The sequence below is a fragment of the Motiliproteus sp. MSK22-1 genome (assembly GCF_001968815.1).
GTDB lineage: Bacteria > Pseudomonadota > Gammaproteobacteria > Pseudomonadales > Balneatricaceae > Motiliproteus.
Map to the genome: position 1 here is coordinate 1 of NZ_MIEQ01000027.1, position 230,686 is coordinate 230,686.

General features: G+C 46.8%; 207 protein-coding genes (1 of these 207 cut by a window edge). 116 read left to right on the top strand and 91 right to left on the bottom strand.

The window, feature by feature from the left end; genetic code table 11:
* Nucleotides 1-408: 408 nt before the first annotated feature.
* The 4 genes from BGP75_RS06185 to BGP75_RS06200 all read left to right on the top strand — a co-directional run bounded on the left by BGP75_RS06185 (nt 409) and on the right by BGP75_RS06200 (nt 8,999).
* Nucleotides 409-1,272 carry a gamma-glutamylcyclotransferase family protein gene (locus BGP75_RS06185; protein WP_233152857.1) on the top strand — a complete coding sequence of 288 codons (864 nt, stop codon included), beginning with the start codon at nt 409-411 and terminating at the stop codon, nt 1,270-1,272.
* Nucleotides 1,273-1,283: 11 nt separating this feature from the next.
* Entirely contained in the window at nt 1,284-2,015 is a 732-nt protein-coding gene (locus BGP75_RS06190; protein ID WP_076716649.1) for a hypothetical protein, read from the top strand.
* Between the two features lie 12 nt (nt 2,016-2,027).
* Nucleotides 2,028-7,145 (top strand): diguanylate cyclase, encoded by a 5,118-nt coding sequence (locus BGP75_RS06195; protein ID WP_233152858.1) that lies wholly within the window; start codon nt 2,028-2,030, stop codon nt 7,143-7,145.
* A gap of 96 nt (nt 7,146-7,241) precedes the next feature.
* A complete protein-coding gene (locus BGP75_RS06200) occupies nt 7,242-8,999 on the top strand; it encodes a hypothetical protein (protein WP_076716654.1) in 1,758 nt (585 codons plus the stop codon).
* A 166-nt stretch (nt 9,000-9,165) separates the two neighbouring features.
* Here the strand turns inward: BGP75_RS06200 and BGP75_RS06205 are convergent, their stop codons facing one another.
* The 14 genes from BGP75_RS06205 to BGP75_RS06270 all read right to left on the bottom strand — a co-directional run bounded on the left by BGP75_RS06205 (nt 9,166) and on the right by BGP75_RS06270 (nt 23,093).
* Nucleotides 9,166-10,581 carry an FAD-dependent oxidoreductase gene (locus tag BGP75_RS06205; RefSeq protein WP_076716657.1) on the bottom strand — a complete coding sequence of 472 codons (1,416 nt, stop codon included), beginning with the start codon at nt 10,579-10,581 and terminating at the stop codon, nt 9,166-9,168.
* Nucleotides 10,582-10,677: 96 nt separating this feature from the next.
* A complete protein-coding gene (locus BGP75_RS06210; RefSeq protein ID WP_076716659.1) occupies nt 10,678-11,199 on the bottom strand; it encodes a ferritin family protein in 522 nt (173 codons plus the stop codon).
* 134 nt (nt 11,200-11,333) lie between these two features.
* Nucleotides 11,334-12,173 carry a DmsC/YnfH family molybdoenzyme membrane anchor subunit gene (locus tag BGP75_RS06215; RefSeq protein WP_076716661.1) on the bottom strand — a complete coding sequence of 280 codons (840 nt, stop codon included), beginning with the start codon at nt 12,171-12,173 and terminating at the stop codon, nt 11,334-11,336.
* Nucleotides 12,154-12,819, bottom strand: coding sequence for a 4Fe-4S dicluster domain-containing protein (locus tag BGP75_RS06220; protein WP_076716664.1), 666 nt, complete (start codon nt 12,817-12,819; stop codon nt 12,154-12,156). Before BGP75_RS06220 ends, BGP75_RS06215 begins: the two co-directional genes overlap by 20 nt.
* Nucleotides 12,816-15,563, bottom strand: a complete 2,748-nt coding sequence (locus BGP75_RS06225) for a molybdopterin-dependent oxidoreductase (protein WP_076716666.1) — start codon at nt 15,561-15,563, stop codon at nt 12,816-12,818. Before BGP75_RS06225 ends, BGP75_RS06220 begins: the two co-directional genes overlap by 4 nt.
* 41 nt (nt 15,564-15,604) lie before the next feature.
* Nucleotides 15,605-16,423, bottom strand: coding sequence for a formate dehydrogenase accessory sulfurtransferase FdhD (fdhD, locus tag BGP75_RS06230; protein WP_076716669.1), 819 nt, complete (start codon nt 16,421-16,423; stop codon nt 15,605-15,607).
* A gap of 351 nt (nt 16,424-16,774) precedes the next feature.
* Nucleotides 16,775-17,041 (bottom strand): RnfH family protein, encoded by a 267-nt coding sequence (locus BGP75_RS06235; RefSeq protein WP_233152859.1) that lies wholly within the window; start codon nt 17,039-17,041, stop codon nt 16,775-16,777.
* A gap of 23 nt (nt 17,042-17,064) precedes the next feature.
* Nucleotides 17,065-17,826 carry an electron transport complex subunit E gene (locus BGP75_RS06240; RefSeq protein WP_083704658.1) on the bottom strand — a complete coding sequence of 254 codons (762 nt, stop codon included), beginning with the start codon at nt 17,824-17,826 and terminating at the stop codon, nt 17,065-17,067.
* On the bottom strand, nt 17,823-18,623 hold the full coding sequence (gene rsxG, locus BGP75_RS06245) for an electron transport complex subunit RsxG (RefSeq protein WP_076716674.1): 801 nt from the start codon (nt 18,621-18,623) through the stop codon (nt 17,823-17,825). The genes BGP75_RS06240 and rsxG overlap by 4 nt, the downstream gene beginning before the upstream one ends.
* Before the next feature lie 2 nt (nt 18,624-18,625).
* Nucleotides 18,626-19,738 carry an RnfABCDGE type electron transport complex subunit D gene (locus tag BGP75_RS06250; RefSeq protein WP_076716677.1) on the bottom strand — a complete coding sequence of 371 codons (1,113 nt, stop codon included), beginning with the start codon at nt 19,736-19,738 and terminating at the stop codon, nt 18,626-18,628.
* On the bottom strand, nt 19,735-21,219 hold the full coding sequence (rsxC, locus tag BGP75_RS06255) for an electron transport complex subunit RsxC (RefSeq protein WP_076716679.1): 1,485 nt from the start codon (nt 21,217-21,219) through the stop codon (nt 19,735-19,737). Before rsxC ends, BGP75_RS06250 begins: the two co-directional genes overlap by 4 nt.
* Nucleotides 21,216-21,788 (bottom strand): RnfABCDGE type electron transport complex subunit B, encoded by a 573-nt coding sequence (locus BGP75_RS06260; protein ID WP_076716682.1) that lies wholly within the window; start codon nt 21,786-21,788, stop codon nt 21,216-21,218. The genes rsxC and BGP75_RS06260 overlap by 4 nt, the downstream gene beginning before the upstream one ends.
* 109 nt (nt 21,789-21,897) lie before the next feature.
* Complete coding sequence (rsxA, locus tag BGP75_RS06265; protein ID WP_198939283.1) at nt 21,898-22,488, bottom strand: electron transport complex subunit RsxA; 591 nt, start codon at nt 22,486-22,488, stop codon at nt 21,898-21,900.
* Nucleotides 22,489-22,526: 38 nt separating this feature from the next.
* Entirely contained in the window at nt 22,527-23,093 is a 567-nt protein-coding gene (locus tag BGP75_RS06270; protein ID WP_076716684.1) for a hypothetical protein, read from the bottom strand.
* Nucleotides 23,094-23,312: 219 nt separating this feature from the next.
* On the opposite strand from BGP75_RS06270, the gene BGP75_RS06275 reads away from it, so the two are divergent.
* The 3 genes from BGP75_RS06275 to BGP75_RS06285 all read left to right on the top strand — a co-directional run bounded on the left by BGP75_RS06275 (nt 23,313) and on the right by BGP75_RS06285 (nt 27,955).
* A complete protein-coding gene (locus tag BGP75_RS06275; RefSeq protein WP_076716687.1) occupies nt 23,313-25,052 on the top strand; it encodes a 2-oxoacid:acceptor oxidoreductase subunit alpha in 1,740 nt (579 codons plus the stop codon).
* A gap of 2 nt (nt 25,053-25,054) precedes the next feature.
* The gene (locus tag BGP75_RS06280) at nt 25,055-25,945 is read left to right on the top strand and encodes a 2-oxoacid:ferredoxin oxidoreductase subunit beta (protein WP_198939284.1); all 891 of its coding nucleotides are present in this window, start codon (nt 25,055-25,057) and stop codon (nt 25,943-25,945) included.
* Nucleotides 25,946-26,236: 291 nt separating this feature from the next.
* Nucleotides 26,237-27,955 carry a methyl-accepting chemotaxis protein gene (locus BGP75_RS06285; RefSeq protein WP_076716690.1) on the top strand — a complete coding sequence of 573 codons (1,719 nt, stop codon included), beginning with the start codon at nt 26,237-26,239 and terminating at the stop codon, nt 27,953-27,955.
* A gap of 158 nt (nt 27,956-28,113) precedes the next feature.
* Here the strand turns inward: BGP75_RS06285 and BGP75_RS06290 are convergent, their stop codons facing one another.
* Together BGP75_RS06290 and BGP75_RS06295 are read right to left on the bottom strand one after the other, a co-directional pair.
* Nucleotides 28,114-28,311 (bottom strand): hypothetical protein, encoded by a 198-nt coding sequence (locus BGP75_RS06290; protein ID WP_076716692.1) that lies wholly within the window; start codon nt 28,309-28,311, stop codon nt 28,114-28,116.
* A gap of 192 nt (nt 28,312-28,503) precedes the next feature.
* Nucleotides 28,504-29,457 (bottom strand): LysR family transcriptional regulator, encoded by a 954-nt coding sequence (locus BGP75_RS06295; RefSeq protein WP_076716695.1) that lies wholly within the window; start codon nt 29,455-29,457, stop codon nt 28,504-28,506.
* Between the two features lie 103 nt (nt 29,458-29,560).
* On the opposite strand from BGP75_RS06295, the gene BGP75_RS06300 reads away from it, so the two are divergent.
* Complete coding sequence (locus tag BGP75_RS06300) at nt 29,561-30,532, top strand: DMT family transporter (RefSeq protein WP_083704659.1); 972 nt, start codon at nt 29,561-29,563, stop codon at nt 30,530-30,532.
* 118 nt (nt 30,533-30,650) lie between these two features.
* On the opposite strand, the gene BGP75_RS06305 is transcribed toward BGP75_RS06300, so the two are convergent.
* The 9 genes from BGP75_RS06305 to BGP75_RS06345 all read right to left on the bottom strand — a co-directional run bounded on the left by BGP75_RS06305 (nt 30,651) and on the right by BGP75_RS06345 (nt 39,698).
* Nucleotides 30,651-31,049 carry an SEL1-like repeat protein gene (locus BGP75_RS06305; RefSeq protein WP_076716701.1) on the bottom strand — a complete coding sequence of 133 codons (399 nt, stop codon included), beginning with the start codon at nt 31,047-31,049 and terminating at the stop codon, nt 30,651-30,653.
* 192 nt (nt 31,050-31,241) lie between these two features.
* Nucleotides 31,242-31,949, bottom strand: a complete 708-nt coding sequence (locus tag BGP75_RS06310) for a GntR family transcriptional regulator (RefSeq protein WP_076716703.1) — start codon at nt 31,947-31,949, stop codon at nt 31,242-31,244.
* A gap of 50 nt (nt 31,950-31,999) precedes the next feature.
* Nucleotides 32,000-33,103 carry an ABC transporter ATP-binding protein gene (locus tag BGP75_RS06315; RefSeq protein WP_076716706.1) on the bottom strand — a complete coding sequence of 368 codons (1,104 nt, stop codon included), beginning with the start codon at nt 33,101-33,103 and terminating at the stop codon, nt 32,000-32,002.
* Nucleotides 33,104-33,112: 9 nt separating this feature from the next.
* Nucleotides 33,113-34,531: an aminotransferase gene (locus BGP75_RS06320; RefSeq protein ID WP_198939285.1), complete on the bottom strand. Its 1,419-nt coding sequence runs from the start codon at nt 34,529-34,531 to the stop codon at nt 33,113-33,115.
* Nucleotides 34,532-34,785: 254 nt separating this feature from the next.
* Complete coding sequence (locus tag BGP75_RS06325; RefSeq protein WP_076716709.1) at nt 34,786-35,544, bottom strand: SDR family NAD(P)-dependent oxidoreductase; 759 nt, start codon at nt 35,542-35,544, stop codon at nt 34,786-34,788.
* Nucleotides 35,541-36,452 carry an aminotransferase class IV gene (locus BGP75_RS06330; protein WP_076716711.1) on the bottom strand — a complete coding sequence of 304 codons (912 nt, stop codon included), beginning with the start codon at nt 36,450-36,452 and terminating at the stop codon, nt 35,541-35,543. Before BGP75_RS06330 ends, BGP75_RS06325 begins: the two co-directional genes overlap by 4 nt.
* A 6-nt stretch (nt 36,453-36,458) precedes the next feature.
* Nucleotides 36,459-37,271, bottom strand: a complete 813-nt coding sequence (locus BGP75_RS06335) for an ABC transporter permease (protein ID WP_076716714.1) — start codon at nt 37,269-37,271, stop codon at nt 36,459-36,461.
* Between the two features lie 7 nt (nt 37,272-37,278).
* Nucleotides 37,279-38,556, bottom strand: a complete 1,278-nt coding sequence (locus tag BGP75_RS06340; RefSeq protein ID WP_076716717.1) for an ABC transporter permease — start codon at nt 38,554-38,556, stop codon at nt 37,279-37,281.
* A gap of 68 nt (nt 38,557-38,624) precedes the next feature.
* Nucleotides 38,625-39,698, bottom strand: a complete 1,074-nt coding sequence (locus BGP75_RS06345; RefSeq protein WP_076716719.1) for an ABC transporter substrate-binding protein — start codon at nt 39,696-39,698, stop codon at nt 38,625-38,627.
* A gap of 141 nt (nt 39,699-39,839) precedes the next feature.
* On the opposite strand from BGP75_RS06345, the gene BGP75_RS06350 reads away from it, so the two are divergent.
* From BGP75_RS06350 to BGP75_RS06360, 3 genes are read left to right on the top strand one after another with little or no spacing between them, the layout of a single operon-like run.
* On the top strand, nt 39,840-40,691 hold the full coding sequence (locus tag BGP75_RS06350; protein ID WP_143820996.1) for a transketolase: 852 nt from the start codon (nt 39,840-39,842) through the stop codon (nt 40,689-40,691).
* Nucleotides 40,691-41,689: a transketolase family protein gene (locus tag BGP75_RS06355; RefSeq protein ID WP_076716724.1), complete on the top strand. Its 999-nt coding sequence runs from the start codon at nt 40,691-40,693 to the stop codon at nt 41,687-41,689. The genes BGP75_RS06350 and BGP75_RS06355 overlap by 1 nt, the downstream gene beginning before the upstream one ends.
* Nucleotides 41,676-43,130, top strand: a complete 1,455-nt coding sequence (locus tag BGP75_RS06360) for an NAD-dependent succinate-semialdehyde dehydrogenase (RefSeq protein WP_076716726.1) — start codon at nt 41,676-41,678, stop codon at nt 43,128-43,130. The genes BGP75_RS06355 and BGP75_RS06360 overlap by 14 nt, the downstream gene beginning before the upstream one ends.
* 294 nt (nt 43,131-43,424) lie before the next feature.
* On the opposite strand, the gene BGP75_RS06365 is transcribed toward BGP75_RS06360, so the two are convergent.
* Nucleotides 43,425-44,153 carry an ABC transporter substrate-binding protein gene (locus BGP75_RS06365; protein ID WP_076716728.1) on the bottom strand — a complete coding sequence of 243 codons (729 nt, stop codon included), beginning with the start codon at nt 44,151-44,153 and terminating at the stop codon, nt 43,425-43,427.
* A 258-nt stretch (nt 44,154-44,411) separates the two neighbouring features.
* On the opposite strand from BGP75_RS06365, the gene BGP75_RS06370 reads away from it, so the two are divergent.
* The 8 genes from BGP75_RS06370 (at nt 44,412) to BGP75_RS06405 (ending at nt 51,711) form a co-directional block, all read left to right on the top strand.
* Nucleotides 44,412-44,645, top strand: a complete 234-nt coding sequence (locus BGP75_RS06370) for a VF530 family DNA-binding protein (protein WP_076716730.1) — start codon at nt 44,412-44,414, stop codon at nt 44,643-44,645.
* 145 nt (nt 44,646-44,790) lie between these two features.
* The gene (locus tag BGP75_RS06375; RefSeq protein WP_076716732.1) at nt 44,791-45,090 is read left to right on the top strand and encodes a DUF1330 domain-containing protein; all 300 of its coding nucleotides are present in this window, start codon (nt 44,791-44,793) and stop codon (nt 45,088-45,090) included.
* Between the two features lie 237 nt (nt 45,091-45,327).
* Nucleotides 45,328-46,260: a sugar ABC transporter substrate-binding protein gene (locus tag BGP75_RS06380; RefSeq protein ID WP_076716735.1), complete on the top strand. Its 933-nt coding sequence runs from the start codon at nt 45,328-45,330 to the stop codon at nt 46,258-46,260.
* A 133-nt stretch (nt 46,261-46,393) separates the two neighbouring features.
* Nucleotides 46,394-47,941, top strand: a complete 1,548-nt coding sequence (locus BGP75_RS06385; RefSeq protein ID WP_076716737.1) for a sugar ABC transporter ATP-binding protein — start codon at nt 46,394-46,396, stop codon at nt 47,939-47,941.
* Nucleotides 47,942-48,163: 222 nt separating this feature from the next.
* Nucleotides 48,164-49,165 (top strand): ABC transporter permease, encoded by a 1,002-nt coding sequence (locus BGP75_RS06390; protein WP_076716740.1) that lies wholly within the window; start codon nt 48,164-48,166, stop codon nt 49,163-49,165.
* A gap of 60 nt (nt 49,166-49,225) precedes the next feature.
* Nucleotides 49,226-49,663: an RbsD/FucU family protein gene (locus BGP75_RS06395; RefSeq protein WP_076716743.1), complete on the top strand. Its 438-nt coding sequence runs from the start codon at nt 49,226-49,228 to the stop codon at nt 49,661-49,663.
* 62 nt (nt 49,664-49,725) lie between these two features.
* Nucleotides 49,726-50,667: a ribokinase gene (rbsK, locus tag BGP75_RS06400; RefSeq protein WP_076716746.1), complete on the top strand. Its 942-nt coding sequence runs from the start codon at nt 49,726-49,728 to the stop codon at nt 50,665-50,667.
* An 18-nt stretch (nt 50,668-50,685) separates the two neighbouring features.
* Nucleotides 50,686-51,711, top strand: coding sequence for a substrate-binding domain-containing protein (locus BGP75_RS06405; RefSeq protein ID WP_076716748.1), 1,026 nt, complete (start codon nt 50,686-50,688; stop codon nt 51,709-51,711).
* 285 nt (nt 51,712-51,996) lie between these two features.
* Here the strand turns inward: BGP75_RS06405 and BGP75_RS06410 are convergent, their stop codons facing one another.
* Entirely contained in the window at nt 51,997-53,460 is a 1,464-nt protein-coding gene (locus BGP75_RS06410) for an MFS transporter (RefSeq protein ID WP_076716751.1), read from the bottom strand.
* Between the two features lie 144 nt (nt 53,461-53,604).
* Between BGP75_RS06410 and BGP75_RS06415 the strand changes: the two genes are divergently transcribed.
* The 6 genes from BGP75_RS06415 (at nt 53,605) to BGP75_RS06445 (ending at nt 58,654) form a co-directional block, all read left to right on the top strand.
* Nucleotides 53,605-54,516: a LysR family transcriptional regulator gene (locus BGP75_RS06415; RefSeq protein ID WP_076716753.1), complete on the top strand. Its 912-nt coding sequence runs from the start codon at nt 53,605-53,607 to the stop codon at nt 54,514-54,516.
* Nucleotides 54,517-55,012: 496 nt separating this feature from the next.
* Nucleotides 55,013-55,300 (top strand): hypothetical protein, encoded by a 288-nt coding sequence (locus tag BGP75_RS06420; protein ID WP_076716755.1) that lies wholly within the window; start codon nt 55,013-55,015, stop codon nt 55,298-55,300.
* A gap of 131 nt (nt 55,301-55,431) precedes the next feature.
* Nucleotides 55,432-55,827, top strand: a complete 396-nt coding sequence (locus tag BGP75_RS27365) for a hypothetical protein (RefSeq protein WP_076716758.1) — start codon at nt 55,432-55,434, stop codon at nt 55,825-55,827.
* 245 nt (nt 55,828-56,072) lie between these two features.
* Complete coding sequence (locus BGP75_RS06430) at nt 56,073-56,717, top strand: DUF998 domain-containing protein (RefSeq protein WP_076716760.1); 645 nt, start codon at nt 56,073-56,075, stop codon at nt 56,715-56,717.
* A 55-nt stretch (nt 56,718-56,772) separates the two neighbouring features.
* Nucleotides 56,773-57,354 (top strand): GNAT family N-acetyltransferase, encoded by a 582-nt coding sequence (locus tag BGP75_RS06435; protein WP_233152880.1) that lies wholly within the window; start codon nt 56,773-56,775, stop codon nt 57,352-57,354.
* Between the two features lie 448 nt (nt 57,355-57,802).
* Nucleotides 57,803-58,654, top strand: coding sequence for a GNAT family N-acetyltransferase (locus tag BGP75_RS06445; protein WP_076716766.1), 852 nt, complete (start codon nt 57,803-57,805; stop codon nt 58,652-58,654).
* Nucleotides 58,655-59,213: 559 nt separating this feature from the next.
* Here the strand turns inward: BGP75_RS06445 and BGP75_RS06450 are convergent.
* Both BGP75_RS06450 and BGP75_RS06455 read right to left on the bottom strand, forming a co-directional pair.
* A complete protein-coding gene (locus BGP75_RS06450; protein WP_076716769.1) occupies nt 59,214-59,468 on the bottom strand; it encodes a Txe/YoeB family addiction module toxin in 255 nt (84 codons plus the stop codon).
* Entirely contained in the window at nt 59,465-59,716 is a 252-nt protein-coding gene (locus BGP75_RS06455; protein ID WP_076716772.1) for a type II toxin-antitoxin system Phd/YefM family antitoxin, read from the bottom strand. The genes BGP75_RS06450 and BGP75_RS06455 overlap by 4 nt, the downstream gene beginning before the upstream one ends.
* Before the next feature lie 173 nt (nt 59,717-59,889).
* On the opposite strand from BGP75_RS06455, the gene BGP75_RS06460 reads away from it, so the two are divergent.
* From BGP75_RS06460 to BGP75_RS06490, 7 genes are all read left to right on the top strand, one after another.
* On the top strand, nt 59,890-60,282 hold the full coding sequence (locus BGP75_RS06460; RefSeq protein WP_076716775.1) for a DUF1428 domain-containing protein: 393 nt from the start codon (nt 59,890-59,892) through the stop codon (nt 60,280-60,282).
* Nucleotides 60,283-60,459: 177 nt separating this feature from the next.
* On the top strand, nt 60,460-60,861 hold the full coding sequence (locus BGP75_RS06465; protein WP_076716777.1) for a hypothetical protein: 402 nt from the start codon (nt 60,460-60,462) through the stop codon (nt 60,859-60,861).
* 103 nt (nt 60,862-60,964) lie between these two features.
* On the top strand, nt 60,965-61,549 hold the full coding sequence (locus BGP75_RS06470; RefSeq protein WP_076716780.1) for a class I SAM-dependent methyltransferase: 585 nt from the start codon (nt 60,965-60,967) through the stop codon (nt 61,547-61,549).
* A gap of 723 nt (nt 61,550-62,272) precedes the next feature.
* Complete coding sequence (gene fos / locus BGP75_RS06475) at nt 62,273-62,674, top strand: fosfomycin resistance glutathione transferase (protein WP_076716782.1); 402 nt, start codon at nt 62,273-62,275, stop codon at nt 62,672-62,674.
* Between the two features lie 171 nt (nt 62,675-62,845).
* A complete protein-coding gene (locus BGP75_RS06480) occupies nt 62,846-63,073 on the top strand; it encodes a hypothetical protein (RefSeq protein ID WP_076716785.1) in 228 nt (75 codons plus the stop codon).
* Nucleotides 63,074-63,260: 187 nt separating this feature from the next.
* Nucleotides 63,261-63,797 (top strand): GNAT family N-acetyltransferase, encoded by a 537-nt coding sequence (locus BGP75_RS06485; protein ID WP_076716788.1) that lies wholly within the window; start codon nt 63,261-63,263, stop codon nt 63,795-63,797.
* A gap of 120 nt (nt 63,798-63,917) precedes the next feature.
* Entirely contained in the window at nt 63,918-64,316 is a 399-nt protein-coding gene (locus BGP75_RS06490; protein ID WP_076716791.1) for a VOC family protein, read from the top strand.
* A 188-nt stretch (nt 64,317-64,504) separates the two neighbouring features.
* Here the strand turns inward: BGP75_RS06490 and BGP75_RS06495 are convergent, their stop codons facing one another.
* Both BGP75_RS06495 and BGP75_RS06500 read right to left on the bottom strand, forming a co-directional pair.
* Nucleotides 64,505-65,191 carry an aspartate/glutamate racemase family protein gene (locus BGP75_RS06495; protein WP_076716794.1) on the bottom strand — a complete coding sequence of 229 codons (687 nt, stop codon included), beginning with the start codon at nt 65,189-65,191 and terminating at the stop codon, nt 64,505-64,507.
* Between the two features lie 149 nt (nt 65,192-65,340).
* Nucleotides 65,341-66,348, bottom strand: coding sequence for an NAD(P)-dependent alcohol dehydrogenase (locus BGP75_RS06500; protein WP_076716796.1), 1,008 nt, complete (start codon nt 66,346-66,348; stop codon nt 65,341-65,343).
* Nucleotides 66,349-66,470: 122 nt separating this feature from the next.
* Between BGP75_RS06500 and BGP75_RS06505 the strand changes: the two genes are divergently transcribed.
* Complete coding sequence (locus tag BGP75_RS06505; RefSeq protein ID WP_076716799.1) at nt 66,471-67,367, top strand: LysR family transcriptional regulator; 897 nt, start codon at nt 66,471-66,473, stop codon at nt 67,365-67,367.
* A gap of 102 nt (nt 67,368-67,469) precedes the next feature.
* Complete coding sequence (locus BGP75_RS06510) at nt 67,470-67,994, top strand: methylated-DNA--[protein]-cysteine S-methyltransferase (protein WP_076716801.1); 525 nt, start codon at nt 67,470-67,472, stop codon at nt 67,992-67,994.
* A gap of 42 nt (nt 67,995-68,036) precedes the next feature.
* On the opposite strand, the gene BGP75_RS06515 is transcribed toward BGP75_RS06510, so the two are convergent.
* The 4 genes from BGP75_RS06515 to BGP75_RS06530 form a co-directional block, all read right to left on the bottom strand.
* Nucleotides 68,037-69,440: a DUF3999 domain-containing protein gene (locus BGP75_RS06515; protein ID WP_076716803.1), complete on the bottom strand. Its 1,404-nt coding sequence runs from the start codon at nt 69,438-69,440 to the stop codon at nt 68,037-68,039.
* The gene (locus BGP75_RS06520; protein ID WP_076716806.1) at nt 69,437-72,283 is read right to left on the bottom strand and encodes a DUF2339 domain-containing protein; all 2,847 of its coding nucleotides are present in this window, start codon (nt 72,281-72,283) and stop codon (nt 69,437-69,439) included. Before BGP75_RS06520 ends, BGP75_RS06515 begins: the two co-directional genes overlap by 4 nt.
* Nucleotides 72,284-72,602: 319 nt before the next feature.
* Nucleotides 72,603-73,247, bottom strand: coding sequence for a response regulator transcription factor (locus BGP75_RS06525; protein WP_076716809.1), 645 nt, complete (start codon nt 73,245-73,247; stop codon nt 72,603-72,605).
* Nucleotides 73,248-73,266: 19 nt separating this feature from the next.
* Nucleotides 73,267-74,769: a PAS domain S-box protein gene (locus BGP75_RS06530; protein ID WP_076716811.1), complete on the bottom strand. Its 1,503-nt coding sequence runs from the start codon at nt 74,767-74,769 to the stop codon at nt 73,267-73,269.
* 674 nt (nt 74,770-75,443) lie between these two features.
* Here BGP75_RS06530 and BGP75_RS06535 point away from each other — a divergent pair.
* The gene (locus BGP75_RS06535; RefSeq protein ID WP_076716814.1) at nt 75,444-77,099 is read left to right on the top strand and encodes an acyl-CoA synthetase; all 1,656 of its coding nucleotides are present in this window, start codon (nt 75,444-75,446) and stop codon (nt 77,097-77,099) included.
* A 125-nt stretch (nt 77,100-77,224) separates the two neighbouring features.
* Nucleotides 77,225-79,009 carry an acyl-CoA dehydrogenase family protein gene (locus BGP75_RS06540; RefSeq protein ID WP_076716816.1) on the top strand — a complete coding sequence of 595 codons (1,785 nt, stop codon included), beginning with the start codon at nt 77,225-77,227 and terminating at the stop codon, nt 79,007-79,009.
* 101 nt (nt 79,010-79,110) lie between these two features.
* Here the strand turns inward: BGP75_RS06540 and BGP75_RS06545 are convergent, their stop codons facing one another.
* The 3 genes from BGP75_RS06545 to BGP75_RS06555 all read right to left on the bottom strand — a co-directional run bounded on the left by BGP75_RS06545 (nt 79,111) and on the right by BGP75_RS06555 (nt 82,467).
* The gene (locus BGP75_RS06545) at nt 79,111-80,391 is read right to left on the bottom strand and encodes a glycine betaine/L-proline ABC transporter ATP-binding protein (RefSeq protein WP_083704662.1); all 1,281 of its coding nucleotides are present in this window, start codon (nt 80,389-80,391) and stop codon (nt 79,111-79,113) included.
* On the bottom strand, nt 80,384-81,283 hold the full coding sequence (locus tag BGP75_RS06550; protein ID WP_076716818.1) for a proline/glycine betaine ABC transporter permease: 900 nt from the start codon (nt 81,281-81,283) through the stop codon (nt 80,384-80,386). The genes BGP75_RS06545 and BGP75_RS06550 overlap by 8 nt, the downstream gene beginning before the upstream one ends.
* A gap of 176 nt (nt 81,284-81,459) precedes the next feature.
* Nucleotides 81,460-82,467, bottom strand: coding sequence for an ABC transporter substrate-binding protein (locus BGP75_RS06555; RefSeq protein WP_076716821.1), 1,008 nt, complete (start codon nt 82,465-82,467; stop codon nt 81,460-81,462).
* 330 nt (nt 82,468-82,797) lie between these two features.
* Here BGP75_RS06555 and BGP75_RS06560 point away from each other — a divergent pair, with 330 nt between their 5' ends.
* Nucleotides 82,798-83,655 (top strand): ABC transporter substrate-binding protein, encoded by an 858-nt coding sequence (locus BGP75_RS06560; protein ID WP_076716823.1) that lies wholly within the window; start codon nt 82,798-82,800, stop codon nt 83,653-83,655.
* Nucleotides 83,656-83,859: 204 nt separating this feature from the next.
* Here the strand turns inward: BGP75_RS06560 and BGP75_RS06565 are convergent, their stop codons facing one another.
* From BGP75_RS06565 to doeA, 3 genes are all read right to left on the bottom strand, one after another.
* The gene (locus tag BGP75_RS06565; RefSeq protein WP_083704663.1) at nt 83,860-85,356 is read right to left on the bottom strand and encodes an aspartate aminotransferase family protein; all 1,497 of its coding nucleotides are present in this window, start codon (nt 85,354-85,356) and stop codon (nt 83,860-83,862) included.
* 51 nt (nt 85,357-85,407) lie between these two features.
* The gene (gene doeB, locus BGP75_RS06570) at nt 85,408-86,448 is read right to left on the bottom strand and encodes a N(2)-acetyl-L-2,4-diaminobutanoate deacetylase DoeB (RefSeq protein ID WP_076717606.1); all 1,041 of its coding nucleotides are present in this window, start codon (nt 86,446-86,448) and stop codon (nt 85,408-85,410) included.
* A gap of 66 nt (nt 86,449-86,514) precedes the next feature.
* The gene (doeA, locus tag BGP75_RS06575; protein WP_076716825.1) at nt 86,515-87,702 is read right to left on the bottom strand and encodes an ectoine hydrolase DoeA; all 1,188 of its coding nucleotides are present in this window, start codon (nt 87,700-87,702) and stop codon (nt 86,515-86,517) included.
* A gap of 132 nt (nt 87,703-87,834) precedes the next feature.
* Here doeA and BGP75_RS06580 point away from each other — a divergent pair, with 132 nt between their 5' ends.
* Together BGP75_RS06580 and BGP75_RS06585 are read left to right on the top strand one after the other, a co-directional pair.
* Nucleotides 87,835-89,235: a PLP-dependent aminotransferase family protein gene (locus BGP75_RS06580; RefSeq protein ID WP_198939286.1), complete on the top strand. Its 1,401-nt coding sequence runs from the start codon at nt 87,835-87,837 to the stop codon at nt 89,233-89,235.
* 180 nt (nt 89,236-89,415) lie between these two features.
* Nucleotides 89,416-90,591 (top strand): cupin domain-containing protein, encoded by a 1,176-nt coding sequence (locus tag BGP75_RS06585; protein WP_076716827.1) that lies wholly within the window; start codon nt 89,416-89,418, stop codon nt 90,589-90,591.
* Between the two features lie 277 nt (nt 90,592-90,868).
* On the opposite strand, the gene BGP75_RS06590 is transcribed toward BGP75_RS06585, so the two are convergent.
* Nucleotides 90,869-92,449 (bottom strand): DUF2235 domain-containing protein, encoded by a 1,581-nt coding sequence (locus tag BGP75_RS06590; RefSeq protein WP_076716830.1) that lies wholly within the window; start codon nt 92,447-92,449, stop codon nt 90,869-90,871.
* Nucleotides 92,450-92,970: 521 nt separating this feature from the next.
* Between BGP75_RS06590 and BGP75_RS06595 the strand changes: the two genes are divergently transcribed.
* From BGP75_RS06595 to BGP75_RS06610, 4 genes are all read left to right on the top strand, one after another.
* Nucleotides 92,971-94,398 (top strand): HAMP domain-containing sensor histidine kinase, encoded by a 1,428-nt coding sequence (locus tag BGP75_RS06595; protein WP_076716832.1) that lies wholly within the window; start codon nt 92,971-92,973, stop codon nt 94,396-94,398.
* Nucleotides 94,395-95,024, top strand: a complete 630-nt coding sequence (locus BGP75_RS06600) for a hypothetical protein (protein WP_076716834.1) — start codon at nt 94,395-94,397, stop codon at nt 95,022-95,024. Before BGP75_RS06595 ends, BGP75_RS06600 begins: the two co-directional genes overlap by 4 nt.
* Nucleotides 95,017-96,366, top strand: a complete 1,350-nt coding sequence (locus BGP75_RS06605) for a sigma 54-interacting transcriptional regulator (RefSeq protein WP_076716837.1) — start codon at nt 95,017-95,019, stop codon at nt 96,364-96,366. Before BGP75_RS06600 ends, BGP75_RS06605 begins: the two co-directional genes overlap by 8 nt.
* A 579-nt stretch (nt 96,367-96,945) precedes the next feature.
* Complete coding sequence (locus tag BGP75_RS06610) at nt 96,946-97,581, top strand: hypothetical protein (RefSeq protein WP_076716839.1); 636 nt, start codon at nt 96,946-96,948, stop codon at nt 97,579-97,581.
* Between the two features lie 140 nt (nt 97,582-97,721).
* On the opposite strand, the gene BGP75_RS06615 is transcribed toward BGP75_RS06610, so the two are convergent.
* Nucleotides 97,722-98,147, bottom strand: coding sequence for an SRPBCC domain-containing protein (locus BGP75_RS06615; RefSeq protein WP_076716842.1), 426 nt, complete (start codon nt 98,145-98,147; stop codon nt 97,722-97,724).
* Nucleotides 98,148-98,196: 49 nt separating this feature from the next.
* On the bottom strand, nt 98,197-98,526 hold the full coding sequence (locus BGP75_RS06620) for a helix-turn-helix transcriptional regulator (RefSeq protein ID WP_233152861.1): 330 nt from the start codon (nt 98,524-98,526) through the stop codon (nt 98,197-98,199).
* A gap of 413 nt (nt 98,527-98,939) precedes the next feature.
* Between BGP75_RS06620 and BGP75_RS06625 the strand changes: the two genes are divergently transcribed.
* The 8 genes from BGP75_RS06625 to BGP75_RS06660 all read left to right on the top strand — a co-directional run bounded on the left by BGP75_RS06625 (nt 98,940) and on the right by BGP75_RS06660 (nt 108,488).
* Complete coding sequence (locus BGP75_RS06625; protein WP_076716847.1) at nt 98,940-99,941, top strand: nucleoid-associated protein; 1,002 nt, start codon at nt 98,940-98,942, stop codon at nt 99,939-99,941.
* A gap of 132 nt (nt 99,942-100,073) precedes the next feature.
* On the top strand, nt 100,074-100,961 hold the full coding sequence (locus BGP75_RS06630; protein WP_076716849.1) for a dienelactone hydrolase family protein: 888 nt from the start codon (nt 100,074-100,076) through the stop codon (nt 100,959-100,961).
* 366 nt (nt 100,962-101,327) lie between these two features.
* The gene (gene astA / locus BGP75_RS06635) at nt 101,328-102,374 is read left to right on the top strand and encodes an arginine N-succinyltransferase (RefSeq protein ID WP_076716852.1); all 1,047 of its coding nucleotides are present in this window, start codon (nt 101,328-101,330) and stop codon (nt 102,372-102,374) included.
* A gap of 168 nt (nt 102,375-102,542) precedes the next feature.
* Entirely contained in the window at nt 102,543-103,253 is a 711-nt protein-coding gene (locus BGP75_RS06640; RefSeq protein WP_076716854.1) for an ABC transporter ATP-binding protein, read from the top strand.
* Nucleotides 103,254-103,258: 5 nt separating this feature from the next.
* Nucleotides 103,259-105,850 (top strand): FtsX-like permease family protein, encoded by a 2,592-nt coding sequence (locus tag BGP75_RS06645; protein WP_076716856.1) that lies wholly within the window; start codon nt 103,259-103,261, stop codon nt 105,848-105,850.
* Nucleotides 105,847-107,061, top strand: a complete 1,215-nt coding sequence (locus BGP75_RS06650; RefSeq protein WP_143820998.1) for a lipocalin-like domain-containing protein — start codon at nt 105,847-105,849, stop codon at nt 107,059-107,061. Before BGP75_RS06645 ends, BGP75_RS06650 begins: the two co-directional genes overlap by 4 nt.
* Before the next feature lie 133 nt (nt 107,062-107,194).
* Nucleotides 107,195-107,554, top strand: a complete 360-nt coding sequence (hspQ, locus tag BGP75_RS06655) for a heat shock protein HspQ (protein WP_233152862.1) — start codon at nt 107,195-107,197, stop codon at nt 107,552-107,554.
* Between the two features lie 193 nt (nt 107,555-107,747).
* Nucleotides 107,748-108,488, top strand: coding sequence for a type 1 glutamine amidotransferase (locus BGP75_RS06660; RefSeq protein ID WP_076716860.1), 741 nt, complete (start codon nt 107,748-107,750; stop codon nt 108,486-108,488).
* A gap of 129 nt (nt 108,489-108,617) precedes the next feature.
* Here the strand turns inward: BGP75_RS06660 and BGP75_RS06665 are convergent, their stop codons facing one another.
* From BGP75_RS06665 to BGP75_RS06675, 3 genes are all read right to left on the bottom strand, one after another.
* Nucleotides 108,618-108,824, bottom strand: a complete 207-nt coding sequence (locus BGP75_RS06665; protein ID WP_076716863.1) for a 4-oxalocrotonate tautomerase family protein — start codon at nt 108,822-108,824, stop codon at nt 108,618-108,620.
* A 116-nt stretch (nt 108,825-108,940) separates the two neighbouring features.
* The gene (locus BGP75_RS06670; RefSeq protein ID WP_076716865.1) at nt 108,941-109,357 is read right to left on the bottom strand and encodes a nuclear transport factor 2 family protein; all 417 of its coding nucleotides are present in this window, start codon (nt 109,355-109,357) and stop codon (nt 108,941-108,943) included.
* 51 nt (nt 109,358-109,408) lie between these two features.
* The gene (locus BGP75_RS06675; RefSeq protein WP_076716867.1) at nt 109,409-110,017 is read right to left on the bottom strand and encodes a glutathione S-transferase family protein; all 609 of its coding nucleotides are present in this window, start codon (nt 110,015-110,017) and stop codon (nt 109,409-109,411) included.
* Between the two features lie 186 nt (nt 110,018-110,203).
* Here BGP75_RS06675 and BGP75_RS06680 point away from each other — a divergent pair, with 186 nt between their 5' ends.
* The 6 genes from BGP75_RS06680 to BGP75_RS06705 all read left to right on the top strand — a co-directional run bounded on the left by BGP75_RS06680 (nt 110,204) and on the right by BGP75_RS06705 (nt 114,508).
* Nucleotides 110,204-111,097, top strand: coding sequence for a LysR family transcriptional regulator (locus BGP75_RS06680; protein WP_076716869.1), 894 nt, complete (start codon nt 110,204-110,206; stop codon nt 111,095-111,097).
* 310 nt (nt 111,098-111,407) lie between these two features.
* Entirely contained in the window at nt 111,408-112,037 is a 630-nt protein-coding gene (locus BGP75_RS06685) for a cytochrome c oxidase subunit 3 family protein (protein ID WP_198939287.1), read from the top strand.
* A gap of 5 nt (nt 112,038-112,042) precedes the next feature.
* On the top strand, nt 112,043-112,336 hold the full coding sequence (locus BGP75_RS06690; protein WP_076716871.1) for a cytochrome C oxidase subunit IV family protein: 294 nt from the start codon (nt 112,043-112,045) through the stop codon (nt 112,334-112,336).
* A gap of 115 nt (nt 112,337-112,451) precedes the next feature.
* Nucleotides 112,452-113,027 carry a class I SAM-dependent methyltransferase gene (locus BGP75_RS06695; RefSeq protein WP_083704664.1) on the top strand — a complete coding sequence of 192 codons (576 nt, stop codon included), beginning with the start codon at nt 112,452-112,454 and terminating at the stop codon, nt 113,025-113,027.
* A gap of 387 nt (nt 113,028-113,414) precedes the next feature.
* Nucleotides 113,415-114,017: a pentapeptide repeat-containing protein gene (locus tag BGP75_RS06700; protein WP_076716876.1), complete on the top strand. Its 603-nt coding sequence runs from the start codon at nt 113,415-113,417 to the stop codon at nt 114,015-114,017.
* Between the two features lie 185 nt (nt 114,018-114,202).
* Nucleotides 114,203-114,508 carry a DUF6172 family protein gene (locus BGP75_RS06705; RefSeq protein WP_076716878.1) on the top strand — a complete coding sequence of 102 codons (306 nt, stop codon included), beginning with the start codon at nt 114,203-114,205 and terminating at the stop codon, nt 114,506-114,508.
* Between the two features lie 118 nt (nt 114,509-114,626).
* Here BGP75_RS06705 and BGP75_RS06710 read toward each other — a convergent pair whose 3' ends face one another.
* A complete protein-coding gene (locus BGP75_RS06710; protein ID WP_076716880.1) occupies nt 114,627-115,901 on the bottom strand; it encodes a DEAD/DEAH box helicase in 1,275 nt (424 codons plus the stop codon).
* A 288-nt stretch (nt 115,902-116,189) separates the two neighbouring features.
* The gene (locus tag BGP75_RS06715; RefSeq protein WP_076716883.1) at nt 116,190-117,188 is read right to left on the bottom strand and encodes a DUF1722 domain-containing protein; all 999 of its coding nucleotides are present in this window, start codon (nt 117,186-117,188) and stop codon (nt 116,190-116,192) included.
* Nucleotides 117,189-117,289: 101 nt separating this feature from the next.
* Here BGP75_RS06715 and BGP75_RS06720 point away from each other — a divergent pair, with 101 nt between their 5' ends.
* From BGP75_RS06720 to BGP75_RS06745, 6 genes are all read left to right on the top strand, one after another.
* Nucleotides 117,290-118,204 (top strand): MerR family transcriptional regulator, encoded by a 915-nt coding sequence (locus BGP75_RS06720; protein WP_076716886.1) that lies wholly within the window; start codon nt 117,290-117,292, stop codon nt 118,202-118,204.
* 112 nt (nt 118,205-118,316) lie between these two features.
* A complete protein-coding gene (locus BGP75_RS06725; RefSeq protein ID WP_233152863.1) occupies nt 118,317-118,838 on the top strand; it encodes an NlpC/P60 family protein in 522 nt (173 codons plus the stop codon).
* 255 nt (nt 118,839-119,093) lie between these two features.
* Nucleotides 119,094-120,350, top strand: coding sequence for an adenylate/guanylate cyclase domain-containing protein (locus BGP75_RS06730; protein ID WP_076716889.1), 1,257 nt, complete (start codon nt 119,094-119,096; stop codon nt 120,348-120,350).
* A gap of 15 nt (nt 120,351-120,365) precedes the next feature.
* Nucleotides 120,366-121,574, top strand: a complete 1,209-nt coding sequence (locus BGP75_RS06735; protein WP_143820999.1) for an EI24 domain-containing protein — start codon at nt 120,366-120,368, stop codon at nt 121,572-121,574.
* A 187-nt stretch (nt 121,575-121,761) separates the two neighbouring features.
* Entirely contained in the window at nt 121,762-127,173 is a 5,412-nt protein-coding gene (locus BGP75_RS06740; RefSeq protein ID WP_076716895.1) for a transporter substrate-binding domain-containing protein, read from the top strand.
* Nucleotides 127,173-128,273 carry an HD-GYP domain-containing protein gene (locus BGP75_RS06745; RefSeq protein WP_076716898.1) on the top strand — a complete coding sequence of 367 codons (1,101 nt, stop codon included), beginning with the start codon at nt 127,173-127,175 and terminating at the stop codon, nt 128,271-128,273. Before BGP75_RS06740 ends, BGP75_RS06745 begins: the two co-directional genes overlap by 1 nt.
* Nucleotides 128,274-128,377: 104 nt before the next feature.
* On the opposite strand, the gene BGP75_RS06750 is transcribed toward BGP75_RS06745, so the two are convergent.
* The 3 genes from BGP75_RS06750 to BGP75_RS06760 form a co-directional block, all read right to left on the bottom strand.
* On the bottom strand, nt 128,378-131,839 hold the full coding sequence (locus BGP75_RS06750) for an EAL domain-containing protein (RefSeq protein ID WP_076716901.1): 3,462 nt from the start codon (nt 131,837-131,839) through the stop codon (nt 128,378-128,380).
* Between the two features lie 184 nt (nt 131,840-132,023).
* A complete protein-coding gene (locus BGP75_RS06755; protein WP_233152864.1) occupies nt 132,024-132,209 on the bottom strand; it encodes a DUF2798 domain-containing protein in 186 nt (61 codons plus the stop codon).
* Nucleotides 132,210-132,235: 26 nt separating this feature from the next.
* Entirely contained in the window at nt 132,236-132,547 is a 312-nt protein-coding gene (locus BGP75_RS06760) for a putative quinol monooxygenase (protein WP_076716907.1), read from the bottom strand.
* A 129-nt stretch (nt 132,548-132,676) separates the two neighbouring features.
* On the opposite strand from BGP75_RS06760, the gene BGP75_RS06765 reads away from it, so the two are divergent.
* From BGP75_RS06765 to BGP75_RS06785, 5 genes are all read left to right on the top strand, one after another.
* A complete protein-coding gene (locus BGP75_RS06765) occupies nt 132,677-133,585 on the top strand; it encodes a LysR family transcriptional regulator (protein WP_076716910.1) in 909 nt (302 codons plus the stop codon).
* Nucleotides 133,586-133,767: 182 nt separating this feature from the next.
* Nucleotides 133,768-134,403: a hypothetical protein gene (locus BGP75_RS06770; protein ID WP_076716913.1), complete on the top strand. Its 636-nt coding sequence runs from the start codon at nt 133,768-133,770 to the stop codon at nt 134,401-134,403.
* 248 nt (nt 134,404-134,651) lie between these two features.
* Nucleotides 134,652-135,194 carry a hypothetical protein gene (locus BGP75_RS06775; RefSeq protein ID WP_076716916.1) on the top strand — a complete coding sequence of 181 codons (543 nt, stop codon included), beginning with the start codon at nt 134,652-134,654 and terminating at the stop codon, nt 135,192-135,194.
* 37 nt (nt 135,195-135,231) lie between these two features.
* Nucleotides 135,232-135,567, top strand: coding sequence for a putative quinol monooxygenase (locus BGP75_RS06780; RefSeq protein ID WP_198939289.1), 336 nt, complete (start codon nt 135,232-135,234; stop codon nt 135,565-135,567).
* 95 nt (nt 135,568-135,662) lie between these two features.
* Nucleotides 135,663-136,865, top strand: a complete 1,203-nt coding sequence (locus BGP75_RS06785; RefSeq protein WP_076716919.1) for a serpin family protein — start codon at nt 135,663-135,665, stop codon at nt 136,863-136,865.
* 134 nt (nt 136,866-136,999) lie between these two features.
* Here the strand turns inward: BGP75_RS06785 and BGP75_RS06790 are convergent, their stop codons facing one another.
* From BGP75_RS06790 to BGP75_RS06835, 10 genes are all read right to left on the bottom strand, one after another.
* Nucleotides 137,000-139,423, bottom strand: coding sequence for a DUF4214 domain-containing protein (locus tag BGP75_RS06790; RefSeq protein WP_076716922.1), 2,424 nt, complete (start codon nt 139,421-139,423; stop codon nt 137,000-137,002).
* Nucleotides 139,424-139,640: 217 nt separating this feature from the next.
* Nucleotides 139,641-140,498: an FAD:protein FMN transferase gene (locus tag BGP75_RS06795; RefSeq protein WP_233152865.1), complete on the bottom strand. Its 858-nt coding sequence runs from the start codon at nt 140,496-140,498 to the stop codon at nt 139,641-139,643.
* A 96-nt stretch (nt 140,499-140,594) separates the two neighbouring features.
* Nucleotides 140,595-141,794 carry a DUF3570 domain-containing protein gene (locus BGP75_RS06800; RefSeq protein WP_076716927.1) on the bottom strand — a complete coding sequence of 400 codons (1,200 nt, stop codon included), beginning with the start codon at nt 141,792-141,794 and terminating at the stop codon, nt 140,595-140,597.
* 39 nt (nt 141,795-141,833) lie between these two features.
* A complete protein-coding gene (locus tag BGP75_RS06805; RefSeq protein ID WP_076716930.1) occupies nt 141,834-142,055 on the bottom strand; it encodes a DUF4266 domain-containing protein in 222 nt (73 codons plus the stop codon).
* 119 nt (nt 142,056-142,174) lie between these two features.
* Nucleotides 142,175-142,744, bottom strand: coding sequence for a peroxiredoxin (locus BGP75_RS06810; protein WP_076716933.1), 570 nt, complete (start codon nt 142,742-142,744; stop codon nt 142,175-142,177).
* Nucleotides 142,745-142,770: 26 nt separating this feature from the next.
* Nucleotides 142,771-144,027: a DUF1501 domain-containing protein gene (locus BGP75_RS06815; protein WP_076716936.1), complete on the bottom strand. Its 1,257-nt coding sequence runs from the start codon at nt 144,025-144,027 to the stop codon at nt 142,771-142,773.
* Between the two features lie 180 nt (nt 144,028-144,207).
* On the bottom strand, nt 144,208-147,579 hold the full coding sequence (locus tag BGP75_RS06820; protein WP_076716938.1) for a DUF4214 domain-containing protein: 3,372 nt from the start codon (nt 147,577-147,579) through the stop codon (nt 144,208-144,210).
* 281 nt (nt 147,580-147,860) lie between these two features.
* Entirely contained in the window at nt 147,861-148,310 is a 450-nt protein-coding gene (locus BGP75_RS06825; RefSeq protein WP_076716941.1) for a VOC family protein, read from the bottom strand.
* A 314-nt stretch (nt 148,311-148,624) separates the two neighbouring features.
* On the bottom strand, nt 148,625-149,461 hold the full coding sequence (locus tag BGP75_RS06830; protein ID WP_076716944.1) for a 3-keto-5-aminohexanoate cleavage protein: 837 nt from the start codon (nt 149,459-149,461) through the stop codon (nt 148,625-148,627).
* Nucleotides 149,462-149,522: 61 nt separating this feature from the next.
* A complete protein-coding gene (locus BGP75_RS06835) occupies nt 149,523-150,863 on the bottom strand; it encodes an aspartate aminotransferase family protein (protein ID WP_076716947.1) in 1,341 nt (446 codons plus the stop codon).
* A gap of 178 nt (nt 150,864-151,041) precedes the next feature.
* Between BGP75_RS06835 and BGP75_RS06840 the strand changes: the two genes are divergently transcribed.
* Nucleotides 151,042-151,944 (top strand): LysR substrate-binding domain-containing protein, encoded by a 903-nt coding sequence (locus BGP75_RS06840; RefSeq protein WP_076716949.1) that lies wholly within the window; start codon nt 151,042-151,044, stop codon nt 151,942-151,944.
* Nucleotides 151,945-151,968: 24 nt separating this feature from the next.
* The gene (locus BGP75_RS06845; RefSeq protein WP_076716952.1) at nt 151,969-152,361 is read left to right on the top strand and encodes a hypothetical protein; all 393 of its coding nucleotides are present in this window, start codon (nt 151,969-151,971) and stop codon (nt 152,359-152,361) included.
* Nucleotides 152,362-152,709: 348 nt separating this feature from the next.
* Here BGP75_RS06845 and BGP75_RS06850 read toward each other — a convergent pair whose 3' ends face one another.
* Genes BGP75_RS06850 through BGP75_RS06865 form a run of 4 tightly spaced genes read right to left on the bottom strand, consistent with a single transcriptional unit; the run spans nt 152,710 to nt 155,306 of the window.
* The gene (locus BGP75_RS06850; RefSeq protein WP_076717619.1) at nt 152,710-152,925 is read right to left on the bottom strand and encodes an RNA-binding S4 domain-containing protein; all 216 of its coding nucleotides are present in this window, start codon (nt 152,923-152,925) and stop codon (nt 152,710-152,712) included.
* A 54-nt stretch (nt 152,926-152,979) separates the two neighbouring features.
* Entirely contained in the window at nt 152,980-153,399 is a 420-nt protein-coding gene (locus BGP75_RS06855; protein WP_076716955.1) for a GFA family protein, read from the bottom strand.
* Between the two features lie 24 nt (nt 153,400-153,423).
* Nucleotides 153,424-154,548 (bottom strand): hypothetical protein, encoded by a 1,125-nt coding sequence (locus BGP75_RS06860; protein ID WP_076716958.1) that lies wholly within the window; start codon nt 154,546-154,548, stop codon nt 153,424-153,426.
* Nucleotides 154,548-155,306 carry a methyltransferase domain-containing protein gene (locus BGP75_RS06865; protein ID WP_076716961.1) on the bottom strand — a complete coding sequence of 253 codons (759 nt, stop codon included), beginning with the start codon at nt 155,304-155,306 and terminating at the stop codon, nt 154,548-154,550. Before BGP75_RS06865 ends, BGP75_RS06860 begins: the two co-directional genes overlap by 1 nt.
* Nucleotides 155,307-155,575: 269 nt before the next feature.
* On the opposite strand from BGP75_RS06865, the gene arfB reads away from it, so the two are divergent.
* The 8 genes from arfB (at nt 155,576) to BGP75_RS06905 (ending at nt 164,004) form a co-directional block, all read left to right on the top strand.
* On the top strand, nt 155,576-155,989 hold the full coding sequence (arfB, locus tag BGP75_RS06870) for an alternative ribosome rescue aminoacyl-tRNA hydrolase ArfB (RefSeq protein ID WP_076716964.1): 414 nt from the start codon (nt 155,576-155,578) through the stop codon (nt 155,987-155,989).
* Nucleotides 155,990-156,222: 233 nt separating this feature from the next.
* Nucleotides 156,223-156,447 carry a LacI family DNA-binding transcriptional regulator gene (locus BGP75_RS06875; protein WP_076716966.1) on the top strand — a complete coding sequence of 75 codons (225 nt, stop codon included), beginning with the start codon at nt 156,223-156,225 and terminating at the stop codon, nt 156,445-156,447.
* Between the two features lie 165 nt (nt 156,448-156,612).
* On the top strand, nt 156,613-156,969 hold the full coding sequence (locus BGP75_RS06880; protein WP_076716969.1) for a translation initiation factor Sui1: 357 nt from the start codon (nt 156,613-156,615) through the stop codon (nt 156,967-156,969).
* A 78-nt stretch (nt 156,970-157,047) separates the two neighbouring features.
* Complete coding sequence (locus BGP75_RS06885) at nt 157,048-158,181, top strand: trypsin-like peptidase domain-containing protein (protein ID WP_076716972.1); 1,134 nt, start codon at nt 157,048-157,050, stop codon at nt 158,179-158,181.
* A 33-nt stretch (nt 158,182-158,214) separates the two neighbouring features.
* Entirely contained in the window at nt 158,215-158,637 is a 423-nt protein-coding gene (locus BGP75_RS06890; RefSeq protein WP_076716974.1) for a GFA family protein, read from the top strand.
* Nucleotides 158,638-158,846: 209 nt separating this feature from the next.
* Nucleotides 158,847-160,904 (top strand): PAS domain S-box protein, encoded by a 2,058-nt coding sequence (locus tag BGP75_RS06895; protein ID WP_076716976.1) that lies wholly within the window; start codon nt 158,847-158,849, stop codon nt 160,902-160,904.
* 247 nt (nt 160,905-161,151) lie between these two features.
* The gene (locus tag BGP75_RS06900) at nt 161,152-161,460 is read left to right on the top strand and encodes a hypothetical protein (protein WP_076716979.1); all 309 of its coding nucleotides are present in this window, start codon (nt 161,152-161,154) and stop codon (nt 161,458-161,460) included.
* A gap of 219 nt (nt 161,461-161,679) precedes the next feature.
* Nucleotides 161,680-164,004, top strand: coding sequence for a mechanosensitive ion channel family protein (locus tag BGP75_RS06905; protein ID WP_083704667.1), 2,325 nt, complete (start codon nt 161,680-161,682; stop codon nt 164,002-164,004).
* Nucleotides 164,005-164,182: 178 nt separating this feature from the next.
* Here BGP75_RS06905 and BGP75_RS06910 read toward each other — a convergent pair whose 3' ends face one another.
* Nucleotides 164,183-164,437: a hypothetical protein gene (locus BGP75_RS06910; protein ID WP_083704668.1), complete on the bottom strand. Its 255-nt coding sequence runs from the start codon at nt 164,435-164,437 to the stop codon at nt 164,183-164,185.
* Between the two features lie 571 nt (nt 164,438-165,008).
* Here BGP75_RS06910 and yfbR point away from each other — a divergent pair.
* Nucleotides 165,009-165,644: a 5'-deoxynucleotidase gene (gene yfbR / locus BGP75_RS06915; protein ID WP_076716981.1), complete on the top strand. Its 636-nt coding sequence runs from the start codon at nt 165,009-165,011 to the stop codon at nt 165,642-165,644.
* 211 nt (nt 165,645-165,855) lie between these two features.
* Nucleotides 165,856-166,767, top strand: coding sequence for a methyl-accepting chemotaxis protein (locus BGP75_RS06920; RefSeq protein ID WP_076716983.1), 912 nt, complete (start codon nt 165,856-165,858; stop codon nt 166,765-166,767).
* A gap of 62 nt (nt 166,768-166,829) precedes the next feature.
* Here the strand turns inward: BGP75_RS06920 and BGP75_RS06925 are convergent, their stop codons facing one another.
* On the bottom strand, nt 166,830-167,420 hold the full coding sequence (locus BGP75_RS06925) for a gamma-glutamylcyclotransferase (protein ID WP_083704669.1): 591 nt from the start codon (nt 167,418-167,420) through the stop codon (nt 166,830-166,832).
* Between the two features lie 315 nt (nt 167,421-167,735).
* Between BGP75_RS06925 and BGP75_RS06930 the strand changes: the two genes are divergently transcribed.
* Both BGP75_RS06930 and BGP75_RS06935 read left to right on the top strand, forming a co-directional pair.
* Nucleotides 167,736-168,203 (top strand): NfeD family protein, encoded by a 468-nt coding sequence (locus BGP75_RS06930; RefSeq protein WP_076716985.1) that lies wholly within the window; start codon nt 167,736-167,738, stop codon nt 168,201-168,203.
* A 19-nt stretch (nt 168,204-168,222) separates the two neighbouring features.
* The gene (locus BGP75_RS06935) at nt 168,223-169,158 is read left to right on the top strand and encodes an SPFH domain-containing protein (protein WP_143821000.1); all 936 of its coding nucleotides are present in this window, start codon (nt 168,223-168,225) and stop codon (nt 169,156-169,158) included.
* On the opposite strand, the gene BGP75_RS27570 is transcribed toward BGP75_RS06935, so the two are convergent.
* Complete coding sequence (locus BGP75_RS27570; protein WP_255395927.1) at nt 169,145-169,273, bottom strand: hypothetical protein; 129 nt, start codon at nt 169,271-169,273, stop codon at nt 169,145-169,147. The two genes, BGP75_RS06935 and BGP75_RS27570, sit on opposite strands and share 14 nt — an antisense overlap.
* Nucleotides 169,274-169,321: 48 nt before the next feature.
* On the opposite strand from BGP75_RS27570, the gene BGP75_RS06940 reads away from it, so the two are divergent.
* Both BGP75_RS06940 and BGP75_RS06945 read left to right on the top strand, forming a co-directional pair.
* A complete protein-coding gene (locus tag BGP75_RS06940; RefSeq protein WP_076716988.1) occupies nt 169,322-170,167 on the top strand; it encodes a MoxR family ATPase in 846 nt (281 codons plus the stop codon).
* A gap of 80 nt (nt 170,168-170,247) precedes the next feature.
* Nucleotides 170,248-171,423: a VWA domain-containing protein gene (locus BGP75_RS06945; RefSeq protein WP_076716991.1), complete on the top strand. Its 1,176-nt coding sequence runs from the start codon at nt 170,248-170,250 to the stop codon at nt 171,421-171,423.
* Between the two features lie 5 nt (nt 171,424-171,428).
* On the opposite strand, the gene BGP75_RS06950 is transcribed toward BGP75_RS06945, so the two are convergent.
* Nucleotides 171,429-171,629 carry an acetyltransferase gene (locus tag BGP75_RS06950; RefSeq protein ID WP_076716994.1) on the bottom strand — a complete coding sequence of 67 codons (201 nt, stop codon included), beginning with the start codon at nt 171,627-171,629 and terminating at the stop codon, nt 171,429-171,431.
* 19 nt (nt 171,630-171,648) lie between these two features.
* Nucleotides 171,649-172,056, bottom strand: coding sequence for a DUF1801 domain-containing protein (locus tag BGP75_RS06955; RefSeq protein ID WP_076716996.1), 408 nt, complete (start codon nt 172,054-172,056; stop codon nt 171,649-171,651).
* 128 nt (nt 172,057-172,184) lie between these two features.
* Here BGP75_RS06955 and BGP75_RS06960 point away from each other — a divergent pair, with 128 nt between their 5' ends.
* Nucleotides 172,185-173,405, top strand: a complete 1,221-nt coding sequence (locus BGP75_RS06960; RefSeq protein WP_233152866.1) for a multidrug effflux MFS transporter — start codon at nt 172,185-172,187, stop codon at nt 173,403-173,405.
* 99 nt (nt 173,406-173,504) lie between these two features.
* On the opposite strand, the gene BGP75_RS06965 is transcribed toward BGP75_RS06960, so the two are convergent.
* From BGP75_RS06965 to BGP75_RS06985, 5 genes are all read right to left on the bottom strand, one after another.
* Entirely contained in the window at nt 173,505-174,428 is a 924-nt protein-coding gene (locus tag BGP75_RS06965) for a branched-chain amino acid ABC transporter permease (RefSeq protein ID WP_076717000.1), read from the bottom strand.
* Nucleotides 174,429-174,532: 104 nt separating this feature from the next.
* Nucleotides 174,533-175,420 (bottom strand): branched-chain amino acid ABC transporter permease, encoded by an 888-nt coding sequence (locus BGP75_RS06970; protein ID WP_076717002.1) that lies wholly within the window; start codon nt 175,418-175,420, stop codon nt 174,533-174,535.
* 115 nt (nt 175,421-175,535) lie between these two features.
* Nucleotides 175,536-176,759 (bottom strand): ABC transporter substrate-binding protein, encoded by a 1,224-nt coding sequence (locus BGP75_RS06975; protein ID WP_076717004.1) that lies wholly within the window; start codon nt 176,757-176,759, stop codon nt 175,536-175,538.
* 79 nt (nt 176,760-176,838) lie between these two features.
* On the bottom strand, nt 176,839-177,567 hold the full coding sequence (locus BGP75_RS06980) for an ABC transporter ATP-binding protein (protein WP_233152867.1): 729 nt from the start codon (nt 177,565-177,567) through the stop codon (nt 176,839-176,841).
* Nucleotides 177,564-178,379, bottom strand: coding sequence for an ABC transporter ATP-binding protein (locus BGP75_RS06985; protein WP_076717006.1), 816 nt, complete (start codon nt 178,377-178,379; stop codon nt 177,564-177,566). Before BGP75_RS06985 ends, BGP75_RS06980 begins: the two co-directional genes overlap by 4 nt.
* 369 nt (nt 178,380-178,748) lie before the next feature.
* Here BGP75_RS06985 and BGP75_RS06990 point away from each other — a divergent pair, with 369 nt between their 5' ends.
* Both BGP75_RS06990 and BGP75_RS06995 read left to right on the top strand, forming a co-directional pair.
* On the top strand, nt 178,749-181,532 hold the full coding sequence (locus BGP75_RS06990) for a cache domain-containing protein (protein WP_076717008.1): 2,784 nt from the start codon (nt 178,749-178,751) through the stop codon (nt 181,530-181,532).
* A 156-nt stretch (nt 181,533-181,688) separates the two neighbouring features.
* A complete protein-coding gene (locus BGP75_RS06995; protein ID WP_076717010.1) occupies nt 181,689-182,411 on the top strand; it encodes a response regulator transcription factor in 723 nt (240 codons plus the stop codon).
* Between the two features lie 142 nt (nt 182,412-182,553).
* On the opposite strand, the gene BGP75_RS07000 is transcribed toward BGP75_RS06995, so the two are convergent.
* The 5 genes from BGP75_RS07000 to msrB all read right to left on the bottom strand — a co-directional run bounded on the left by BGP75_RS07000 (nt 182,554) and on the right by msrB (nt 187,500).
* Nucleotides 182,554-182,916, bottom strand: a complete 363-nt coding sequence (locus BGP75_RS07000; protein ID WP_076717012.1) for a DUF2470 domain-containing protein — start codon at nt 182,914-182,916, stop codon at nt 182,554-182,556.
* Nucleotides 182,917-183,024: 108 nt separating this feature from the next.
* Nucleotides 183,025-183,498 carry a GNAT family N-acetyltransferase gene (locus BGP75_RS07005; protein WP_076717014.1) on the bottom strand — a complete coding sequence of 158 codons (474 nt, stop codon included), beginning with the start codon at nt 183,496-183,498 and terminating at the stop codon, nt 183,025-183,027.
* A 97-nt stretch (nt 183,499-183,595) separates the two neighbouring features.
* Nucleotides 183,596-185,266: a bifunctional diguanylate cyclase/phosphodiesterase gene (locus BGP75_RS07010; RefSeq protein WP_076717017.1), complete on the bottom strand. Its 1,671-nt coding sequence runs from the start codon at nt 185,264-185,266 to the stop codon at nt 183,596-183,598.
* A 148-nt stretch (nt 185,267-185,414) separates the two neighbouring features.
* Nucleotides 185,415-186,287, bottom strand: coding sequence for a formylglycine-generating enzyme family protein (locus tag BGP75_RS07015; RefSeq protein WP_076717019.1), 873 nt, complete (start codon nt 186,285-186,287; stop codon nt 185,415-185,417).
* Between the two features lie 166 nt (nt 186,288-186,453).
* On the bottom strand, nt 186,454-187,500 hold the full coding sequence (msrB, locus tag BGP75_RS07020) for a peptide-methionine (R)-S-oxide reductase MsrB (protein WP_369832109.1): 1,047 nt from the start codon (nt 187,498-187,500) through the stop codon (nt 186,454-186,456).
* A gap of 405 nt (nt 187,501-187,905) precedes the next feature.
* Between msrB and BGP75_RS07025 the strand changes: the two genes are divergently transcribed.
* Together BGP75_RS07025 and BGP75_RS07030 are read left to right on the top strand one after the other, a co-directional pair.
* Nucleotides 187,906-188,769 (top strand): LysR family transcriptional regulator, encoded by an 864-nt coding sequence (locus BGP75_RS07025; protein WP_076717023.1) that lies wholly within the window; start codon nt 187,906-187,908, stop codon nt 188,767-188,769.
* Between the two features lie 5 nt (nt 188,770-188,774).
* Nucleotides 188,775-189,410, top strand: a complete 636-nt coding sequence (locus BGP75_RS07030) for a glutathione S-transferase family protein (protein ID WP_076717026.1) — start codon at nt 188,775-188,777, stop codon at nt 189,408-189,410.
* 157 nt (nt 189,411-189,567) lie between these two features.
* Here the strand turns inward: BGP75_RS07030 and BGP75_RS07035 are convergent, their stop codons facing one another.
* A complete protein-coding gene (locus tag BGP75_RS07035; RefSeq protein ID WP_198939290.1) occupies nt 189,568-190,797 on the bottom strand; it encodes an FIST signal transduction protein in 1,230 nt (409 codons plus the stop codon).
* 51 nt (nt 190,798-190,848) lie between these two features.
* Nucleotides 190,849-190,998 (bottom strand): hypothetical protein, encoded by a 150-nt coding sequence (locus tag BGP75_RS27005; protein WP_158070069.1) that lies wholly within the window; start codon nt 190,996-190,998, stop codon nt 190,849-190,851.
* Nucleotides 190,999-191,247: 249 nt separating this feature from the next.
* On the opposite strand from BGP75_RS27005, the gene BGP75_RS07040 reads away from it, so the two are divergent.
* Both BGP75_RS07040 and BGP75_RS07045 read left to right on the top strand, forming a co-directional pair.
* Nucleotides 191,248-192,234: an OmpA family protein gene (locus BGP75_RS07040; RefSeq protein WP_076717028.1), complete on the top strand. Its 987-nt coding sequence runs from the start codon at nt 191,248-191,250 to the stop codon at nt 192,232-192,234.
* A 372-nt stretch (nt 192,235-192,606) separates the two neighbouring features.
* A complete protein-coding gene (locus BGP75_RS07045) occupies nt 192,607-192,957 on the top strand; it encodes a VOC family protein (RefSeq protein ID WP_076717031.1) in 351 nt (116 codons plus the stop codon).
* Nucleotides 192,958-193,083: 126 nt separating this feature from the next.
* Here the strand turns inward: BGP75_RS07045 and BGP75_RS07050 are convergent, their stop codons facing one another.
* A complete protein-coding gene (locus tag BGP75_RS07050; protein ID WP_076717034.1) occupies nt 193,084-193,464 on the bottom strand; it encodes a hypothetical protein in 381 nt (126 codons plus the stop codon).
* The gene (locus BGP75_RS07055; protein WP_076717036.1) at nt 193,437-194,012 is read right to left on the bottom strand and encodes a sel1 repeat family protein; all 576 of its coding nucleotides are present in this window, start codon (nt 194,010-194,012) and stop codon (nt 193,437-193,439) included. Before BGP75_RS07055 ends, BGP75_RS07050 begins: the two co-directional genes overlap by 28 nt.
* 1,026 nt (nt 194,013-195,038) lie before the next feature.
* On the opposite strand from BGP75_RS07055, the gene BGP75_RS07060 reads away from it, so the two are divergent.
* The 12 genes from BGP75_RS07060 to pepQ all read left to right on the top strand — a co-directional run bounded on the left by BGP75_RS07060 (nt 195,039) and on the right by pepQ (nt 210,199).
* A complete protein-coding gene (locus BGP75_RS07060) occupies nt 195,039-196,631 on the top strand; it encodes an ABC transporter substrate-binding protein (RefSeq protein WP_143821001.1) in 1,593 nt (530 codons plus the stop codon).
* 142 nt (nt 196,632-196,773) lie between these two features.
* Entirely contained in the window at nt 196,774-197,784 is a 1,011-nt protein-coding gene (locus tag BGP75_RS07065) for an ABC transporter permease subunit (protein ID WP_076717040.1), read from the top strand.
* Between the two features lie 4 nt (nt 197,785-197,788).
* A complete protein-coding gene (locus BGP75_RS07070) occupies nt 197,789-198,700 on the top strand; it encodes an ABC transporter permease subunit (protein WP_076717042.1) in 912 nt (303 codons plus the stop codon).
* Between the two features lie 14 nt (nt 198,701-198,714).
* Complete coding sequence (locus tag BGP75_RS07075) at nt 198,715-200,355, top strand: ABC transporter ATP-binding protein (RefSeq protein WP_076717045.1); 1,641 nt, start codon at nt 198,715-198,717, stop codon at nt 200,353-200,355.
* A gap of 344 nt (nt 200,356-200,699) precedes the next feature.
* The gene (locus BGP75_RS07080; protein ID WP_076717048.1) at nt 200,700-202,256 is read left to right on the top strand and encodes an ABC transporter substrate-binding protein; all 1,557 of its coding nucleotides are present in this window, start codon (nt 200,700-200,702) and stop codon (nt 202,254-202,256) included.
* Between the two features lie 28 nt (nt 202,257-202,284).
* A complete protein-coding gene (locus tag BGP75_RS07085; protein WP_076717051.1) occupies nt 202,285-203,259 on the top strand; it encodes an ABC transporter permease in 975 nt (324 codons plus the stop codon).
* 49 nt (nt 203,260-203,308) lie between these two features.
* Entirely contained in the window at nt 203,309-204,241 is a 933-nt protein-coding gene (locus tag BGP75_RS07090) for an ABC transporter permease (RefSeq protein WP_076717633.1), read from the top strand.
* A 2-nt stretch (nt 204,242-204,243) separates the two neighbouring features.
* Nucleotides 204,244-205,230 (top strand): ABC transporter ATP-binding protein, encoded by a 987-nt coding sequence (locus BGP75_RS07095; RefSeq protein ID WP_076717053.1) that lies wholly within the window; start codon nt 204,244-204,246, stop codon nt 205,228-205,230.
* A 41-nt stretch (nt 205,231-205,271) separates the two neighbouring features.
* Nucleotides 205,272-206,330, top strand: a complete 1,059-nt coding sequence (locus BGP75_RS07100) for an ABC transporter ATP-binding protein (RefSeq protein ID WP_076717635.1) — start codon at nt 205,272-205,274, stop codon at nt 206,328-206,330.
* 124 nt (nt 206,331-206,454) lie between these two features.
* Nucleotides 206,455-207,597 (top strand): M14-type cytosolic carboxypeptidase, encoded by a 1,143-nt coding sequence (locus BGP75_RS07105; protein ID WP_198939291.1) that lies wholly within the window; start codon nt 206,455-206,457, stop codon nt 207,595-207,597.
* 149 nt (nt 207,598-207,746) lie between these two features.
* Nucleotides 207,747-208,679: a LysR family transcriptional regulator gene (locus BGP75_RS07110; RefSeq protein ID WP_076717056.1), complete on the top strand. Its 933-nt coding sequence runs from the start codon at nt 207,747-207,749 to the stop codon at nt 208,677-208,679.
* Between the two features lie 128 nt (nt 208,680-208,807).
* Nucleotides 208,808-210,199, top strand: a complete 1,392-nt coding sequence (pepQ, locus tag BGP75_RS07115; RefSeq protein ID WP_233152868.1) for a Xaa-Pro dipeptidase — start codon at nt 208,808-208,810, stop codon at nt 210,197-210,199.
* A gap of 10 nt (nt 210,200-210,209) precedes the next feature.
* On the opposite strand, the gene BGP75_RS07120 is transcribed toward pepQ, so the two are convergent.
* Entirely contained in the window at nt 210,210-210,782 is a 573-nt protein-coding gene (locus BGP75_RS07120; RefSeq protein ID WP_076717641.1) for a lysophospholipid acyltransferase family protein, read from the bottom strand.
* A gap of 293 nt (nt 210,783-211,075) precedes the next feature.
* Between BGP75_RS07120 and BGP75_RS07125 the strand changes: the two genes are divergently transcribed.
* Nucleotides 211,076-211,861 (top strand): 3',5'-cyclic-nucleotide phosphodiesterase, encoded by a 786-nt coding sequence (locus tag BGP75_RS07125; protein ID WP_076717059.1) that lies wholly within the window; start codon nt 211,076-211,078, stop codon nt 211,859-211,861.
* Between the two features lie 14 nt (nt 211,862-211,875).
* Here BGP75_RS07125 and epmB read toward each other — a convergent pair whose 3' ends face one another.
* Nucleotides 211,876-212,904, bottom strand: a complete 1,029-nt coding sequence (epmB, locus tag BGP75_RS07130; RefSeq protein WP_369832104.1) for an EF-P beta-lysylation protein EpmB — start codon at nt 212,902-212,904, stop codon at nt 211,876-211,878.
* A gap of 119 nt (nt 212,905-213,023) precedes the next feature.
* Between epmB and efp the strand changes: the two genes are divergently transcribed.
* From efp to BGP75_RS07160, 6 genes are all read left to right on the top strand, one after another.
* Nucleotides 213,024-213,590, top strand: coding sequence for an elongation factor P (efp, locus tag BGP75_RS07135; protein ID WP_076717062.1), 567 nt, complete (start codon nt 213,024-213,026; stop codon nt 213,588-213,590).
* 86 nt (nt 213,591-213,676) lie between these two features.
* On the top strand, nt 213,677-214,639 hold the full coding sequence (epmA, locus tag BGP75_RS07140; protein WP_076717063.1) for an EF-P lysine aminoacylase EpmA: 963 nt from the start codon (nt 213,677-213,679) through the stop codon (nt 214,637-214,639).
* A 408-nt stretch (nt 214,640-215,047) separates the two neighbouring features.
* Nucleotides 215,048-216,586 (top strand): 2-isopropylmalate synthase, encoded by a 1,539-nt coding sequence (locus BGP75_RS07145; protein WP_076717064.1) that lies wholly within the window; start codon nt 215,048-215,050, stop codon nt 216,584-216,586.
* 3 nt (nt 216,587-216,589) lie between these two features.
* The gene (locus BGP75_RS07150; protein ID WP_076717066.1) at nt 216,590-217,513 is read left to right on the top strand and encodes a hypothetical protein; all 924 of its coding nucleotides are present in this window, start codon (nt 216,590-216,592) and stop codon (nt 217,511-217,513) included.
* A gap of 18 nt (nt 217,514-217,531) precedes the next feature.
* Entirely contained in the window at nt 217,532-217,993 is a 462-nt protein-coding gene (gene rimI / locus BGP75_RS07155) for a ribosomal protein S18-alanine N-acetyltransferase (protein ID WP_083704673.1), read from the top strand.
* A gap of 92 nt (nt 217,994-218,085) precedes the next feature.
* Entirely contained in the window at nt 218,086-218,793 is a 708-nt protein-coding gene (locus BGP75_RS07160) for a flagellar brake protein (protein ID WP_076717071.1), read from the top strand.
* Nucleotides 218,794-218,896: 103 nt separating this feature from the next.
* Here the strand turns inward: BGP75_RS07160 and BGP75_RS07165 are convergent, their stop codons facing one another.
* Nucleotides 218,897-220,423 carry a SulP family inorganic anion transporter gene (locus tag BGP75_RS07165; RefSeq protein ID WP_076717073.1) on the bottom strand — a complete coding sequence of 509 codons (1,527 nt, stop codon included), beginning with the start codon at nt 220,421-220,423 and terminating at the stop codon, nt 218,897-218,899.
* A gap of 305 nt (nt 220,424-220,728) precedes the next feature.
* On the opposite strand from BGP75_RS07165, the gene BGP75_RS07170 reads away from it, so the two are divergent.
* From BGP75_RS07170 to BGP75_RS07180, 3 genes are all read left to right on the top strand, one after another.
* The gene (locus BGP75_RS07170; RefSeq protein ID WP_076717076.1) at nt 220,729-222,315 is read left to right on the top strand and encodes a peptide chain release factor 3; all 1,587 of its coding nucleotides are present in this window, start codon (nt 220,729-220,731) and stop codon (nt 222,313-222,315) included.
* Between the two features lie 242 nt (nt 222,316-222,557).
* Nucleotides 222,558-222,947: a hypothetical protein gene (locus BGP75_RS07175; RefSeq protein WP_076717079.1), complete on the top strand. Its 390-nt coding sequence runs from the start codon at nt 222,558-222,560 to the stop codon at nt 222,945-222,947.
* A gap of 453 nt (nt 222,948-223,400) precedes the next feature.
* Nucleotides 223,401-224,204 carry a TatD family hydrolase gene (locus BGP75_RS07180; protein ID WP_076717081.1) on the top strand — a complete coding sequence of 268 codons (804 nt, stop codon included), beginning with the start codon at nt 223,401-223,403 and terminating at the stop codon, nt 224,202-224,204.
* Nucleotides 224,205-224,282: 78 nt separating this feature from the next.
* Here the strand turns inward: BGP75_RS07180 and BGP75_RS07185 are convergent, their stop codons facing one another.
* Together BGP75_RS07185 and BGP75_RS07190 are read right to left on the bottom strand one after the other, a co-directional pair.
* Entirely contained in the window at nt 224,283-224,750 is a 468-nt protein-coding gene (locus BGP75_RS07185; protein ID WP_076717084.1) for a hypothetical protein, read from the bottom strand.
* Complete coding sequence (locus BGP75_RS07190; RefSeq protein ID WP_076717086.1) at nt 224,750-226,657, bottom strand: beta-ketoacyl synthase; 1,908 nt, start codon at nt 226,655-226,657, stop codon at nt 224,750-224,752. The genes BGP75_RS07185 and BGP75_RS07190 overlap by 1 nt, the downstream gene beginning before the upstream one ends.
* 361 nt (nt 226,658-227,018) lie before the next feature.
* Between BGP75_RS07190 and BGP75_RS07195 the strand changes: the two genes are divergently transcribed.
* Both BGP75_RS07195 and BGP75_RS07200 read left to right on the top strand, forming a co-directional pair.
* Nucleotides 227,019-227,624 (top strand): OmpA family protein, encoded by a 606-nt coding sequence (locus BGP75_RS07195; RefSeq protein ID WP_233152869.1) that lies wholly within the window; start codon nt 227,019-227,021, stop codon nt 227,622-227,624.
* Between the two features lie 346 nt (nt 227,625-227,970).
* Nucleotides 227,971-228,222, top strand: coding sequence for a succinate dehydrogenase assembly factor 2 (locus BGP75_RS07200; RefSeq protein WP_076717645.1), 252 nt, complete (start codon nt 227,971-227,973; stop codon nt 228,220-228,222).
* A gap of 450 nt (nt 228,223-228,672) precedes the next feature.
* Here the strand turns inward: BGP75_RS07200 and nadB are convergent, their stop codons facing one another.
* Entirely contained in the window at nt 228,673-230,277 is a 1,605-nt protein-coding gene (gene nadB / locus BGP75_RS07210; protein WP_076717092.1) for an L-aspartate oxidase, read from the bottom strand.
* 344 nt (nt 230,278-230,621) lie between these two features.
* Here nadB and rpoE point away from each other — a divergent pair, with 344 nt between their 5' ends.
* Nucleotides 230,622-230,686 carry the 5' end (the start) of an RNA polymerase sigma factor RpoE gene (gene rpoE, locus BGP75_RS07215; protein ID WP_076717094.1) on the top strand. It continues 526 nt past the right edge of the window, so 65 of the gene's 591 nt are visible here — the first part of the coding sequence; its start codon is at nt 230,622-230,624; the stop codon falls past the right edge of the window.

Below are 230,686 nucleotides of genomic sequence, written 5' to 3' on the forward strand. Positions count from 1 at the left end.
ACAATTTCAGCTATTTGCTTTCGCGTCTGGCCCTGTCCAAAGAGCCGAATAGCCAAGTCTCGATTGTGTTGTTGTATTTCAGAAGATAGCTTGCGGGCATCAGTTTTATTCATACCCGGCAGTGTACCATAATTCGTCTATTTGTACGCCGGGTTAATAATATATGTGCTGACTTTATCAGATCATAAGTGTGTCAGTGATCAATGCTTTGCTGGAAAGTAAGTTTGTTTGCTGTAAATCTTCTATGTGAAAACCTTTGTTGATCCATAGAAACCATCGATGCGGTCATTCTTATAGCAGCTCTGACCGCTGTATGTTGCGCTGGATTAAATGTACGCCAATATATTGATTTCGAGTATTAACCCTGTATTGTTGGCTTAGTCAGCTAGCTGGAGCCTTCCGGGTTTTGTGCTGGTTTGTGCGAGTTCCCGCTATACGGTGGTTGATAACGACATGTTTCGCTATTTTGGTTTTGGCTCTAACATGAACATAACCTCACTGCGGGCCAAGGGTGTTGAACCCATGGCGTCGCGGCGGGCGGTGTTGCACGATTGGCGTTTGCGTTTCAATGTGCAGCATTTCTTCCGTCACGAGGGTGGCGTCGGCAACATTGAACCTTATGCGGGAGCTGGTGAGCGGGTGCTTGGAGTGCTCTACGATTGTCCTGACGAGGCGCTTGCATCGCTGGACGCAGCAGAGGCATTTGGTCATGGCTACGATCGTATTACCGTTGAGGTTGAAGTAGAGTCTGAAGTGGATGGAGTCGCGAACATTGAGCGGGTCCCTGCACTGACCTATGTGGGTATGCCGGAATTTATCGACAATGGTTGTCTGCCGAGTCGCCGCTATCTCAACCTATTGATCAATGGTGCCCGACAGGCTGGGCTTGCATCAGACTATGTGCAGAGACTTATCGCGCAGCCGGTTCACCAGCCTGAAGACTACTCAACGTTCACATCACCACCGGGTGATAGTCCTTTGTTCGATGCTGATTTATTGGCTCAGTACCCGTTGTACACGGCGCTCTATGGTGCAGTTTTTGACATGTCAGAGGCACGACCCCTGCATGAATACCTGAAGAGCTTCTTTGGTGGGCGCGACATGACCCTGTTCCATCTGAAACGACTGGATAGCAGTGACGGCAGGGAATCTATGGACGATATACGACACGGACGCCTCAACGAGGCTCAACAGTGCTACCTCAATAGCTATCTCAATGAGTATGCTAGGGAGTATCGCTACATAGGCCGTATCCACTACAACCAAGAATAATAGAGTGAAGAATGAAGAGTACAGAAATCGATCAGTTTCCCCCAGCACTCGCCCATGGTGTTATCCAGGAAGTATTTCCTGACGTCTTTTTTGTCACTGGTGCAATGGAGACTGTTCTTCAGGGCATGGATTGGGAATTCAGCCGTAATATGACGGTAGTGCGTGACGGTGAACGTTTGATTGTTATCAACAGTGTACGTCTGAACGAACAGGGCCTGGCTGAGCTTGACCGCCTTGGCCGGGTGACTGATGTGATTCGCCTTGGTGCTCTTCATGGGCGTGACGATCCTTTCTACGTCGAACATTACGGAGCCAGGTACTGGACAATGGCTGATGGTGAGCCGGACACTACTCTGAAGGCGACCTGTACGCTTACTCCAAACGGTTCATTACCTATTTCCGATGCTTCCTTATTTGAATTCCGCACCACCGGGATGCCTGAGGGTATCCTGCGGCTTGATCGCGCTGGTGGTATTCTCATTGCCTGTGATGCACTACAAAACTGGATTGCTCCGGACCAATATTTTTCTGATGATTCACGAGAGTTGATGAAAAAGATGGAATTCTTCACTCCGGCAAATGTCGGTCCAGTCTGGCTTCAGGCCGCTGCTCCTGCAGCAGATGACTTTTCCCGCCTTAAAGGACAGTCGTTCAAGCACGCTCTGTGTGGTCACGGTGAACCTTTGCGGGATACGGCGTATCAAGATTATGTTGCTACCTTCAACCGCTTATTCGGTATCTAAAGCGTCAGATCTGTGAGCAGAAACGTGGATGGAACGGGCTTGCTGTTGCCCGGCTATAAGATCGATTCGGTTCTATGGCGGGCCGGTGGACGTATAGTTTATTGTGCCCGCTGTCTGGCCGATGGAGCCGTTGTTGCGATAGAGACTCTGGATGCCGAATACCCGGACCGCCAGCAGGTTGCGGTCATCCGTCGTGAAGGGGTTATTGCCCAGCGATTGGCAGAGGTGGACGGGGTGCGCAAGGTGTACGCTCTGTTGCCTCATGGCAGCGGCAATCTGGCGCTGGTTGGTGAGCTGTACCAAAGTTCCCTTGAAACCTATCTGGCCCAGTCGCCAGGGGAGCGGCTGCCTGTGTCCGAGTTGCTGGATATCGCTCTGCAACTCGCCCATACCCTGGGAGGAATGCATTCCCATGACATCGTACACAAAGCGCTGACACCGGAAAATATACTCTTTGATCCCTCCAGCGGGACGATAGCTTTGTCAGGTTTTGGCATCGCCTCCGAACTGGATCAGGAGCTGCAGGCGGTGCAGATGTCGGGTCATCTGGAGGGACCGTTACCTTACATTTCGCCGGAGCAGACAGGGCGTATGAACCGGGATCTGGACTATCGGTCTGACTATTATTCCCTTGGTGTTTTACTGTTTGAGCTGATGACGGGCAAACTGCCATTCCAGGCTGATAATTTGCTGGAATGGGTTCACAGCCATATCAGTCGTTTGCCGTCCGCACCGCACGAGATTGTGCCAGAGGTGCCTGAGGCCGTATCAGCGATTATTCTCAAACTGTTGGCCAAGAGTCCTGAAGCCCGTTATCAAAGTGCAGAAGGGTTGATGCATGACCTGGTCCGCTGTGCCGATATCCTGGCCGCAGGTCAGGTTCTGGAACCTTTTGATCTCGGTGAGAAAGATGTCGTACAGAAGTTTCTGGTGCCGCAAGCATTATATGGTCGCGAACCTGAGCTTCAGGAGTTATTCGGATTGTTCGAAGCGGCAGTGGCTGGGCGCAACGAGTTCTGCCTGGTTCACGGCTACTCCGGAGTTGGTAAATCGGCTCTGGTCAATGAGATTGATCGCCCTTTGGTTCGAGAGCGGGGTTTTCTGGTCCAGGGTAAGTTCGATCAGTTCCAGAACAGCGAATCATACACCGCTCTCTCTGCTGCTTTTCGTGGGTTGGTCCAGCAGGTCCTGGCTGAACCTGAGGAATGCCTGGCTGAATGGCGTCAGCGATTGCTTGATGCGTTGTCACCCAATGCGCGCCTGGTGATGGATTTGGTACCTGAGCTGGAACTGGTCATTGGTCATCAGCCCGCCGTACCGGAATTGCCGCCAGCAGAGGTGCGTAACCGTTTACATATCGTGCTTACCGCATTTCTTCGGGTCTTTGCAGGGGAAGGGCACCCAGTGGTGTTATTTCTCGACGATCTGCAATGGAGCGATGCACCCACTCTGGAGCTGTTACGTCGTTTAGTGACTTCACGAGAGCTAAGCCATCTGTTACTGATTGGTGCCTATCGAAGTAATGAGGTGGGCGCTGGACATCCTCTACGGCTGTTACTTGATAACCTGCAGTCCCGCAAGAACATTCGCCAGCTTCCTCTGGGTCTGTTAGATCGGAACTCAGTGGCGCATCTGGTGGCCGATGCATTGTGCCGTGAGCCGGATGAGACACGCCTTCTGAGTGATATGCTCTATGAAAAGGCGCAGGGCAATCCCTTCTTTACAAACGAGCTATTGCGACAACTTCACAAGGAAGGAGCCCTCTCCCCTGATCCGGTCAGCGGAAAATGGAACTGGGATCTGGATGCTGTCCGTTGGTCCAGTGTGAGCAATGATGTCGTCAAGTTCATGGTGGATAATCTGCGGTGCCTGCAGCCAGCAACACAGGGCGTCCTGCAATTGGCTGCCTGTATTGGTGGCACTTTTGATTTGCACACACTATCAGTGATTTACGAGCGTCCTGTCGCTAAAACCGCCGCTGCTCTGTTGCCGGCGCTGAAACAACACATTGTGCTTCCCTTGCACAGTGACTATCGTTTGGTAGGTGAAGGACCAGAAGGAGAACATGCTGTCGCAGAGAGTACTGAATCGTTGGAGTTCAACCCGACTTATCGATTCCAGCATGATCGTGTACAACAAGCTGCTTATGCTCTGATTGATGTGCGGCGATTGCGAGAAGTGCATCTTTCCGTGGGTCGTCTTATGCTTCAGCACACCGGCGATCAGGTACCCGAAGAACGTCTCATCGATATTGTTGGTCACCTCAACGAAGGCCGCTGTCTGATCGAGTCTACTGCTGAGCAACTTTATCTTGCTGAACTGAACCTGCGTGCAGGGATTCGAGCCAGGCATTCTTCAGCCTACGACGAGGCACTGAAGTATCTGAAAGTGGCGGCAGAACTATTGCCTGCTGATTCCTGGACGGAGGTGCCCGAGCTGATGCAGGCGCTGGCAGTGGAGACTCAGCAATGTGCTTATCTCACGGGTAACACCGAAGAGGCTGACAGCTGGATTGAAGTAATATTGACGCATGTCCACTCGGACCTGGAACGCAGCGATATTCTTGCTACCCGTACCCGTCAGTACGCAACCCTTGGGCGTATGGAGGAGTCCATTCTCTCTGCTATTCAGGGATTGGCGCTTTTGGGGGTTAAGCTTACCGATCGGCCGGGAGATGCAGAGATTGCCGAGGAACGACGGCTGGTCAAGGAAAATCTCGGTGAGCGCCGTATCTCAGAACTGGTAGCTGCACCCTTGGTGCAAGATCCTGCCACCCTGACAGCCATGCGGCTGCTGATGGAAATCTTTCCTGCTGCCTTTCTGTCCGGCAGCGGGAAACTGTTTCCGTATCTGGTACTAAAGGCGGTTAACCTTTCGCTACGCCATGGTAATTGCCCTGAATCTGCTTTTGCCTACGCGGCTTACGGCATGCTGTTGTGCGGTGAGTTTGATGAGCCAGCAGTTGGTTATCAGTATGGTCAGGTTGGTCTGGAGATTAATGAACGTCTTGACGATCTTACTCTGCGTGCACGTGTGATCTATGTGTATGCCATGTTTGTCCATCACTGGAGTTGCCATTGGTCGAGTTTGACACCCTGGTTCCGCAAAGGCATTGAAGCAGGCTACCAGTCGGGGGATCTGCTTTATCTCGCTTATAGTGCCCAGGACTGCGTGATCTGGGATCCGACGCTGGACCTGGAAACAGCCTATCGACAGCACGCCGAGAACCTGGAAATCGTGCGTGACTGTGCTTATCAGGACTCCCTGGACTCAGGCACGCTGTTTCTGCAATTACAGCGTAATCTGCTTGGCCTTACAGATGCCCCTTGCTCCTTGAGTGATGATGATTTCAATGAAGAGCAGTGTCTTGCAGGCATGCGTCAGCGGCAGTTTATGACCGGGGTTGCCAACTACCATATCTACAGCGCTGAAATCTGCCTACTCTATGGAGACTACAACAAGGCTCTCAGCCATGTGCGAGCTCAGGATGGGCTAATCAAGTCGGCCATGTCATTACCCCAGTTGGTCCGCTTCTATGGTGTCGCCTTTCTTACGCTGGCGACTCATTATCCGGATATGGAGGCTGATGAGCAGGCGCTGACGCTCCTACGGCTACAGGCTGATCTTGAGCGGATGACGCGCTGGGCTGACAATTGTGAAGAGAACTTTCGCCATCTGCAGTACTTGATGGAGGCTGAACTGGAGCGGCTTTATGGCCGTTCAGAGGCTGCACTGAAACGTTATGACGCTGCCATCGACACGGCACGGGAAAGCGGCTTTCTGAGGGACGAGGCGACCGCCTGCGAGCGTGCCGCACGGCACCTGTTAGCGCTTGGTCAGAGAAGATCTGCAGAAGGTTACCTGCGCGGCGCGCACCGCATTTACGACCGTTGGGGGGCTCACCGAAAGGTGACTCTGTTAGAGCAGGAGTTCTCTGTACTGCAGGAACTGGTTGCCGGTGTTAATGTTTGTGACACGCGGGTAGAGCTTGGCGATTTGGATCTGGCCTCAGTCATGAAAGCCTCAAGGGAAATTTCCGGAGAAATTGTCCTGGACCAGTTGCTTAAGACCACCATGGGCATATTGTTGGAAAATGCCGGTGGTCAGTGGGGATGTCTGGTGGTTCGGCGTGACGGGAATCTGGTTGTGGAGGCGGCTAAGCTTCCGGCAGAGGGGTTGTCGACGGAACACTTAGCGGTTCATTCGTTGGTACCGACTGCTGACGGAGAGAAGGTTCCGTTGCCGGTAACACTGATCAGTCAGGTACTTCACAGTGAGGAAGCTGTCGTACTACATGACGCAACAGCTGAGGGGCCGTTTGTACAGGATCCATATATACTCCAATTCTGCCCTGCATCGGTATTCTGTGTGCCAATCTGCAGAGAGCGTTTCGAAGGTGCCCTGTATATAGAGAACAATTTAGCCAGTGGTGTTTTCACCGGTGAAAGGGTGGAGATCATTCGTCTTTTGGCGGCTCAGGCGTCTGTTGCGATAGAAAATGCGCGTCTCTACGAGCAGGTGCAGGATTACTCCCGCACTTTGGAGGATAAGGTAGCCGAACGGACAGACCGTTTGGAACAACTCAACCAGAATCTGCAAAGGCTTGCCGATTGTGATGGCCTGACCGGTGTTGCCAACCGACGTAGGGGGGATATCTATCTGGCGGAGATGTGGGCGCGGTTGCGCAGGAGCAGGGAGTCGCTTTCCGTCATTATGCTTGATGTAGACCACTTTAAGGCTTTCAATGACAACTACGGGCATCAAGCCGGTGATGATTGTTTGGTGGCGGTAGCTGAAACAGTGAGAAACCAGCTATTGCGCCCTGCCGATCTGGTTGCCCGCTACGGTGGGGAGGAATTTATCATAGTGCTGCCCGATACTGATCACAACGGTGCAGCTCTGGTTGCTGAGAAAGTCCGACGGGCGGTGGAAGCTCTGGCAATAGTACATGCAAGCTCCTCGGTGGGTACGGTGGTTACTGTGAGTGGTGGCACCGCCAGCAAAGTGCCGAAGGGCGAAGGGGGCGTGGAGCATCTGCTTCGTGAGGCGGATATTGCCCTTTATCGGGCTAAGCAGATGGGGCGTAACCAGATACATTCGGCCCCGCGATTTCAACATGACCGTAAATAATATCTGGTAACAGAAAACACATGGCAACAGTAAGAAAAGGCTCTCAGTGACTCCGTTGCAAGGAGTGAGAGGGCTTAACCAACTCAGGAGGAGTAGATGACTAGATCAAATTGGAACACTCAACCGGCTACCGGTGAATGGAACACTGCAACCAACTGGACCCCGCCTGAAGTGCCTTCGGGCAAGGCGACTTTTACCCGTTCATCCCAGACTTCGATCAGCTTTTCAGCGACAGCTGAGGCGACGGTGGCCAACATCGAGTTTGCTGAAGATGCATCGGCTTACACCTTTGTATTTGGCCCTTCTAATACACCCTCTTTGACGATCTCCGGTGAGGGAGTTATTAATCATTCTTATAGTCAACAGAGTTTTATCGTGGCTGCTACCAGCAGTGGCTATACAGACCCCCAGCTGAAGTTTACGAACTCAGCGACAGCGGGTGGAGACAATGTGTTTTATTGTGCAGGTCCTACGACGGAACAGGGTTCTGGTGGAGGTGTTATCTGTTTTTGCGATCATTCAACCGCCGGTTCGGCTTCATTCAAAGTGTGGACAGGGGCAGGGGCTCCCCCGGAGCACAGCACTGTTGGTGGCGAGGTAAGCTTCTGTAACGAATCATCGGCAGGAACCGCCAGTTTTACTATTTATGGCACTCTTGGTACCGATGGTGACACCTTCGGTAATGTGGTCTTTCACAATACCGCGACAGCTGATAACGCCGCTTTCACTAATATCGGTGGAACGGTTTCTGGCGGTGATGGGGGTAATACGCAGTTTTACGGTGATTCGACCGCTGCCTATGGTCTGTTTAACAACCGGGGAGGGACCTGTAACAAGGCCAATGGTGGTGATGTGGCATTTGACGCCACTGCTAATGGTGGTCATGGTCATTTCTATAACCACGCTGCCAAGGCAGCGGGTGCATATGGTGGTGTCACCAGCTTCAATAACAATCCCCCGAGTATGACGCTGCAGGGAGCATCCGCAGGACATGGCTCTTACTTCAACTACGGTGCGCGTGAGGGCGAAGAGGGAGGAGGAGGTCATATTGAATTTAGCGCAAAATATGGCTCACCAACCGCAGCCAACGGTTGTTTCGTTAACTATGGCAGTGCTATTGAAAGCAAATCGAGTGCTGGCCATACGATCTTCTCGATAAACCTTCCAACTGATTACTATCCAACCGCTGGTAACGCTGCTTTCTGGAATCATCCGGGGGTAACGGAAGGGGCCGCTGCAGGTTACACCGAATTCTCGGTCTACAGTAATGAAAGCCAAGCAGACAGCAGTGGCGCCAGTGGAAGCACTGGAGGTAGCAATGTACCTACAGCGGGTGAGGGGACATTTTTCAATCTTGGCGGCTACAGTCCGAAAGCAACCGGTGGCTATACCGTATTTTCAGGAACCTCAAGTGCGGGAAGTGCCACCTTGATCGCCTATGGCGGAAGCAATGGCGGCTATGGCGGCAGAATCGTATTTTATGGAGAGTCTTCTGGTGGTGCAGCCAACGTTCAGCTGTTCGGTAACGGTGAGCTGGATATCAGTGATCACACCGGTGGGGTAACCATTGGTGCACTCGAAATGACAGGTGGCGTTATCGTGACTCAGCTTGGTAATAGCGTAACCCGGCTGACGGTATCCGGAGAGCTGACTCTCAAGTCAACGGATGTGAGCTTCTCCTTCTGGACAAGTGATTCAGCAGGGTTTGAGTTCAATAGGGCCTATACGATTCTCTCTACTTCCAACCTTTCCGGGTTATCTGCTGGTCATTTCAGTGGCAATAGTCTTGAGGGTGTAGAGCCGACTTTTTCCATTGTCGGCGATGATCTCCAGGTTACTTTTGTAAAGTCGTGATCTGAGATATAAGTCGCCTTAGACTGGCAGAAGCTGCTCAGTAGTTCAGGGGACGCAGCTTCTTGCCTGGAAGTCGATTCACTCTGCCAGAACTTATCGCTGCCCGAGTCCATCTCTGGCAGTGTGGATAATAAAATTTGTCAAGCTGCTGATATCAACCTCTGTTTCAGCTCCATTGTGCTGGATTGATTGTTGCCAGCATCTGTTCAACAGTGGTGATTTTCTCGCGCGGTTTTCCTTTGCGGTCTCCGTGGCTGAGTTCTTCTTGATCAATTTTTTTCCAGTCTTCAAACTGAACGAAGCGAATGTCTTTGCTGGTCAGCCACTGTTCCGTTGTTTGTTTTGTGGTGGGGCTTTTGTCGGTTATTTTTTTCTGGGAAAGATCTTCAAACAGGCATTCGAGTGTAGCGAGAGAATCTGGTTTATTGGTGCCAATAACACCATTTGCACCGCGTTTGGCCCAACCGACAACATAGCGATTGGGGATGATCTGCCGGGTATCCCGGTCAATAAGGCGGCCATCCCTGTTGGCGATTACGCCTTTTCTTTCGTCTATCTGTATACCTTCCAGGGGTTTAACCTGATAACCAATGGAGTTGAACACCAGATCCGCTTTATGAATTTCACCTGCATCTCCTGGACTGATCTTAAGATCTCCACAGTCATTCTCAAATAGTTCGTTCCTGGCCAGTCTTATACCCTGGACAACACCATTTTTGCCGATGATTTCTGTTGGAGAATGACGGAATATGAAGCGAATAGTTTTCTTGTTCGGGACCGGCTGGTTATCCACAATCCTATTAAGAAACTCCATATTTCGCAGTATACGTTTGTCTTCGGTCTTCTCCAGCAATGTCTGGCTAACGGCTTCCAGCTTAAGTTCTGCGGGATCGACACAGATCGTTGCGTTCTCAAGGGTTGGAAACTTGCGCACACCAACCGGTGTAAAAGCGGCTTGTAAAGGGCCTCTGCGGGCTACTATTTCAATTTCCTCCAGCTGGCTTTGACTGAGCGCCTGTACTGCGTAATCCGCCAGATCTGTTTTGGCCATTTCCGCTGGGCTTAAGGCCAGTATCCGAGCGATATCGGTCGCGACATTTCCCATACCGATAATAACTGCCCGCTTGCCACTGAGATCAATCGGGTAGTCGCGAAAGTCCGGGTGGCCGTTATACCAGCCGACAAATGCAGTGGCAGAATGGCAGCCTTTTAGCTCTTCACCTTTGATGCACATGGCGCGATCACTTTGTGCACCAATGGCAAAAATGATCAGATCAAAGCGGGCCTCAAGCTCATCAACGGAAATGTCTTGACCGATATCTACATTTCCCCAAAAGCAAAAATTAGGCAGATGGGCTATCCGATCATAGATACCAGTAATTGATTTGATTGACTGATGATCAGGCGCCACACCTGCCCTGACCAGGCCATAGGGGGTTGGCAGATACTCGAACATATCGACCTCAGCCCATAAGCCTTCTTTTTTCAGCAGACCTTCGGCGGCATAAAATCCGGAAGGACCTGAACCGATAATAGCCGCTTTTAAAGGCCGATCTTTACTACCCAAAGAATAATCAGTCATGCTTAGTTGGGCTCCGTACCATTTTATCGTCAATCGCTGTCTTGATATCTACTCGCTCTGCAAGCCAGAGGCCGAAGGGACTTATTCAGAGGTTCCTTAGCCTGCCAGTGTGCCTTTTTCATATTGTGCGAAGAATCCCTGAGGGTCTTCCAGCATCAGGATACTGTCTTCAATGGCGCGTAAGTGCAGCTCTTCTTCCAGGGCCAATTGTTGATAAAAAGCCTTTTCAAATGGGTCCTGTGCAGATGTTGCTTGCTCTGAATAAAAATGTTCGCCTTTGCGTTCGAATTCTGCGGCCTGTTTTAAGGCGCTCAAGTCATCAGTATCCAGCTTCTGCTGACGGGTAATTTGATTCAAGGCGTCCGTAAAGATACTTTTTCGCTCTGTTTCCATATCCTCTGTAATAGCTGGTGGAGCAGGCCAGTCATTGGATTGTTCCAGGCTATGGTAAATTTCCGAGATACGTTTGATGTGGCCTTTTTCAGACTTTTTCAGGTAGTCAAACATTCGTCTCCCGATTTCGCTGGTGGACTTATTCATGGATGCGGCATAAAAGGCCATACCATCATGCTCCAGTTGCAGCGCTTTTTTTAGTGCTTGCAGGCGGTGGTTGGACATCGTAAACCTCTTGATTTGATGATGCTGATGTAAATTAAAAAAAGCGACGGCCTGGATGGAAGCTCCGTCGCAAATGCCGAAGGGCAGCAATGTCGGTTAATTCAACTTATGTCAGCTTTCGCTGTTAATTCTGGTCAGGGTTGCCCTCTTACCGGAAGATGCTGAAGATCAAAGCCCTGATTAAAGGCCGCCTTGCAGATCAGGATATATTTCATCCAGGCGCCGGAAACGGTTGCCAGTATCCCCGCTACGATGGCTACCGGTGGTATCAGCAGTGCAACTAACAATAATAATGCGGGTAGCAAATGACCGATCAGAAGAAACTTTTTATGGATGGACTCCAAACATTTCTGACTTCCGAGTGGAGCACAGGCTTGCGTTAATCCGTCACGATATCGTTGCCAGGCCACTAGCCGAAGACCCAGTAGCACAAAGAGTACGACCCAACTCCAGGGCTGAGATTCGTCGACCAGCGGCAGCAGCAGAAGTAACAGACCGCAGCCCTCTGTCAGCCCGGTAATTACCACCAACTGTGCGCAACGAGGGTGCCGCCAGGCCGGGATCCCTTTATCTGCCTGCAAAATTCGTGATTGGCTATAAAGGAACAGTAACGCTAACAGGGCTGTGGGCCAAACCAATAAAGGTTCAAAGAACCAGGTGATAGCGCCGACTATAAACAACAAGGGGGCTACCCAGGCCTCCCTGGACATCCAGGAAGTGGAAAAGTGCTTAAATACGTTTAATGCGCGCCAGGGACGGCCAATCTCCAGCCATACACAGAAAAGCCCCGTGCCGACCAGTGCCAATCCAATCAGCATCATCGGTAAGCTGTCATAGCCCAGTGGGCTCATAAGGGCAGACCAGAGGATCAAACCTGAGCCGACTCCACCTCCGATAAAATTACCAGCTGCACGCCAATCCCAGTTACGCTGTACTCGAGAAGAGATACGTGAGTTAAAGGTCATTGTCTTCATCGGCTTTATCCCATATGTAGTAAACACCGGGGCCTGTGCCCAGTTCTTCGTTCTGGCGAAAACTCTTATTTTCTTTTAGTAGCTTGGATATCTCGCTGTCCGGGTCTTCGATATCGCCAAAAACCATCGCCCCGGAAACGCAGGAATTAACACAAGCGGGGGTCACCTGGTGATCGACGCCAGGGGTTAATCCCGTCTCTTCAGCGAGATCAATGCGATCGATACAGAATGTACATTTGGTAGAGACATTAACGCGGGCCGGATCAAAACTTTGCGCCTCGTGAGCCATCGGTTTATCACCGTAGGCAAACTCTGCCTTATGAACAATAGAGCGGGCTTCGTAAGGGCAGGCCATAACGCAGTTGGCACAACCGATGCAAAGATCGTAATCAATGCTTACCAGGCCGTCATCACGCTTTTTTGTAGCCGTGGTTGGGCAGACTTCTTCGCAGGCAGGCTCATCACAGTGCATACAGGCTACCGGCATAAAACTGCGACGAACATCGGGAAATTCACCGGTTTCTATATCCAGGACTCGACGCCACTGTACGCCGGGAGGCGTCCCATTTTTTTGTTTGCAGGCGGCTGTACAGGTCTGGCAACCTACGCAGCGACGTAAATCTACCGCCATGGCATAACGAGTCATAGGGATTCTCCTTTTACCTTACTGATGGCTACCCGTACGATGTCTGCACCCGAACCTGTTGCATCGGTCAACTCTAGAGACATGGGGGCGATAGTGTTTAAGCTGGGCATTTCCAGACCCTTGGCGTAGGGGGTAGCCCAATGATCGAACTGACCGACAATCACCAGGGTATCCGGGCGAACACCCTGGATCAGCTCTGCGCGTCCATAGGTGACACCGATATGGGAACGAATCGCTACCCGGTCACCGTGGCCGATACCCAAACGAGCGGCGCTGGTGGTATTCATGATGACGCCGGTGTGGCCACGGACGTTCTGTGAAACTTCCTGCATCAGCTGAATACCGACGTTTCCTCCGGTGTGATACTGCATACTCTTGGTGGCAAGCAGCCAGAAGGGATAGTCCTCCGGGTCAGCGCCGTCGTTGATCAGAGCCGTTTCCCAGCGGCCGGGAATGTCGTGCCAGACCGGTAATGCGGCATATTCTGAGAGTTGCTCATCCCACCAGGCGATATCTTTTTCATGAAGCCGGTTACCCAACTCCTTTCCTATTCTCAGCAAGCGTTCCTGATAAGGCATTTCAAAGCGTAATCCCTGTTCCGCCATGGTCGGGTAGAGATACCAGAGCTTTTGGGACATCGGTGTCAGATAGAGGCCGTTTTCCTTGAACCAATCAAGGTCTTTAACCTCTTTGTTGTCACTCAGTTTGGCGCTGGCTGATTTACATATGGCGTCCCAGATCTGTTCGGGTGGATGAGGGGTTTTGGTATCCAGGGTAAAGTCGTAGCCTTCTCCCTTCAGGGGCGAAACACCACCAGCTCCGCGATTAATGGCGTTGTTATATTTTTCCAGCAACCCGGTGCGCTTGGCCAGTTCTGTGGAGATCCAGGTAAAGTCCTTTGCCTCCCCCTGAGGTTCAACAACTTTCTGGCGCAGTATCGCGCCCTTATGTTTCCAGAATTGTTCAACAAATTTGGTGCCGCCGACGGGGATCAGTTGGGTGGACTCCAGGTCGGTCGCTTCAGGTAATAGCAAGTCTGCCATCCAGTTGGTTTCGTCAAGGGTATAGGCAAAACTCACGGTATAGGGGAAGTCCGCAATGGACTCGACCAGACTGTGAGTGTCCCAGAATGAAATTGCCGGGTTGGAGCGGAATATCAGCCAGATATCCGGTTTGGTGGGTACTGGCATATTCCAGCCTTCCGGCCGTTCCTTTTGAAACATCCAGGCCAGTTGGGTCGGTCCTAACGCTTGGCTCCAGGCTGAACTGCCGACAATCGGAACCAGCGTCGTATGGGCATTGCGGCCAGAGGGTTCAGCGACCCAGTTCTCTTTATCGGTGGCATTTAATTTTTGCGCCATAAAACCATCAACACCAGGCTTTACGCTGAGATGGCGATCTTCATGAGGACGATTCAGTCGCACGGTTGTACCCAGCGTTCCCCCGGGAACTTCCAATGCGCCTACGAGTACGGCCATAAGGGTACGAGCCCAGCAGCACTCGTAGGCTCCCCAGCCGTTGTTGACTGATTTTCCCAGAGTGACAGCAACCGGGCGAAATGGCATCTCAACGCCATCAATATCGATGGTTTCACCTATGCAGGCGTTATCCAAAAATTCAGAGGCGATACGGCGGATAGTTTCGGCTGGTATATCACAGATATCAGCCGCCCATTCCGGTGTATATTGCGCAACATGCTCGACCAGCTTATTGAATCCGGTTGCTGCCTCAATATCCTGCATTTCGTGGCGTTGCTCGTCGGCATCGACACTGATGGCTCGCTTGACTTTGAAAGCGCCTTCCAGAGCAAGCTCGGCTCCGCTTGTGTCAAAGGGGACAGCTGCCTGACTGCTGAGGTCCCACACTAAGGGTTTCGCTGACTCCGGGTCTCGCAGGTAGAGGCCATCAGGTCCTACCAGATAGGGGGAAGCCGTGCGGTCTCGCAGGAAGGCAAGGTCCAGTTGCTGACGATCATGTTCGTGAAGCATGCAGTGGATCAGGGCAAACATAAAGGCCGCATCTGTTTTTGGTCGGATAGGAACCCATTCTGCAGAACAGGCTCCGGTGACGGACTGATGAGGTTCTACCTGAATGCGCTTGTATCCTCGTACACGGGCATCGGCATGACGAGCGATTGCACTGGGTCCTCCCGTGGCATCCACATTGGTACCGATGGAGAGTACAAACCTTGTGTTCGGGGTGTCTGCTGCAACAGTAAAAGCACGGTGCCAGAATTCACCATAGAGGTGTTCCGAGTGAACGCACTTAACTCCTTGTCCTGAGCCAAAACTGAAATCAATCGGTCCCCAGGATGCTAAAAACGCGGGGAAGGTTCCCATGTAGTTAGCCGGGGTACCTCCATGACCAAACGTTGCGGCCATGCGTGGTAAGCCAGATTCGTCCACCAGTCCTTTGTCTCGAATACCGTTGAGTTTGTCACTCAATAAGGTCAACGCTTCTTCCCAGGATATGGGTTCAAATCCTGGGTCTTCTTTCATCCCTTTTTTCGGGTTGGTGCGCTTCATCGGCTGCAGAATGCGATTTGGATTATAGGTTTTTTGTATCAAACCATAGGCCTTCACACAGGGGCGGCCATTGCCGGGGTGTGCTTCGCAGGCATCAAAGTTAGGAGTGACTTCGGAGGCTACACCGTCGGTAACTTTTACTGCCATGGGGTCGGGACCGGCAACGCAGTTGTAGCAATAGGTGGGTATTGTCTTGGTCTGGTCGCTAGAGCTCTTCATCTGTGCTTCCTTTGTGCAATCGTTAAACTATCCACAGGGGATTAAAAGATACGCTCGGGATGGGCATATACGCAGAGGCTGTCATTACGGGCAAAACCGATCAACGCAACCCCCAGTTCTTCCGCCAGTCGCACGGCCATACCCGTAGGACCCGAGATGGCTGCTATCATGGAGATTCCACAGGCAGCGGCTTTTTGAACTATTTCGTAACTGGCTCGACTGGTCATAATCAACAGACCGTCATTCATCGCATGTCCGCCCTTGGCACAGTGACCTATCAGCTTATCAAGGGCATTGTGGCGTCCAACATCCTCGCGCAGGCAGCGGATTATTCCTTGAGAATCGGACCAGGCAGCGGCGTGGGCTGAGCCGGTTTTATTGAAAAGATGCTGATGAGTCTTTATCCGACTCATGGCGTGCTGAACTGTGGAGCTGGAGATGCGTTGATTATTGTTGACCGGATCAATTGTGCAGGTCAGTTGTGCCAGGCTTTCTTTGCCGCAAAGGCCACAACCAGTGCGTCCTGCCAGGGAACGGCGGTGGGATTTAAGTGCCCAAAAACGGGACTGAGCTATGGTCAGTTCTACCTGGATGCCATCAATCTGCTCGCTTACCTGAACCTCATAGATCTCATCATTACTTTCGACAATACACTCGCTGAGGGAAAAACCTCTGGCAAAGTCTTCCAGGTCCAGCGGGCTGCACATCATGATTGCATGGGACAGACCGTTATACACCAGCGCTACGGGAACCTCTTCGGCGACCCAGTCTTCGGTGCGCTCTGTCTGGCCAGCCAACCAGCGGCTGACGGGGTATTGCCTGATGGCATTATCTGACAGGGTATTCTCTAACCTAAGCACATCCGCCTCCTCTTTATTGTTATGTTGAGGTTGTTGCTATATAGAGGTTATTTTATTGTTCCGGTTTACAGCTTTTAGAGATCGTTATTATTCTAATCTGTTGTCAAAATAATCCGTTTGAGCCGTTTATCAAATCCAGATGAAGAGTAGACTTATAAGCGGTATGGATAATTTAATGATACAGAAAAAATACAAGCCATCAATTATTATGTATCACTTGCGTTCCGCCTGTAGGAATTACAATCAGACCCTCATTGTAAGCCACCAGAGCGTCAGCAAACTTTCCGCCTAGACTCCTTTAATGGAGCGTCAAAGCGATTTGTCAGAAATCACTTGTCGAGCTACTGAAATTCAATTGCTGTCCCGGCGTTTGACTGTTTTCGGATCGACGATAACGGGCGTATAGATTTCAACCCGATCTCCCTGTTTCAGGGGTTGATCCAGTTTGGCCAGCTTGCCAAAGATGCCGGTCTTGTGAGTATTCAGATCGATATTCGGGCAACGCTCCAGTATGCCGGAATTATCAATGGCATCGGCAACGGTGCTGCCCTCGGCCAGCTCCAAATTCAGCCATTGGCGCTGTTGTGGATGTGCATAGACAAGACTGATGTTCATCATATTTCCCCTGCTCGTTACGCTGATTAGTGATTGCGCTGAAGTTGCTGTTCTGAAGAGGTTGCTATAAGCCCGGATGGCTTTTGACGATGACGTTCAATTCGTTGATCAACCAGGCGCTTAGCGACAATAAGAAATCCAAGTACCAGAAACCCGCCCGGGGGCAGCAGCATCAGGACAATTCCCTGATAGTCATTCACCAGAGTTAATTCCAAGGCGGTAAAGCTTGGGCCTAACAGCAAGCTGGCATTTGCGAATAGCGTACCACTGCCGAGAACTTCACGGACAGCGCCCAGCAGCACCAGTGCCAAGGTGAAACCGATCCCCATCATTAATCCATCCAGAGCGGAAGGAATGACCGGCTGCCGTGAAGCGAAGGCTTCAGCACGACCTAAAATAACGCAGTTAGTGACGATAAGAGGAATAAACAACCCCAGCATTTTGTGAAGATCATGGAGCCAGGCATTCATTGCCATATCTACCAGCGTTACCAACGTTGCAATCAGCAGCACGAAAACGGGAATTCTGACCTCCGAACTGATTAACGATCGAGTCATCGATACCAGCACGTTTGATGCGACCAGTACGACCGTTGATGCCAGTCCCATTCCCAATCCGTTAGTGGCCGTGGTGGTTACCGCCAGCAACGGGCAAAGGGCGAGCAACTGTCCAAAGACCACATTGTTGTTCCACAGACCATCCGCGATGATTTGACGATAGTTAATGGAGGAGCTGTTTGCAGGGGTATCTGAAGCGTTGCTAATAGAAGTACCTGAAGAGTTAGTCATCTGGCTTCTCCGTTGGCTACAGGTAACTGGGTGGATGGCTTGTCAGCGGAAGGATTATTTTTCTGGGAGCTGTCATTAACCGAGTTGTCTTTCTCTGCAGAATCAGAGGGAACCAACAGGGCTGTTTGCATGCGGCGGTAAAACTTCAACCCCTGTTTCACGGCTTTTACAACGGCCCGAGGTGTCACTGTGGCGCCGGTGAACTGGTCAAACTGCCCACCGTCTTTTTTCACAGCCCAGCTGCTTTCCGGGAGGTTTTGTAACGAATATCCGTCAAAGCCCAGTATCCAGTTAGATTTTGTCGTTTCAATTTTATCACCGAGCCCCGGTGTTTCTGCGTGAGACAGTACCCGAACACCAAGTACGTGACCATCCGGTGCTATTCCCATAATCATTCTGATGGTTCCCCCGTACCCATCAGCTGCGCTGATAGCGTAAGCTACGCCCGTCACGGCCTGCTGCCTTTCTCCCCGATAAACCGGAATCCTGGTGCCGTCGCTGTCAATCACTTCAACAGGGGATTCCAATAGATCATTGTCATAAAGAGTCGTAGGCATCACTTGCGCCAGGGATGCTTTCAGGTCCTCAGCCTGGCGTTCCTTTATGGATTCTTTCGTGGCCAGGTGGCCTGCTGCCAGGAGTGAGGTCGAAAGTAAAACGGCTGCACCCAATAACAGGCCAGGGTAGCCCAGAGCGGCCACGCTTTTAGCCGCAGATTTTTTATTCTCTGGCTCTTTGGTCTCGAATTCTTGAGTTCCGGGGGCTTGAGCACCAGTTCGTTGTGTTTCTGTATTCATAACTAGCTTCGAGTCCTTGATTTAACGTCGGACAGCGATGGCATAGCCAACGGGCTGCCCTGGCGATTGCGGCCGTACTGGCGAGGTTTGAAGTAATGATCGATTAAGGGGGTTAAGCCATTCATCAGTAACACTGCAAATGCGACGCCCTCTGGATAACCACCCCAGGTGCGAATCACATAGACCAGTAATCCACAGCTGGTACCAAAAATAACCTGTCCTCGAATAGTTGCAGGAGTGGTTACCGGATCAGTCAAAATAAAGAAAGCGCCGAGCATCAGGGCACCGGAAGAAAGGTGATATAAGGGACTGGCGTATTGCTCCGGATTAAATCCATAAAACAGACTGGAGATAACCGTGACACTGATCAGTAAGCTCAGGGGAAGTTGCCAGTTAATAATTCCCCGCCAGATCAAATAAACACCGCCCAACAGAATCAACAAGGAAGAGGTTTCCCCCAGGCTACCCGAGGTGAAACCTATCCCATTCAGTAGTGGGTCGTAATAGTTGACTAACAGGGAGTTGAGTCCTAATCCCTGACCAAGATCTGTTTTTACCTGTCCCAGCAACGTCGCACCGCTCAGGGCATCGGGAATATCCATCCCGCCAAAGGTAGTGAATAATGAATCCATAACGCCGGGAGAATTGGCTGAAAAAAGAGGGGCAGGGTTAACCCAGGCTGTCATCTGTAAGGGGAAGGACAATAACAGGGCAACACGTGCCAGCATGGCCGGGTTGAACGGGTTCTGCCCGAGGCCGCCGTAAACATGCTTACCGACAATGATAGCAAAGCCAGTACCGCCAACTGATATCCACCAGGGGGCCCAGGGAGGAAGGGTCAGAGCTAACAACAGACCGGTCAGCAATGCGGAGCCATCAAAGAGCACGAGGCGAATCCTCTTTTTGACCAGCCAGACACAGAGTGATTCAAACAAAAATGCGCTGAGTAGGCACAGGACGACTGTATTCAGTGCGGGTAAGCCAAAAATATAGATGCCAAATACAGTAGCAGGTAACAGTGCGATCAGCACTGTTGTCATTAATGAGGGGACCTTACCTGGATTACGAACATGGGGGCCTGCCTGTGGGTTTGTCTGCTGATAGCGGCTAGTCATTGGCTTTTCTCCGCAGCTTTTCTTTCTGCTGACCGAGCTTCTTTTTCTGCTTTGGCAGCTGCCCGCTGCGCTTTCAATTCGGCTTTTTCCAGGGCTTCTCGTTCTAAGCGTTCGATACGGGCCTGAGCCCATTCCCGGGTCTGGTCTGTCTTGGATTTTGCTGCTCTTCGACTCTGAAGTTCTCCTTTGGCGTAATTGAAATACTGAACCAATGGGATTTTTGACGGGCAGACATAGGAACAACAGCCGCAGCTGATACAGTCCTGAACTCCCAACGCTTCAGCCCCCGTGACATCATCGGAACGCATCTTCGCCCCCATTTCCAAGGGCATCAGCCCAACCGGGCACGCCATGACACAGCGACCGCAACGTATACAGGGGCGTTCTGGTCCATCGTCAATTTCATGATGACTCAGGGCCAGAATGCCACTGCTTCCCTTTACAATGGGGACCTGTTGATGGGGCATGACCTGGCCCATCATGGGGCCTCCCATCACCAGCCGAGCAGGAGGTTCTGTTAAACCACCACAAAACTCGATCAGATCTGATATCAGAGCACCGATGGGGACTTCGAGGTTTTGAGGCCTTTTAATCGCTCCGCCGGACACGGTGACGATACGAGATAATAGAGGGTGATCAGCACGCAAAGTTCGATGAATCGCGAATGCTGTACCGACATTGTGTACACAGACCCCAACTCCTCCAGGCAACTGTCCATGGGGGATTTCGTGACCCGTTACAATCTGTACCAGTTGTTTCTCCCAGCCCATGGGATAGCGTGAGGGTATCTGGATGACCTGGACGCCGCCGGTTTCCTCAGCCGCATGCATCATCGCGGCGTAGGCTGCTGGCTTGTTGTCTTCGATGGCTAAAATAGCGCAATTTGCTTTCAATGCATGACGGATTAAGCGGATGCCATCGATGACTTCGTTCGGTCGTTCCTGCATCAGACGATCATCACAGGTGAGATAGGGTTCGCACTCACTACCATTGATAATCAGCGTATGAATCGGGCTGTTAGGATTGGGCATTAACTTAACGGCAGAAGGGAAGGTTGCGCCTCCCATGCCAACAATACCTGCCTGACCAACTCTGTTGGCAATTTCTTCAGGAGAAAGATTAAAAGGATCACCGGCGGCCGTTGCGTTCAGAAAGGAGCGATCCTGCCCGTCAGTTTCTATAACAATAGTCTTCACTGGTAAGCCTGTGGGATGAGGGGCCGGACGCTCTTCAATGGCTACGATTGTGCCCGAGGTCGGGGCATGAACCGGCGCTGAAATAAGTCCTTGGCTACGGGCCAGCAGTTGTCCCTTATCGACTCGATCCCCTGCTTCGACCTCCGCTTTTGCTGGAGCGCCGATATGCTGTTGCAAGGGGATATACAACCGCCGAGGCATCGGGAGCTTTCGGATGGGATGGGCTTCTGTATGGTGCTTTAGCGCTTCAGGATGAACGCCGCCACGAAATCCAAATAATTTCATGCGATGCCTTCCCTGCTGATAGCTGGTGTTCTAAAGGGGTTTGGTTTGGCAGGTTTACTCCAGCGCCAGTTACCTAAGGTTAGAGGCATTTCTGCCAAAAGAATGCCCTCTGTAGGACAGACTTCTACACAGGCGCCACAGCCTGTGCAGGCTTCATCCAGAATCATATGGAGCTGTTTTGGGGCCCCGACAATAGCATCTGTCGGGCATTGTTGAATGCACTTGGTACAGCCGATGCATTGTTCTGATATTACATTGGCGAGACTGGGTAAAACGATGTCGTCCGAGGATTGCTGTTCCAAAGGGCGGTCAAGAATTTCCGCCAACTGTCGGGCCATTGATGGGCCGCCCGGCGGGCATAGGGTTAAGGGAGCTTCTCCTTCAATGACGGCTGCTGCAGCCTGACTACAGCCAGCATAACCGCATTGACCACACTGAGTTCCTGGTAAAATCTCTGTTACCTGTTTGATCAGAGGATCTTCTTTATAGGGAAGCAACCGGTTAACGGCACTTAGCATCAAGCCTAGAATGGCGCCGATAATAGTCAGGGTCAGTATTGAGATAATCATTGTTGTGCTCCCTGTTTTTTTTGTTCTCAGGTGCTTGGTTTAATTTATTCAGTAGCGATAAAGCTTGTTCAGTTAAATGCTGTGCTATCTGATTCTGTCTAATTAAAAGCTATTCAATCGGTAAGCCGGAGAATCCCAGAAACGCCATGGATAAAAGGCCAGCAGTAATAAAGGCGATGGGGGGACCAGCAAATAATTTTGAAGTATTGGCTAATGCCAGGCGTTCTCTAAGTCCTGCGAAGATAACCAGCACCAGCATGAAACCCAGAGAGGCGCCTATGCCGTAAAGCAGGCTTTGCAAAAAGCCATTACCTTTTTGGCTGTTTAGCAATGCCACGCCTAATACAGCGCAATTAGTTGTAATCAGCGGTAAGAAAATACCAAGGTTCTGGTAGAGAGTGGGACTAAGGCTGCGGATACAGATTTCGGTAAACTGGACGACACCCGCAATAATCAGAATGAAACTGATAATACGCAGAAATTCAACATCCAAGGGCTGTAGGATGTAATACTCGATCAGCCAACTGGAGGCGGTTGCCAGCGTCAGTACAAAGGTAGTGGCCAGTCCCATGCCAAGTGCTGAGTCAATCTTGCTGGATACGCCCATAAATGGGCAGAGTCCCAAAAACTGTACCAAGACAACGTTGTTTACCAGCGCCGTGCCGAGCAAAAGCATCAGATATTCATTGACTGCCAGCATCTGCGTTACCTCCTATAAGTCAGAACCGTTGGCGAGAATCAGGATTGCACCTGGTAGAGATAAGTTGATTCAAGATCATGGCTAAGCTCGCCTGTACCAACAGTGAATTCACAGGTACCGGCCCAGGATTCACTGGAACTGGCCGGACCCAGCAGATAGTCAGCCATGGTTAAATAATCTTTTTCTGCCACAAATAGATAGTGAATAAGCTGGTTGCTCAGTCTCGGTACCAGTCCTGCGGCCTTATCCCAGGCTTGCTCTCTTTCCCGGGGGGAGGAGCGTATCGTTGCAATTGTTATATACAGGTTGCTGGTCAGTGCCAGAATTTTCTGGCGCCGTTGTTCCAGTGAAACCAACAGCGAGCCTTCGCCGGCAGCTTTAATCATTGGGAATAGCTGAGTTTCTTCAAACGCCATACTGGCTTCCAGGCTTTCCAGCGTCCGTTGTACAGCCGTTAAGGTTGATTCCACTGTTGCTGGAAGGGGGGTGTCTGCGCTGGACGGGAAACAAAAAGTTTGTTGATTATCTTCCAGGCGCTCTAACCAGGTCAGGGACTCCAACTGGTTTTTGTACAGGTGACAGATGGTCTCATTGTTGAACGTCATGCTAATACCTCCACCTTTAATAACAAAGACATAAGTAAATTTGTCTAGTGTTTCCAGGCGTTTTATCAACGTAAATTTACAATCAATCACAAATGTTTACGTTCACGTTAAGTTTGGGTTATACTAGTTCAAACTTACCGTTAACGTCAACATTTCAGGTCGGTAGCGGATTGTTAAAACGGAACGCAATCATTATCTAATCCACGAGGAGCAAACCTTATGACGGTACCCTCTATATCCATCACCATGACCGGTAGCGGTGGCTCTGGTGTTATGACTGCCGGAAACCTGTTATTGGAAGCTGCGGGTCGGGCCGGTTGGTTCGGATTAATGACTCGATCTGCGGGACCGCAGATCAGAGGTGGTGAAGCGGCTGCTATGTTACGGCTGTCTTCTGAACCCGTGTTATCCCACAAAGACCGCTATGAGATCCTCCTGGGAATCGATTGGAAAAATGCTGATCGATTTGCGACGGAAATTCCGCTGGACGGAGACAGCATTGTGCTGGGGGATGGTGAGCCACCGAAAGTGTTCTCCGAGGCTGCCGGACAACAGTTTCAAGTGGATTTACAAAAGATTGCCAAAGGTATTAAGGGTGGGCGGCCCAATATGGTGGCCTTGGGTGTTGCAGCTGCCTTAGTGGGTTTGCCCGAAAGCTCTGTGGCACAGGTGGTTGAAAAAGCGCTTAAGCGAAAAGGTGATGAAGCTGTTAGTGCTGGTAAAGAAGCGTTGCGGGCAGGTATGGAAGCGGCTGCACACTTGCCACGCTTTGATCAGTTGACTGTTGATGCTGAAAACCCGGATCCCCTGGCTGTAGATAACCCATCCAATCCTCGCTGGAATATCTCTGGAAATGAAGCCTGCGGTTTGGGAGCGGTTCGAGGTGGTACGCGATTCGTCGCAGCCTATCCGATTACTCCGGCCACTGAAGTCTTGGAGTGGTTGGCACCCGCTTTACCGAAACTGGGTGGGGCTCTGGTTCAGGCCGAGGATGAACTGGCGTCGGTCAATCAGATTATCGGTGGCTCTTTCGGCGGTACTCCTTCGTTAACCGCGACTTCTGGTCCAGGACTGGCGTTGATGATGGAATCAATTGGTTTGGCCGTTGCGTCTGAAACTCCAATTGTCGTTGTCAATGTTATGCGTGGTGGGCCTTCAACGGGTATACCCACCAAATCTGAACAGTCCGACCTGAATATCGCTTTATACGGGCTGCATGGTGATGCGCCACATTTGGTTCTGGCGCCGTTGTCGATAGCGGACTGTATCTTTACCACTCAATGGACGGTTGCGCTGGCTGAAAAACTTCAAACGGCGGCTATCCTGCTGTCTGATCAGGCACTTGGACAAACGCGCACAATCATTCCTCAGCAGGAAGACGCAGGAATAGTGGCTGAACGTGAGGTACCAACCGTTTTGGAGGACGGTTATGAGCGATACGCCGTTACCGACTCTGGAGTATCGCCGATGGCGGTGCCGGGACAGCCGGGTGGCCAATACACTGCTGATGGGCTGGAACATACCCCGACGGGTATGCCGTCCAGCAAGGCAGATGATCATCATAAGCAAATGGACAAGCGTCTGCGTAAGCTGACTGATTTTGATTTTGGTGATAATTGGGCTGTTGTTGAAGGTGATGAGGATGCCGAAACTGCGGTGCTTACCTGGGGTTCCAGCTATGGAGCTGCCAGTGAAGCCCTGGCGGAGCTTAGAGCCGAGGGACAAAAAGCGCGTTTGATTGCCATGCGTCTGCTCTCTCCTGCACAACCTGAACGACTGGCAGAAGCTTTACAAGGGATCAGTAAGTTACTGGTGGTGGAGCAAAGCCATGGCGGTCAGTTTTATCGCTACCTGCGTGCCTACTACGATCTGGATGCCGATGTTAAGTCCATGGCGGTTCCAGGACCCTTGGCGATTCGTCCTTCTGACGTGCGTAAAACCCTTACTGAGTGGAGTTGATCATGGTGACAACAACGGAACATATAGCATCCACGGGTGGCTTCGAAGACAGTACCGCTGGTTCAGGTAGCTGCCCGGCAATGGCTCCTAAAGACTACAAGTCTGGGGTTAAACCTGTCTGGTGTCCGGGTTGCGGTGATTACGGGGTGCTGTTATCCCTGACTAAGACGCTGGCGGAACTCCAATTGCAGCCTGAAAAGGTATCAGTGATTTCCGGTATTGGCTGCTCCTCAAGAATCCCGGCTTATTTAAAGACCTATGGGTTTCACGGTGTCCATGGTCGATCACTGGCTTTGGCTACAGGGCTTAAGGTTTCCCGCCCGGATCAGACTGTTATTGTTGCCAGTGGTGATGGAGATGGGTTCTCTATCGGTGGAAATCATTTCTTACATGCCTGTCGTCGCAACGTAGATTTAACCTACATTGTTATGGATAACCAACTTTATGGTATGACCAAGGGGCAGGCGTCACCAACCAGCGCGCCGGATTGGGAGAAAGGCAAGCTGACACCGGGTGGTACCGGTATTAATCCATTCCATCCGCTGGTCGTGGGTCTTGCTTCCGGGGCTAACTTTATTGCCCGGGTTTCTGGTACTGATGCCAACGGCGCGGTGCCCATTCTGAAAGAAGCCATCGAGCATCCGGGCTTCTCACTGGTTCACATTCTCAGTCCATGTATTACCTACAATCGTGATCAACTGGCCTGGAAAAAGATGGTTCGACCTGCGCCGGTAGAAGCCACAACAGACCCCGCCAGAGCGGCACGGCGACTGATGACCGATGATAACCTTAATCTGGGAGTGCTTTATAAAGGAGACCGTAAACCCTATCAGCCGACTCTGGAACCCAGTATCAATGAAGTCAGAGAACTTGAAGGACAGTTTGTTGTTTAATCACCTATCTTTATGATAATTCCGGCCCCGGTAACGAAGAGGTTAATTTCATTACCGGGGCGTTTTTTATCCTCTCTGCTCAATATGTTGAATGAGCTTTTAATCCCGACTTGCTTGCAAACTCTAGTAACAACCTACTATATTGCTACGGTAATCTTACCTGTTTTCAATGTGCTGGCGCGCTTTTAATACCCCTGCTGCAAAATGTATTGAAAAATGGCGTTGTTTTTCCCATGTGACGTTGTTTTCCGCAAGTGGCATAAGGCTCCGCTGGCTTAGGAGGTCACTCTGGTGTCTTTTGTTTCTGACTTTTTTAGTCGCTTTTCCATTCGTTCGCTCATTCTTGGAAATTCGTTGTTACTACTGATATTGCTGGGGATTTCATCTGGTTATTCGATATTTTCCATGAATCAAATTGGTCAAGAGCTGGAAGGAATAGCAGAACAGGACATTCCTCTGACTGAGGCGATTACACTCATTACTGAGCACCAGTTGGAGCAGACTATTCATCTGGAAAGAGTATTACGCCATGGCCAGCGCCTCACTTCAGGAGATTCTGGTGCCATTAACGCTGTTAACGATGAAATCGTGGCTTTTGATCGAATCAGTTCGCAGGTGGATCAGGAGATAAAACAATCAGAGGAGTCAGCAAAAGAGGCGATTAGTCATGCCCACAACACTGAGGAATTGGAGCAGTTTACGAATCTCTTAAAAGTACTTGAATCGATAGAGGTACAGCATAAAGCCTTTGAAAAACACGGTCATGAGTTGTTTGAAATGATTAAACAACGCCAAACCAAAGCGTTGGCAACGATGACTGTAGAGATCGAACAGGAGGCGGACAAACTGACCCGGGAGCTAGAGAGCTTACTTCACGAAATCAGTGAGTTTACCGAGCGGGCGGCCCATCAAGCGGAACTTCATGAACAGAGCGCTGTTAGGGTCTTATCGGTAATCCTCTTTGTTTCAACCATTTTGGGGGTACTGGCAACTTATATCATTATTCGTACTGTCTGGACCCAGATTGGTTTAGAGCCGAAGGCGATGAATTCTCTTTCTCAGCGTATTGCTGATGGAGATCTCAGCATGAACATCTCGAGTACTGGAAGAGAGCTGGGAGTTTTTTCCTCAATGATCCAGATGGTGAGTAATCTTAAGCGACTCATTAAAGAAATTCACGGGGGGGCGGAGCATGTGTCAGAATCTTCCCGTAACCTTGTCGTCATTGCCGAGCAAACTAACCATAATCTGAGTTCACAGCATCAGAATACTGAACTGGTGGCAACTGCTATTACACAAATGACAGCGGCAGTGGAGGAGGTGGCGAGAAACACCACTTCCGCCGCTGATGCTGCAGAAAGTGCCAGGTATCAACTGAACGAGGGAGGAGAGCTGGTTGAAAATACTGTTCAGGGGATCAAGGATCTGTCCCGGCAGCTTGACCAAACCATGACGGATATTGGTCAATTGGAGCAGGGCGCGGAAAAAATCACCGGTATTCTTGATGTGATTAAGGGTATTGCTGACCAGACTAATTTATTGGCACTCAATGCGGCCATTGAGGCTGCCCGGGCTGGTGAGCAAGGAAGGGGTTTTGCCGTTGTGGCTGATGAAGTACGTTCTTTGGCAAAAAGTACTCAGGAATCTGCTTCTGAAATTGAGGAGATGATCCTCGGTCTGCAATCCAGCGCCAGCTCTTCGATTAATTCCATGCGGGTTGGATCTGATCAGGCGAATAAACTGCTGACCCAGTCCGGTCAGGTAACCAACGCCTTAGAGCAGATTCAACAAACAGTGGCTGATATTTCTGATATGAATGCGCAGATTGCCTCTGCTGCTGAACAACAAAAAGCAGTGTCAGCGGATATCAGTCAAAATGTCAATCAGATCAGTGTGATGTCAAAAGAGACCAGGGAGGATTCCGAAAAACTATCGGTGACAAGCGAGGAGCTTGCACAGCTTGCTAAAGGGCTGCTGGAGAGTACTGAACGATTCAAAATAGCAGGGTAACTGTTTGAAGCAGCGCTGATCATCAGTTTGATGAGTCAGCGCCATTCAGGAGGCTGGTATATATTCGCAAAAATCTATTATTTAAAACCTCAGGATTTGCTCCGGTTGAATCACAAGCTTTTGAATATATGGGTGATCTTGAAACCTTGATGTTCTGATCAGCTGAATAGTTTCTTAACAGCAGGAACGGCTGTCGGCAATATCATAAATCCCTTGTCTTCATCACAATTGGCGCAACGCAGACCACCGCCTGCTGAACCATATTTTCTGGCGATGGAAACACCTATTTCCAGCTGGTTTTTGCAGCGTTCATTCTGGCACTGGATTGTTACCCGGTTATTGCCTGAGTCAGCCATTTTATTCACCTTGAATAATATTTGTGTCACTGTCGTTAATGTCACGTTATGTACTGACTACAGGTTATTCTTTACAGGGAAATGACAGCTGCTGGTTTTTCTTCAAAAGTACATACTTTTCTTTCCCCAGTGCTCTGATTGAGGTATTCGCTGAGTTCTCAGCGTGTCAGCAAAGGCTTTGTGGGAACCTGATCAGCTGAGTTTGTGGTTCTGACTTTGTTTGTGCTTCTCTATCATCTCTGAAATTATTTGAGCACATAGTTGTCGTAACCAGATCAGAGCAGGGTCCTGATGAACTACGGGTGACCAGACCTGATAATAGGTTGCTGGCTCCATATTAATCGGCAAGGGTTTTACACTCAGGCCAAACTGCTGTTTATAACGCTCGACGACCAATGTTGTGGATGTAATCAGTAGATGACTGCTACCGACAATTTCCAGGGCTGCCATGTAATGGGGTAAGCGCATACCGATACGGCGCTGGTAACCCAGTTTGCTGAGCATGTCATTTACCCGAATATGAGGACTGCCCCCGAGTGTGGTTATGACATGGGGGTAGCTGAGATAATCATCCACACTGAGTTGATCGAGCGAATTCAAAGGATGATCTTGGGCCATTACGCAGCTAAAAAATTCCTCACCGAGCTGCTGGCGACGGTAGTGATCAGGTACATACATGGCGTCACTGCAAAAAGTCAGATCGGCAACGCTGGCTGGTTGATTAAGTAAGCTCTTTTCCTTGAGGTTTATTGTTTCCAGGTCTGCATGAGGAGCTTGCTGGTAGAATTTTTTAGTGATTTCTGCCAGATAGGCCTGTGCCATATAGCCGGTCATCTGCAAGCGAAACTGACGTTTGCTTTTGCCTGGCTCAAATCGCTCTTTCTGCATCAGATTGTCAAGTTGTGCGAGGGTTGCAGAAAGCGGCTCTGCCAGGGTCAGGGCACGGGTCGTTGGCTGCATACCGCTGTTAGAACGAATAAACAGAGGATCGTCGAAAAGCTCCCGTAGTCGGTTCAAGGCCCTGCTCATTGCCGGTTGGCTCATGTGCAACTGATCTGCGGCCTGACTGACATTGCAGGTCAAGAGCAATTGTTGCAGGCAAAGCAATAACTTAAAGTCGAGTTGTGCGAGCTGTCGGTGCTTCATCAATAATATTTAAAAATCGAATAATCATTAGTCGGTTTATTCATTAGATAATATAAGCTATCTGGTCGAAGATCTATTTTTGTAACCCGTATGAGTGTTTACAGTGAATAGACAGCAGTTTCAGATTGGCTTTATCTTGATCAGCATTGCAATTATCTGTTGGGGAATGTTGCCGATCGCGCTGAAGTTATCTTCAACGTTTATTGATCCGGTGACCCTGACCTGGTTTCGTTTTTCGGTGGCCTTGGTCATTGCTTTCTTTACTCAGGTTCTCACTGGTGCCGTCAAGCAATTTGCTAACCTCTCAAAAAAGGAATGGGTTATTCTCAGTGCTTGTGCGCTGTTTTCAATAGCCAACTATATTTCCTTTGTTTATGCTCTGGACTACATCGCACCCGGGCCAGCGCAGCTGAACTTTCAATTGGCACCGTTTTATCTTGCCATTGGGGGTGTGTTGCTGCTTAAAGAACGGATCAGCCGGGTCCAGTGGCTGTGCTTTATTGCTCTTGGTATTGGATTAATGCTGTTCTTCCATCCGTATCTGAACTTTGCCGAGCAGAAGAATGGTTTGATATGGGTGGGTATTGCCTGGGTGCAGTTCTCTGCAATGAGTTGGTCAGGGTTTGCGCTATTACAAAAATCCCTTTTCCATAAGCTATCTCCAGCAAATACTCTGTTGTTTATCTATGTTGTTGGGCTGCTCGTTATAGCCCCTTTTGCCGATTTTTCCGCCTTCGAGCCAATGGCGGAGGGGGACTGGTATATCGCTGTCTTCTGTGCTTTTAATACCGTGATTGCCTATACCTCTTTTTCAATAGCAATGAAATATTGGCCAACCGCGCAGGTTAGTGCCATGGTTGGTATAACCCCTCTTACCTGTTTTGCCTTTTCTGCCATTGCTGTTGAATTAGGCTGGTGGCCTGAGATGATCACAGCCAATAATATTGATGCGATTAGCGCCAGTGGCATGATCGTCGTGGTACTGGCCGTTGCGGGAGTACAGCTTTTACCAAGGTACAGTCGCCAGAAGGCACAGCCTCAGCAGATACTGGTGGATAAGCCGCAATCGACTTGATTGTCCTGATCCCATTATGGCTGATTAAAAGACAAGCAAAAGCGTGTGTTTGCCTTCTGATGCTTTACTGAAGGCTCAGGGGGCTTAAGCACGCCTAAAGGCCTGCACCTGCTTCTGGCTACTTCAGTTGTCCACCGGGTCGAAACGGTGCGATGTAGCGATTGTTGTATTCTTTGATAATCTCATCAGTCTGTAACAATTGCTCTGCACTCAGTTGTTTAGCAAGTTCAAGCATTCTTTTTTGCCCGTATTGGTCGCCCTGAGAGGCTGCTAATGCAAACCAGGCGTAGGCTAGAGAGAGGTCCTTTTCAACCCCTTCTCCCTTGAAATACATGCTTGCAATTTTACTTTGATAACGGGCGTAGCCGACCTCAGCCAAGGTCCGGTATTCTTTGTAAGCCCCGGTGTAATCACCTTGCATATAGAGTGCGTGGGCCACTGCCGAGTCAGAGGAAAAGGTTGGCTGAGCTAATCCCAACCCCACTATCGCCAATATCAAATATATTCTGGGTTTCATCACGGGTCTCCTTCATCGGGTACTACTGGAAGGTTTGAAAACGCTGGGGTTAGTCGACAGGATTCTTAGATTGCTTAGAAACTCCTGTTATTTATCCGTAACCGGTACTGAATATCCCCGAGACCTGTGTTTAATTTTAGCAATGAAGCGGACATCTATGGAGTAATGTTGGTAAAACGATGTTTCCAGGTTTTATTGCGTGAGATTGATTGCTTCTTGTCTTTGCTCTTCCTCATAATCCTGCAAGAATTTTTCAATGCTTGGGCCTGCCATTAACAGATCATTTTTGAGTGCTGTTTTTACCGTAGATCCATCTTTCTTGCTTAAGGCATCTATGATTTTGTTGTGTTGTGCGGCACCTTCAGAGTAGGTTTGAGTGTGTTGCTGGTAAAAGGCACGTAAAATCGGCCCCATCGACGCAGCCATGTTATTTATCATAGCCAGCAGAATAGGCATTCCACATCTTTCATAGATATAAAAATGAAACTCCCGATTGTGTATGAACATTCCATTGGAATCGTTATCTTTTTCCGATTTTGCAAATAACTTGTTAATTTCCCTTAGTTTTTTAATTTCGTCGGGGGAAAAACAGGCCATAGCCGCTTCCGCGGCCATAGCTTCCAAAGAACAACGGACGGTACGGATTTCGATGTATCGAGGCAAACTTAATTCCGGTACAACAATTTTTGTTGCTGCTTGCATATCAAGCGCATGCTCGCTGACCAGACGCAATAAGGCTTCTCTTACAGGAGTATTGCTGGTTCCGAATGCCTTAGCCATCTGACTGATTCTAAGGCGGTCTCCCGGCATATACTCACCTGCAGTTAAGGAATCTCGTATTTTTGCGTAGACTCGCTCGGCTAAGTTGCTTTTTTCTATTGTCTGATCATTTTGTCTCATTGAGCGACCGTCAGTGTCTTTGTCCAAATAATTAACTTAAGCAGGTTAGCTTAGTCATAACCAGGGAACAGCAGGATGTTTTCTTCGCTGCAACCGAATTCAACAGCATTCCCTACTAAGGTTTCGTCTGTCAATAAATCATCGATAATTTTGGCAACTATCGTATTCCCGTTTTTTAAACGCCCTATTAAGCGGGTGTGGTCTCCCAGATAGACCTTATCAGTGATAGTACATGATAATGTGACCTCGTCAGAATGTTTAGATGTCTGTAGGTGTATATGTTCTGGACGAATCATTACAGTGACAGGTTTATCTGCTGCTGGAGAAAGACAACTATCGACATTACGATTCAACGAAATAGAAACACCTTCACCCAAGTCTACCCGATGAGTGGTACCAGAAATCTTCTGCAAGGAGCCCTTTAAAGCATTATTCTCACCAATGAAGCCAGCAATGTAGGGAGAATTCGGTAGATCGTAGATTTTATCAGGCGACGCTATTTGTTCAATTCGACCGTTGTTAAAAACGGCAACTCGATCAGACATGGTCAAAGCTTCACTTTGATCGTGTGTGACATAAACGACGGTGACCCCAAGTTCCTGATGTAGCTGTTTTATTTCGTACTGCATATGTTCACGGAGGTTTTTGTCCAAGGCACCTAAAGGTTCGTCCATCAGAATAAGTTCGGGCTCAAAAACTAAAGCCCTGGCCAGAGCCACTCGCTGTTGTTGTCCTCCGGAAAGCTCTAGCGGTTTACGCTTACCCATATTTTCCAGGTGAACTTTAGCCATGGCCGCTTTCACCTTTTTATCGATATCAGTCCTGTTTAAGCCGCGCATTTTTAGCGGGTATGCCAAGTTCTCTTCGACGGTCATATGTGGAAATAAAGCATAATTTTGAAAGACCATCCCCATGCCCCGTTTATGAGCAGGTACATCTTGAATAGGTTGGGAATTCATTAAAATCTGGCCTTTGGTGGGTATTTCAAATCCCGCTAACATCATTAGCGTTGTTGTTTTACCCGACCCGGAAGCCCCTAGAAATGTGAGAAACTCTCCTTGCCTGATACAAAGATCAAGGTGGGGGATAACCAAATTTTCTCCATCGTAACTTTTTTGAACGCCTATAAATTCGATAAAGTTCTTGTTGTACATATCATCCCCTTATTGATCCAAAGCCGATTCTAGATCCTGGTACACGACGTCTATAGCCGTACTTAGCTTTTGAACTATTAATTTGAGTTCTTGGTGTGAAGTTATGAAAGGAGGGCAGAGAGCAATTACATCGCCCATATTTCGAATGATAAGCCCCTGGTCACGTGCCGCTTGTTCCACTTTCTTGCCTGCTATTCTGCTTGTTGGATAGGGTTCACGAGTGTTCTTATCAGCGACCAATTCGATTCCTGCAATCAAGCCAACACCCTTTCCTCTGATTTCCCCCACCATAGGATGCACTTTGAGTTCTTCCAATAAATCATGGAGGACTGCTCCCAGTTCAAGAGCAACTTTTGGCAGGTTCATTTCCTGGTAAATACGTAATGCTTCAAGGGCAACCGCTGCGGCAGTCGGGTGACCAGAATAAGTAAACCCATGTCCAAAGACTCCGGTTACTTCACTGTATTCTTCAAGGACTGAATAAATATCGCCACTTACAGCTACGCAGGACATGGGTATATAACCACTGGTTAGGCCTTTGGCGCAGCTCATCATGTCTGGTTGGAAGTTGAATGTTTGGCAGCCGAACCAGTTCCCGGTACGGCCAAAACCGCAAACAATTTCATCTGATAACATCAAAATTTTGTATTGACGGAGTATTTTCTGAACTTTTTCGAAGTATCCCACCGGTGGTACCAGGACTCCGCCGGCCCCCATGACAGGCTCTGCGATAAAGGCTGCTATTGTATCGGCTCCTTCTCGCTCAATAGTTGCTTCAAGATCGTCGAGCAGACGATCTAAATATGCAGATTCAGATTCTTCTGGCTCAGCGTTTCGATAATAGTCAGGGCATTCCAATCGAACGGTACAGTTTAAAGGTAAACCAAACGCAGTATGCATATGGGGCAAACCGGACAGACTTGCTCCCATAACGGTAGAGCCATGGAATCCTCGATCTCTGATCAAAACCTTTTTACGTTTATGATTCCCTTGAGCTATATGATAATTCCATGCCATCTTAATCATGCTGTCATTGGCTTCAGAGCCAGATGATGCAAAAAATACCTTCGCTTTATTAAGAGGGACAAGACCAGAAACTTCTGCTGCCAGTTTAGATACAACGTTGTTGGTTCTGTGGTTAAACGTATGATAATAAGGCAAGGTTTCGAGCTGCTTGGTTGCTGCTTTTATGAGTCTCGCGTCAGAAAAACCAAGAGATGTACACCAAAGCCCAGACATTGATTCGAGATAGCTTTGCCCTTTTTCGTCATACACATAGACTCCTTGACCACGTTCTATTACCAGAGGTCCCTTGTTTTGATGCTCACGAAGATTCGTTTGGGAATGGATGTGATAGCTCAAATCCTCTAAAGATCTATGACTCATTTTTTCCGGTGCACTCGGGTTCAATTCAGCTTCTTGTCTCATTGGTTATTCCTATTGTTATATATGATGCATGATATATCTTGAATTTGATTAATAACTTAATACGATAAATTCTTCTCAGTGCTTTAAATCATAATCAGGTAATAGATAAACGGGTCAGTAACATTGACACGTTAATCGAATCAGTAAGTCTTAAAATTCCCGGAAGGCTGGTATTTATTGAGTACATTTTAAGACCTTTCTGTTCAGACCCTTATTATGCTTGTGATGGGATTGCTTACAGACAGTACATAAATTCAAGTTGTTGATCGATAGGGGGTACGATAGCCAGCAGACTCTCCACCATCAACACTAAGAACAGCTCCATTTACAAAGCTGGCATTATCGGAAAGTAACCAGGCTGCCGCCTTAGCTACTTCTTGTGGCTGTCCTAACCGTGCTGCTGGAATTCGTTGAGTCAAGGCGGAAAGATGTGGCTCATTGTTAATAACACCTGACATCATTCTGGTTTCTATTTGCCCTGGACAAATGGCATTGAATCGAACCTGTTCACCGTATTCCAGTGCCAAAGCCTGGGTAAGTCCGATCACCGCTGCTTTAGAGGCGCAATATGTAGCTAATCCTTCTTCGCCGACCTTACCGGCTATTGATGACATGTTCACTACGGCCCCTTCTCCCTTAATAAGATAAGGTAATGCGCAGTTAATCAGTTTAAACACAGCTCGAGTATTGATTCCAAATACACGATCCCATTCTTCAATGGTGGTATCTGCAAATGAGGTTCGAGAAGTTGTACCGGCATTGTTAACCAAACCGCAAATTTTCCCCGCTCCCAGTTCAGCTGCTACCCGCACAACACTTTCGAGTTCTTCAGCATTTGACGCATCTGCCTGTACAAATTTCGAATGAATGATCGCCGCTTGCAGTTTTGCCCCTGCCGATTTATCTCGTCCGGTAAAGACAACCGTTTTGCCGTCTTTGGACAGCCGTTCAACGATTGAAGCGCCGATGCCATGTGTCCCACCGGTTACAATGACTACCTTGTTGTTATTCATACTGACTCCTTCTCATAGTCTACTGGAATGCACTTCGGATCGGACTCCAGGCGTTCCCAATACAGCGTTCTTAATTTCTTTGTTATACCGCCAGTTTCACCATTATTTATGGGCTGGTGGTCTAACTCTGTGATAGGCATAACTCCCCCTGCGGTGCTGGTAATGAATATTTCATCGGAATTTCGCAATTCCTCTGGAGAGAGTGAACGAGTCTCACAGGGTAGACTGATTTTCTCTGCTATTTCGATAATTGTGCGCCTTGTCATGCCTTCAAAAATATTTTTATCGGGAGTGATCAGAGTATTGTTTTTGACACTGAAAATATTAAATCCTGCCCCTTCTGTGATATTCCCCTGACCATCAAGTAACGCCGATACGAGAGCTCCCTGATCGTATGCGTCCAGAATTCCCATGGTCAGATCAAGCCAGTGGAAATTCTTGATACGGGTATCAATCGAATTTGATGAAATTCTTTCGACATTGCTGATTACCATTGAAAAATGACTATCTTGCTGATCTGGTGTTGCTATCCATACAAAGGGCTGAGCAAAGGCATAAAATCGATTCTTGCAAAGTCTGGGATCTCTGTTGCCGAGTGTGGGTACCCCGCGCGTGCATGTCATCTGAACATAAGCGTTTTTTAAACCACTTAAGGCTACACATTTAGTTAAAATATTTTTGATCTCGGCTTTACTGTAGGGTAACGACATTCTCAGCTGATCCATAGACCAATAAAAGCGCTCGATGTGATCATCCAGTCGAAAGAATGATCCGTTCCATACGTGGGCTACATCGTAGGTAGCATCGGATCGAACAAAGCCTCGATCGAGTATTGGTATTTTTGCCTCAGCCAGAGCAATGTAGGCGTCGTCTATATAGGCAACTCCATTTTTATATTTGTCATTCAAGGTTATTTACTCCGTCATATATTTATTTTTACTACGTTGATTTAGCCACGCAGACGTTATCAATGTAAGCAATGCAATCAGCATCAAAAATACTGACATTGCGATAATCGATGGGTCGATACTATCTCTGATTCCATCAAACATTTGCCTGGGTAAGGTTCGCTGGGCTGGTCCACCTAAAAATAAAGTGACAACTATTTCATCAAAAGAGGTTACGAAGGCAAAAAGCGCACCTGACATAATCCCCGGCATAATCAGCGGTAAAACAATGGTAAAAAATGCACGTACTGGTGAGGCTCCCAAGCTACTTGCTGCCCTGAAAAGTTTCATATCAAAATTCTGAAGGTTTGCAGTGACGGTTATAACTACAAATGGTGTAGCCAGTACCGTATGAGCAATCACAAGACCCTTAAAGCTTGCTGTTAATCCCAGTTGGCCAAAAAGAAAGTACATGCCGAGCCCGGTAATAACCGGTGGCACAATCATTGGCGCAATAAGGAAGCCTAAAATGCTACGTTGTGCTGATATATTCCGACGTGCCATGGCAAACGCAGCAAACGTACCAAGTACGGTAGCGAGTACGGTGCTGAACAAACCGACGAAAATACTATTCTGAAGTGAATCAAGCCACGGACCGCTGCTAAATACCTCCTGGTACCACCGAAGTGACAGCCCAGGCAGCGGGTATGATAAAAAGCTACCCGAACTGAATGAAAGCGGGATAATCGCTATTAACGGCGTAATAAGAAATAACACCATCAATATGCCGAAAAAATAGTGAATTAACTGGCCGATAAGTACATGGTTTCTATGCTTCATAGTTGCCTCACTTTATTCCTGCCAGTTGCTTAACACCCAGCGTGACTGATGCAAGGGCATAGAGGCCCATAACACAGAGCAGCAGCACGATACCTAATGCAGAAGCCATTCCCCAATTGACCGTGGTATTGGTATAAAAAGCGATAAAGTAGCCCAGCATTTGCTCGCCGGCACTACCCACCAATGAAGGGGTGATGTAATAGCCAACCGCAACGATAAAGGTTAATAATCCACCGGCAGATATCCCTGGAATGCTCAGCGGAAGATAAATGGAGATAAAGCCCTTTACCGGGTGTGCTCCTAAGGATGAAGAAGCAAGCATTAAATGGTTTGGTATGTTTTGAAGATTGTTATAGATGGGTAAGACAGCGAATGGCAATAATATGTGAACCATCACGATATAGACCCCAGTAGAGTTAAATATCAATTCCAGAGGTTCAGCAATAATCCCTAAGGAGATTAGAAAGTTGTTAAATATTCCATTCGCCTGAAGTGTAACAATCCAGGCAGAAGTTCTGGCGAGAAGAGAAGTCCAGAATGGCAACATGATCGCCAGCATCAAAATAATCGTCACCGGTTTGGGTGCTCTGACCATTAATGCTGCTAGCGGGTAACCGATCAACAGGCAGATCAGAGTAACAACCGTCGCTATTGTTAATGTTCTTATCAGTACTTTTGTATAAACACGCTGTTCTTGGTCAACAAATCCGATTTCACCCTTATCATTTACCTTCAGGTCTAAAGCGGCCAGCAGGTAATAAGGAGTAAACCTTTCAGAGGACCTCTTCAATGCAATCCAATAGCGAGTGTCCTGCCAGCGGTTATCGATATCATATAGTAATTGCTTGGCATCATTCGAACCAAGCTTAAGCGCAGGTAGCTTTCTCGCACTTTTCATTATCAGTGATCGAAACCCGCTAATTTCGTAATTCAACCGTCGCGCCAATTCACCCAGCTCAGGTTTTCCGTAAGCATGCTTCAAGTCGGAAACAAGTGCTGAATATGCCGCATCTGGAAGAGGTGTACTTTTGCTTTGCCATGTTGACAACAATTTTGAAGTATTGGGTGCGCCTGAAATGACTTCAGGATTATCAACTGCCTTGTACAGCATAGTGCATAGAGGTAATACAAAAAAGACCGAAGTGTAGATGAGCAGTGGTGCCAGCAATAACCAGGTAATTGCTCGTCGACCCTTTTCCGCTCGATGCATGGACTTTTTAAGCGTACCCGGTTCAGTTGCTTCGAAGTGGACATTGTCCGTGGTTCCCAGTGGAGTCGTTGACATAGATGTTTACCTCAGATTTGACAGAATGTGCCCCAACCCGAAGGTCGGAGCTGGCTTTATTCAGGGTGTCAATTCTGAGAAACCCAACTGGTGAAACGCTGCTGGAGGTCTTCCTCATGATCTAACCAGAAATATGAGTCAAGTAGCAGAGCATTTTTTTGATTGGCTGGTGCTGTTGGAAGGATAGACAAAAGCGCGTTAGGTAATATTTGATTGGCTTTACGGTTTGTCAGGCCGTAGGGAATATTCTCCGCAAATAACTTCTGTTGCTCTGGCTTCATCATAAAATCCAATAGTTGATAAGCCCTGTCGATATTTTTTGTGCCTTTCACTATTGTCCAGTAGTCCATACTGTAAAGCTGTCCGTCCCAGCCGATGGGATATTGACTACCTTCCTGATTGGCCACACTGATCCGTCCATTGTAGGCACTGGTCGCTGTGACAATACCTCCCCTTAACCATTCAAGCGGCTGGGCACCAGATTCCCACCAGATAATATGTTCTTTTAATTCATTGAGTTTCGCGAAAGCGCGGTCTTTTCCTTCAGGGGTAGCCAGAACTTTATACAGGTCATCGCTGGCAACACCATCAGCAAGCAGTGCAATTTCCAGTGTCATTCGGGGCTGCTTTCTAAGGCCGCGTTTGCCTGGCCATTTCTCTACATCCCAGAATTCCTTCCAGTTTTTAGGGCCATCATTGCCAAATTTTTCAGGACTATAGGTACTCACCATGGACCACACGAATGCTCCAACTCCGCACCTGGAAAATGCTGATGGGTTGAGTTCATCAGCCAGCAGCAATTCCTGTTTTCTGATCGGTTCCAATATGCCTTGGTCACAGGCTGCGATCATCTCATTTTCGTCCATTTGAACAAGATCCCAGGTTATGTTGCCTGTTTTGACCATGGCCTTTTGTTTGGCAAATCCCCCGGTATAACTATCTTCAATTACATCTACTTTGTATTGCTCACTAAAGGGTTCGAAGTAGGCGGAGTGGAAGGCATCCTGTAAAGAACCTCCAAACCCAACAACGGTTATTGGCTCTGCTGCAGAGCCAATAATTGGCACACTGCATAAAGCCAGTATCGACGTTAAACGGCGTGTTGAATCTACTAATTTATTGATAGAAATAAGTTTTTTCATAGGATTGGTTCTCTTTTTTTATTCATCTGAGGAACTCCCTGTAAATCCGAAATGACTGGATTTAGAAATATCTCTTGCGATACATGATATATCATATATCCTATATCGAGAAACAAGCAAGTACTTTGTATGGAGAAAAATATGGTCGCCGAAACCTCAATAGATGTTGAAACAATACAACGCGTAACCGACAAAGCCCTGTTCATCAGGGAAGAAACCATTCGACTAATCTCAATAGCCAAGGTAGGTCACTACGCCTCAGTTTTTTCCTGTGCTGAATTACTCTCAGCACTCTATTACGACTGCCTGAGAATCCGAAAAGGAGAACCTGACTGGGTGGATAGAGATCGATTTCTATTTGGTAAAGGGCATGCGGCCGTAGGGCTTTATCCAGTACTGGTGGAGAAAGAGTTTTTTGGTGCTGAAATTTTAAGTGAATATACGCGAGTGGGGAATCCTCTGGGAGATCATCCAGATATGCGAAAAGTTCCAGGGATTGATTTTAGCTCTGGATCTCTTGGGCATGCCCTTTCCGTGGGGGTTGGCATGGCGCATGGTGCCCGGTTGCAAAAGAAAGAATTTCTTACTTATGTGATGCTGGGGGATGGAGAGCTACAAGAAGGGCAGATATGGGAAGCCGCTATGCATGCCAGCACCTACGGGCTCTCAAACCTTGTCGCCATAATCGACCGCAATGGTTATCAACTTGATGGAGAGGTCGACGATATTATCAATATCGGCCCAATTAGAGAGCGCTGGGAATCATTTGGTTGGGAGGTGCATGAAGTTGATGGGCACGATGTAGAGGCAACAATAGCCATTCTGAGGGAGATTCGTGACAACCCCAAGAGAACAAAGCCGGTCTGTCTGGTTGCTCACACTGTAAAGGGGAAGGGGATTGACTATATGGAAACAGAGCCGGGTTGGCATTTGGGATGGTTGTCTGAACAGGATGAAGCCGAGGCATATGAGTTGATCAGAGGAGACAAATAATGAGTACAAATCAACCACAAAAAAGCTGGCAGTATCGAGAAGTCGCTACCCATGCTCCAGGGCTCAACGCGTTAGCTGATACGTTAATTGAATTGGCAGAAGAAGGCTATCCGGTTGTAGCAGGCTCCGCTGATGTTATGTACTCCAACAATCTGGTCAAGTTTGCAGAGCGTTTTCCTGATCGCTATATACAGTTTGGTATTTCTGAGCAAAACATGGTTAGTGCTGCTGCGGGACTGACAACCACGGGTGCTATTCCGTTTGTGGGTACATTTGCTTCGTTTCTGGCACTGTTGTGCTGTGAACAAATACGAACAGATGTGGCTTACTGTGCTCGACCTGTTCGGCTGATTGGTCACCACAGTGGAATATCTATGGGGTTTTACGGTACTTCACATCACGCAACAGAAGACTTAGCCATTATGCGAAGTATTCCAGACCTTACTGTTATTAACCCTGCCGACAGTGCATCGTTAGCTGCTGCAATTCGAGCCTCGGTAGATCATCCCCACCCCATCTATTTTCGCATGTCCCGTGGGCAGGAGCCTGAGGTGTATGAAGCGACTTCTCTTAATTTTGAGATTGGTAAGGCGATAGAACATAGCCAGGGGGAGGATCTTACCCTTATTGCATGTGGTATTGAGGTTCATCCGGCTCTTGAAGCCGCCAAGGTACTTCGCAGCCGAGGTGTTTCTGTTGGTGTCATTGATATGCATACGATTAAGCCGATCGATCGAGAGGTCATCATTGGCACCGGTAACTTCAGCAAAAAAATTATGACGATTGAAGAACATAGCGTGATCGGTGGGTTAGGTGGAGCCGTAGCAGAAGTGATCACTGATGAAGGGCTGCCTATCAAGTTATGTCGCCATGGTATCTACGACGAGTACGCACTGATTGGTCCTCCAACACACCTGTATCGACATTATCAATTGGACTCAGAAGGGATTGTGAAAAAAGCTGAACAGTTTCTTGGGGGGAAAAATGAATTTAAATGATCCTACTTTGCTTCGTACAGGTGCTTTTATTAATGGGCGTTGGCTCTCTTCCGATGAAACGATTGAGGTAACGAATCCGGCAACAGGGGAGATTCTGGCTGAAGTGCCCGATTTCGGTCAGGTCGAAGCGCGTTCAGCTATCAGGGCTGCTGATGTCGCCTGGCCCTTGTGGCGAGAGAAAACAGCGGCTGAGAGGTCACGCATGCTGAGAAAATGGGCAACTCTTATTCAAGATAATCTGGAGGATATTTCCAGGATCCTGACTCTTGAACAGGGTAAACCTTTGACAGAGTCACGGGGAGAAATAGCATATGCACTCTCGTATCTTGAGTGGTTTGCCGAAGAGGGACGTCGTGCTTACGGAGAATTAATACCTCCTCCAAGTAGAGATAAGCGCATCCTTATTAACAAGGAACCGGTTGGTGTTTGTGCCGCAATCACTCCATGGAATTTTCCGGCAGCGATGATAACCAGAAAAACTGGTGCTGCTTTGGCAGCAGGGTGTCCAATAGTCGTAAAACCTGCCTCTCAGACTCCCTTGACTGCACTGGCTTTAGCCGAATTAGCTAACAGAGCGGGAATTCCTCCAGGCGTTTTCTCCGTTATTACCGGCAGTGCCCGTGCTATTGGTGCTGAAATGACGTCCAGTACCATCGTCCGAAAACTATCATTTACCGGCTCTACAGAAATAGGAAGATTGCTTATGGAGCAGTCTGGCAAGACTCTCAAGAAGCTCTCTTTAGAGCTAGGGGGAAATGCTCCCTTTGTGGTTTTTGATGATGCTGATATAGATACTGCTGTTTCTGGAGCGATTGCAAGCAAATTCAGAAATACCGGGCAAACCTGCGTTTGTACCAATAGGTTTTACGTCCAACGAGGTGTTTATCAGCAATTCATTGATAAGCTGAGAATCGCTGTGTCTGAACTTCGTGTTGGGAATGGTATGGAAAATGACTCCACTCAAGGGCCACTGATAGATCAATCTGCGGTTGCTAAAGTAGAAGAGCACATTGCTGATGCACTTTCTAAGGGCGCAACTTTGGTTTTCGGTGGCCATCGCCATGATTTAGGCGGACAGTTTTTTGAGCCAACCATTCTTTCCGGCATAAGCTCAGAAATGCTGATTGCTCAGGAAGAAACTTTTGGCCCACTGGCTCCTATATCTGTGTTTGATGATGAGAAGGAGGCATTGGCTCTTGCCAATCAAACTGAGTTTGGTCTTGCCGCCTATTTTTATACAGCGGATGTGTCCAGATCCTGGCGTTTTTCCGAGGCTCTTGAAGTGGGAATGGTTGGAGTTAACACCGGAATAATTTCAACCGAGGTCGCCCCTTTTGGTGGAATAAAGCAATCGGGATTGGGGCGTGAAGGAGGGCGCCAGGGCCTGGATGAGTATTTAGTGGACAAATATGTATGCTTCGGAGAACTGGCAAATGGTTAGGCGAAGGTCTTCACTGTTATAACTGAGTTTATGTTTCTTTATAAGAAATTGAGGGACCCGTTCAATATGGATATATGTTGTTAGAGCACGTTTATCAGGCTCGGGTATCCCTCGCTTCGTATATGCTACTCGGTACCAATATTATGGTTCTTTTTACACGATTGCTCATTTTTTGTAGTGCTCTGGTTGCATCAGCGGCCGGTACTGAATATCCCCGAGACCTGTGTTTAATTTTAGCAATGAAGCGGACATCTATGGAGCAATGTTGGGTTGTTGCGTCGTCACAAAGAACGATTACTGATAACGAGAAAAAATTTCTTCAATAACTCCTTCCGTCATTAATGCTGCCAGGACCTGGTTTAATCCATCAAGATGGGCAGCCTGAGAAGGGTGGATGCGCATCATTATTTCAAGCCCTGCCAGTGTAGGACTGACTTGGTAAGCTACGGTCTCAGGTTTCAGCTTTTGCCAGTAATTCAATACCACCCGGTCAATAAATACCTGGTCCACACGGCCTTTTTCCAGCAGTGAAAGCAATTGAGGCTCGTCGGTGACATCCAGACGCTGGTAGATGCCTCGTTTGAATCCATCCATAAAACCCGGGTAGATATACCCTCTTATCGCCCCGATTAGACGCCCTCGGAGATCTTCTGGAGTCCGAACCTCAATTTGGCGTCCTGGCCTGAACAACAGCACCTGATCCAGGGTTGCAAAGGGAATGCTGTACAATCCTGGTTCTGTTGAGTCCTGACGCCAGAGCGGGTTGATGCCTGGTTCCAGGTCCAGTTTTGCCAGTTCGAATAGACGCTGTAAGCGGGTGATAGGAAAGTAGCTGATTTCAAAATGATGATTGGTTCGGTCCGCAATGGCGGTTAGGATATCGTGATAGATACCACCGTTCTGAGTCTGAATCATCAGTGGGGGGGCGTTGTAAAACCCGACTCGAAACGTCTCACCTTGGACCTTGGGTACGCCCAGCAAGATCAAGACAAGTAAAACTAATGGAGCTAGGGGATTCGACATAAGCGAGTCCGTGTGCAGTGGCTATCTGGTAACTGTACTCGTCTGGTAACCGTACTCGTCTGGTAACTATAGTCTCCGTGCTCGAATTCGGCAGTTCAGGTTCTGTGAATGAGGTTTGCTTTGGTTCTGGGAATCACACAAACTGATCGCTCTCCTGAATAAATTACGGATGATGAGACTGAAACCAGTGGTGCTGGATGTCAGTGTGATCGTTACAAAAAATGAAACGGGTACGAATTTAAGGGCAGTGATCTATTTATGAGCCAGCAGCAACCTAATGATCCGTTACACGGAATTACCTTGGAAAAAATTGTCAACAGTTTGGTAGAGCACTATGGGTGGGCAGATCTGGGCGAGCGTATAAACATCCGCTGCTTCAATAGCGATCCATCTGTTAAGTCGAGTCTCAAGTTTTTACGCAAGACTCCCTGGGCAAGAAAAAAAGTCGAAGACTTATATATTGCCACTCAGAAGAATCCCTACCGCTCATAATCCAGCACAGAGTCGGCGACACCAAAACTCTCATGGGAACACCTTACGAAATCAGCAGAGGCTGGTTTTAGATAAGCTGGTTTTAGGCACTCTGATAGAGTGCTGGTGCTTTTGGTATTATAAAAACTGTAAGCGAGTATCAAAAATGTCTTATGAAATGCTAGTTGGCCTGCATGTTCTGGACGATCAGGAGTATCAGAAATACAGAGCAGCAATGAAGCCCATACTGTCATCTTATGGAGGAGCCTTCGGTTACGACTTCAGGGTATCAGAAGTGCTGTTGTCTCAAACGGAGGAAGAAATTAACCGCGTTTTTACAATTAACTTTTCAGATGCAGAACAAATGGATGGTTTCTTTACTAATCCTGAGTATCTGATAGTCAAAGAAAAGTATTTCAAAGATTCTGTGGCTAGTGTCACGATCATATCAAGCTATCAGAAGTAGATTGTATTCCTGTTGAGTTTTATCGCAATTTATTGACATTAAAGGTTAAATTTTATTATTTGATCGGCTCTCTGCTATCGCTCTGTGTCTTAATCAGAGCGATAGCAGAGGCTTTCTCGACGCTAACCATCAAAATTATTTGACACTCTGCAATCAACCTGTCTATTCTTACGCAACCGATTGCGCAATCGTTTGCGTGTCGGCCTGACCCAATAAAAACAAAATGGAGAAGCTGTAATGGTCTTTCTAAAAAAAGCATCGATTGCTCTAGTTGCATCTGTTGCGCTGATGGCTGGATCGGCCATGGCTAATGATAAGCCTGTTGTGGGCTTGATCATGAAGTCACTGGCGAACGAATTTTTCAGAGATATGCTGGAGGGGACAAAAGAACATGCTGCGCGCCGTGGTGATTATGAGCTGCGGGCCGTAGGCATGCAGAATGAAACCGACTTTCAGTCCCAGATAAATGCTGTTGAGAACTTTATTACTCAGGGAGTCGACATTATCGTCATTGCTCCTGCTGACTCTCGGGCAATGGTTCGTCCTTTGAAGCGGGCAATGGAAGCGGGTGTCGTTGTGGTGAACTTTGATGTATCTCTGGATGCTGATGCCAAGAAAAAACAAGGAGTTGACCTTGCTTTTGTCGGACCTGATAACCGTGACGGTGCCCGATTGGCCGGTGATGCGCTAGCCAAAGAGCTTGGAGCAGGGGCGAAAGTTGTCATTATTGAAGGGAACCCGGGTGCGGATAATGCTCATGAGAGGAAACTGGGTTTTGAAGATGCCATTAAGGCGGGTGGATTGAAGCTGATTGACTCACGTACGGCACATTGGGAAACGGAAGAAGCAAATACCGTTTTTTCCAATATGCTGACCGCTCATCCTGATATTCAGGGTGTTCTTGCCGCCAATGATTCCATGGCAATTGGTGTGGTGAAAGCGCTGGAATCAGCAGGCCGTGCCGGTGATATTAAGGTCGTTGCCTTTGATAATATCCCTGCGGTCGGTCCGATGCTGGCGGATGGTCGATTATTGGCGACGGTTGATCAGTTTGGTCGTGATATGGCTGCCAATTCTATCGAACTTGGTCTGGAAGTATTAAAAGGTGGACCCCAGCTGGAAGGCTGGGTTAAGACTCCCCTCAAACTCGTGGTATCTGATAAGAAGTAATCGATTTGATTGATTAAACAACGTTGCTGAGCCGGTGATGTTTGTCGAATGCTAAGTCATTCCGCCTTAGGTCCAGAGGCGGAGTGGCTCAGACTCTTGTCCAGATAGGAATGCTGAAGTTTGGGAGGTCTTGATGTCCACAACCCCTGTCCACAATCAGGATCTGTTGGAAAGTCCTGATGAAGAAATCTTACGAGTTGAATCTCTGCGTAAACACTTTGGTGGGGTAAAAGCGCTGCAGGGAGTGAATTTCTCCCTGAAAAGAGGTGAAGTCCATGCACTGGTTGGTGAAAATGGCGCAGGCAAGTCTACGCTGATAAAGATTCTTACCGGTGTTCATTCAATGGATGGCGGAAAGATTTTTCTAAACGGCTCTGAATATCAGCCGGAAAATCCCAGGCAGGCTAAAGCTCAGGGAATGCAGGTGGTTCATCAGGAATTCAATTTACTGACTCATCTGTCTGTCGCCGAAAATATCTGTTTTGAAGCCTTTCCTAAAACACGCCTGGGTTTGCTGGATCGTAACGAAATGAACCGCCGAGCCCGTGCTGCCATGGAAGCTATCGGGTTGTCGGATGTGAACGTGTCCGACAGTATTAGCCAATGGGGTATCGCATACCGTCAGTTGGTTGAAATTGCCCGAGCACTGCAATCAAAAAGCCAGATTCTGATTCTGGATGAGCCAACAGCGACGCTCACGGATCGAGAAACCGACAAGCTCTTTCAGATCATTGACACCATTAAGAAGCAGGGTGTCACCGTGGTATTTGTTTCTCATCACCTGAATGAAGTGTTTTCCATCTGTGACAGGGTAACTGTTTTTCGTAGCGGTGAGTCGATCATTACCGAAAAAATAGCAGACACGACTCCTGAAAAAGTTGTCAGCCATATGGTTGGTAAGCATCTTGAACTTGAAATGGCCCACAACTTTGAAGCGCATGAGCTAGGTGAAATTGCCTTATCTGCTGATCGGTTAAGAGTGCCGCAGTCGCCCCATGAGAGTGGTGTTTCCTTTGAGTTACGTTATGGAGAGGTGCTGGGTATTGCCGGATTGGTCGGTGCGGGACGCACGGAGTTATTACGTAGCCTGTTTGGTGTTCAGCAGATTGCTTCAGGCTGTCTTCTCAGAGACCAATCGGAGGTTGTTTTTAAAAAGCCCAGAGATGCTATCGATGCCGGAATAGGTTTTGTGACAGAAGATAGAAAAGAGGAAGGGCTGATCCTCGATATGTCTATTGCAGAAAACTCATCTCTGGCATCAATCGAGCAGGTTTCATCCGCAGGGCTGATGCAAATCGGTCGTGAGAATGAACTTGCCAGAAAAAACGGAGAAGTACTGAAACTGAAATACGGACAGCTCAAAGACAATGTATCGAGTCTTTCGGGTGGTAATCAGCAAAAGGTGGTTTTGGCCAAGTGGATCGCTCGTCAGCCTGAAGTCTTGCTGCTGGATGAACCAACGCGGGGAGTAGACGTAGGTGCAAAGGCTGAAATTTACTCCATTCTCCGATCGCTGGCCCGTGAAGGTAAGGCGCTGCTGGTGGTGTCTTCGGAAATGCCGGAGCTGATCACTCTCTGTGACCGAATACTCGTGTTAGCCGACCATCAAATAAAAGGCGAACTGGCACCTGATGAGTTCTCCCAGGAAAGAATTCTCCAGCTTGCTTATAAGGGCAACTAAGGAACCTATGATGAGTCCATCGACAATAGAGCTGTTAAACCAGAACCTGGTTAAACAGGGCTGAATTAAGTAAAGGCCTGAATAATTAAAAATCAGGTGAGTTAAAGACACTGACTGATAAAAGAGCTGCGCGATAACTGAGCTACAGATATCAGTAATTTCTCAGGTATCAGTAAACGCCAGGTAAAGGCTGTAGCAGATAAGAATAAGAGGTTTTAGGTGATGACCGCTACGAACGTAAAAGTAAATGGGGCAGCGAAATCCAGTCGTTTCTCCTTCAAGGCAATTATCCGGGATGCCGGCATAGGGTTGGCATTGATCGGATTGATTGTGATTTTTTCACTGTCGTCGGAACATTTTCTGGCTGCCAATAATATCACCAATATTCTTACCCAGATTACCATCAACCTTATTCTGGCGGTTGGTTTAACATTTGTGATTCTTATTGCGGGTATCGACCTGTCGGTTGGCTCGGTGCTAGCGTTTGCTGCCGTTGTTGCCGGTAAAGCGATCACTTTACCAGGGCTTGGCCCGACAGAAGCAATTATGCTGGCAGTGATGGCTGCGCTGCTGGCTGGGACGCTCTGTGGGCTGTTAAACGGCCTTATCAGCGCCTATTGGGGACTGCCGTCTTTCATTATTACTTTGGGTATGCTGAATATTGCCCGGGGGGGCGCGTTACATATTTCAGAAGCTCAAACCATCTACTCCTTTCCCGAACAATTTAATGATTTTGGTTCCGCCTCGATATTTGGCATCCCGGTTGTCTTTATTGTCGCTTTGGTGCTCGTTGGAATTGCCTGGTTTGTGTTACACAAAACCGTTTTTGGGCGAATGATATATGGTATCGGCAACAATGAAGAAGCCGTTAGATTGGCCGGTCATCCCGTCTTCTGGTACAAGGTCGCAGCCTTTACTATCTGTGGTTTAACCGCGGGTGTCGCAGCCATCGTATATATGGCACGCCTCAACATCTCCAGCCCTATTGCAGGAATTGGCTTTGAGTTAAATGCCATCGCTGCGGTTATTATCGGCGGCACCAGCTTGATGGGCGGGCGAGGGAGCATACAGGGGACTTTGCTGGGGGCCTTCATTATAGGTGTTCTGGCTAACGGGCTTATTTTAATAGGGCTCAATGATTTTATGCGCCAAATGATTACGGGTCTGGTGATTATTGTTGCGGTGGTGCTGGATCATTACCGAGAAAAGTATACCAAGGTATAAAACTGTGAAAATTTAGCCATTGCTGTTGTTTCCTCTATGCACTCGTCTGCGGAGCGTTGAATGTTAAAAAATATTGATCCTTTATTGAATGCTGATTTGTTGCATGTTTTGCGGGCTATGGGACATGGAGATGAATTAGCTCTGGTTGACTGTAATTTTCCAGCTATCTCTATGGCAATGGGAAAACCGGTTATTCGCTTAGATGGTGTTGGAACCGCACGAGCAGGCGAAGCGATTTTGTCCGTGCTTCCATTGGATACCTTTGTTGAAAAACCAGTCCAAAGAATGGAAATGGTGGATCGGCCTGCGTCTGAAATGCCTGCCGTACAACTGGAGTTTGAGGCTTTGTTAAAGAGTACAAATGGTGAAGGTTTGATGGGATCCCTGGAACGCTTTGCGTTTTATGAAGCTGCCAGAAATGCATTTGCCATTGTCATCACCGGAGAATCCAGGGGGTACGGTTGTTTCATGTTGAAGAAGGGGGTGATTTTTTCATAGCTGAAAGATTGCCCGGCAGACTACCGAGAGTAGATATCTAGGTCACAGGATTGAATTTCAATATGAATACACTGGTTGTTTTGGGGAGTGTCAACGCCGATCATGTACTACGGGTTTCGCAGTTGCCTAAACCCGGCGAAACCGTATCGGGTACAGACTTTCAGATTCTTTATGGTGGTAAGGGTGCCAATCAGGCTGTTGCTGCCTGTCAAATGGGGGCTAATACGGCCTTTGTCGGCTGTCTGGGAGAAGATGCGATCGGCTCTGAAATGATCGCCCGGTTTGCCGAATTGGGGATGGAAACCAGTGGCCTTCAGCAGATCGAAGGCAGTAAAACCGGATCGGCGCTGATTTTTGTCGACCCGGCAGGTGAGAACTGTATCGGTATTTCGGCCCAGGCTAATAGCGAGCTGACTGCTGATCGAATCCAACCTAACAGGAAGGCCATTGAGTCAGCCAGGACATTGTTAATGCAGCTGGAAACACCCCTGGAAGGGATCGAATATTCAGCCAGAATTGCAAAAGAAGCAGCGACCATGGTGGTTTTGAATCCTGCACCAGCCCAGCCACTACCAGACAGGTTATTAAGCTTGATAGACATCATTACACCTAATCAGACAGAAGCCGAAATACTGACCGGTGTGGCTGTCCCGGATTCCGGTTCCGACTGGGATAATAGCAGTGCTGCCAGAGCAGCTGATGTGTTGCATGACAAGGGCGTTCCTACAGTACTCATCACACTGGGTTCCCGCGGGGTGTGGTTCAGTGAGCAAGGCCAAGGTAAACTAATCAGCGGCTTCAAGGTGAAAGCTGTCGATACAACTGCTGCCGGTGATTGTTTTAATGGTGCATTGGTGGCTGGGCTGCAGGACGGGCAACCGATGTTAGATGCCATAGAGTTTGCCCAGGCTGCTGCTGCTATTTCGGTTACGCGTGAGGGGGCTCAAGCCTCGATACCCTGTCTGGATGAAGTTCGGTCGTTTTTAGTGGCAAAGGCCAGTTAATTTATTGGAGTTAAACGTTTGGCAGCAACGATTAAAGATGTCGCATTACATGCCGGTGTATCGACAACAACAGTCTCTCATGTATTAAATGAGACGCGCTTTGTTGCTGAAACAACTCGAGAGCGAGTATTTAAAGCCTCCCGGGAATTGAACTACGCACCCAGCGCCGTTGCCCGCAGCCTGAAAGTAAAAACGACTAAAAGTCTTGGGATGCTGGTGACCACTACATTAAATCCGTTTTATGCAGAGGTCGTTCGAGAGGTCGAAAAGTATTGCTATCAGCAGGGATACAACCTGATTCTCTGTAATACCGATGGTGATCCGACAAAAACCAGCTCCTATTTACAGATGCTGGCTCAGAAACGAGTCGACGGTATTCTTATTATGTGTACCGCCTATGATGATGCTCAATTCCAGACTATTTCTTCGCAACGGGATCTTCCAATGGTTGTTATGGACTGGGGGCCTACCGATGCTTATCTGGATCGTATTCAGGATAATTCCTTTAAAGGAGGCTTGCTGGCCACTCAATATTTGATTGATGCCGGCCACAGAGATATTGCCTATATCGGAGGTCCTAAAGAAAAATTACCAGCTCAGCAGCGGATAGAAGGTTTTCGGCAAGCGATGGCTGATGCGGGTATCCGCATAAATCCTGACTGGGTTCTTGAATCTGATTTTGAATGTGAAGGAGGTCAGTTAGCAATGACCGAGCTGCTTACACGGGATCGACTGCCGACGGCCATTTTTGCGGGTAATGACATGATGGCGATGGGGGCAATGAGTGTTGCACAGCAACGGGGCTTAAAGATTCCTGAACAGTTGTCTGTCATTGGCTACGACAATATCTCATTCTCTGCCTATTTCAGTCCGCCGTTGACCACGGTTAATCAACCTAAGGAGCCGTTGGCAAAACTGGCCGTTAGCACTTTGATCGACCGCTTGAATACGCCCCGTTCTGAAGGAAAGGTTATGATGCTTGAGCCAGATCTGGTAATACGTCATTCAGTAGCAGCTCCGGCTGGTCAGGATCGCTTTTTATAATAAAATCGATTTCCTTATTGATACTCATGTTGGTCCCCGTATTGATAATGCCTGAGCATGTGCTCTGAAGATCCTGAGCCTTTATCGAACGTATCCACAGTTTCTGTGGATAACTCTGTGGGAAGCCTATGGCTAGCTGTCCCTGTTGCCCTAAGCGGGGTCCAGACAATAAACTGAACGAATTCTGACCGTTACGATTAAGGAGACTTCGTTCAGTTTTAACTTGCCAGCAGCGTCGTACTAAACGGAAGTTCTCCGTATCTTGAATTCAAGCTTTCATTCTCTTTATGCCGCTCCGGATCTCTGTTCATCTGATGAAGCGCGTTTTGCCAGGACACCAGATCCCAAGGCAATTCCCAGCGCTACGACTACCAGAACTCCTGCAACAGCAAATGTTATTCTCATACCCTGAGTAACGGCTTCAGGGGAAGCCAGGGTGATGTCGGTAGTCATTGAGGCGAATGCGAAAACAGCGCCCATAACAGAAGCACCGGTAATCAGTCCAAGATTGCGGGACAGGCTGAGCATACCGGAAATTGCACCCCGTTGATCCGGGGAGATATCCATCATAACGGTTGTGTTGTTCGCCGCCTGAAATAACTGATAACCGGGGGTCAGGATGGCGATGGCTGCAATGTAGCCTGCGGTACCAAACATTACAGGCAGCCCGGATAGCGCAAATGATCCTAGCGCCATCGTGGCGAGTCCGAGGATGACTATGAACGGAGCACCCAGGCGGTCAACCATATGACCTGCCGGAACGCCGCTTAGGGCCGCTATTATGGGGCCAATCGACATCACTATCCCGACAACGGCTTCATTAAGTCCATGAGCGTGATAAAGGTAAAACGGACCGACCACCAGAGTTGCCATCATCACGGTTGCGACCAGAATATTCATAATCAAGCTAGCGCTCAGTTGTTGATTTCGAAGCGTTGCCAACTGGATCAATGGTGATGCTACTTTCGTTTGGGCAAAAATAAATACCACCAGCCCTGCGGCCGCGGCCAGTAACAGAGCTATGTTGAGTTGATTAAATTGACCATCCCCAACGGTCACAGCAAGAGCATAGCTTGCCAAGGTAAGGCCAAGTAGCAAGGTGCCCAACAGGTCGAAACCACCCCGGGCCTTTCGGGTTATTTTCCGGTCAATGGGCAGGAAGCGATATGCAAGCATGAAATTAACGATACCCAGGGGAACCATGATAAGAAAGATGGCCCTCCAGCCGGGCCCCGCAATCAGAATTCCACCCAGGGTTGGACCCAGAGCTGTACCGATTGCAGACATGGTTCCCAGTAATCCCATTGCTCTCCCCGTCTTTTTTTTGGGGACTGTTGCCCGAACCAGCGCTATTGTCAGTGCCATCAAGATCGCCGCACCGAGGCCCTGCACCGCACGGGCGACCACCAGCATCCAGAGGGTCGGTGCAATACTGCATAAAACTGAGGCTAAGGTGAACAATAGAATACCGATTAACAGCATTCGTCGATGCCCTATGATGTCACCTAAGCGTCCGGCGCTGACAATCAGGATGGTGACGGCAAGTAGATAGGCAATAATGACCCATTGAACATCCTGAAAAGAGGCTGTGAACGCTTGAGCTAAAGTGGGTAAGGCAATGTTTGCGATACTGATACCGAGTGATGACAACAGCATTGATAGCGCCAGGCCAGTGAGCGCCCACCGAACCAAACCTGGCTGCGTTTTATCTGTTGTTTCTTCGCTTGATTCAGTCCTGTTTGGCTTCATCTTTTACTCCATGCTTTGATAACGGTGGAAATTGATCTGTAGTAATATACTTCCCGGTTATATATGGCGGAAGACGCACTCTTTGCACTTTATTCGTGCGCCTGGCGCTATATCAAATTAATAAACCTGTGTTATGGTTGATCCATGCCAACACCTGATTTTAATTTGCTGATCACCCTTGATGTACTCCTCGCTGAAGGTAGCGTTGCAGCAGCTGCCCGACGACTGGGATTGAGCCCCTCAGCGATGAGCAGAGCGCTGGCAAGATTGCGTCAAACAACGGGGGATCCGCTGTTAGTCAGGGCTGGCCGTGGTTTAGTACCGACCCCCAGAGCGCTTGAACTTCGTCAGCGAGTGAGTCAGTTGGTTGACGACGTACAGGAAGTGCTGCGGCCTCAGGTAGAACTCGACCCCAAACAGTTGGCACGGACATTTACAGTGCGGACCGGAGAAGGCTTTGTGGAGACCTTCGGACCGAATCTGATTGCACGAGTCAGTTCAGAAGCTCCTGGCGTGCAGCTTCGATTCGTACCAAAACCAGATAAAGACAGCGGACCCCTTCGCGACGCTAGCGTGGATTTAGAGACCGGTGTTGTGAGCAAAACAATGGGCCCGGAAATAAGAACACAGGGCTTGTTCAGGGATCGCTTTATCGGTGTGGTACGAACTGGCCACAAGCTAAGCCAAAGTAAGATAACAGCCGCCCGCTATGCCGCCGCTCAGCATATTGCAATCTCGCGAAGAGGACTCAACCGAGGACCGGTGGATGAGGCGCTGGAGCCTTTGGGGCTGGAACGAAATATTGTTACGATGGTTGCCGGCTTTTCGACGGCACTTGCACTCGCACGAAAGTCTGATTTGATTGCGACAGTACCAGAATTAAACACCGAAGGTCTGCGTGCAGGAATGCACAGCTTCCCCCTGCCATTTCCCCCACCGGAAGTGACGGTATCATTATTATGGCACCCACGAATGGATGCTGATCCGGCACATCGCTGGCTGCGCAAGAGTGTTCGCGAAGTCTGCACAGAGCAACTGACAGCACCAGCAGATTAAGGTCGGATCTGCATACTTGGCCTGAGGGTATCAATGCTCTTGGCTCGCTTGTTCCGTTCTTGATGCTCGCTTTGTCTCTGGACCCAAAGAACAAATTGGTGCAGTATCAAAGACATCTGAATGCGTAGATGGAGATACCGCGCACATCAATGCATGGAAACGCGCATGCGCGATATCCAGAGAAAGGAAGCTGTAAATGTTTGAAAAAATTACTATCGTTTCAAATCTTTATATGGATATCGACCGATTTAACAGATTGACAGGCCGAGCGTGCGTGATATACAAATGTTATAACCCAAATGGACTAAGTCACTGACATGGTAGATTGGAGAGTTTCGATAGGAACTATTCTTGGAGTACTGTTATCAATGCTTCTAGCACACCGGCTAACCTATCGCAGGGAGCAAGACAAAGTCTATAGGCAGTTTGTTAATGAGTTCAAAGCGTCCTAGTTCCATTTTTAAAGGAGTTAGAGGATACTGATACCAATCCAGCATTGGTAGTAACGCAAAACTATCCAGCCCACGATGAAGCTGCAAGAAAATTATTGTTACATCTTCCTGAACGAAAACACGATCAGTTTTTGAAGGGTTGGAAAAAGTACACAGAAATATATGAAGAGAAAAAGGCATTAGGCTTAAGTGCACTGATTGCGACGGAAGTAGACGACTTGTCACTAGCTGATGTATCAACAAATGAAGGCATGAAGTATATTTACCAGCAAACAGCTATGCGCAGACAACATATTATTGAGGCAGTAAACAATGCAATATCAGTATTGTAAATATTGGGTTATAACAAGGCGCTACAGCAGGATTTAGGTAAAGTGTCATATTTTTTTGAAAAAAGCACAAAAAATCCGCCACTTCATTCAAACCTCTGAGCTTAGAGTTATTACTACAAGGAGGCGTCCTGATGGATCAGACAGTTTCACAAACTAAACTGATATTCTTTACTAAGCAAAACCTAATTCACCTTACAATTAGCATATTAATTCTCGTGGCTCTTTTCTATATTTACACGGGCTTAATGCTAGCTATTCCCGAATTTTCTGAATTATCGAGAGCTTTTAGTGTGGAAGTCCCTGTTATTACTCAGTTTATGTATGAAAATTTCATGTATTACCCTTACTTATTTTATATAGAAAAAATATCATTTATCATATATTTCTTAACCGTTTTTATATCAGGCATTAGTAAATCATTATTTAAAAAGATTGCACTTACAAATTTTGCGGTCTGTGTACTGGTTACCGCCACAACATTCTTTTTCATGTATTTGCCTATTTTTAAAATGGATTCCGTTGTATGAAAGTTATAACAAGTGGGTCGTGCGGGGCATTTCATCATTGGGAAGAAATCAGTGTCAGAGAGCAAATGTTGCTAATATCTTAGCGAAAACTGCGGATGCTAGCGTTTCCTTAGCTTGTTAGAGGGCTATATTAGCTAAAATACTTCTCTGAGCCGTTTTCTTCCTTCTCAAATTGTAGGAATTATGGCTGGCCTGGGCTTTGGGGCTATTACTGTTGCAGTAAAGAACTATCGGACTAGAAATTCATGAGAAAATTTATTATATACCTTCCTGTTGCTAGCGCTTTCTGGTTTGTGACTACCATTACATTAGGGGGTATCAATCATCCGAACTACCAGCATATGTCGCAATTTATAAGCGAGCTTGGTGCAGTTGGTACAATTAATGGACAGACAGTAAATCTAATAGGATTTGTTCCTGCAAGCATTTTTCTCACGGCCTTTGTTATTTTGGCGATATACCTTTCGTCAAGGAAAACAAAGCAAACTCTAGGCTTTGTGGGAATAGGGATGTATGCAATAACACTTTGCATTGCAGCTCTGTACCCTTGCGATGCTGGATGCCGTCCTGATAGTCCGACCACATCTCAAATAATTCACAACCTTTCGGCCATTTTCGGTTACTTAAATGGAATAGCTGGTGTTTTTATATTAGCATCAGACGTAAAACAAAAGGGCAACAGAAAATTAGGGATTATAGGTTACGTCCTTGGCAGTGTTGCAGTAGCAATGTTCTTTCTTCTTTATCCTGAGTTTTTACTTGTTGGGTTAGCTCAAAGAATATTTGAGTTATCAATGTACACATGGATAATTTTATATTCATTCTATTTTCAGGTTGAAATACTTAACAAATCAAGCAAGAAGGATGCGGTAAACCGGGCCTCTTCTTGAAGCATTATATAAATGGTGCTACTGAACACTGTGGTTCAGGAAGTAAAAGTTGAATGTGAACTATAGGCAAGGAAATAAAGGTGACTGCTGCCGCATCGCAGAGTTAGATCACATAGCTTCTGGTGGTGCTGTGGAATACCTGTTTCACGATTTGATACCCAACAAATCTGCTTTAGAGCTACTTTCTGACGGTCTGGAGCAAGACGTTTATTCGCATACTTTTCGTAGTTGTATTGTCGCGGAGTTCGATCAAAACATCATCGGAATGGCATTGTCCTATCCGGCACACTTGCATTGTATAACCGATGAGCTAACGAATTTTTTACCGGTGGATCGTTTAGAGAAATTCCATGAATTTTATTCCGCCAGAGTTGAAGGAAGCTATTTTCTGGATGCTATGTGCATTGATAAAGCGTACAGAGGGTTAGGGGTTGGAAAATCACTACTCGAACATACAAAATCGAAAGCGATTAGTGAAGGCTACAATGAACTAAGCCTTATCGTATTTTCCGACAATAGTCGCGCTATTAAGTTTTATAAAAGGCAAGGATTTAGGAGTCTTAGAAATATCAAATTAGAGCCACATAAACTTCTTCCTCATAATGGTGGTTGCTTACTAATGAAGGTGGAAATATAAATTAATATAATAAGATGCAGCAATCATGCTATTGATATTAAATAAAGGAGATAGTTTATGGGAATGGCTGGAATCAGTATTTGGCAATTGATAATTTTGCTTATAATCCTACTTCCAATAATCCACGTGATTCTGTCAAGTCGCTCACATGGAGGTGCTAAATTTGGATGGTTCTTGGCAGTCTTTATATTTTCATGGTTAGGGTATATTGTTTATTTAATAGTTACTCAGCCCGCTAAAGACTCCAGTGTTTAAAATACAGAAAATTTGACCATACTGGGCAGCGAGGCGCCAAACCGCTGCTTCGCCATTCCGCAATTTCTTGGTGTTCTCTGCTATAAGTCATAGCCTTTTAAAGGACTTGAGTGGATGCCGATAGAAGATGTTGCGGTAGGATTGCTTGTTGAGTGCTCACTTGACAAGTGCAGATATTTTTCTCGGAGTAAGAATGCAATATAAAAACTATACCATTAAGACAATGGATAAAAAGGATGTTGATATTGCCATTGAATGGGCGGCGCAGGAGGGTTGGAATCCGGGACTTCATGATGCCGATTGTTATTACACAGCAGATCCAACCGGTTTTCTAGTTGGGCTTCTTGATGGGGAACCCATCGCTACAATTTCTGCGATCAAATACGGCGAATATTTTGGATTCATCGGATTTTACATGGTCAAACCTGAATATCGTGGCAAAGGTTATGGTATTCAACTTTGGAAGGCTGGACTTAAATATCTTGAAGGGCGAAATATTGGCCTTGATGGGGTTATGGCCCAGCAGGACAATTACAAAAAATCCGGATTCAACTTAGCCTATAGAAATATAAGATATGAAGGGCAAGGTGGGGGCGATTTTCCTGAAAATGCGGATATTGTTGAACTGTCCTCTTTACCTTTTGAAACCATTGATATATGTGACCAACCGATGTTTCCTGCACACAGATCCCACTTTTTAAAATGCTGGATAAATCAACCTGATAGCTATGCTTTAGGCATAATGAAGAGCGGAATGTTGGCCGGTTATGGTGTTATTCGTGCGTGTCGGATGGGCTACAAGATAGGGCCCCTCTTAGCGGATAGTCCTGAGCTAGCCGAATTCCTGTTTCTGGCTCTAAAATCGAAAGTACAACCCTCGGTCCCTGTGTATCTTGACACGCCAGAAGTTAACCAGGCAGCAGTATCATTGGCAGAAAGCTACAATATGGACGTTTCGTTTGAAACAGCAAGAATGTATACGGGAGAAATGCCTGCATTGCCGTTCAACCGGCTATTTGGTGTAACGTCTTTTGAAATCGGGTAATCAAGGTGCAACAGATAAAAAACGAAAAACTGCCGGACACCCAGATATTGAAAGGTTTCTTCTCTGTACCCCTTACTATCGTTTCGTTGCCCGTTGTGTTCGTTGCGCTTTCTTGTGTAGTCGGTCAAAAGAATAGAGATTCGCCCGTGTTATTGGCCAGGTGTCTAGCCTGAAACGCTGTGCTGAGTGATTGGTCAGGGGTTGCCCAAAATCTTTACTTGTAGGAACACTTATTTGGATAAGTCTAAAGAAGCTGTTATTAGAAATTATTTATAAGATCAATTCCCTTGGGGTTTTAATGCTCTTGGCTCGCTTTTCCCGTTTCTGATACTTGCTTTGTCTCTGGATCCAAAGAACAAAGTAGTGCAATATCAAAGACATCTGAATGCGTAGATGAAGATACCGCGCACATCAATGCATAGAAACGCGCATGCGCAATGTCCCTAGAAAGGAGGCTGTAAGTGTTTGAAAAAATCCCTATTATTTCAAATCTTTATATGGATATTGACCGATTTAAGCGATCGACAAACCGAGCGGCTCGATATACAAGTGTTATGTGTCAGTAGTGGTATCGAAGCTGAGCAATGAGAATAGAGTCGTCAGAGACTTTGTACACGATTCTATGCTCATCATTGATGCGCCTCGACCAGTAGCCTGAAAGGGCATGTTTGAGAGGCTCGGGTTTACCTATACCTTCAAACGGCTCTCTTTTAATATCTTTGATCAAGGTGTTTACGCGATTGAGTAGCTTTTTGTCGGTTTTCTGCCAATACAGGTAATCTTCCCATGCTTTTTCAGCAAATATTAATTTCACTCAATCAGTTCCTTCTCGACACCCTGTCCGTCTTCCAATTCGGCCACTGCTTCAATCAGTCGGCGCATGTTTTTTGGGCTTCGCAAAAGGTATGCAGTCTCTTCAAGCGCTTGATAATCGGCCATGGAAATCATGACGACAGTACCTTCTCCTTTCCGGGTTATGGCCACTGGCGCGTGATCATTGCAAACCTGTTCCATCGTTTTGGCAAGGTTACTGCGGGCAGACGTATAGCTTATACTTTCCATTTTTCTAAACCTGTACATGTACAAAAATATGTACAAATTGTAGCTGCGCATAACAATCAGGTCAAGTATCGCCGCTTCGCGGCTAGGATCTCCGCAAACTGCGCTTGCTCCGGCCTTTTAATGCGACCTTATACGGCTTGACACAAAATTCAGTAACAAGATTGGAGGATAACGTGACACACTATATCGACGGGTTCATTCTTCCTGTGCCACGTGACCAACTACAGACGTATAGAGAAGTCGTTGAAAAGGTTGCGGAGATTTGGAAGGAACATGGTGCACTTGATTACTCAGAATATGTTGGCGACAACTCAAATTTGGAGGGCACTCGATCTTTCACTGATGTTGCGAACATAAAAGAGGATGAAGTCGTCATCTTTGGGTGGGTCTCATTCAAATCTCGTGAGGCGCGTGATCTTGCAAATAAAAGAGTTGCAGCCGATCCAAGGATGACGGATTTGATCAACCCACTGACTAATACATCGAGACCGATCTTTGATGCTGAACGGATGGTGTATGGCGGATTCCGGTCGCTCGTTCAATCATCCAATCAGAGCACTGTATAATAAGTGCTTGCACTCGACATTTTTCCGCTGTGCTCCAAACCAGCCGCAAACAATAGTGACTATGCATATATCAAAGCATTTACCCAGTGAGCGCTTAACAAGCGCTGGCAAGTGTGACAGTTTTAAGCACTGTTTCGCAGAAAAGTTGCCTCTTCCTGAGGCGCTAAGAGTCAAACCGTGGCGGTCATAGTTCTGAAAGCGATTGGGGTTTGGTTGGTAATAGTCATTACAGCAATCGTTAATGGACTGTTTCGTGAAAAATTTTTGGTCCCTGCGCTCGGGGCGGAATTTGCATTGCCGTTGAGTGGCGTACTATTGTCCGTTCTGGTGTTATGTGTATCGTTTGCGTTGGTATCCTTTCTCGATTCTTCGGAACCGGGAGTACTGCTTGCAACTGGCTTATTTTGGGTAACACTTACAGTTTGTTTTGAATTTTTATTTGGGTATTACGTTGTGGGAAAAACGTGGTCGGAGATAATGCAGGTATTTAATCCTCTCAAAGGGGATCTGTTCGTTCTAGCCATTTTTATAACTGCCCTCGCGCCCTGGTTGTCCGCCAAAGCAAGAGGGATTCTATGAGTGTAAAAGCGCTTAACCAGTCAAGGCAGGGGATGCAGCGCACCGCTGCTTGAATCCATAGACATTTATCTGATTTGGTCGCTTATCTATAGGGGTAGCAAAATTGAACAATGAATGGGACGAATATGCCGAAGGCTGGGATGCTGATGCCTCGGTGCAGCAATATGCCGATAATGCATTTGATGAACTATCTAAGCTCGTTGATCTTAATGACTTATCTGTCTTTGATTTTGGTTGTGGTACTGGTTCACTTGCCCAAATACTTAGCCCAAGAGTGAAGGATATTGTTGCCCTTGATGGCTCATCAGAAATGATAAATATTCTGAGTAAGAAGAAGCTAAGTAATGTATCCACTATTTCGGGATTTTTGACTCAAGACTTGATTGATAGTCATCCTCTTTTAACCAAGAAATTTGACCTAATTGTTGCGTCATCCGTTTGTGGTTTTTTGCCCGATTATGAAATAACTCTGGGACTGCTAAAGTCTCTTTTGAAAATTGGCGGTGTGTTTGTGCAGTGGGATTGGCTATCGAATGATGATACTTCTGATGTGGGGTTGTCTGAAACCAGAGTGGTTCGTGCTCTCAAGGAAAATAAATACATCGAGGTTCAAGTGAAAACGCCATTTGAAATGAGCAGTTTAAATGGCACCATGACAGTATTAATGGCGAGTGGTAAAAACGCCTGACACTCAGCAGCACATTTCTCGCAAGCGGCCTGGAATCGTCGCTTCGCTACTTACCTGTGTACCTGATGTTGAGGCTATCGGAAATCCCGACTCAGCGAGCAAGTATTGCTAATATAGTAGTGAAAACTGTGGATGCGAGACAGTCCTTAATTTGCTTAGCGGTTATGTTTTTACAATCTTTCTCTGACCCTGTTTTCCGCAGCAATTCCTTGCTTATTGGTTCAGTCTAAATGTGCTTATAAAACTATCTTTTTAAAAATCCCGCGCATCTTATTCAGCAGACTAAATGACAATCAATCATGATTCAGGGAAAAATTGAGCAAAAAATAATCTCAAATCCAGTATCAAAATCAAGGCCAGAGAGTAAGCATTTCTTTGGGGTGTTGAAGGTCATGGTGGATTAGTGGGTAGCAGAAAGAAGTTGGTTCATCATCAATTGCATTTTGCCAAAGTATTCAAAGAACGTATTTTTGATGTCAGTATGGCTTTACGGCAAGCTTGTCTGGGCTTAGATGTTAATTCTTTGTGGATAGGATATCAGCGGCCAGGATTTAGATTGTACCAGGAGCACGAGTATAGTGTTGGTCTTGAATATATTAGTTATAACAGGTTAAGGTGAGTCGGAATCGCTCTCGGTTTCGATGCTTAGAATACTATGCATAGGTTACAAAGCAGAGAGGATGAAGTGTAGCGGCTTCGGGTTCTGGATAAGAGGGATAGCTTTTGCTTGATGGTCTGAGTCATATTACCTTAGCCGTAAAAGATATAGATCGGTCTTTTGATTTCTATGTCAATCTACTGGAGATGAAACCCTGTGTCAGGTGGGATTACGGAGCATATTTGGTATTGGGTGATCTTTGGTTTTGTCTATCACTCGATGATGAAGTTGCAACAAGCACTGACTATACGCACATAGCCTTTGCAGTAGCGAAAGATAATTTTACCGACATTTCAGAAAGACTGTTGAATGCTGATGTTACCGTTTGGAAAGAAAATAAAAGCGAGGGAGATTCTTTGTATTTCCTTGATCCAGATGGTCATAAGTTAGAAGTTCATGCGGGAAGCCTTAGCAGCCGATTGGAAGCGTTGAAGAAAAAGTCCTACCCAGGACTGGTCTGGTGTTAAGGAAATAACAAGAGGCTCAGGAATTGTTTGTTTCTGACTGGATCCTGCGGGATTTTCGATTCTTAGTAGTCTAAATTATATTCTGGTTGGAGAGCTGATATGGATATTGACCGATTTCTCGGATCGACAAACCGAGCCTGTGTGGTACACAGATATCATGTGTAATCGCGTATGACTCCAGCAATTGAAAAACTAACCCAATTCTTAGTTGAGCTTGAAGCTAGCAAAGATTTTGGTTCTCTGGAAGAAGAAGTTGATCACATTGGTGTCATTAACCAGGTTCGTGACGCCATTGGCCAACTCAAGCTTTGCGAGAAGCATGGCATTACTGGTGGATCCTTAGTTAGTGTTTTACCAGAAACAGGTAATCCAAATTTTTGTTATCTGGTCGTACATTAGAACGAGTCATCTCAGCCTGAAAACTGGGAAGAGGTTAACTTAGAAGGTCAACAAATACAGTTCAGTGGTGGGGATCTTGTCATTCGCAAGTAGCCAACATATAACAATCGGGTCAAGTTTGGGATCTACGGTTCTCTATGTGCGCCTTCGATCCCTTACCCGCTGCGTCATGCACAGGGAGACATAGGTGCTATTATTTGAAACTGAGAGGTTGGTCGCACGGCCGCTATCGCTCAAAGATCTTCCAGCACTCACTGAAATTTTGAGTGACCCCGAAGTCATGAAATATTCTGTTCGCGGAGTTTGTGACGAAGAAGCTACCAGAAAGTTTATCGACTGGTGTATGGAGTGCTATTCATCCCACGGAGTAGGGCCATGGGCATTGTTGGAGAAAACATCGGGTGGCCTTATTGGCTTCTGTGGTGTTGGTCCCGAGTTGGTTGGTGACGTTGAGGAGATCAACCTGGGTTACCGGTTAGCGCGGAGGTTCTGGAATCAGGGATTTGCGACTGAAGCTGTCAACGGCGTTATGAATTATGCCTTTGATCAAAAGCACTGTGAGTCGGTGGTTGTTATCATTGAGCCAGAGCATATGGCGTCCGTAAGAGTTATTGAGAAAGCGGGGTTTGGAGACTACAGAACCCATGAATTTCATGGTCGGCCGGTGCGTCTATATCGAATAACCAGTCAAGACTGGGGACTGCATAACAGCCCTGGAGCCTAATGGCTATATAATTACTGTATTTTCCGACCATACCTCAGGTAAACCAATACAGGTTCAGCTTTGGCGTCTGTGAATACGGATTAGTCAACAAGAATGGACTAAGTTAAGAAAGGAGGCCTTATGAAAACAAAAGCACTGTCAACATGCTTCTGCACCACCAAAGTGGATTTATGCAAGGAATTTTATAGTAGATATTTTTCCGCTAAACCGGTGTTTGATTGCGGTTGGTATGTCACGATAAAAATAGATAGAGATGGGCCAGAAATAAGCTTTATTCAGCCGCAGCAAAAAGATACACCCGTATTTTCCGGGGCAGGTGTGATGCTTAACTTCAAGGTAGACGATGTGGATACTGAGTACACTCGTTTAACCGGTGAAGGCCTCCAGATTGCAATGCCCCTGGAAGATCACCCCTGGGGAGATAGAGGTTTTTCGATAATAGATCCCATTGGAAATTCCGTTTATGTGTACTCAGATAGAAAGCCATCAAAAGAATTTGAGCAATATGTCATCGGCTAACTGGTACGGATAAGTTGTGTGAAGTCATGACCTACTCCGTTTATTGTACGAGTCATTACTTATTTAAGTAATTGTCTCAGTGGGTTTTTATGATGAATTGATTTATGCGCTCAGAAATGGCCCAGATATGGAGGTTATAGGTAAATCTCTCCAATACGCACCTTTGTTCGTAACAAAAAGTTGTTGAACTAAGCCGCTCGTCGCAGAGCCTTTCGCGCCAGTAGCCTTGTAGAGTCCAGTGTCGGTAATGGAGAATTTTTATCGTCAATAATCAAGGGGATTTCAGTGCAGCCCAGAATGACGGCATCGCAGCCCTGATCTTTCTGGTTAGAGATAACCTGCTGAAAGTAGGAAACTGACTCAGCGTTAAACTTCCCATAGACCAGTTCATCCATGATGATGCGGTTTATTTCTTCGCATTCAACTGTATTGGGCCTGACATATTTCAGTCCTTGTCCGGTTAGTTTTTCCGGATAAGTTTCGCTTTCAACCAGCCAGCGGGTTCCTGTGAGACCGAGACACCTGAAGTTTCGATCAATGGCTTCTTCCGCAACCACCTCGGCAATGTGCAGCCAGGGAAGGGGTGAACGAGATTTGATATGGTTGAGTGCCTTGTGGATGGTGTTATCGGGACAGATTAAAAAGTCGGCTCCAGTCTGGGCAAGCTTGTTTGCAGAGGAGAGCATCAGTTCGCCGACCCCTGCCCAGTCATCTTGGTCGAGGCATTTCACATAATCTGCCAGTGAATGGGTATGCATTGATACTTCCGGGTGGGCGTGAGGCCCAAGAAGCTGCGCACCTTCCTCGCAGATTGTTCGATAGCAAAGAGCCGCTCCTCCTGCGGAGCAGGCGACAATACCTATGTGCTTTGGCATTTAGTGTTTATCCTTTTCTGGGCCTGGTATCCAGGTCTACTTTTTATTTATTGGGCGAAGATAAATCCAGGGATCGGCTCTCGGTTGTAAAATCAGAAGTTTTTGGAATCCTTCTGATTATTAGTTGGTGCCAAAAGCCGAAAATACAATTAAAGATTTACAGCTATTTTGCCAAAGTGGTTACCGCTTCCCTGATACTCAATGGCTTCGGCGAGATCTGAGAATTCAAATACCTTATCTATAACGGGTTTAGTCTGGCGGACCTCCATGGCTCTTAGCATCCGGGCGTGCATTGCTTTTGACCCCACCTCAACACCTTTAATATTGACCGCGTTATACATTATTTCTGCTGTATCAACATTACCGTCACACACACCTTGAATGGCTCCTATCTGTGCGATCGTACCGCCCGGCCTGATGCATTGAAGCGAGGTGTTCAGGTGGCTGCCTCCTACAACTTCTGCAATATGGTCAACGCCCAGGCCATTGGTTATTTGAAGAACCTGATCGACCCAGTCTGGGTTTGCAGCGTAATTAACAGTGTGATGTGCTCCAAGTCTTTTCACCTCCATAAGTTTCCTGTCATTGCTTGATGTCACAATCACCTCGGAGCCCATCATCAAAGCAAATTGCATGGCAAACAGTGAGACTCCTCCGGTACCTAGAATCAGAACAGTATTGCCGGGTTTTAAGTCAGACTTCTCGACTACGCCATTCCACGCGGTTAAAGCGGCACAAGGCAGTGTGGCTGCTTCCTGGTAGGATAGATAGTCTGGAATTTTAATCACTGCGGTTTCGTTGAATCGTACGTACTCGGCAGCAACCCCATCTGCACCGGGGCCGCCCGGAGAGCCCTGCAATTTGGCTGGGGTCATTTCCCCATCCTGCCAGTTTGGGACGATCAGGCTGCTTACCCGATCTCCGACTGCTAACTCAGTCACATCTTTACCTATAGCGACAACTTCACCTGCGCCATCTGCGACGGGAACCCGTCCATCCTCCTTTAGCTTCCAGCGGGTGATTCCGTTAACCACCAGGTGATCTCGGTGATTCAGAGCGAGGGCCTTCATTTTAACCAGAATCTGGTTGGAACCGCATTCAGGAACTTCCTGTTCTGTCATCAAAAGACTGTTTTTATGGATTTGATAAACTTTCATAATGAGTGATCCAAAGAGTGTTTGTAATAGGTCATGAGCAATAGGTTGTAGTTGTATCATCTTGACCAATGGTAATTAATGGCTCTAATATGGGTTTCTTAATTTCCTCAGGTGAAATAATCATGGCCCAGATCGACCGAATCTATCTCATGCAGTTGTTCGTTAAGATCATTCATCTGGGAACCTTCAGCGCAGCTGCTGACAAGATGGGCATTGCTGCTTCAAAGGCAACCAAGGACATTCAGCAACTGGAGAAGGATCTGGGCAGTGTTTTGTTGAATCGATCAACGCGATCAATCGGTATCACCAACGCGGGAGAGTTGTATTATGATGCTGCAATGGAAATATTGGCGTCCTATGATGGCCTGCTGGATAACTTAAATTATATTAAGAATCGCCTTACCGGTGAGTTGAGAATTACCGCGCCGGAGCTGTGGGGGAATATCGTTTTAACGCCTTTGGTCTTTGAGTTTAAGAAAAAATATCCTGATGTTTCTATCCGGGCAAGCTACAGTAACGATATTGTTGATTTAATTAGAGAAAATATCCATATTGCATTTCGTAGTACAAATTTGACTAATGAACCCTATTTGTCTAAAAGAATTTCAACAGATAGATCAGTACTATGCGCCAGTACAGAATATATAAAAAAAAATACTCTTCCAGAGCAGTTGAGTGATCTGGAAAAATTGGACTACATTACTTTCAGTCATTCTGAAAATACATACAATAGACTTGAGTTTGACTACCAAGGTAGTCTTCAGAGTATTACCCTGACTGGAAGCTTAACATTTAATTCTAAGAAATCAGTATATGATGCTGTAGTCCGGCATCAGGGGGCAGCAGTCCTTCCGAACTATATTGTACAGCAGGGTATTGAAGAGGGAACTCTTGTAACGTTGTTACCAGGTTATAGTCTCCAATCCAAGAATTTCTACGCATTCTATACTCAACGAAAGAAGGACAGTGCTTTAGTGGGAAAGTTCATAGATTTTGTCCAGAATAATGTGACTGATTAATGAGTGTTTGCAGGGTGGTCAGAATGAACTTGTTTAAAGAATATTTAAGCTATAATCTACAGCCGAGAATATTTAGTATTAACTAGGACAGAGAAAAATTAGATGGAATCAATTAATATTCAATATTATAAATCTCCATGTGGAAGTTTAATTCTTGGATCTTATCAGGATAAACTCTGTCTCTGTGACTGGCAGTATAGAAAAGCAAGGGATTCTGTTGATAACAGAATAAAAAAGAACCTGAAAGCCATTTATATAGAGAAAGAAAGTGCTGTGGTAGAAAGCACTATTAAGCAGTTAGAGGAATATTTTTCCTACAAAAGAAATCAATTTGATATTCCGTTGTACCTGGCTGGGACAGATTTTCAACGGAGCGTTTGGGAAGCATTATTAACGATCCCTTTTGGTGCCGTTTCCAGTTATGCACAACTGGCGGAAAAGCTCGGTAATAAGAAAGCAGTCAGAGCTGTTGCCAGTGCCAATGGGGCGAACGCTATCAGCATTCTGGTTCCTTGCCATCGCATCATCGGTAGCAATGGCGAACTGATTGGTTATGCGGGAGGTCTGAATGTCAAAGAAAAGTTACTTAACCTTGAGCGGGATTTGTTTTCCCGCAGCTCGGAATAAATATATCCCCGCCTTTTTTGGCTGACTGATAGGTGTTTCGATTCAGGGAGCCGGGTTATTATCACCTTGTCGCATCTGCCGTAATGTTGACCAAGCCATTGCCACTAACAGGAGTGCTGACAAGATCAACACGCCCCACAGCATCACTTGTTTCCAGTCCACTTCTCTGGTTTTTGAAAGAGCCTCTTCTCCTTTTAGTTCGTACTGCTCGCCCGGTTGAACCTGCTGGTTGACTAGCGCTGTTTGCTGATTATGAGCGAAAACATGCAGTCCGGATCCTGTGATAAGACCTGCTTTACCACTACCATACGCCAGCACAAAAGGACCATCGCCCCGGGCAGAGTACAATAGCTGGTGAGGGCTCCAGTGCCAGACCAGTTTTGGCGGGCTGGAACCAAAGCCTCCGGTTGAACTTTGAGTTACCAGCTTCCAGTAGCGATCGGTTTCCTGGTTCAGGTGTAACTTTGTCCGCCGCAGAACAGCGCCATCTGCTGTCAGGTTATATATCATTCCAGAACTCCGGTATTGCCAGGGGCTTTTATGATCAAACCGAGAATAGAGCCTGGCCTTAACAAAGGTGTTCTGCTCGCTGGGTAATACCTCTAATTCGGCAGCCGGGAAGGGGCCTGGTAGTTCGAACAGCAGTTCGTCGGTTGATTTGTCCTTTGCCCCCGCATTTTGCACAACCTCCTGTATCGAAAGCTGCTGTCGCTTGCCTTTTTCATTTTGATCAATAGGGGTCATCCATGCTGATCTCAGTTGAATTATTTCACTCCCCTTTACAGGACTTAATCGGAGATAGCGTGAAGAGGTATCAGCTAATGAAATACTATTCTGCAGTAGCCGGTTACCATTGAAATGCAGGTCGGTCACAACTGCGTCATCGTTAAGAACCGTCCAGTTTTCAAGGTCATTACTTAGCTCTACCTTAAGTCGGTGTACTCGGCCTTGGCTGGATTCCTGCCAATCCAATTGCAAACTGGCCGCTCTGGGATGTGGCGTCGAATCCCAGAGTTGAATAAGGTATCCATACAGAATCTCATTTTGTTTTGGTACTTGTTCGGAAGCTGTTATGCCCATGTACCCATTATTGATACGCTGACTAAGGTTAAGAGAAATCGCTTTGATACTCGTTGTTTGACTGCCATACAGCGGAAATAGCTGTACCGTTTGACGAGATGACTCTTTAAGTTGTTGAAGTGGAGTCAGTTTTAGCTCATAAGGTACCATCTGACCCTGGCCATTAAAGACTCTAAGGTCCCCCAGGTCATGCCGGGTAACACCCTGATAGACTGTTTGCGGGATTGATAGCTGGTAAAAGGCACTTGTGCTGCTGGTGTTCAGTTTCATTCCCCAGGCGAAATCTTCAGGTTCAAATATCTTTTCTTGTGCGTGGGCCGATCCGGTTAAGAGAAATAGCAAAGTTAACCTGTAAATAAATCTCATACTTCGGCCTCTTCTGCTCGGTTATCCGCCTTCTCTTGCCTGGGATTTTGATCACGGGGTGGTGCCGGTGAAAAATATCCCACCACAAGCAGTAGCAGACCTACACCTATAAAGGAAACTATCCGGGCGACGGTACCGCTGTTGGATAAGTCTACAAGGAACAGTTTCGCAACAACAAGAACCATCATTGCGGCACCGACCAGCCAGAGTGTTCGATACTTAAATCGGGTACCGCCAAGCATGCAGATCAGTCCTATGCTTCCCCAAAGCACAGCAATTGAGGCTTGAAATGTTTGAGAGTTGAATAAGGCATGAGAATTGAAAGCAATACCGCTCCAGTGATGCACTGTGCGAGCGACAATACCGTTAAGCAGTAGAAATAATGCGCCACCCAGTATAGCCAGATAAAGTTGCCGACTAAGCCCTCTGGCATTGAGTTGCTCTTTGCTATGCTGCCACCACTTGAACAGAACCAAGATGCTGAACAATAGAGTCAGATCCAACGGATTAACCACCGGTATAAACTGGAGTGGCCAGGGGCTGCCAGGATAAACCGCATTCGCCAACATTGTCCAGATCAGTAAGTACACTGCGATGGGCGCTACCACCAGGAAGCTATAAAGCTCATTATAACGGACTACCGGCCAATCCAGTCGCTTACCCAGGGTAAATAAACAAAGTATCATCAGCGCCGGTACCAATCCAAACGGGATTGCTTCCCATGTGCTCGCACCCTCTATCAGTTGCTCTATCTGCCAGATGGTTTCGGTGGTTATCAGGAAAGTCAGTAACCAGTAGCTCAGGCCATGGGATAATCGAAACCACAAAGCCTCTGGATTATCATAATGATGCAGTATCCAGTACTGGGCCGTTAATGCCATGAACCACCCCAAAGCTAACCAGCCAACAAAAGGATGGGATTCGTCTACCATCACGCCCAGGGCGGCCAAAGTCAGTGCCGGCAGTAGAGCAAGTCCTAGCCACTGTAAATGAGTCCAGGATAGCCGGGTTTTGAGAATCTGTGCGACTACGCCGGTTACCGCCAGAACAGCTAACAGCCAGGCCCACTCGGTCGAACTTGAGGCAAAGTCATCTATTTCCCGAACAACGCCAAATAACCACCAGAGGATGCCCCAGATGAGCAGCAGAACAGGTAGGCGTCTTTCTAAAGAATGTACCTTATCCCGGTGACGATTAATGTAAAAACCACTGAATAGCCCCGAAAAAGCTATTATCGTTGTACCGAGAAACAGGCTGTTCAGTAGTGGCATGTCCCAGTTAATACGGTGCATGTCCTCGATATAGAGTAATGCCCCTAACAGCTGTAATGCACTCCCGAACAATCGAGGTACCAATCGGTTTTGACGTAGCCCGACCCAAACCATCGCTGCCCCTTCCAGCGCCCAGAATGCAGCACTGAGCCGTCCTTCTAAGGCAAAGGGAACTGCCAGCGTTGCAAATACGACTCCTGTCGATAGAAAACTCTCTGACAGCAGCCGTAATGGCACCCCTCCACGGCGAAACAGGATTATAGCCAGTAGGATATAAAAGGCTCCCAAGGTGATGGAACTGAATGCCAGACCGTATTCATAATCTTTGATTAACATTGCCTGTAGACCTGCCGCGGCAAGTGGCACGCCAAATACCAGCGTACCATCGACCATTCCTTTAAGGTTGGGCGGTTGCCGCAGGGCAAAAAGAACAGCGATTGCAGTGTAAAGCAGAAAGAATGCAACTAAGAAAGGTTCCGTACTGGCAAAGAATGAGGGCTGGTAATATTGAAAGCCCCAGAGCGATCCTATAACAAAGGTAAAGCCGAAACCGACCAGGTTTAAAACCCGCCAGGCTCGAAACCAGGCAATTGCCAGAACACCGCCGTTGAGTAAAAGGTAGTAGCTGAACAGTGCGACGTGGCTTCCTTCGCCGGTGGAGGTCAGAATGGGAGCCATAAAGCCGCCAGCGGTTGCCAGAACGGCTAATGATCTGGCGTTTTGTAACAGCGCTAATGCTGCGGAAAAGGCTACAAATAACAGCATTAACACCAATGCTAAGGTTGCTGGTAAAACGGTGTAAAGTCGCAACGCAGCAAAGACAGTCAGGTAGAGAACGCCGACGGCTCCTCCTTGCAGGGCCAGCGCATAGGTCTGCTGTTGATTACGAAGGCGCCAGCCTAACAGCAACATGATAATACCGCCAACAGCAACCCCTGCCAGTCTGAATTCTATGGGCAGCATGCTGTTTTCAGCGGCAAATTTAAGCAGGAATCCAACACCAAAAAACAGCACAATCACACCTACACGAACAATCAGGTTGCCGCTGGTGAAGTAGTCCTTTACCCGTACTGCTAATTTACTGATCATCCCATCCAGTGCTGAAACTGTCTTGTGGCCAGAGGTTGCGCTCCATTGATCGGAAACTGATTCTGTCTCCGAACGGGCATTGGTTACTTTGTCTGAATCTTCGTTAAAAGATGCATCAGCTGCCTGATGAATTGGTTGGAAATCCAGCTTGTCGTTACTATCAGTATCGTCTGTTTTGGCTGCTGATGATGAAGAGGGGGGATCAGCAGGCGTTGCTATCGATATGTCCCGAGTCGTTCGCTGTGTTTTGTTATCCGCCTTTGCCATTGCTATGTCGGACTGCTGAACCGTTGACAAAGCTTGAGACAACCTGGCATAACTTTCGCCAAGCTCAGATATTTTTGATTCCAGTTGTTGAAGTCGCCGTTTCTGCTGAAACATTGTTCCCAGCAAAAAACCGAGGACAAGGCCAAATATCGTACCTTCTATCCCGAACACTCCGGCAGCTAGCAGACCGCCTAACACAGCGAGAATATAGGCCATACCTGTTCCCTCATAATTTAATCCTCTCGGTATTCAACCAGCCAAATAGTGTCAGGTCAAAAAAGAGAAGATCTATAGGCATAAAAGCAGTGAAAGAGTGGCATATAGATCTCCAGTGATGAACAATTGGTTACCGACAGCAAAAAATAAAGACTGGGGTGATAAGTGGTATATGGCTAGCCTTCAGGTCTTATTTTACGAGACTTTAGAAAACAGGACTCGAATAGAGCGTATAAGCGGACGGGCGGAATCGGATAAGATTGTTCCTTGTTGAGATAAAAAGAGGCAGAAATCGCCAAGTCAGCTATCAATCGCTAAGTCAGCTATCCGTATTGTGAATAATCTGCGCCTGATTGACCAACTCCGGTAGACTTTTAGCGTTCATCTTAGACATGACCCGAGCCCGGTGCACTTCCACTGTCTTCGGGCTGATATCCAGTGTTTCAGCTATCACCTTATTTGCCATGCCCTCTACAACCAGATTCATGACCTGCTTTTCTCGTTTGCTCAGGGTATCGTAGTAGCCCAAAACCTTGATTTCCTGTTGGGCGGCGTTTTGCCATTGTTCTGACAGCTTCAGTGCGCGGGAAACCTGGTTGAGCAGTACCTGATCATCAAACGGCTTTTCGACAAAATCCATAGCACCGTTCTTGATGGCTGTTACAGCCATCGGAATATCACCGTGACCGGTAATGACAATAATGGGGAGACGAAAGCGGCGTTTGTTTAGTTCTTGTTGTAATGCCAGGCCGTTAATGCCGGGCATTCTGATATCCAATAGCAGGCAACCCGGTTCTCCTTGATAGGATTCAAGAAACTGCTCTCCAGATGAAAAGCTTCTGATCTGATAATCAGGAGAATCCAGTAACCAGGTCAGGGAGTCGCGAAAGGCATCATCATCGTCGACTACAAAAACATTGTTGCTTGCACTGGACTTTGTAACTGAATTAGTGGCTGTCGTCATGTATGTACCTAGAGGAATACTAATTTGTACCCAGGGGAAGCCGTATCGTGAAGGTGGTCGTTGAACGACCGTCGGACTCTGCCCAAAGGCGCCCCCCATGTGCCTCAATTATTGTTCTTGAAATTGATAGACCCATACCGAGACCATTCTCTTTGGTAGTAAAGAATGGCTCAAACAGGTTTTCAAGTTGCTGACTCGAAATGCCTGATCCCTGATCCTGGATCAGTATTCTCATCTGTCCATCTTTTTGCCGAGTTTGTATTGTAATGGTTTTTACCGGCTGATCAGAGTGTTTATAGGATTCTATAGCATTGCGCAGCAGGTTCAGGATGACCTGTTCTATCTGAACTTTGTCTGCATGTATCCGCGGGTTGTTATCATCGAAACGGAAAATAAAGCGAATACCGGCGTTTTGAGCTTCCTGTTCGAGAAATTGAGATATCTCCTCGCACACGTCATTAATCTGGAATTCCATCCGCTGGTACTCTGTTTTCTTTACAAAGCTGCGAAGTCGTTTGATGATGTCAGCAGCTCTTACCGCCTGCCGAGCGATCAGTTCCAGTGCTTTTTTGATATCCTCCACACGGGCCATGCTGCCGTCTTCGATACGACGCAGTGAGCCGCGACTGTAGTTGAGGATCGCGGCCAGAGGCTGATTTATTTCATGAGCGAGTCCTGAAGCCATTTCACCGACTGACAGCAGTCTTGAGATATGAGCCATTTCCAGCTGGTGCTGCATTGATTCTTCTTCAGCTTTTTTGTAGTCAGTGATATCACGACCAATGATCGAAAAATACTGTAAATCACCCTCCTCAGACTTATGGGCGATGATTTGCTGAATCACGGCGATACGGTCTTCCATCGAGTCGGGCTTTAAGGGGATTTCTCCTCGCCAGTTACCTGTTTTCATGACCTGGGGGAATAGTTTTTCCTGCATTACATGATAGGTCTCTCGGGAAACAAGCTCATCAAGATGTAATGTCGGGAAACGGCCCTTATCAATATTCATGGTTTTTTGGGCGGCTTCATTGAGATAGTTGATCTGGTGATCTTCGGTACTGAACATTACCAGGTCTGAAGAGGCCTCTACCACCCGTGCCAGCCGGGTCATGGTGTGCTCGGTCTGCACGCGCTCGGTAACATCCCTGGAAACACAGATAATCTCTTCCATGTTTCCTGTTTCTGGATTGCGAATAGAGCGACTGGTGGTTTCTAGCCATACATAGCTGCCGCTTTTGCATTTGAATCGATAAGTACTGGTATAGACGCCTTCTCTGTAGGTTACTCCACTATCTCGGTTTGCCCAGGTGTTGGCATCTTCAGGATGAAACAAATCATAAGCGGGTATGCCGATAATTTCTTCAGGCGCGTAGCCAAGAATTTTCTCCACGGCCGGGTTGACGTCAATAAAGCTGAAGTCTTCCGGAGCATGTCTGGAGATAAGATCTGGAGACTTTTCGGCAAGTTGCCGGTAACGGTCCAGTGGTGTGTAGTCATCTTGCTGAAGCATTGAGTCAGGCATGTATCGGGGAACCTGCGAATAAGTGCATTAATTTCTCTGCGGGCTGTTTGGGCTTTCAGGAGACCGGATCCCTATCGCAGCAAGGTTCGATAGACCTGAATATCGCTGTCGTTGTTGCCTTGATCTCTAGTCACTCGTAGCGCCACAGGTTCTGAGGACTTGTTCGTAACTCCCTTGGTTCTGGGTTTATTCATGGCTGCTGTTACCAAACACTTTGGCCACCTGATGTCGTGGATATCAGCCGGCGTAAGGCATATCAATAGCGGCAAATATAATTTTTATGACTTTTGAAACGGTTGTTAGTTGATATGTTCCTATTGTCGGGGGTTCAGGCGACGCTGTCCAGTTTCTCAGGACTCAGGTCAGAATAGAATGGCTATATTTAACAACTTACGTGACTTAGTTCAGTTATATCGGTGTCTGTTTTAATCATTAATGGGTGCCTGTATTAGCAATTAGTCGTATTAGATCGGTGTTTTTCCAAAGTTACATTGTTTTTTATAGGGGAAAACCCGTATTATGGTTCCGGCGATAACTTTAGCATCTATCCTGCTATTGGCTGCATGGGTTTGCCTGTACTCCGATAGGCCATCTGATCGATATTTACTGATGTGCAGTCAGCCAGATTTGAATAAACAGCCAATCAACGTAACGATACATTGAAGGGGACATCAATGCCGCAGTCACCAAGCAATCCCTATGAACAGTACCTGGATCAGAATTCTGCCAATTATGAACCACTCAGCCCGTTGACCTTTCTGGAGCGAGCTGCTTTTGTTTACCCGCAGAAAACAGCGGTCGTTCATGGGGATGTTCGGCGCAACTGGAAGGAAACATACCAGCGTTGTAAGCAACTGGCGAGCGCTCTGAGCAAGAGAGGGGTTGAGGTTGGTGATACCGTCTCTGTATTGGCCCCGAATATCCCTGAACATTTTGAGGCCCACTTTGGTATACCCATGTCCGGGGCTGTGCTTAATTCCATCAATACCAGACTGGATGCTGAAACCGTTGCTTTTATACTCCAGCATGCCGAAACCAAAGTGTTGATTACCGAGCGTGAGTTTTCCGAAGTCGTATCAAAGGCTCTGAAAATGGTTGAAAAGAAACCATTGGTTATTGATATTGATGATCCCAGTTACCTTGATGATCCAAACTATAATGGTGGTGAACTTATTGGTTCCATGACCTATGAGCAACTGCTTGATGAGGGGGATTCCGATTACGATTGGCAGAGACCGGATGATGAGTGGCGTGCCATCAGTCTTAATTATACCTCCGGTACTACGGGTAACCCGAAGGGGGTGGTCTATCACCACCGGGGGGCGTATCTCAATGCCATCAGCAATGTCTTGTCCTGGGATATGGGGCAGCATCCGACTTATCTGTGGACTCTGCCGATGTTTCATTGCAATGGTTGGTGCTTCCCTTGGTCAATTGCCGCCAGTGTCGGTACCAATGTCTGTTTAAGACATGTTCGTGCTGAGCCTATTTATAAACTGATCAAATCAGAGCAGGTTAACCATTTCTGTGGTGCTCCGATTGTCTTGAACATGCTTAATGGAGCATCTGCTGAACTGAAACAGGGGATAAATCATCAGGTTAAAGTAATGACCGCAGGAGCGGCTCCTCCTGCTGCGGTTATCCAGGGGATGGAAGAGATGGGCTTTAAAGTGACCCATGTCTACGGTCTTACGGAAACTTACGGCCCTTCTGTTATTTGCGCTTGGCAGGATGAGTGGAATGATAGTGACGCTGAGCAAAAAGCCAGGTTAAAGGCACGCCAGGGTGTTCGTGCGCCGATGCTGGAAGGTCTGATGGTCGCTGACCCAACAACGTTAGCACCCGTCCCCAAAGATGGCGAAACCATCGGGGAGATTTTCATGCGTGGCAATCTGGTCATGAAGGGCTATCTGAAGAATCCATCCACCACTGATGAGTCTTTTACGGGTGGATGGTTCCATTCCGGCGATTTGGCTGTTTGGCATGAGGATGGTTATGTTGAAATTAAAGACCGATCTAAGGATGTCATCATCTCTGGTGGTGAGAATATCTCCAGTATCGAAGTAGAGGATGTGCTTTATCGTCATCCACAGATTCAGGAAGCCGCTGTGGTAGCCAGACCGGATGATAAATGGGGAGAAACCCCCTGTGCTTTTGTCACACTGGTTGAAGGCGCTGAGCTGACCGAGCAGGATGTGATTGAGTTCTGCCGTAACAATATGGCTCGTTTTAAAGTACCCAAAACTGTGGTTTTTGGCGGCTTGCCAAAGACCTCGACCGGAAAAATTCAGAAGTTTGTGCTGCGCTCTCAGGCGAAAGATCTCGATTAGTGTTCTGGTGATGGAAACGGTTCAGTCTGCTTGCTTCAACTGAACCGTTTTAATCGAACAGCCTAATTGACAGAAAATTACCTAAACCGAATGTGAAGAACGAAAAAGCAAATCAGGACTGACTTATGGCCGAGTATAGAGCCCCACTAAAAGATATGAATTTTGTCCTCCAGCAGCTGGTCGGGATGGATGATATTTCAACACTGCCCGGCTATGAAGAGGCTACGCCTGATATGGTTTCGGCCATTCTCGAAGAGGCGGCAAAGCTAGCGGGGGAGGTTCTTTCGCCACTGAATGTCATTGGAGATCAGCAGGGGGTAGCGCTGAATGAGAACGGTGATGTTCCTACACCTGAAGGCTATAAGGAAGCCTACCAGCAGTTCGTGGAAGGAGGCTGGGGGTCGTTGCAGTTTGATCCTGATCAGGGCGGGCAGGGGATGCCTCTTGTTCTGTCTACTCCGGTGATGGAAATGTGGCAGTCAGCCAACCTGTCCTGGGGACTGTGCCCACTACTGACTCAGGGGGCGATTGAAGCGCTTGATGCCAATGCCAGCGCTGAATTGAAGAACCGCTATATTCCCAAGATGGTCAGTGGTGAATGGACCGGGTCGATGAATCTGACCGAACCGCAGGCAGGTTCGGATCTGGCTGCGATTCGTAGTCGAGCTGAGCCGGAAGGCGATCATTATCGCATTAAAGGCCAAAAGATTTTTATCACCTGGGGTGAACATGATATGGCAGAGAATATCATCCACCTGGTGTTAGCCCGCTTACCGGACGCTCCTCCGGGCGTCCGGGGTATTTCATTATTTGTGGTGCCCAAATACCTGGTTAATAAGGATGGTTCGCTGGCTGAAAAAAATGACTGTGGAGCCGTATCTCTGGAACATAAAATGGGTATTCATTCCAGCCCGACTTGTGTGATGAGCTTTGGAGACCAGCAAGGGGCTGTTGGTTATTTGGTAGGAGAGCCGCATAAAGGCCTTGCCTGCATGTTCACGATGATGAACAACGCTCGTCTCGGGGTTGGGCTTCAGGGCGTTTCATTGTCTGAGCGAGCTTATCAGCTGGCAGTGGATTATGCCCGGGATCGGGTGCAGTGTCCGGCGCCTGGGGACAAAGAAGCCAGTAAAATCATTCGGCATCCTGATGTGCGCCGAATGTTAATGACGATGAGAACTCTGACCGAAGCCGGTCGTGCGCTAACCTATAGTGCCTATGGAAGTCTGGACTATCAGCACCGGGGCACAGCGGAGCAGCAGGCATACCATCAGGCACGAGTAGCCTTGTTGACGCCGATTGTAAAAGGTTGGTGTACCGAGGTTGCCCAGGAAGTAACTTCTCTGGGGGTTCAGGTTCACGGCGGCATGGGCTTTATCGAAGAGACAGGTGCTGCACAGTACTATCGTGATGCGAGAATTCTGACTATTTATGAGGGTACCAGCGGTATTCAAGCGCAGGATCTGGTTGGTCGGAAGACGTTGTTTGACCAGGGGGCGGCGATGGATTGCTTGCTGAATGAAATGCTGGAATCCGTGGAGATAGCGCAACAGGGGTCAGAGCGACTCAAGGCCATTGCAGGGGAGCTGCTATCCGCTATTGAGTCCATGGGGCAAACTCAGGCGTTTCTGCTTAAAGGTGCCAAGGATGATATTAATCTTGCCGGAAGCTTGTCTTTTAACTATATGATGCTTGCCGGAACGGTCTGCGGTGGCTGGCAGATGCTCTGTGGGGCCTCGGCGGCTGAACGGCTGTTGCAACAATCCGGTGCCGATACAGATTTTTGTGATGCGAAGCTGGCAACGGCGGAGTTTTATATGGAGCAGGTTTTACCGCGATATCTAAGCTATGCTGCAGCCGCAACGGGAGGGAGCCGCTCTATCATGGCGATGGATGAATCCCTGTTCTAGATGGATTCATTTTGGGTTCAGGGGCTTTTGTTTCAGAAGCCCCTTTTTTTATGCCTGCTGGTCCAGATGCAAGGACGGTGATTCTGTTACTGTTACTGTTGCTATGCTGCCCGGTGATCGGTGCCGTCACCGAGGACTTCAGCCAGGCTGGCCCTGGACAGTTCCCCTTGCAGTCCGCCATTTTCGTCCACAACCGGTAGTGGACAGTCGGTATCGAGAGTTTCGGGAATAACCGATTCCAGCAGAGCCTCCGGTGAAATTGATGGAATCTCCTCGAGAATCTCAGTATCTAGCCGGTGCCCTCCATCTTTTAGCGCAGCGGCTTCCAGAGAGCGTTGACTGATAACTCCCTGGTAGCCTTCCTCGTTTACATAGAAACCGTAATTTCCCGGTACCTTTTTCATTTGTATCAGTGCTTCGTCGATTGTTTCTGCGCTAATGCGACACAAGGCCGGCTTCATTACGGTTTCTACAGTGAGTGCGCGAGCACGGTTTACATCTCTAACAAATGCCTCCACATAGCTATCGGCAGGTTTTAAGAGGATATCAACCGGGGCTCCTTGCTGTATCAACTCTCCGTCTTTAAGGATTGCAATACGGTCGCCCAGTCGTAGGGCTTCATCTAAATCATGAGTAATAAAAATGATTGTTTTGTGCAGTTTTTCCTGAAGTTCAATCAATTGGTCCTGCATCTCGCTCCTGATTAACGGGTCCAGAGCGGAGAAAGCTTCATCCATTAGCAGAATTTCTGCATCGGTGCACAGAGCGCGGGCCAGTCCCACTCGTTGCTGTTGACCCCCTGAAAGCTGTGAGGGGAACTGCTCTTCATAACCGGACAGGCCGACTGTTTCCAGCCACTGCTGTGCTTTCTCCAGGCGAGTCTGTTTTGCAACGCCTTGAACGGCGAGTCCATAGCTGACGTTTTCTATCACGGTACGATGGGGCATTAATCCAAAGCGCTGAAAAACCATCGACATTTTATGGCGGCGGAACTGTTCAAGCTCTTTGGCAGATAACTGCATAACATCGGTGCCTTCAACGATGATGCGTCCTTCGGTGGGATCTATCAGTCGGTTAAAGTGACGAATAAGTGTCGATTTTCCTGAGCCAGAGAGGCCCATGATGACAAAAATCTCTCCCTTTTGGATATTCAGGTTGATGGCCTTGAGTCCAACGGTATGACCGGTTTCAGCTAATATATCATCCTTGGACTTACCCTCTTTCACCAGAGGCATCACGGTAGATGGAGTATTACCAAAAACCTTATAGAGCGCTTCTATCTGGATAAACGGCTGTTGATCCGGCTGCTCTGCTTGTTTCCGCTTATCAATCGCTTGTTGCTGGGGGTGAGCTGTTTGTTCTTGGATACGAGTATCAGGCATCTTTTGTACCTTGCATATGTTTCTGAGCGCGCTTTGCGTAGGCTTGAGAAACGCGATCGAAGATGATTGCCAGGGCGACTATCGCAAGACCGTTAAATAACCCAAGGGTGAAATACTGATTGGTGATTGATTTCAATACCGGCTGCCCTAGGCCTTTTACCCCGATCATAGAGGCGATTACGACCATTGCCAGAGCCATCATGATGGTTTGATTGATTCCGGCCATTATAGTGGGAGAGGCCAGCGGGAGTTGTACACCAAAAAGGCGCTGCATCGGGCTGGCCCCATAGGCAGTCGCAGCCTCCAGAACCTCCCTGTCGACCAGGCGAATGCCAAGGTTGGTTAACCGGATCACAGGTGGTATGGCGTAGATAACAACCGCGATTACCCCCGGTATCTTACCGATTCCCAATAACATGACTACGGGTATCAGATAAACAAAGGCAGGCATGGTCTGCATGATATCAAGTATCGGTGTGACGATGGCTTGTACTCGGTTTGAGCGGGCCATCATAATGCCAATAGGAATGCCAAGGAAAATAGACAGTAAGGTGCATACCGTGATGATACTCATGGTTCGCATGGTATTTTCCCACATACCGAAATAACCGATAGCCAGGAAAGCAAGTACAACACTTAAGGATAGTTTCCAGGAACGACTGGCCAGATAAACCAAAACCGTTACTGCCAGAATCACCGCCCACCAGGGAGATTGCAGTAATAGTTTTTCAAACCAGATCAGAAAACTGAGTAACGGATCGAAGAAGGATTCAATTAAGTCACCGTAGCTGCGGGAAAACTCGCGGTAGGCGGCGTCCAGTGATTTTCGGATTGCCAATAGATCGGTTCGATCCATTTGCGGGAACTTGGTGAGCCAGGAAGAGTCGGCCATCTAAGCCTCCAGAGCTTGATTACGTCGTTCTGGGTTACGTTATTAAGTATGGCCCCGCTAGTTGCGTACTGCCGATACTTATTTTGCTGGTTCAGCACTTGTGACGAACGACCCAAGCCCCTAACGGGTTTGAGTCGTTCAACAAATACAGCAGCCCTTAGCAGCTGGAATGGAAGTCAGAGGTTATCAAGGGCTGCTTTTACTTTCCCCGCTACCGCATCAGAAACCCAGGGGGACCAGGTGCTCTCGTAGTTTTTCAGAAAATGCTCCATGGCAATGTCACCGTCTGCCTGGTTTTCTTCCATCCATGCAAGCAGTTGATTCATCTGTACATTTTTGAAGGCTCGGGTGCTGAGGTATTTATATGCGCCTGGGGCACGGGAGGCAAAAGCTTCGGTCGTCACAGTATGTACGGGAGAGGGTGGGTACATGGTGGCTTTTGGGGTTTCACAATCGGCTTTACTGGTGCAGGTTAAATAGTGTTCCAGATCTACCCCGGAACCAAAATCTACCTTAACCATCTTATATTTTCCCAGTACAGCGGTGGGCGCCCAATAATACCCGAACCAGGGTTTCTGGCGTTCATAAGCTCGAGCGATGGAACCGGAGAGGCCTGCACTTGAGCCGGGATCAATCAGATCGAATCCTGCTCCTTCCAGGTCCAACGCTTTAAACAGATTTCCACCGGTAATCTGGCAGTTCCAACCCGCCGGGCAACCGATAAAGGCAGAACGGTCAGGGTCTTCTGGGTGTTCAAACAGTTTGGCGTTGGCTATTACGCCCTGGATGGACGCGAGGCTGGGATCTTTATCGACCATATACTGTGGAACCCAGAAACCTTCTTCTCCACCATCAGAAAGTGATTTACCTGCGATTCGTAGCCGTTTTTCGGCTACACCCTTGTCCAGAGCATCTTTCATGGAGTTGCTCCAAAGCTCGGGAGCAATATCTGGTTCACCTTTCTCGATCATCGAGGTTCCTGTTGGCATTGTATCGCCAGGTACCAGTTCAGCATCGCAATCATAACCGTGCTCAAGAATAAAACGGTCAATATTGGCAATCAGGGTGGCCGAGTTCCAGTTCATATCGGCGATAGAAACCTTACCGCAACTCTCCGAGGCAAAGCTGGAAGCGCTGGCGAGTATTAAGGTCACGGCGCTTGCAGCAACAGTGGGTATGCGCATGTGAACATCCTTAGTGAGCGTTTTTGTAATAAAAAATGTTATAACATCAACATCTTACGATTCTGAACCCATTATATCAACCGACCCGCAAGCTGTTCGTACCTGCAACCAAGGCATTTTTAACATTGAATTAATAGACAACGGGGCAGGAGAATCGTCAAGAAGGTGCTGTTAATCCGCTGTTATCAAAGGCGTAGGAGCGCCGCCTTTGCGTACTTGTAGAGGCGTTGGACCCTGACTAAACTTAGAGTAACGGGCGTGGGCCATGGGTGGTTTGCTCCCGTCGCCCTGTAAAGAACAAATATTCACTGTATAGGGTGGGAGTATGCTATGGGGAAGTTGGCACTTATCAGGCTTATCATTGCCTTAGTCGTTTTTATTGCCCCTTTGTTTGCCGCTGCCAAAGAACCATTTACAGTGGATCCTATGATTCATAATCAAGGGCCAACAGTCTACCTTGCTACCTCTGATTTACCCAAGGCTCCCCTGATTTATACCACCGGCGATCAGATTGACTGGAACAAACCCGGCTTGCGAATAGAGCAACTTCGGCTGGTAGCAGACAAATTACAAATTCGTTTTGCTTATGCTCGTTTACCTTGGGTTAGGGCTCTTAAACTTACTGAACGAGGTGTTGCCGATGCCGTTTTTGTTACCGGCTATACTGAAGAACGAGCAGAATGGGGAGCCTATCCTGTTTTGTCTGATGGTGAAGTTAACTTCTCACAAGCGATATCCAGTGTTAGTTATTGGCTGTATTCTCGCCAAGGTAGCGCGGTATCCTGGGATGGAAAGAAACTAGTCGTTAATGAAACCACTGATGCTGGTAAGGTCTCGATTGGAGCCAGTTTTGGTGATATGCAAACCGAGCAGTTGCAGCAACAGGGTTACAGCGTTTTTAACTCCAGAAATAATGAACAGCTGATGAAAATGGTCGAAGGGAAAAGAATTGATGCTGCGGTTTGCTTTCGAGACCTTTGTGACAAAATCATTCTGGCCAATCCTGAGTCTTTTGCTCATGTCCAAAAGCATCCTTTACCCTATCGGCAGTCTAACGGCTATTTAGTCTTTGGTAAAAAATACTACGCCGATAATCAGCCTCAGGTCGATGCCATTTGGGAGGCTCTTCAGCAACTACGGGAAGACGGTTCGATGGAAAGTCTCTACCACAAATGGGGGTGGCGTTGATCCAGTGAATAAGCGCATATCAGGTTGCACTGAGGGTCGACACTCTCAGTGCAACGATTCTGCATTCTGGGTCTGAATTCCAGAGTTGAAGGCTCTGGCTTAAATTCAGAGCCTTTATTGCTCTTATATATTGCTCTTATATGCATTTCTCTTATATGCACTACTCTGTTATATAAAGCTGTGTTATATATTAGTTTGTTGCGGTCATTTGGCAGTCCACTCTCCGGCAGTAATCAGCTTGTCAGTGACTTTATTAATTGCCCGTTCGGCTCGTTCAACGATGGAATCCACTTCGGCCGGGCTGATGACCAGAGGAGGGGCAAAGCCAAGAATGTCCCCTTGCGGCATAGCGCGAGCAATCAGGCCTTCTTCCAGGCAGGCGGCGGCGATCTGGGGACCGACTTTGAGATTTGGATCGAAATGCTCGCGGTTGGTTTTATTGCTTGAAAACTCCAATGCATGTAGCAAGCCTACACCGCGGCTTTCTCCCACAAGCGGGTGATTGGCAAAGGTTTCCTGCATCCGTTGCTGTAAATAAGCACCGGTATCTCGGGCATTTCCGACCAGGTTTTCCCGTTCAATTATATTCAGATTGCATATGGCAGATGCTGCCCCTATCGGATGGCCTGAATAGGTATAACCGTGACCCATTGCACCCCATTGATCGGTACCCTCTTCCAGTACATTCCATACTTTTTCGCCGACGATGACACCTGACAGTGGTTGGTAGGCTGAGGTCAGGCCTTTCGCTATTGTCATCAGGTCGGGTTTCATATCGTAGTGAATGGAACCAAAGTCAGATCCCAGTCGACCGAACCCACATACCACCTCATCGGCAATCAGCAATACATCGTATTTGTCCAGAACCTTACGAATTTCAGCCCAGTAGCCTTCTGGTGGAGGAATAATTCCACCAGTTCCCAGTACCGGCTCGCCAATCATTGCTGCAACGGTTTCTGGCCCCTCTGCCAGTATCATCTCTTCTAACTTTGCTGCGCAGTGTCTGGAAAACTCCAACTCGCTCATATTATCGTCTTCACGACGATAATAGTGAGGTGCGATGGTGTGTTTGATACGATCCAGAGGGAGGTCAAAATAGTTGTGAAATAAGGGCAAACCGGTCATTGAGCCTGAAGCAATGCTGGAGCCGTGATAGCCGCGGTCTCTGGATATGATCTTTTTCTTCTCTGGCAGGCCTCGGGCATTGTTGTAATACCAGACCAGTTTAAGTTGGGTTTCGTTTGCATCGCTACCGGACATGCCGTAGTAAACTTTGCTCATCCCCACCGGCGCCATGTTGATAATCCGCTCGGACAGTTCGACCAATGCTTCGTTAGTGTGGCCGACGTAAGTGTGGTAGTAAGCTAATTTCTTGGCTTGCTCATAGATTGCTTCCGCCATTTCGGTACGGCCATAACCGATATTGACACAATACAGGCCAGCAAAGGCATCAATTAGTTCAGTACCTTCGGAATCCCTGATGCGGATACCACTGCCACCGGTGATGATTCGTCCGGGTAGCTCTCCTGTAGCGTATTGTTTAAGGTGAGTGGAGGAATGAAAAACGTTGTTTCGATCAATCTCCAGGATTTTTTGAGTGTCAACCTTATTGCAGGCATCAGGGGATTGGTTGATACCGAGCGTATCACTGCTGTTAACTGCATCACTGTTATTAACTGTATCACTGCTATCAGAAGTCATTATCTGTTTCTCCATGGCGTATCTGTTCAGGTAGTCATCGGTTCTCGGGTTTCAAATAGGCTCACTTTGCAGGCAAGCACTGTTCAGGTCTGTGGCAATTACTGCAAAGGTATCCCCCATGCTTATCAAGGCCGGGTGCCGTCGTGCTGCCAGCACTCCCCCTCGTTTCGAAAAGTACTCTTTGGGTCGCTCTCCTGTGCGTTCCAGGGTATGAATCCGTGCAATCAGATCTCCTTTACGTATTTTGTCTCCGAGTGAAACGCACATCTCAAGCACTCCCTGGTGTTCGCTGAGCAGGTAGCAGCTTGCGTCTGGTATATCGAGTATTCGGGTTACTGGGGGAAGGTGGTATTCACCCTTGGTGATACCGGCGAAGATCAGAAAATTGCGGATTCCCCGATCAGCCATAGCAACTGTTTCGGGCGTACTGGTACCGCCACCACAGAGTTCCGTGGTGACAAAGACCTTACCCTGGTTTTCTACCGCTGTGTCGTACAGGGACGATGCATCCAGTTCAAACAGTGTCAGCGCATCAGGGGCGCCGAAAAGTTTGGCCCCTTCGATACAAGCGGCTTCTTGCGCGCTGTCCGGTAATCTGTGGGCAGCGGCAAAAGGGATGATATCCAGCGTTTTTCCCCCGGAGTGTATATCCAGAGCATAGTCACAAAGCGGAACAAGATAGCGAGTAAAATAGTCGGCAATACGTTCAGTGATGCTGCCCTGCGGATCGCCAGGAAAAGAGCGGTTCATATTGCCCTGATCTATTGGTGATGTTCTGCTACCGTTCAGCACAGCGGGGTAATTCATAGCCGGTACAATAATGACTCGTCCGTTGATCTGGTCTGCTTCTAACTCATTGGCAAGTTTCAGTAATCCGGTTATACCTTCATATTCATCCCCATGATTGCCTCCACTGAGCAGCGCCGTAGGGCCTTTACCATTTTTGACTACGGTGATTGGGATCATAATGCAGCCCCAGGCCGAATCGTCGTGAGAGTGCGGTAGCTTCAGGAACCCATGTTGTTTCCCGTCAAGGTTGAAATCGACGGTAGGGGTTATTGTTGTAGCAGGCGTCGTCGTTGCAGTGTTCATTATCGCGTCTGTATTGATAGTCTTTTGCATGACTGCATAACCTTTATCGATCCGTGTTTTTTATCTTCAGTTCTTTACAAAAAGTTTGCGGGGATAGTTACAGAGGGGTTCTGCACCCGTATCGGTGATGACAATGCTCTCGGTTGTCTCTATACCCCAGTCATCCAGCCACAGGCCTGGCATAAAGTGGAATGTCATTCCGGGTTTGATAATCGTCTTATCAGATCCTCGCAGGCTCATCGTGCGTTCACCCCAGTCAGGGGGGTAACTCAGACCGATAGGGTAACCACAGCGGGTAGCACCGCGATCAAACCCGAATTTGATCAGTGCGTCGTTCAGTGCATCTGCAATGTCGGCGCAGCGATTGCCAGGCTTTGCCGCCGCAAGTCCCGCTTCCAATCCTTCATTCAAAGCCTCTTCCGCGCGACGGAAATCAGCTGTCGGTTCACCGAGAAATAGGGTTCGGGACAGGGGGCAGTGATAACGCTTATGGCATCCTGCCAACTCAAAGAAGGTGCCTTCATTGTTTTTGAACGGGGTATCATCCCAGGTCAGATGGGGGGCCGATGCATCTTTACCGGAGGGTAGCATCGGGACGATGGCCGGGTAGTCGCCGAAATGGCCATCGTGGCCTGCCATGGCAACTTTGTAGATCTCTCCGACCAGCTTGTTTTTCGGCAAGCCTGGTTCAATCATTTCCAGAACGGCACGGTGCATGTTTTCGACAATACGGGCTGCTATTCGCATGTAGTTGATTTCCCGGTCGGATTTAACCGCTCTGCACCAGTTCACCAATCCCGTGGTATCGCTTAACTCAGCTTTTGGCAGGTTATCTTTCAGAGAAAGGTAAGCCGTAGGGCTGAAATAGTAGTTGTCCATTTCCACACCAATCTGGCCACGGTTCCAGCCTCTTTGACTAAGAATCCGGTTAGCCAGGTGCTCCATCGCATGATGAGGGGGATTCATAACGTAATGATCCGGGTAGCTGAGAATGTTTTCTTCTTCCATATAAACCCTGCGACGGGCTCCATTACTATCCATCTGACGGCCGTACCATACAGGGGCTCCGTCGGGACCAACGATGACTGCCTGAGGTGTGTAGAATGACCAGCCATCATAGCCTGTCAGCCAGGCCATATTTGAAGGGTCATGCACGATCAGGGTATCGATCTGGTGTTGGGCCATTGCCTCTCGAACCTTACCGAGTCTTAAGGCAAATTCCTCCCGGGAGAAATTCAATACACTGTCATCCATTTTTGTTGTCCTGCATTGGAAACTCTGTGTTGAGCGCTTTTGTAGCAAGTGCTGATGTATTGTCCTAATATAGAGAGATGTTTTATCAGTACACACCAATACAATATTTCAGGTCAATAAATTCTTTGTACTATGACAATTAATCTAAAACCGTTAATGACCGCAGGAATTCCCAAATATCTGGCTATTTCTGAGGCACTGGAGAAAGCAATTGCCAGTGGTGATCTGCCTTCCGGGGCTCGATTGCCCACTCATCGGGAGCTGGCAGAACAGCTGGAAGTCAGCGTACAGACAGTGAGTAATGCTTATGCCTATGCAGAGAAAAAAGGTTTTGTCCGCGCCTGGGTCGGTAGTGGCACTTTTGTAAACAGTTATGAGGTAGAGCAGGAAACAGAGTTTTTGTTAGTGGAAGACAAGGATACTGAAGGGCGGGCAATCGATTTGTCTATTGCTCATCCTGTATGCACTGCTCAGCACTCCCAGCTTTTCAAAGAAGCTCTGCTGAAAATGGCGCAAAGTGATACCGATGCGTTGATTCGTGCAGCCAGGCCGGTTCAGGGACAAAAACACCATGTGGAAGCGGCTGCTAAATGGCTGGAGAGCCAGAAAATTCCTGTGGAAACGGACCGTATTGTTCTCTGCAACGGCGCTTCTCACGGGTTAATGCTGGCGTTGGGAACCGTGGTACAACCGGGTGATCTGGTAGCCTGTGAAAACCTGGTTGACCATGGGCTTATAGCCCGTTCAAACATATTGAAGTTTAAGCTGTGCGGGTTGGCGACGGATCACGAAGGGATTATTCCTGAAGCCTTTGAGGAGGCATGTAAACAGAAGGTCATTAAAGTACTTTGTTGTACGCCGAGTATGAGTAACCCCACCAGTTCACATATGAGTTTAACGCGTCGACAGCACATTGCTGATATTGCTCGCAAGCACCGGGTACTGGTGATCGAAGATGATGTATATGGCGCCCTGGAGCCTGATAGAACTCCGCCGTTGTCCAGTTTTCTTCCGGATCAGGCGTTTTACATTACCAGTCTGACCAAAACTGTGGCACCGGGTATGCGGACCGGCTTTATGGTGGCACCACGGCATCTTTTGCAACATACCATCAGTCGCCTGGCTGCAACCAGCTGGATGGCAACACCGATGCCATTTGAAATTGCCTCTCTCTGGATTAACGATGGAACTCTGAAGCGACTGATTGAATTTGAACAGCAGGAATTTTCTGCCAGACAGCGTCTGGCCAGAAAGGTTTTGGCAGGGTTCGAGTATGACTACCATCCCAATGGAATGCATATCTGGTTGCACCTGCCGGAAGGCTGGGGGGCGGATAAGCTGGTGGCAACTGCCCAGAAGGGTAATCTGCTAGTCACGGGTTATCAGCCTTTTGTCGTGGATCAGACGCAGCGTCTGAATCGTATCAGAATCAGTCTGGGTATGGAGTGTAGCCGTTACCGTATTAAATATGGTTTGAAACTACTGGCGGAGATTCTCGGCTCAACACCACCTCCCACCCATTTTCTGGTATGAGCTGAAAAACAGAACAGGTTGTTGTTTCCGGCAACAGCCGAGGCTCACCTAATTTTGGCAACCTGAAGCTCAAGCGATTTTTTACAGATTGGTGAATACAAATCAGGCTATCTGTTGACCGGGGCAATCAGTATAATGCGCCGATAAACAGCCTGATAAACTTTGAGACCTGGACTCCCAATGCCAACCCCCCCTCCTTTAAGTCACCTTGGCGATATGCCAATCGAAACCTTCATCTCCGAATACTGGCACAAAAAACCACTGTTGATCCGTCAGGCATTTACTGATTTTGAAGCGCCGGTAACTCCTGATGAATTGGCTGGTCTGGCCTGTGAATCAGAAGTTGAGTCAAGATTGTTAATTGAGACACCGGAAACGGGTGACTGGCAGCTAAAGCACGGACCTTTTGAGGAGAGCCTTTTTTCTGAGTTACCTCAGGATCACTGGACTTTATTGGTGCAGGGAGTGGACCACTGGGTGCCGGAGGCCGCAGATCTTGTTGAACAATTCCGTTTTATTCCCAGTTGGCGACTGGATGATCTGATGGTCAGTTATGCTGCACCGGGCGGGGGAGTAGGGCCGCACTATGACAACTATGATGTTTTCCTGTTACAGGCGGCTGGACAGCGCCGGTGGGAGATTGGTGGACTCTATGATCAGGATAGTGAGTTTTTGCCTGGCAAACCGGTACGTATTTTAAGTCAGTGGCAGCCAGAGCAAAGCTGGGTTCTTAACCCTGGAGATATGCTGTATCTGCCTCCTCGTGTTGGTCATAACGGAGTGGCCGTCAGCGATGATTGTGTAACCTATTCAGTGGGTTATCGGGCGCCACAAAACGGCGATATGCTTATGCATTTCGCAAATTTTTGTGGCTGGCAGCTAAAAGATACTGATCGTTACTCGGATCCTGATTTAAGCCTGCGCAACAGCTCAGGAGAAATTTGTAATTCAGATTTGCAGCGAGTGCAGTCTATGTTCCGTGAATTTGTGGAGGATCGTGAAAATCTGGCTCGCTGGTTTGGACGCTTTGTTACCGAACCTAAGTATCCTGAAAATCAGCAAGAGGCTACGCCGGAGGATTCAGGTGATCCTGTTGAAGAACTGAAAATGCAACCAGATGGAATACTAAGACGGGGAGAGGGAATTCGCTTTGCTTATAGTTTGAGTGGTGGGCTACTGCAATTGTTTGTTCACGGCCATAGTTTTAACTGTCCTTTGGAAATGCGCCCGTTAGTGGAGCTTCTTTGTGACCAGAACGAAATGTCTGTAGCGCAAATATTGCCTTGGGCCGATGATCCGGATGGGGCGGCGGTTTTGGAAAAGCTACTGTTTTCTGAGTACCTTTACGTTCTTTAATATCTGCACAATATTTAATATCCATGCAATGATGAAGTATTTGCGAAAATGCCCATATATCGGCATATGATGCGAATCAGCTGATAACGGATTAACGGTATGATCGACTTTCAGAGAGATTGCTGTTTGACACCAGTTATTTCGGTGCTAACGATTTCGACAGGCAATAGCAACCTGTAGATATCTCTCTGAAAGCCCGGGTCTTAAGAGACTGATTGGTTGAGTGTTCAGCTTTCTCTTAAGGTTATTGTTGCTGGTTGGTTTTTACGAGTAAACATCAAACCAGTGTAACGCTGTACTTAATCAGCCCCATATTGTTGCCATAAAAATCAACCAGATCATTGGCAAAAGAACAGAGTTCACCACTCACTGCAGGCTTGTAAACAGAGTCATCTGCCAGGTAATTTAATATGCGGAAGGCATGATCATCAGAACAGTTTATTGTGCCGCACAGTTCGAACCATTTGCCTTCCGGAACTCGTTTATCATTTTCGTAGAATGCTATTAAGCTTCGTTTTACAAAGCCTGATATTTCATTCGCACTGTTCCAGCCTTCTGGTCCACAGTCTATGTCGCTGTCGAACCAATGCTGGCCATCCACGATGGAAAACCGATAGCTTTTTCCTTTTTCCAGCATGATGCCACTGGCGTTGTACAGTTGATTGGCGTACACCTTTACTGTAGCGGGAACGCCTGTCTGTAGCTTGGTCAGTGGACGTCGTGGTTGTTTTCTTAACTGTTTCAGTGAGGGGGCCGGCGGAGGCTGGATGCTTCCGTCACTGTGCTGAATATCAAAGCGGATCGGTTGATTGGAATAAGGGTTGATCAGACTTTCCTGGAGTAAGGGTTCAGGATTATACAGCGGGTCATAGTAGAGACGATCCAGTACTGAATGATGAAGCACCGGGCGGTGAACGCTCGTTACCCCATTGACTAATACTCGGAGGTTTCGATGAGTTAGTGCCTTTTCTTTAATGAAAAGCCGCGCTTCCTGCTCATGGCTTTTTCCTAAGGGATTGGGTTGGATGATCACATCTTCAAATTCGATCAGAATTTCAGGATCGGTACTCAGTTTGGGGTAATCTATGGTTCTGGGATCAGCGATAATCAGAGGATAATTTGAGTCCTGTATAAATTCCAACATGAATTCCAGGGTTTGATCTGAAAGGCCATCATAGCGATATCCACCACCAACATCTGCATGTGCTCCGGGAAACCATATTTCCGTTACTCTGTCATCTTTGTTGATCAGGGTTGGCATAAAAGCAATGCGTCGCTCATCCAGTGCAACAATATGCAAAGCCTTCTCCACGCAGGGTGCCAGCGTATGATTTTCAAATACAACATCCGATCCGGGTTTATTCTCCTCTTTGAACACATTGGGTTTATTGACGGAGGCGACGGTATCGAAGACTCCCATGAATTTTATTTTTGGGGGGGCTCCCTCAGCCACTGCTGGCCAGATTGTGGGGATGCGGGCTGCAAAGCATCGAGCAATAGCCGCTCCTCGGCTAAAGCCAAACACATAGACTTCATCACCTGCTTTGTACTCTCTTACAAGATCTTTGATGCCTCGCTTGATAATCGCGCCAACGTCTTCATTATCTGGAGCAAAGAGAATATTTCGCAATTTTTGCATTCTGGAGCCGTAAGTGCCAACTCCTGAATAGTAGTAACTTCGTTGCGTCTGGTCGGTTGAAGGTTCAGGTCTTAGATTACCACCGAGCAGAAGGTGGAGTTTCAGTACATTGGTGATGTTATTATCTTTAAGGCTGCCGAACCCGAAAGCTGCGCGTTCTTCCCGGGCATCTTCCGGCTCATTACAGGTTCCATCGAAGCAAAAAATTAGATTAGCCATAGCTACGCTCCTTGCTGGTTTAAAACCATCATCAACTGAGCTATAGAGAGAGTCGCAAGAGTCACTAGTCTGAGATAACAGGCTGAAGGGGCTCCAGTCACATTCAGAACAACTCGGTGTGTTTGATTTTTGCTATCAAATCGACTGTAGACAATGGAAGCCATTTTTTCCAATTATGGGGTGGATATGGATGTAATCAGTTTCGGAACCAGATGCATTATGGCAGGGTGGTTGATAGCGGTAATTAATGTTCCGAAGAACGATGGAAACTTCAAATGGATGGACATGGATAAAAATGGATGGACATGGATAAAATAAGTGGACAAGACCTGAAATTTTTTAAATTCATCACTAAAACAGCCGGATACAACAAATGATGCCTGTTTTCAGGTGTAAGAAGACTTCGGATTATAGAAATCTGTAGAAGCTCGGTCTCGACTCCTGCTCTTGCGCACAGTAGACTTGCTGTCTAATTTTTGAGCGTCTTCCACTTCTTATCATTCAGTCTTAGAAAATATCTTATGTTCTGGCGTCCCCGATCTATTCTCCAGCTGATGCTAATCGGCTTCTTTACCGTGATTGCGCCACTATGTGTTGCAATTTTCTACACGGTTCAAGCGTTTGATCAGCAAGCGCTTAAAAACAATCGTGTTACCCATGAGCTGGTGGCCCTGACCAGGGCCAATCAGGTATTGCAATCGGATTTGCTGGATCTTGAACGTCGAGCAGGTCAGTACGCAGCACTTGGTGAAAAAAACTTATTGGCTTTTTTTGAAGAGGGGCATCAGCGAATATTGGCGCAGTTACAGCAACTGGAGCCTCTGGTGGACAAGGAGCGAAGAGAAAAGCTGGGGCCGCTCAAAGACGCTGTCGAAAGCCTTTGGTTCGCGATAATTGTGCCAGGAGAGCCGTTCGATGCCCGGCAGATTCAAGGGCTTTTTGATGAGATCAGTGATCTTTCCGTCCAGTTTCGCCGTTCCAGTCAGCAGTTTGTGGATGATCAGTTACAGCAGCAGACTGAAGAAGCCTCACAGATTAAGGCATCACTACTGCTGATGGTTATATCGTTGGCTGTACTGACCTTATTGGCCGCTTTATTTTTTATCTACTGGATTAATAAACCTGTCCGCCAACTGGAGAAAGAAATCAGCCAGTTAGGGTCCGGTGATCTGACTCGAAAAATCCGAATTAGCGGGCCCCAGGAAATGCAGATGTTGGGTGAAAGGTTGGACTGGTTACGGGGGCAGCTCCATGAGTTGGACGAGCAAAAGCTGCAGTTCTTACGCCACATGTCTCACGAACTTAAAACCCCGCTGGCAAGTCTTCGTGAAGGTGCAGATCTGATGGCTGAAGGGATTGTCGGGCCCTTGGAAACTAAACAGCTGGAGATCGTTTCTATTATTCAGCAGAACAGCAGAGAGCTACAGCGTTTGATTGAAAACTTATTGGATTACAACCAGGTCTTGCATCAGCAGCAGCTTAATCTTGAACGTTTTGAGGTGGCTGAGCTTTGGCAGGAGCTTTTAACCACATATAAAATGACCATTGCCCGGAAGTCTATTAGGGTCAGTTGTAATGGAGAGGCGCTTAGCTGGGTTGCTGATACCGCTAAAATAAAAACGGTGCTGGATAACCTGTTATCCAATGCTGTCAGTTACTGCCCTTCTCAAGGGGAAGTCTCTATAAGCTGGCATGTAGCGGATGGTGCGCTTTATTGTGAAGTTGGCAACAGTGGGCAGCAGATTCCAGCAGCGGAGCGCAAGCAGATTTTTGAGCCGTTCTTTCAGGGGAAAAACAGCCGAAGTGGAGCTATTAAAGGTTCAGGGATTGGCCTGAGTGTTGCTAGAGAATGCACTAATGCCCACGGAGGCCGATTGGATCTTGTTGCCCATGATCGTTTTCCGGTGTGTTTCAGCTTAACACTACCGAGCCACGAGATGACTTTATGAAACCGATTTGTTTGTTTAGATTTGGAACCCTGAGTCTGGTCCTCAGTTTGCTGTTGAGTGGCTGCCAGCCTCTGTCTACGATCAACCCGGTTCTGGCTCCTGTACCCGCTGTAGAAGACAGTATCGCTTCGAAATGGTTTGATCAACTGGAGCAAACCATCGACCTCAATGAAGAGCAGGCTCAGCAGCAGCTCAAAGAGTTCGGCGGTAAAAAACCAACAGAAGCTATCCACTTGTTTCGTTATGCTCTGTTAAATCAACAGCTAAAAGACCGCTTGGGTTGGATTCGAGCAAGGGACAGCCTTCGTCAATTGTTAAAAAATTCAGAAGTTCCAGAAAAGTCTGTCGCTTTGGCCACTTTCTTGCAACAGCATAATCAGGCAATGATTAATGCAAATGCAAGGTACACACGATTACTGGTCGCCTTGGAACAAGGTCAACAGGAGCAGCAGGAGATGGCTGCTGCGCTAGCGGAGAGCCAGGCAGAAGCAGAATTGTTGTCTGACAAGATTCGCGCTCTGACCAATTTGGAGAAAAGCGTAAGCATTCGTCGCGCATTAACGACAGACACACCTAATTCTGACCCTTTAGAGAAAGAAACAGCACCAAATGCCAAGCATGAGTAAGATGCAATACAAATTACTAGTAGTCGATGATGATCCAAGCCTGATGAGGCTTCTGGTTCTAAGGCTGGAAGCGGAAAAATATCAGGTCTTTACGGCAACCAACGGGAATGAAGCTCTGCAGGTGTTGCGTAGCCAGTCTATTGACCTGGTTATCAGTGATTTACGCATGGATGAGATGGACGGTATAGAGCTGTTTGAACAAGTGCAGCATTATTATTCCGGTCTTCCCATGATTATATTGACTGCCCAGGGGTCTATTTCCGAAGCCGTTGCAGCCACTCAGAAAGGGGTCTTCGGATTTCTTACTAAACCTTTTGATAAGAAAGAGTTACTTACCCAGATTACCCAGGCTCTCAGCTTTTCCAGTGCTAATGGGCAAGGTCGTCCAAATGATGAATGGCGACAGCATATCCTGTCTCGCAGCGAAGTGATGGACCGTTTACTGGGCACGGCTCAACAGGTAGCTGACTCCGATGTCAGTGTTTTAATATCCGGCGCGAGTGGTAGCGGTAAAGAGCTGTTGGCTCAGGCTATTCACCGAGCCAGCGATAGGAAAGAGAGATCCTTTGTGGCTATTAACTGTAGCGCTCTTCCCGAACCGCTGTTGGAGTCTGAGTTGTTTGGCCATGTCAAAGGGGCGTTCACCGGGGCGGTCAGTGAACATCAGGGCCTTTTTCGAGCCGCTCATCAAGGGACTCTGTTTCTGGATGAGATCGGTGATATGCCGTTGACATTGCAGGTCAAACTGCTGCGCGTCCTTCAAGAACGGCAGGTTCGGCCCGTTGGCAGCACCCGGAGCTATCCGGTCGATGTTCGGATTATCTCAGCGACCCATCAGGATCTGGATAAGGGGATGGAAGAAGGGAGCTTCCGACAGGATCTTTATTACCGCCTGAATGTTGTTAATCTCAAGTTACCGGATCTTATTGACAGAGCTGAAGATATCCCACTGTTGGCTAATCATTTCTTGAAGCACACTAATAAAGGGGCAGCCGGGCAGGTTACAGCGTTTTCACCGGAGGCTATTAGTCTGTTAAGCGGGGCTGCCTGGCCCGGTAATGTCCGACAGCTGGAAAATGTGGTTCAGCAAACAGTAGCCTTATCCAATGCCCGGGTTATTCCTGCCAGCCAAGTCCGGCAGGCTCTCGCGGATGAGTCGGGTTATCTGCCGTCATTTAATGAGGCTCGACATCAGTTCGAGAGGGACTATCTGGTAAAGGTGATGCGGATGACAGAAGGCAACGCATCTCAAGCCGCAATTCTCGCGCAACGTAATCGCACTGATTTTTATAAGTTGTTGCAGCGCCATGGGTTAAAGGCCGAGCAATTTAAAGTAGCCTGATTTTCTGTACTGTCGCTGAGCGGACACAGTTAAAATAGGGTCTTTATTTCGACGAACGGCAACAATTCTCTGCAAATAAGCATTAATTTGTTAAAACATCGAAAAAAAATGCAAATAGACAAGGTTTTTATTTCATTTTGACGGTATATTTCTGATCTGATGTTGTCGATTGAATGCATGTGATTTACTCAGAATCATTTTGTCTCTTTTTGGATACAGGCTAAGTGGTTGAAATTAGAAAGATATAGCTATTTCTTACCAGGGGTGTTGCTAAAATGCGACAAATTGGTATTGCCAGGATAGTTTTTGTCTTGGGTATCGCTGCAGAATTTTGTTAACTGGCTGTTAATAAAAGAATAAGAAATACATGGACCGTTTTTTGCCCTCACCATCATACAGGGCAGCATTTGGCATAGTTTTTGTATAGCTAATCTTGTTATACAAAACTGAGGCTGAGATATGAGATTGCAGCTCAGTAGGGTATCTGAGTTGTCATTCTGGATCACAGCTGATCCAGTGTTGTTGTGCATCCTGTGGTGGGGCGGTGGTTCATCGGACCAGTATAATGAAGGAGTAGTCGTGTCGATCAGTTTCGAATTTTCCAAAGAACCTGCTCTGTTAGAGCAGTATTATAATATCCGGGAAGAGTGCTTCCGCAGAGAGCTGGGTATTCAGTCGTTTGATGGTGGTGAAAATGACTTTGATCGTTGGGGACGTATATTGATTGTTCGTGATGGCGATCGGTGTATAGGAGGTGCGCGGTTATCCGGCAGCACTCCTTACAGTCCTGGGCTGTTACCGTTGGAAAACAATGGTTTTATGGTCCTCAAAGTTTTTTCAAAGCTGGCGTTGGAAGGTAAGTCCTATTGCCAGTGGACACGGTTGGCGTTGCTTCCTGAGTATCGAAGTATGGAGAACCTTCAAGCGCTGGCCCTGTCAATGATTCAAAATGCCAGAGCCTGTGGTTATAGCTATGCATTTAGTGTCGCTGGCAGTAATCGATCAAGACTGTACCGAAAAATCTACAAGGTACTGGATTATGATTACGAAATTCGTACAGATTTGAGTGTTCCTGCGGAACAGGGCTTTATGGGGCTGGAGCACTTGTTGTCTATCGGCTACCTGGAAGAGCCGATCAGTGCGAAGAAGAGTCTCGAATCACTGGTCGCTAATATCAGTTCCGTACCTTGTGACTACTTGCGTAAAGTGGCTTAAACGCTGAAGCACACTTTCGCAATGGCTTCTGCTATATCTGTGCTGCTTTGTCGATAGGACTAAGCAGCACAGATATGCAATTCTATAAGTTCATCTTTTCCAGTACTGGTACGACTGATGCGCGGGCCTTGCTGACGGATCTATGGCAGTTGCAGGTTTATCAGCTTTGCCAGACAGCCATTCCATCCCATTTCATGCTTTTCACAGGTTTGCTGATCTGCAAACTCGGAATGACAAAGGCGTAGCTCAGAGCTGTTTTCATCGATTGGGCTGAAGGTCAGTGTAATATGAGTAATATTGGGACTACCTTCCCACTGCCAGGTGAAAGCCAGCTTTTGATTATTTTCAACTTCCTGATACTCGCCGCCCACGATGTGCTGGGAATTGTCATCAGGATCCTGCATAACGATCCGATACTTACCTCCTACCTGAACGTCTGCCTCTGCTTCAGGTACGCTCATATTGCCTGGAGCAAACCATTGGCGGATTACTTCAGGCTTGCACCAGGCATCGAACAGTTTATTAACAGGGGCGTCAAATTTTCGATTGATAGTGAGTTGAAACATCAGCTGTAATCCTCTTTTGATATCAGTTAGTCACTTTAATGAGTGCTAATCACTTTTTTTTACTCAATACCTGGTCGAGGCCGTCCATCCGTTGTTGCCAGAAGTAGCGATAAACACTTATCCAGTCCAGGGCTCCTGTGAGCTGCTCAGGGGCAAGTTTGACGTAATGAGTACGACCTTCAACCCGGCGTTTAACAAGTCCCGCCCGTTCCAATACCTTGACGTGCTTTGATACTGCAGCCATAGACATTTGAAACGGATCAGAAAGCTCCGAAATAGTTTTTTCACCTTCAGCCAGCATATGCACCAGCTGCCGACGGGTTGCGTCAGCGAGGGCCATGAATACCTGGTCCAATGGGTCCGTTTTTGTCGTGGTCACCTTGTTCTCTTTTTATTCAACCATTTGGTTTAATAATAGACCGTTGTGTTGATAATTCAACCGTGTGGTTTAATATAATTGCAGGCCTTCCGGTAATTGTTTGTTTTGTAATAAAATATTTTTTTGGTTGGCTAGGGATCCTGTTTTGTCAGACAGCTTGAAAAGGACCCGTTATTCCGCTGCGCCGTCTTTCGCGCACTTAGCCATTCCAGGGCTCGCTGAGAACATAATGGATTTATTCGAAGGTTCCTTAGGTTTCTTCTTGGGAGCAGGATGCATCTTAACGCCAGGAGCGCACAAAACGGATGTTAAAATCCAGTGACGGCTGCTTTGATAAATGGCAGTAAATTTGGCGCCCGCTGGCTGAAGTTTCTGGCATAATAGGGTGTTTTTTACGGACGAGAATTACGACGATGGCGACCAAAGAGGCAATTGTTCATTTCATTGAAAAGCCTGAGGGAGGAGAAGCAAAAATTTCTCCGCGTCAGTCTCTGCTTACTAATAACCCATCGCTGGATGATTTGATCAGTAAAGTCTCGGCTGCTTATAACAAACGTGCTGGTAAAATATATGGCGGGTTTGAAGAGGATGGTCAGGAGTACCCCTTCGGTGGCTGGTTAAAAAGTTACGTTGATGGTGAGTTGGATTTATTGCAGTTTGGCAATGCAACACTGACTCGTTTTAAGCAAATGCTGGATGAACAAACAGAAGCTTTTTCGGGTTATCTGCTTTTTGCCCGACAGGAAGTACTGGAGGTTGATCAGCTTTTGTTATTGGTACTCAGTACCAGTCCTGCTGTAATTATTGATGATCAACTGGAATTGAACGAAGCTCATCATCTGGAGCTTGGTAAGGTCCAGTTGGGAGCTAAAGTGAATCTGGATGAATGGAGTAAGGGTACTGGCACACAGTTTATCTCCTTTGTTAAATCTCGTTCCGGAAAAGAGATCAGCGAAAGCTTTCGTCGATGTATTGGCAGTACTGAGGAAGTTGACTCCAAAGCCCAGACTCAGACACTGCTAAAAGTATTCAATGATTACTGTTCTGACGCTGATCTACCTTCAGGTCAGGCATCTGCGGTTAAGCAGAAAGCGTATGAATATTGTAATGAACAGGTAGAGTCTGGAAACAGGGTGCACCTGCAGGAACTGTCCTGTGTGATGGATACCAGTGATCCTGACAAGTTTTACAACTATGCCAGTGAGCAGGAAGTGGATCTCAAATCAGAGATTCCGGCCGATCGTGGCGGCTTAAAAAAGTTTGTTCGTTATAGCGGATCGATGAAGGGCATGAGTTTGAGCTTTTCTGAGATGTTGTTGGGAGAGCAGATTCTTTATGACGCTGATACTGATACGCTTACCATTCGTGGCGTTCCCCCGACCTTAAAAAAGCAACTTTCCCGCAACAAAAGCTGAGAGCCCTTTCTGTAGAGTTTCTTGCTGCAGTCCCCCTTCTTAAGGGTTCCTGACTACACTTAAGTCAACTTGGCAGGCTGTTGAGATGTGTTTGCTGCCCAACTTTGATATTTAACACTGGAGGGGATCCTTATGAACCGCAAGAAGGCTACAGATTATGATCAGAAGCTGCTTGACCTCTATGATGAATACGTCCACTCATCGATGTCTCGCAGAGGGTTTCTTGATCGTGCAGCTGCGCTGACTGTTTCTGGAATAGCAGCGACAACTTTAGCAGAATCCCTGCTTCCTGATTATGCGCTTGCGGTTCAGGTATCGCCGGATGATAGTCGCATTCTAGCGCAATATCAGCAGTATGAGTCTGCCAATGGATCTGGAACCATGCGTGGATTATTGGCAAGACCGGCAAATTCGTCCGGCAAGTTGCCGGTGGTTCTGGTGGTGCATGAAAATAGAGGTCTCAATCCTTATATTGAAGATGTTGCCCGGCGCTTAGCGGTGTCTGGCTATATGGCCTTGGCGCCAGATGCCCTGACTCCGCTTGGAGGCTACCCCGGTACGGATGACGAAGGCAAGCTGATGCAGAAGAAACTGGATCGAAACCATATCACTGAGGATTTTGTTGCTGCCGCTGAGTTCTTAAAAAACCACCCGGACAGTAACGGCAAGGTCGGAGTGGTTGGTTTTTGCTTTGGCGGTGGAATGGCTAACACTTTGGCGGTTCGATTGCCCTACCTTAAAGCGGCAGTACCTTTTTATGGTCGTCAACCAAAATCTGAAGAAGTCGCCAATATCAAAGCCTCCCTGCTTATCCACAATGCTGAACTTGACAAGCGAATCAATGCGGGCTGGCCAGCCTATGAGGAGGCCCTTAAAAAGTACGGTAAAGATTACCAGGCGTATATGTATGCCGGGGCTAATCACGGCTTTCACAATGATACAACTCCCCGTTACGATCAGCAGGCGGCAGAATTGGCATGGCAGCGTACACTGGCATTTTTTGAGAGTCGACTGAAATAGTATGAAACTAATATTTATACCGTTATCTTTCAGGATTGGTTAAAAAAAACCTCAATGGTTATAAAATTCGCTATTGGTCCAGAGTCTGACTTTGGTCGAATTCGGGTTCTGCTGGACTGGATTCTGCCGATTCTGTTCTGTTGGATTTGCCGATCACGGGAAAGCTGCTCTTTAAGTCCTCAGGACTGAAATAATAAGGCGCTTATCGAAAAGAAAGTTGTTTCTGAATCAGGCACAGTTTTGATTAATTATGAGTGGGTAAACTGCACCGCTCTGAGCTGGTTAATTTAGGTAAGGCTCGTATCGATAATCAAATAGCCTTGGGCGCCGTTAGAGGCCCCTTTCAGTGTTAAGGATAATAAAATTATGATGCTGATTCGTCCCATTACTGCTGCAGACTTTCCCGCCCTGTTAGGCATTGCTGAGGAGTCAGGTGTTGGATTCACTTCATTGCCGTTAAATGAAGGGATACTCCAACAGAAAATCGATAATTCTCTGGAATCATTTCAGCGAGAACTGGAACAACCCGGAGACGAAAGTTATCTTTTTGTGTTGGAAGACACCGATACGGGTAAAATTGTTGGTACAACAGCGGTTGCTACAGGAGTTGGTACCAAAGAAGCGTTTTACCATTACCACCGGGAAAAAGTGGTGCATTCCTCCCGTGAACTGGGCGTTCACAACCAGATGGAAGTCTTAACTCTCTGTAACCATTACACGGGAAGTACTGAAGTCTGTACACTTTATCTTCGTGACAGTTACCGAAAGGGGACTAACGGACGTCTGTTGTCCAAGTGTCGTTTTCTGTTTATGGCGGAATTCAGCAAACGCTTTAGCCCCAAAGTGATTGCCGAAATGCGAGGGGTTTCTGATGCTAGCGGTCATTCTCCTTTCTGGGAGTGGTTAGGCGAGCATTTTTTTTCAATGGACTTCCCCAAGGCGGACTATCTGGTGGGATCAGGGAATAAGGTGTTTATTGCTGAATTGATGCCTAAGTATCCACTCTATGTGAATTTGTTGAGTCCTGCTGCCCAGGCTGCTATCGGAGAAGTTCATGAAAAAACCCGCCCAGCGCTGAAGCTGTTAGAGAAAGAAGGTTTTACTCACGAAGGTTATATCGATATTTTTGATGGTGGGCCTACGGTAGAAGCATCGCTGGAAAACATCCACAGCGTTCGTCACAGTCGACGTCAGAAAGTGACTCTGGATACTGTTGAAGCACCCTCCCAACCCTGTCTGGTCTGTAATACTGATTTGAAAAACTTTAGGGCGACGCTTTGTGATCTGGCCTTAACTGAGGATGGCTTAGCCGGAATGCCTAAAGAAATTGCGGACCAGCTGAAATTATCTGAAGGTGACAAGATTCGCATCATTGAACTGGAAGGAGTTTATCCACAGCACCGCCGCTTATAGTTTTAAACGCTGGCAATAGTTTTAAACACTACCAATAGTTTTGAGACATTCTGATATAACCGGCATACTGACGTTTTTAGACCTCTTCAGTATGCCCTTGTTGTTTCTGGAGAACGGCTATCCCCGGGTGACATTCCGGGACCGGTATTGATGTTTCAGGAGCGATAGATGACCACGGAAATGTTACTTCAGGTTACAGGTCTGGAAAAAACGTTCGCGGCTGGGCATCGCAGTCAGCAGGTGCTTAGGGGGGTCAACCTCAATCTCGAAAGTGGTGAGGTTCTGGTGTTGTTGGGTACCAGTGGCTCAGGTAAGTCAACGCTACTGAACCTCATTGCCGGATTAGAGTACCCGGATGCGGGTGATATTTATATACTAGGAACCCGGTTAACTGCTCAGGATGAGCAGCAACGAACCCTGTTCCGGCGTCGACACCTTGGAATTGTTTTTCAATTCTTTAACTTGATTCCAACCCTAACTGTTTCTGAAAACTTATTATTACCTTTGCGATTTAATAATTTGCAGGAGACACCAGGGCAATTAAGCACCTTATTGGCACGACTGGGCCTGACGGGCCGGGGGGAACTTTACCCAGAGCAATTGTCTGGTGGTGAACAGCAGCGAGTTGCTATCGGACGCGCGCTGATTCATCGACCTGCGCTGCTGCTGGCCGATGAACCTACGGGTAGCCTGGACAATGATACTGCTGATGTAGTCATGGAGTTACTTTTCGAACAAGTTCGGGCCCTAAATCAGAGTCTGATACTGGTCACCCATAACGAAGCATTGGCGGAAAAGGCTGACAGAGTGCTGAAATTGCATCAGGGGGTGCTGGGTTCTAACCCGAATACATCCGCTTCCTGCTTGAACAGAGCGTAGCCGCTATGCTGACTAAGCTTGTGCCCTGGCCACTAATACAAGCTAATTTGGGCTATTTTCGTCGACATAAATGGCTACTGGCCTCGGCATTAATGGGAATTATCTTAGGTGTGGCGGTGGTTGCCGGAGTGGAAATAACCAACGACAGCGCTCAGCAGAATTTTCAGTTAGCGAACAACCAACTGCTTGGGAAAGGAACCCATCGTATTAGCGCTGAGCAGACGATACCTGAGTCCTTACTCACGCAACTCAGAGTTGAGTTAGGGGTTGTCGCTGCTCCTCTTATCAGTCGGCATCTGAGACTTCATAACGAACAGGGACCGGTGTTTCAGGTACTGGGTATTGACCCATTCCAACTTCGCGAATTCCGAACTGTCGGACAGGTTCAGACCAGTAGCCGATTTGATACACAGGATTTATTGTTAACCGATAGTAGCGCCCTGATGGGAGAGATCAGTTATCGGCGTTTAGATCTCAGTTCAGATGTTTTAACAGTGGTCACTTCGGCTGGTGTGTCCAACATTCAGATTCTGGGTCGCATCGGCGATGCCGATGATAGCCGCTTTAGCCGGTTGATGTTGATGGATATTGGTCATGCCCAACAGCTATTGCAATTGCAGGGCCGACTTGACGCCATTGAGCTTCGGTTAACTGATAATCAAGCAGAGCAGGTTCGTGACTGGTTACCAGAGGGTTATCGATTAAGCAGTCGTTCAGAGCTGCGCTCAGCCACCGAAGGGCTTAGTGACTCTCTTCACTTAAACCTGAGTGCCTTAGGTTTACTGGCTTTAGTCGTTGGTCTTTTTCTGGTTTATAACACATTGCTGTTTTCACTGTTGCAACGTCAACAACTTTTTGGACAGCTTCGGAGTCTGGGGATTACTCAGCGCGAACTGCTTCGCTACCTGTTACTTGAACTCATATTATTAGGGCTGATTGGGTCAGTGCTTGGGCTTCTGATAGGTTTGTTGCTGGCTGACCAGTTATTGGTTTTAGTGAGCCGCACGGTAAATGATCTTTATATGACCAGTCCTATTGTCTTGTTGCAGTTGAATTCCTGGTTGATGTTAAAAATTGTAATTGTTGGCGTGGGAGGCGCTTTGCTGGCCGGGATTATTCCCGGACGTCGGATAATAGGCTTGTCCATTCTGCGTGGCCAGAGCCGACAACAACTGGAAACTCAGAGTTTGAAACAAAGTCGATATATTGTTCGGCAGGTGATTGGACTTGTTGTTTTAGCACTGGTTTTCAGTCTTCTCCCGGAAAGTGGTGTGGTCGGTGGCTATATTGCTGTCACGGCATTGCTGTTAGCCTGTGCCAGCATGATGCCTATGTTGGTGGTGATCAGTTGTAAAGGGCTGCGTTCAGCGTTGAATCGGTACTCCCGAGTCAATCAGTTTTTTTTATTGCGAATCGCTATTGGTGATACAGAAAGGGGCCTTAGTCGTACCGCCGTTGCCCTGATGGCTTTGGTTGTCGCTGTTTCTGCAACAGTGGGGATGGCCACTATGATTGGTAGTTTCCGTAGTACCCTGGAAGTCTGGCTTAATCAGCGACTTAACGCAGATGTTTATGTTGCTCCAGAATCAAGAGTCCCTAATGATCCACGAACACTGAGCCAAGAGCTTTGGAACTGGTTAGAGCTTCGGCCAGAACTGGAAGCCGTTGCGTCTTACTACCGGATCAATACCCGGATTCGGAGTCAACATAATCGTCAAGCAGACTCCAGTCAGGTCAGACAGGTAGAACTATTTGCCAATCATATGCCACCTCAGACACGAGCAGGGTACCGATTTACCAGCGGTAATGTTGATGACATCTGGAGGCTGTTTGATCAACCAGGGCAGCTTTTGATAAGTGAGCCTTTGGCTAATCGACATGCGTTAAAAACCGGAGAAGTGATTAACGTTGAGACGCCTAAAGGGTTTCAGCAGTTTACAGTCGCCGGAGTGTACTACGATTACGGTCATGAGAACGGGCGGATGATTATCAGTCAAAAGAACTTTAAAAATGACTGGCGTTTAATGCCCGGAAGGGTAGCCGGACTTTATTTAAAACCTGGAGTTAACCTTGCAGAGTTCCTGGCCAGGCTGGAGCAGAAACAAACAATGATTGATCCGCTGGCTGTTCTGAAAATTACGGAAAGCAGAGGAGTACTGTCCCGCTCAATGGCTATTTTTGAGCGAACATTTCTGGTGACAGATGTATTGAGATTATTTGCTGTAGCCGTAGCTTTTGTTGGTGTGTTGGCTGCGCTCTTAGCATTGCAGTTGGAGCGGCAGCAAGAAATGCACCTCTACCGGGCTCTCGGTTTTAGTGCCTGGCAACGGATTCGTTTGTTGTTCTATCAAGCTCTGATTATTGGGTCTTTAGCTGGTGTTGCTGCAATTCCTGTGGGATTACTGCTAGCCTGGGGGTTGATTGATATGATTCAGTTGAGGGCTTTTGGTTGGACTCTGGTTTATCAGCTCGACCCTCTGATGTTATTTCAAGCACCGTTATTATCGGTGTTGGCAGCGATGCTGGCCTGTATTTATCCCGCCTGGTTAATTAAACGTGACGGCCGCTCTCAGAGTACCGTGGGTTGTATGTCGTGAAGAGAGTGCCCCGTTCTGTTCTTATCGCCAGTTGGGGGAGCCTGCTGAGCGCTGTCCTGTTTGTGATAGCGCTAGTGTTAAGCGCAGATCCACCCCATGACGGCTCGACCAGGCATCCGTCAGGATCAAGGCTTCAGCTTGATTCTTTGATGGGGAGTGAAAGCAGTCAAGCAGGATTTATTGAAGCGAAAGAAGGCGTTTCTCTGGTCTTTCCCAGAGACCACGCATCCCACTCAGGGTTTCAGAATGAATGGTGGTACTTAACGGGCAATTTACGGGATAAAAATGATCCGCAGCAGCTGTTTGGATTCCAGTTCACGCTCTTTCGATTTGCTCTGGCGCCTATGAATAATTCAAGCTTGGAAAAATCAGATAACCCCTGGCTGGAACCGCAAATTTACATGGCTCACTTTGCCATAACCCATGTTGATGACGGAGAGCATCGAGCGGGAGAGCGTTTTAGTCGCCAGGGACCTGGGCTGGCCGGTGCCAGATGGATGAAAACGGATGAGGTCAATACTGCTGAGCCATTTCTGAAACTGTGGCTGGCTAACTGGTTTATGCAAAGTCACGGGCAGAAAGATCTGTTTCCAATGACTATAGCGGCCTTTGATTCGGATAAAAAGATCGGCTTAACGCTGGAGGCGATCACCACTAAACCAATGGTACTGCAAGGTAATAAGGGCGTTAGTTTGAAAAACCTTGAAGGGGGAGCATCATTTTATTACTCCTATCCTCGGTTATCTGTTGATGGTCAACTGCAATGGCAAGGGCAGCAATATGCGGTCGATGGCCTGGCCTGGTTTGATCATGAATGGAGTAGCAATAGCCTGGCGGACTATCAGCAGGGGTGGGACTGGTTCAGCCTGCAATTGGATGATGGTCGTGAACTGATGTATTACCGTTTTCGCAACCGGGATGGTAGTAAGGGATTAAGTCACTTTAATCTAATCGATACGACAGGGCGAAGCCTGGCTCTTGAACCAGATGCTGTTGAGCTTTCACCATTGGACGAGTGGCTCAGCCCTGAGGGAGCTGTGTATCCTTCAGGTTGGCAGTTAAGGGTTCCTGATCAAGATCTGAACCTTGAAATACAGCCTCTGGTCAAAGATCAGTTAATGGATTTATCTGTCCGTTATTGGGAAGGAGCCGTAAAGGTTACAGGATCTCATCAGGGAAGAGGATATGTGGAACTGTCCGGGTACGAATAGCCACCAGCTATCTAATTTTAGTAAACTGGCAGTAACAGAATACCTGTAGAATGGTTGGCTAAATTTGTTAGCTTCCTTCATTTTTTTAATGAAAATAGGGGAAGATAAGCTATGCTAAAAGACTCAGGAAACAGTGAAAAATCTCATGGATTTCTTCGTTGATCCCCTGCAGGGAGACTCTATGCAAACGGCTAAGTTCTTTGTTGGTCAGTTGATTCATCATCGTTTATTTGATTATCGTGGCGTTATTGTCGATGTGGATCCATCGTTTATGCTATCCGAGGAATGGTATCAACAAATTGCCAAAAGCCGCCCAGCCAAAGATCAGCCTTGGTACCGGGTACTGGTTCACAATGCAATTCACGAAACCTATGTGGCCGAAAGTAACCTGGAACTGGATACCGAGAACGAACCTATCAGCCACCCGGAGGTTGCAAACTTTTTTGATGCCTTTGTGGATGGTCACTACGTAATGAATATTCAGACCAACTAGTGGATGCTGATTAACGATAGTCCCAAGTCTAACCGCCTCTGGTATTCGATTTTCAACATGTGATAACAACCTGTGTTAATCCTTCGTAATAGTGAAATGTCTGCTGCAGTTGCGTTATCCTTAAGCGGCTGTCGACGATCACCTGTTACCGGTAATCTCGCATCAGTGTTAATCGGATCATCAGGGGATATGTATGCGCAAAGACAAAAGCCAAATCCGGATATTGTTACTTCAGATTCGTAACGAAGCCCAAACCCGGAGGGAAGAGCTGGAGAGTTTTGCCCGCTACAGTGACTTACCCGTTGATCAGTTTTCCGTGCTCAATGTTTTTGATACACCCGAGTTCGATGAATCAGTCCTGAAAGGCTACGATGCTCTATACGTTGGAGGTTCCAGTGAAGCAAGCGTACTGGAACCGGAAAAATATCCCTTTGTGCTACCTGCTCAAGAACTGTTGCGCCGTTGCATTGATTTACAGGTTCCCGTTTTTGCCTCATGTTTTGGTCATCAATTGGCGGTAATGGCACTGGGAGGCACCATCGTCCATGATGAAAAGGATTTTGAAATGGGAACCATCCCAATCAAGCTGGACCAACCGGCGTCTGAAGACCTTCTTTTTCACGATGTTACCGACGGATTCCTAGCGGTATCAGTGCATCGGGAAAGAGCTTCTGAACCACCGGTAAACTGTACACAATTAGCCTGCACGCAGGATTGCTGCCATTCATTTAAGGTAAACAATGCGGAGTTCTGGACCACCCAATTCCACCCGGAAGTTGATCTGCAAACGTTAATTGACCGACTGACTTTGTTTAAAGAAAAGTACACCGATGGTGATGGGCACCTGCAAGCGGTATTGGATAATGCTCAGGAGACACCGGAGTCCAATAACCTGCTGAAGAAGTTTGTGGATCGGGTTTTGGTTGCCGGATAAGGAGCCAGAGAGCCTGTAAATAACTCTGGCAGTTACACAGAATCATTTACAGGCTCTCTGGCCCCGGTATATACAGCAGATATTTTCTAATATGCGTATATACCGGTTTTTATTTTTACAGGTCTTTCTCTAGGTGCTCGCTGTTTTGCGCAGTTTGGTTACCTGATCAAAGCCGATGCCCCAGTTATCTGTATTAACCTCATCGATTACGACAAAGGTTGTTTCAGGGTTTTTATTAAGAACATCCACTAATAATTGGGTCGTACCGTTTATCAGCGCTTCTTTTTGTTCTTTAGTCACATTTTCATCCGTTACTTTAATGCTAACATAGGGCATGATTGTTTCTCTTTTATCAGGTTAGCCTGAAATATTAAGATTGGAACAGTCGGCTGCTTTTCTGTTTGTTAATGTCCGTTCGAAGTATTCGACCGAATTGGAGTCGACAGCTAAGGCTAAGGTGTAATCATTGCCCGCAACGACTCTGCTCGCAAATCGGTATACATCTTATTGACGATCAACCAGCGGCCGTTTTCTTTCAGAAGGCCCAGAAAATCAAGATAAAAGTGATCAAATAGCGGGCACTCCAGTTTTACCATGGCTTGGTCTTTTATGATTTCAATTGAAAGCAGCTTAAAGTCATATGGCCGGCCCTGTTGTTCAGGTACTGGTCTGTTTGCAACAGCTTCCAGCCATTGCTCAAGACTGCGGCATAAACCCGGTGCTTTCAGATAGGCATCCGGATGGAAAATGGCCCGTAGCTTTGATTCCTCTCCATGATGTAAGCCGTCAAAATAGTCCCGCACAACGGCTATTACTGACTCAAACTCGTTGGCACCAAAATCACCGCCAGGCACTGCATTTGTTTCCATAAATTTTCTCCTGTAATCGTCGACAGTCTGGAGCTGTTGTAAGCTATAGTGCTAAGCGGCTGATTGCTGCTGTTCAGCGGATAGAGCGCGTTGGAAACTCGGCATGGACTGAATCGCATCAAGCATTCTTTGAGTGTTAGCTCCAAACTGGATCTTTACCGGAAAGCTGGCTCCCCATCGGGAATATACAGTCAGCATAATATCGGCTGCCGAAGGCTGATCACCTCCAAGAAAACTTTGGTTTTCCAGTTGCTGCTCTACCACTTGCCAGAGGCTGGAAATTGCTGTGGCAGCCGCGTCAAAGGCTGATTTTTTGATTTTCTGATCGGTAATGTTCTGAGCAATAAAAAACAGGCGACCGTAGGCGGGATGCATCGTAGCATTGGCGAACATTATATCCTGGATTGCTTGCTCGCGAGCCGTTCCAATGGCTGGCAGCATGGTATTCGGATGCTTATTGAGCAGGTATAGGATCACTGCAGCGCCTTCTCGGCGTGTCGTGCCATTTTCAATCAGTACCGGTACCGTGCCGACAGGGTTGATTGCCGTAAAGTTCTCGACTTTCTGCTTGTCGATAATTTCAACCGTCTGGTCCAACTGATGAAGAATTACTTGAGTTGCCAGTGAGCAAGCGCCGGGTAGGTAATACAGAGTGTACATAGTCGTGTCCTTATTATTGGATAAATTGTTAGATTTCGCGTGTGTCGTTTTCTGGAGAATGAGTAACCACAGGGAGAAGTCTACGGCTGCTAATTGTTTGTATATATAGCTACAATAAGAACTATCTGTTTCCGCAAGGGAAACAGTTTTGTTTTTATCAGCGTCTCCCCGGAATGAAATTTTTCTATGGATAAACTACGCGCAATGCAGCTGTTTGTACGTCTGGCTGACCTGGGTAGCTTTACGCGGGTCGCGGAGCAGACTAATGCTTCCAAATCGATGATCAGTAAGGAGATAAGCCGCCTTGAGCAGGCGTTAGGTGCTCGTCTGCTGCACCGTTCTACACGTAGTGTTCAGTTGACTCACGTAGGCGAAGGCTATTTGCAACGAGCGCGGGAGATTTTGGAGAAGCTTGATGATGCCGATAGTTTTGTCCAGGATCTTCAACAGCATCCTCGCGGTAAATTGAAGATTAATGCGCCGATGGCCCTAGGTATTACCGACCTGTCTTCCTTGTTTGCGGATTTTATGCGGACGTACCCGGATATTGAGTTGGATCTTCATTTGGGGGATGAAACGGTTGATCTGGTAGAGCAGGGGTTCGATTTGGGTTTCCGAGCATCCAGTCGACCGATTGATTCGAATTATGTTGGGCGTCCTTTGATTCGCTTTAAGTATCGCGTCTGCGTGGCACCTGAGTATTTGAGAGAACACTCTGCGATTAACTTACCGCGAGATCTGAAAGATCATAATTGTTTTGTATACAGTTATTTCCAGGGAAAGAATATCTGGCCCATCGAAGATGGTATTGCCGTTAAGGGGACACTGCGGGTTAACAGTACAATTTTTATGATGGAGGCCATTAAAGGCGGTCGGGGAGTCGGATTCATTCCAGACTTTGTCTGCCGGGAAGCGCTGGAAAAAGGAGAGGTTGTCGAAGTTTTAGCGAACTCTGAAAGACCTGACCTGACTCTCTATGCCCTCTATCCGGCGCGACATTTTGTACCTTCAAAGCTTGTCCAATGCATAGAATATCTTGAGCAATGGTTTGCCCATAAAGCAGTGAGTCTCGCTAAATGAGTCAGGGTTTGGTTGAACCTTAATCCTTTTTTGTTATTGCGCCTCGTTCTCTGGATGTTACAGGACAGAGTTTTAAGCCTTGGCTGTAGCAGGGGGCTGGAGCATTTGCTGTCTTTGGGGTACAGCTTAACCAAAAATAACAGGCACAGTGGCTGAATTGGTTAGCCTGTGCACTTTATTGTTTAAATTTTTGCATCTGTACCTTTTTTTTCGACAGAGTAGCCTATCACTACTGGTTTTACGCCGTTATGTACCGTTTAAATTAGGTGGCATATAACTCACTTGTATGGCTTAAAAGGAGCATTTTACTGTGGTAGGTACCCCTGCGGTCACAGCGCGGGAGGCGGCGGATGTAGTAGCCCCTCCGGCTGTTGATCTGCCAAAAGATAATAGAATTCCGGGAAATGGTGCGGTCTGGGTTGGCATTTACGCAGAAATGAGTGAATTTGCGTTGATGTTTCTGGTTTATTTTATTGCCAAGGTGCACTACCAGGAAGTTTTCAACCAGGGGCCTTTACAGCTCAATACTCAGGCGGGAACTTTAAATACGCTGGCTTTATTGACCAGTAGCTATTGTGTTGCCAAAGCGATGGCTTGCGTCCGGATGAACCGGATTAACCTGGCGATACGCTGGCTCTGGGGGACCATCGTCTGTGCCTTATTCTATCTGGTGGTTAAAGGTTGGGAATATCAATGGAATATGGAGCAGGGGATTGAAATAGAAACCAATCTTTTCTTTACCGTTTATTACTACATGACATTCAATCACTTCTTGCATGTGGGTTGGGGTGGTGGAGCCATTCTCTGGGCTATTTTCAGACTCAAGAGTGGCGGCTATACCGCAGAAGACCATGAGGGAATGGAAGCTATTGCGTGCTATTGGCATATGATTGATTTGGTATGGATTATTATCTTTCCGCTACTCTACGTATTAAGGTGATGAGGATGGTTACCCTATCAAACTATAAAATCCAGAACTATGTATGGCTGGCCTTGATGGTAATGACACTTGGCAGCGCCTTTATTGCTGAGTCTGCTGAACCGAGCCTGCTGGTAACGCTGGCTATTGCCGGTACCGTTGGGCTCAAGGGGTGGTTAGTGGTTGATCGTTTTATGGAGCTGCGTAATGCTCACCCCTATATCCGCTTTTCAATGAACCTTTATTTCATTATGTTGCCGCTGGTTATCCTGATTGTTTACCTGATTCCGGAATCTATTGCAGACCTGACGCGATTATAACCGAACTGATGTTAACTACTTGTTTGACTGTCTAATCGTTTGATACTGTTGAGGCTTTGTGGAATGCTGACAGCGTAGTTAGCTTGTTTCCGTATAAAGCAATAAAGACAGTTAGATGAGACGGAAGAAAATGAGTAAATGGGATTCCGAGACGGCCGAATGGTATGCAGAAAAATACGGTGAATATGCAACTAACAGGCTTGGCACAGCGGCCGTGGAGTTCTCTCCAGAATCCACCGTTGTTGATATTGGTTGCGGTACCGGGTCTGCTTTAAGGCATGCCGCGAAGCAGGTTACCAATGGTGTTTTAATTGGCATTGATCCCGTGCCTCGTATGGTTGAGATAGCACGAGAGAAAACTGCCACGGATGTTGCTGCTGATCGAATTCACTTTTATCAAGGGGCTGCTGAGAGCTTGCCGCTAGAGGATGCATCGGCTGATTTTGTACTGGCTTTTGATTCGTTCGATCATTGGCAGGATCAGCATCAGGGGCTAAAAGAAGTTCGGCGTGTACTCACTCCTGATGGGGCGTTCGTGATTGTCAAAGATGGCGGACTTCCCTGTGGATCTGAGGCTAAAAGTGAGCTCTTTGAAGCATTGGAACGGGCTGGTTTCAAGGTAGTTAAAGATAAAACCATGGAAGGTGAGGGGGTTGAATTGACTTTATGGGTGTGTAAAACGACTATTTAAACTACAGTCGCCTTGCCTTCGATCTGTGACTTTTAACTTGCCAGATAGCTAGTACCAGGCCAACCTCCTTCTTGCTAATGTTCCGCTCGTTGTGGGGGGATGGATTTGCTGGAGAAATCAGCCGGAAGCCCCCAGAATTATGTAGCATAACCTATACTAAGACCTGTTTTGATGAATGGATTCGGAAAATGAGAATTCTGACGATTTTAGCTATCTGGATACTGCTTTCGACCTCTGTTTTCGCGCAGAGTGACGTGATTCTAACCACTGGAGAGTGTCCAACTTACAGCTCAGAGCAACAAAAGCACAATGCTGTTTTCTCCCACATCCTCTAAAACGATGCAAAACCAAATTGATGTAAAGCCAGCAAGAGCTGAGGAAGCGTAGATGGTTAATTTTGAAGCGGGTGAGAAAGAGTATCTGTCCAAAAACTTCAACAGTCTGGATTTTTCGAAGGCTGAAATCTGCTATAAAGAATTTGATGGCTGTACCTTTAAAAACTGCGATTTCAGTGAAGCCATCTTCCGCAAGTGCGCATTTATGGATTGCAGCTTTGAAAAATGTAATTTAAGCGTTGTTAAGCTTGAATACAGCAAGTTCTCAAATGTCTTCTTTGATGAGTGCAAGGTTATTGGTGTTGACTGGACTAAAGCAACCTGGCCAGATATAGCCCTGCACAGTTCGATTAAATTTAATCGATGTATTATCAATGACTCGTCATTTTTCGGGCTTAGCTTACAGCAGATTGTAATTGAAGATTGCAAAGCCGAGGATGTGGATTTTAGGGAGGGAGATTTCAGTGATGCCATTTTTACTTATACGAATTTCTCCAATAGTTTGTTTAATAAGACAAATCTAACGGGTTCTGATTTTACCGAGGCAACTGATTACAACATCAACATCTATGACAATGAAGTCAAAGGGGCCAGGTTTTGTCGTTATGAAGCGGCAAGCTTACTTCATAGTCTGGGCATCGAACTGGTGGACTAAGGTCTTCTGTAAACCTATCCACGCGTGTGTTTGGCATCGTTGTTGTGGGGCGGCTAGGTTATCAGCAGGCAATCCATCGGTTCCACTGTGTAATTGAAATACTTTGGTTCGATATTGGAGTAAGATGGCGGCGAGCTGGTGTAATATTTGATCTGCTTTTTTGGCGGTCAATCTTTAGGATAGATATGAAAAAAACATTTTTACTTACTCACCCCAAAATCAAAGTTGCCAGATTGGTTGATTCAATTAAGCACGATGTAAAAAAATACCTGAGAAGAGAACGGAATAAGAAGCTACCCGTAGGGGTTGATTTTTTGGATTTCGACTGCAAATACGGACATACAGAAAAGGAAGCCAGGGTTATTCATCTGTCAGAAATAAATAAATGTATCGATGAAGCTGAACAACTCCAGTTAGGGTCATTTTATCTGGAAATTCTGGCAAAGCCCGGATACCGGACAAAAAAACAGGATTCTGATTTCTCAGACTAGCAAGTAATGGCTTAACGTTTTTCCTGTTTTGCTTTTAACCTTTTGATAAAAGAGGGAGAATCAAACTCTCCCTCTTTTTCCGATGTCTCTTCCCAGTGTTCTCTCGGCTTGAAGAATCCTAGCGTTTTTTCTTGTTCGCAGTTTTGCCTTTAGTCCTCACCGTTTCTTTCTTATTGCGGATGATTTTGGTTTGACTGGCTTTATTGGTCCGTGCCGGTCGTGCCTTTTGTGCAAGATTATTCTGTAACTTAGCTCGGCTGCCCACTTCGTAGCCTGGCATATAGATACGAGAAATAGTGCTGCCGATTAAGCGTTCGATATTGTCCAGTGAGCGTTCTTCCTCGCGGCTTACGAAAGAGATGGCCTGACCTTTAGCACCGGCACGGCCGGTACGTCCAATACGGTGTACATAGTCCTCTGCCAAGTAAGGGAGGTTGAAGTTAACTACGTGCTCCAGACCTTGAATGTCTAACCCGCGAGCGGCAACCTCTGTAGCGACCAGTACCTGTATGTCTCCAGCTTTAAAATCAGCCAGCGCACGGCGACGGGACCCTTGAGTTTTATCACCATGACATAATGCGGCACTGATTCGGACCATTTTCAGATTACGCATCAGTTCATCGGCTTGAGCTTTAGTACTGGTAAACACTAAAACCTGAAACCAACTGTGTTCCTCAATCAGGTCGAGAAACAGTTCTATCTTACGGCGTTCCTCTACCGGGTAGACCACATGCTCTACGGTATCAGCGGTTGCGTTCTGCTTAGCCACACGAATGACTTCATGATTATTCAGTAGTGTTCTCGCCAGGTTATTAACCAATGGAGAAATTGTTGCGGAGAACAACAGGGTTTGTCGGCTATCGGGGGTTTTTTGCAATAGTTCATGGACATCGGTAATAAAGCCCATATCCAGCATGCGGTCAGCTTCATCCAGTACCACGAACTCAACTTCAGCGAGATTGATATTACACTGCTCAAGGTGTTCCAACAGTCTGCCTGGTGTGGCCACTACGATGTCAACACCAGTCTTTAATTTACTCTGCTGCCCGGTCATTTTAACGCCGCCGTAGAGTGCGGTAATCGTGAATGGTAAAAACTGGGCATAGCGCCTGATTGTCTCCGTCAACTGTTCGGCAAGTTCTCGAGTCGGAGTCAGGATCAGGGTCCGTGGAGTACCTGGTCTGGCCTGCTTTGGCTTGTCGTACATTCGTTGGATAATCGGCAGTGAGAAGGCCGCAGTCTTTCCGGTTCCTGTCTGGGCATTTGCCAACAAGTCTTTACCACGTCGAGCCGGTATGATTGCTTTCTCCTGGATAGGAGTCATCTGTTTATAACCACAGGCATCGATTGCTTGCTGTATTTCTGGTGCTAGGTCTAAAGATGAAAAATTCATGATAAATCCTCTGTAGATCAGGCTACAGCTAAAACGGGGCAAAAAGTGGTGGGAAGGATAAAAGCCCTTTCTCTAAGAGTCCAGTGTTAAGATCCAGTCTGTCTAACCTTTGCCGACAGATCTAACGGGGGAAACCACTGGTCCTCTGGGACATTTCAGATTGCTAAAGAGTGATCAGACAGCGTTCTTAATGAGTACAGGCATGCAGTATGCCTGCAATTATTGATGTTTTATATCTGATCTCTCTCAAGCCGGAGGATTTATAGATCAGTTAAAGGTTCTGATCGTTCATAATTGATTACTTAGTCCCAGTACAGAAGGATAGGGCTGTAAATAGCGTTGAGTTTGAACATAATGGCTACCAAAGCGCTGTACGTAATGTTTTATAAGGGTTAACGGTGTTGCCAGGTTGACCTCTCCCCGGCGATATCTATCGATGATGTCAGCAATATCTCGTCGCACCTCACCGTCTACTGATCGTTTCAGATAACCAAGAATATGCAACAGCACATTGCAGTGATTGCTTCGACTGGCTGGTTTTGAAATTGCCTGCATAAATCGTTGGAAGTACAAGTCACGGAGGTTATCGATATTTTGATGGGGTTTTGTTTCAGCAAGCAGTCTTCCGAGCGCTTTGTATTCGGATTGACTGTGAGCCATCAGCACATACTTGTAATCCCGATGAAAGTTCATCAGTGAGCCCAGGGTTGGTTGAGTATCAACTTGGTTGCGAAAGTGATTATGTGCAAATACCCGAAGTATAAAATTCTCCTTCAGGCGGGCATCGTTCAACCGGCCCTCCTCTTCTATTGGCAGATTCGGGTGTTTTTTCTGCAGGGCTGCAGTAAACAGCCCTTGAGTGCGTCTCGTATGTGGGTAGCCATTGTCCTGATAAACTTTGATTCGTTCCATTCCACAGCTGGGGGAGTTTTTCATCAGTATGTAGCCATCAAGATCAGCCAGTGTGCCTATTACTGGATTAATCGCATTGACTAATTGCTCGGTTACATCCTGTTGCTGGTTATTGGAGAACACCAGGCGAGGGGCGGATATTTCACCCGTCAACCGCAAGGTTGGCCTGGGAACGCCGAACCCGGCAGCTGTTTCGGGACAGAAACTACGATAGCTAAAGTGCTCACTCAGTTCCTCCAGACAGAGACGAGAGCGGCTATGTCCGCCGTTATAGCGTACTGAATGACCCAGTAAGCAGGCGCTTATGCCTACTTTTATTTCTGAATTATCCACCTTTTCTGATTTGGTCTGTTTGCAGGTTGTGATGATTTTCATAAGCACCTCCTAGTGGGCCGTGAGTTAAAAATACACCTGATTAGTTTATTTTGTCTAGGACAAATAGATATGATTATTAAAAATTGTCCAGAGCGCTTTCCATGAATAAGCATGTAAACCTGACTTCTTCTATTGAAGAGGTGTCCCGAGATACCGGGATAGGGAAAGACACTTTACGTGTCTGGGAACGCCGTTATGGGTTTCCTCAGCCAAGGCGGGGGAAGAAAGGAGAGCGTCTTTATCCGAAAGAGCAACTGGATCGATTAAGAAGTATCAGCCGCCTGTTAGATCAAGGTTGTCGTCCCGGTAGTATTGTGTCCATGAGCCCGGAGCAGTTGGATATCCTGGCAGAGCAACTAAAAACGGTTAAGGACCATCGCGACAATCCCAAAGTTGATGAAATGGTGGGTGCACTTGGAGAGGGAAGGACACAGGAGGTTTTGCAAAGCCTCAGAGTGATGCTGAAGCAGCAGGGACCTCAGCTCTTCACCTATGATATTGCCGCCCCTTTGCTTGAGCAGATAGGACATGCCTGGGCCAATGGCCAGCTTTCTATTTATATGGAGCACCTGATTACCAACCACTTGGGTAATATGTTGAATGAAGCGACTAATGAGTTCAGTCATATTGAAGATGATCTTAAGATTTTACTGACGACTTTGCCTGGAGAGCGACATGGAATGGGGTTGTTGATGGTAGAACTATTACTGCGTGCTGAGGGAGTTGAGACGATTAATTTAGGGGTTGAGACCCCAGTGGATCAACTTGTCGAAGCCTGTATCGGGTTAAATCCCCAAGTGCTTGCGCTGTCTTTCAGTGCTATTCATAAACGAGCCTCGGTAATTGCGGTACTCAGAGAATTGAGCGATAAAATTCCTGTGTCGGTAATACTGTTGGCGGGCGGGGAAGGAATCAGCAAACTACGCTCGATTCCTGAGCGAATAAGAGTTGTCAAAAAACTCGATACACTGGGAATAGAGGTCCGCTCTATCCGTCAGCAACTTAATAAAACCTGATAAGCCCCGCTATCGCTTATTGTTTAAACCAGTGCTTAACAGCGACTTTGGATCAACGCCAGTTCGAAGAATAGTTTATAGTATAGATACTATGATTATGCGGTTAAGATTTTTGAACAGACAACAGTATGGCCCAGAATTGATCAGATGGGGCGGTTACTGGTGTGCTGTTTTTCTTGGCCTGGCGCTGTTGACCGGTTGTGGGCAACCGGCAGCCAGGCAGCCCAGCGCTTCAATTTCATCGTTTAAAACAACCTCCTCAATGAGTGAACCTCTCTATGCTCAGTATCTTGAATGGCGAGGAACGCCCTATCGGTTAGGTGGAAATAGTCGTCAAGGGGTGGATTGTTCCAGCTTTGTTCAACAGACCTTTTCCCAACGACTGGGAATCTCTTTACCCAGAACCACAGCGGAGCAACACCGTATCGGTAAATCAGTGGCTCGTAACCAGCTGCAAACCGGGGATCTTATCTTTTTCAAGACGGAGGTTAAGGTGCGTCATGTCGGTATTTATCTTGGCGATCAGGTCTTTCTCCATGCCTCAACGAGCCAGGGGGTGACCTTGAGCCGGCTGGATAACGTCTATTGGTCTCCACGTTACTGGAAAGCCAAGAGAGTCATTACCTCCAGTTAGATTCCTTAGATATCCTGTCCATTCAATTAATGTCCTGTGCTTTCAACCGGTAACTTGGTTGCCAGCAACAGATAGGTTTTATCATTTGGGGGAGTGAAGCCTTTTAATTGTCTGGTTTCCGGGACTTTTTATTGGAAAGTACAGGCACTGACGCAAGACGTATAGCATTGCTATTTTCTCTGGTATATTAGCGCTGTGATTGCTGAACACGGAGTTGTATGAGCATTTTGTCTTCTGTCATGGGAAAGAATAGCGGTGAGTGAAGCCTACTCTGAACGGCGCTTGGCTGCGGTTTTGGCTGCTGATGTAGCGGGCTATACCCGGCTGATGTCTGCTGACGAAGACCGAACTATCAAAGACTGGTGGGCTGCCCGTAAAGAAGTCATCGATCCATCCATTAGTCGTCATGGCGGTCGAATAGTCAAACATACCGGTGATGGTTTTCTGACTGAGTTTCCAACCGCAAGTGATGCAGTCAGGTGTGCGTGCGATATGCAAACGCAGATGAACGCACGTAATGTCGGCAAGCCTGCTGACATACGATTCGATTTTCGAATGGGTATTAATCTCGGTGAAATTGTTGTTGATGAAGAAGATATCTATGGAGATGGTGTCAATATTGCCGCCAGGCTGGAAAGCTTGGCCGGGGCTGGTGGTATTTGCGTTTCGTCGACTATCTACGAACAGGTAAAAAACAAACTTGATCTTGGTTTTCAGGATATGGGAACAAAAAAGGTCAAGAATATCGCAACCCCTCTGCGACATTATTTTATTGAAGTCGAAAACCAGTCTGTAGAGTCAACCGAGTCCTTTTTAAGGCGCCTGTCTGAGTGGATTAAATTACCGGTTAATCTGATTATTGTTGCCTGTTTGTTATTGCTGACCTTTGTTCTTTTTTCTGATTTCGGTTCATCACCGGCTGAAACATCGAGCCGCGAGAAAGCCGCTTTAGCAATTGTCCCGTTTAAATTGATAGGCGAGACCACCCAGGGGAGTGCATTTAGTGTTGGTTTGATGGAAAACCTGAAGACTTCTCTTTTATCCACGTCTAACTTCATTGTGATACGCAATGACTTGAAAATAGAAAACAGCGTCACTCAAAAAAACAAAGTGAACTATGTTTTTGAAGGTAGTATTCAACAGGTTGAAGATCGTGTCCGTATTCTTGTACAGCTAGTGGATTCTGAAACCGAGTTCCACTTGTGGGGTGGGCGTTACGATCGAAAGCTTACTGATGTATTAAATACTCAGGATGAAGTAACCAATAAAATAGTTGCTGCCGTTTCTCAACAGATTATTGAGCTGGAAGATCTGCGTAATAGCTCAGATAAAGGTCTTATGGGCGAAGCTAGAGACATTGTTTACTTAGGAATATCCAGAATAGGTCGTATAGCCAGGCAGGCCGTATTAATGCCGCAGAAACTCCTGGAGTGGCTGGCAGAGTCGCCAGACACTCCAACATCCAGTATGAAAGTGACAAATTCAAATCAGATCTCAGCCATGATCAAATAATGAATGGAATTGACCTTGAATAAAATAAAAGTGTGGATCCTCGTCATAATCCTTATAGTCATTGCTATTGTGATTTCAGGAAACCAGGGAGATGGTGAAGAGCGCTCTGTTGTCAGTAAAACGGGGAGTATTTCCGGTGATATATTCCTCACCGCCGATGAATTGTATGTTGCGGGGGATGTAGCAGGAGATCTGTTTGCAGCCTCAGGTGACTTGAAGGTCAACTCTGAGATCGATGGAGAGGTCGCGGTAGCCGGTGGCAATCTGTCCATTGATGGCAAGGTAAAAGGCAGCCTGATTGTTGCAGGAGGAAATATTGATATCACCGCTGATACCGATGAAGGCATGGTAATCGTCGGCGGGGATGTGCACGTCCAAAATGCCAGTATTACCGGTAATATCTTTCTTGTTGGAGGTGAAGTCAATCTTGGTAAAGGTCTGAATGTTGATGGCAAGGTGATGGCAGCCGGGGGAAAGGTTCACTTAGATGGAATATTCAGCCGTGACCTGCGCGTAGCGGGTGGTAAGGTCACGATAGGAGGCGAAATAAAAGGGGACGTTAAGGTGGTTTCGAAGCACATCAGGTTATTACCAGGAACCACAATTGCCGGAAGCCTTATCTATTATTCTCCTCAAGTGATTGATATTGCAGATAGCGTGTCTATCGGTAAGGATATTGTCTATATTAAAACTTCCCAAATTGAGAAAAATCGGGAAGGACTGTTTTTTGTTGCTGGATTGACCTTTTTGTCTTTATTGGTCGGTCTGATTCTTTTTTCTGTGCTTACAGTATATATTGCTCCAGCGATGCTTCCTGCCTGTAATAAGCGATTTCAGTCACACAAAGGGAAAGCACTTATGACTGGATTACTGCTGATTTTTTCCGGGCCTGTTCTGAGTGTGTTGTTAATTTCCAGTGTTTTCGGAATACCTTTAGGCCTCGGGTTTATTTGTATTTATCTGCTACTGGGAATGATCGGTTATATCGTTGCTGTGTTTATTCTTGGTGAAAGAGTGCTTTCGTTGCTGGGAAAATCTCAATCGGGCAGCTCCCTATCTCAACTCCTTGCCGTCTTTATTGGAATCTTGTTAATGACGGTGATTCTGCTTATCCCGGTTTTGGGGGTCTTTGTTTTTCTGATTGTAAATGCCATGGGGGTAGGCTCCATGCTGCTTCAGGTTTTGTTTTTTCGGCGATCACTTTTAATACGTCAGATCCAGTGATGACAGCTGGTAGCAGGTCGGTCTATATATTATGCTGTGCTGATGTTATTCGCGATTCGTGGCTGGTAAGTTTGGCGGGTTAGCTGAATAAGCCTGTTGAGGATGGTAACGCTTGATGTGCGTATCAGAGGTATGCGTCAATCGCAGCTATCTGGAGTGCTGATAAGGTCAGATAGGAGGACCGGAGTTGATCGCTATCAATCCAGCTTGCCTGTTGAGAATCTGGTTTTTCCTGATCATTTTTCTGCCTGTGCGGCTAAGTCACGCAGAACCTTCGGAATTAGTCGTATCCTATCGATTGGACAGTGCGCCTATTCAATTCAGGAATGAATCGGGTGAGGCTGATGGAATACTGATCGACTTATGGCGCCTGTGGTCTGAGCAAGCTGGGATAGCTGTGCGCTTTGTCGGAGGTTATAACGAAAAATCCCAGCTGGCAGTGCTGGAGGGACCTGCTGATTTTAACGCGGGTCTTTTTAAAAATGCCGAACGCAACAAGGTCATGGATTTCTCCGAACCGATCCTGAGTAGCGCTTACCATCTTTTCTTTAACCCAGAGCTTGTTTCAGACTTATCCAGGCCATCACTACTCAGACTCCCTGTTGGAGTAACCGAAGGGAGTTTTCATGAGCACTATATGCGTCGGGAATTCCCGGCAACTAAGCTGATTCTTTATGATGGATATGATGCACTGTTTTCAGCTGCGCTAAGGGGTGAAATAAGCGCATTTGTTTCTCAGCGTCTTTATCTATCAAACTATCTGCATAAACATGGATTGGCAGATCCTTTTCAGGCCGACGACTCACCTTTATATATCCGTTCATATCGTGCGGGTGTAAAAAAAGGGAATAGCGAACTACTCAAGCTGATCAATCTGTATTTGAGAGAGCTTGACCCTGAATTACACGCCACAATTACCAGTAAATGGCTGGGGTTTAAGTGGACGGCAAGAGGAGATTACAAAAATAAGCTTGATCTCTCCAAGGAAGAAAAAGCATGGTTAAAGGCCCATCCTCTGGTTGAGATCGGGGTCGATGGGAATTGGGCTCCGATTGATTTCATGGATGAAAGAGGGCGCCATCAGGGGATTGTTTCTGATTATTTGAGCAGAATTGAAAAATCTCTCGGTATTCGTTTTCAGACGGTCCCCGGACCCACCTTTAAGCAGATGCTGGACAAGGTCAACGAAGGGTCGCTAAAGATAGCCGCAACGGTTGTAGAAACAGCTGAACGTTCGAAAAACATGGTGTTTACTGATCCTTTCTATACGGCCCTGAAAGTGATTGTGACGCGGCAGGAGCGGCAACAGGAAATAACTCAGGTAGAAGACCTTTATGGCAAGCGAGTGGCCATAGAAAATGGTTTTTTTACGATGAAACGATTACAACAACTTTACCCTGAGATTGAACTGCTACCCGTTGGTTCTACCACCGAAGCACTGCAAATGGTTTCTTGGGGAAAAGCTGATGCCTATATTGGTACTCGTGCTGTCGCTCAGTGGACGATTGAGCAGCAACAGTTAACAAATTTGAGTTTTTCAGGAGACCCGGGCCTGGGTCCCGCCGATCAGAAATTTGCTGTTCGAAATGAAGCTGAATGGCTTCCTCTGCGAGCGCTGATTAACAAGGTACTGGCGGCAATGACTGAGGATGAAAGGCGGGGTATAGAGCAAAGCTGGATCTCTTTCCATTCGTTCACTCAGTCATCTGAACCGACGATCCAGCTGTCTGCTAATGAAAAAGTATGGTTAAGGGCACATCCTCAGATTCGCATCGGTGTCGATCCCGCCTGGGCGCCGATTGAGTTTGTGGAAAAGGATCAATACAAAGGGGTTGCTTCAGAGTATGTCGAACTTATTGAACAGCGGCTGGGCGTCAGTTTAATCCCGCAACTGGGACTGAGCTGGTCTCAGGTCATGGCGGAAGCGAAAAGAGGTAGTCTTGATGTACTGCCCGCCTTGGTTCGATCAACAGATCGGGATGCCTATTTAAATTTTTCCCGCCCCTATCTCAGTTTTCCACTCGTGATATTCAGAAGGGAAAATGAGCCTTATATCTCTGGGCTTGAGGATCTGGCTAATGAGCGCATAGCGATTGAAGAGGGTGGTATCGCAGAGGAATATTTGCGTCGCGACTTCCCGGGTCTGCAACAAGTGATGGCTGATAATGCCATTGAGGCACTGACAAAGCTGTCGCTTGGGGAAGTGGATGCCTTTGTTGGCAATCTAGCGGTGGGCAGCTATCACATCGGGCATCTGGGGTTAGCGAATATTAAAGTAGCCGCTCCAACGCCATACGATTATGAGCTTCGCATAGGCGTAAGCAAGAAGTTCCCCGAACTGGTACCCATTCTTAACAAAGTACTGTTAAGCATAACTCCTTCAGAAAAAGCAGAGATTCGTAATCGCTGGTTATCTGTTCGATACGATACGGCAGTGGATTATCGTTTGCTATGGCAAGTGGCGACTGCGGCTGCGTTTCTGATTTTACTGGTGCTGGCTTGGGCTATTCAGATGCGCCGGCAAAAAGAAATCCTGCGGCAAAGCCAGTCGGAACTACGGAAACTGAGCCGAGCTGTCGAACAGAGTCCGGCTATGGTCATTATTACTGACCCGGCGGGGATCATTGAATATGTAAATCCAAGTTTTACTGAAGTGACAGGTTATAGCGCAGAGGAGGCTATCGGGAAGACCCCGGCAATCGTCAAATCAGGGGTAACAGAAAAGTCGTTGTACAGCGATCTTTGGAATACGATTACAGCGGGCGGTACCTGGCGGGGAGAGCTTCTTAATCGAAATAAGAACGGTTCGTTGTTTTGGGAATCTGCCACTATTGCTGCGGTATCCGACGAACAAAATAATGTTGTGAACTATGTAGCAATTAAAGAAGACATATCGGAACGCAAAGCCGCAGAGGAAGCATTGCAAGCAAGTGAAGCCCAGCTTAAAAACGTTCTGAATTCACTGCCTCTGGCAATTGTTGTAGTGGATAACAGTGGCCGGATTATGTTGGCGAACCCTCATGCAGGGCGTGAAATCGGCTTGGAAGGGCAGTCGTTGATTGGCAGAAATATGGTTTCATTTTACGCCAACCCGGATGACCGACTTGAACTTATTCAGGAGATGGTCGATCAACGGGAAGTTCATGATCGAATGATTCAATTTATTACCGACCGAGGGGATCTTATCGAAGGCGCTATCTCTGCTATTCCGATTCAGATGGGTGAGCAGCAGGCTCGATTGGGAATGTTTGTGAATCTCACCGAGAGAATCAAGATGGAACAGGAGCTGGCTAATGCGAAGGAGGTAGCTGAACAGGCGAATCAATTTAAGAGTGACTTCCTGGCAAATATGAGCCATGAGATCAGAACGCCAATGAATGCCATAATTGGTATGAGCCACCTGGCGTTACAGACCAAGCTCACGGCAAAACAACAGGACTATGTTGAGAAAATTAAGATATCCGCCCTTGCTTTACTGGGCATTATCAACGACATCCTTGATTTCTCAAAGATAGAAGCAGGCAAGCTAAGCATAGATAAAACGGAATTCAAGCTTGATGATATTTTTGAAACGCTGACGGGCCTGATTAGTTTAAAGGCTGAAGAAAAGTCTCTAGAGATACTTATTTCCAGAGACCCGAAAATTCCAGATATCTTGATCGGTGATCCGCTCAGACTGGGCCAGGTTCTTATCAACCTGACGCAAAATGCAATCAAATTTACCTCTGCCGGTGAAGTACGGATATGCGCGCGACTGAGTAAGCAAGGGAGTGGTCGAGTAACTATTTTATTTACTGTCAGTGATACCGGTGTAGGAATTGACAGCGATAAAATATCCAAGCTGTTCCGCCCATTTATCCAAGCCGATAGTTCTACCACACGGGAATATGGAGGCACTGGCCTGGGGTTGAGTATTTGTAAACAACTGGTCGGGTTAATGGGGGGAGAAATCAGCGCAGAGAGCAAGGTGGGAGAGGGTAGCCAGTTCAAATTTACTCTCGGTTTTGATTGTCTTTGTGATAAGCAAGAAACCCAGTATCAGCCAGACCCTGATTTAAGAGGACTGAAAGTACTGGTGGTTGATGACAATGCCAGTGTCAGAACTGTACTGCGAGAGATGCTTGAGTCGTTTTCATTTAAAGTCACTGCGGTTGAGAGTGGTGAGCAGGCTTTAAATTTATTGCATGGCAATTATTCTGACGTTACAGAGCCTGGAAATTCTTTACCAGGACGCTCCCTGTCTCAGACCGATGAACCCTATGGTCTGGTACTGATTGATTGGCGCATGCCGGGAATAGACGGGATCGAGACCTGTCGTCAGATTCGTATGATGAAGGAGCTTTCGCCACCACCTAAACTCATCATGGCAACCGCCTATGGTCGTGAAGAGATAATGCAGCAAGCTGAACAGCTGGGTCTGGACGGTTTTTTGATTAAACCGATAAACCCCTCAACGCTCTTTGATACCATCATACGGGCCCTGCGAGTGAATGGTCAGACGGAGTCTGGCAACCCTCAAGCGACTCTGGTTGTCCGTAAACAGCGACTGAAAGGACGGGTTCTGTTGGTGGAAGATCACCCCATTAATCAGCAGGTAGCCAGAGAACTCCTGTTGGGATACGGATTGGAGGTGGGGGTGGCATCTAATGGTAATGAAGCGATAGAGGCACTGGAGTATATTGACTACAATCTGGTGCTGATGGACATACAAATGCCGGTGATGGACGGTTTTACGGCAACCTCTGTAATACGCAAAAATAAGCGATTCAAGAATCTCCCCATTATTGCGATGACTGCTCATGCTATGGCTGGTGACAGGGATCGTTGCCTGAAATCAGGTATGGATGAACACCTCAGCAAACCCATCGATCCGGAGCAGCTATACGCTCGTCTGAGGTATTGGCTAAAACCTTCAGACCCGTTCTCCGAGTCTGATATCGTTGATACCACTGGCGAAAATACCCAACAGGCAGCCCCACCACTGCCTAAAGTGCTTCCCGGCATTAATCTGGAGTGGGGGGTGCAACGGATAGGAGGTAACGCCAAGCTGTACCGAAATTTACTGATTGAATTTTTAGCGCGACATAAGGACGAGATTAAAAATATTGGCGATCAGCTTGAAGCAGCAGATTATGATCAGGCGCGTCGAGTGGTTCATACGCTTCAGGGGGTTGCCGGAAATATCGGTGCTGAAAAGGTTGAAGAAGCGGCTAAAGCGCTTGAAAGTGTGATCGTTGAAAGACCCACAAGCGGTATTAATGAGCCGTTGGAGGCATTCAGGATAGTCTTTACGGAACTCATCAGTTCTTTGGAAAAGCTGGTAAGCGGGCCAGAGCATGGCGTTCAAATGGACGCAGAAATAAAGCTAGGTAAAACAGAACAGCTGGCATTGCTGGCCAGAATACGCTCGCTGGTGGAGGAAGGGGATGCTGAGGCGAGAATTTTATTAAATGAAAATATAACTCAACTCAATACCCCGGAGACAGGGCCGCTCATACAGGATCTTCTTGAGCAGCTTAATCAATATGATTTTGAAGAGGCTCAAATGAGCTTAGAGGAGCTGACAGATTACTGTCGTGACTTGCCGGAGGAGGCGTAATGAATTTATCTGAGATCCCATCTGAAACACGTATTCTGGTTGTTGATGACGAACGCTTTTACATCGATGTTCTGGTTGACCTTCTGCGTGAAGATTACAAAGTAGTTGTTGCCATGAACGGAGAGCAAGCGCTTAAACGGGCAAGATCAGTAACTCCTCCTGACTTGATTCTGTTGGATGTACTGATGCCAGGAATGGATGGCTATGAAGTTTCCAGACAACTTAAGAAAGATCCTGCCACCTGCGATATACCGATTATTTTTCTCACTGTAAAAAGCGAAGTGGATGATGAAATTCGAGGATTTCAGCTTGGAGCTTCAGACTATATTACAAAACCGATCAGTCCGCCGATTGTTCAGGCCAGGGTTAGAAATCATTTGGCACTGATTCAGGCTCATAAGGTGCTTCAGGATCAGAATCAAGCGCTGGAAAGGCGTGTTAGAGAACGGACCCGGGAGATCGAACAAACTCAGGATATTGCTATCTATTGCATGGCCTCATTGGCGGAGACCCGAGACAATGAAACAGGAAATCACATCCGCAGAACACAGCATTATGTCCGTCGACTCGCTGAATACTTGCAGGATAAGCCTCGTTTCAGAGGTCTGATTACGCCTGAATATATCAATCTTCTGTTTAAATCTGCACCTCTGCATGATATCGGCAAAGTAGGGGTTCCCGACAAAATACTCAGAAAACCCGGCCCCTTGGATGATGAGGAGTGGGTCGAGATGAAAAGGCATGTTATCTACGGCCGTGATGCACTGTTACGAGCTGAAGCCGCTCTGGGTAGTACATCGTTTCTGAAACTGGCCAAGGAGGTTGTTTGTGCCCATCATGAGCGGTGGGATGGAACGGGTTATCCAGAAGGACTTGCCGGTGATGATATACCCCTGTCGGGAAGGCTTATGGCCATAGCTGATGTCTATGATGCGCTGGTGAATAAGCGGGCTTACAAAGAAGCTTTTCCGCCTGAAGAAGCCATATCCATGATCAAAGAAGGCAAGGGGTCTCAATTCGATCCTGATTTAGTGGATGCGCTGGTTGTTCTTCAGGATGAGTTCAGAGAGATTGCGGTGCGCTTTTCCGATGACAGTTAATATGACCATAGATTTGAGGGGATCTGGCGATCCACATCCTTGTATACCTAAACGCTTTTCTGGGTAGGTAGCGGATAAATCACTGAGTTGGCCGTGTCAACGCCTTAGTTAGTCAATAATGGCTGGTCAGTATTTTCTCCTGATAACACGTCGTTCAGATATGCTGTGAAATGTTCTCCAGCGAGGGGCTTACTGTAAAAGTACCCTTGGAGCATGTCACATTTTAAACTTTTGAGCAGTTCATCGTGGGCGCTTGTTTCGATCCCTTCTGCAACAATTTTCATTTTTAGATTCCAACCCAACTGAATGATAGCCTTAATGATTGCCCTGTCTGCTGCAGAATCCTGACGATTGAGCTGAACGATAAAGCTGCGGTCAATCTTAAGTGTGTCAATGGGCAGTTGTCTGAGGTAGCTTAAAGATGAGTAGCCGGTACCGAAATCATCCATTGCTATTTTAATACCCAAATCTCTTAGTTGATTGACGATGGTAATAGAGTCGTTGATATTCCTGATAAAGACACGTTCGGTTATCTCAAGCTCCAGGCAATGGGCAGGCAGGTTTGCATTCTGTAGTGCTGCCGTTACCTTGGATACAAACTTCGGATCGTTAAACTGTTTTGCCGAAATATTTACCGCCACCTGCAACTCAGTATTCTGTTGTTGATTCCAGGTTGCGCAGTTGAGACAGGCCGTGTGTAGAATCCATTCTCCCAGAGGAATGATTAACCCCGTATCCTCGGCTATACCAATAAAGTCTGTTGGCGGGATCAGCCCTTGCTCAGGGTGCTGCCATCTAACCAGAGCTTCCATGCCCATAACATTCTGCTGACCACTTTCCAGCTTGGGTTGGTAAAATAACTGGAAATGATTGTTTGACAGAGATTTGCGCATTTCTGTCTCAAGTTTTAAACGTTTGTGAGCCTCGACATTCATTTGTTCGGTAAAGAAAAGAAAGTTACCTCGGCCCGCCTCTTTGGATCGGTACATGGCTGCATCGGCATGACGGGTCAGTTCTTCGTAGCTAAGACCGTCCTGGGGGTAGACTGCGATTCCGATGCTTGTATTAACGGATATATCATGGCCTTTAATGTGCACCGGCTTTTGCAAAAGGGCCTGCATACGCTCAATGACGTCGACCAGACCTGAGAGACTATGCAGGTCACCCAGTGCTATGGTGAATTCATCGCCCCCTTGTCGGGCGACAGTCCGTGAAAGAGAAATATCCTGCTCGGTCGTTTGACGGCTTAAGGTATCGATATCGCGTATCTGGGTTTCAAGTCTTTTGCTAATTTCAATCAGTAAAAGATCTCCTGCTTCATGACCAAGAGAATCATTTATATGTTTGAAGTGATCCAGGTCCAGAAACATCAGCGCAACTTTGTCACCATTGCGAGCTGCTCGGAGTAATTTCTGTTCAACCCTTTCTTTGAATAGCAGCCGATTCGGTAACTGTGTTAAGGGATCAAAGTGCGCAAGCTTTTCCAGTTCAGCCTCTTGCTGTTTCAGGTCGCTGATATCAGAAAAAACGCCGACATAATGTGAAATTTCCCCCACATCATTTTTAACGATATTGATTGTAAGCCACTTGGGGAATATCTCTCCGCCCTTTCTTCTATCCCAGATCTCTCCTTTCCAACAACCTTCGCGCAATAGCTGGCTCCACATCTGGGCATAGAATTCTTTGTTGTGCCTACCTGACTGTAAACGGGAAGGGGTTGCACCGATAATTTCTTCACGACTATAGCCGGTGATTTTGGTATAGGCATCGTTTACTTCAACAATAACATTATTGGCATCTGTTACGACAACCGCTTCACTGGTGCTGCGAATGACCTGGTAGTTAAGCTTCAGCGCTTCTTGAGCTTTTTTGTGTTCTTCTATTTCCTGTAACAGAGCCTTATTGCTCTGGTCAAGTTCGCGGGTTCGGATAGCAACCTGCTCTTCGAGTCTGGCTTGTGCGCTACGCAGTAGTTGATTCGCTTCATTCAGGTCCTGTGCTGTTTTTTTCCGCTGAGTGATGTCCCTTAAGGTGCCGATAAACAGTATTTCTCCGTCAATATTGAATTGTGTAACGGAGAGTTCAACAGGAAAAAGTCGACCGTCACAATGCTGTGCTTCGACTTCTCGTGTGTTGCAAATAACCTTGCGGGACGTATTGTCGTTTAAAAACTGTTCCAGATAACTATTATGGAGGTGATGATAAGGCTCTGGCATCAGTTTGTTGATGTTTTTCCCTAGAAGCTCTTCTTTTGTGTAGCCAAAGAGAGATTCGAGGGCCGGATTACAAAATTGCACAAGACCCTGAGTATCAATAATGACAATGCCATCAAGGATATTTTCTGTAATTGCCTGAAAACGCTGTTTCCTGACGCTTAGCATGTGGTGCTGTTTACTAATCTCGTTTTTCATCTCCACAAATGCTCGGGATAGTATCCCCAGTTCGTCTTTGCGATTGACCGGAAGTAAAGTGTCGCCTTTAAATGGAGCACCTGGCAAGTGAGCCATTGCTGAAGCCAGAAGGGTAAGCGGCTGTACAATGCGACCAGAAAGGACAAACACTAATAGAAAACAGGCGATAACTGATAACAGAGTGATTAACATAACCATATCTTGCATCTGGCCAAAGGCTGCTTTGATTGGAGTGCCATTTATTTCCAGCAATAGCATCAATTTTGGAAAGTAACTACTCGCTTTAGCGGTATCCCGTTGAAAATATTGATAGTTACCGTTGATGGTAAATGTAGATATATCATCAGAAATACGCGAAAGGTCAATATGTTCGAACTCGCTGCGAAGTTTATGAGTATGACCAAGCTCTGAAGCGAAGCGCTTATCTGGCTCTGGGTGCATCAGAAAGTTGCCACTCTCGTCTATCAGATAGAATAAATCGTCAGTCCGTTGCTGTTTTTTCAACTGGCTGAATAATGTGTTTAATTCCAGGTTAATGACGGCTAAACCCAGTAGTTGTTTTTTCAGGTACACCGGCATGGCTACGCGAATGGTCGGACGTAAAGGGACGCTAATATTCTGTTGTTCTCGGTTTAGACTGGCGACACTTGCATAACTTTGATGCTCACCCAGTTGCAGTGATTCGAGCACATATTTTCTGTGGGATTTATCCTGTAGTTGTGACTGAGGGTATGTGAAGATTTTACGAGGTGTGTCCGGTGAAGGAGATGATTCCACCTTTATCAGCTCTCTTCCCTGGGGAGAGATAAGGCGAATCTGAAAGTACTGATAACGCTCTTCCAGGTAAGCTTCCAGAAAGCTGGCAAGCCGCTCATGATTGCCCGTGCTGTTTTGATTAACCGGGCCATGTTTAACCAGATTGAGATAGCGGATAACTTCGGGAGTATGGGTCAGTAGATGGGTATCGCGATGCGCATTTTCAAAAGTGCTTTGGATTTCCTGACTGGCGAGCGAGAGTTGCTGCTCAGCCCGACTATATAAGGTCTGATTGACCAATGCCTGGAAATTGGAGTAATAGCCGTAGGCGGATAGCCCTATTATGACAGCCGCCATCAGGGTAAATATCAGGGTGATTCTTGCAGTTATTCCAAACATTTTGGCGGGGTAGTCATTGCTGAACCAAGCAAGTTAGCGACTTTTAGACTGCTTATCTATCATTATTTAATGCATCTACCCCCAAACCTGATGAAGATCAAAAATTGACCATCCTGACGTGTTTGTGATCAGGCATTATTCACAGGGTGGTCCTCTTGAAATCTTGTGTTGTTAATTATTATTCTTACTTGTTGCTGGTGATTTTTTGTGTCAGTTTCTGTACCTCAGGGCCGCAAATAAAGGCGATCAATGCCGCAGCGGGCCAGGCCAGGACAAAAGCCTTACTCCAATGTGTTATAAAGCTTTCACTCCATCCCAGATTGATCCAGGTCACCCAGCAAGTCATCAACAACGACAGGATGAATGACATTAGGACTGCAAATACAAAACGCTGCTTCATACGAATGACTCGCTAGTCTCAATGGTTACCAAAGATAGACGTTCGACGTAGTTGACTGTGGTGAAGTTCTGAGCAAGGTATGCTCTGGTATGGGAAGTTTTGAAATGAGCGTCCAGTGAACTCTCATCCTGCCAGCATTCCCACAGGGTAAATCGCTTCGGGTTGTCCTGATGCTGAAGGACGTCGAACTGAAAACAGCTAGGTTCCTGCAGGGTTACTTTGGCTAATTGCTTTAGTGCTTTTAGCGCCTGTTCAATGTTTTTACCATCTTGCATTTCTATTCCGGCACTGATCCATAGTTTACTCATAATAACCTCTGTAGTTATAAAAAAATGATTACTTGGAAATGACTGTTTGGATATTTTGAAAGAGAGTATATTATTGCTAAGTTGATAAATACGACTAAATATGGAACTACATATTCCAATTATGAAATCATGTTAGATGATATTGCTCTTTTTGTTCATATTGCTCAGCATCGGGGTCTGTCGGCGACTGCTGAGATGCTAAAGGTGCCTGCAGCAACGGTTACCCGCCGCCTGCAAAAGCTGGAAACGACACTCGGGTGCAGACTGATTCATCGTTCTGCACGGAAGTTTGAACTGACTGCTGAAGGGGACGCTTACTACCAAGCTTATGCGGGCCTGGTGAAACAGTTCGAAGAGACTGCCAGAGACCTGAGTTCAGACGTGCACCAGCTGCACGGGAAGTTAAAGGTCATGGCTCCAACGAATATTTCGATTGGTTTACTGCAACCTATGTGGTCGGCTTTTATCGGTGCTTATCCGGATATTCAATTAGAGCTGATGCTAAATAATCAGGTTGAGGATTTACTCTCTTCTCAAGTGGATATCGCTTTACGCATTGGTCCACAGATTGATTCGCAGCTCTATCAGAAGCGGTTGGGGTCTGTTGCTACCATCTTACTTGCCGCGCCTGACTATTTGGAACAGCAAGGCCGTCCTGAAGTTCTGGAGGATTTGAATCATCATCGATTGATTACAGTGAGTAACCTTCCCGTATGGAAACTACAAAAGATCAAGACAAAGGCGTCGGCTACAGTAAACCCTATTGCTGCGACCTCAGTTAATGATATTCGTTTAGCCAGTCAGCTGGCCAGGGATGGACTTGGTATTTCTTTGCTGCCGGTTAGCGAGGTAAAAGAGGAGCTGCAGCAGGGACGTTTAGAGCAAGTCTTGGCCCCATGGTGTGGCCCTGAGCGTGATATTTTAGCAGTTTGGCCCAGTGGTCGTTTGCTAAGTGCCAAAGCCCGGTGTCTAAGAGATTTTATGCAACAACATATACAGAAAGAATCGATATTGCAGGGGAGGATGATGGTAATTTGATGCTGTTCAATTCCGATTAAGTTATTTTATCAGTGGCTGAACATATGATCATAGGTCTATGTATATCGGTCTGTGCTATTGGTATCGGCTGCGCTTTTCCGGCTCTTCGAAATTTCATCTGGATTTATGAAAAACTGTCGTTATAATCCGACAACTTTCCTATATTACAAAGGATGAAATCAATGGAAATACCCATTCGAAAATCATTTCTATTTTTTTCGTTTATTGTAGCTATCCTGTTGTTGATGCATTTTTTTCCAGAGAGTTCGTCCTGGAGTATACATAATAGATTTAATCTTGACACCGAGGGGAATATACCGACCTGGTATTCCACCGTGTTGTTATTTTCTATTTCAATTCTCTCTTTAGTTATTTATTTTTTACGTGAAAGGTTTATCAGGCCTATTGAACGCTGGAATTCGTTCTGGCTTGTGTTAAGTTCCGCGTACTGTTTTTTATCCCTGGATGAAGGCGCCCGGTTGCATGAACTGATTGATAGAAGTACCTCTATAAAATGGGTTTACGTCTATGCGCCATTTGCTGCGGTATTTTTCTCCATCTGTTTTATGTATTTTTGGGTGGTCAGGCGCGACAGCGAAGACCTTCGTGTTTGGTTTTTAGGCGGGCTTGTTGTTTATGCGACGGGAGGACTCCTTTCTGAATTTGTAAGCCATTACTTTGCCCCTTTACCTGAAGTTCTGCAGCAAGTGGAATTCATAGTGGAGGAGGGCTTGGAAATGCTTGGAACCATTATGGTACTTATGGGGTGCTTTAAAGAGTTGAACTACCTTAATTCAGCAGAGGTTCAGCGCTGTTAAGTGTTTCAGATCCAGTGACCAGTGGATGTTGTTCGCTGTTCTCTTGACTGCCATTTTATCTTTTATAGTCCTTGTCAATTCCCTTGGTGTCAGGCATAGTTCAGCTGACAGGCACTGAGGGGTGCCTACCCGCCAAGAGGATCTCACCCTTGTTGTAATGCCAGTCAGTTTGGCTAGTCAGAAGACACAGCATTCTAATTCTGAATAATTGTTCTGCGGGAAACAAAATACTATTTAGGATTTATTGTATGTTGTCCCCTGTAGAAGAGCTTAAGATCCGCGCCAAGAAATTGCTTAAGCAGGAACCGGTAGATACCGGGCTACTTGCCTTGAGTAAGAAAAACAGTCCGCAACTCAAGCATTGTCAGTTGTTTATTGCTCGTCAGTACGGTTTTCGGGATTGGCAGCATGCTCAGCATATTTTATCCTGCAGCAGTGCTTTCCCCACGGAAGACTACGGTCGTTTCTGGTACACGAATCAATGCTCAACGTTGCTTAATCACTGGTGTAGAGACTATCGGGAAGCTTTGGCTGTGCAGCAGGCGCGGGGTGGGATATTGCTTCCGTACCGAACACAATTTGTTGTTGCTGACCGACCGTATCTACGCTTAATGGGATTGGATTACGATGACGAGTTATGGGGTCATATTGACTACAATTGGTGTCAGGGTGCGATAGAAACAAGACAAACTCTTGCGCTCCAACGTATACAGAATGGGAAGGTCGTAACTCGTTCAGTATCTACTCCAAAGCCTGCTCTAAAGCCGATTTCAAAATCTGCTGCGAAATAACCCAAATCTCGTGTATAGGTGAGAAAGGGACTGATTGATGTATATTTTTTTAAAGACCGACGTTAATCCAAAAAGTAAGCAGGGAATGACAATGACTGTCACCAGAATCAATCAATTCAAAGCGGCGGCTGGTAAAGAGAAAGATCTTTTGAGTTTTCTTCATTCTCTGGTGCCCTATATCTCTTCATCAGAAGGATGTTTGTCCTGTGAAGTGCTTCAAAGCAAAGATAACCTGGATGATTTTGTAGTTTTAGAAAAATGGCTGTCGGAGGAGTCCCATCAGAAATCGGTAGAAAACTATCCTAAAGAAAATATGCAGGCGGCAATGGCTTTGTTTGCAGCTCCACCCAAAGGAGGATTCTTTCAGTCGTAACTTTGAGTATTGGAACTCGTGCTGATTTTGTGAGGGAGTCTATACTTTGCACTAGCAGAGTGTAGACACCTCCCACAGGAACTTTGATCTTAGGAATGAATCCGTTTATGTGCGGCATTGCCCGAGTTCTTTTTATATCTTATTTGTGGCTTTTTTCAGCTTCAGCTATGTCTGTACAAAAAGATGGAGATATTGCAATGAAGCAGTCGGAGTACCATATAGGTCAGCGACTTTCTCAACAGTTGTATTTCACAAGTGGAGATAACATTCTTCTTTCTCCAACGGGTATACAAGCTTTACTATGCCTATTGAGAAATGGAGCGAATGGACAAACAAGGGTTGAAATTGAGGCATTTTTAGGGCAGGAAGACGGCTGCGCTGAATCAGAAGGTTATTCGGAACAATTAACTGGGGATTCTGCTACGCAACCTATGAGTGAAGAGAATGGGTGGATTTCATCTAATGGAATATTCCATCGTTCGAGCATTGTAATTAAAGATAGTTATAGGAAGTGGCTCTCTCACCAATCAAATGTGATGTTAGGCAAATTGGATACTTCAAAGGATATTGAAGATGCTAATCAATGGGTCCGTAATCAGAGCAGGAGTAAGATAAAATCAATATTGGATGACAATGCCAAGAATGCTCAGCTTATTGTGGCGAATACGAATTACTTTATGGGCCGCTGGAAAAAGAAATTTAATGAGCACCAGACCCGACCATTTCCATTTTATGGCGAAAAGGGACAAAGCTCGGTACCGATGATGAGGATTCAATCACAATTTAGATTTGTTGAGAGTCCCGACCACCAAGCCATTGCGCTGGATTATGAAGATGAAACCTACACCTCCATTGTAATACTACCGGGTAGGCAAACAGGGCTGACTGACACTCTGAAACATATACCCTCTATTATGGCTGATTTGCTTATTTCTTCGGAGCCTCGGCAAGGGGTATTCCAGTTACCAAGGTTTGCCATTGAATCAGAAAGTCCCTTGAAGTCGATTTTACAGCAACAAGGAATTAATCGACTTTTTCAATTTGGAGGCGCTGAGCTCGGAAATATGATTGATAATGAAGCGGCTGTTTTTGTTGATGAAATTCAACATAAATCTGTCATTGACGTTAATGAAATTGGCACGGAAGCGGCATCGCTAACCACCGCTACTTTATTGGGATCCTTGCCAGAACCCCCCAGCCAGTATGAAATGCTAGTAGATCGACCCTTTGTCTTTATGGTGGTACACATCCCGACTGGATCTGTCCGCTACCTTTGCATCGTGCGTAATCTAGAGTGACCTTTTCAGCGTTTTCCCCAGCATTTCTTTTTTGTCTTCAACAAACGAGGAGGGGACTTGATGCCCTCCCCAATTGCGCTGAGTGTACTTCCAGTGTTGCGAAATTCCAGGTTTTGTTGAGTGTCCAGTTTGTCTTAGTTTGTAACAATGACGCCATTAACGATATCGACAATAGCAATATCAGCCCAGGAGGCGCCTGTATTTCCAGGTCCGTCCTCAGAACTATTGTCAGTTGATATGGAGAAGTTGGTTTCGGCTATTTCCTGATTGTCTTCACCTTCGTTGATAACAATCGTGACCTTTCCCGTGGCAGGAATTGGATCTTGATCAGAACTGCGATGATCGCTGTAATAGTGGACACGGACGATATAGTCCCCTGGGAGCACGGTCCCCGATGATGCCGACTCAATTCCTGTTGCCAGGGTTCCGTGCTCTGGTCCAAAGCCGGAAGTGTCGTCAATATCCAATGCAAGCCCGTTTGAAGTTGTTGTGCCTCCATACCACATAGTTTCACCTTCAGGTTCAGTAATATATAAATCGACATCAGTGTCAGCTTGATCCCAAGTCAGTGTAACCAGCAGGTTGGTCACTGGAATAGCACCTTTTACTGTGCGTATTAGCGTGGCTGCATTTTGGTACCAGTTTGATTGAGAGCCGATATCCACGCCTGCTAACAATACGATTGTATTATCACCGTTGGATATTTCGACGGTATCGTTAAAAGATCCGTTGGCAACAGCTATCTGCCGACCGACTCCTTTAACCTCAACGTACAGCTTGGTTAAACTATTCAGTGAGTTTGAAAGTGTTCCCTGTAATTGTGCCTCTCGTACATTAAATTCTTCGTCTTCTTCGGGAGAGGTTAGATTGATATCGGAAGATGCTGTAAAGCCTGCGATGGCTTGAGTGGTCAAGCCTGCAAAATCTTCAGTTCTACCCAGACTGTTTACTGCGACATAGCCAAAGGTGTTGTAGGTGCCATAGGTTCCAAAACTATTGCCATCAAAGGAGACCGTCTGCTCTGTATCCATGACATTCACATCATAGAATTTGAAACCGTTGGCATCGTAACCATATATCACTGACGCATGGGCCGGGGAATTATCTGTTCCGAGAACCAGGATAAGAGGCTGATTCAGCATGACCATATACGCTTTCATCAGTCGACCCAGATGAGGGGCATCAAGTTTCTGCTCTTCTCGCCAGTTTTTAATAGCCCAGGATTGGCTTTGGGCCATATGAGCACGGATAGAGACCAGGCGGGCAATATCACTACTGTACTTGGTGCGCAGATTATCGTTCTTGTTGTTGAAGTACCAAGTGGCGTAACCGGACATTCCCAGGCAGTTACCGCCAGGAGCAAAATACGAACCGAAGTTATTAATGTTCCAGCCGTTTGTGTTGGCTGCAAAGCCGGAGTCAAATTCAGTTGGCAATACCGCATCTATGGCTGCCAATACAAAAGGAGAGAATGTGCGTGACTCGAAAGTGATAGTATTGGCTTCGGTGTCCTGATCAGTAATTCTAACCGGCGAATAACCTGTTTCTTCATCGTAATGTAAGACTAACAGGTCTTTTTCTTCGGTCATACCGGTATCGTTGTAACTGAGAGTGATGCTGAGAGGCGCATTGATTACTTCTTGCTCTGTCTCATCGATAGCAATATCAACAGCGTCATCTATTTGCGTCAGTCCTGTTGGGAGTTCGGCCGGTAGCTCCATTTCAGCGATATTGATAGACACTGGAGCCAGCAAGCTGTCTTCTGGAATGGTGATTGAAGCATCTCCTGCGGTGATCGTTCCACCGGTACTATCCAGCTGACCACTGCCAGAGTAAGTCGTGGGATCGTTAGCTTCAATTAAATCTGCAATAAGGGTATCTATGCTGGCACAGGCACTGTTTGCTGTTCCTGTATCAACAGTTACGCCAGCGATAAGCGATGCTAAGGTGTCACCTGAAGGTTCAAGGCTAGTGGCATTCCTTTCTTCGAGCTGAGAAACGTAGTATTTGGCGACATTCTTTCGATTGTTAACGATGGTAACGTCTTCATTTTGCACACCGAACAGGATATTCAGAGAGGCACTTTGCAATGTCATGGTGCCATCTTCAATATTACTGACATAAAAATTAAGACCCTCAGTATCTGGGCTGCGACCAAATAGCTGATCGTATAAATTTGTTACCAGGGTTGTGTTATCCAGAGAACCGAATCGTTGATCAAATTCCTGAGACTCACCAAATGCCTGAATGATACTATCCAATGAGCCCTCTGATTCGCGCTTACCTGACCAAAAACCTAACCCTCCTGGATCTGCCGGACGGCCGTAATACGCTATGTAGGCTCCAATTACATCATCTTCAGCATTGGAAAATGAACGGAATGTGCATTCTGCGTAGATAGCAGTTGAGGCCAATTGAAGTGCCACTGCCACAACCAGGCAGATTCCGGTCGAACTAAAACGGCTAAGTGTTTTGTGGTTATTTCTGCTGGGCTTTGACGTCGGGTGCTGCGAGTGAGATCTTTGATACCAGTCAAACAGTCGTGAGAAGTACTTCATTGGAACCCCCTTTTGACGTATTGGTTATACCCTGATGAAGCCCATAGATTAAGGGAACAAAAGGGGACATGTTTAGTAGTATAGTCAGCATATAAAACCTTACATAGAACAAGGCATTGCTTTTTTGTTCAGATGAAAATTGACTGATTGGGCGCGACGACGGTAAGGTGGGGTGACTGTTTAATGTGATGTGTCTGGTAAAACTGTGAGTACAGAGTTAGCCTGTACTGGTTAACAAGCCCGATTTATTGATCAGACAATAAGGTAGATTAAGCGAATCGAGCCACTCTTTCGCCAACGACTCACCCATCAGCATAGATGTAGTGCTAGCCATACCCGCAATGACACAGAGATTGGCAATCACTGATACGCTTTGTAATTCCATTGCGGGCTGGCCAGTTAATGGGTTCAATAGGTGGCAGTAGCGCTGACCTTCCTTCTCGAAATATCTTTCGTAATCACCGCTTGTCGCAATGCAACCTTGTTTTACAGGGATTTTTAAAATAGGTTGGTTGTTTTTTCTGGGATGACGTATGCCAATCATCCAGGGAGATCCATCGGGGTGAGGTCCTAATACTGCTATATCACCGCCAAGATCAATAATACCGGATTCGATTCCGGCTGTTCTGCAAAGAGTAACTAAGGCGTCAACAGCATATTCTTTGACGATGCCGCCAAAATCCAATTCCATTCCAGGCTCAGGAAAGGATAACCGAGAGTTCTGCCAGTGAAGTTTTTTCCAGCCAACTAGAGAAAGATATTTATTAAGTTTGCAGGAAGCGGGTTTTATACCTGTTTTAAAGTTCCAGGCATTTCGCAAAACTCCAGTGGTTATATCGAAAAGTCCGCTGCTGCTTTGAAAACAGTGATCTGCAAATTGTAAAATTGCAGCTGTTTCTGAATCGACGGTCAACTGGCCACCGAGTTTGGCTACACGGTTGATATTGCTTACCACACTGGTTTCCTGATAGCGCGAGTACTTGCCTTCCAAACGCTTAATTTCTCGCTCCAGTATGTCGAATATATCCATATCTGCAGAGGACAAATAGAGTTGAACCTCGCAGGGAGAACCCATTGCATTGAACTGTCTGCTTTCTAAACACAGCTTCGCATGGTTATTCCCTTTTATTTGCATTGATAGCACTCAACTGTGGATATTTGGCGGTAGGAACTAGAATTCGTAAGAAGCACTTAGACTAACCAGAGAGAAATCAACCAATCCGGGAGACGTTCTGGAGTCGCCCGGTTTCCGGCTATCAGTACTTTCGTATTGCTCTGCTGAGAGTTCTATGCCCATTCTTCCGATCTGTTTTGTCAGTGTCAGGCCATAGGATACGGCATCGAATTTAGAGAGGCGATAATCACTAGAGTGGTGAATAGATGCTTGATTTTCAGCTGTAACAAGATAGTTAGCAAAAAAATCAGCTTCATTCTGCTTGTAATATCTGACCATCGGGGCCACTGACCAGTTATTGGTTAGGTTCTGGTGCCAAATCAAACTCAGTGTGTGGGAGTCGATTCCCCAGTTGTCTGCGTAGTAGCGGTAGTCAATTTTTAGAGCTGCTGTGGATTTTGGAAAATATTGCCTCAGGTTTGCGACATATATTAGAGCATAGCGAGAGTCCGGGCGAGAATCTGCCAGTGGGATATTATTTACCATGACTAGTTTGTACGGATCAGAAAGGAAACCTTTTTGTACTTCGTAGGAAAGTCCTGTTTGAAAGGCTAAGTTTTTATTGACTGCGTGGCTAACGTTTAATGATAAGAGTTGGACACTTTTGTTTTCCTTTTCGGGCCGACTGAAAAAAAGTTCTGAATCAGTAGCAGTGATGTTGTCATCAGAAAATGAATAACCAACTGATACAGTCGTGTTGTTATTGTTGAGTTCCTGGTCAACAACTACGCCTATATTGTGTGATAAGTAATCATTTTCGGATGATATTCCCAGAATTACGCTTATCGCAGAAGAATCATTGAAGTGTTTATATTCCAATGAAGCATCTTTTCGTTCATCATCAATGGTTGCTCCACTCATGACTTGAACCGGCTCACCATCTGCACCTTCAACCACAAACCAGGGGGAAGCGCCGGACATTCGGTCCTTTGCGAGTCGAAAGTCAATTTCAGCGTTATCTCCCATTGGTGCTACCAATTGGAATTGGCCTACTTCTATGTCGTAACGATCAGCATTATCTGTACCGGTAGTTCGTATACCGTCAATAGCTTGTTCTTGGTAGCTGCTTGTACTGATAGATATTCTGGGTTCAGTGATAGGGGAGGCCGCAGAAGCGAAACCGGAAATGCCTGGCATTGCTGCTGCAGAGGCTGTGAGAGCGGCCAATGTCGGAGTTATCTTTTTTGTTATTGCCATAGAAGGGTTGTCTTAGCCTTAGCTGTTGGGTTAGTGCACTTAGTTACAGCCGCAGCCTCCACTGCTGCTTCCTGTGCCACCGTGGGCTGATTCTTTGCTGAAGTAGGTATGGGACTTTATTCTATCTGATAAGGTTTGGTCGCCAAACTGCATTTCTGGCTTCGCAAGGTTCTCTTTTTGCCAAGGCTTGACCTCTGCACAGGAGGCTAGATAAGCGATGGAAACCATCAGAATAAACGAACGAAATATCAGTCTTTTCATTTATAGACGCACCTATCCACTTTAGTTAATTTGTTGATAAAATTGCCTATTTTAGTTTGCTTCTATCGTTTGCACGCTTGATTTAATCTCGTAGATAGCCTTTAAGCTGTTTATCACCTTTATTTCTCTTTGAGCATTTCCATAAGAGCCTGGCGAATTAGAGGCATATCTTTTGATCGATAACCTTTATGTGCATGTATGATTTTTCCCTGTTTATCTATCACGTAGGACATCGGCATAGCTTTGATATCAAAGCTTTTGGCAATGTTTCCATTACCGTCATATACGAGCGGATAGGAGAGGGCAAGCGGTATTGCAAAATTCTTGGCATTCTGAATAACTTCATCGACGTTAACAGCAACTACAGTAAATCCTGATTTGGAGAGTTCCGTGTGTAGCTCTTGCATAGCCGGTAAGGATTTTCGACAGGGACCGCACCAGGAGGCCCAGAAATCCAAATATACGATCTTACCCCGAAAATCAGTCAGAGAGACGCTACCCTCTTGTAAAAGCAATGGGGCGGTAAAGTTGGGTGCGGTTTTGCTAGTGGTGTCTTCTGTTTTATTTATTCCTGTCTTAATAGAAGTTTCACTACTTTCTGAGCCATAGACCAATTGCACGATTGCTATCCAAGCTAAAAGCATCAGAGTAGTTAAAGATATAAGTGGTGAAACAGCCAATTTTGACATTTCTATTTCTTTCAACGGGTTTGTAGTTAGGTGCTGCTTTTTGCTGGGTTAAACAGATCCAGGGATTCCACTCCGGTAAAAGGAAAAGCTGTCAGCAACTCATGGCCCGTCAGTCCTAAATAATCACGCATCGCTGCATGAATATGTTTTGGATAGATATGTGTACCACTGCTATCGTCTCTTTGCAGGCTATCAGGGTTTATTTTGAGCGCATTTTGCTGACCATCTGTTAGCCCGACAGTTCTATTTCCCCACACCGGGTTTTTTTCCATAACTATTGCGCTTCCAACGGGCCAATGATCTTTTCCACTGCTGCTGTTGTAATAGGGAGTTCGACCAAAATCAGATGCAATCATAACAGTCATGCGCTCGGCGATTCCCTGCTCTTCAGCATAGTCCCATAGGTAATCGACTGAGTCAGTGAGGTGGGCCAGCAGAGGTTCATGCTCAATATCATGTCGAGAGTGGGTATCGAAACCACCCAAATGAAGATCTGCGGTACAAGCCATTCCAGATTTAAATGCCAGTACACTCATTTGCACCTGTTTCAACAAATCACTTTCCCAGTCGCCAACGTTAACGTTGGGCTGACGTTGTCCTTCGGGTGGAATAATACTGGCAAAAGCTTGTAATCCTGAGGATCTCTCAGTCGCCTGCTGGTACCAGCTGAGACTGTTTCTTTCTCTTGGCAAAAGGTTACTGCGGTTAAATGCGCGTTCTAATCGTTGTTGCTGAAAACGTTTAATGACAGACAAATCTGCTTCTGTTCGATAGCCTCTACTGTCATCACTATTTCGCAGGTTTGGTTCCAGAATACCAATCAGGGAATCAATGCTATCCATACGTGTTGAGCGGATTAAATTCGCTGTAACACCATAGCCTCCGAAATTAAGATAGGACAATGGCAACTCTGCTCCGTAGATTGCAGAAAATAATGCACTCAAAGAGGGATAGCCAGCTGAATTTCGACCGCTCCAATTGTGGGTAACACCCACAGAATGAGAATTTGTTTGTGCGTCAACGCCGTTAATGACCATTAGGTAATTGCGATACTTATTAAAAAACTGAGCGTTGTTACCATAGGGGGCATAGAGCAGGTTGCCGGACTGCTGGATCTCCTCACTTCTCGACCAGGTGTTGATTTCCTCTTCACCAGTCATGTTTGCTTTTGGGTCACAAAAGCTGCTGACATCCCAGCCACCCTCAGCCTGCAGAATAACCAGGAAACGGCCGGTGTATTCGGGGAGGTCAGCACCGAAGCTGTACTGAGGAAAGCAACTCATTGTGTAACCTGTCACCGCCATCAGTTGTAGGAAGTGCCGCCGATTCATAGTCTGTCACTCATATTCTGATTGTTACTTGTCCTTTGAACATCTGTCTGCCATTCACTATCAAGTAGCATTACAATTAGGTATCAGCTTATCTGCGAGTACCGGTCTAAAGGCACCCTTGAATATTCTTCCTTACTCATAAAGGTATCTGTAGTCAGACATAAAATAGACCATCATTGAGATCCAGGTTCCCAGCATGCTCTGTGGATCTCTGAAATCGTCATTTCTGTTTTCATCCCAAAAACCTTCTACACCAATACGACAGGCTTCGTGGTCCCAATCTACGGCATAGGTCAGGTCTTCATCTCGTCGGCGAGTCCAGAGTTCAACCAGCAGCTCGTAACTCTTTTCAATTTCAATATTGTAGATAGATAGCTCTTCTCCGAACATTTGCTGGTGTAAGTAGCGTAACTTGTCTTTAATTATCAGTGCGCCCTTAGTATTCCCGGCAGATGGATCCCGGCCCTCCACACTTAACTTGGCTTCAACAGGATCAGGGCCTGCTTGTTGGCCCCAGGCATCTATTTCTATGGTATATCGGCCTGCCGTATCGATCTGATGAGGAATCAGAATGGAGCCATTGCTCCAGAGCATCCAGGAATCTTCGCGGTATGAGCCTCCAGTCGTTTTTATCGCGCCCTCTATTGATTCCAAGTCAGCGACGTTATAGCTAGCCACTACTGCACCGCTTGCATTGCGCACACGGAGGTTTGAGACGATAAGATTCCGGTCACCGTCCTGCTCATCATAAAAATCGTTTGTAAACGAAGCTGCAAGATAAGTGGCTCCGACGGGAAGTTCCAGAGTCAGGCTAATTGACTGAGTCTGAGTTCTGTCGCTCGCAGTGATACTTTCTGTTTGCGTTTCGATAACCAAAGGGGTGATATAGCGCGAAATATCATTGAATAGTTTTCGATCGCCGTCTTCTCGGCCAAAATCAAGTATTACGACCTGACAGGACATTTCGAGTGCCTGCTTTAATGCGACGTTGGACATTATGGTATTTAACTGGCGCGAACGTTTAGTAATCCCGTTAGAGTCTATGCCGCCATAATAAATACTATAGGTATCTCCAAGGGCGCTCCACTTACCATCGGCTTTCCAGTATGCGTCGCTCTCCCGCCAAGCATACCCCGTCAAGGCTTTTGTTTTGGCTTCCAGCTCTTCGGGGGTTAATAACCTTCCTACGCCAACATCCAGCAGTTCATCGTCTCTATTGACGTTATTTGCCGCGATTAAGCCAGTTCCTCGGAACCAGGGGGTTAGCATCATTTCAACCAATAAATCTCTCAGGTTAAATGGCCCTCTGTCGGTGAACCCCTCAATGAAACCCGCAGCCAGAGTTTCGATATCAGCTTGTTGAGCTTCGTAAGCATTTAGTTTTTGTGTGTAGTTAGAATCACTGGTTTCTTCTGGAGCGCTAAGTGCTTCTTCTCCCATGAGAGCAGGCCACCAGAATTTCACCGTCGCCGAAGCAAATCGAGGGTCTGCGACAATTTCCTTTGCCAGCCATTGCAAACCATTGTCGTTGTCAGGTAACAGTGAATTTTCGAATCCCGGAGCAAGCATGTCCCGATACCAAACGTCGCCATATTGATATAGAGATGGCTCATCATCTTCCGGATATTTGTATTGATAAGGTAAGGAATCGTTCCCGCCTCTGCTTTGGCGATAAAACCCTTCGAGTCCGTAATTTTGGAAAGCTCCTGCAACGGGGTCCATCGTAATATGACAAACTGTACAGTTTGGATTCTTCAGGGTTGGATTATCGGTATCTGCCAGTGCTTCGGGATCAGTTGTGCGTGAAGCTGACTTCTCTATATCCACCCCAAGAAAGTGATAATGTGTCCAGCGAGAACGCGCACGATTACGATTAGTTTCAGTGGTTGGATAGCGGCTCAGAAAAGCCTGTGTGTTGAGTACTCCTGCTATCGGATAGGCTATGTAGGAACCGTGGGAATCTATACGCAGTCCGATACCTTGGATGAATTCCACCTCTAGGTTGTCATCAGCGAGGATTTGTCCGCGATTAGGACCAGGCTTAAAGATCGTGGCATCATCGGAGGCAAAGGATAGACCGGCCCGGTGAACTTCTGCTGACTGAGGGTTATGCATGAAATAGTCAGCTGTAAGAATTTCGGTGTATGGCTTATCGTTTTCAACAACATAGGCGATCAGTTCTAACGGCGCTCTAGTTGTACCGTAGGAAAACTTCCTAAACCATTCACGCCACTCATCTTGTTGTCCCTGGCTCCGTAAAGTATAGGCTTTGTCGGCAAGAATCGGATAATAGGGTTCAGAAGAGTCTGTTGTGGTGAGATCCAGGCCCTCAAAAAAGCCATCGGTTAATAATCGGTCATTAGCACCACGGATAAGAAACTGATGGAATCCATCCCCAGTCATTAATCCTCTGAGGCTCTCTCTTAGTGACTGTTCTGAATTATCAGAAACGTTGTTTTGCTCCTCTGGGGTGGGAAGTCGCCCAGAAGAAATAATCGAAGCTCTTCTCAAAGTTTGAGTTGCGGAGGCCATTTCCACACCGGACCAGAATCCACTGCGGTTGGAATTGCCAAGGCCATTTCCACCGGTGAGAGAATCTAGAAATCGACTAAGGTTTTGGTATTCGTTACTGGAGGAATTAAAGATTGTACCGCCACCATGATTAACTCCAACTATTTTGCTGAGAATCAATTCAGCGCCATTGGTTACTGAATCTACGAAGTTCTGAAAAACTGTTACGTTATTTTGATTTTGAAACTCGCTTTCAATCGAATCAAATACTAATCGCGTGTGTCCTGATAACCCTCCTTGGACGTGGCAAAGTTGGCATCGAGCCTGGACGATATCTGTGGCTATATTGTCAGCATAGAATTGATTTTCGTCCAGCCCTGTTCCCATGTCATCTATGGTCGATAGGGCGGAGTTTCTAGAATCATCGTTGTCTACTACAGAGTCCAGTAAGGTTTTTGCATTGCTAATGTCATCAGCTGTACTGTAAGAAAACTGCCCGGAATCGACTGCCTGAGTATAAGTGTTTGCTACGGTTAGTTTATTGCTTACGGTTTGGGCATCAGTGCTTCCTTCAGGTACACCATCAGCGATATTCAGTGCCATAGAACCCAGTGTCATTCTGCCAAGTTCTATCTGTTCGACATAAAATGCCTGGCCGCCAGAGTCCGCATTACGTCCTAATAACTGAAGGAATATATTGTTAACCAACGCTGGATTATCTAAATTTCCAAAGCGTTCGTTATATTCCTGTGAATTGCCAAATGCATCAATTATCGAGTCAAGATTTCCATCACTTTGTTCCAACTTGCCGACCCAGAACTGGATTCCTCCCGGGTCTGCGGGTCGTCCGTAATAGGCCACGTACATCCGCTGGACTTGATCGGCAAAGGACAAGGCGGAAAAGGCGGAGCCACTGTAAAGAAACAATGTTGTCATGAGTAACGAAAGAGCAAGAGGGGCAGGCAGACAGCACCGTTTAAAAACTAACTTCATGCTATGGGTTTTCCTATCTGCAGAGCTTCTGACGGTTATCAAAAAAAGATAGACAACAAACGATCAGAGGATAGACAACAAATTATGACCTAAATTCCCAAAGGCAATTTAGAAAACCATCACTAATATGAGTAGGCGATTGCAGCACTTGCCGAAAATTTGTCTTTCTTGAAGGTAAGATTATATAGCAAAAATCAATATTGACTTTTACTGTTAAGTTTTTTCCTTGCTGAATCGACTCGCACATGATTTAAATCACAACAATGACAGGGGAGTCTGCTTCATTCAATACCATCGCTGGCCAGATGGAAGTGATCATCCAGGGAAGGTGCACCCGGTCCGAGAGGCTGGCCGTAACTGAATTCAATATAATTCCCGTCAGGATCTCGTAGCCCACAATAGTACCCCACAGGAAAGGGTTCATCGACGGGCTCCCATACCAGGCAACCTTCAAGACGAGCTCTGTCGGCAATAACATCCACGGCTGCTTTGCTATCGACAGCGAATCCTAAATGACTGAAATCCTGTCCATCATGGGGGTGGTTAGGGCCTCCAGAAATCAGAACAAAAACAAACTCCTGTTCGCGACCCGCTTCGGCCATCCATAAAATAGTTTTGCCGTGGGGGTGGCGCTCATGAATGACCCTGAGTTGGCAAAATTCCTGGTAAAATACACGGCATGCATCCAAATCCTGGATATGCAAAGCGATATGGGTTAGAACTGGCTTCATGATTTGGTCTCCATAGCAGTAGCAGATTTAGACCGGTGTCTGGTTACTTGAAAGCACTTAAACTGCTATTACAGGAAATTGGGAAACACTTTTCATTCTAGTTGTAGAAGCCTGATTCAGCGACTCAGTTGATCAAAATATCTGTCCGGGCTCAGCACTGGTTTTTTTATGTTCATGCTGAACCCTGGATCTCCGATTTATTCATTTGCTCTGACCGGATGCTTGCCTGTTGAACAGTAAATCAGAGGTGGTGGGGAGTTTTCGCAGATTCCTGAGCATCCTGGCATATCTGTTTATATACCTTATCTGTCAGGTCAACGAAGGTTATAGAATTGTCTCAGGCTTGTGGCTGAATGAACCGTTCTGCCCATATCGTTGATAACCTGCCGTAAGCGACCAACCTGCTCGGCATTGTTTTGAGCCTGGCTACCGTCAGGTCGAAGTATGTTGTTTTCAAACCCGACACGAACGTCACCACCCATACTGCTGGCACTTGCCAGACATTGCAGTTCCAGTTGCCCGAACGCACAGGTTGCCCAGGGGGGACTCGGTAAATCTGCTGATTGGCTGAAGTACTGGTTTAAAAATGCTAGTAGATCCCGAGGATCAGACTGTTGCTTTTTTTGATAGCGTCCGAGCACAAACAGCAAATGGTGACCTTCAGCAGGCAGTACGCCTGCTGCGACTAAATTGAAGTACCTTTCCAATTCTTCAGCACTGTAAATAATGTATTGAGCAAGGATCCCCTTACTCTGAACCCAGGAAAAAAACTCTGCGCCTTTGTCGAGCCAACTGTCATCAGGGATTAATTCTTTAATGGCAAAGGAGGCGGCCTCTGGCTGGAGTTCTTTTATCAGCTTCATTTGCTGATCCGGTTGGTAAACGCCCACTGCTTCAGTGGTCAACTGTATAACCACTTGATCCCCAAGTTGTGTTGTAACCTGACGCAGCATTGCTGCATTGTCATCAATCTCAAGACTATGTTGCCCGTTTTTATCACGGGAATGCAGGTGGACCATTGCAGCACCTGCTGCAACACAGGCTGCAACCTCTTCGGCCATTTCTTCCGGGGTTACAGGTAGCGCCGGATGATCATTTTTGCTGCGGCGGGCTCCGTTGGGAGCGACCATAATTAAACAAGGGGGTTGCATTACAATACTCCGGTGATGGATAGGTTCCTTAGGTGCTGCTATCGAGTTAAATGGCCGCGGATTAATCAGACGCAACCAGCTTTGTAAAGGTTTTATCGAGAGATAGGGATAGCTTGTCAACCAGTTCATCGAGCTGAGTATCGGTAACGATAAAGGGCGGCGCCAGCATTATATGGTGACCCAGCTCTCCATCGATGGTTCCTGGCATGGGGTAGCACATTAATCCGGCTTCCATTGCCGTTTGCTTTATTTTCGTTGCCAGAGCCGTTTTCGGGCTGAATGGTTTTTTGCTCGCTTTATCCTGTACTAACTCCAGTCCCAGAAATAGACCCCGACCCCGAATATCACCAACATGAGGGTGATTGGAGAAGCTGTGACGCAATAGTGCCTGGAGCGCTTCCCCTTGCTTTCTGACATGACTGAGAAGATCTTCTTCCTCAATGGTTTGCAGTACTGCTAATGCAGCAGCAGATGCTGTTGCATGGGCCATGTAGGTATGACCATGCTGAAAAAAACCACTACCTTCGGCAATTGCCTGGTAAATACCTGAGCTGGCGATCATCGCTCCAATCGGTTGGTATCCTGCGCCAAGTCCTTTGGCAATAGTAACGATGTCCGCCTGGATGTTATCCTGTTGCTGGGCGAAAAGACTACCTGTTCGTCCCATTCCGCACATCACTTCGTCAAGTATCAGCAAAATTCCATATTGGTCACATATTTGACGGATACGAGAAAAGTAGCCGTCGACGGCAGGGACTGCGCCGGCAGTGGCTCCGACAACCGGTTCAGCGATAAAGGCCAGCACGGTCTCTGGTCCCAGTTCCTGCAACTTGTGTTCTAATTCGTTTGCTACTCGCTGACCATATTCATATTCACTTTCATCTGCTTTTTTATCGCGATAGGCAAAACATGGGGAAATGTGGTCACTGCTGGTTAACAGTGGATCGTAAGGTGCACGGCGCCAGGCATTTCCGCCCACGCCTAAGGCACCCAGAGTATTACCATGATAGCTCTGACGTCGAGAGATAAAGCGAGTACGTTCTGGCTGACCGATTTCCAGAAAATACTGTCTAGCCAGCTTGAGTGCCGATTCAACCGCTTCCGAACCACCACTGACAAAGTAGATATGGTTAAGATCTCCAGGGGCTCTGGCAGCCAGGTAATCGGCTAACTCTTCGCTTGCATCAGTGGTAAAGAAGCCACTATGGGCATAGGCCAACTGATCGAGCTGCTGATGAATGGCGCTGCGAATCCTTGGATGGCTGTGGCCAAGACAGGATACGGCAGCACCACCACAGGCATCCAGATAGGCCTTACCGGTATTGTCAAAAATATAGGCCCCTTCACCACGGACAGCGGTAGGCAGATGACTGTGGCAATGACGATGGAATAGCTGGCTCATGGTGGCGCTCGCTTGTCTCTAAGGTTCTGATGGAGTAATAGGCCCCGGCTGTAAGGCTTATTAGATTCTGCTTTGTGGAGCTGCGCAAACGAGTTATTCTGTCTTGGTATGAGAAAAAGGAATATCAGGTATGGGCTGTTATGGACCAACGAGGGAAATGTAAAAGAGGGAAGTGTAAATGAAACGTAACTTGCCACCGCTTAATGCGTTAAAGGCTTTTGAAGCTGCGGCCCGTTGCTTGAGTTTTTCTCGTGCTGCTCAGGAGCTGTGTGTTACTCAGGGGGCAATCAGTAAGCAGGTTCAGCAACTTGAGCATTACCTTGATCAGATCTTATTTGAAAGGCTTTCTTCGGGAATTCGTTTAACCGCGGCGGGCGAGCGATACTTTCCGGTCATCAGTCAGTCACTGGATTCCATTCAATCGGCGACTTCGCTGTTAAAACAGACTTCCAAGCACGAATCAGTGGTCTCTCTGGAGGTGACCCCATCATTCAGTTCGTTGTGGTTAATTCCCCGACTGAAAGAATTTACTGCTAAGCACCCGGATATTCATCTGGAAATCAGCACGGGTGATGGTCATGTTCATTCAAAGGATATTCATGGCGATATTGCTGTTCGTTGTCTTCCACTGGGGAGTTACGCTGATTCTCATCTCTTGCTGGCGGAGCGGCTGTGGCTGGTGGCAAGCCCCCAGCAACAAATTGAGCAGCCTCTGATGGGGATAGAAGAACTCGGCAGACAGACCCTATTACCTCATTTGACTCGTCCTCAACTCTGGCAGACATTGTTGACGGGGCAGCTTGCGACCAGGGTGCCTCCTTCATTAACTTTTGGTACCGGCTTTGAGCACTTTTATATGACGATGGAGGCCATCTTACAGGGGGCAGGAATTGGCTTAGTGCCTGGCTTTATGGTCAGACCCAAAGTGGAGAAGGGGGCTCTGGTAAATCTATTAAATATTCGGTTTGATAGTGGCTATGGCTACTACATGATTGTTCCGGCATACAAGGCGACAATGAAAAAGAATGACAGGGTAAGAAGATGGTTGTTGGAACAGTTTAATGAAGAACGTATAGTCTGAAGGTTTCCAGTACCAAGGATATTCATGTTAACTAAAATTTTGTTGACGGCGCTGATTATTGTCGGCTGTTATACCTATCTTCGCTATAAACGCAATCTTGAGCAGGGTGATATATCGTCACAACGATTGAAGGGTGATGACAATACTCCAACCCCTGCGATTCCCTCGACCGTTGTACGCTGGCTGGCAACAGGGCTGGTATTTTTATCGGTAGCGGGTGCCGTTGGATTTTTCATCTATGACTGGAACGACAGCCGAACTCTTTTGGAGGTAAAAGTAATTAATCCCCAGAGTGGAGAACAGATACGCTATCAGGTCTATAAGGGGGATATGGAAGAACGCAGTTTCAAAACGATTCAGGGGCAACAGGTCCGAATAGCCAATACCGAGCGCCTTGAAGTGATGGAAAGCCGATAAGGTTTCCGTAATTCATCGAGGCCTTAAGTATAAACTTCTTGAGAGAAGAATTGTTTTAAAAAACGAAGGCATGGAAAGCAGTCGAACTCATCGCGAATATGAGCGAAGAATCTGCCAGGTGATTAATTAATCGCTATCAACCTGATGATCGCCCATGCTATGAAATTTATCACGAGACAGCTGATAATCATCCTGATGATAAATTTGTATTAGATCTGTGCATGGCTGTAAAACCGCTATAGTTCTGCGCTGCCTTGCTGCTATTCGCAGCAAGGACTTTTTCTGAATACCAATTGCTTCTAAATATGTTTTTATGTTCTCAGAGGCTTATCAGTCGTTAGGTATGAGTTACGGGCTCAATTGGATACGAAATGTTTCATCCCCAAATTTGATAATGTCACCTGATACTATCTTTTTTCGTTTTCTGGTTTCGATGCTGCCGTTTACCGCTACCAAACCTTCGGCAATAGCTGATTTGGCTTCAGCACCACTGGCGACTAATCCTTCGAATTTTAGAATTTTGTATAGCTCAACGGGCTCTTTGGATATTTCTACATCTCTCATGTACGCAGGACTCATTCAAATTGTTTGTTTACAGGTTTCCTATGGTTAGCGGACTTATTGGGGTTGCTTGGGTGGCCCCTCCTCATATTGAGGTATTCCGTCGGGGATTGTTTCCCAGCTTGCTTTTGAGCCTACGTATATATGCATACCAAGCTCAATGTCAGGGTTGCCGTTCACGCAGCCAAGAGTGATTCCATGAACAATGCCCTTGTGGATTCCACAGAGTGTAGATCCGCATATTTTGCAGAACTGAAGTCCAAATCCATCTTTCCCCACATAGGAAGTCAGCAGATGTTCTCCCGATAACCAGGTAAATTCATTTGGATTCACCAGTGCATAGGCTGAAGCTTGAGAGCTAAATGCTTTTCTGCACCTTGAGCAGTGGCAGGAGCGAGGATCTTGAAGTGATCCTGCTATCTGATAGGTTATGTTACCGCAAAAACATTCGCCTGTGATTGGCTCGGATTTGTTCATAAATAATCTCAAAAGATTAATAAGCTATCGATTTTTTATCTGCTTGATCGCGGTAAATACGGATTTCAGCTTACCCAAAAACAGCTGTTTATCCAGAGCGACAATACCACGCTTCAGTCTTTCCCGAAGATCGATTAAACGGAGAAAGTTATATATTTCCCTGTTATCGGCAGCTTTGGCTGCACGTAATAGATTTTTAAAAATGTATGCTTCGCCCTCGTCACTGATTCTCCAATCCTTCAAATCGGAAAGGTTCTGTAATCTGGGGAGTGAAGGGCATGTGATGTCAAAGATTCGTAAAATCAGCATTGTCCGCAGACATTTCTCGCAATGGCCGCAGTTATACCCATTATCCTGCCAGCAGACTCGCAGCAGTGCCATCGCCTCTGGTTGAGTAGCAAGGTACTGAATTTTTTCATGACGGATAAGACCACCATCGTAGTAGATTTGAGTGGCTTCGCTGGAGAACAAATGATCAGCAACTGGCGTACTTCCATCAGGGTACAAATTCACAAATGGTTGACTGGCAGGTATCAGGGTATGTCTGAAACCTAATAGCAAAGCAATACTGCCCAAACCGGCACCGCAAAAATGATGGCTCCAGGAATACCCGCAGTGATGCGCGAAATAGCGGATATTTGTGGTCACTTCCACTAATTGTGCGCCATGCTGATTAGCAAATACCTGATTCCGCTTTGAAACTTCTTCTCGTAAGTTGTGATTGTCCAGTTGAATATCCACCCCATGCAGGAATATCAGGTAATCGATTTCCTTTTGGTGAGTGTAGAATGAGTAAAGGCTGTCAACACCACCTGAAAAAAATGATGCATAGCTTTGATGTTGTACAGGGCTGGGAGCAATGGTTGCTTCGATGTTGATTTTCTGTAATTTTGGCCACCATGCCTGATAGATGTCCTGTAATTGTTTGATTCCCTGAAACAAGGTGTAAGACAGCTTGATAGCTGGATCAACAACGATATTTTCACCCCTTTTCATTGCCGGGAGTAGGGCGGCTGCTACAAAGGGATCAGCCACGTCAGCACGGCCAAAGGGACGAGGTACCTGAAACCAAAGCTCAAAATCATCAATAGAGGCACTGATCGTTGTTGTTTCATCTTGGGTTTCTGTTTGAATGCTGGATATATGCATCAATTAGCTACTATTTTTTTAGCGGTTAAAAATTGCAAAGACCAGTTCATCTCGACGGTTGAATGTTGCTCTTGAAAACCCAGATACTGCGAAATACCTTCTACAACCACATCATTGTTAGCCTGATCCAAGCCAAACATGAGTCGGCAGTAGGTAGCCATTGCTTCAACCGATGGAAAACGCCAATAATAACTTATCTGTTTATTGCTGGTTATACTGAATCCGCCATCCTCCAGCAATTGTAAATCCCGTTCGTTTAGAAAAATCCCTTCGTGCCCCATGCTGTTGTGCTGGTTTACAAATTGGTTGAGAAATAAGGCGGTTGCAGTGTTCGTCTTTACATCAGCGATGACTGCGGTTCCTGCGGGTTTTAACAATCGGTGCAGTTCCCGATAGACTTGCCCGCGGTCCTCAATATGGTGTAAACCGGCTAAAGAAAAGATGATGTCGAACGCTGTGTCTGGCAAATCAATATTGTCTAACTCACTTAATATCCGCTTATTTCCTTGGATATCCGGGCATTGTTCAAAAAAGTAATGGGCGGTTTCGATCGCTGTATAAGATACGTCATAAGAGCGTAGGTAATTGGCGAGATAGCCACCGCCTGCGGGGACATCACAAATTCTATCCTGACGGTGTATCGGCGTTTGGTTGATCAGAGCATTGAATTCCTGGTTGCGAGCCTCTGGCCAGGTGTTCATGGCCTCATGATAGGAATGGGCGCGTTGGCGGAATATTTCACTGTAACTCTTGAACATGAGAGATCCACTTTGTGCTGGTGTATTTAAGAGTCCTTTGGGTACCGTTTCGAAATATCAGGTTGTCTCAACAAAAAAATCAGGACGCGGACAGCCACTGTAAAGAGCAGGGTTGGTTAAATTTTCTGACAGCCAAGTTTTAATTTAGTCAGACTCTGGGCATACTGCCACCCTAACGCTCTTTCACTCTAAACCTACTCCACTCATTCTGGTCTCTTTGTTCATCAAGAGATAAACTTCTTCTTTAGCTTAAGTCTCAGTGTGTTTTTATGTTGATCTTATCGAACCATGTTTCTGTTCCTGATGAAGAGATTGATCTTTCTGCAATCCGTGCTCAGGGAGCTGGCGGCCAGAATGTCAATAAGGTTTCATCTGCAGTCCATTTACGTTTTGATATCAAAAGTTCCTCTTTACCCGCGTTTTACAAAGAACGGTTGTTAGCCTTGAAGGATCAGCGCATCAATAAAGAAGGCGTAATTATTATCAAAGCGCAGCAATTCCGAACCCAGGAGAAAAACCGGGAAGACGCCCTGAACCGGTTGCGTGAACTGATTCTGGCGGCTACGGTGGTGCAGAAAGCACGCAGAGCCACAAAGCCAACCCGGGGGTCTCAAAAAAGGCGTATGGACAGTAAAACCAAGCGTGGTCAGACCAAGTCACTGCGTGGACGGGTGACCGATTAAAGTATTGGGCTTAGCCCACCTTTGGGAGCTGATGACCGGCTTTGCTGGCAATCGCTTTTTGCTCTGGTGTTTTTTGCTCTAGTTGTTGCTTGCCCTGGTTGTTTTTAGTTTGGTTATTTTTAGGTTGAAGAGTTAAGAGGCTTTTTAAGCTATACAGTTAAGTTTGTCTTCACTTTATCGTTCACTGGATTCGTAGCCAGCAGGTAGATTTACTTTTCCACAGCTGAGATGCAATGAATAAACATAATGCCACTTCTGCCGATGTCGCTATTCTAGCGGGCGTATCGCAATCTACCGTATCCCGGAGTTTTGATCCGAGTAGCCGGATTTCCGAAAAAACGCGACAGCGGGTTTTTGAAGCGGCTAAAGAGCTTGGATACCAGGTCAATAAAGCCGCTCAGACAATGATTAAGAAACGCAGTGATCTGGTTGCTGGACTGACTGATCCATTCCGTTGAATAAGTCGATTCTGTTCTCTGTGGGCTCTAGAGCGGTCAGATATTCGGAATGCAGAGATGCAAGGGGGCGGCTCTGGTTTATTAGACTGAAGACTGTTGTTAGAATTCTGATACAGTAATCTAACCGTTTTCGCCTTCTATCACTGGTCAGTAGGTTTTGTATTTATGGCACGAAATAAAACATCAGGCGTTGTCTACTCCACGGAATTTGGTCGTATGTGTCCTGGTTGCAGTCAACCGGTGGATGAATGCATCTGCAGTAATGCATCAGCACCCGGTGGAGATGGAAAGGTTCGTGTCAGTCGGGAAACTAAGGGCCGTAAAGGTAAAGGAGTTACACTCATTACAGGGTTGCCCTTAGATGCGGCCGAAATGAAAACCCTGGCGAAACAGTTAAAACAGCGCTGTGGTACCGGAGGTGCAGTTAAAGACGGGGTTATTGAGATTCAAGGAGAGCAACGGGATATTCTAGTGGAAGAGCTTAATAAACGAGGTTTCCAGGCCAAGAAGTCGGGAGGCTGATTCCGGTTTGAGTCTAAAACATAGAGTGTAGAGAATACCAGTACAATGGGATGTTTAGGCCCGAAAGGTACCCAAAGGATGCTAAGCCCAGTTACCAGAGTGGTTTTTTTTGCCTCGTTGCTGTTTGTTGATGCTATTGCCTATGGTGAGATATACAAGTACAAGGACGAAGGTGGAAACTGGCATTTCAGTGACAAACCGATAACAGCGGAACAAAAGCTCAACTCTCAAAAAAAACATCAAGGGACGCAGGAGCCGGGCAACTTACCAGCAGTTGAGTCGGAGAGGGCTCTTTCTGTTACACAACAGAATAACCTTGCGCAGCAACTGGAACAGAAATTTAATCCAAATACTCCTATCGAAAGAGTTACCTTAGCAGTGGTCTCTATAGAAACGCCACTGGGTACCGGATCGGGTTTCTTTATTTCTGATAGTGGCTATTTGTTGACCAATAAACACGTGGTCAGGCCAGCAAAGAGCAGCCATTGGAAAAAATCTCAAAAACAGCTTGAAGCTTTTGATGCCAGATTAAAGAAAAACCAGAAGTGGTTGGACAAGGAGGGGCCGCGATTAAAAAAGATGGCTTCAGAGTTAAAGTCCTATAAACAGCGAATTGAGCAGAGAAGCGGAAGTGCCTTAAAGGCTGCCGCTGATTCTGATTATCGGGTGCTGCTGAACAGATATGAGAACTGGAAAGACAATTACGATAAGGTTCTTAACGAATATAAAATCGCCAAGCAAAAATATGATCGAGAAAGTTCCAAATTCAGACTAAGAAGCAGTGCTTCCAATATATCTCGTAATTTTAAAGTAATTTTGAAAGACGACACAGTGGTACATGCTGAGCTGGTGTCTTTGAGTGCGGATCTGGATTTGGCGTTGTTAAGAGTTCTTGGCTATAAGACGCCTTTTTTGAGCGAATATCGAGGACGGCCTTCCCAGGGGGATACGGTATACGCTATTGGAAGCCCTCTGGGGCGTCGGGATTATGTTACCTCTGGAATCATTACCCGTGTCCAAAGAGATGCGATTATTACTGATACTCAGATTTTGCCAGGCAACAGTGGTGGTCCTCTTGTGACAGAAAAGGGTGAAGTCTTAGGTATAAATACTCAAAAGCTTTCTTATCGGGAAGTTGGTACCGAAGGGTTTGGTATATCGATTCCGTTGGCTAAAGCAAAGAAGGCTTTTCAATCAGAACTGGAGCGCTAACAGCTCTGGCTGAGCGATAGGGGGCGTTAAATAATGGGAAATGAAAGTATCTTGGGTAGCTGCCTTTGTGGCGAGGTTAAGTACCAGATAAACGGACCGTTTTCTGTCTTCCAGTATTGCCATTGTTCACGCTGTCGCAAGTTTACCGGTAGTGCTCATGCCAGCAACATCTTTGTCCCGCCCGAGCAGTTTCTGTGGTTACAGGGGGAATCCCAGGTCGGTCGCTTTGAGCCGGCAGATACTCGTCATTTTGCTACCGCATTTTGCCAACGCTGCGGTTCTTCACTGCCCTGGATGAATAAAAGTCACACTCTTTATATTGTACCGGCAGGGACCTTAGACAGTGACCCAGGAATACGGCCGTCTCAGAATATTTTTTGGGACTCCAAAGCTGCCTGGGCTATAGAAACCTGTGATCTTGTGAAGTTTGATCAATTACCCGGTCGACATCAGTAACCAACGAACCTCTCCTTCAGACCTTCTGAGGGGCAGGAGACCGAATGGATTATTGAATGTCGAGCCTAAACGCATTCACCGACACTACAGGTTAATCCCCTATGGGATGGCCCTTCATTAGTGTCTTAAGATGCACTTTCAGGATGCTGTACTACGCTTATATGGGACGGTATAAGGCCATAATAAGTAAAAGTAGCCTGTAGGTATTGATGACTGAATCTGACCATTTTAAGAAAAAAACAGAAGTCCCCGCACTGTCGTCGAATGGCTCTTTTGACTTCGACCTAGGGTTTAATCTGCCTGTTCTTCAGGATATTTGTGATGCAATTTCTCAACGTCTTCCCTGTGATATATCCATCATGGATCGGCAGGGAGTTATTGTTGCCTGTTCGTTGGAAGGACGGCTAGGAGTCGTACATGAAGGGGCAAAAAGAATCATGTCAGGTGAATTGGATGGGTTGGATATTTCTCCCGAGATGGCAGTGAAGTCCGATGTAATGATTGAGGGCTGTAATCAACCTATTGAATTAAATGGAAAACGAGTGGCCAATGTCGGGATTGCAGCGCCGCTTGCCAAGGCTCGTGAGTATGCGGCTATCGTAAAGATCTGCATAGAAGTGATGTTGAAGGAGCATCTCTATTCCCGTAAAAATCAGCAACTGCTGGCGGATAAAATTGATCAGACTTCCAAGGCATTAGAGGAGGAAAGTGCTGAAAAGAGGAAGGTGCAGGAATCCTTAGCGAGAAGTGAGCAGCGCCATAAAGATATCACTGATTATATGTTTGACTCCATTTGGGAAACGGGCCCTGACCATCGTTTTACCTATGTCTCAGAACATATGATGGAGAGGTTGGGTATTGGGCCTGTTGATATTATTGGTAAAACCCGGTGGGAGTACGTTGAGCCTTTATTAGTGGATCGTGATGAAGAAGCCTGGAGAAAACACCGTGAAGATATGGAAAATTATCGTGACTTCAGAGAGTTCCCGTATACCGTCAGAGCGCTAAGTGGTGAGGCCAGGCATATTCAGGCCAGTGGCAAGGCAATGTTCGGTAGTGATGGAACCTTTCTGGGGTATCGCGGCGCTGCCCGCGATGCAACTGAACAGGTGACAGCAGAACAGGCGCTGAAAGAGAGCGAGATTCGCTTTAAAGATATCGCTGAGACCGCTTCGGATTGGATCTGGGTTACCGATGAAAATCTACGATTTACCTATATCTCTGATCGATTTTATGACATCACTCAATTGGCAAAGACTGATGTTATCGGTAAAACACGGCAGGAATTTGCAGGTCAAGAGGTAATAGCAAGGGATCCGGAAAACTGGAAGCAATATGAAGATGCGATCAATGCTCGACAGCGCATCAAAGAGTTTGAATATGCCAGTGTTAAGGCTGATGGCAGCCCTATGAGTATTAGAATCAGCGGTAATCCGTATTTTAAAGCTGATGGTACGTTCAGTGGTTATCAGGGAACCGCTACGGATTTGACTGAACTTAAAATGGTCCAGGATCAGTTATTACGTAATGAAAAGCTCGCTGCTTTAGGGGGGATGGTGGCAGGGCTCACCCATGAGATCAATACACCGGTTGGAAACGCACTGACAGCAGCCTCTTTTCTTAAAGTTGAAGCCTCAGGCATTGTTAAATCGGTTACTAGACAAAAGCTGACCCGTGATGAATTGGACCAGTTTTTAAGAGAGTCGCAGGAAACTTCAGATATTCTGATTGCGAATTTGCGGCGAGCGACGGAACTGATTGAAAGCTTTAAAAACGTTGCCGTGGACCAAAGTAGCGATCAAACCCGACAGTTCAGTCTTGAGGAATATATTAATGCGGTAGTGCTAAGCCTGCAGCCTGCACTAAAGAAAGGTAAGCATCGAATTATTGTAGACTGTCCTTCTTATCTCGAAATGAACTCCAAGCCAGGTGCACTCTGTCAGGTGTTGACTAACCTGATAATGAACAGTTTGATTCATGGATTTGCGGAGTTGGACAGAGGTCATGGATTGATCGGTATTAAAGTCGAGGAGCAAGAGGATCAGTTGCTGATTGACTATTCTGATAATGGTATCGGCATCTCTGAGCAGGATCAGCAGCGTATGTTTGAGCCGTTTTTTACAACAAAAAGGGGAGAGGGTAGCAGTGGTCTGGGCATGCACCTTGTTTTCGGGCTAATAACAGAATCCCTGGGGGGAACGATCGACTGTAATAGTCAACCGGGTGATGGGGTGAGTTTTTCCATTGAACTACCAGTAGTGCTTTGATTTTGTAGTATAAATCCTCGGTTACATGAATATTTCTTTCTGCTTATCACCATTGTTTAGGGGACCTTCGAATAAGTCCATTATGTTCTCAGCGACCCCCCCTGAGGCCCAAGGGACTTGTTTCCGGGCTCCTTAATCTATCGTTTTTTGTGAAAATACTTTGGTATTGGTAAAAAAACAATTAGGATTGTATGGTTTTCGTTCGATAATTATCTGGTTTTCAACTCAATTGACTGTTTCTTAAGTAATGAAACCTGTACGCAAATCTACTACCGCTGCTATGTCAGAGCTTATTGAGCAGACTCGGTTGGTTATTCCTTTTGATGCCCCTGTCGCTTCACTGTGCAATGGGCCCTGTACTGGTTGTTCGAAGAAATTGCTGGATTTTCTTGATATGGAGCTTGAGGATTGGGAAAGTCGACTTCAGCAAGGAGAAGAGCCCAAACTGGGTGATATCCAAAAGTTGGCAAAACGCTGTAAGAAAATTTATCGTGTGCTGGAGGGAAATGGATTGATTAGCGATCATCTCCGCTCGCAAACGGCCAGCGGCTCCTAATCGTCTTCCTGACAACCGACACAGGCAAAAAGCAGCCATTCGTTACTGATCATCCGTTTGGCAATGGTGGTTGAGTATTTTCCGGGAGTAAGGCGATCGCCAGACATATTCTGCGATACCTATTGCGCCTTGTAGTTATAGGCCTTCCTTTTCTGATTGCTTCCCCAGGACTCTGTTCTTACAATCGAAACGTTTTACCCTTCATATAAAGGAGTTTTCATGGCGCTTGTATCCTTTCCAAAGCAGTTTTTGATTGTGCTACTGATGTTAATCCTGACGTCTATGATGCCTTTACCTGGTGTGATGGCGGCCGAAACTGATGTTTCCCGAATGAGTGATGTTGAAGTTCGGGAAAAGTTGATTCAGTTGATGGACGAGGGTGGAGTCAGGCCAGTTGAACAGAGCTATGGTGTTGAAGACTCTGCAAAGGCCGGGATGATGGAACAGGTTAAACGCTCTTCCAGCCAGTTTGAAATAAGTGCCGATAGGATTCGTGAGAGCCTCGGTCGGTGGGATCAGCAAATAAATGCAATATGGGAAAATATCAGTAATCAGCGGGGGTGGAATGGTTTTGGTGAACTGCTGGGCTGGTTCGGATTAATGGTTTTGTCAGGACTTGTACTGGAGAAAACGTTGGGCTGGCGTTTACAGAAGCTGGGCGACAATATTGCCAACCAAAGTACTGATCATTGGTTGACTATCCTTTGCTACATGTTGCTCAGGCTGTTGTTCAATTTAGTTCGGGTCGGGGTTTTTGCTTTGGGTGCGCTGATCGTACCCATGCTGGTGACAGATGCCGATAGTCCTTGGCGTACAGCGCTGTTAGCAATGCTTGGAGTGATATTCATTGTTCGTCTCATTGCCGTGTTGGGACAAGCTGTCTTTGCTCCTACTGCCCGGGGTATCAGGCCGCTGGCTCTCAACTGTCATCAGGCATCAAATATATATTGGTGGGTTCTTGCGTTTTCTCTTTATTACGCCCTGCTGATTAATGTTGTTGAATTGTTAACTGGTTTGGGTCTGGAGCCAATAATGGTGCAATTGATCGTGCCTGTTGGTGGATTAGTGATGAATCTGATGGTGAATGTTTTTGTCTGGACTCACCGACATACTATCACCCAGCTGTTCAGTGATGATGAGTCAGCTGATTCAAATCTTAAACAAATCATCGTTCAGGCCTGGCCCGTGCTTGTGTCAATGTGGTTGCTGACGTTGTGGTTGATATGGGGCTACGCAATATTTACTGGAGACTTTCAGGCTGCAGATAAACTGACAATCAGCTGGTGGATTACATTGCTTTTTCCATTGGTGGATCGTTTGTTCTATGTGCTGTTATCTAACCTGGTCCAGTTACGTTGGCTCCAGAGTCCTCGTTTTGAGCAGCGTTCAAAACGCTTCCGGCAAATTCTCCAAAATGGCTTGAGACTCATGTTAGTGGCTTTTGCTGTCTTTTCACTGGCTGAGGGCTGGGGATATCAGACAATGGCAATGATGGAAGCCGGTTGGGTACAGAATTTACTGAGGGCTCTGCTGGATATAGTCGTGATCATTCTGGTGGCATTTATCACCTGGGAACTGATTCAATCGGCTATAGAAAGACGGTTGCCTGAACCCGTTGAACAGGAAACAGAAAGTCCTGAAGGTGAAGGTGGCGGGGGAGGGGCTTCAAGAACAGAAACCCTGCTTCCACTGATGAGGTCCTTTATTCTTGCGGTACTTGTGGTGACCGTGGTGCTGTCTATATTGAGCTCTATCGGAGTGGAAATTGCGCCCTTGCTGGCGGGGGCTGGTGTGGTTGGTATTGCTATTGGTTTTGGGGCTCAGAAACTGGTTGCCGATATTATTTCAGGTGTCTTTTTCTTGCTTGATGATGCATTCCGTCGAGGTGAGTATATTGAAGCGGCTAATATGCGCGGTACCGTTGAGAATATTTCTATCCGATCAATGCGTTTGCGGCATCACCTGGGGGCTGTTCAGACAGTTCCCTACAGTGAAATATCCACGGTAAAAAATCTATCGCGAGATTGGGTGACGATGAAACTGGAGTTTCGCCTCCCATACGATACTGATGTCGAGAAAGTCCGGAAGATCATCAAAAAGATTGGACTGGCAATGATGGAAGATGAAGAAATAGGACCTAATCTTATACTTCCTCTTAAATCTCAAGGCGTTATGCGTGTTGAGGAGTCTGCTTTGATCTTTCGCATGAAGTTTACTTCCAAGCCCGGAGAACAGTGGGTTATTCGCCGCGAAGCCTATACGCGGGTAAAAGCGGGACTGGAAAAAAATGGTATTCACTTTGCCCACCGATCTGTCCATGTCCTGATGCCGCAGGATCTGGAAAATGAAAAGGCGTTGACGGGAAATGAGGTGAATGGATCTTCCATCGGCCCGTCTGCTGAGAAGGCATCTAATCAGCTACTTGCCGGTACTTCTGTGACATCCGCTGTTGCCGCCGCTTCAGTGACTTCAGCTATCGCTGCTGATTTAAACAGACAAGCCAAGCTGGATCAGGAAGCTGGATCTCAGGAAGATGACAGATAAGTTTTTCCTGTAAAGACAAAGGGAGCCGGCAGTTCGGGGATTTATACTGCCGACATTCAGGAGGTGAGCACTATCGGGCTGTATCCATACAGCGCTGCGTTCACCTCCCTGGGGCTCTGTAAGCGGTGATCTCTAACCTAGATGATTGACACCGCTTGTTCGCTCAAAAAATTGAGCATCAAGACTTTTTTTCGATTTCCGCTAGGTATGCGCTGTACTCCTCTTTGCTAATTTGGGAGTCTTTGTTACGGTCAATCGTCGCGAATACTTCAGCCAATTTGGGGTGACTTGCAGCTTCCGTTGCAGTGACTGTACCATCCTGATCAAGATCCAGTACGTCGAAGCTCTCTACTGCCTGGTTCTTCATGGCTCCTGCCATAACTACACTACTGGTTAAGGCTGCGATGGCAAAGGTGCTGATAACTTGTTTCATTGGTCATTCCTTAAGTTGATATAAATGAAATCGATACTGTTGTCCTGACCTCGGGTCAGTGAGAATCGATGGTTCGCAATTGCTATATCAAACCTCGTGCCAGTTTTGAAAAAACAATAAATAACAAAGAGTTATGTTTTTACAAAGACGCTGGTAGAGAAAATCGTAACCGAGCTGGCTTTAAATATTCTGATTAGTGTAGCTATTGGCCGACAAAGTTTTTCTATAAAGAATTTACGTCTTAAAAAACAATGTGTTAGTTTTATCCATATGTTGACGAGCCAAGCTGTGGTCGGAAAAACCAAAGCGGAAGGAAGAGTCTGAATTTGACGTTATTGTTCACTTAATTTATTGAAAAATAATACTATTATTGTATTTTTCACTAAGTTCTACAGTCTCGTTGAGGTTTGTCTGATTGGAGCGACAGTTTAATTGAGATGAGTGGATTGTGATGAGGCTTTAATATCCTTGATTGCCCTGTTAGTAAATACTTATGGTGTTATTATTCAGTAGAGCTGTTAACAGGAACGAACGGATCTTCTTCAAACCATTCTGAGGACCCTGTCATCGAATGAATGTTCGTAGTCATTTTTTTGCATACATTAACAAGATTCGCTGGGTTCAGCGCTGGGGATTGAAGCGCAATACGATCCCGGAAAATGTTATGGAGCATAGCTGGGATGTAGCAACGATCTGCCATGCACTGGCATTGATCCGCAACCGTTTTTACGGAGGTTCTATTGATCCATGTCGACTGGCTACAGCAGCGCTATACCATGATGTAAGTGAAGTGATTACCGGGGATATGCCAACACCAATCAAATATCACTCTACAGATATACGAGATGCCTATAAGTCGATTGAAAGGGCTGCGGGTGCTGAGTTGATCAATCTACTGCCAGCGGAGCTGCAGGACGATTTTGCCGAAGTGATGCTTGAGGACAATCTGCCTGAAGACTATCGTCAGTTAATCAAAGCTGCCGATACACTATCTGCTTATCTAAAGTGTCAGGTAGAGTTAAAAGCCGGTAATGGAGAGTTTGATCAAGCCAAGCGATATGTGGAAGCCAGGCTAAAAGAAGCGGCCCTGCCTGAAGTTGACTATTTTCTGGAGATTTTTGCTCCCAGTTACCAACTAACGCTTGATGAACTGATGAATGACGGTAATATCGAACCTCATGAACCTTTTGTATTAAAAGGAGAATAAACCGAACTGTTAGCAGACTCTCTGATAGCAGGTAGTAAACTGTCTGGAATGGAAATAACAGTTGTCGATATGTTCAGTCGTAACGAACGTAGAGGCTTGATTAAGAATCAAAGAATAATAATCGAAACACTGTTTCTGGTAAATGTGCTACAAACCACTGCCAGCCCTGTGTTTCCTAATAAATTATTGGTCATTATAAGGAATCTGCCCTGTGTTCTTTTCAAAAAAAAGTTCTGCTAGCTCCTCTCAGGAATTAATTGATAAAGATGAACTTGCTTTGTTGCAGCGCAAGGCAGGTCTTGTTGATCGATTGGTCGAAGCTGCTCCTCAAAAAAAGGCCCTGGAGATGACGAATAACTCCAGGAAAATGAATGAAACCTCAATGCAGCGTCTGGAGGAAGTTGAACACAGCCTTCAGGTAGTCGAAAGTTTTATCGAGCAATCTCAGCAAGTTGAAGCTTTGTCGAGTGAGGCTGTGAATGCTGCTCAACAGACAATGTCTACGAGTGAACAGAGTGTTACGCAACTCAACGAATTAGCGGAAAAAATTCAGCTGGCTGAAACGAATATCCAGGAGTTCACCGGGTTGCTGGAAAGCCTTAACGAAAACAACCAGACGATTAATCAGCTGGTTGAGTCGATAAAAGGGATTGCTGATCAAACAAACCTGTTGGCTTTGAACGCTGCTATCGAAGCGGCTCGAGCCGGCGAACATGGTAGAGGTTTTGCGGTGGTTGCTGATGAAGTACGTGCGTTGGCCAACACAGCTAATGGTTCTGCCGAAAAGATTCAAAGTGAAATGGCTAAAATAATGGATATTTCCAATTCCATTATTCAAAAACAGCAGGGTGTAACTGCTCGGATCGTTGATAGTCGTGAAATAGCCCATGGTACGGTGGAGAGTCTGGATGGGTTGTCCACAATGGCAAAAGAAAATGCCCGGGCTGCCGAATCCGTAATTAATCAGCTGCAAGACCAGTTACAAGGCTCTGCGCAGGTGCTTAGTGTTATGCGTACTTCCGTTGAGGGAACTCAGGATGCTATTGGCCGGTCCGACAATAATGTTCAGTTGGGTGATTCGTTGGTAGAAGATCTGGAGGTGTTGTCAACACCCATTAAGTAGGTGCCAAGATCAACCTCTATTTAAGAAGATCAGTTACTATTGGATAAGTGGCTGATCCTGTTTTAATTGGCCAGCTGCTTGAGCTGATCAGCAATATTCTGCAGTCGATGATCGGTAATTCCTAATTGTTTCAGGTGCTCCAACGTGTTGGAAAGATACTCCTGACTGCTTCCACTGATTCCTTTTGCGTGTTGTATCTGTTTTGCTGCATATTGAGGGGATATTTTCTTTGCGTATTGCTCATGATCTCTGTTGACGATAAAGCTTAGTGCCTGGGCAGAGCTTCCGGGTTTTCCAAAATGAATGGGTAAAAGTTTCGCCTGATAAATGGTCGTTGGCATTTCACGGGCATAAAGATATTCGGTCACTGTTGAGATGTCCTTTGAGGCGATGCGAAATGCATGGCCACAACAGGAGCCCCCCCGATCCAAACCTAAAACCATCCCCGGTTTTTTAACCGTGCCTCTGTGCACGTAAGACCATACACAGAGTGAACGGTGATAACCGAAAAGACGGGCAGATCTGTGTTCCAGATATTCAAATCCAGGGTTCCACATCAGAGAACCATAAGCGAATACCCACAGATCCCCTGGAGGCAGCGTTGGTTTTACAGCCTCGGCATGAGGTTTTAATGAAGGATGTAGTTTATTCATATCATCAGTAGTTTGGAAAACAACACCCGATTCTGCCTGATAGGTTTTGCACTGTGAACTGATTATTTACTAGGAAGCCTCTATTTATCTGTGAGTACTTATTTTTGCTCAGGTAGTTATTTGCGGGCATCCTTAGAATCTTTTGTAGGGATAATGAATAGTGGTTTCTTCGCAGAGTTGCTGGCAGGCTCTTTAGAAGAGCTGTGAAACTTTGTTTTTATACAAGAATATTGAAGATGGCTATTGATAGACAATAAAACCAAGCCTAAAGTCTGTCCTCTGGCATGGTAGTAAAACTGAAATGGAGAGCGTTCAATGTCGATAGTATTTGAAACCTGGCACTTCTGGGTTATTTTGGCTTTGGCTCTGGCAGCGATGGAAATGCTGGGGCTGGGGTTTGTCGCCCTGGCCATTGGCGTTTCATGTATAGCGGGAGCCGTTGCTGCGTTGATGGATCAGCCTTTGTGGGTGCAGATCGCAGCAACGGCGGTCGCTGCAGCCATACTAACTCCTCTTTTTGTGCATTGGTATAAGAAAGCAGGCGTATCGTCAGACCCCGTTTCCGTTACTGGGGACGGTGGCTCATTGGGACAAATTTGCCTTATCGTTTCTCAACAAGATCGCTTGGGGGTCGTCATTAAGGGGGATTTTTTTCCAGCCCGGTTGGTGCAACAAAATGCCGGGGAATTGCAGGTGGGCCAGCAAGTAGAGGTAAAAGAGTTTTCCGGCATCACTGCAATGGTCGCTATCGTCGACTCGAACCCTGAAACGCTTGATAGATAAATTAAAAGGAAAGAACCAAATGGAAAATATCGACATTAATGCCACCACGATAATTATCACAGTGGTGGCCGTTGTTGTAGTGCTGTTTCTGGTTAAAGGGTTGGTGATCGTACAGCAGAGTGAGGCAATGGTGATTGAACGTCTTGGGCAATATAACCGCACCCTTGACCAGGGGTTGCATCTGCTTATCCCTTTCTTTGATAAAGCCAGATCCATTCAGATGCGCCGTTACCAAAATATTGATGGCGTGCAGATACCGATTACTACGGAGTCTGTTCGAATTGATCGACGTGAGATGGTTGCTGATTTCCCCAAGATAGCGGTTATTACCAAGGACAACGTCACGGTATTAGTTGATGCCGCGCTGTATTTTCAGGTTATTACACCAAAGGATGCGGTGTTGTCGGTGGAAAATTTGGTTCAGGCAATTGAGACACTGACTCAAACCTCACTGCGAAGTAAGGTCGGGGAATTGGAATTGGATCGTTTGTTAGGAAGCCGTCAGGAAATAAATATCGCTTTAACTACAACTCTCGACCAGGCTGGCGATAAATGGGGGACTAAAATCAATCGGGTAGAATTGCAGAATATTATTGTCCCGGATGAGGTTGAGCAGGCCATGCGTAAACAGATGTCTGCAGAACGGGAGCGTCGTGCCACGGTAACTGAAGCTCAGGGTCATAAGGAAGCACAAATTAACGTCGCTGAAGGTGAGAAACAGGCGGCGATTCTTCGTGCCGAAGGCCAACGAAAGGCAATCACTACCATTATGGAGGCGGCCGGAGAAACAGTTAAAGAAGAGCAGATTCTCAGTTATTTGATAGCACTGGAATACATGAAAACCCTCCCGACCATTGCAAAGGAAGGAGAGCGGGTTTTCCTTCCGTACGAGGCTTCTTCGTTACTGGGATCTATTGGGTCTATCAAGGACCTGTTTCCTGTCAGTGGGAAGTAGTTACGCTGGAGCGACTTCTTCCCAGAGCCCCCATATTCTGTGTCGAAGTCGTACCTGCCATGGCTGATAACTGAGCGTTTTTGTCAACGACAGCAATGACGTTGTTCTGATACACTGGCTGTCATCCATTTCGAATTAATGAATCAGATACCGGAGCCTGTTGATGCGATTTGAAGGCACAGACCGTTATGTAGCCACCGATGATTTAAGGATGGCAGTCAATGCTGCTATTACGCTGGAGCGCCCTCTGCTGGTAAAAGGGGAGCCTGGTACTGGAAAAACCATGTTGGCAGAAGAGATTGCCGAGGCCCTCGGAAAACCTATATTGCGCTGGCATATCAAGTCTACGACTAAAGCGCAGCAAGGGCTGTATGAATATGATGCCGTCTCTCGATTACGAGATTCTCAATTAGGTGATGAGCGAGTCCAGGATATCAATAACTACATTAAGAAAGGGTTGCTCTGGCAGGCCTTTGAAGCTGATGAGCCTGTAGTGTTGTTAATTGATGAGATTGATAAAGCTGATATCGAATTTCCTAACGATCTGTTGGTAGAGCTGGATAAAATGGAGTTTTTTGTCTACGAAACAGGGCAGAGAGTTCAGGCTGCCCATCGTCCAATTATCATCATTACCAGCAATAATGAAAAAGAACTTCCCGATGCTTTCCTGCGTCGTTGTTTCTTCCATTACATCCAGTTCCCGGATAAGGAAACAATGGAAGATATTATCAGTGTTCACTTTCCTGATATTCAGAAAAAGCTGGTCCAGGAAGCGATGGAAATTTTCTTTCAGGTACGCTCGGTTAACGGTTTGAAAAAGAAGCCGTCCACCTCTGAATTAATTGATTGGTTGAAATTGTTGCTAGCCGATAAGATTCCTGCCGAAGTACTTCAAAACAAGGACAACAGCAACGCTATTCCACCGCTTTACGGGGCATTGCTGAAGAATGAACAGGATGTTCATATGCTTGAGCGTTTAGCCTTTATGGCGCGTCGGGAATCTCGTTAAAAGAAGTCGAATCGATACTTTCGGTTTGACACATTGTTATGTTTCTGTCCTTGAATAAATAGCATGAGGTCAATCCGACTATGCTTATCGACTTTTTTACTAATCTGCGTAAAGCCCAGGTACCTGTTACGATTAAGGAATTGTTGGTACTGCTGGAGGCTTTGGAGAAGCATCTGGCTTTCGCCAGCCTGGATGACTTCTACCTGTTGTCGCGGGCCTGTTTGGTGAAAGATGAGAAATATTTTGATCGCTTTGATCGCGCATTTGGAAGTTATTTTCATGGCCTGCAGCAAGTAGAAGGTTTTATCGAGGCGTTAATTCCTGATGACTGGTTGCGTAAGGAATTTGAGCGACTATTGAGCGATGAAGAGAAAGCAAAGATCGAGTCCTTAGGTGACCTGGATAAACTGCTGGAAACGTTAAAGGAGCGCTTTAAAGATCAGGAAGGTCGCCATGCGGGTGGAAGCAAATGGATAGGTACAGGAGGTACTTCACCCTTTGGTCATGGGGGATATAATCCCGAAGGCGTGCGAATAGGGGGTGAAAGCGGCCATAAACGGGCAGTAAAAGTCTGGGAAAAGCGACAGTTCAAAGACCTGGATGACAGTGTTGAGCTGGGAACCCGTAATATCAAGGTGGCTCTGCGAAAACTGCGCAAGTTTGCCCGCACTGGTGCTGCGCAAGAGTTGGATCTGGACGATACTATTAGCTCTACTGCCCGAAATGCTGGCTACCTGGATTTGAAGATGATCCCAGAGCGTCATAATGCGGTCAAGGTGCTGTTGTTCTTTGATGTCGGTGGCTCTATGGATCCTTATATCAAAGAATGCGAACAATTGTTTTCAGCGGCTCGTTCTGAATTTAAGCATCTGGAGTACTTCTATTTCCATAACTGTGTTTATGAGAAAGTGTGGCGTAATAATCAGCGTCGCTTTAATGACACCATTCCAACTCTTGACCTGATACATACCTACGGACGTGATTACCGGGTCATTTTTGTGGGTGATGCCGCGATGTCCCCTTATGAGTTATTGCATTCTCAGGGGAGCGTTGAGCACTGGAATGATGAACCGGGACAGCTATGGTTACAGCGTATTATTGATACCTGGGAAAAGGTTATATGGCTGAATCCCAGTCACAAACGGTCCTGGGAATATACCCACAGTATTCAATTGATCCGACAGCAGCTGGAAGGACATATGTATCCATTAACTCTGGAAGGGATGGAGCAAGGGATTCGGCAGCTATCTCGTTAAACTGCTTAGGCTCCTGATGGAACAGCCTGTTTTTTCAGGATCGCCTCAATATCGACCATGCGAATGGAACTAATTGCAGCTTCCCAGGCCCCTTCTCGGCAAAGACCGCTGATTGCAGCATTTTCGTAGCCCTCTAAAGCGGCTTCAATACAGGCATCCCTGACAGTTTCGGCAATGTATTGCAGGTTTGATTCTTGCTCTGACATGTATTGTCCTCTGTTTTGGCTATTTGTTCAGATGATAGGTTAATGCCATTGCCAGGCAATATTCCAATTCTTTTTTGGGAATGGGATCTCCTGCTTTGAATATAAGGGCTCGATTGCCTTCAAAAGTAAAATCACCCGGGAACAGCGTTCGAAAGGAATCAACCAGAGTGGTTTTGCAGTTGAAATAGATCCCATAAACCTCAGGACGCGATGGCTTCCATGCCAGTCTTATGGTGCTGCCACTTCTCGATTGGCTGGTTAGATAGGAAGGTTCTCCCCACTTTAGAGTTTCTTCTAATTGCCCAACACCTGTAGTTGACGAAGCGGTCTCGAAAATGAGTTTTCGAAGAGTTAAAAGCGCTTCCTTCACGGGTGGTGGATAGCTATTGAATACAGAGGCGACCTCTGGATTAATCTGCAATTCCATTCATCGAATCCTTATTTCAGTTGCTTGTTTCTATCCTGATCGGCAGACTTGCCCGATAGTTTGCGAATTTTTCATAATTTACAACAAATTAGTCTGGACTCAGGTAAAGCATGGACGGTAGCAGCACAATGACTAAGGGATCTACGCTCAGCCTGGCTGAGTTTGTTTCATTGTTTGCACTGATGATCTCTCTGACGGCCTTGAGCATAGATGCGATTTTGCCTGCCTATGCTGCTATTGGCCAGTCCCTGGCACTATCAAACTTGAATGACACCCATCTTATTATCACCATGCTAATTGTTGGCATGGCTGCCGGTGAGCTTTTCTTCGGCCCTCTTTCTGACAGTATCGGGCGTAAGAAAGCGATTTTGATTGGTATAACCATTTATTGTCTGGGCACTTCAACTGCAATGGCAGCTGATTCGTTGCACCAGTTGCTGATCGGGCGGGTGATTCAGGGGATTGGCTTGTCAGGGCCTAAAATAGCCTCCAGAGCATTGATAAGGGATCAATACTCCGGAGACGCAATGGCTCGAATCATGTCGTTTATCATGATGATATTTATTCTTGTTCCCATGCTGGCGCCGGCCTTCGGGCAATTGATTCTATTAGTGATGGATTGGAGGGGGATATTCTACGTATTTTTGCTACATGGGATTATCGTCGCTATCTGGTTCAGCTGGAGGCAGCCTGAAACCTTGCCTGTCAGTAAACGCCGGCCCTTTTCTGTCCCCTATTTGTATCGGTCATCTGTTTCAGTCCTGAAGCACAAGCAGGTTATGGCTTACACTCTGATAGCCGGTCTTATTTTTGGAATGCAATTGGCTTATTACAATACTTCTCAGGCTATTTTTCAGGATCTTTATCAAACAGGGACTTTATTCCCTCTCTATTTTGCTGTGTTGGCAATGGGGATAGGCATTGCTTCTTTGACTAACGGCAAGCTTGTTATGCGTTATGGTATGTTTTTTCTGACCAGAAGTGCGCTGATCGGGCTTATTATTAGCAGTACTCTCTTGCTGGTTGTTACGCAACTATATAACGGCATCCCACCCTTTTTGTGTTTTATGGGTCTTTGTTTTCTGATGCTGTTCTGTGTTGGAATTATCTTTGGAAATATCAATGCGATGGCCATGCAGTCCTTGGGGCATATTGCCGGATTAGGGGCTTCCTTGATTGCTTCCGTTTCAAGTCTTGTAGCAGCCCTTGTTTCTGTTATTGCAGGGCGATTTTATAACGATACTTTGATACCACTGGCGGTTGGTTTTGGTGCCTGTTCGTTCGCAGCTCTGATGTTAGCTTTGTATGCTGAAAGGAAAAATCAGGATGGGAGTACTGATCAAACATAGATTTTCCTGCTAGTCATCTCAGGAAAAAGCCCCGGCGAACCGGGGAAGGCACCCTTCTGGAAGGGAGGTGCAATGTTTGAAGCAGGGGAGGAGAGACTACTAGAAATTCTTCTTCACCAACCTTTGTAGTTCACCTACCAGGCCGTTTCTGAAGGCCAGCACGCAAAGGATGAATACGACGCCCATGACTACATGGATATAATTTGCCAAAGGACCAGAGGCAAGGAAGTTCTGTAGGCCGACAATCGTGACTGCGCCTAAAACCGGTCCCCAGATGGTCCCCATACCCCCCAGAAGGGTCATTAACACAACCTCTCCTGACATAAACCAGTGAACATCATTAAGGGAAGCCAGTTGGAAGACCAATGCCTTGGTTGAGCCTGCCAGTCCCGCCAATGCGGCGGAAAGAACAAAGGCCAGCAATTTGTATTGATTAACTTTATAGCCCAGTGAGATAGCTCTGGGCTCATTTTCTCGAATGGCTTTCAGTACCTGGCCGAATGGGGAGTGAACGGTCCGATAGATCAATAAAAAACCAATAACAAAGATAGCCAGAACAAAATAGTACATGACCATATTGTCAGTCAGATCAATTAAGCCAAACAGGGCTCCTCGTGGCACTCCCTGTAAACCATCTTCTCCGCCGGTAAATGGTGCTTGAAGGTAGAAGAAAAACATCAGCTGGGCTAATGCCAGAGTTACCATGGCAAAGTAAATCCCTTCTCGTTTAACGGCCAGTTTTCCGTAAACCAATCCGACAAGGGCAGAAACGATGACTCCTGCAACAATGCCTATTTCTGGAGTAATGCTGTAAGTCAGCATAAGGTAGCCGGTAACATAGGCTCCTGTTCCCAGGAATATGGCATGGCCGAATGAGAGTAGACCTGCAAATCCCAGCAGCAGATTAAAGGCACAGGCGAATAGTGCGAAACAGAGCACCTTCATCAGGAATACCGGATAGAGGGCGAATGGTGCAAGCAAGGCCAAGCCAAAGATAGCAAGGTTGAGTTTTTTATTTTTCATATTATGACCTCGTAGACAGCGCTCTGGGGCGCGATCCAGTCGTATTTCTGTTGAAAGCTCTTTCTTAAAGTACTTATCTGAATTATTTTTTAAATAAACAGTGTTTAAGCTTCTTTACCGAACATGCCCGAAGGTTTGACCAGCAGTACCAGCACCATTACCAGGAATATTACGGTGTTAGAGGCTTCTGGATAAAAGTACTTGGTTAGCCCTTCAATAATTCCCATGGCTAGTCCGGTTAGAATCGCACCGCCAATAGAGCCCATACCACCTATAACCACTATGGCGAACACAACGATTAGAATATTGGACCCCATTTCAGGGGAGACTGAGTAAACAGGTGCCGCCAGCACTCCTGCAAGTCCAGCGAGTCCAACACCAAAACCGTAAGTCAGAGTAACGATGAGTGGTACGTTAATACCGAATGCCTGCATCAATTGGGGGTTTTCTGTACCTGCGCGCAGATAGGCTCCGAGTTTGGTTTTTTCAATCATGAACCAGGTTGCAGCGCAGACAGTTAATGAAAATATGATAATCCAGGCTCGGTAATTGGGCAGATACATGAACGGCAGTTTTGTACCACCTTTTAACTCTTCCGGAATGGCATAGGGCAGGCCTGATGAGCCGAACCAGTCGGTGAAAAGACCTTGTAATATAAGTGCGACTCCAAAGGTGAGCAGCAGGCTGTAGAGGTGATCTTCGTTGGCAATGGGGCGGATAAGAAACCGTTCCAGTAATATGCCGAATGCACCGACTGTAAGAGGAACCAGAAATAAAGCCCACCAGTAGTTTATTTGCAGGTACTCCAGCGCCATCCAGGCGGTGAAGGCTCCAAGCATGTAAAGAGCACCCTGGGAAAAGTTGATGATCTTGAGAAGGCCGAAAATAATTGCCAGACCAAGCGCCAGCAGTGCGTAGAAGGAGCCGTTGATCAGGCCGACCAAAAGCTGTCCGAAAAGGCCGAAAAGATTGATTCCAAGAAATGTTGCCATAACAGCACCTAAAGCGTATCCGTGGAGCACACAAAACGGCTCCCTTTATAATTGTTATTCATCTTGAGTTGGGGGCGACTGGTGCCACCCCCCGGGTTTAGCAGACTCTAAGCATTTACTTCTGGCTTAGAGCAAAAGCACAGCCGCCTTTATCCAGCGGAAGGAAGGCATCGTCACCTTTAATGACTTTTTCGATGGTAAATACATCGTTAGATCCTTTACGCTCGTCCGCAGTATTGATACGAACTTGCAGCATATCGTGGACCATACGACCATCTTTGCGGAGGTAGCCGTTTCGTGAGAAGAAATCTTCTACCGGAGTTTCCTTCATTTTAGCCATCACTGCTTTTGATTCATCAGTTCCAGCGGCTTCAACGGCTTTTAGATAATGCATCGTCGCCGAATATGCACCTGCATGAGGCATGGCTGGAATCTTGCCATTGTTAAGCTTCATGAATCGCTTAGACCAAGCACGGGTCTGATCATCCATATTCCAGTAGAAGCCCGTGGTTAGCTTCATACCACCTGCGACCTCTGGGTCCAGTGCCAGTGCGTTGGGGGTAAATACAAGCAGACCTGCTACATCGGTCATTTCAGTCAAGCCGAATTCTGCTGCAGTTTTAAGTGAATTGACCATATCGGAACCGGCATTTGCCAATGCGATTACGTCTGCACCAGAAGATTGAGCCTGTAGAATGTAGGAGGAAAAATCAGATGTTCCCAGCGGTGCGCGAACACCTCCGACAACTTCCCCTCCGTTTTCCTTGATAACACCGGTTGCAACTTTTTCAAGTGCATGGCCGAAAGCGTAGTCAGCGGTAATAAAGAACCATTTTTTCTTGCCGGACTGAACCGTAGGCTTGACCGTACCATTTGCCAGAGATACAACATCGTAGGTCCAGTGAGCATTAAATGGAGAGCAGGCCTTGGTGGTAAATGCATGGCTTGCAGACGCTGCAATCAGGGCTATTTTTTCATTTGCTGTCAGAACTTTGGTGACCGCTCCGGTTACTGCGGATGAAACCATGCCTGTAACCACATCCACCTGATCTTTCTCGACCCACTCACGAACTTTTACAGATCCGATATCGGGCTTGTTCTGATCGTCGGCGCTAACAACCTCAATAGGCTTGCCCAGTACAGTACCGCCAAAATCATCAACAGCCATCTTCACAGCTTCAACACAGCCCTGACCACAGATATCGGCATACACACCGCCCATATCAGCTAACACACCGATCTTAACCTTGTCGTCTGACAGGGATGCCTGTGCGGTAGCTGAAACGGCCATAGCAGCTGCCAGTGCTGAAGTGATCAGCGATTTACGCATCAAATTCATTGTATTCTCCAGTTTTTGTTTTTGTAGTACGGTTTTTTTTTTGTAATTTCATTAATTCAGGGGCTGATCGGTCGTGCTTCTATACACCCAGATAAGTGTTCAGCAGTTCGGTTTTGGCTGCCAGTTCATGGGCATGAACCTCTTCGGCAATATGGCCGTGCTCCATGACATAGTGGCGATCAGCAATCGGAGCGGCAAAGCGGAAATTCTGTTCCACCAACAGGATGGTCAGACCCCGATGTTTCAGTTTGGTCAGGACTTCCGCCAGTTTTTGAACGATGACCGGTGCCAGGCCTTCAGTAATTTCGTCGAGTAACAAAATGTTGGCACCGGTGCGCAGAATACGGGCCATTGCAAGCATCTGCTGTTCACCGCCGGATAATCGTGTGCCCTGACTTTTTCGGCGTTCGGCCAGGTTGGGAAACATTTCGTATATTTCTTCTACTGACATTCCGTCAGATCGAACATTAGGCGGTAGCATCAGATTCTCTTCGACGTTAAGACTTGAGAATATGCCCCGTTCCTCCGGGCAAAATCCGATGCCGAGATGGGCGATGCGGTGCGAGGACATATCGATGGTTTCGTGACCGTTAATGTTGATTGATCCGGTACGCTTTCCAACCATATTCATGATGGCACGCAATGTTGTGGAACGGCCTGAACCGTTTCTTCCCAACAGGGTGACCAGCTCGCCCTGTTTTATTGAAAGATCGATACCATGAAGAATGTGTGATTCACCGTAAAAAGCGTGAAGATCACTGATGCGAATTTTCTCTCGAGTGGATTGGGTGTTCATAATGGAGTTCATACGGCAGCCCCTGTGACGTTGTTATTATTCTCAGGTTGTGATTCGTCATTGACTGGCTGGTCTGCTTCTACACCCATGTAGGCTTCACGCACTCTGGGATCAGCTGAAACAGTCTGGTAGTCGCCTTCGGTAAGAATGGCTCCACGCTGCAGCACGGTGATGGTATCGGAGAGATCTGCTACTACATTCAGGTTGTGCTCGACCATCAGGATTGTTCGGTTCTTACCCACTTCCTTTATCAGCTCTGACACAACGCTGACATCTTCATGGCCCATGCCCTGAGTGGGTTCGTCCAGAAGTAACAGTTCAGGATCCAAAGCGAGAGTGGTGGCTATTTCCAGAGAACGCTTTCGACCGTAGGGCAGATCTACAGCTCTGGCTGAAGCAAAATCCCTGAGGCCTACCGAGTCCAGCAGCTCCAGAGCGCGGTCATTGAGTTCATCGAGTTTTTTCTCGGAGCGCCAAAAAAAGAAACTGTCATTTCGTTTGCGCTGTAACGCAATTCTGACATTTTCTACGACAGTGAGATGAGGGAACACCGCTGATATCTGAAAAGATCGTACAACACCGAGGCGGGCGATTGAGGCGGAATCTTCTTTGGTAATATCTTTTCCGTTGAACAGCAACTGACCTTTTGTCGGTGTCAGAAACTTAGTCAACAGATTGAACACTGTGGTTTTACCAGCGCCATTCGGGCCAATCAATGCGTGGATTGTGCCGCGTTTGATCTTGAGATTAACATCGTCTACCGCAGTGAATCCCTTGAATTCTTTGATCAGGTTACGGCTCTCAAGAATATAGTCTTGGCTCATTATCGCTTCCCTTACTGCAAAATACGTTATTGTTATTTACGTTAACGTAAAGTGCAGTGTTGTTATTTTTGTTCGGTCAGTGGAGGACAATTTAAAGACAAAGTGTTGCTACAATTTCTCTGAATTATTACGAAATGTAACTTTTAGCGAGTTTTGCCTGAATTTGTGGGCGACTTTAGTCTAAAAGGCCTGAGGTTACAGTTTACGTAAGGTACTATGTGGCTGGTGGGACGAGAGTGATGATAAGGGAGGGAGTTCCTGAGTGATGGTTTTGATCCGCAGGTAACAAACAGTCTGCTGGATGCCGGTTGAAAGCTGTGCTGGATGCTGGTTGAAAGCTGTTAAGAGTAGGTAGAACAATAAGCCCTGATGTTTCGTTCTAAGTTAGCACAACGTTTCTTCTCAGTGATCGTTTTGATTGTCACTCTGTTTTCTATGGCTGTGTATTTTTACTCGGTTCCACTGATTAAAGACACCGTCTACGATATCGAACGAAACGCCAGCCATATAGCCCTCAATAACGTTTTTGAGTTGGCTAACAAGATGTACCTCAATCTGGAAACCTACCGTCAACAGGCGCTGGAGAATCAAAAGCGTCAACTAAAAACCGTTGTATCTTTAGCAGAGGCATATACCCAGGATGCGTTTGATCAGGTGGAACTTGGTTTTATGAGCCGAGAGGAAGCCCGAGAGCGCGTGTTTGAGGGACTTCGCAACTTTACCTACGGCAATAACGACTATATTTGGGTATCCAGTTACGATGCGGTGCTGCTATCTCATCCTGACCCCCGTTTTCATGGTGCTGATGCCTCATCTTTAAGGAGTAATGAAGGGCAGGTCATTATTCCGAAAATTATTGAGCTGGCGCAGGCCGATGGAGAGGGGTTTTATCAATATAAATGGCGTCGTCTGGGTGAACCGGAGGAGATTGATAAGATTTCCTATGTAAAGAATTTTCCCAAATGGGGGATAGTGATAGGTTCCGGGCTTTATCTGGATGATATTGAAGATGAGGTGCATCAGCGCACCCTGTCTGCAATTGCAGAATTAAGAAGCGCCTTGTCCCAGATAAAAATAGCAAAAACAGGCTATCTCTATATTTTTGATTCCAGCTATAACATGCTAATTCATCCGAACCCCAATCTGGACGGTATTAACTTTAAAGATCAGCGAAACCCTGTGACGCAGAACTCTATTGCAGGAGAATTGATGGAGGTTGCTGATACCGGGCGGGAGCACCTGTATAAGTGGGATAAGCCTTCTGATCCTGGTAACTATATTTATGACAAAATATCTCTGGTCCGGCATTTAGATGGTTTTGACTGGTACATAGGTTCGTCCGTGTATGTGGACGAACTTCGCCGTAGTTCCGAGCTGCTCAGTGAACGGATCATGACTATTGCACTGGTTGCTCTTGCCATTGCGACAGTATTGGCATTTTTCTTTGTTTCCCGGGTAGCATCGCCAATAAACCGCCTGGCGGCGACTGCGGCCCGTGTCAGCAATGGAGACTTGACGGCGCAAAGCGGTATCCAACGTGATGATGAACTGGGGGTGCTGGCCCGCACTTTTGATGACATGGTGCAGCGTCTCAGTGGCAATATTCAAACCCTGGATTTAAAGGTGAAGGCCCGTACACAAGAGCTGGCGACAACAGAAGAGCGTCAACGGCTTATTTTGGATGCACTTCCCGCACAAATCGCTTATGTCGGTAAAGACCTGCGCTATCGTTTTGTTAATCAGGGTTATGCGGATATGTTTGGCATGACTAAAGAGGAGGTTGTCGGCAAGACGGTTAGTGAGGTCATGGGAGAGGAGATGCTGAATGATATCTGGAAGACCGTTCAGCGTACTCTTAATGGTAAAAAGACGGTCTATGAATACCACTTCGAACGAGGCGGGGAAGACGTTATTACCAAGCGCATACTAATCCCCCATAAATCGGCTGAAGGTTTTGTTACGGGTATGCTGAATCTGTCACTGGATATTACCAGTGAAAAAGAGGCTGAGCGAAAGCTGGCCGAAGCGCAGCGAATGAATGCTGTGGGTCAGCTTGCCGGGGGATTGGCTCATGACTTCAATAACTTACTGACCATTATACTGGGTAATCTCAACATCGTCCGAGATCAGTATCAATCGGTTGAAGGGATAGAGAGATATCTTTCTCCAGCGATTAGAGCCAGTCGCCGCGGTGCTGATATTACCAGTCGTTTGCTGGCATTCTCCCGACGCCAGCCCTTGACACCAACCGCTGTCGATGTTGAAGCCTTGATCAGCGATTGTATCGCATTGTTGCAAGGTTCGTTGCCCAGTAATATTCAGGTCCATTATCAGGGTAACGGGGGTGGTCATCGGGCGTTTGCTGATCCCAGTCAGCTTGAAAATGCGTTGGTGAATTTAGCGCTAAACTCCAAAGATGCGATGCCAAAGGGAGGAGATCTGCGTTTCGAAGTTCATGCCCGTACTATCAGGGGGCCAGTGGTATACGACGAAGCGGTAAAACCCGGAGACTATATCGAAATTTTGGTAAAAGACAGCGGAGAAGGTTTTTCTGCTGAAAGTTTAACTCGCGCTTTTGAACCATTTTTTACCACCAAATCCGGCGGTGCCGGTTCGGGTTTAGGGTTGAGTATGATTTATGGTTTTGTCAAACAATCCAGTGGCTATATCCGTCTGGACAGTCAACCGGGGCAAGGGGCCAGTGTATCGTTACTGTTGCCAACCGTACCTGAGGAAATGTTAGCTCAACAGCAGCCCGACCCTCAGCAAGTCTGTGGTCATGATTTTACCGGTAAACTGATGCTGTTGGTGGAAGATGATGATGATGTACGGGCTGTCATCCGTAATCAGCTGACTGAGATGGGCTTTGGTGTTATCGAAGCCAGCGATGGTGATGAAGCGTTAGCACTCATTGAAAGTCTGGACGGTTTGTATGGGATGGTTTCGGATGTGATGATGCCAGGGGCAGTGGACGGATTTGATTTGGCCAGGAGCTTGAACCAGGTGCGACCGGAGTGCAAGATCGTCTTAATCAGTGGCTATTCGTTCGAGAACGACCCCAGAGGAGAAGGGGTAGCATCATTTACTATGCTGCATAAGCCATTCGAGAAGGAGGCTCTTCGTAACGCTATAAATCTGGCAAAGGTATCCTGACAAGTTTTTTGATCGATGCTAAAGATACCAACAAACAAGTCAATTGGGTTATAGAAAACAGGATGCAGTTATGCTCTGGGATTCTGAACCTGATAATAAATTTAGAAAATATCTCATCGGCAATTTATTGCTTTGAGAAGAAGGACTAAAGCCGCAGTGACCACAAAGAAACTTATTTATGTCATTGAAGATGAGCAGGATATCGCCTCTCTGGTTTGCGATGAGCTGCAGAACTTTGGTTTTGAAACCAAAGCGTTTACCACTGGTGGTCAAGCCTCGAAGGAGATTGGTCGCAAATTACCGGATCTGTGTATTGTGGATCTGGGGTTACCGGATATGGATGGCATGGGGTTGGTTCGCGAGCTTTGTGAGCAACACCGTATAGGCGTTGTTATTCTCACCGGACGCGGGAGTTTGCCTGACCGGGTGTTTGGGCTGGAGGTTGGGGCGGATGATTACATCATCAAACCTTTTGATCCCAGAGAATTAGTTGCCCGGGTAAAGAGTGTCTGTCGTCGATTGGAGTCGATCAGTCAGGACGGTGATAAATCCTTTTGTACCAGAGCAAAATTTGATGATTGGACATTTAGCCCTTCAACCTTGACCTTGACGGCGGGTGACGGACATCAGGAAGAGCTGAGCTCTGCGGAATCTGAATTGCTGTGTGTGTTGCTGAAGTCTTCCAAGCAGGTGCTATCACGAGATCAGCTAATGGGACGCCTGATGGGGCGAGAGTCGATGCCCTTTGATCGTAGCATCGACGTTCGCATGTCCAGAATCCGCAAAAAACTGGAAGTTGACCCCAAGAATCCTAAAATAATCAAAACTGTCTATGGCGCAGGGTATATGTTTGTCGCCGATGTTGAATGGTTTGATTAGCCCGAAACGGGTCCGACTGTTCTGGCAGTACAAACCCAAGCCTAAGCCAAACCTAGCAGAGATCAGACAACTGTAAACCTGGCATAGAAGACAGCATCTTTTGATCAGTTTGAAGCCAGCGATAGAATATCTTAGCTGCTGGTCAATGCTTCATCCATTCTGGCAGCATATTGTAAACCGTTCGTCCCAATGGCTCATTGTCGGTATGGCCTAAGATCGCATGGGCTTTTTGGGCCAATTGATCGAAATGTAGCAATGCATCCTTAACATCTTTGATGGGTTCACTAAATCGTATGCTTAATCGCTTCGGCGTGGAGTACAAAAATTCCAGTTCAAGTTCCATGCTATCTTCATGAAGTCCCACCAAGCTAGCGGATTTAGCACCACTTTGTTTACCATAAACCTGTGCGTAGAGTAACAGGTCGTTGGCCCGCTCTGAATTCATTGCCTGTAATATTTGCTCGGTTTCCTGCGCGGAAAGACCGTGGTCTATTTCTGTATTCATCGTGTCACCCTCGATACAAATTCAGCGGTACATCGATAAGCATAGATAAATATTTTTGATTTTGCTGCTCGGGTGTATGGTCGTGGCAATTGTTCTGGCTATAACGTTTTATTCAGTCGTTGGAGGCCGCTGCAAGATCATATCTACATGAGGAATGCCATCTTCGAGATAGCTTGGGCCTTCGGGTGAAAAACCATGTGACTGGTAAAACAACAGTAGATGCTCCTGCGCACCGATTTTAATGTCATACTCAGGCCAGCTGAGATTTGATAACCTTATGGCCATCTGTAGCATTTCCCCCGCCAGGCCTTGCCCTCGATGGCTGTCAGCCACAACTACACGGCCAATACTGGGCTGCGGATAACTCTGTCCTGGAGCCAGTATTCGGCAATAGGATATAAGCTTTCCCTGCTGAATACCTAGTAAATGAATGGTCTCTGAATCCTTATCCTTGTTATCCAGTTCGGGATAGGCGCACTGCTGCTGTACGACAAACACATCAACCCGTAATTTGAGCAGATCATACAATTGCTCAATGTCGAGTTCATCAAAATGTTTCTTTATCCAGCTAATATCAGTCATTTGGTTGTTTCTAATGCTTATGTCCTATGTCTGTGCGGCTGATATCAAAAACGGCCAGTTATTTTTCAGATAGTTGCTAAAACATGCCTTTCGTAGGCTATAGAGCTGAAGATGAATTGCTTTCCAGTAGTGGTATGGTTGTCCACTCTGAAGCGGCAATCCAGGCATTGAATTCTGATACTGGCAGCGGTTTAGCTATATAAAATCCCTGAGCGATATCGCAACCGATATCGTGCAGTGCGTTCAGTATTTCCAGAGATTCCACACCTTCGGCGGTAACCTGAAAACCAAGATTATGAGCCAGGTTAATGGTGGCATTAACAATAACAGCATCATTATCGCTGGTGAGAATGTCAGATACAAAAGAACGGTCAATTTTGAGTTCGATTAACGGTAACTTCTTTAAATAGGAAAGTGAAGAGTATCCCGTCCCGTAATCATCAATGGAGAATTGAAACCCCATTTGGTGTATGCGATGAACGATGTCCAGCGCCATTTCCGGATCAGTCATAATTGAGCTTTCGGTGATTTCCAGAATAATCCAGGCGGGCTCAACTTCCGTGCTGCTGCGTATACCGGCTATCAGGTCCGGTAACTCTGGATTATGCAGATCTTTCACCGACAGATTGACAGAGACTTTCAGATCCAGTCCTTGTTGATGCCAGATGGCACACTGCTCGAAGCTTCGTTTTAGCACCCAGGAACTCAACGTCTGTATCGTTCTTGTACGCTCGACCAGAGGGATAAAATCATCGGGTGGAATAAGCCCGTGTGTTGGATGATTCCAACGAACCAAAGCTTCAACTCCATAAATCTTGCCGTTATCAATACTAACCTTGGGCTGGTAATAGAGTTCCAGTTCGTTTCGGTCAATGGCTTGGCCGAGTTCGCTCATAAGGGTCAATTGTCGCGGACTGTGAGCATCAAAGGAGGAGTCGTAGATGGCAAGGCCGTTGCTGGATTCCTGTGCCATGTATAATGCAACACCTGCTCTTTGTACCAGAGTGTCCACATCCTCTCCATGGTCGGGAAAGTTCACCACACCGATATTAACATGGGCCGACAGTTTTACTTTATCTACGAAAAAGACCGGTTCCAAAGCGCTATGGATGTTTTTGGCAATTGCCAGCACTTCATGATAACTGTGTGCTTCGGATAACAGCAGGCTGAATACATTGCTGTCGATTTTGGCGATAGAAGCAGGGGCGGGAAATGCTCCTTTAAGGCGAGCAGCAATTTGTTTAAGCAAGCTGTCGCTGCTGTTGCGTCCAAGAGTGTCGTTGACTTCCTTATAATTACCGACCTCAATCAGCAATATGGATAAACTGCCATTGATAACGTTGGCGGCTAGCGCCGCTTGCTCCACCCGGTCATAAAACAACGCCTTGTTAGGAAGGTCCGTGACCAGATCATGAGTTGCTGTATGGTGAGCCTTTTTTTCGAAATCATCGGCTCTTTCTCGTAACTCCTGTGTTTGATCAAATACCAGAGCACTTGCTTCGTAGGCAATGATTGTACTGGAGTATTGTCCCCAAATTCCAAATACAAACGGTATGGTATCCAGTATCCACAGGGCGTAATTGGTGGATTGCACTTTGATAATGCCATCGATACTGATAACCCCAAAATGATAATAACAGGCCAGTAGCGTCGCAATAATAATGGCTGATACAGCAATGGTTATGCCCTGATAAGCCGTTTTGGAAACCCTGGATTTCAGCGCCCTGGCATTATTGCTTAGAAAATCATTAGTATTTGAGTTGATCATCAGTTTCAATCCTTGATTGAACTATTTCCGTGATGCTGATCGGTTGATGGGGGCTCCGCATGGTAACCGCTGGGTCGCTGGAATCAGTATGCTCAGAGCAGCCGTTGAGTGTTGCTAATTTAGCATTGCTTAGGATCTTTGATCCAACTTATTTTTTCTCTTGTTCAATGGTTTTCGCACAACGAAAGCCGATCAGGATATGGCGGGACTGTGCTGCTCTGCCATGTCTGAAGCCACAACGACAGGTACCTGGAGCATCATCCCAGGAGCAACTTTTGAGGGTTTTATGACTGGAATCTTGGATTTTTATACCTTTTTCCTGCTGATTTTTTTCATCTTTGAAGGTCGATTCAGTCCATTCGAATACATTACCCAGCATATCCATTGCACCGTTGCTGGATACACCTTCGGGGTGACTATATACAGAAGCTGTACCCTCGGCCTGATGATGTGAGTTCAAGGCTGACCACTGACTCCCCCACGGAAATTGATGTCCTTGAGTTCCTCTGCATGCCGCTTCCCATTCGTTTTCCCGGGGTAATCTCATTCCTTTCCACTTACAGTAGGATTGCGCATCGCTCCAGCTGACGAGAACCACTGGATGGTTTCCCCGTTTCGCTGGTGGTTGCTTATTTCGCCAAAGATAATGATTCACCGCAGAATAGTCATGAACCAAAAAACCCTGTTGATGATAGTCCTGCGCGGAGATATAGGGCGCCCGGTGCCCCGTGGCTTTGACGAATAGTGCATATTGTTTTTGGGTGACGGGGTAATGATCCAGCCAAAAACTGCTTATCTTCTGACTTTCCTGAGGGTGTTCCCAGAGATCATACCAACGTTGCTGGCGAACGAGTTCAGGAGAATTTTGGTAAGCCCAGTCTCGCTCTTTGCTATTACTGCCGAGCAGGTATTCTCCTTCTGTGATTAAAACCTGTGGAGCGCGGGTGGTCGTGATGTTCTCAGTCGCTAGAATAATTATCCCGGATAGAAGCGACAGGGTGGCGAAGAAATTTATGGGCACAGCCCCTCCGTAAGAACCGCTTTGTAGTTATTCTGGACATGGCTAAATAATAGCTCAAGAGACTTATTTGCGGATTCTAGAGAAAACGATTGGCTGCCTGTGAACTACCTTGGCTTTTCGCTGGCCAAGGTAGTTGAATGCTGTAAATTGTCAGTCTCTTCGCAGACTATTTATCGCTGCTGTCGAAAAGAGAAGCAAATTCACCGTAGCCTTCTTTTTTAAGCTGATCCGCTGGTACAAAGCGCAACGCTGCGGAGTTAATGCAGTAACGTAAACCTGTTGGCTCCGGCCCATCCTTGAAAACATGCCCAAGGTGAGAGTCTCCAAATTTGCTCCGTACTTCTGTACGGGGAAAAATCAGCTTGAAATCTGTAGTAGTGACGATGTGTTCACTGACTAAAGGTTGGGTAAAGCTGGGCCACCCCGTCTTGGAATCATACTTGTGGACAGAGGAGAACAGGGGTTCACCGGTGACAATATCCACGTATATTCCCTGATCTTTGTTATCCCAGTACTTATTATTATAAGAACGTTCCGTTCCGTCTTCCTGGGTGACTTCATACTGTAGTGGCGTAAGTGTCTGCTTCAATACTTCATCGGAAGGCTTGATGTAGGTTTTTGCCATCGGTATTTCTTCCTTTTGGCTGACTTCCATAGGACCCTTAGGACTATAGTGCAGCTCATCCCCCCAGGTTTTTTGCAGATATTGATCTCGGCCTGAGTTATATCTGTAGTATTTGTACCTTAGCGGGTTTCGCTTGTAGTAGTCCTGATGGTAATCCTCCGCTGGCCAGAATTTGGTCGCTTTCTGAATGCCGGTAGCCAATGGTTTGTCATACCGTCCGGAGGCTTGTTGCTGGTCCCGGGATTTTTCTGCTGCTAACTTCTCAGCAGAGTTTCGGTAAAAAATATGCGGACTATACTGGTAACCCCGATCAACAAACTGACCGCCGCTGTCCGTTGGATTTACATGTCGCCAGTAGGTTTCAAGCAGATCGTTATAACTGACTTTTTTCGGATCGTAGTGGACCTCTACGGCTTCAACATGCCCACTTTTTCCGGAAGAAACCTCCTTGTAGGTCGGATTCTCAGTCTGACCGCCGGTATACCCGGACACGACCTCATTGACGCCGGGCAGCTTTTCAAAATCTGATTCAGTGCACCAAAAGCAACCTCCGGCAAAGGTGGCGATTTTTGTTTTTGCCGACATCATTTCTGAAGGTGAAGACTTCATGGTGTCTTCCGCCACTGACTCTATAGATATCTGGCTGAGTCCGGTAATTGCCAGTAACCCTAATACTAAACCGGGCACTCGTTTTTTCATGGTGCTTTCCTCTTAGAAACAAACTGCCATCGTGCTGACCAGTGGTCCTCAGGCAATCAGGGAACCGTTGTTCTCGATTATTGATACAGAATCACATGTAGATACTTATTGTTACGCTGGTAACTTTCATTTGGATTCATTCCCAGACAAAAAATAACAAGATTTCGATAGTTCAAAGCGGTGTAATTATATATGGGTAAAAAATTGCCAGAGCTAAAATATATGGATAACCTACTGTATATAGATATTAGCTATGAGATAGAGTGATGGAGATGGTGCAATGGGGATAATACGATGGACTTAAGAGCACTTCGATACTTTGAGGCTGTGTTTGAAAAATGCAGTATTAGCGGAGCTGCCCGACATTGTTATGTATCTCAGCCGTCAGTTTCTGCGGCTATTCATCAATTGGAGGATACGCTGGGCACTCAGCTATTTGTTCGTAATACCCGAGGCGTAACGGCTACAGAGGCTGGGGAGCGTCTTTATCCGCTTTCCAAAAAGCTGACAGGGGAGGCTAAGGCAATTGTAAACTTGTTCACTGATAAGCCCAGACCCGAACCTTTCAGGCTTGGACTTATGCGCTCTTTGGGAGTTGAGCGAATGAGCTTTCTTTTAAAAGATCTCACCACCAGTCTGGAACACCTGGAGCTCACATTAGTTAATCCTGAAGAAAATTGTGATGCTCGGATCATTAATTCCGCAGATTTGATTGCAGGCGAAGTATTTCAACCTCTCTGGCAAGATTGCTTCTATCTGGCACTCCCTCTTGGACATGAGCTGAGTCTGAAGGAGCAGGTTTCTATTGCGGATCTGGATGGACTTCCGTTTATAAACCGCTCGCCTTGTGCCGCTCTGGAGTTATTAAAGCAAGCTCTGCATGTTGCGGGGGTCGGGTTTACCAGTCGTGCAAATATTCGTACTGTGGAATATGCAATAGGAATGGTCAGCGCCGGGGTTGGAGCTGCTCTGGTACCTGACTGGGAGAGTACCCTGGTGCGAAAAGATATTGTACTTCGTCAATTCAGCGATATAGTTCTGGAACAGCAAATCGGATTGGCCTATCCCGAGCAGCAGAATCCTTCCTCCGTGTTGTCGCTGATGGAAGAGCTTTGTCGGCAGCGATGGGGTGTTCATCGACTTCAACGTCAGGAGTAACTCACATGATTGATCTTTATACCTGGGGTACTCCAAATGGACGTAAAGTCTCGATCATGCTGGAGGCCTGTGGTTTTCCGTATAGGGTTAAGAGTGTCAATATTTTTAATAACGAGCAGTTTCAAGCCGACTTTCTTCGTATCAGCCCGAATAATCGGATTCCAGCTATTGTTGACCATGAGGGGCCTGATGGGGAGTCGATTGGTTTGTTCGAAAGCGGTGCGATTTTAATCTACCTGGCTCAAAAGAGTGGTCGTTATCTTCCCCAGGATCCTCGTCAATATTTCTCGGTTATGCAGTGGTTAATGTGGCAGATGGGGGGATTTGGGCCAATGCTCGGACAAGCGCATCATTTTCGCCGTTTTGCAAAGGAAGAAAACCCCTACGGAATAGAGCGCTATTCCAGCGAAGCCCGGCGTTTATGGGGAGTGCTGGATCAACAATTGACTAACCGGGAGTTTGTTTGTGATTCCCTTAGTATCGCAGACTTCTCGATCTATCCCTGGGTGATGCGCCATGAGTGGCAGGGAATAGCACTTGAGGATTTTCCATCGGTTAAATCCTGGGCGCAACGGTTAGGAGTAATGGACGCCGTTGTTAAGGGCATGGCTGTGCCTGAGTTCGTAGAAAAAAGCTTTTAGGCACTTGAAATAGAGCATCGAGAGAAAATCCATTTATCTGCAAGAACATCGTGGCAACGGTTAAGGCAATGAAAGACATACTATCAAGAAATCGTAGATCGCTATGATTACTCCCAGCTCTCGAATGAGAAAAGCTGAATATAATTGATCAGGGTTTTTATTGACTAATGGTTTCTGCTGCCAACACCATTACGGTGGCGGTCTGGTTATAGTGGCCGATCGAGCCTCCCATCGTGGCTCCTTGTTCTCCGAAGGTGTTAAAGCCAATTAAAGGAACTTTTTCACCACAGACCTCTCGCAGCAGTATCAAGTCATTCACACCCAGGTGACATTTCAGTAAGTGGCGAAGGATGCAGTTAAAAACTATAACGGCAGCGATTTTTTTCGGATTACCCGCATCTTCGATAGCTTTTATTAGGGTTTCCCGAAAAAGTCGTTTGGCGGTGTCTTGGTCCGTTTTCATCGATCGTAAAAAAGCCCCCTGTGGAATCTCGGCATAGAAGCTTACGCTGCCATCTTCATTGACAGCCTGTGCACTTTTAATCGTATATTCACCAAACACATCGGACGATTTAATGCCAAAGGGGTGCTGCACAAACAACTCTGGTGTCAGTTCGTCACTTTCCATGAGATTCTGCAGAATTTCCACCGCAGGCTTTCCATTCAAGGTATATACAACACGCCCCTGGGACTTAGTGACTACCGCGCCTTTTGTTGAGGGTAGATATGGGTGGCCCATGGACGTTCCCATTTTTAATCCGCTGCTAAAGCTGGCAACAACGGCTGAATCTTGATAAACGCCGTTGCATATTTGATAAGAGTACTGGCTGGAGAAATCATTCGCGGTGGAACCACCAACAATTTGGGATACAGACCCTGTCTCTAGAATCAGTTGCCTAAGAAATGCTTCTTCTTGCCTGGAAGTGCCGTCAGGTAGCACCATATTTATGCAGGGTTTGATACGAGATATATCTGAAGCGTCTTTGCCATCCATAGCATTGAACACCAATGACATCACCATAGGATTGGGCTCCAGATTAGCGTATGCACTGCCAATGGCTCTGCTGGCAGCCTGCTTGGGAGAGGCGTGAAGGTTGGTTCCTATTCCCACGCCAACACTAAAATAGGCGCTTTGCAGGGTCATTATTGCAATGCTATCGGTGACGGGTGAATCCATCAAACTGGAAAACTCACCGGCGGAACTACCGCCAATGATGGGTACATCCTCGCCTACCACTCTTCGAATTTGATGATAGACCTGATTGAGGTTCAGACTAAAACTAGCAAAACAGATAATCAGGTCAGGCTTGGAAGTCGTCTTCATTGCTTGCTCTATTGCCTGCTGTACATCTGTTGAATGCCCCAACCCTACCTTGATGATGCTCACCGTTTTACCCCGCGCCAGATAAGATCTGTATAGGTATTAGTTTTGGTGATGCTAACCTGATGCGGAAAAACGAAACAATAAGAGTTGTAGTAATCCAATGCCAAAGTAGGACAAATCAGTACTAAGAGAGTAGCTGTACTGGTCAACCGTTTGGGTTAATGGATTGCTGGCACACTGCGACAGATCTGGGTGTCGTGCCATAACAGGGAGATCCAGGCTGTTATTAATGGTGTAGTAAATAAGGGACCTCATGATGGCTAACGTACAGTATGTGCACAATTATAAAGAAAACTGCGTCACTGTAAGCTCATTGGGACTAAACTCATTGGGGTTAAACTCATTGGAGAGTCTGCTCGCTATTTTGCTCTGTTTTGGCCACTCCAAAGCACAGCGTTAGAGCGCATTGGTCGATAGGTATAGTTTAAATAACGATTCTCAGGAGAGACGCGAATGTTGATGCATATTCCGACGGCGGTCGTAGCAGTTATTTTTTTATTCATGCCCCCCATGGTGATTGCGCAAGATATTGATGGCATCGTCGAACATCCAATGATCAAACGCTATCCTGGGCAAGTCATCGCGTGGCAACACATTGAAAACTACCAGCCCTACAAGGTTGCTGTGGGTCCGGTAACCGGTTACCGGTCGATCACCGATTGGATCGAGACAGAGGGTCGGGTGACCCGAACCTTCTACAAATATGAGGGGGAGGACCGGACCTATTCCGAGGTTTACAAGAATTATCGCGACGCGCTGAAGGCCGAGGGCTTCGAGATTCTCGGTGAAGGTATGTTTGCAGATCGTAAAGGCTCGGCCATCGGCTCTCGGCAATGGATGGAAGTTACATTTCGCGCTAATCCTGCAACCAAGCCTGGCGCAGTGGGAACGATGTTTTCGGGCACATCTTCGTCGGGTGGCGCAGGTGCTATCGTCGCCAGGAAAGAACGTGCGGTGGGCACCGCCTATCTCGTTGTTTATGTCGAACAGCACTCGAAGAACTACATCGGCACATTAGTAGATATTGTTGAAGTCGAGGCTGCCGAAACAGGGCTCGTTGTTGTTGATGCTGAAGCCCTGGGATCTGATATAGAAGAATATGGTCGCGTTGTGCTAGAGGGGATCGTATTCGACTTTGACAAGGCCACACTCAAGCCTGAATCAAAGGCTGCGCTCGATGTGATTGCCGGATACCTGAATAACAACCCGAAGAAAAGCTTTTATGTGGTTGGACACACTGATTCGAAGGGAAGCTTTGCTTACAACAGAAAACTATCTTCTGATCGGGCACAGGCCGTTGCAGATGCCCTGAAGAAGAACTACGGCATCGCATCGGAGCGGTTAGAACCACATGGCGTCGGGCCTCTTGTGCCGAAGTTCTCAAATCATAGCGATGTTGGTCAAGACAAGAACAGGCGGGTTGAACTCGTCGAAAGGTAAATGCAGTCCGGCCTTTGTCAAATTATTAGGTTCCTTAGCCCAGGAAATCAAAAAAGATTAAGGTTGGACCTGCTCAATTGCTTTGGGGTATTAATGTTCTTGGCTCGCTTTTTCGGTTTCTTATGCTCGCGTTGTCTTTGGAGCCAAAGAACAAACTGGTGCAATATCCGAGACATCTGAATGCGTAGATGGAGATACCGCGAACATCCGTGCATGGAAACGCGGATGCGCGATATCCGGAGAAAGGAGGCTGTAAATGTTTGAAAAATCCCTATCGTTTCAAATCTTTATATGGATATCGACCGATTTAACGGATCGACAAACCGAGCCTGCGTGATATACAAATGTTATGGTTCTAGGAGAAAGTGAAAAATGAAAGTTAATAGGATAGTTTCGAATATAGAAACCTCGCAGTTAGTTAATGCTGGGGCTTTCTACAAGGATATTCTAGGTCTTGAACTTCTCATGGATCACGGTTGGATTCAAACTTATGGCTCATCTTCAAAAATGTCCCTCCAAATAAGCCTTGCTTCAGAAGGTGGTTCAGGTACTCCAGTACCTGATTTGTCCATTGAGGTTGACGATCTTGATGCGGTTTTATTGGCTGTCCAACAAGCCGGTTATAAAATTGAGTACGGCCCAGAGAGTGAGCCTTGGGGTGTCCGAAGGTTTTATGTTCGCGATCCTTTTGATAAATTATTGAATATTTTGCAACATCAATAAATCAAACCATAACAAGTTGCTGCATCGGAAAAACTACTCGCTACCGCTAGAGACCCGTGTCAGAGAGCAAATGTTGCTAATATACTGGTGAAAACTGCGGATGAATCTCGCGCAATACCTCTTTTTTTATTCCGCTGGAGGCCCCGCCAGATACTGATAAGCCTCGGCCCTGAGTTTCTTCACAATAGGGTAGCTATCTTGGTCATGTTGTGGGCAGATAAAGAGAAGTGATCCGAACGTTGAGCAAAAGTCAGGTTCTGAATCGTAGGTAAATGGAGGCGGAATCAACTGGGCAGAGGGTCCTTTAAGGCCTTCCACCCAAGATTCTGTCGGCCAGGATTTAGCGGCCTTGGGATAGCGTGCCTCCCAGGCATCGGCCAGTCGTAACGCCTCGGTAATATCCTCTTTGGATACTCGCCCGGAGGATTCCAGATGATCGACAGCATAGCTGGCAAAACCGGAGTAACTAAAGTTCTCTTTTACTCGTCGAAGGCCAATACATGCCACATATAGGCTGAAACCGAATCAAAAGAGTACTTTCTGAAGGCTTTGCCGATCTGAAAGAGTGCTTCAGGGTGACCCTGTAAGGCTGCCTTGTAATACCAGCTAAAAGCTTTTCGTAAGACGGGTTGGCGTTCTTTAAACCGAAGAGAACCGCTATTATCGAGGGCAACAGCATATTTAAACTGAGCCACCGCATTACCCTGTAATCCGGCTTTTTCTGCCCAAGCCAGGGCTTTTTTCTCATTCGATAAAGGGTTGTCGGGGCTTTTGTAATATACGGCTGCTAAAGCCAGTTGCGCGGCGGCGTCACCGGCATCCGCACAGGGCTGAATCATCTCCCGTGCTTTATGCACTTTTTTGTACGGATCTTTTTGATAAATAACTCGGAGGGTTTCGTTAACCAGCTCTCCAGTACAATTTAAGCGGTCTTTTTCTGTTACCGTTATGACCGACTCCGTCTCCTTTTGATTGATCGCTTGGCTGGCGGCATATACTGGCGTGGCCGATAGCCAACCGATAAATAGACCTGCGATTAACTGCGTGTTGCCCATATCACCTCCTCTGCCAGTGTTAATGCCTGGATGACCTGACTATTTAGCCCTTGCGCAAAGGACCCAGCCAAAGCATCCAAGGTGCTGTTGTTTCGCTGATTGTTCCAGATATAGGTTTCTGTGGAGCCAAATACAGGAACCGTTGTATTGCGTTAACAGCAGGTTCGACCAGAGGGGTGTGAGGGGTACAGCTTGCGGAGAGTGTGACAAACGGCATATTTACTTCCTTATAGGGGGTTAGTCTAGCAATTCCTTGCTTAGTGATTTAGCTTGAATGTTGCTTAGAAATCTATCTTTTCTGGATTCGCCGCACATCCTATCAGCAGATTAAATGACAATCAATCCTGATTCAGGGAAAAGCTGAGTAAAAAATAATCGTGAATCTGGCAGAGAAAAGGGTTTGTTCCAGTTAACCGGTATTTACACCTGGTCGGACTTTGAGTTTACCGGACGCTTAGTCTGCTATCCAAAATGAGAGCGTTTTCAGTTTTAGCCCAGATATAAGCTCAGTTATTGTAGCAACAGGAATTTGCTACGCGACGAGACTCAAGGATATATCAGTGGACTTCCTTATTATTTAGGGGGCCTGCGCTTAGCTCAATGTGGTAACAATCGAGAGGCTTGTTTTTTCGAGCCAGAGGATTATCAGTTTTATCGCTGTTTTTACTTGAATAATTGACATTCACACCTGCCGATCATTGGGTAAAGGCAAATCCTTGATGCTTCAATTGAACTTGTATTGAAGCTTTGGTGTCTACCGCTGCTACCGATAATAAAAGAAATTTTCTATTGATCTGATTCGTTTGAGTCCCGTTACTGTTTATGTGTCTTTCTATAAGATGATGATATCTAAGAAATAATACCCTTTTTCTTTCCTCTTCTATTTTTTCTATACATATTCTCTATCAAGGGCAATCAGAATTTCGATTGTGTCTGATAAGAGGCTTGCCGTAGTTTGTGACTGGAGATTCTTTAGTACTGTGAAATACCTTTTCAAAAAAATAACAGATTAATCTGAGGTCACACATGATTAAGAAAACACTGGCTGTCTCTCTATTGACCGGGGCCATGGCACTGGCTGGTCAGGCGCAGGCTGCAAATACGATGGTCTATTGCTCCGAAGGAAGTCCAGAAGGTTTTAACGCCGCTCTGACCACTTCTGGTACGACAATGGATGCATCTTCCCGTCAGATTTATAACCGACTTTCTCAGTTTAAGATTGGCACCACTGAAGTGGTACCTGGCTTAGCTGAAAGCTGGGATGTATCTGCTGATGGCACTGAATACACTTTCCATCTGCGCAAGGGTGTTGACTTCCATACCACTAAATACTTCACTCCGGGTCGACAGTTTACGGCAGATGATGTTTTGTTCACTTTTGACCGTCAGCGCGATGAAAAACATCCTTATCATGATGTGAATGGTGGTACTTACGAGTATTTTGACGGCATGGATATGGGGAGCCTGATCAAGGATATCGTCAAAATAGACGATTACACGGTCAAGTTTATTCTAAACCGTCCAGAAGCCCCTTTCATTGCTAACCTCGCTATGGATTTTGCTTCGATCCTTTCCGCTGAATATGCTGATCAGCTGGCGACTTCAGGAAAACAAACCGAAATGAACTGGAAGCCTGTTGGTACCGGTCCTTTCGCATTTGTACAGTACAAGAAAGATGCTCTGATTCGCTATAAGGCGCATGATTCCTACTGGGGCGGTCGTCAGGATATTGATAACCTGGTGTTTGCAATTACTCCAGACGCTTCGGTTCGCTACCAGAAGGTGAAAGCCGGTGAGTGTCACCTGATGGCATATCCAAATCCAGCAGACCTGGGCATGATGGCTAAAGACAGCAGCATCAATCTGATGAAGCGAGAAGGTCTGAACGTTGGTTATCTGGGTTACAACACCGTAAAGCCTCCTTTTGACAATCCTAAGGTCCGTAAAGCGCTTAATATGGCAATCAACAAAGATGCCATCATTGACGCCGTTTTTAATGGTGTTGCGCAAGTTGCCAAAAACCCGCTGCCACCTACCATTTGGTCCTATAACGATAAGGTTGTTGATGACAGCTACAACCCCGAAATGGCCAAGAAGATGCTGATGGATGCAGGTGTTACCAGTCTTAAAACCAATGTCTGGGCAATGCCAGTACAGCGTCCCTACAACCCTAATGCTCGTCGTATGGCTGAGTTGATCCAGGCAGACTGGAAAAAAGTAGGTGTTGATGCGGAAATCGTGACTTACGAATGGGGTGAGTATCTGAAGCGTTCCAAGGCGGGTGAGCATGACTCAGTATTGCTGGGTTGGACCGGCGACAATGGTGATCCGGATAACTTCTTGCGGGTGCTGCTGGGTTGTCAGGCTGCCAACGGCGGAGCGAACCGTGCAAACTGGTGTAACAAGGAGTTTGATGATCTGCTGAACAAGGCGCTGGCCACTTCTGATCAGGCAGAGCGAACCAAATTGTACGAACAGGCTCAGCTTGTATTCAAGCGTGAAGCTCCTTGGGCGACTATCGCGCATTCTCTGGTCTTCAAGCCTGTGCGCAAAGAAGTTTCAGGGTTCAAAATTGATCCTCTTGGCGGTCACTATTTTGAAGGGGTTACCCTCAAGTAGGGCCTTGCCTGTCTAATTATCCGGCGGTCTAACCCGCCGGATTTCCTATATCCATGGAAGGATTATATGTCGTAAGGAGCCTTGGGTTGCGGTACGACATTCTGACTACCCCTCCAGCTTCGTGCCCAAAGAGTTTTAGGTTATGTTCAGCTTTCTTATCCATCGATTGATGATTCTGATCCCCACCTTTATAGGTGTGACACTCGCTGCGTTTGCGTTTATTCGAGTTATTCCTGGTGACCCCATATTGGTTATGGCAGGTGAACGAGGAATAACTCCTGAACGGCATGCAGAAATGATGACAGCTTTTGGCTTTGATAAGCCTATTTGGGAGCAGTACTTCAGTTATATCTGGCAGTTGTTGCAAGGTGATCTCGGTACATCAATTGTTACTAAACAACCTGTTCTTGAAGAATTTGCCGCGCTGTTTCCCGCGACGATTGAGCTATCAATTTGTGCTCTCATTGTTGCAACAGTAATTGGAATTCCAGCCGGAATTATTGCAGCAGTGAAGCGGGGTTCATTCTTTGATCACAGTTTAATGACGCTTTCACTGACTGGTTTTTCAATGCCTATCTTTTGGTGGGCGCTATTGTTGATTGTTTTCTTCTCTGGGTTTCTGGGTTGGACACCGGTGTCCGGGCGTATTTCTGTGATGTTTTACTTTGACAGTGTAACCGGCTTTATGCTGATAGACAGTTGGCTGTCAGGAGAAGAGGGTGCGTTTAAATCAGCGCTGAGTCACCTAATTCTTCCCTCTATTGCGTTGGGCACTATCCCAATGGCGGTGTTTGCACGACAAACACGTTCTGCGATGCTGGAAATTCTTAATGAAGACTTTATCAAGACTGCTCGGGCCAAGGGGCTCAGTAATTTCAGAGTTATCGTTGTTCACGCATTTCGTAATGCATTGATTCCTGTCATAACCGTCATTGGCCTGTCTGTTGGTGTGTTGCTGGCTGGTGCCATCTTGACCGAAACTATTTTCTCCTGGCCTGGCATTGGTAAGTGGATGGTTGATTCTATCTTCCGCAGGGACTATCCAGTGGTGCAGGGAGGTCTGATTTTGATTGCCGGTATTGTCATGATTATTAACCTCACGGTTGATCTTTGCTATGGCTTGATTGATCCACGTATCCGCAACAAGAGATAAGGTTATGTCTACTGAAACGTTAAATTATAGTCGTGACCGCAGTGCTCTGGCGGTGGTATTGAGTGATTTTTGGCACGAATTCAAACAGAACCATGGGGCTTTGGCCGGGTTGGTCGTAATGGGGCTGGTTGTTCTGATGGCCGTATTTGCCGATGTCATCGCTCCTCACTCCCCGATTGAACAATATCGAACAGCCATGCTGGTGCCACCGGTTTGGCAAGACGGTGGAAGCTGGGAATTTATATTGGGAACCGATAGTGTTGGTCGTGACCTGTTGTCGCGGCTTATTCACGGTTCTCGCTACTCATTGTATATTGGTCTGATTGTTATATTCATATCCTTGACTGTTGGGGTCATGCTGGGGCTGCTGGCTGCCTTCTTTAAAGGTTTTGTTGAAAACCTGATTATGCGGGCAATGGATATTATTCTGGCGTTCCCCAGCCTGTTGTTAGCTCTGGCGCTGGTCGCCATATTAGGGCCAAGTCTTGAAAATGCGATGGTAGCTATTGCCGTTGTCTTGATTCCTCATTTTGTTCGAATTACCCGAGCACAGGCGATTGCCGAGTTGGGTAAAGACTATGTTGCAGCCAGTCAGACCATGGGAGCAGGGGTCGGGAGGTTGATGTTCATCAACGTGCTGCCAAATTGCATGGCACCTCTGATTGTGCAGGCAACTCTGAGTTTTTCCACTGCGATTCTGGATGCTGCCGCATTAGGTTTTTTGGGTATGGGGGCGCAGCCGCCAACACCGGAATGGGGCAGTATGCTGGCAGTTGCTCGTGAATTTATTCTTACTGCTTCCTGGTTGGTGACTCTGCCGGGACTGGCTATCCTGATTACCGTGCTTTCAATTAATTTGATTGGCGATGGTTTACGAGATGCGCTGGATCCAAAAATGAAACGTGGCAAAGCTTAGGAACGGTGATTGAGATGAGCAATGAAACAATTCTAAAAATTGATAATCTTTCCGTTAGCTTGCCAAGCAGGGCTGATCGCGCCTTTGCGGTAGAAGAAGTTAGTTTTGAACTCTACGCCGGTGAAATCCTCTGTATTGTAGGAGAGTCTGGTTCGGGTAAGTCCATGGCATCCAATGCGGTTATGGGGCTATTGCCTAAGCCTCATGTTCGTCCGGTAAACGGTCGGATCATGTTTGAGAATCAAGATCTGCTGACCGTTTCTGATGCTGAGATGCAGAAGATTCGTGGTGGTCGTATCGGGATGATTTTTCAGGAGCCAATGACCGCTCTGAATCCCGTTATGAAGGTAGAAGATCAATTGGATGAAGTTTTCGTCTCTCATGGCAAATACAGTCGTGCAGAGCGAAAACAGCGCATTATTGAAATGCTTCGTGATGTTGGATTACCAGACCCGGAGATTATTGGTCGAAGCTATCCATTTGCCCTTTCAGGAGGTCAGCGCCAGCGGGTAATGATTGCTATGGCGTTGGCGTTAGAGCCTTCAGTACTGATAGCTGATGAGCCGACCACTGCTCTGGATGTGACCACTCAGGCGCAGATTTTGGGCTTGGTAAAAGATCTGCAGGAAAAACGAGGCATGGGAGTCATTTTTATCACTCATGACTTTGGTGTCGTTGCAGAGATTGCTGATCGGGTTATTGTCATGCAGACGGGACGTATTGTTGAGCAGGGGAGTGCAGAACAGGTTCTTAACAGTCCCAAGCACCCTTATACTCAAAAACTGATTGCAGCCGTTCCACATCTTGAAGCTGTGCACAAGAGCGCGAAAGAGCCTACCCCGGTCATTTCGGTAAAAAACCTGCAGAAAACCTATGGTGGTAACAGTGGTTTCTTTGGCGGAAAGGGACGTGTTGTTCATGCCACCAGAGACGTAAATTTTGAAATCTACAAAGGGGAAACATTAGGGTTGGTGGGCGAGTCTGGCTCTGGAAAGTCTACGGTTGGCCGTTGCCTGATTCGACTTCATGATGCTGATAGTGGGCAGATATTGTTTGATGGTAAGGATATTAATAGTTTGACGCTCAAGGAAATGATGCCTGTTCGTCGACATATTCAGATGATCTTCCAAGACCCCTATGCCTCTCTCAACCCGCGTCGAAAAATTGGTGATATTATTGTCGAGGGACCTGTCATTCATGGTGCTGTTAAGTCTGAGGCAATGAAGAAAGCTGGAGAACTTTTGGAGCTGGTTGGCTTGGATCCTTCGGCATTGAAGCGATACCCTCATGAATTTTCCGGTGGGCAGCGACAGCGTATTGGCATCGCCAGGGCGTTGGCGATGGACCCAAAACTGCTGATAGCCGATGAGGCGGTATCCGCTCTTGATGTTTCTGTTCAGGCTCAGGTTCTGGAGTTGCTGGATGAAATCAAGGAGAGACTGCATTTATCAATGCTGTTTGTTACACATGATCTTCGTGTGGCTGCAAAAATCTGTGACCGAATTGCTGTGATGCGATTAGGGGAAATTGTTGAATACGGAGAGACTTCCAAGGTTTTCAACAACCCTCAGCATCCATATACACGAGCCTTACTGGACGCCGTACCCGGCAAAGCGTGGGAAGGTCCACAGCTGGAAGAGCCTATTTCTGCTTGATTCAGGCCAAATGCTTTTTTCAACGTGTGTCACCTGAAAATTGATTCATGAGGTTGGCCAGGGAAGGCCTTTTTTACTCTCTACTTTTTACTACCCGTTCAGAGGGTAGCACTGGGGGGCCTGAGGTGATCGTTTTAAGTAGCAGGAATTCTTCGCTGAAGGTATGTTCAGGCGTTTCAGAGTAGACCGGCAATTTTTTTCTAGCAGTTTGATATATCTCGTATTTAGCAATCAGAAAAAAGACAGATTTAATAAAAGAGGACTTTCTATCCTTAGGGTAGTTGCCGTAATCTGTGTGGTAATTTAACAATAATAAGCTTATCAACCATACTCGGATTTCTAAAATGACTAGCCTTCGTTGTTTTTTTGCAGTCGTCGTCTTGGTGGTGTCACTCGTTTCGGCTGCTCAGGCTGTTACGCTGAAACTGGCCTATGCTGCAGATCCCGTATCTCTGGACCCGCACGAACAGCTATCGGGTGGAACTTTACAGTTCTCTCATATGGTTTTTGACCCATTGGTGCGCTGGACAAAGGACCAGCAGATTGAGCCAAGGTTGGCGGAAAGCTGGCAGAGAATAGATGCTTACACTCTTCGATTTAAACTTCGGCAGGGGGTTCGATTTCACACCGGCAATGAACTGACCTCTGAGGATGTTCGCTGGACATTGGAGCGCCTGCAACGAAGTGTTGATTTTAAGCCGGTGTTCGCGATGTTTGAAAAGGTCAGAGTGATTGATCAATATACATTTGATCTTATTACTCGTAACCCCTATCCGTTGGCCTTGCAGACGGCGACCTATATTTTTCCAATGGACTCCAGGTTTTATACCGGTGTTGATGAGAAGGGGCTGCCCAAGGCGCTACTGCGAAAGCATGGCAACACCTTTGCGTCAAAACATCTTTCCGGTACTGGACCCTATCTGGTCAGCCACCGGCAACAGGGGGTTCGTGTCGAATTTGATCGCTTTGCGGACTATTGGGATCGTCAATCGCAAGGGAATGTCAGCCGAATAATACTGACGCCTATAAAAAGTGATCCGACACGGGTTGCCGCATTGTTATCGGGGGATGTGGATGTTATTTCGCCTGTTCCTCCAAATGATCATGTCAGAATTCGTAACCACGATCGCCTTGATTTAGTGACTTTACCGAGTACACGGATTATTACCCTGCAATTGAATCAACAGCGCCGAAAGGAGTTCAGGGACTTGCGGGTCCGTCAGGCCATTGTCAATGCGATCAACAATGAGGGGATCGTTAAGAAAATTATGAAAGGTTTTGCCACCGCTGCCGGCCAGCAGAGCCCGAAAAGTTTTGTTGGACACAAGGAAAGCCTGAAGCCGCGTTACGATTTAAAGCGGGCGCGACAGTTAATGAAGGAAGCAGGCTATGAAAGCGGTTTCTCGGTGACGATGGTTACGCCCAACAATCGTTATGTGAATGATGCCAAAATAGCACGCGCGGTGGTGTCGATGTTGGCAAAAATTAATATTCAGGTTGATCTCAGAACTATTCCAAAGGCTCAGTTTTGGGCGGAACTGGATGCTCGGTCAGCGGATATTATGATGGTCGGTTGGCGTTCTGATACCGAGGATTCGGCTAATTTCAGTGAATTTCTGATTATGTGCCCTAATCCGGAAACAGGCGCTGGGCAATATAACAGCGGTAGTTACTGCAATCCGGAAGTTGATCGGCTGGTGATGCAAAGCAGTTCTGAAATCGATAAAGATAAGCGACGGTCGCAGCTCCAGAAAGTTGAGCAGATTCTATATGACGATGCTGCCTTCGTGCCATTGCATTGGCAGAAAATGGCTTGGGGAGTCGATAAAAAGGTTAAGATCGAACCGGTGTTAAATGTAATGAATTTGCCCTATCTGGGGGATTTGGTGGTAACTGAGTGAATACTGATCGTAAAGTGAATACTGGGCTATGGTAGCGTTTTTGATACGGCGATTGATACAGGCATTTATCGTTATGTTTGTGGTCAGTCTTATCGGTTTTGCGATACAGAGCAGCCTCGGAGATCCCCTGCGTGAACTGGTGGGACAATCTGTCTCTGAACAACAGCGCGAGACACTTCGGGATGAAATGGGATTAAACGATCCTTTCTTTACTCAGTATCTGAGGTTCGGGGAAAAAGTGCTCAAGGGGGACTTGGGGACTTCTTATTTCTTCAAGCAGCCGGCATTGGAGGTCATTCTTAATAAGTTGCCTGCCACCCTGGAGCTGGTCTTTGGCGCAGTGATGATTATATCGATATTTTCCATCCCGCTGGGAGTCTACACCGCAATTCGGCCCTATAACTGGGTGTCCCGATTAGTCATGGGGTTTAGTTTGATTGGTATTTCGGTGCCAGTATTTCTTACCGGCATCTTGCTGACCTATTTATTTGCTGTTGAACTCAGCTGGCTTCCTTCTTTTGGCCGTGGGGAAACAGTGGTTTTGTTCGGAAGTTGGGAGACGGGGTATTTTACTCGTGATGGGTTGCTGCATCTGTTGTTGCCCTGTATCACCCTTGCTTCAATTATGCTGCCGCTGTTTATTCGCTTGATTCGAGCTGAAATGATGGAGGTGCTATCGCTGGATTACGTGAAATTTGCCAAATCAAAAGGTTTATCGCCATTACGTATTTGGTTGGTACATGGGCTTAAAAATACCATGCTGCCCATTATCACGGTGGGTGGAATGCAAATAGGTACGATGGTGGCGTATACCATTGTTACAGAAACTATTTTTCAGTGGCCAGGAATGGGTTTTCTCTTCCTGGAGGCAGTGAATCGGGTCGATACACCGTTGATCGTCGCCTATCTGATTGTGGTTGGAGCTATCTTTGTAATAACCAACACACTGGTTGATTTGATCTACGGTCTGGTCAATCCAACTGTCAAGTTAGCAAGGCAATAGGAGTCGATAGATGAATAATGCTGAGCTTAATCCAATAAAAGACCGATCTATGGTTGAGTCTGCTGTAGTCGGGAATAAAGGTGTTCTCCGGGCTCAGCTGATCGATGGTTTCAAGCGGGATAAATTTATAATTTTTTGCTTTTCTCTTCTGCTTGTTTATCTGTTGGCAAGCTTGTTTGCCCCTGTAATTGCGCCCTTTAATCCTTATGATCTTAGTCAGGTTGATATTCTCGATGCTGAGTTACCACCTCTGTGGGAGGAAGGGGGAGATCCCCGATTCCTTCTGGGGACTGATGCTCAAGGGCGAGATATGTTCAGTACAATCCTTTACGGAACGCGAATTTCCCTGTTGATTGGTGTAGGGGCGGTGCTGTTACAAACGCTACTGGGCGTTGCAATCGGCCTGACCGCTGGATACTTCGGTGGCAAGGTTGACAGTCTTTTAATGCGAATTGCCGATATTCAACTCAGTTTTTCGACCCTGATGGTAGCCATTATTGCAGCAGCGGTGTTTAGAGCTGCATTCGGTGAGGAACTTTACGGTGAGCTAGCCGTGGTTATCCTGATTTTAGTTATTGGCACCGTTGAATGGCCACAGTTTGCCCGGACCGTGAGGGCATCTGTTCTGGCTGAAAAACAGAAAGAATACGTCGAAGCTGCACGAGTAATGGGGTTTGGGAGTAGTCGAATCATGTGGAGACATATTCTGCCGAATACTCTTTCACCTCTGTTGGTTATTTTTACGCTTCAGATCGCGAATGCAATCATTGCAGAGGCCTCCTTGTCGTTTCTTGGCTTGGGCATGCCGGTCAGTGAGCCATCGCTTGGCGCGCTGATCTCCAGTGGGTTCGAGTATATTTTCAGTGAGTCCTGGTGGATTGCAGTTATTCCGGGAGTCGTACTGGTTCTGCTGATTTTGGTGATCAACCTGCTAGGGGATTGGCTTCGCGATATGCTTAACCCCAAGTTTTACAGGATGTGAACATGGCGTTACTTGAAGTAAGAAATCTGGAAGTCAGCTTTCGTACCCGCGAGGGAATAATTAAACCACTGCGTGATGTCAGCTTTACACTGAACCAAGGAGAGCGACTCGGTATCATTGGTGAAAGTGGTGCGGGTAAGTCGATACTGGCATTTGCCATTTTAAATCTGCTGAGTCGTCCTGGGTATATTAGTGGTGGACAGGTTTTATTTGATAACCAGGACTTAGCCACTCTCAGCGAAAAAAGACTGAGAAGTATTCGGGGTAGCAGGGTTGCTATGATATTTCAGGACCCGATGACCACTCTGAACCCTGTCATGACCATTGGCCAGCAGATGATCGAGTCTTTGCGGGCGCATCGTAAAATCAGTCGCAAAGATGCTCGTGTTATTGCGATCCAGAAACTGAAACAGGTACAAATCCCTTCTCCTGCAACCCGAATTGATCAATATCCTCATGAGCTGTCTGGCGGTATGCGCCAGAGAGTAACTATCGCCATTGCTCTGCTGTTAGATCCGCTGTTAATTATTGCCGATGAGCCGACGACAGCATTGGATGTAACAATCCAGGCTGAGATCATCAGCTTATTGCTTGATCTCTGTGTGTCTAACAATGTGGGGCTGGTGCTGATTACTCATGATCTCTGTGTTCTGTCTCAGATGACGCGTCGAATGATTGTTATGTATGCCGGGCGTATTGTTGAGCAGGGACCAACAAAGGAGATAATAAATGATGCTCAGCATCCTTATACACAAGGACTGATCAATGCGTTACCGCAATTGTCGATTCCCGGAACAGAGTTAAAACAGATTCCGGGGGCGGTTCCCGGTTTGCAGCATGTTCCATCCGGTTGTGCGTTTAATCCAAGATGCGAGTTTTCCATGGATATCTGTACTCGTGTCGAACCTGGATTTACCTGTTCCGGCGGTTGTTCTGTAGCCTGTCACATGGTTGAGGAGCTGGTGAACAGTATGGGAGAAGACCTGTGAAGGATAGGCAGGAACTACCGGTAATCGATGATCAAGAGGTGTTGTCGAACACTGGTCAATCTCTGGGTAAAAAGATCCCGCTTGTCTCAGATACCCTTCCTTTGTTACAGGTTAAAGAGCTGAAGAAAAACTTCGACTTATCCGGGGATTTGCTTGATCAGTTCAGATTTCGTGGTGGAAGAATCATTCGCCATAAACGTTATATTCATGCGGTTAATGATGTCAGTCTGGAGGTGATGCCAGGCGAAGCCCTTTGTGTTGTTGGGGAGAGTGGCTGCGGCAAGTCTACCGTTGCGCGATTGGTGATGGGGCTGCTGCGTCCCACCCGGGGCAGCATTTACTATCGGGGACAGCGGATTGACAAGCTTTCTGAGAAGGCTTTACTGCCGTATCGCAAGAAAATGCAAATGATCTTTCAAAATCCCTATGCGTCACTGAATCCGAGAATGACCATTGATCAGGCGTTGCTAGAACCGATTCGGTTTCACAACCCTGATATGACGGAAGGGGAGCTTAGAGAGCGAAAATCAGAAGTGATTAAATCCGTCGGCATGGATCCCTCATGGGGGAATCGTTATCCCCATGAATTTTCCGGAGGTCAAAGGCAACGGATTTCAATAGCGCGTGCGCTTATGGTGGACCCTGAGTTTATCGTTGCAGACGAACCGCTTTCTGCTCTTGATGTGTCGATACAGGCTCAGGTGCTGAACTTGCTTAGAAAAGCGCAACAACAACGAGGCCTGACTTATTTGTTTATTACTCACGACCTGGCGGTGGTGGAGCATTTTGGTTCTCGGGTTGCCGTTATGTATCTGGGCACAGTCTGTGAGGTTGCTGCGACAAAAACACTGTTTTCAACCCCTAAACACCCCTACACACAAGCACTGCTAAGCTCAGTGCCCAGACTCTGGGATGATCAGCCAAGACATATTTCTCTGCCAGGGGAGGTTCCCACTCAAATTGGTCAACCTAAAGGCTGCGTATTTCAGGGGCGCTGTCCGCATGCGAATGATCGCTGTCGCCGTTATTCACCTCAGCTTAATGCTCAGAGTGATGGCAGTTTGGTCGCCTGTCATGGCATTGAGGAGGGACGGATCTGAACATTGATTTTGACTGGGAATAACAAAAAGAGTGCATGGATTCAGATTACTTTGCTGCTTTTGGCAGGGATATAGACATAAATAGAGAGCCTTCAACGGTAGGCAAAATATTAAGGATATTTTAATGATCACCATCAACCAGAACTTCGACTCCGGCAATATTGAAATTATTGACCTTCAGAACCCTGAGAATATACAGCTGAATATTCGTAGAGATCGGGATTCTGAATTTTTCCAATGGTTTCACTTTCGTTTGCTTGGTGCTAAAGGGCAATCCTGCCGGATGCGTTTAATGAACGCATCTGAAGCTGCCTTTCCTGGTGGGTGGGAAAACTACCATGCTGTGGCCTCTTATGACCGGCAGGAATGGTTCCGAGTCGAGAGTCATTATGATGGCAAGGAGCTGGTTATTGAGCACCAGCCTGAAGTTGATAGTATTTATTATGCCTATTTTGCTCCTTATAGCTGGGAACGCCATCAGGACTTGGTGAGCTGGACTCAGCAGTCTCCGCTATGTCAGTTGCATAGTCTCGGCAGAACCCTGGATGGTCACGATGTTGATTTGCTGAAAATAAGTGAAGAGCAGGGAGCAGAGCAGTCTGAAAAGAGAAAAATCTGGATTACTGCCCGTCAGCATCCTGGTGAAAGCATGGCTGAGTGGTTTATGGAAGGCGTTATTGGACGGCTATTGGATCCTGCTGATCCTGTCGCTCGTTTATTATTGCAGAATGCAGACTTCTACCTGGTGCCGAATATGAACCCTGATGGCAGTATCCGGGGCCATCTTAGAACGAATGCCATAGGAGTTAATCTGAATCGCGAATGGCATGCACCGAGTCTTGAACGTAGTCCGGAAGTCTTTTGTGTGATGGAGAAGATGATTCAAACAGGTGTGGATCTATTCCTTGATGTCCATGGTGATGAAGCACTGCCTTACAACTTTGTCGCCGGCTGTGAAGCGAATCCTGGCTACAGTCAACGGATTTCTTCTCTTGAAGAGATGTTTAAAAGTCATTACATGCTGGCAAGTCCTGACTTTCAGGTAGAGCAGGGATACGGTAAAAGTAAATTTGGAGAAGAAACCTTGACTCTGGCCTGCAATCAGGTGGGACAACGTTTTGATTGTCTGTCCTTCACTATTGAAATGCCTTTTAAAGACAATGCAGATCATCCTGACCCGGTTCAGGGATGGTCGCCTGAGCGAAGTCAAAAACTGGGTGAGGCTGTTCTGCAGCCCATTCTTGCGGTAATCGATCAGGTGCGATGAGCAGCCTTATGGTGGATGTTCCAGTGCAAAGAGAAGGCTCATTTCCCCGGATTATCAGCCTTGGGCCTTTCTTCGATCTTGTAGGTGAAAAAGATGATTGTTTTCAGCTGCTTAAATAGTTCGTTGAGATCTTCCAAAGAGGCTGCCTGATGGAGATACGTTGGTTGGAGGATTTTCGTGCGCTTGCGCGCACCCGCCATTTCTCCAGGGCAGCTGATGAGCAGAACATTACTCAACCGACCTTCAGCCGTCGCATAAAAATGTTGGAGGAGGAGATGGGAGTGATGCTGATTGATCGGGAAACGCTTCCTCTATCCCTGACACCTGCGGGAAAATTGTTTCTTGAGGCTTCAGAAAAAATTACACGGTTACTGAAAGAAACCAAAGATGGTTGTTTGGAGCTGGAACGTGCTGAAGCTGAAAAGCTGCGTTTTGCTACTAATCAAACATTGTATTTGAGTTTTTTTCAGGGCTGGCTGGATTCTCTGGAAACAGATATTGAGCTTGGCGTTAATCTTAAGGCTACGTCCTGGGTCGGACGACAGTTGATCCAGGCGCTGGAGCATGGAGAGTGTGACCTTATTTTATGTTATTGGTCACCTGTGATTGATTTCCTGCAGCCGCTTGAAACATATGAATACCAGCACCTGGTACTGGCAAGTGAAACCCTGATGCCAGTCACTGCACTCGATCGCAGTGGTGAGCCGAAATTCTTGCTACCCGGTTCAAAGAAGACTCCTTTACCTTACATCAACTACAACGATCAGACTTTTATACGCCAGGTTTTGGAGAGCCATTTTCGCAAAAATACGCTGCAAATGCCGAATCTCCTGAATATTAATGAAAATTCCCAGGCAATCAGTGTTAAAGCGATGATTGCTCAGGGTTATGGAGTCGGTTGGCTACCTTCCCGCTTACTGTCCAGTGGAGGAGATCAAGGATTGGTAGCTGCGGGAGATGAATCCTGGCAATTCCCGCTGCAGATCCGACTTTACCGATCCAGAAATAACAGCCATAGCAAAATGGCGGAGCTTTGGACGCAGGTTGAAAAGAGTGTAAAACAGCAAACTGTTAGCTTGTGACTGCTTTGGTGATGCGGATTCTATCCCCTTGAGCTCGTGCTCTGGATCGACTGTTTCTGATAGGTCATCGCCGACTGCGGTTAATGGTGAATCGCTTTTTATTAAACAGCAATGAATGGAATATACTGATGTTGAGTTCAATGCAGTCAATAGAATCGCTTTATTGCGATCATATATATCAATTGCAATCCCGCTATGATCGATTGCTGGATGAGCAGGGATATGATGGACTATTAATCCATGCTGGCAGTACTCAAAGCTATTATTTGGATGACAATCACCGTCCGTTCAAGACCAATCCGCATCTGCTCGCCTGGGCACCCTTAACTCATCATCCAGAGTGTTGCTTGTTGATCAGGCCTGGCTATGCCCCCAGGTTGTTCTATTACAATCCTACAGACTTCTGGTATAAGCCAGCGGGAGCCCCTGACGGATTCTGGACCAAGTATTTTGATATTGAAATAATGGACAAGCCTGATCAGGTGAGTCGGGGGCTGGAAGGGAATAAGAACATTGCTTTTTTTGGGGAACGTGCTGATCTGGCAGAAAAATGGGGTCTGACGGATATCAACCCCAAGCCGCTGTTATCGGCACTGCATTGGTATCGTGCATGCAAAACAGATTATGAAGTTGAATGCTTACGTCGAGCCAACGATATTGCTGCCAAAGGGCATCTCTTAGCGGAAAGAACTTTTCGTAATGGAGCGAGTGAATTTGAGATTCAAATGGCCTACCTGAGCGCTACCCGCCAACGAGAGTCCGAACTCCCTTACGGTAATATTGTGGCGCTTAATGAAAATGCCTCAGTGTTGCATTATCAGTACTATCAGTGCCTGAAACCAGACCTGTGCCATTCATTTCTTATTGACGCCGGGGCTGCTTACAACGGCTATGCTTCCGACGTGACTCGTACCTATTGCCAGGATATCGAGATGTTAGGGAAAGATGATTCCGGAGCCCGTAATCTCGATTTACATGAAAGTGTGTTTTCAGCGCTAATCGATGCGTTGGATTCTGCTCAACAACGGCTTATCGGATCGATAAAACCGGGTCAAAGCTTTATCAAACTTCACCAGCAAATGTGCCTGGATATTGGAGCCATACTACAACAGCATAAATTGGTGAATGCGAGTGCGGAGGCCCAGCTGCATCAGGGTATTCTCAGAGCTTTCTTTCCTCATGGTTTAGGTCATTTACTGGGCCTTCAGGTGCATGATGTCGGTGGACTTCAGGCGGATGCTAATGGAACCCCCGCTTTGGCTCCTGACGATTATCCCTTTTTGCGTCTTACGCGAACACTGGAGACCGGAATGGTATTCACCATCGAGCCGGGAATCTACCTGATTGATTCGTTGCTGGCTGAGTTAAAGGCTGGCAGTGCTGCATCCGCGGTGAATTGGAGTATGGTTGATAGTTTGCGCCCCTTTGGTGGGATACGAATTGAAGACAATATTCACCTGACGGCGTCTGGATGTGAAAATCTTACACGAAATTCACTGGCAGCACTGGGAAAAGTCTAGATTCGCCGCGCTATCCAGCGTTGCGTTTTTTTCTGAATTGGATGGCGCCCGCATCCTTGGGATTTAACCCGACCTTGTCTGCATAGAATTCTCTTATAGTTGTTAAATCCCTATCCAGGTCTCCACTGAGTTCTATCAAGGGGCCTATACCAAGCCTCTTGGTCGGGAAGTCTATATAGCCTAAGGCAACAGGGACTTTTGCAGCAAGTGCGAGGTGGTAGAAGCCTGATTTCCAGTAATCTCGGTAACTTCGGGTTCCCTCCGGCGTTATAACGATTGCCAGCTGATCCTGCTGTTGGTAGCGAAGAGCAAGTTGGTCGATAAAACCGGTGCTTATTCTTCGATTCACAGGAATGCCACCCATAGCCCGCATTAAAGGACCCAGAGGCCACCAGAACAAAGAGTCTTTGGCAACCCAGTGAAATCGTAAATTGAGTGCTCCCTTTGCAAGCATCGCCAAAATGAAATCCCAATTACTGGTATGAGGGTAGCCGATAAGTATGTACTTAGGGGCCGCGGGTACTTGTTTATCCACTTGCCAGCCAAATAGCTTCAACAGCAGTCTGCAGGTTATTCTCGCCATAAAACGTAAAACCATTACCTCAGGATTAGAAACACTATACGTCAAAAGCGGAGTTTATCATTGATGGGCAATCAGGGCGCTGCATCGAAGAGTCTGTTATAAGGCTGAGAGTATCAATTTACTAATAAGTGAGTTGGTTTGCAGCCGCGGTTATTGTTCCGGAGAGTTTGCTTTCCCTGACTACAGACACCAATCTAAAGATAACAGGTAATTTGCGACAGCGCTTTGTCCATCGCTACTTTATCTGTCATCATTGTTGTGTATTGCTTTGTTGTAATAGGGTGGGAGAACAAGTGCGAATAGAGGTTCTGGGGTGCAGCGGTGGAATCGGTGCAGGTCTAAAGACTACCTGTATCAAGATCAATGACTCTATTTTAATTGACGCTGGCACCGGACTGGAGTTGCTGTCGACTGAAGCGATGCTAAAACTCCGGCATATCTTTTTTACTCATGCGCACTTAGATCATATTTGTTGCCTTCCTTTAATGTTGCCAACTATTTATGATCGATTAAAACAACCATTGCATATACATGCCAGTGATACTGTCATAAGCGCTTTGCGAGACTGTATTTTTAATTGGACTGTATGGCCAGATTATACTCAACTCCCCGACCAAGCGGGTTCGTTGCTCCGCTTCCGGGAAATGCCAATAGATAGCACCATTTCTCTGGAGGGACTTTTAATAACAGCATTGGCAGTAAACCATCCCACTCCAACTCAAGGGTATTTGATTGAAAGCTCCGAGGGAGCCTTCGCATTTAGTGGAGATACAGCATCCACGCCTGAATTCCTTTCCCGGCTTTATTCTGTCAAGCGACTGATGCATCTCGCCGTTGATGTATCGTTTCCCAGTGAGCAGAAATCAATAGCGAAGGCCAGTGGTCACTATACACCAGCCAGCCTAAAGGCAGATCTTGATCGTTGGCCTGAAGGTTGCCCCAAACCCTCGCTGCATATCACCCACCTTAAGCCTGGTTATGAAGACAGAGTCATGGAGCAGTGTCAGCAGCTACTGAGTGATTGGAACGTTTTGCGTTTACGTAGCGGGGATCAGTTAACATTTGAATCAGATGACTGACTCGCTAACGCTTTCTAGCACTCTTTCCCCAGTATTGGCATTAGCGGTACCTTAGCTGTCGCTCCGGCCTGTTCCCTGACCAGTTTTGGCACCAGGTAACCCGGTAACCGATCACAAAGACTCCCAGCCAAATATCTAGCTGTGTTTTCATCAACGTTGAAGTGACTGGCACCTGCGACTGGGTCCAACAGATGCAGATAGTAAGGCAATAACCCAATTTCAAATAATTTTTCGCTCAGCATGGCAAGTGTGTCGCTATGGTCATTGATATCCTTAAGTAACACACTTTGGTTCAGCAGGGTCACTCCTGCCTGCTTAAGCTTACTTATTGCTGATGCCAATTCTGTATCAATTTCGTTAGGGTGATTAATATGAGTCACTATGACCGTTTGAAGATTGCTTTGTCCTATCGCCTCAATCAGGGCAGAGTTAACCCGTTGTGGAATAACTACAGGTAAGCGGGTATGTATGCGTAAACGCTTAAGGTGAGGAATTGCTCCCAGGTCTTGGAACATCTTGTTCAACCGCTTGTCATTGGCTGCTAACGGATCTCCGCCACTCAGGATCACTTCACTGATGCTGTGGTCCCGATTCAGATAGTCTAGCGCTTGTTGCCACTCTTCAGTTCCCAGTTGATTATCGGAGTATGGAAAGTGTCGCCGGAAACAGTAACGGCAGTTTATTGCACAGCCCCCACTGATAATGAGCAGTACTCGTCCGTGGTATTTGTGAATAATACCGGGCTGATGGTTGGTTGACTCCTCGCCCAGTGGATCTATTACATAACCGGGCACAGGCTGGGTTTCCGCCAATAGTGGCAAGACCTGCAATAGTAGCGGGTCTTTAATATTTCCGGGTTCCATCCGGTCCAAGTAGGGCTCGGGTACGCGAAGAGCAAAGCTTTTTGATGCCAGTATTGCGGGTGGTAAAAGCTCGGAAGGCAGCTTCAAACGCTCAAAAAACTCTTTTGGATCGGTAATCGCGTTTGTTAATTGATGTTGCCAGCTCATTTCATTGATCAGCTTTAGTGACTTGGTCTGCACAGCGGCCCTCGTTCAGGGTATGATTAGCCTTTTCCCTTATGGATGTTGCGGTAAATGGATCATTCGATCACAATTGGCACCATCCTTTCGGGGTCCGACAGTTTATTTAGTGAGGAAACATGGCTAGCTATTCTACCAACGAATTCAAGTCAGGTCTTAAAGTGATGATCGATGGCGATCCTTGCTCAATGGTTGATGTTGAATTCGTCAAGCCGGGTAAGGGGCAGGCCTTTACTCGCGTAAAAATGCGCAACTTAAAAAGTGATCGGATTTGGGAGCGTACCTTCAAGTCTGGTGAATCGGTTGAAGCGGCCGATGTTATGGACCGTGATATGGAATATCTGTATACCGACGGTGAGTTTTGGCATTTTATGCTAACCGATGGTTCTTTCGAGCAGTATGCCGCTGATAAAGCCGCAGTAGGAGATGCTACTCAATGGCTGAAAGAACAGGATGTGAGTGTCGTCACCCTGTTTAATGATGTACCGCTATCTATCACTGTACCCAATTTTGTGGAACTGGAAGTGACTGAAACAGACCCTGGCCTGAAGGGTGATACAGCCCAGGGCGGATCAAAGCCTGCGACCTTGCAAACAGGTGCCGTAGTGCGCGTACCTCTGTTCATTAACGAAGGTGAAGTACTGAAAATCGATACCCGTTCTGGTGAATACGTTGGTCGGGCTTGATTAATCAGTATACTTGAGCATATTGCAGGTTGATAAGTATCAGCCTGCTTCTTTTATCCTTTATCTATTTTCCGTTGTGATTCTTAATGACTGACTGGCAGCCTTCAGCCTCTTTGAAGCTGATCCGCAAGCGTGCAAAACTCTATCGACTGATCCGTGAATTCTTCGCTCAACGAAAAGTAATGGAAGTTGATACGCCGGTGCTCTCAGCGGCAGCTGTGTCAGACCCCTATTTGTACCCGATGCGAACGGAATATCAGGGGCCTGGGACGGTCAATGAGACGCCATTATATCTGCAGACATCTCCTGAATACCCAATGAAGCGTCTACTGGCTGCTGGCAGTGGAGCTATCTATCAATTGGCAAAGGCCTTCCGCAATGGCGAATCAGGCGCTATGCATAATCCTGAGTTTTGCATGCTGGAGTGGTATCGACCCGGGTTTAATGACCATAAGCTAATGGATGAAGTAGCTGCATTGGTTCAACTGACAATTGGCTGTGGCCGGAGTGAAAAGCTCAGTTATCGGGAGTTGTTTCAGCGATACTTGGATATTGACCCTCATCAGGCAACGGTGGCTGAGTTAAAGTCGGTTGCTGAAGAGAGACTGGAACTATCAACCACTATGGATGATCGGGATGGCTGGCTGAATTTGCTGATAAGCCACTTGATTGAACCGAAGCTCAGGCAACCTACCTTTATTTATGACTATCCGGCCAGTCAGGCCGCTTTAGCCCGGGTTGAAACGGATAGTGAAGGTGTCGCCATCGCCCGCCGATTCGAACTGTATGTAGGGGGAGTAGAGTTAGCAAATGGATATTTTGAATTAGTGGACAGTACTGAACAAGCATGTCGTTTCGAGGCTGATCAGCGCCACCGACAGCAGCTTGGGATTGAGTCTTTGCCTACAGATCATCGACTGGTGGAGGCGTTGGAAGCTGGCTTGCCTAGTTGTGCGGGAGTTGCGTTAGGGGTTGATAGATTGTTGATGCTTGCTACTGGTGCAACTCATATTAATGAGGTCATGGCATTTCCCTTGGATAGAGCTTGATATTGAGGCTGTATACAGAAACTCTTTAAATTAAAAGCAATTTATTGCGGGTAATTGCCAATCTGGCGCTGCGACGGGTGGTTAATGGTCCATGGCCCGCATAGTAGTTGGCATGGAGTGAATACAATGATATTTTACTCTGATATCTATTGTTCAGCTGACTGAGTGATCATGCAATTCATTTTTGGACATAAAATTTCAATTCGTATAAGTCACACGGTCATTTCCGGAGTAGTCTGTCAGGTTCGCTGTCCTTTGCTTCCAAGACTGCCGTAATGGCAGCTTACCTTTGATACCTGTTTTTTACCCAACTTGTTTCTTCAGAGCTTTTTGTAAAGCTATATCTTAAGAAAATGGATTAGCACTTGAAACTGCCAACTGAAGGCGGTTTTAGATCGGAGCCACATTATGAGCGACAATCGAGTAATCATCTTTGACACCACTTTACGTGATGGGGAGCAAAGCCCTGGCGCCTCAATGACTCGGGACGAGAAGCTGCGAATTGCAAAGATCCTGGAAAAAATGCGTGTTGACGTTATTGAAGCGGGCTTCGCCATTGCCAGTGTTGGAGATTTTGAATCCGTAAAAGCAATCGCAGATACCATTAAGGGCAGCACCGTCTGCAGTCTTTCCAGGGCTTTGGACGGTGATATCGACCGAGCCGGAGAGGCTCTTAAAAATGCCAATAGTGGACGGATTCACACATTTATTGCCACTTCGCCCATACACATGAAGTACAAGTTGCAGATGGAGCCCGATCAGGTTGTCGCTCAAGCGGTACATGCGGTGAAAAGAGCGCGGAATTTGATTGATGATGTGGAGTTCTCGCTGGAAGATGCCAGTCGGTCAGAGTTTGATTTCATGTGCCGTATTATCGAAGCCTGTATTGATGCTGGTGCACGTACAATAAACATCCCTGATACCGTCGGGTATGCCGTCCCGGATGAGTTTGGTCGAACAGTCGGCCGGTTAATCGAACGAATTCCCAATGCTGATAAGGCTGTTTTTTCAGTTCACTGTCACAATGATCTGGGGCTTGCTGTTGCTAATTCTCTGGCTGCCGTATCAAACGGGGCTCGTCAGATTGAATGTACGGTCAATGGATTGGGTGAGCGAGCTGGCAACGCCTCCTTGGAAGAAGTGGTGATGGCTATCCGAACCCGTAAAGATATCCTGGGCCTGGAGACAGGGATAGACAGTACACAGATTGTCCCCAGTTCACGCCTTGTAGCGGGCGTGACCGGTTTTCCGGTTCAACCCAATAAGGCCATTGTCGGGGCCAATGCATTTGCTCATGAATCAGGTATTCATCAGGATGGTGTGCTTAAACACCGCGAAACTTATGAAATCATGACCGCTCAGGATGTTGGCTGGAATACCAATAAAATGGTGTTGGGCAAGCATTCTGGACGAAATGCCTTCCGTACCCGTCTTGAGGAGCTTGGAACCATATTTGAAACTGACACGGAATTGAATATGGCTTTTGCCCGTTTTAAAGACCTGGCTGATAAGAAGCATGAAATCTTTGACGAAGATTTACAGGCGTTGGTCAGTGATACCAAAACATCTGCATATAACGAATGCTATGGCTTAAGCTCTTTAAAAGTGACCTCCCAAACCGGAGAAACTCCGTTTGCTGAAGTTGTTGTCGTCGTGGAAGGACAAGAGCAGCGAGCTGCTTCAACGGGAAGCGGTCCTGTTGATGCTGCCTATAAAGCCATTGAAAGTATAGTGAAAACCGAAGCCAGTTTGGAGCTTTACTCAGTCAATGCGATCACCAGCGGCACCGATTCCCAGGGTGAGGTTACGGTTCGGCTGGAAAAAGGCGGGCGAATTGTGAATGGGTTAGGGGCTGATACGGATATTGTTATCGCGTCTGCCAAGGCCTATCTGCACGCTGCCAACCTGCTATTGTCTTCGATAGAGAAGGCGCATCCTCAGGTTTAAACAGTGAATCAGCTTTTCCGGGAGCAGCAACGGCAACAGTATCTGGCGGCTATGGGGGTTACTTCATGGTTGCCGGTACGCCCTCTTTCTGGTGCTTTGTCTTCACCCGAATGGGAGTGGCAAAAAACTGATTTGCAGTCCGATAGTCAGTCTCCTGTTTCACCGGCTTCCGGTGCGGGGGCGCCTGCGATTCCGCAGCAATCTGCTCAGGTCAATCCTCCGAGAAATAGCTCCTTAACGGCTAAGGAGCACTTAGCTGAACATTCTGATTGGTCAGCATCTGCAGCATCTTTGTCTTTGACCAAGGCATCCAACGCTGGGGCGCAAGCGCCGACCGCTGCAATCCATCAATTGTTATCTAATGACAGCCTTGCAGGGGCTGAGGTTAGTCGAGTTCCTTCACCGGTAAAAGCAGAAGTCAGTGAAGAGAAGGATGTTCCATCTGCCGTTGTTGAGCAGCAGAAACCTGTACCGCGATTTCGATTGGCGTTTATCGGTTATAAAGATTGCCTGGTAGTCAATGAAATGCCTATTGATGTTATTCAGGGGTTTACGGCAATACATCAAGCGCTATTAGATCGGATTCTGTCCAGTGTCGGGTTGGGTAATGGAGAGGCGAATGTTCAACTGTTTGCCTGGCCGGTAGTTAACAGTGCTCATGTTGATCAGAGTCATTCTGTTGCCAGAGCCGGGGTAAGAAAGATGATTAATCGCTTTCAGCTGTCTGATAGCGTGCCTTTGTTTATGCTGGGGGAGCAAGCAGAAATCTATGCCATGCCAGAGTCTTTGTCTGAATCTTCAGAGGTTCCGGCAGAAGTGGGAGGGCGTCTTGTCTTGGCAACTTCCAGTCTTAATCAGCTTATGCGGATTCCGGGGCAAAAGAGAGAGTTATGGCATCAGTTACTCAAATTGAAACAGCACCTGTAGAGACGGGCCGTAAAAGTCATGGTACATGTTCGAACGATGGTTCAGGAAGATATTCCGTCTATTGCGGAGCTTGAGCAGCAGCTGTTCAGTCACCCTCAGAGTCGCGCGCAGATTGCTAATATGTTTGGGTCTAGTTACTACGGATTGGTGGTTGAAGAATCATCGAGATTGTGTGGTTATGCTATTGTTTCTTGGGGGGGCGGTGATGCGGACTTGCTTGTTATTGCTCTCTTGCAACAGTATCGTGGAAAAGGGGTTTCTACCAGGCTATTCAATTCGTTACTGGATGGTTTGAAACGAGTTGATGTAGAGCGACTGTTTTTGGAAGTAAGAGCATCTAATGCTTCAGCTATTGGCTTTTACCGTAAAGTTGGATTTAAAGAGATTGGTAACCGAAAGAACTACTACCCGTCAGGAAAAAATGTACGGGAAGATGCATTGATTTTTAGAATTGATATTTCGAGTCATGGCAACGGTTGAGTATAGACCGCTCTTTTTGTAAAGTTACCGCGAGCCTTGCAAGGCGCATGTTTACTGGTAATTATTGAATTTCGTGAAGTGGAGTGTCATCAGTGCCCCAATTGAAGGCTGTACCTGGTAGTTTTAGCGATCTTCACCTGAATATTAATGACACATTTAAAGTGGAATCTCTTTCTAACAAGAAGCGCTATCCTGTTCGATTGATCGGCATGGTAGAGAATGCTAGTTTGATTGTTAGTGCACCAAAGATAAACGGTCAGGAATTTTACCTCCCTGAGGGTCAAAAGTTACGCGTGCGCCTGATTGCCGGCAATTACGCTTGCGGGTTTATGACAGATGTTCTGTTAAGCCGTCGGCTACCATACTTATATAGTCACTTGTCTTATCCAAAAAAGTTTGAAGCTGTTGCTATTCGCCAATCCAGCCGCGTTCAGTTGAATATTCCAGTGATAATATTTGAGGAACACAAAGGTACCCTCTATGGAGAATGGCCCCAGCGAGGGGTGATTGCAGATGTCAGTAGCAGTGGTGCCCGGTTGCATTGTGATCAACCTCTGGCTGCGACTGGTAGTGAGCTGCGGGTTAATTTTAATGCATCAGTGGATGGTGTGATTAAGAAAATGAGCGTTAATGCGATGGTGCGCAATATCACTGAGATTCCCGACGCTGAAGGTGGTGGGTTCGACTATGGTGTGCAGTTTCGTAATGTCAGTGATGATGACAGGGTGTATATCTCTGGATTCGTTTACGAGCAGATGCTTTTCCAGTCAGATACCACAATGGATTCCAGCAACGACTGAAGCGAGTAATTTGCTTCAGTCGGTGTATTGTTGTCTATACCAGAGAATGCAGGCTTTTGTGCCGATGGGATTCCCGATAGCCGGAATCCCACGAGACCGGTTCTTAGGCTAATGAGTCGGTCGCCACGCGGTACTTTGGATCCTCTATTACGTTCACTTCCACCAAGTCTCCTGCTTTCCTGAGTAGCTGTCGACATTCCGGGCTCAGGTGACGCAAATGAAGTGTTTTACCTGCGGCAATGTAGCGCTCAGCCAAGGTGTCTATCGCTTCAAGGCCTGAGTGGTCTGATACCCTGGAATACTGGAATTCGATCACCACGTCATCGGGATCATTTTTCGGATCAAATAGTCCCAGGAAGTTATTAACTGAGCCGAAGAATATCGGTCCATGCAGACGGTAGATTTTACTTTCGCCTTCCTGGCTTGTTACGACACGGATATGTTTGGCGTGTTGCCATGCGAAAACCAACGCCGATACGATAACGCCCACTACAACTGCAATAGCTAAATCTGTTGCTACTGTTACGCCGGATACCAGTACCAGCACAAAGGCGTCTGCTTTGGGAATTTTGCGGATGATTCTAAAGCTGGACCATTCGAATGTTCCGAAAACAACCATGAACATAACGCCCACTAGCGCAGCAATAGGGATTTGCTCAATAAGCGATGAAGTAAATAGAATGAAAGCCAGCAAGCATAGAGCTGCTGTAATACCTGAAGCTCTGCCGCGACCGCCGGAGTTAATGTTGATCATACTTTGGCCGATCATGGCGCAGCCTCCCATCCCCCCAAAGAAGCCGGTAGCGATGTTAGCAGCCCCTTGTCCGATACACTCTTTATTACCCCTTCCTCGTGTATTGGTTATCTCGTCGATCAGTGTCAGAGTCAGCAACGATTCAATTAAACCAATAGCGGCGAGTATAATTGCATAGGGAAAAATGATGATGAGTGTCTCTAGGTTCAGTGGTACTGATGGGATGCTAAAAGAAGGCAGTCCGCCAGCTATCGAAGCAACTTCTCCCACCGTTTTGGTGTCCAGTCCGGCAAATGCGACCAGTAAGCTTACGAAGAGGATAGCTGCCAAGGATGATGGGATAGCACGAGTGAATTTTGGCAGGAAGTGAATAATGGCCATGGTCAGTGCGATAAGGCCCAGCAGGATATACAGGCTGCTGCCACTCATCCATTGCAGATTTCCCTGTCCGTCAACGAACTTGAACTGACTCAGCTGGGCAAGAAAAATAACGATTGCCAAGCCGTTAACAAAACCAAGCATTACCGGATGAGGCACCATTCGGATAAACTTGCCCAGTCGAAGCACACCTGCCATTATCTGAAGAATACCCATCAATATAACCGTGGCGAAAAGGTATTGGACTCCATGATCGGCAACAAGGGAAACCATAACTACCGCCAGTGCTCCTGTGGCACCTGAAATCATACCCGGTCTTCCACCAATACAGGCGGTAATGAGACCGACCATAAATGCGGCGTATAGCCCTACCAGGGGTTCAACACCAGCAACAAAGGCGAAAGCAACAGCCTCTGGAACGAGAGCCAAGGCGACGGTCAAGCCTGAAAGCACATCGCTTTTCAGGTTGCGTGTAGTTTTTACTGCCAGCTGAAACATCAATAACCTCGAACGGAGTCCTTAGGGTAATCCGCAATTCATAACTCAGATATGGTTTTTTAGGGTGGGGTTGTACCAAAGGCTGGAGATTATACAGCAAGTGGGCGAATTTCATAACTCGAAATAGGGGAGCGGCTCAGCTTGACCAATATATTTGAGCTGTGCAGCCAAAAGAATTGAATCTGCTGGCTTTAATTTCCCTGAAGTCGATCTATTCATGTAAAATACCGCGCTTCAATTTGTCTATTCTTCAGCAAATACATTTCGAGTTGTAGATAGCTGAGCAAATAAATTCGAGTTTACTCATGACTGACTCTCGCTTGGCCGCAGAAGTAGCGAGCCGTAGGACTTTTGCGATAATTTCGCATCCAGATGCTGGTAAAACCACAATTACTGAAAAGCTGTTGTTGTTTGGAAACCTGATCCAAAAAGCTGGAACGGTGAAAGGCCGAAAGAGTGACCGTCATGCTACATCTGACTGGATGTCAATGGAGCAGGAGAGGGGGATTTCTATTACTTCATCGGTAATGCAGTTCCCTTATAAAGGACGCACCGTTAACCTGCTTGATACTCCTGGTCACGAAGACTTTTCTGAAGATACCTACCGTACCTTGACTGCTGTGGATTCGGCACTAATGGTCGTGGATGGTGCCAAGGGTGTTGAGAAGCGCACGATTAAGCTGATGGAAGTCTGTCGGCTTCGAGATACTCCTATTTTTTCTTTCGTCAATAAAATGGATCGTGATATTCGCGACCCGGTAGAATTATTGGACGAGATTGAAGAGGTCCTGAGTATTGCAGCGGCACCGATAAACTGGCCTCTGGATATGGGTAAGCAATTTAAAGGAGTATACAACCTCTATACCGACACTATTCATGTTTATGAATCCGGTATGGGTCATGTGATTCCTGAGGATGTGCGGATAAAAGGGCTGGATTCTCCCGAGGCTAAAGAGCTTCTGGGTGATCGTTATGATGAGTACCTGGAGGAGATAGAATTGGTACGCGGAGCTACACACCAATTCGATCAGCAGATGTTTATTGAGGGAAGTTTGACTCCCGTCTATTTTGGTACGGCATTGGCTAACTTTGGTGTTCGAGAAATGATGGATGACTTTGTCGAATGGGCACCATCCCCTCCCGCTCGTGCTACGGTCGAGCGCCAGGTTGCACCGGATGAGTCAAAATTCAGCGGCTTTATCTTCAAAATACAGGCAAACATGGACCCTAAGCACCGCGATCGGATAGCTTTTATGCGTATCTGTTCCGGTAGCTACACCAGGGGTATGAAAATGCGTCACAACCGCGTGGGTAAGGATGTAAAAATTGCTGACGCAGTGACTTTTCTGGCTGGCGATCGTTCTAACGTAGAGCAGGCGTGGTCCGGCGATATTATCGGATTGCATAATCACGGCACCATTCAGATTGGAGACACCTTTACTGAGGGGGAGAATCTGAAGTTTACAGGCATCCCTCATTTTGCGCCTGAAATGTTTCGTCGAGTGCGACCGACAGATCCATTGAAGATGAAGCAGCTTCAAAAAGGTTTGCAGCAGCTCTCTGAGGAAGGGGCTGTACAGTTATTTCAGCCCTTGAAGAACAATGATCTGATTCTGGGGGCTGTGGGTCAGTTGCAGTTTGATGTGGTCGTATTTCGGCTTAAGGATGAGTATAAAGTTGAGTGTTTATATGAAGCGATCACTATTCAAACGGCTCGTTGGGTTGAGTGCGCCGATGAAAAAATGCTTGAAGAGTTTCGTCGTAAGGGGTTTGAAAATCTGTCATTGGATGGAAGTGGGTTGTTAACTTACCTGGCGCCTACCCGGGTCAATTTGTCTCTAACTGAAGAGCGGTGGCCAGAGGTGAAGTTCAGGGCAACCAGAGAGCATTAGGAATTATTTGATTCTGATATCCTGAAGTGTTCAGTTTGATTTACGCCGGAGGTGGGTAGGAGGGTTTTGTTGGGAGTTTATTCATACGCTTGTTTTAGCTGACTGTCAACTATTTTTACAAAGCCTTTTTGGCTGATGTTGGTTTGTTTTTTAAATCCATATAAATCAATAGCTTATGTTTTGGCACAATTGGTGCATGAGCTCCTTGGTAGAGATCTGTTTTTATCTGAGGAGTTTGTCCTTTGGTTATTCGTAAGCCTGTTTATGAGGTTTTACCTTACACTTATATTGCCATTGGGATTGTGGTGGTGATGGCCATGGATTCGCCATTGACATATGTGTCAGGAATCCTCTTTTATGTGGCTGGGGCAGTTGTTTGGGTTATGCGTTCTGCTTATCGGCGAAAGAATAGCAGAAAACATATTGCCAATAGGCGCAATAGTGTTCGTTTTCCTGAAGCTGTCTATGAGTTTTTGCCGTTTATTTATATAGGTCTGGCTGTCTTGCTGGTTGTGTCATTCAGCACTCCGTTGGCCTATATACCGGGCGTGGTGCTCGCTATGGCGGGAATGCTTGTCTGGATTATTCGTGCAATCTACCGCAGTCAGGCGGGTTATGAATCTGTATCCTGATGCGTTTATGTGTTTGGTCATTCAATTTTAACTTGTATCGCCTCTGTTAAAGAATCTTTGCTGGCTGGTGGCGTTGTCTATAGGCCTGTATTGTTCTTTTGGTGATTGAATTGCATCATCGGATAAAAAGCCGGGATCAAAGATCCCGGAATCTTGCTCAATTCACAAGCACAACGGAAAGAATGGAGGTTGAGTTGAGGCTCTTCTCCATTCTTTTTGTATCTAAGCATTAACTGTGCCGACTTTCTTTTCTCTTGATTTTCTTAGCGATTTTCTTTGCTGACTGTGCAGTAATGGGTGGATTTCCGCTCATTAGAACTGCTGTTGTAGATGAAAACGTACCACTTTGTTTGAGCTGAGATCCGTTGCCTGTCGTTGTTTCATGGTCATCTGTCTGGCTTTGTTGTTATTGTTGGCAGGGACGTTTAGTGTTTTGGGAGAGGTTATATCGCGATGGAGAGAGGAGTGTCTGGTTCCGGGCGTTTTATGGACACCCATTGTCATCTTGATTTCAGTCTTTTTGATAGTTGTCGGGAAGAGCTCCTTTTTACTGCCAGGGCTAAAGGGGTTGAGGCTATTGTAGTGCCTGGGGTTGATTCGGAGCGCTGGTTGAGGCAATTGTCTGTTTGTCGGACTTATTCTTCAGTGTATCCCGCTCTTGGGCTGCATCCATGTTTTATTGAAAAGCATAATAAGAACGATTTACTGCAGCTGGAAAAGTTGTTGCAAGAAGATGATGTTGTGGCGGTAGGGGAGATTGGTCTGGATTTTTGGCCGAGTAGTTCGCTGCATGATAGTCAGGTTGAGTATTTTGAGTCTCAGCTGGAGTTGGCGGCGGAGTATGAGCTACCTGTTTTGTTACACGTTAGAAAAGCTCATGATCAGGTGTTAAAGCGCTTGAGAAGACTTCAGTTGAAGCCTGGAGGGGTGGTGCATGCTTTTTCGGGGAGCTATCAACAGGCGAAGCAATATATCGAACTTGGGTTTTGTTTGGGGGTCGGGGGAGCGCTGACCTATGAGCGCGCTAAGCGACTTCGGAAGGTGGTGGCGTCGTTGCCATTGAGTGCTTTAGTGTTAGAGACAGATGCTCCAGATATGCCGTTAGCCGGTTTGCAAGGTATGCCAAATCGTCCCGAAAATCTTCCGCTGGTGTTCGATGTTTTGGCTTCGCTTCGGGTGGAATCGGCAGAGGAGTTGATGAGAGGGTTGTGGGATAACAGTGTGAGAGTGCTTGCACTCGAGTCCCATCTGGAATGAATTTCGTTATCCTTTACTATAAAGAGTTTTTATTGAAAGTTGTCCGGTCGATAAATTGTTAGCTGCAATAATGTTCTATTAATCACAATAGGGAGCGCCAGGGCATTCATAGCGATCCAGATGCTCTAGTTTTAGTATTTTCCACGCTTCATAGGTGCGGTTGTTGATGGGCAGCAGATGTTGGGTAGCATTAAGCTGTTGAGTATCGTTTGTGTTATCAGCTGTTGTTGTCAAAAGATCCACAAGGTCCTTGGGTGTGCGCAATGCTGCCCAGTCCCAAGGGTCTTTGTTATACAGCTTGAGTAATCTGTCCCGGTAGTTGTTGCTGGTTATCAGGCCCAGGCTATAGCATTCAGCAGCGCTGTAGTAGCAAAGTACCTGTCGTTGAGTGTCCAGGAGCATGGAGCCTTTAGGGACATCGGGCAGGCCGCCGCAAGCGCTTAGTGTCATAAGTGCTATGGTAACCAATAACCCTGCCTTTACTCGGGGGGATTCGGTTCTGTGGTGATCACGGCCATGCTCTGTGTTCTGGGAGCTTTCCTTCACTAGCACATATCCTTGTAGGGGTTTTCTATATCAAGACTGATGGGCAGCTCGTAGCCAGGGATAGTTATCGCCTTATCGGTAATGGATAAAGAGTTGCCGTCGAGTACATTGTGACCAAAAAGGTAGGTTGGGCGACTGATTCCGTAAGTTGCTTCTTTATCGTATTCGTTTGCGGTGGCTTTTACTTCTTCAAGGCGCTCTTTGTGATTCGCCATGGCTTGCTTTCCGTGCTTGCGTTCCAGCAGGTTCATTGTGATATGGGGGGCAAGCACAACTGCGCTGGCATTGTTACCGCCAAAGCCTTTGGAGTTTAGTAGTACTGAATCCATGCCGTCCTGACCGACTTCCAGGTGCTGTTTTTGCAGGAGAAGATTGCTTTGATGGACGTCTTCAGCCACCTTGTCAAGTGTGGCGATACCGGGTATGTAGCCATAGGCCCATGTGCCTAAAGACAGAGTTAGCTGGTCTCCGCCTGCCGTTCCTTGTGAGTGTCCTAGGAAGCACTTGACGGCTGAAACGGGCCAGTTTTTTATGCTGAATGCTTTTGCTGTTTCATTGATAACGTGTGATTCGGTGACTCTATTCTGCGGTGTACTGGTTCCGTGTGCCTGAACAAAACTGCGCTGGCGCAGGGATTCCTCACCAAGCATGCTACGAATGAGAGCTGCGGACTTGCCTAGTGTTATGTAGTTTCCAACTCCCGGCGCTGAAATGGATTTTTTATGCCCATCAGCATTTACATAAACGTCAGGTACGGCAGCAAAGATTTGCGCTCCCAGGTCTAATGCGAGCTGATCATCGCAAAGTATAACGTATTGAGAAGACTCACCCATGGTGAAGCCACAGTTGTTTGCAAAGGGGCGGGAGGCGTTGCGATAGTGCTGGTCCGTTAGTGAGTCTGTGTGGTCAAGGGCTTTCAAATCCTTGTCTTCGGCCAGTGCTCCCATTGCGCGGAAGCCTTCGATAATCTCTGGGGTAACGGGAGCGTCGCTCCCTCCCACTAAGACGAGTTTGCGTCGCCCGCTCTTTATGTCGTTAACCCCTGTTCTCAGGTTATAAAGAAAAGTGGCGCAGGCACCCAGAGATGATCCTGTTGAACCCAGATTGCCAAGCAGGTAGGCGTTGACAAAATCTGCTGGCATCTGCCCGTATCCTAAAGGCATGTGCTTTGATGTTGTGCGCTTTCCGATAGAGGCATTTTTTAGTAAACCGCCAAAGCCAAAGTCGTCTAGTTGTCCTATGGAATTTCCAGAGTAAACGGCGACTTGATCTGGTGGTAAAATGGAGCGAATCTGCTCCCAGGGTATCCCCATTGAATTAATGGCATCTGAGGCGCTAAATACGGTCATTTGTAAATTTCGCGGGTGGTTTCTCGACTGATAAAGGCTGCCGGGCTTAAATCCAGTGGGGAGCTGTCCTGCTGTCTGGACTTGTGCTTTTTTGTGGTCGTTAAAAATTACATCAATGGTGCTGGAAGCTGTTACTTCCACCATGCCGAGTCCCAGGTCCTGGATGATCCAGTCCTCTGGAATGTGTTCGGGAAGGTGGCGACGGCGAAGCGTAAATTTACACTGATCACCGACAGGTGTGATGTGTGACTGTTGATTGAAAACAATGCGATCAACGTCAAACCAGTCAGGGTGAATTTTCCGGATAAGGGTGTTGTCGAGTATCTGTTGTTTTAGTGTCGCTGAAACGGTAGAAGATACCGGTTCACCGCTCTGGTCGCTGAGAGCCCCGTTCTTGTTTTGAATAAGGTTCATCAGGGTGGCGAGGTCCAGCAAGGTTTGTTCAGAGGCATCATTACTGATTTTGTCTAGCATCAAGCGCCGGTATGCATGGTGAAACGATGATCTGCCTGCTGGGTTGACGCCCCCAAATCCGATGATGACAGGTAAGTGAGACAACGAATTCTCCTCAGAAAAATTTGCGCGGTATGGACTTTGGCCTGTCATCATTCTATAAGTTGTTTTCCGCTGTTGCTAGCGTTAACTGCGGGATGGCGGCGTTTTTCAGGGTGCTTGCTGTTTAAGTATCCAGGATGTGAAGATTTAGTGGGTTGAGTGTGAATCTGTGGGGTGAGTTTAAAGGTTGGTGAGTTGTTGTTAGACCGCTTTTATTGCGTAGCAGGCTTAGGCGGAATTTTAAACGAAGCTAATCCTGTCCGAGTCAAGTCGTCAGAATAAAGCTGTCAAGTTAAAATAAGGAGTGAGTGTGGGTTTTATATATAGCGGGTCTTGCAGGGGTAAATCATTACTGATGGTGTCAATGATGTTGGCTCTCTTGTCGGGTTGTGCCTCGGTGGAAGATCCTTACGCTTTTGAAAAACGCCGCGGGGCTGTGGATATCGAGGCTGACGTTATGACGCAGGCGGTGATGGGGCGAAGGCCGCTGCAGGGGCAGCAGCCTCTAACGGGACCCATGGGGGGAGGTGTTGGAGCTGATGCCCGTTATATGGATCAGCACGAAGAGGAGCTTAAAGCCCGATTGGACCAAACGGGTGTCAGTGTAGAGCGCATCGATGATTCTATTCGTCTGATAATGCCGGGGAATATTACCTTTGCTACTGATTCCCATACGTTGGCACAAAATTTCTTACCTATTTTGGATGGGGTTGCTGATGTCTTGTCTCGATTTGAGTTTACGGCACTGGAGGTTAGTGGACATACGGATAGTCGAGGAAAAAAGGGATATAATCTGAAGCTTTCAGAAGCAAGGGCTCAGGCTGTTGCCAGCTATCTAAAAAACACGGGTATAAGTGCTGGGCGAATACGCACAATTGCGCAGGGTGAGGCGAAGCCGATTGCGAGTAACAAAACCGAAAAAGGGCGTGCGCAAAACCGCCGGGTTGAATTGAAGATCATGCCTCGCTGAAATTGATTTTCGCCGGGATATAAAAAGGCCTGGCAGTTTCCATCTGCAGGCCTCTCTTCCAGCGCTCCCTGCTGAGACACTTTTCCTTATGTCGCTCTCGGACTAAGCTATGTATCCTTCACAGCTCAAGATTCCTTTCTTTGCCCTAGTTGAGTGACAATATAGTCTTATTATTTGCACTCCGGTATAGGAGAAATTCCTATTTTTTAGTTTGTGATGTCTGCTGTTCAATCTCTGATCTGTTGGTGAGGGGGCTTATTGCGCTGACCGATATTATCCATGCTGATTGAAGGTATACTTGTGCTATGATACGGCTCCTTATTTATTTGATGCGGAGCTTGTCCTGATGTACTCAGAGACTGATATTAAACGGCTGGGGTGGCACTGCCGACGAGGAATGTTGGAGCTTGATGTGCTATTGGCTCCATTTTTAGACCAGCGTTTTCGTAGTTTGCCATATGAGGATCAGCAGCGATTCGAAAAACTGATTGAGTGTGAGGATCAGGATATATTTGCATGGGTGATGAGAAACTCCGAGCCTGAAGATCCCGAGTTGCAACGCATTGTCAATGTTATTTTAGATGACGGTCAGGTCTGAGCAGCTTTTTCTGCGGCCCTCTCCGCGATTGTTCGGGTTGGTTGTACTGATTGCTCTCTTGGCCGCTGTTAGTATTGAAATCTGTCTTGATGGGGCTCTGGCTGTAGTATTAATTTTCGGGATTTTGACGTTTACAATTCACATCATAAGACGTTATGTCTTTTTGAATCATCTTAAATCAATTAAGAAACTCGTCTGGCGCCAGGGGGCTTTTCAGGTTGTGCTGCTGAATGATCTCGTCTTGGATGTAGAGCCCAGTCCTTGTTCAGTCTTGGGCTCAAGCTACACGCTGTTATGTTTTCGCAGTTGTGCAACTGGGCGAAATCTTCTGGTGCCGATATTCTCTGACGGGGCCGACACAGAAGATCTGCGAAGACTCAGGGTGTATTTGAAGTGCGGTGCTGGAATTGATACCAGCGTAGATCATCGCTAATCGTCGCAGATTAATTTTCAGCCTTCTCGCCAGTCGTAATTGACCGGTGTGAGTATGGTGTCTCGTTCTTCCGGCAGGGTTGAAGGGTAGTTTAGGGTGTGATGAAGCCCTCTGCTTTCCTTGCGTAGCATTGCAGAGCGAATAATTAATTCGGCCACGACTGATAGATTCCTTAGTTCCAGCAAGTCTTTGCTGACTTTGTAGTTGCTGTAATAGTCGGAGATTTCCTGTTGCAGAAGGCTGACGCGATTAAGTGCCCGCTGCAGCCGTTTATCTGTCCGTACGATGCCAACATAATCCCACATGAAGCGTCTTAGTTCATCCCAGTTATGAGAAATGACAACATCTTCATCGGAATCTGTGACTTGGCTTTCATCCCAAAAGGGGGCTTTGGCCAAAGTGTTGTGCTGGTCCAGGTGTTTTATTATGTCGGCAGCCGCTGCGCTGGCAAAAACGATGCATTCCAGTAACGAATTGCTGGCTAATCTGTTCGCTCCATGCAGTCCTGTGAATGCGGTTTCTCCCGCTGCGTACAGCCCCGGAATATCGGTTTTTCCGGAAGTATCCGTCACTACTCCGCCGCAAGTGTAATGTGCAGCGGGAACCACAGGGATCGGGTCCTTGGTGATGTCGATGCCGAATTCGAGACACTTGGCATGGATTGTTGGAAAGTGGTCACGGATAAACTCAGCGGGTTTATGAGATATATCCAGATACAGGCAATCGCAGCCTAAGCGCTTCATTTCATGGTCAATTGCTCGAGCAACGATATCTCTCGGTGCAAGTTCTTTGCGCTTATCAAAGTTATGCATAAAGCGGCTGCCGTCGGGCAGAAGCAGTTTCCCTCCTTCTCCTCTGACAGCTTCGCTGATCAAAAAAGATTTTGCTTGCGAGTGGTAGAGGCAGGTTGGGTGGAACTGATTAAACTCCATGTTGGCAATACGACAACCTGCCCGCCAGGCCATGGCTATTCCATCTCCTGATGACCCATCAGTATTGCTTGTGTACAGGTAGGCTTTGCTGGCGCCTCCTGTGGCCAGGACAACAAAAGGGGCGAGGTAGGTTTCAACATGGCCGCTGTCCTGATTTAGAACATAAGCACCTATGCAGCGGTTATCAGGAAGTCCTAGTTTGCGTCGGGTAATCAGGTCCACCGCTATCGCATGGCTTCTAAGGTCAATGTTGTGATGTTTTTTGGCTTGCTGGATCAGGGTTTCTGAAATTGCCTTACCCGTGGCGTCTGCCGCATGAACGATGCGGCGATGGCTGTGGCCGCCCTCTTTGGTCAAATGCAGTTGGCCGTCACTATCTTTAGTGAAAGGAACCCCTTGTTTTATCAGCCAGTCAATGGTCCCGGGACCATTCTCTACAGTGTGTTTGACGGCATCCAGGCGGCAAAGGTGACTGCCTGCAGTAAGGGTATCTGAGATATGTGACTCGGTAGAATCGGCACTGTCCCTTACTCCGGCTATCCCACCCTGAGCTAGATAAGTAGAGCCAGCCGTCAGCTCTCCCTTGCTTAACACGGCTATTCTTGCGTGGGGGGCCATCTGTAAAGCTAAAGTTAATCCGGCGGCTCCGCTGCCAATCACAAGTACGTCGTAATGCTGTTCTTTACTCATCTTTTCCGTTTACCCAGCCTAGATACAGTTCGCATGCTCAGCAGAACATGGATGAGGGTTGTTTATGACATCTTAATTGCAAACTCTACTGAAGTTCCAATGCTTCTTCACCAGCCGACAAAAAACCAGTAATAATATCACATCAAAGACTTCTCTCTAACGGGTGGAACTTACTGGTCCGGTTGCGTTCCTATCTATTACCCTGTAGATGCTTAGGGCATGAGGTACTAATAATTAACTTTCCTGCGGAACTCTTGGGGATGGTTATTGTATAAAGTGGTTCTAAGTTGTAGGTTAGCTGGGCGTTTTGATAAAGAATTGCTTGGTAACAGGGGCTGAAAGGATTGTCTACAGGTAAACAAGAGTTAACAGATCAGCAATTAGTCAGGCAGGTGCAGAAAGGTAACAA

What these genes read in the sequence shown, in the direction of transcription:
- BGP75_RS06345 (WP_076716719.1), bottom strand. Translation starts at nt 39,698, where the DNA reads ATGAAAAAACTTATTTCTATCAATAAATTAGTAGATTCAACACGCCGT.
- BGP75_RS06715 (WP_076716883.1), bottom strand. Translation starts at nt 117,188, where the DNA reads ATGAAAATCATCACAACCTGCAAACAGACCAAATCAGAAAAGGTGGAT.
- BGP75_RS07060 (WP_143821001.1), top strand. Translation starts at nt 195,039, where the DNA reads ATGATTAAGAAAACACTGGCTGTCTCTCTATTGACCGGGGCCATGGCA.
- BGP75_RS06950 (WP_076716994.1), bottom strand. Translation starts at nt 171,629, where the DNA reads ATGTCAGAGCAAGAATCAAACCTGCAATACATTGCCGAAACTGTCAGG.
- BGP75_RS06780 (WP_198939289.1), top strand. Translation starts at nt 135,232, where the DNA reads ATGTATATTTTTTTAAAGACCGACGTTAATCCAAAAAGTAAGCAGGGA.
- BGP75_RS06320 (WP_198939285.1), bottom strand. Translation starts at nt 34,531, where the DNA reads ATGAGACAAGAAGCTGAATTGAACCCGAGTGCACCGGAAAAAATGAGT.
- BGP75_RS07180 (WP_076717081.1), top strand. Translation starts at nt 223,401, where the DNA reads ATGGAGAGAGGAGTGTCTGGTTCCGGGCGTTTTATGGACACCCATTGT.
- BGP75_RS07070 (WP_076717042.1), top strand. Translation starts at nt 197,789, where the DNA reads ATGTCTACTGAAACGTTAAATTATAGTCGTGACCGCAGTGCTCTGGCG.
- BGP75_RS06565 (WP_083704663.1), bottom strand. Translation starts at nt 85,356, where the DNA reads ATGACTTCTGATAGCAGTGATACAGTTAATAACAGTGATGCAGTTAAC.
- BGP75_RS06495 (WP_076716794.1), bottom strand. Translation starts at nt 65,191, where the DNA reads ATGCCAAAGCACATAGGTATTGTCGCCTGCTCCGCAGGAGGAGCGGCT.
- BGP75_RS07110 (WP_076717056.1), top strand. Translation starts at nt 207,747, where the DNA reads ATGGAGATACGTTGGTTGGAGGATTTTCGTGCGCTTGCGCGCACCCGC.
- BGP75_RS06430 (WP_076716760.1), top strand. Translation starts at nt 56,073, where the DNA reads ATGAGAAAATTTATTATATACCTTCCTGTTGCTAGCGCTTTCTGGTTT.
- BGP75_RS06515 (WP_076716803.1), bottom strand. Translation starts at nt 69,440, where the DNA reads ATGAGATTTATTTACAGGTTAACTTTGCTATTTCTCTTAACCGGATCG.
- BGP75_RS06640 (WP_076716854.1), top strand. Translation starts at nt 102,543, where the DNA reads ATGACCACGGAAATGTTACTTCAGGTTACAGGTCTGGAAAAAACGTTC.
- BGP75_RS06490 (WP_076716791.1), top strand. Translation starts at nt 63,918, where the DNA reads ATGAAAACAAAAGCACTGTCAACATGCTTCTGCACCACCAAAGTGGAT.
- BGP75_RS06240 (WP_083704658.1), bottom strand. Translation starts at nt 17,826, where the DNA reads ATGACTAACTCTTCAGGTACTTCTATTAGCAACGCTTCAGATACCCCT.
- BGP75_RS07030 (WP_076717026.1), top strand. Translation starts at nt 188,775, where the DNA reads ATGATTGATCTTTATACCTGGGGTACTCCAAATGGACGTAAAGTCTCG.
- rimI (WP_083704673.1), top strand. Translation starts at nt 217,532, where the DNA reads ATGGTACATGTTCGAACGATGGTTCAGGAAGATATTCCGTCTATTGCG.
- BGP75_RS06855 (WP_076716955.1), bottom strand. Translation starts at nt 153,399, where the DNA reads ATGAACAAATCCGAGCCAATCACAGGCGAATGTTTTTGCGGTAACATA.
- BGP75_RS06720 (WP_076716886.1), top strand. Translation starts at nt 117,290, where the DNA reads ATGAATAAGCATGTAAACCTGACTTCTTCTATTGAAGAGGTGTCCCGA.
- rsxG (WP_076716674.1), bottom strand. Translation starts at nt 18,623, where the DNA reads ATGAATACAGAAACACAACGAACTGGTGCTCAAGCCCCCGGAACTCAA.
- BGP75_RS06745 (WP_076716898.1), top strand. Translation starts at nt 127,173, where the DNA reads ATGAATTTATCTGAGATCCCATCTGAAACACGTATTCTGGTTGTTGAT.
- BGP75_RS06710 (WP_076716880.1), bottom strand. Translation starts at nt 115,901, where the DNA reads ATGAATTTTTCATCTTTAGACCTAGCACCAGAAATACAGCAAGCAATC.
- epmA (WP_076717063.1), top strand. Translation starts at nt 213,677, where the DNA reads ATGACTGACTGGCAGCCTTCAGCCTCTTTGAAGCTGATCCGCAAGCGT.
- BGP75_RS06860 (WP_076716958.1), bottom strand. Translation starts at nt 154,548, where the DNA reads ATGCATATATCCAGCATTCAAACAGAAACCCAAGATGAAACAACAACG.
- BGP75_RS06645 (WP_076716856.1), top strand. Translation starts at nt 103,259, where the DNA reads ATGCTGACTAAGCTTGTGCCCTGGCCACTAATACAAGCTAATTTGGGC.
- BGP75_RS06965 (WP_076717000.1), bottom strand. Translation starts at nt 174,428, where the DNA reads ATGAAAAATAAAAAACTCAACCTTGCTATCTTTGGCTTGGCCTTGCTT.
- pepQ (WP_233152868.1), top strand. Translation starts at nt 208,808, where the DNA reads ATGTTGAGTTCAATGCAGTCAATAGAATCGCTTTATTGCGATCATATA.
- BGP75_RS06295 (WP_076716695.1), bottom strand. Translation starts at nt 29,457, where the DNA reads ATGAAGCACCGACAGCTCGCACAACTCGACTTTAAGTTATTGCTTTGC.
- BGP75_RS06615 (WP_076716842.1), bottom strand. Translation starts at nt 98,147, where the DNA reads ATGTTTCAACTCACTATCAATCGAAAATTTGACGCCCCTGTTAATAAA.
- BGP75_RS06990 (WP_076717008.1), top strand. Translation starts at nt 178,749, where the DNA reads ATGTTTCGTTCTAAGTTAGCACAACGTTTCTTCTCAGTGATCGTTTTG.
- BGP75_RS06315 (WP_076716706.1), bottom strand. Translation starts at nt 33,103, where the DNA reads ATGTACAACAAGAACTTTATCGAATTTATAGGCGTTCAAAAAAGTTAC.
- BGP75_RS06675 (WP_076716867.1), bottom strand. Translation starts at nt 110,017, where the DNA reads ATGTACACTCTGTATTACCTACCCGGCGCTTGCTCACTGGCAACTCAA.
- BGP75_RS06925 (WP_083704669.1), bottom strand. Translation starts at nt 167,420, where the DNA reads ATGAATAAACTACATCCTTCATTAAAACCTCATGCCGAGGCTGTAAAA.
- BGP75_RS06940 (WP_076716988.1), top strand. Translation starts at nt 169,322, where the DNA reads ATGCGATTTGAAGGCACAGACCGTTATGTAGCCACCGATGATTTAAGG.
- BGP75_RS06455 (WP_076716772.1), bottom strand. Translation starts at nt 59,716, where the DNA reads ATGGAAAGTATAAGCTATACGTCTGCCCGCAGTAACCTTGCCAAAACG.
- BGP75_RS07000 (WP_076717012.1), bottom strand. Translation starts at nt 182,916, where the DNA reads ATGAATACAGAAATAGACCACGGTCTTTCCGCGCAGGAAACCGAGCAA.
- BGP75_RS06960 (WP_233152866.1), top strand. Translation starts at nt 172,185, where the DNA reads ATGACTAAGGGATCTACGCTCAGCCTGGCTGAGTTTGTTTCATTGTTT.
- nadB (WP_076717092.1), bottom strand. Translation starts at nt 230,277, where the DNA reads ATGAGTAAAGAACAGCATTACGACGTACTTGTGATTGGCAGCGGAGCC.
- BGP75_RS07120 (WP_076717641.1), bottom strand. Translation starts at nt 210,782, where the DNA reads ATGGCGAGAATAACCTGCAGACTGCTGTTGAAGCTATTTGGCTGGCAA.
- BGP75_RS06190 (WP_076716649.1), top strand. Translation starts at nt 1,284, where the DNA reads ATGAAGAGTACAGAAATCGATCAGTTTCCCCCAGCACTCGCCCATGGT.
- BGP75_RS06280 (WP_198939284.1), top strand. Translation starts at nt 25,055, where the DNA reads ATGGTGACAACAACGGAACATATAGCATCCACGGGTGGCTTCGAAGAC.
- BGP75_RS06625 (WP_076716847.1), top strand. Translation starts at nt 98,940, where the DNA reads ATGGCGACCAAAGAGGCAATTGTTCATTTCATTGAAAAGCCTGAGGGA.
- BGP75_RS07085 (WP_076717051.1), top strand. Translation starts at nt 202,285, where the DNA reads ATGGTAGCGTTTTTGATACGGCGATTGATACAGGCATTTATCGTTATG.
- msrB (WP_369832109.1), bottom strand. Translation starts at nt 187,500, where the DNA reads ATGATGTCGGCAAAAACAAAAATCGCCACCTTTGCCGGAGGTTGCTTT.
- rsxC (WP_076716679.1), bottom strand. Translation starts at nt 21,219, where the DNA reads ATGAAATTATTTGGATTTCGTGGCGGCGTTCATCCTGAAGCGCTAAAG.
- BGP75_RS06360 (WP_076716726.1), top strand. Translation starts at nt 41,676, where the DNA reads ATGAATTTAAATGATCCTACTTTGCTTCGTACAGGTGCTTTTATTAAT.
- BGP75_RS06380 (WP_076716735.1), top strand. Translation starts at nt 45,328, where the DNA reads ATGGTCTTTCTAAAAAAAGCATCGATTGCTCTAGTTGCATCTGTTGCG.
- BGP75_RS07010 (WP_076717017.1), bottom strand. Translation starts at nt 185,266, where the DNA reads ATGATCAACTCAAATACTAATGATTTTCTAAGCAATAATGCCAGGGCG.
- doeB (WP_076717606.1), bottom strand. Translation starts at nt 86,448, where the DNA reads ATGAACACTGCAACGACGACGCCTGCTACAACAATAACCCCTACCGTC.
- BGP75_RS06370 (WP_076716730.1), top strand. Translation starts at nt 44,412, where the DNA reads ATGAGCCAGCAGCAACCTAATGATCCGTTACACGGAATTACCTTGGAA.
- BGP75_RS07095 (WP_076717053.1), top strand. Translation starts at nt 204,244, where the DNA reads ATGGCGTTACTTGAAGTAAGAAATCTGGAAGTCAGCTTTCGTACCCGC.
- BGP75_RS06885 (WP_076716972.1), top strand. Translation starts at nt 157,048, where the DNA reads ATGCTAAGCCCAGTTACCAGAGTGGTTTTTTTTGCCTCGTTGCTGTTT.
- BGP75_RS07145 (WP_076717064.1), top strand. Translation starts at nt 215,048, where the DNA reads ATGAGCGACAATCGAGTAATCATCTTTGACACCACTTTACGTGATGGG.
- BGP75_RS07195 (WP_233152869.1), top strand. Translation starts at nt 227,019, where the DNA reads ATGATGTTGGCTCTCTTGTCGGGTTGTGCCTCGGTGGAAGATCCTTAC.
- astA (WP_076716852.1), top strand. Translation starts at nt 101,328, where the DNA reads ATGATGCTGATTCGTCCCATTACTGCTGCAGACTTTCCCGCCCTGTTA.
- rsxA (WP_198939283.1), bottom strand. Translation starts at nt 22,488, where the DNA reads ATGCTGGCAGTCAATGAATATCTGATGCTTTTGCTCGGCACGGCGCTG.
- BGP75_RS06665 (WP_076716863.1), bottom strand. Translation starts at nt 108,824, where the DNA reads ATGCCCTATGTTAGCATTAAAGTAACGGATGAAAATGTGACTAAAGAA.
- BGP75_RS06385 (WP_076716737.1), top strand. Translation starts at nt 46,394, where the DNA reads ATGTCCACAACCCCTGTCCACAATCAGGATCTGTTGGAAAGTCCTGAT.
- BGP75_RS06605 (WP_076716837.1), top strand. Translation starts at nt 95,017, where the DNA reads ATGAGTAAGATGCAATACAAATTACTAGTAGTCGATGATGATCCAAGC.
- BGP75_RS06800 (WP_076716927.1), bottom strand. Translation starts at nt 141,794, where the DNA reads ATGGCAATAACAAAAAAGATAACTCCGACATTGGCCGCTCTCACAGCC.
- BGP75_RS06305 (WP_076716701.1), bottom strand. Translation starts at nt 31,049, where the DNA reads ATGAAACCCAGAATATATTTGATATTGGCGATAGTGGGGTTGGGATTA.
- BGP75_RS06340 (WP_076716717.1), bottom strand. Translation starts at nt 38,556, where the DNA reads ATGTCAACGACTCCACTGGGAACCACGGACAATGTCCACTTCGAAGCA.
- BGP75_RS07090 (WP_076717633.1), top strand. Translation starts at nt 203,309, where the DNA reads ATGGTTGAGTCTGCTGTAGTCGGGAATAAAGGTGTTCTCCGGGCTCAG.
- BGP75_RS06945 (WP_076716991.1), top strand. Translation starts at nt 170,248, where the DNA reads ATGCTTATCGACTTTTTTACTAATCTGCGTAAAGCCCAGGTACCTGTT.
- BGP75_RS06765 (WP_076716910.1), top strand. Translation starts at nt 132,677, where the DNA reads ATGTTAGATGATATTGCTCTTTTTGTTCATATTGCTCAGCATCGGGGT.
- BGP75_RS07055 (WP_076717036.1), bottom strand. Translation starts at nt 194,012, where the DNA reads ATGGGCAACACGCAGTTAATCGCAGGTCTATTTATCGGTTGGCTATCG.
- BGP75_RS06970 (WP_076717002.1), bottom strand. Translation starts at nt 175,420, where the DNA reads ATGGCAACATTTCTTGGAATCAATCTTTTCGGCCTTTTCGGACAGCTT.
- BGP75_RS06290 (WP_076716692.1), bottom strand. Translation starts at nt 28,311, where the DNA reads ATGGCTGACTCAGGCAATAACCGGGTAACAATCCAGTGCCAGAATGAA.
- BGP75_RS06580 (WP_198939286.1), top strand. Translation starts at nt 87,835, where the DNA reads ATGACAATTAATCTAAAACCGTTAATGACCGCAGGAATTCCCAAATAT.
- BGP75_RS06205 (WP_076716657.1), bottom strand. Translation starts at nt 10,581, where the DNA reads ATGACTGATTATTCTTTGGGTAGTAAAGATCGGCCTTTAAAAGCGGCT.
- BGP75_RS06810 (WP_076716933.1), bottom strand. Translation starts at nt 142,744, where the DNA reads ATGTCAAAATTGGCTGTTTCACCACTTATATCTTTAACTACTCTGATG.
- BGP75_RS06275 (WP_076716687.1), top strand. Translation starts at nt 23,313, where the DNA reads ATGACGGTACCCTCTATATCCATCACCATGACCGGTAGCGGTGGCTCT.
- BGP75_RS06815 (WP_076716936.1), bottom strand. Translation starts at nt 144,027, where the DNA reads ATGAGTTGCTTTCCTCAGTACAGCTTCGGTGCTGACCTCCCCGAATAC.
- BGP75_RS06550 (WP_076716818.1), bottom strand. Translation starts at nt 81,283, where the DNA reads ATGGCCGACTCTTCCTGGCTCACCAAGTTCCCGCAAATGGATCGAACC.
- BGP75_RS07075 (WP_076717045.1), top strand. Translation starts at nt 198,715, where the DNA reads ATGAGCAATGAAACAATTCTAAAAATTGATAATCTTTCCGTTAGCTTG.
- BGP75_RS06795 (WP_233152865.1), bottom strand. Translation starts at nt 140,498, where the DNA reads ATGGGTTCTCCCTGCGAGGTTCAACTCTATTTGTCCTCTGCAGATATG.
- BGP75_RS06690 (WP_076716871.1), top strand. Translation starts at nt 112,043, where the DNA reads ATGGTTACCCTATCAAACTATAAAATCCAGAACTATGTATGGCTGGCC.
- BGP75_RS06270 (WP_076716684.1), bottom strand. Translation starts at nt 23,093, where the DNA reads ATGACGTTCAACAATGAGACCATCTGTCACCTGTACAAAAACCAGTTG.
- BGP75_RS06790 (WP_076716922.1), bottom strand. Translation starts at nt 139,423, where the DNA reads ATGAAGTACTTCTCACGACTGTTTGACTGGTATCAAAGATCTCACTCG.
- BGP75_RS07080 (WP_076717048.1), top strand. Translation starts at nt 200,700, where the DNA reads ATGACTAGCCTTCGTTGTTTTTTTGCAGTCGTCGTCTTGGTGGTGTCA.
- BGP75_RS06590 (WP_076716830.1), bottom strand. Translation starts at nt 92,449, where the DNA reads ATGGCTAATCTAATTTTTTGCTTCGATGGAACCTGTAATGAGCCGGAA.
- BGP75_RS06660 (WP_076716860.1), top strand. Translation starts at nt 107,748, where the DNA reads ATGCGCAAAGACAAAAGCCAAATCCGGATATTGTTACTTCAGATTCGT.
- BGP75_RS06540 (WP_076716816.1), top strand. Translation starts at nt 77,225, where the DNA reads ATGGCCGAGTATAGAGCCCCACTAAAAGATATGAATTTTGTCCTCCAG.
- BGP75_RS06705 (WP_076716878.1), top strand. Translation starts at nt 114,203, where the DNA reads ATGAAAAAAACATTTTTACTTACTCACCCCAAAATCAAAGTTGCCAGA.
- BGP75_RS06755 (WP_233152864.1), bottom strand. Translation starts at nt 132,209, where the DNA reads ATGTCATTCATCCTGTCGTTGTTGATGACTTGCTGGGTGACCTGGATC.
- BGP75_RS06975 (WP_076717004.1), bottom strand. Translation starts at nt 176,759, where the DNA reads ATGAATTTGATGCGTAAATCGCTGATCACTTCAGCACTGGCAGCTGCT.
- BGP75_RS06510 (WP_076716801.1), top strand. Translation starts at nt 67,470, where the DNA reads ATGGAATCAATTAATATTCAATATTATAAATCTCCATGTGGAAGTTTA.
- BGP75_RS06560 (WP_076716823.1), top strand. Translation starts at nt 82,798, where the DNA reads ATGGGGAAGTTGGCACTTATCAGGCTTATCATTGCCTTAGTCGTTTTT.
- BGP75_RS27365 (WP_076716758.1), top strand. Translation starts at nt 55,432, where the DNA reads ATGGATCAGACAGTTTCACAAACTAAACTGATATTCTTTACTAAGCAA.
- BGP75_RS06775 (WP_076716916.1), top strand. Translation starts at nt 134,652, where the DNA reads ATGTTGTCCCCTGTAGAAGAGCTTAAGATCCGCGCCAAGAAATTGCTT.
- BGP75_RS06930 (WP_076716985.1), top strand. Translation starts at nt 167,736, where the DNA reads ATGTCGATAGTATTTGAAACCTGGCACTTCTGGGTTATTTTGGCTTTG.
- BGP75_RS07040 (WP_076717028.1), top strand. Translation starts at nt 191,248, where the DNA reads ATGTTGATGCATATTCCGACGGCGGTCGTAGCAGTTATTTTTTTATTC.
- BGP75_RS06225 (WP_076716666.1), bottom strand. Translation starts at nt 15,563, where the DNA reads ATGAAGAGCTCTAGCGACCAGACCAAGACAATACCCACCTATTGCTAC.
- BGP75_RS06200 (WP_076716654.1), top strand. Translation starts at nt 7,242, where the DNA reads ATGACTAGATCAAATTGGAACACTCAACCGGCTACCGGTGAATGGAAC.
- BGP75_RS06325 (WP_076716709.1), bottom strand. Translation starts at nt 35,544, where the DNA reads ATGAATAACAACAAGGTAGTCATTGTAACCGGTGGGACACATGGCATC.
- BGP75_RS06825 (WP_076716941.1), bottom strand. Translation starts at nt 148,310, where the DNA reads ATGAAGCCAGTTCTAACCCATATCGCTTTGCATATCCAGGATTTGGAT.
- rbsK (WP_076716746.1), top strand. Translation starts at nt 49,726, where the DNA reads ATGAATACACTGGTTGTTTTGGGGAGTGTCAACGCCGATCATGTACTA.
- BGP75_RS06695 (WP_083704664.1), top strand. Translation starts at nt 112,452, where the DNA reads ATGAGACGGAAGAAAATGAGTAAATGGGATTCCGAGACGGCCGAATGG.
- BGP75_RS06595 (WP_076716832.1), top strand. Translation starts at nt 92,971, where the DNA reads ATGTTCTGGCGTCCCCGATCTATTCTCCAGCTGATGCTAATCGGCTTC.
- BGP75_RS07200 (WP_076717645.1), top strand. Translation starts at nt 227,971, where the DNA reads ATGTACTCAGAGACTGATATTAAACGGCTGGGGTGGCACTGCCGACGA.
- BGP75_RS06770 (WP_076716913.1), top strand. Translation starts at nt 133,768, where the DNA reads ATGGAAATACCCATTCGAAAATCATTTCTATTTTTTTCGTTTATTGTA.
- BGP75_RS06700 (WP_076716876.1), top strand. Translation starts at nt 113,415, where the DNA reads ATGGTTAATTTTGAAGCGGGTGAGAAAGAGTATCTGTCCAAAAACTTC.
- BGP75_RS06785 (WP_076716919.1), top strand. Translation starts at nt 135,663, where the DNA reads ATGAATCCGTTTATGTGCGGCATTGCCCGAGTTCTTTTTATATCTTAT.
- BGP75_RS06880 (WP_076716969.1), top strand. Translation starts at nt 156,613, where the DNA reads ATGGCACGAAATAAAACATCAGGCGTTGTCTACTCCACGGAATTTGGT.
- BGP75_RS06850 (WP_076717619.1), bottom strand. Translation starts at nt 152,925, where the DNA reads ATGAGAGATGTAGAAATATCCAAAGAGCCCGTTGAGCTATACAAAATT.
- BGP75_RS06760 (WP_076716907.1), bottom strand. Translation starts at nt 132,547, where the DNA reads ATGAGTAAACTATGGATCAGTGCCGGAATAGAAATGCAAGATGGTAAA.
- yfbR (WP_076716981.1), top strand. Translation starts at nt 165,009, where the DNA reads ATGAATGTTCGTAGTCATTTTTTTGCATACATTAACAAGATTCGCTGG.
- BGP75_RS06585 (WP_076716827.1), top strand. Translation starts at nt 89,416, where the DNA reads ATGCCAACCCCCCCTCCTTTAAGTCACCTTGGCGATATGCCAATCGAA.
- BGP75_RS06680 (WP_076716869.1), top strand. Translation starts at nt 110,204, where the DNA reads ATGGATAAACTACGCGCAATGCAGCTGTTTGTACGTCTGGCTGACCTG.
- BGP75_RS06935 (WP_143821000.1), top strand. Translation starts at nt 168,223, where the DNA reads ATGGAAAATATCGACATTAATGCCACCACGATAATTATCACAGTGGTG.
- BGP75_RS06955 (WP_076716996.1), bottom strand. Translation starts at nt 172,056, where the DNA reads ATGGAATTGCAGATTAATCCAGAGGTCGCCTCTGTATTCAATAGCTAT.
- BGP75_RS06545 (WP_083704662.1), bottom strand. Translation starts at nt 80,391, where the DNA reads ATGCCTGATACTCGTATCCAAGAACAAACAGCTCACCCCCAGCAACAA.
- BGP75_RS06865 (WP_076716961.1), bottom strand. Translation starts at nt 155,306, where the DNA reads ATGTTCAAGAGTTACAGTGAAATATTCCGCCAACGCGCCCATTCCTAT.
- BGP75_RS06500 (WP_076716796.1), bottom strand. Translation starts at nt 66,348, where the DNA reads ATGAAAGTTTATCAAATCCATAAAAACAGTCTTTTGATGACAGAACAG.
- BGP75_RS07165 (WP_076717073.1), bottom strand. Translation starts at nt 220,423, where the DNA reads ATGTTTCAGCTGGCAGTAAAAACTACACGCAACCTGAAAAGCGATGTG.
- BGP75_RS06520 (WP_076716806.1), bottom strand. Translation starts at nt 72,283, where the DNA reads ATGGCCTATATTCTCGCTGTGTTAGGCGGTCTGCTAGCTGCCGGAGTG.
- BGP75_RS06505 (WP_076716799.1), top strand. Translation starts at nt 66,471, where the DNA reads ATGGCCCAGATCGACCGAATCTATCTCATGCAGTTGTTCGTTAAGATC.
- BGP75_RS06350 (WP_143820996.1), top strand. Translation starts at nt 39,840, where the DNA reads ATGGTCGCCGAAACCTCAATAGATGTTGAAACAATACAACGCGTAACC.
- BGP75_RS06875 (WP_076716966.1), top strand. Translation starts at nt 156,223, where the DNA reads ATGAATAAACATAATGCCACTTCTGCCGATGTCGCTATTCTAGCGGGC.
- BGP75_RS06910 (WP_083704668.1), bottom strand. Translation starts at nt 164,437, where the DNA reads ATGAAACAAGTTATCAGCACCTTTGCCATCGCAGCCTTAACCAGTAGT.
- BGP75_RS06985 (WP_076717006.1), bottom strand. Translation starts at nt 178,379, where the DNA reads ATGAGCCAAGACTATATTCTTGAGAGCCGTAACCTGATCAAAGAATTC.
- BGP75_RS06390 (WP_076716740.1), top strand. Translation starts at nt 48,164, where the DNA reads ATGACCGCTACGAACGTAAAAGTAAATGGGGCAGCGAAATCCAGTCGT.
- BGP75_RS06310 (WP_076716703.1), bottom strand. Translation starts at nt 31,949, where the DNA reads ATGAGACAAAATGATCAGACAATAGAAAAAAGCAACTTAGCCGAGCGA.
- BGP75_RS06355 (WP_076716724.1), top strand. Translation starts at nt 40,691, where the DNA reads ATGAGTACAAATCAACCACAAAAAAGCTGGCAGTATCGAGAAGTCGCT.
- BGP75_RS07170 (WP_076717076.1), top strand. Translation starts at nt 220,729, where the DNA reads ATGACTGACTCTCGCTTGGCCGCAGAAGTAGCGAGCCGTAGGACTTTT.
- BGP75_RS06805 (WP_076716930.1), bottom strand. Translation starts at nt 142,055, where the DNA reads ATGAAAAGACTGATATTTCGTTCGTTTATTCTGATGGTTTCCATCGCT.
- BGP75_RS06835 (WP_076716947.1), bottom strand. Translation starts at nt 150,863, where the DNA reads ATGAGCCAGCTATTCCATCGTCATTGCCACAGTCATCTGCCTACCGCT.
- BGP75_RS07045 (WP_076717031.1), top strand. Translation starts at nt 192,607, where the DNA reads ATGAAAGTTAATAGGATAGTTTCGAATATAGAAACCTCGCAGTTAGTT.
- BGP75_RS06250 (WP_076716677.1), bottom strand. Translation starts at nt 19,738, where the DNA reads ATGACTAGCCGCTATCAGCAGACAAACCCACAGGCAGGCCCCCATGTT.
- BGP75_RS06840 (WP_076716949.1), top strand. Translation starts at nt 151,042, where the DNA reads ATGAAACGTAACTTGCCACCGCTTAATGCGTTAAAGGCTTTTGAAGCT.
- BGP75_RS06445 (WP_076716766.1), top strand. Translation starts at nt 57,803, where the DNA reads ATGCAATATAAAAACTATACCATTAAGACAATGGATAAAAAGGATGTT.
- BGP75_RS06530 (WP_076716811.1), bottom strand. Translation starts at nt 74,769, where the DNA reads ATGCCTGACTCAATGCTTCAGCAAGATGACTACACACCACTGGACCGT.
- efp (WP_076717062.1), top strand. Translation starts at nt 213,024, where the DNA reads ATGGCTAGCTATTCTACCAACGAATTCAAGTCAGGTCTTAAAGTGATG.
- BGP75_RS06980 (WP_233152867.1), bottom strand. Translation starts at nt 177,567, where the DNA reads ATGAACTCCATTATGAACACCCAATCCACTCGAGAGAAAATTCGCATC.
- BGP75_RS06830 (WP_076716944.1), bottom strand. Translation starts at nt 149,461, where the DNA reads ATGCAACCCCCTTGTTTAATTATGGTCGCTCCCAACGGAGCCCGCCGC.
- BGP75_RS06895 (WP_076716976.1), top strand. Translation starts at nt 158,847, where the DNA reads ATGACTGAATCTGACCATTTTAAGAAAAAAACAGAAGTCCCCGCACTG.
- BGP75_RS06600 (WP_076716834.1), top strand. Translation starts at nt 94,395, where the DNA reads ATGAAACCGATTTGTTTGTTTAGATTTGGAACCCTGAGTCTGGTCCTC.
- BGP75_RS06335 (WP_076716714.1), bottom strand. Translation starts at nt 37,271, where the DNA reads ATGAAGCATAGAAACCATGTACTTATCGGCCAGTTAATTCACTATTTT.
- arfB (WP_076716964.1), top strand. Translation starts at nt 155,576, where the DNA reads ATGTTGATCTTATCGAACCATGTTTCTGTTCCTGATGAAGAGATTGAT.
- BGP75_RS06555 (WP_076716821.1), bottom strand. Translation starts at nt 82,467, where the DNA reads ATGCGCATACCCACTGTTGCTGCAAGCGCCGTGACCTTAATACTCGCC.
- BGP75_RS06260 (WP_076716682.1), bottom strand. Translation starts at nt 21,788, where the DNA reads ATGATTATCTCAATACTGACCCTGACTATTATCGGCGCCATTCTAGGC.
- BGP75_RS06670 (WP_076716865.1), bottom strand. Translation starts at nt 109,357, where the DNA reads ATGGAAACAAATGCAGTGCCTGGCGGTGATTTTGGTGCCAACGAGTTT.
- BGP75_RS06535 (WP_076716814.1), top strand. Translation starts at nt 75,444, where the DNA reads ATGCCGCAGTCACCAAGCAATCCCTATGAACAGTACCTGGATCAGAAT.
- BGP75_RS07005 (WP_076717014.1), bottom strand. Translation starts at nt 183,498, where the DNA reads ATGACTGATATTAGCTGGATAAAGAAACATTTTGATGAACTCGACATT.
- BGP75_RS06395 (WP_076716743.1), top strand. Translation starts at nt 49,226, where the DNA reads ATGTTAAAAAATATTGATCCTTTATTGAATGCTGATTTGTTGCATGTT.
- BGP75_RS06210 (WP_076716659.1), bottom strand. Translation starts at nt 11,199, where the DNA reads ATGTCCAACCACCGCCTGCAAGCACTAAAAAAAGCGCTGCAACTGGAG.
- BGP75_RS06220 (WP_076716664.1), bottom strand. Translation starts at nt 12,819, where the DNA reads ATGACTCGTTATGCCATGGCGGTAGATTTACGTCGCTGCGTAGGTTGC.
- BGP75_RS06375 (WP_076716732.1), top strand. Translation starts at nt 44,791, where the DNA reads ATGTCTTATGAAATGCTAGTTGGCCTGCATGTTCTGGACGATCAGGAG.
- BGP75_RS06630 (WP_076716849.1), top strand. Translation starts at nt 100,074, where the DNA reads ATGAACCGCAAGAAGGCTACAGATTATGATCAGAAGCTGCTTGACCTC.
- BGP75_RS06900 (WP_076716979.1), top strand. Translation starts at nt 161,152, where the DNA reads ATGAAACCTGTACGCAAATCTACTACCGCTGCTATGTCAGAGCTTATT.
- BGP75_RS06215 (WP_076716661.1), bottom strand. Translation starts at nt 12,173, where the DNA reads ATGAAGACAATGACCTTTAACTCACGTATCTCTTCTCGAGTACAGCGT.
- BGP75_RS06905 (WP_083704667.1), top strand. Translation starts at nt 161,680, where the DNA reads ATGGCGCTTGTATCCTTTCCAAAGCAGTTTTTGATTGTGCTACTGATG.
- BGP75_RS06890 (WP_076716974.1), top strand. Translation starts at nt 158,215, where the DNA reads ATGGGAAATGAAAGTATCTTGGGTAGCTGCCTTTGTGGCGAGGTTAAG.
- BGP75_RS06750 (WP_076716901.1), bottom strand. Translation starts at nt 131,839, where the DNA reads ATGTTTGGAATAACTGCAAGAATCACCCTGATATTTACCCTGATGGCG.
- BGP75_RS06415 (WP_076716753.1), top strand. Translation starts at nt 53,605, where the DNA reads ATGCCAACACCTGATTTTAATTTGCTGATCACCCTTGATGTACTCCTC.
- BGP75_RS07025 (WP_076717023.1), top strand. Translation starts at nt 187,906, where the DNA reads ATGGACTTAAGAGCACTTCGATACTTTGAGGCTGTGTTTGAAAAATGC.
- BGP75_RS06235 (WP_233152859.1), bottom strand. Translation starts at nt 17,041, where the DNA reads ATGATGAACATCAGTCTTGTCTATGCACATCCACAACAGCGCCAATGG.
- BGP75_RS27005 (WP_158070069.1), bottom strand. Translation starts at nt 190,998, where the DNA reads ATGGCACGACACCCAGATCTGTCGCAGTGTGCCAGCAATCCATTAACC.
- BGP75_RS06845 (WP_076716952.1), top strand. Translation starts at nt 151,969, where the DNA reads ATGTTAACTAAAATTTTGTTGACGGCGCTGATTATTGTCGGCTGTTAT.
- BGP75_RS06820 (WP_076716938.1), bottom strand. Translation starts at nt 147,579, where the DNA reads ATGAAGTTAGTTTTTAAACGGTGCTGTCTGCCTGCCCCTCTTGCTCTT.
- BGP75_RS06525 (WP_076716809.1), bottom strand. Translation starts at nt 73,247, where the DNA reads ATGACGACAGCCACTAATTCAGTTACAAAGTCCAGTGCAAGCAACAAT.
- BGP75_RS06410 (WP_076716751.1), bottom strand. Translation starts at nt 53,460, where the DNA reads ATGAAGCCAAACAGGACTGAATCAAGCGAAGAAACAACAGATAAAACG.
- BGP75_RS06365 (WP_076716728.1), bottom strand. Translation starts at nt 44,153, where the DNA reads ATGTCGAATCCCCTAGCTCCATTAGTTTTACTTGTCTTGATCTTGCTG.
- BGP75_RS07065 (WP_076717040.1), top strand. Translation starts at nt 196,774, where the DNA reads ATGTTCAGCTTTCTTATCCATCGATTGATGATTCTGATCCCCACCTTT.
- doeA (WP_076716825.1), bottom strand. Translation starts at nt 87,702, where the DNA reads ATGGATGACAGTGTATTGAATTTCTCCCGGGAGGAATTTGCCTTAAGA.
- BGP75_RS07105 (WP_198939291.1), top strand. Translation starts at nt 206,455, where the DNA reads ATGATCACCATCAACCAGAACTTCGACTCCGGCAATATTGAAATTATT.
- BGP75_RS06480 (WP_076716785.1), top strand. Translation starts at nt 62,846, where the DNA reads ATGACTCCAGCAATTGAAAAACTAACCCAATTCTTAGTTGAGCTTGAA.